This is a genomic window from Acinetobacter sp. BHS4, from assembly GCF_018454425.1.
GTDB lineage: Bacteria > Pseudomonadota > Gammaproteobacteria > Pseudomonadales > Moraxellaceae > Acinetobacter > Acinetobacter pittii.
The window spans coordinates 3,109,018-3,339,703 of sequence record NZ_CP075323.1 but is presented as its reverse complement, the minus strand read 5'-3'; the positions used below and the strand labels follow the sequence as shown (position 1 = coordinate 3,339,703).

Here is a 230,686-nt window from a genome sequence, read left to right as displayed (position 1 = left end):
AAACGAGCAATTTCATCTGAACCGGATAATGCTCAAGCACATAATAATTATGGTACTTATTTATATCAAATGGAGCGTTATAATGATGCGGTTGAGCAATTTCGTATTGCTGGCGCAACATTAGGTTATGACCAACGCTATCAGGCATTAGAAAATCTGGGGCGTATTTATTTAAAATTGGGTGATGTTGCGAATGCTGAAAAAACATTCAAACAAGCACTCCTTGCTAACCGCGACTCTTATATTTCAATGTTAGAGTTAGCGGAAATTTTTTATTTGCAGCAGCAGATTCCGGCTGCTACACAAATGTATGAGCAATATGTTCGTACAGTGGGGCAGAAAAATCAGGGTGCAAGAGCACTTTGGATTGGTGTAAGAGTGGCTCGAGCCAATGCGGATAAAATGGGAATGCAAGTGTTAGTAAACCAGTTACGTGCCTTGTTCCCGGAAAGTCCAGAATATCAACGTTATTTGCAATTACAGTATAGTACTGAGGCCGTATGGAAATAAATCCTAATTCACAGCAGCCAACTGGCTCAAGCTTACCGACTTCTGCTTTAGGAAATATTCAACGTCCTGGTGAGTATTTACGTCAAATTCGAGTTGCTCAGAATAAAGAGTTAGGGCAAGTTTCTTCAGATTTAAATATGCCGGTTAAGACCTTGACCGCTTTAGAGCAAGATGACTATAAATCATTGCCGGAAGCGACTTTCATTAAGGGTTATTACCGTTCATATGCAAAATATTTAAATACGGACGCGACCGCAATTATTCAGCGTTTCGATGAGATTTATGCAAATGATACTGGGCTGTTACCAAATCATGCCTTAAATAATTCACCAATTAAAATCATGGGTAAACTCCCGGGTTCTAATAGTGATCGTAATAAGAAATGGTTAAAGCGCGCACTTCTTGCTGTTGTAATTCTTGCTGTTGTGTCATTGCTTGTTATGGGTGTCCAAAAATGGACTTCAAAGAAAGAAGATGCTGATTTACCTAAAGTAAATCAATCGAATGTTGAAGTTTTACCTATGCAAGGAGCTACCACCTCAACAGTGGGTGACCAATTGGTGTTAAACTTTAACCGACCAACTTCTGTTCATATTGTTGATGCAACGGGTAAAGTTTTGGCGACAGGTCGTCAGTCATCAACTTTAAACTTAACTGGTGAGTCTCCATTCCAGATTCGTCTTGATGATGCAACGGCTGTGTCATTAAGTCTAAACCAAGAACAGATTTCATTGTCTCCATATACGGTAAACGGTAAAGCAGAATTCCGTTTATCCCGCTAATACCATGAGTTGAGCGATACAATGATAGAGAACCCAATTAAACGTCGACCAACACGTAAAATCCGTGTTGGTTCGGTGTATGTCGGTGGCGATGCACCTATTAGTGTGCAAAGTATGACAAATACCGAAACTTGCGATGTCGATGCAACCGTTGCTCAAATTGAGCGTTGCGTTGATGCAGGTGCTGATATTATGCGTGTTTCGGTCCCATCTATGGAGGCTGCTGAAGCATTTGGCGCGATCCGTAAACGTGTTTCAGTTCCATTAGTGGCTGATATTCACTTTGACCATAGAATTGCTCTAGCTGTTGCAGATTATGGTGCAGACTGTTTACGTATTAACCCAGGTAATATTGGCTCAGATCAGAAAGTGCGTGAAGTGGTTGCTGCGGCGCGTCATCATGGCATTTCTATGCGTATTGGGGTCAATGCGGGTTCTTTAGAAAAAGATTTACAAAAGAAATATGGTGAGCCTACAGGTGAGGCGCTGCTCGAATCAGCACTACGTCATATTGATATTTTAGATCGTCTCAACTTCCATGAATTTAAAGTCAGCGTAAAAGCATCAAATGTATTTTTAACTATGGATGCTTATCGTTTACTCTCAAAGCAAATTGATAACCCATTACATTTAGGTGTGACTGAAGCTGGTATTTACCGTACAGGTACTGTGAAGTCAGCGATTGCCCTTGGCGGATTGTTGATGGAAGGTATTGGCGATACGATGCGTATTTCGCTTGCCGCCGAACCGGAAGATGAAATCAAAATTGGTTTTGATATTTTAAAATCGCTAGGGCTTCGCTCTAACGGTATTAACTTTATTGCTTGCCCAAGTTGTTCTCGCCAAGAATTTAATGTTATTCAGGTAATGCAAGCGTTGGAAGAGCGTTTAGAAGATATTCGTACTCCAATGGATGTGTCGGTAATTGGCTGTAAAGTAAACGGCCCGGGTGAAGCAAAAGAAGCTGATATCGGGGTTGTCGGGGCAGCGCCTCGCTCATTGGTTTATCGTAATGGTGAAAAAAGCCATTTAATCGATACCGATCAATTGGTTGATGAAATCGAAACTATGGTTCGTCAACGTGTCCAAGAGCTTGAAGAAGCTAAATCTAAAGAAATTATTCGTAGTTCATCATGAGTTCAATCGTCGCAATCAAAGGTTTTAATGACATCTTGCCAACGCAAACAGTAGCGTGGAGACGTCTCGAGCAACATTTAGCATCTTTAATGGATGCTTATGGATATCAACAAATTCGTTTGCCGATCGTTGAACAAACGGGCTTGTTTAAACGTGCTATTGGTGATGCTACCGATATTGTTGAAAAAGAAATGTATACCTTTTTCGACAAAGGTAATCCACCAGAGTCATTAACCTTACGTCCGGAAGGTACAGCAGGTTGTGTTCGTGCCTTAGTTGAACATAATTTGTTGCGCGGTGCTACGCCACGCGTGTGGTATATGGGACCTATGTTCCGTTATGAGAAGCCACAAAAAGGACGTTACCGCCAGTTCCACCAGTTTGGCGTGGAAACTTTCGGTATTGCGACTCCTGATATTGATGCTGAATTGATTATGTTGACCGCTCGTTTATGGAAACGTATGGGCGTTGCTGATAAGGTTCAGCTTGAGTTAAATACTTTGGGCGAAACTGATGAGCGTACAGAGTATCGTAATGCTTTGGTTGCGTTTTTAAACGAGCATAAAGATGCGTTGGATGAAGATTCACAACGCCGTTTAACAACGAATCCATTACGTATTTTAGATTCTAAAATTGAATCTACTCAGAAAATTTTAGAAAATGCGCCGAAATTACATGACTTCTTGAAAGAAGAAAGCTTGGATCATTTTAAGCAGTTACAAGATTATTTGACAGCTGCTGGCATCCAATTTGTCATTAATCAAAAATTAGTGCGTGGTCTGGATTACTACAATAAAACCGTTTTTGAATGGACAACTACCGCTTTAGGTTCGCAAGGTACTGTGTGTGCTGGCGGTCGCTACGATGGTTTAGTTGGTCAGCTAAAAGGTAAGCCAGATCAATCTGTACCTGCTGTTGGTTTTGCGATGGGTATGGAGCGTTTATTGCTTCTACTTGAGCAAGTTGAACAAGCTCAAGTTATTCGTGATTGTGAAGTCTTCTTGGTTGCAGAACCTGCTTACCAAACTAAAGCTTTGATTTTAGCGGAGCAATTACGTGACCAGTTAGAAGCTGCAAATAGCAGTATTCGAATCAAAACAGGTTCACAAGGCAGCATGAAGAGTCAGATGAAAAAAGCTGATCAGGCTGGGGCTGTTTACGCCATGATTTTAGGTGAGCGTGAATGGGAAGCACAGCAGCTTGCTATCAAAGAGTTAGCAACAGCTGAGCAGTCTCAAGTTGCGCTGGCTGAGCTTGTACCATTCTTAATCGAAAAATTTACAAAATAAACTGAAACATCTGGAAAAGGACAATCACATGAGCTTAAGTGATGAAGAACAATTCGACAGCTTAAAGTCGTTCGCCAAAAAATATGGTTCTGCCATGATTAGCGGGATTCTCATTGCATTGATTGCCTTTTTTGGGTGGGAATACTGGCAAAAAAGAAATCTTGCGAGCAGCCAGACAGAAACTGCAAAAGTACAGCAGTTAATGGATGAAGCAAATGCAAGTGCCGATAATCCGAATGCTTTAAGTTCAGTCACTGCATCGGCAGATAAAATCGTAAAAGATGATATCGATTCTGTTCAGGCGATACAGACTCAGTTTGTATTAGCAAAATTAGCTTATGAAAAACAAGACTATGCTGCTGCTGAAAAAGCATTGAAGAAAGTCGAAAATTCAAAAGTAAAAGATGAAGGTTTGATTCAGGTTGTAAAATTGCGTTTAGCAGATGCACAATTGGCGCAAAACAAATATGATGAAGCACTGAAAACTTTGTCTGGTAACGTCGATCCTGCGTTTAAAGCAACAGTAGAAGAGTTACGTGGCGATATCTTTGTTGCTAAGAAAGATATTGATTCTGCTAAAAAAGCGTATCAAGCTGCATGGGATTCGTTACTGGAACGTAAACAAGAACGACAAATTTTACAAATTAAACTCGAAAGTGTTGGCGTTTTAGTTGAAGATCCACAGATTGAGCGCCCAATTTTGGAAACACAGGTGGAAGAGTCTTAATGAATCAGAAATTCAAACTGCCTTTGGCAATTGCAATCACATCAGCTGTACTGGTGGGATGTTCTAGCAACAAAGTAAAAGAAGCAAAACCAAATCCACTACCGAAATTGACTGAGTCGAAAAAGACTCTAGTACCCGTGTTTTCGCGCAGTGTTTCTTCTACTGATAAGGCAGATCCGTTACGTTTGCAGCTTGATGCAAGTGAGGGCGTGGTCTTTACACTTGACCCAAAAGGTGAGGTCGCTGCATATCGTGGTAAGCAACGCATTTGGGAGAAAAAAGTCAGCAAATTAGGCTTGAGCTCTGGTGTTGAAGCTGCTGAAGGAATTGTTGTTGTTGGTAATAGTAAAGGTCAACTTTTTGCTTTAGATCAGGCAACAGGTGAACAAAAGTGGACTGCGCAGTTATCTGGTGCACTATTAAGTCCTTCTTTAGTTCAGTCTGGACGCGTTATCACCATTGCAAACGACGGTACTGTATTTGCGCATGATGCTGCTTCAGGCCAGCAAGTTTGGGCTTATAAATTACCAAATGTCCAATTTAGTTTACGTGGTCAAGCATCACCTGTGAGCCTTGACCCACGTACTGTATTAATCGCATCTGCGAATGCTTATGTTTATGCAATTGATACGATTAGTGGTATTCCACGTTTCCAACGTCGTGTTGCGGTAAGTGAAGGCCGTTCTGATATTCAACGTTTGATTGATATCGATGGTGATCCTACTGTTGCTGGACAGTTTATGGTAACTACTAGTTTCCAAGGACAAGTGACCGTAACTGATCTAGCTTCTCAACGTGTAGTTTGGAGTGAAGACTCAAGCAGCACGAAGCGTCCAGAAGTTTATGATAATAAAGTATTTGTTTCATCAACTGATGGTAAGTTAACTGCTTATGATTTAACGACAGGCGAACAAGTTTGGCAAAATGATAGTTTATTAAACCGTCATTTAAGTAACCCTGTTGTGTTGGGATCGGATCTTATTGTTGGTGATTTAGATGGCGTATTACATCTTGTTGATCCTGCAACAGGTAAGTTGATTGGTCGTTCAAAAACAAGCGGTGAGGTCAATACATTACGTGTTATTGAGAACCAACTTTACGTTTCGACCAGAAAAGGCGATTTAAGTATTTGGCAGAATCGTTAATTTCGTTTGCTTGTGCTAAAATAGCCGCTTAACAAATTACGCTGTTAAAAAATATCGGGGTGTTTGAATTAAATCAGTTCAAAGCCCCGTCTTTTATTATGGTCATATCTGACCTTAAAATATATCTCCTGTATTGTTTCTAATGCTCATGCCATGAGATATGGCTGGTCTTGAATTAAGGTTATTGTATGAAACCCGTTATTGCGCTCATTGGTCGTCCGAATGTCGGAAAATCAACGTTATTTAACCAGATTACCAAGAGTCGTGATGCACTTGTAGCCGACTTCGCGGGTCTGACTCGTGACCGTAAATATGGTGATGCGACCTATCAAAATAAGTCTTTCATTGTTGTTGATACTGGTGGTATCGGTGAGAGCGAAGGCGGTATCGATAACTACATGGCCGAGCAGTCAAAAACAGCGATCAACGAAGCAGATATTATTATTTTTGTGGTTGATGCTCGTGCTGGGTTGTTAGCTTCTGATGAGCAAATTGCTCGTGAACTACGTACGTTAGGCAAGAAAATTTATCTTGTTGCGAACAAGGTAGATGGTGTTCATGCTGAAGCAGCTTTGGTTGAGTTCTATAAACTTGGTATGGGTGAACCATTACAAGTTGCAGCGAGCCATGGTCGTGGCGTACAGCAAATGCTGGAAGATGTACTTGCAGAAGTTCCAGAAGATGAAAATCCAGAAGAGCATGACAAAGATACTGGTTTACGTTTAGCAATTATTGGTCGTCCTAACGTTGGTAAGTCAACACTGGTCAACCGTTTGCTGGGTGAAGACCGTGTGGTGGCATTTGACCAACCAGGAACAACTCGTGACTCTATTTACATTCCTTTTGAGCGTGAAGGCCGTAAATACACTTTAATTGATACAGCGGGTGTGCGTCGTAAAGGTAAAGTTGATGAAATGATTGAGAAGTTCTCAATTGTTAAAACTTTGCAAGCCATGAAAGATGCACATGTTGTCGTAGTTGTAGTCGATGCGCGTGAAGGTATTGTTGAGCAAGACTTACATTTAATTGGCTATGCACTTGAAGCTGGTCGTGCCATGGTTATTGCCATCAACAAATGGGATAACATGTCTGAATACGACCGCAAGCAATGTAAGCTTGATGTTGAACGTCGTTTTGACTTTATTCCATGGGCAAAAATCCATTTAATTTCTGCTTTACATGGAACTGGGGTAGGTGATTTATATCCTTCTATCCACCGTGCTTATGAGTCTGCGAACTTAAAAGTATCACCAGCTAAATTGACTCAAATTTTGAGTGATGCGACAGAAGCTCATCAACCGCCAATGATTAGCGGTCGTCGTATTAAAATGCGTTATGCGCATATGGGTGGACAGAACCCACCAACTATCGTCATCCATGGTAATAAGGTTGATAAGACACCTGCCGATTATCGTCGTTACTTAGAAAATGTGTTCCGTAAAGTATATAAACTTGAAGGTACGCCAGTTCGTATTGACTTTAAAACTTCTGAAAATCCGTTTGAAGGTCGTAAGAGTCAGGTTGATGAACGTACTGCTGCACGTCGCCGTCGCTATATTCAGAAATTTAAGAAAGCAGAGAAAAAATTTAACCGTTAAGTTTTTTACTGTTCAAAAACCCAAAGTCTTCTTTGGGTTTTTTTTGCAAATAAATGAGCTACTCCGAAGAGTTATGAAAAAGTGTGAGTGATAAACGTAATTTTTTGTAAATTTTATAACGAATGCTATAATCAGCATCTTTATAAAATAATTTATATTTCGACAGAATAATGCGGCTTAGGGTTCATTTTTTAGCATGGTAACATTACATCTTGCTCAGCTTATATTTACACATGCTCAGCCTTCCTATGCGGCTCTCGACTGCATCCCAGTTATGCAGCGTAGACGTTTATCACCATTGGCCAAACTTGCTTTAAACAGTGCGATCGGTGCATTAGAAAGTAATAAGGCCGATTATATTGTTTGGGTCTCAAAATATGGTGATGAGGCAAAAACGTTAAATATCTTGCAAGACGTTTTAAATGATCAAACTCCATCGCCAACACAATTTTCAACGTCTGTTCATAATGCAATTTCTGGCCTTTACTCGATTTTATGTCAGGATGATACTCCCTCTACAAGCTTAAGCTGTTCATGGACTGAAGGTTTGATTGAGGCTTATGCACTTTTAAAGTCAATGCCTGAGATTAAGCGAGTCTTAGTCGTCGCTTATGATGAGCCATTACCTAGTATTTATGCTGAGGCAATCAATTTTCCTGCCTATGCGATGGCTGCTGTCGTTACTTTAGAGCAACCTAATTTACAAATTACTGCGTGGTCGCATACAGATGAAGCAGATGCTCCTGCTTTTGCTCATTTTTGGCAGGATGCTGAACAGTTAACATCTGCATTTGGGTGGAACAAATGCTAAATCTTAAAAATCTCAAGCAAAAAAGTAATTATTGCTGGCGCGTGGCTGCCACTGGCTTTAGTTTTGCCAGTTTTGGGGTGGGTGGTATGGCAATCGCCTCAGTGATTGCACCCGTACTCAATGCAACCACTTCTAATCCGCAAAAGCGGCAGCAACGTGCGCAAAATGTGATTAAACATAGTTTTAAAGGCTTTACCGACATGATGGTCAAACTCGGCATCATGACTTATTCGGTGGAGGGGCTGGAAAAACTACAAAATAGTCGCCAAGAGCTGGTGATTGCCAATCATCCGACTTTGATTGATGTTGTAGTACTAATTGGTATGATGCAGCAGGCTAATTGTGTCGTGAAGCAGTCTCTTTGGTCGAACCCATTTACCAAAGGACCCGTACAAAGCGCAGGTTATATTTTAAATGCAGGTTCTCAGCAGTTTGTTGAAGACTGTGTAAAGCGTCTAAAAGAAAATAATGCGGCTTCTCTTTTAATTTTTCCGGAAGGAACGCGCACTGAAAAAGGGATGACCCTAAACGAGTTCCAGCGAGGCGCAGCCAATATTGCCATTCGTGCAAATGTACCAATTCGCCCAGTAATTATTACCTGCACACCATCAACTTTAACCAAGAATGAAAAATGGTACCACGTACCATCTCAACCATTTCATATCGAGGTCAAGGTATTAGATGCTGTGCAAGTATCAGATCTGTTAGATGATTTAACAGTAGGACCTAAACAAGTTCGTCAGTTAAGTCGTAGTTTTTATAAAATTTTTGATGAAGAGTTATCTTGAAATGAGCAATCTTGCTGATGAACTAAAGCAAATGATTATTGATGTTCTAGCACTAGAAGATATTACTATTGCCGATATTGATACAGAAGCTCCATTATTTGGAGAAGGTTTAGGATTAGACTCGATTGATGCACTTGAGTTGGGACTGGCTTTGAAAAAGCGTTACAACATTCATTTAAATGCAGAGTCGGATGAAACCAAACAGCATTTTAAGTCAATCCAGAGCTTGGTTGCTTTAGTTGAAGCACAACAGAAGTCATAAGGAGCGTGATGATGTTATCTCAAGAGCAAGTACTAGCTAAACTCCGCGAATGGATGGAAGATTTGTTTGAGATTGAACCAGAGACTGTTCAACTCGATTCGAACCTTTATTCAGACCTTGATGTGGACAGTATTGATGCGGTCGATTTAGTTGTAAAAATTAAAGAGTTAACAGGCAAGCAAGTAAAGCCTGAAGACTTTAAAAATGTGAGAACCGTACTTGATGTGGTGACGGTTATTCAGAACATGACTGCTGAATGAAGTTTATTCTTAAAGGGATAATGACGGCACTTTTTGTGCTGTATCCCTTTATTGTGGGCTGGAGTTTGACTCACGGCCAATTTGTCTGGGTGAGTGCTTTACTTATCGTGTTGGGTGTGATCAGACTTTTTAGCAAAGGCAACTCGTTATTATGGCCATTAACGGGTTTTGCCATCGTTTGCGGTAGCCTGAGTTTATTGTCACATGACCATGCTTGGCTAAAGCTATATCCAGTGGGTATGAGTTTAGGTGCATTAATTATTTTTGTGCTGACGCTCATTAAGCCGCCGTCTATGATTGAGCGCTTTGCCCGACTTGTTGAACCTGATTTACCTGCTTCTGGCGTACAGTGGACCAGACAGGTCACTAAAGTTTGGTGTGTTTTCTTTTTTTGTAATGGACTAATTGCTTTAAGCACTGTGCTTTTTACCTCAACTCAGGTTTGGGTCATTTATAATGGCTTTATTTCTTATGTGCTGATGGGCATTTTGTTCCTTGGTGAATTTATTTTGCGTAAGCGACATCAGCGTTTACATTCTTCAAATCATTAATTAAAAACTATGTATTGCCATTTTCAGAAATTCATCGATTCAGCTCAGCCACTTTGTATAGACGGTACTCTAAACTCGACCAGTTTTAATCAATTTTGGCAGGATGTGGCGTTACAAGCTGCTGCAATTGCTCAAATGGAAAATCTAACTTGGGCTTTATGGGAAGCAGATAGCTATGAGTTTCTGGTTTTATTCTTTGCTGCTTTGTTAGCGAAAAAACAAATACTTTTGCCACCCAATCGAGTACGTGAACTAGAACAAGATTTTGCAGCACAGCAGATTTACTTTTTAAAGCGTCAAGAAATTGGAGAGGTTGTTCCTTTATCTTTAATGTTAGACGATGCTTTTTTAGAGCAGGCTCAACTCTATTTTTATACGTCGGGTTCAACTGGAGAACCTAAAAAAATTCCAAGAACACTTAGACAATTACTTAACGAAGTCCAAGGGTTGAGTCAGAGTTTTAGCTTTGATGAACATGCAACTGCGATTGCAACAGTTAGTCATCAACATATTTATGGATTACTGTTTAAATTATTACTACCACTTGCTACAGGTCGAAGTTTTTATAATCCTCAAATGGCATTCCCTGAAGATGTGGTACAAGCCCAAAAACAATTAGAAACAATGGGGTTAAGCAATTATTTGATCTCAAGTCCTGCTTTATTAAAACGCTGGACAACCGATGTTGTTTTACAACACTGCCAGATGGTCTTTAGTTCCGGGGGCAAACTAGAAAGTGGTGTTCGCCCTTTGCTAAATCGTCCGATTATTGAAGTTTTGGGAAGTTCGGAAACTGGTGGTATTGCCCATCGCGCTAAAGATGAAGATGCTTGGACTTCATTTAGTAATGTGGCTATTCGTATTGAAGACCAACAGCTTATGGTTAAGAGTAATCACGCCTTTGAGAATGATTGGATTAGCACAGGTGATGGTGCGGCATGGACAGATGCAACATGTCAGATCTTTAAGCTGCTGGGGCGTACAGATCGAATTGTAAAACTTGAAGAAAAGCGTTTAAGTCTAGATGCGATCGAGCAAAGCATCCAAGCTTTAGATGCAGTAAAGCAATGTCATGTATTGGTATTTGAACATGAGCAACGCCAAATGTTGGGTTGTATTGTCGTTCTAACAGAACAAGCTCGTGAACAGTTACAGCAACAGGGTAAGTCAGCTTTTGTCAGCCATTTAAAACAGCAATTGAAAGACAGCTTGGAAACGATCGCGATTCCACGTCAGTGGCGGTTCTTAAGTCAATTACCACAAAATACTCAGTCCAAACTCAATAAAAACTATTTGAAAACTCTATTTAAGCCTATGTTGCAACCCGTGGTGCTGTCACAGTCTCAAAATTCAGATGACTACATTTGGGAGTTGGAATTTCCACCTGAGTTGGCTTGTTTTAAAGGGCATTTCCCAACACAACCCATTTATCCTGGGGTTGGGCAAATAGGCTTTTTACAACAATTTGCTAAATCAATTTGGTCTGATTTGAGCTGGTGTCAGGGATATGAACAGTTAAAATTTCAAAACCTGATTCGTCCGTATGCTGTGGTACAACTTAAGCTTGCTCGAAAAGAGCATAAAGTGAGTTTTGAACTACGTGATTCAGAACAGATTCTGGCTTCAGGGCGATTATTATTTGCTTTGCAAACGGAAGTAGAGGGTTAAAAATGCAGACCAATTACGGCTTTGTTGTACCGGTTTATAACCATCCACATTATTTAGCAGATTTAATTTCTTATCTGGACAGTTTTCATCTACCGATAGTGTTGGTCAATGATGGAAGTGATGATGCTTGTAGCCAAGTTTTAAAAGCATTGGCAGAGCAATATTCTCAAATTCACTTAATTGAACATGAGGTGAATAAGGGTAAGGGACAAGCCGTAATGACTGGTTTACGTGCAGCCTATGAGCTTGGTTTAAGCCATGCATTACAACTCGATTCGGATGGTCAACACTGCTGGGATGACATTCGAAAATTTATCGAGCAGTCTCAGCAACATCCAGATGCAATGGTGATTGGTCAGCCATACTTTGATGCCTCTATTCCTAAAAAGCGCTTATATGGCCGTTACATTACTCATTTTTGGGTGTGGTTAAATAGCTTATCTTTTGAAATTAAAGATAGCATGTGCGGGTTTCGCGTATATCCGCTCGAGAGCACGATAAAGGTGTTGAATAGTGCTAAATTTCAGCCACGTATGGGCTTTGATAGTGAAATTTTAGTACGTTTAAAATGGGAAAATACCCCTTTTATTAATGTACCAACGCCTGTGGTTTATCCAGAGCAGGGTATTTCTCATTTTCATGCTTGGCGAGATAACTTAGGGCTAAGTAAAGCGCATGCAACTTTGTTTATGGGGATGCTGATTCGCTTACCGAAGCTATTAAAACAAAAGCTACAAGGTTGATTATGACAGATTCAGCTTCACCAAAATGGAACGACATTAAAGAGCGAGGAGGGATGCTGCCCCTCATGCTGATGTTGTGGTTTTACCGTTTTGGTGGACGTTGGTTATGCAAGTTTGTGATGTACTTCGTCATCATGTGGTACTGGTTATTTGCTGTCACAGCAAGACAGGCTTCCTTGCTTTATTTACAAAAACTGCATCATTTTGCTGGATCGAAGTCTCCCTTTAGCCACCAACCAAATTGGACAAACAGCTACGCGCATTTCATGCAATTTGGTGAATGTATTTTAGATAAGATTGAGGGCTGGCTAGGTAATATTCCTGAGCAGGAGCTGCAAGTTTTTGGACATGAAAACTTCTCTGAGCATTATCAAAAAGGCGCTCTAATTGTTGTTTCTCACTTTGGTAATATTGAATTGCTTCGAGCCATTAAGTCAGAGCATCCACAGAAAATTAATGTGCTGGTTTATCAAAAGCACGCGACAAAATTTAATGAGTTTTTGAAAAAAATAAATGATAAGGCAGATGTTTGTCTTTTATCAGTTGATGAGCTGGGTATTGAAACTGCCATGCTGTTGCAAGACAAAATGCAGCAAGGTGAATGGGTCATTGTGGCGGCAGATCGAGTGCCTGTGCAGTCAGATCGTGTACAGCATGTTGATTTTTTGGGGGAGTCAGCAGCTTTCCCACAAGGGGCTTGGATTTTAGCAAATTTACTCAAAGTGCCTGTTATTGCAGTGTTTTGCTATCGAGTGCAACAACAGTTTCATGTGCATATTCATTCAATTGCTGAACAGATCAATTTACCCCGTGCTCACCGTATTGAAAGTATGCAAACCATCACTAAAACGTATGTTGCCGTACTAGAACAGCATTGTCTGCGTGCCCCTTATCAATGGTTTAATTTTTATAATTTTTGGACGAAATAACATGCGTGTGTTAACCGTAGGTGAACAGCCACTGAGTATTGAAGATGTCGTTTTTGTAGCCAGAGGCGAATGTCAGGTTGCTTTACCAGAAACGTCTGAGTGGCGTGAACTGATTCAAAAAGGTGCTGATTTTCTCGATCAACTCCTTGAAGAAGAGGGGGTTATCTACGGTGTGACCACGGGTTATGGCGACTCATGTTTGGTTGAAGTGCCATTACATCAGGTCAATGAACTGCCTCTACATCTTTCACGCTTTCATGGTTGTGGTTTAGGTGAAAATTTAGATGTCATCACTGCACGTGCAGTAGTTGTGACGCGTTTATGTTCGTTAGCTCGCGGTTATTCTGGTGTGTCGATAGCACTACTTGAGCGTTTGGTTTGGTTGCTGAACGAAAATATAATTCCAGTCATTCCCTCTGAAGGTTCGGTAGGGGCAAGTGGGGATTTAACGCCTTTGTCTTACATTGCGGGAACTTTAGTCGGTGAGCGTGATGTCTATATCGATGGACAAATTGTTCCAGTTGCTCAGGTGTATGCTGAAAAAAATATGCTGCCTTTAACGCTTAGACCTAAAGAAGGTTTGGCACTCATGAACGGCACAGCGGTGATGACAGCAATTGCTTGTCTAAACTATAAAAAAGCAGAGCAGATAGCACTTGCTAGTACTTTAATTACTGCTCTAAATGTTTTGGCCTTGGAAGGTAATCCTAGTCATTTTGACGAAGTATTGTTTGCACAGAAACCTCATCCGGGACAGCAACAGATTGCCAAGCAATTACGTGACTGGCTGAACAGTGAAGTACAAACAGCACATCAAAGCCCACGTTTGCAAGACCGTTATTCGCTTCGTTGTGCACCGCATATTATTGGTGTGTTTGAAGACTCAAAAGTATGGTTACGTCAGTTCATTGAAAATGAGCTGAATTCAAGTAACGACAATCCACTGATTGATCCAGTCGGAATGCGTGTGTTGCATGGCGGTCATTTTTACGGTGGGCACATTGCACAAGCAATGGATAGCTTGAAAATTATGATCGCTAATATTGCTGACTTGATGGACAGACAGATTGCACAGCTAGTCGACCATAAAATGAATCATGGTTTACCGCGTAATTTAACAGGTGCAACGGCTGAACGTTTGCCACTGAATCATGGTTTTAAAGCCGTACAAATTGGGGTGTCGGCGTGGACAGCTGAAGCCTTGAAAAACACTTTGGCAGCTTCAATTTTTTCACGTTCAACCGAATGTCATAACCAAGACAAAGTCAGTATGGGAACCATTGCTGCACGTGATGCGAGTCGAGTGATTACCTTAACACAGCAAGTCATTGCAGCGCTGTGCTGTGCAAGTGTGCAGGCAATTCATCTGAAAGGCCTCACCACACAGTTAAGTCCAACATTGCAGGCATTTATGCAATGGACCTTACAAAGCTTTGCATTTGTCGAAGAAGACCGACCATTACAAACCGAATTACAACAGATTGTTGATCGTTTAGACCAACTTGAATTGTTTAATCAACCAGAATTTATGGGATAAGGTGAGCCAATGCATGCAGATGTAATCATTGAAATTCCATTTCATGATGTCGATACCATGAATGTGGTTTGGCATGGACACTATTTAAAATATTTTGAGATTGCGCGCTGTAAATTGCTCGATCAATTTCATTACAATTATATGCAGATGAAAGAATCAGGCTATGCATGGCCTGTGATTGAAAGCCATGTTCGCTACGCATACGGTATTGAGTTTGAACAAAAGATTCGGGTTCGGGCCATTTTAAAAGAATGGGAAAATCGTTTGAAAATCGATTACTTGATTTTTGATGCTGAGTCAGGGAAACGTTTAACTAAAGGTTATACCACACAGGTTGCGGTGAATATTGAAGCGCGTGAAATGTGTTTTCAGTCGCCTCAAGTTTTGTTTGATCGTTTAAATGCATGGTCTGAGTTTCAACCGAAGAGGAATGCGTGATGTCTAAATTCATCAAGACTTTAGGTTTAGGTACTGCAATCTGGATGGGCAGTTTAAGTGCGGTCTATGCAGCACCGGCACAGATCACTCAAATTTTCCAGCAATTGTCACAGTCTCCTACGGTTCGTGCTGATTTCGAACAGCAAAAAAAATTGCCATCGTTGAATAAAACTTTTGTATCGAACGGCTCTTTGTTGTTCTCAAAATCTTATGGTGTAGCGTGGCAAATCAAACGACCTGTGCAAGCAGATTTGATCGTTACCCCAACCAAATTGGTACAGAAAACTCAGCGTACATTTAGCCAAATACAAGTTGATCAATCGCCATATAGTTCGGTCGCGACTTTATTCTTACAGCTCATGTCTGGTAATGAACAGGCTTTGGCAAAGAATTTTAATGTAGTAAGTGCGAATTATAGTCCAGCGGGTTGGAGCATGAGCTTAACTCCGAAAAGTAGCTTGTTTAAAAAGTTATTTGTGCGTGTTGATGCTCAAGGACAACAGTATGTTAATCAAATCGTGATTACCGAGAAAGCGAATAATTTAACGACCATTCGCTTTAGTCATCAGACTTCTCAACCGACGAATCTAACGGCTGCTGAGCATGCGATTTTCCAACTGGCAAAATAAGTTCACCGCGCTTTGGTTAATTGCTCTGCTACTGATCGCGGTGGGGCTTGGCGTGACGTGGCTGAATAAAGATATTCATATTCAAACTAATATTTTTGCGTTATTGCCTAAAGTTCAGCAAGACCCAGAACTTGCACGTACTCAGCAGTACATGAATGAGCAACTCAACAATAAAGTATTTGTGGTGGTAGATGCCAAAGATGAAGCTGCGATACAACAAGCGACTCATTTCTTAACAGCGCAGGCCAAGCAAAGCCAGTTGTGGCAACCACTGAAGCCACAACTTGATTTTGATCAATTTGCAAAACAGTTGTATCAACATCGCGCAGGATTGTTGAGTGCTCAAGATCAAGCCTTATTGCAAAAAAAGGACTATGCTGCGCTGACTGAACAAAGTCTGATGCAGATGATGAGTCCAGGCATGCCTGTCACTGCTGAATCACTTAAGCAAGACCCGCTATTATTGTTCCCTCGTTATGCCATGCAGTTGACAACCCCGTCGCAACAAGATATTGAAATGGAGCAGGGCTTTGCCACAATTCATCATGAACAAGGTATTTCTCGGCTTTTCGTATTACAGTTGACGCAAAGTCCATACAATATTGATTATCAAGAAAAGACCTCTACTTGGATTGAGCAAACTAAGCAAAAGCTAGCTGCAATGGGATTAAAATCTCATTGGACTGGAACTATTTTATTTTCAAATTTTGGGACGCAATCGGCTAAACAGGAAATCTCAACCATTGGCATTGGCTCGACATTAGGCTTAATTTTTCTGGTTTGGTTCGGCTTTCGATCATTGCGACCTTTAGCGACCGAGTTTATTGCAGTTTCGACTGGAAGCTTTGTGGCGTTTGCGGTCACACATTGGGTGTTTGGTGAAATTCACCTCATGACATTGGTATTCGGTGCGAGTCTGATTGGTGTCTGTGTTGATTTTTCATTTTATTTTATGGCGATGCAATCGCAGCACAGAAAGCTTGGTGGTTTTCAAATTTTAAAACCGCTATTACCAAGTTTGTTTATGGGTTTAATGACCACATTAGTTGCATACATATTTTTGAGTTTTACCCCATTTCCAGGATTTAAGCAGATTGCGGTCTTTTCAATTGTAGGATTAACTGCGGCGTGGATCAGTAGTGTACTGCTATTACCAAGATTACCTGCGCTCAATGCTCAGCCTGCTATACAAGCACTATCGTGGATTGGGCAAGCACGCTTATGGTTTCAACAGCGTGCCAAAGTTCGTTATGGCTTGATTGCAGTCATTTTAGCAGTAGGTACAGTTAGTCTTTTCTATCTTAAAAGTAATGATGATATTCGTAACTTACAAGGTATGGACGCGAGGTTAAAGCAGCAAGACCAAGTGGTTCGTGAGCAATTTGGCCAGCAGCAAAGTAGTGATTATTTTGTGGTGCGTGCAGCATCTGCAAATGAAATGCAGCAACAAGAGCAACAACTGATTGGGCAATTACAACAGTTGCAAACAAACGGAAAAATCAGTGCATTTCAAGCTTTAGGACAATGGATTCCACCATTAGCAGAGCAGCAAAGTAATCTACAATTATTAAGAAATATTCCAAAAGCGACTTTGCAGCAATATGCACAAAGTATGGGGCTAAATGTTAATGATATTTTACAGTGGCAACAGCAACTGGCGACACAACCTTTATTAGATTTTTCAGTATTTAAAGATCACCCTTTAGCTTTTTTACAACCTCAAGCCAATGAGCGATTAGTCATGGTGACAGGGGTGAAGCAACCTGACGTATTAAAGCAACTACAGAATGAGCACATACATTTTCAGCAACCGATTACTGCAATGTCGCAAATGTTTGCTGAACATAGAGTTCAGGCTCAACATCTTCTGATTTATGCCTTAATTGGTCTGGCAGTTGGTTTGGCGCTTATTTATGGATTAAGTTCGATTGTGCCTTTGGTCCTGCCAGTTAGCTTGGCTTTACTAAGCACTTTTGCTGTTCAGGCATGGTTAGGTGTCGAAATTAACCTGTTTAGTATTATGGCGACTTTTCTGATTATCGGGATTGGCGTCGACTATGCAATTTTCTACCGACATGGGCATGATCATCCGCAAGTAGTTGGAATGGCATTATTTTTATGTATGATGTCGACCTTACTCGGCTTTGGATTACTTTCATTTAGCTATACTTACGCAATTCATTGTTTTGGTTTAACGGTTTTATTCGGGGTTATTTTCTCGTTTATCTATGCGACTTTGTTAACGCCCGCAGATGAAAAACATATCGTGAATTTACAAGACCATTCATAATTTGAATAAATTAAAAAGGAAGTTGTGCTATGCGCACTATAGAAAAAATTGACGTCGTGATTATTGGGGCTGGGCCATCAGGTAGTTCTGCTGCTGCACTTCTTCGACAAAAGGGCTACACCGTTACGGTCATTGAAAAACAGCATTTCCCTCGTTTTTCGATTGGTGAGTCATTGCTACCACAATCTATGGCATTTTTAGAAGAGGCTGGCTTATTAGAAACAGTTCGTGAGCATGTTGAGCGATATGCTTTTCAATTTAAAAATGGTGCGGCTTTTTTACGTGGCAAACAGCGTAGTTTTTATGACTTTACAGAAAAATTTACCGATGGTCCGGGAACAACTTGGCAAGTTCGCCGTGCAGATTTTGACAATTTATTAGCAAAACAAGCTCAAGCTTATGGTGCGGATATTCGCTTTGGGCATGAGGTTTTAGATGTTGATGTTGCATCTGAACAGCCTGTATTAACTGTATTAGATGAAGAACAACAGCGTTATCAGATTCAAACTAAATTCTTATTAGATGCGAGTGGCTTTGGGCGAATTTTACCAAAATTATTAGATCTAGAGAGCCCATCAAATTTTCCGGTACGACGTGCGTTGTTTACCCATATTGAAGACGGAATTACAGATGACCCAGAGTTTGACCGTAATAAAATTTTAATTACGGTGCATGAAAAAGATCATCGCGCATGGTATTGGCTGATTCCATTTGCAGATGGACGAGCTTCTTTTGGTGTTGTTGCAGAGCAAGATTTTTTTGACAAATACACGGTCGAAAATGCTTCGGATAATGAACCTGAGGCAATGTTTAAGCGTATTTTGAATGATGAGCCAAGCTTGTCACATGTCTTGCGCCGTGCAAACTTTGATACACCAGTGCGCACCTTGGTTGGTTATTCAGCGAATGTAAAACACTTGGCAGACCGTAACTATGCGCTATTAGGTAATGCGGGTGAGTTTCTTGATCCAGTCTTTTCATCAGGTGTAACGATTGCTCTTAAATCTTCCAGTTTGGCGGTTCCTTTGGTTGAACGAGTTTTAGAAGGTGAGCAAGTCGACTGGTTAGAAGAATATGAAAAGCCATTACGTCGCGGTATTCAGGTATTTCGTGCCTATGTTGAGTCGTGGTACGAAGGCGAGTTCCAAGATGTGGTGTTCTCGCAAAATCAGAATGAAGGTATTCGCCGTATGATCTCATCCCTATTGGCTGGTTATGCGTGGGATGAACAAAACCCGATTCATAAAAATGCCAAACGTAGACTCACTACTTTGGCAGAATATTGTCGTGAAGGTTTGGCGCAAGAACAGGTACTTGAGGGATAACCATGCAACGCAAATGGGCAACGATATTACTCAGTAGCTTTATATTTTTAAATGGTTGTCAGGTTATGCCACATGCTAAAGGGCTGCAAAGTCCACTGTGGCAAGCTCAGACTTATCAAAGGCAAGATCAGGTTGAGGTTCAGTGGAAGCAGCAAAGTTTTAGCTTCTTGCTATATCAACAGCAAAAGGGTGCTGTACTAGATATGGTTGCTTTGAGCCTGACAGGTCAACAATTATTTAAGTTACAGTTTGATGGGCATCGGGTTCATGTTGAACAACGCATTGATCAAATGCGTTTATTGCCTTTTGAGTTTGTGGTACGTGATCTTTTGTTTGCGACATATCCTCAGTTTTCACATTTAGGGCAGCAAGCTGTAGAGATGAAACAACAAGCAGACAAGCAAGTTGTTTATATTGAAAAGCAACCTGTGTTGCAGCTTAAACAAGGGCAAGGAAGTATTGAATTGATTAATGAACAAGTCCCTTATACCATGACGCTGAGTTCGATTGAGAACACCTTGCAGACAGAAGAAAGTCCTACGCCATGAAACATTTACCTTCAGCAAATGCAACTCCAATGGCAGTAGGCATACAATTTAGTGTTGGTTTATCTGCATTAGGCTGCGAACTTAATCAAATTAAACAGGCATTACAAGAGCCGCAGCAAACCTTAACTTTGCGAGATGATTTAATCGCTGATCGTGATGTTTGGGTGGGGCAATATACGCACCCATTATGTTCGAGCGTACCTGATACCTTGCAGTCTGTAGATTCACGTAATCTACGTTTTGCCTTAACCGCATTATCTAAAATCGAAACAGAGTTAAAAGCTTATACAGCATCCTTTGAAAATAAACGTTTAGCCATTGTGGTAGGCACCTCTACTTCTGGTATTGCAGATAATGAATTATTACTTAAGCAATATTTTCAAGGGCAAACAGATCTATCGATATCACACTATCCTCAAGAAATGAGCTGTTTAGCGAAAGCATTACAGCAGTACTTAGGATGGGAAGGGCCTGCATATACGATTTCAACAGCTTGTTCTTCAAGCGCTAAAGCATTAGCCGCAGGGCAGAGATTACTTCACGCAGACTTAGCAGATGTTGTGCTGGTTGGTGGCGTCGATACCTTGTGTAAATTGACTCTAAATGGATTTAATAGTCTAGAAAGTTTATCTGCACATATTTGCCAACCCTGCGGCATAAGCCGTGATGGTATTAATATTGGTGAAGCCGCTGCGTTTTTTGTACTAAGTAAAGAACAAGCACCTGTCATGTTAATGGGGGCGGGTGAGTCCATGGATGCATGGCACATTTCAGCCCCGCACCCTGAAGGTAATGGTGCCGCTTTAGCTATGCAACGTGCATTAGATATGGCACATATTTCCGCTCAAGAGGTGGGTTATATCAACTTGCATGGGACAGCAACTCCACAAAATGACGCAATGGAAATTAAGGCTGTAAGACAAGTTTTTGGTGATTACCAAGTTGCTTTAAGTAGTACAAAACATAAAACTGGACATTGTCTCGGTGCAGCGGGTGCCATAGAAGCTTTCATTTGTGAACAGGTTCTAACGGATCAAAGCTGGTTGCCTTTACATCAAAATGTTGAGATTGATCCAGATTTGGTTGACCAAAACTATGTGCAAGAAGCTGAACTAAAACAATCCATTCGCTATGTCATGAGTAATTCTTTCGCTTTTGGGGGAAGTAATATTAGTCTTGTTTTTGGAGTGAAGCCCTAATGAAACTGGATGCAATTCAATATATTCCTCATGAGCAACCGATGGTATTTATTGACCATTTAACGGATGTTGCTGAAGGGCGGGCACAAGCAGAACTCACGATTACACCAGAGCTCATGTTTTGTGAAGCGGAAGGATTGCCGACATGGGCAAGCATTGAAATTATGGCACAAACAATTAGTGCTTATTCAGGCTGGCAAGGTAAGCAGTCAAAACAAGCACCAAAAGTCGGTTTTTTATTGGGAACACGTAAATTAAATTTACCCATCCCTTATTTCTCTTTAGGTTCACGATTGATCATCCAAATAGAGCAACAATATTTTCATGAAGGACTTGGGCAATTTTCCTGTGAAATTCAATATGCTGAGCACTGCATTCAGGCAACGTTAAGTGTATTTGAACCTACAGAAACACCATTTGAATAACCACAAAGAATTAGGAATACATTGTGACAAGACGAATTTTAGTAACGGGTTCAAGTCGAGGAATTGGAAAAGCGATTGCATTACAACTTGCCAAGACTGGTTTTGATGTAACTGTACATGCACGTTCTCGTCAGGCAGAGGCTGAGCAAGTCGTACAAGAGATTCAAGCCTTAGGGCAAAATAGCCATTATTTAATGTTTGATGTAAATGAGCGTCAGACAGTTCAACAAATTCTAGAACAAGACGTAGAGCAGCATGGCGCTTTTTATGGGGTCGTATTAAATGCAGGTCTTACTCATGATGGTGCTTTTCCTGCGTTAACAGATCAAGATTGGGATGAAGTGATTTCAACTTCCTTAGATGGTTTCTATAACGTTTTAAAACCACTCATCATGCCAATGATTCACTTACGTAAAGGTGGCCGTATTGTCACTTTATCTTCTGTATCTGGAATTATGGGTAATCGTGGTCAGGTCAATTACAGCGCTGCAAAAGCAGGTCTGATTGGTGCGACCAAAGCCTTAGCACTCGAACTGGCGAAGCGAAAAATTACTGTGAACTGTGTAGCCCCTGGACTGATTGAAACCGAAATGGTGACAGACGAAGTCAAAGAACATGCGCTTAAAATGATTCCGTTGCAACGCATGGGACAGGTTGATGAAGTGGCGAGCGTAGTGAAATTCTTGTGTTCAGATGAAGCCTCGTATGTAACTCGACAGGTGATCTCTGTGAATGGAGGACTCATCTGATGAAACGTGTAGTTGTGACAGGAATGGCAGGAATTACCTCTTTAGGTGAAACTGCCGATGACATCTTTGCGCGTTTTGAAGCTGGCAAAAGCGGTATTCGTTACATGCCGGAGTGGGAGCAATATGTTGACCTTCGGACCAAACTTGCTGGGCCTGTTGAAACATTTCATGTTCCAAAACATTTTAACCGTAAGGTTACCCGTGGGATGGGACGTGTAGCGCTCATGTCTGTGGTTTGTGCCGAAACTGCTTTACAAAATGCTGGGTTGCTTGGGCATGAAATTTTGTCTAGTGGCGAAGCGGGTGTTGCCTTTGGTTCATCTGCGGGTAGCGTAGATGCAGTGGGTGAGTTTGCAAGCATGTTGCTTCACCAGAGCATGAGTAAGATTAATGCCACCACTTATATTCGCATGATGGCCCACACCAGTGCAGTGAACATGACCGTATATTTTGGCCTAAAAGGATTAACTTTACCTACCTCAAGTGCATGTACCTCTGGTTCTATGGCGATTGGGCAAGCTTATGAAGCAATCAAATATGGCAAACAACAAGTCATGATTGCGGGTGGTGCAGAGGAACTCAGTGCGGCAGGTGCGGCAGTTTTTGATGTATTGTTCGCAACCAGTGGCATGAATGATCAACCTGAAAAAACACCACGTCCTTTTGATGCTAAACGAGATGGATTAGTGATTGGTGAAGGGGCAGGCTGTTTAATTCTCGAAGAATATGAACATGCCAAAGCCCGAGGTGCTCATATTTATGCAGAAGTGATTGGCTATGGTAGCAATACCGATGGTCAACATGTAACTCGTCCTGAGTCAGAAATGATGGGACGCTGTATGGAGTTAGCGCTTAAAGATGCATCTGTAGAGGCTAAAGACATTGCCTATGTAAACGCGCATGGTACTTCAACTGATCAGGGCGATGTGGCAGAGAGCCAAGCCACTGCAAAAGTTTTAGGCTATAAACCAATCAGCTCTTTAAAGAGTTATTTTGGACATACGCTGGGGGCGTGTGGGGCTATTGAAGCTTGGTTAAGCATCGAAATGATGAATCGTGGCCGTTTTATTCCAACTTTAAATCTGGATGAAATCGACCCGCTATGTGGTGAACTAGATTATATCGTTCAGCAGCCGAGAAATTTGGATGCTGACATTATTATGAGCAATAACTTTGCTTTTGGCGGAATTAATACTTCACTTATTTTTAAACGTGTTAAACAATAAGGAACACAACAATGTTAAATAAAAAACTTTTATTTGTAGCAATGCTAAGTGCGGGTTTTACTGCCACTGTTCAGGCTGGAGATGAAGTACATCAGTTAAATTTTAAAGAAGCAGTAGACCGTGCAGTTGCCGATGGGACTTTGGATGGTTCGGTAAAGTTTTATTTAAAGGGGACAAAATCTGGTGGTAAAGTTATTCAAAAAGATGCGGTGACGAATAAAAAGACCAATGGTTTTGGTAAGTCGGCAGCAACGTCTTGTGACTGGGTTTTGCGTTCAGCATTGATCCAAATGCAAAACAATGCTAAAGCACAAGGGGCAAACGCTGTGACCAATATTGTGAGCTATTTTAAAGCCAATGAAACAACGAGTACGACAACTTACGATTGCTATAAAGGTACTATGATGGCGGGTGTTGCTTTAAAAGGCGATGTCGTTAAATTCTAATCATTTAAAGTAAGGTTGAGATAATGTCTAAGCGGAAAATTGAAGTCTATACACAGGCATTATTTCAGCTTCTTTTAAAGTCTAAACAAGATTTTCCAGACTTTCGTTCATTTAATCATTATAAAAAACAACAAATACAGAGTGTCAGAAATAGACTGATTGCAGAGAAACTACAACTCACTTCAACGGAATTGGAGTTTGCCAAGCATGAACATGGTAAACCTTATTTATTGAATCACACTTTGCATTTTAATCACTCACATAGCCAACAATACTACGCTTTAGCCATGAGCGAACATGTTAAAGATATTGGCGTAGATGTTGAGGAACTGGATCGAAATGTACGCTTAGACGCTTTAGCAAAACATGCATTTCATCCAGATGAATATGAAACATGGCTAAGCTTAGAACAAAATAGAGAATATTGGTTCAAAGTCTGGACCACTAAAGAAGCCGTTTTAAAAGCTTCAGGACTAGGCATACGCCTAGATTTAAATACATTAAATACTCAGGCACATCCTACCGATCATGGTGGGGTCTGTTCTCACCCACTTAATGGGACATTTGCTTATCAGAATTTTATTGTTGGCAATATGATATTAACCGTTGCATGGCGTTCAGAGTTATCTTGCCGTGGTTTTCAGTTTCCGTCTATTCAGCTTCGCTCACTTGATCGTTAATAATATAAATAGCACACATAAAAAAACCGCGTAATACGCGGTTTTTTTATTAAAAGGAGAAGCTAAAAAATTAAGCTTGACCTTCAACTGCAGCAGCTTGAGCACGTTGCATATTCGCTTCGAACTCTGCATCAAAGTTGATTGGAGTAAGAAGTAACTGTGGGAAGCTACCTTTAGTTACTAAATCATTTACAGCTTCACGTAAGAACGGGAACAAAATATTTGGGCAATATGCACCTAAAATATAAGGTAAACGCTCTTCTTCAATGTTGTCGATCAAGAAAATACCTGATTGAGTTACATCTACAATGAATGCTGTTTCGTTGTCGTTATCGGCTTGTACCACAACTTTTAAAGAAACTTCAAAGTGAGTTGGGTCAATCTTTTCTGCAGCAGAAGAAAGATTGATATTAAGTTCAGGTTGCCATTGTTTAGTAAAAACCTGCGCCCCAGGAACCTCAAAAGAAATATCTTTTGTATAAATACGCTCTAAAGCTAATTGTGGTTGAACTTGTTGTTCTTCGCTCATTGTTTTTTCCTTAATATGGATGCGATGTTAAGCCAATAATTCGTCGAGTTTACCTTCACGCTCTAAAGCATAAAGTTGGTCAAAACCACCGATAAACTGATCGTTAATGAAAATTTGTGGGACAGTACGATGATTTGTGCGTTGCATTAATTCAACACGTACTTCTGGTGCTTCAACAGAAAGATTTACTTCTTTATAAGCAACACCTTTACGCTCAAGTAACTGTTTAGCACGAACACAATACGGGCATACAGAAGTTGAGTAAACAATGACATTTGCAGCCATGATAATTCTCCTTAAGCTTTTGGTTTGCTTTTAACAAGAGGTAAGCCTTGTGCTTTCCAGTTACTAATACCACCATCAAGACGATAGCTATCGTGGTGAGCAACTTTTTGCAAAGCACTTCCAGCAACTTGCCCCAAGTTGCAAATAAATACCAGTGGACGGTCACTTGCTTTTAATTCGTCAGCATGACTTGCGATTTGGCTATACGGAATATTGCGACTGCCACTAATGTGACCTTCGCGGAAATCTTTGCTATCGCGTAAGTCAATCAAAAGAGCATTTTTCGCTTTCACTAAAATACCAAGCGACTGTGGAGAAATTTTACGACCATTACGTTGACCTTCAAAAATGAAGAACAACACGATCAAGACTCCGAGCGTACCAAACAAAATGGGGTGATTCCCCATAAACTCTAACCAGCGTTCCACAAGTCACCTAAAAAAATTAAAAAACAAAATTGACCTAGAGTATAGCGTATATAGATGGTGATCAAAATCACCACTTCAAGGGCAAATAGGGCAGAAAATCAGTTTTTTTGCTGCGCTTCTTGAATCTCATCGATTAAACGCAAAAAGCTATCTAAACGTCGTGGCAAAATTTCACCCGCTTCAACGGCCTGTTTAAGCCCACAATTCTTTTCATGAGTATGTGTGCAATTACGGAATTGGCAAGATCCTAGATGTGCGGCAATGTCAGGAAAGCCCATACGAATTTTTTCTAAATCGAGATGCCAAAGCCCAAACTCACGAATTCCCGGAGAATCAATTAAGGCACCATTTTTACCGAAGTTGATTAAGCGCGTAGAGGTTGTCGTGTGTTGTCCAAGTGCAGAGTTTTCAGAAATAACATTAGTTTTTTGCTCTGCATCTGGAATGAGCACATTAATTAAAGAGCTTTTCCCTACGCCTGACTGGCCTACAAATGCTACGGTTTCACCATCTAAACGCTCAGATAAAGCAGAGATATCTCCCTTCTTAGACTGACAAATCATCACCTCATAACCCAAGGTTTTATATTCTTCTAATAGGGTAAGAATTGGGTCATTTTCAGTGAGTAAATCAGACTTATTGAGGACCAAAAGAGCAGGAATGTTTGCATCTGCACAAGCAACTAAATATCGATCGATTAACGTTGGAGCGGGTTCAGGAAGCGGTGAAAATACAATCACAATCAAACTGATATTCGCGGCCACTGGTTTAACTTTGTGATAGCGGTCAGGGCGGGTAAGTAAAGATGTCCGTGGGTGAATGGCTGTAATAATGCCTAAACCCGTGTTGGGGTCTGCTTGCCATTTAACACGATCACCAGTTACAAGTAACTCAAGGTTAGTTCGGGTATGGCAACGCCAAACACTATTGAGCTCGATCGGCTTCCAGAATGGTTCTGGTTCTCCTTCGGCAACTTGTGGTTTTTCTGGGTGATGTTCAGGCACAGAGAGGGCCTGTACTTCAAGTTGACGGCCATAATGTTGTACAACGAGTCCGTCTAGATCCTGTGAAGTATCGATCTCTTCTTGGCGAGTTTTATGCTGTTTTTCAATACGACGTTGCTGTTGTTCAGTTAAACGACGCTTACGAATTAAAGCCATTCATATCCCAAAAAAACCATTGTTTGAAGACCGCAAAAATAGCATGAAGCAGCTATAGAATTACAGCGCGGAAGCAAGAAATTTGCTACTATTGATGTTTTTACGGCATTTTAGAACGTACATTCATGAGCAGTACTTTAAATACACGATTAATTTGGATTGATCTGGAAATGACCGGATTAGATACCGATAATGACCAAATTATTGAAATCGCAACAATTATTACAGATGATCATTTAAATGTACTTGCCGAAGGTCCTGTTTTGGCTATTCATCAACCTGATCGTATTTTAAATGCAATGGATGAATGGAACACTCGTCAACATGGGCAGTCTGGTCTGATTGAACGAGTTCGTCGCAGTAAATTAACAGCCCGTGATGCTGAGTTACAAACTTTAGAATTCCTAAAAAAATGGGTGAATCCAAAAGTTTCACCAATGTGCGGCAATTCAATCTGTCAGGATCGCCGTTTCTTACACCGCCTTATGCCTGAACTTGAGCAGTATTTCCACTACCGCAATCTTGATGTGTCTACAGTAAAAGAGCTTTCAAAACGCTGGCGCCCTGAAATTATGAGTGGTCTGAAAAAGAATGCATCTCATTTGGCAATGGACGATATTCGTGACTCAATTTCAGAGTTGAAATATTACCGCGAATATTTCTTTATTATGAATACTGATGGTAAAGATTGATTACATTATAGACGTGATATGAAAGGAGGCTTATGCCTCCTTTTTTATTGTATAAAGGACATTGTTACAATAATGCCAATTGCTTAATTTGGCTTTCATATTCATTTTGCTTAAAATGATGTTTTAAATTTTTATTATAAAAAGAGAGCATTTATGCAAAGTAATAACCCGATACTGACTCGCGTTGAAACGGTCAGTGACTATAGTCAACCGATGACTGTGCAAGGTGCGATTCAAAAATCTGTTATGTTGACGGTCATTGCAGCTGCGGTGGGTGTCGCTTTATTTTTCTATGCAGCCTTTACTGCAAATGTTGGTATTGCTTACGCGGCTTCAATTGTGGGTGCAATTGGTGGCTTGGTTTTAGCTTTAATTACAACGTTTAAACCAACGACTGCGCCAACATTGGCAATTCCGTATGCCTTATTTGAAGGGGCTTTTTTAGGTGGTATTTCGTTTACTTTCCAGTTGAAATACCCAGGTGTTCCACTTCAGGCTTTATTAGCAACCTTTGTCACCACTTTGGTGATGTTTGGTTTATATAAATTCCAAATTATCCGCGCAACTGAAAAGTTTAAGTCAGTTGTAATCTCTGCATCTTTGGCAATCTTTATTGTATTTATCGTGCAGATGGTCATGCGTTTAGCTTTTGGTTCAAGCGTTCCTTATATTTTTGAAAGTAACTGGTTAGGTATTGGTTTTGCTGCATTTGTCGCTGTCATTGCTTCACTTAACCTGATTTTAGATTTTGATTTAATCGAAACTAATGCAGCTTATCGTGCACCAAAATTCATGGAATGGTTGTGTGGTATCGCATTACTTGCAACTTTAGTATGGATGTATATTTCTTTCTTACGTTTACTAGGCTTACTGTCTGACGACTAAGATTGAATTCATCTAGAAGTCGCTCCTTATCAGGAGCGATTTTTTTTCGTGCGATTTTTGAAAAAAGATGCATTATGCAATTTCGAAAACCGCCGAATATTGGCATTATGCTTGAAATTGTTTTGAGTGAGATCGGCATGACACAAGGACTTTTAGCAGGTAAGCGCTTTTTGATTGCAGGCGTTGCTAGTAAATTATCAATTGCTTTTGGTATTGCCCAAGCATTACACCGTGAAGGTGCAGAGCTTGCGTTTACTTATCCAAACGAAAAATTAAAAAAACGTGTGGATGAATTTGCTGAGCAATTCGGTTCTAAGCTTGTGTTTCCATGTGATGTTGCTGTTGATGCTGAAATTGATAATGCATTTGCAGAACTTGCAAAACATTGGGATGGTGTAGACGGTGTTGTACACTCAATTGGCTTCGCACCTGCACATACACTTGATGGTGATTTTACTGACGTGACTGACCGTGAAGGTTTTAAAGTTGCTCATGACATCAGTGCATACAGCTTTGTTGCAATGGCACGTGCTGCAAAACCTCTATTACAAGCTCGCCAAGGTTGTTTATTAACTTTGACTTACCAAGGTTCTGAGCGCGTTATGCCTAACTATAACGTTATGGGTATGGCAAAAGCGTCTTTAGAAGCTGGTGTTCGCTATTTAGCATCAAGCTTAGGTGTTGATGGTATTCGCGTAAACGCGATTTCTGCGGGCCCAATCCGTACTTTAGCTGCTTCTGGTATTAAATCTTTCCGTAAAATGTTAGATGCCAATGAAAAAGTTGCGCCATTAAAACGTAACGTAACGATTGAAGAAGTTGGTAACGCCGCATTATTCCTATGCTCACCTTGGGCTTCAGGTATTACTGGTGAAATTCTATATGTAGATGCTGGTTTCAATACTGTAGGTATGAGCCAATCTATGATGGATGATGAATAAGTTTTAAAATTTATTCAGCCATAAAAAAGCCGTAGTTGAAGGACTACGGCTTTTTTAATTGGTACAAGTTATTGCGGCAGTTCTTTTACAGGGGACCCACCTAAAGCTTGCATGAGGGTGACATACGCGTTGTATTGGCTTTGCTTGGTTTCAACGAGGCTTAAGCGAGCAGTACGTGTGGTTTGCTGTGCATCGAGAAGAGTCTTTAATGCAACAGCACCATAGCGATAACGGACTTCGGTTAAACGTTCAGTTTTTTCTGCAAGTTCAACATTACGCTCTTGTAATGCTACTTGTTTGTCGAGTTCGGTACGACTCGATAAAGCATTTTCTACATCAGCAAAAGCCTGATAAAGCGTTTGACGATACTGAATAATTGCTTTTTCATAATCCAGATTGCTAATCGCGATATCTTTCTTCATATCGTTATATTGCAAAAACGGTAAGCTTAAACTTGCACCAAGCGTGAGAGCAGGGTTACGTAATAACTCCGTTAACGATGTGCTGCTTGAGCCTAGACTGCTGGTTAAGCTAATCGAAGGGTAGTAGCTCGCCTTAGTAGCATCTTTAGTTGCTAATGCTTTTCTTAAGCGGAGCTCACTTGCTTGCAAATCAGGTCGGCGCGATAAAATGTCGGCAGGTAAGCCAGCACCAATTGCAGGTAGAGCAGTGCGTGGTAAACGCTTTGGCTCTTGAATATTTAATTGCTGCAATGGTTCATGTAATAACACCGCAATGGCTGTGCGAGTTTCAACCAGTTGTTGTTCAATCTGGCTTAAACTCGCTTTTTGGCTTTGTACTGATTGTTCTGCTTGAGTCAGATCTACACCTGAAACGGCACCAGCTTTATATTGAATCTGTACCAAGTCATAAAGCTTTTGAGAGGTTGCTAGACTTTGCTGGGCAGTTGTGTAGCGCTCATTTAAATAACCGAGTTGCCAATAGAGTTTGGCAGTGGTTGCAATTAAACTTTGCCCCGTGGCTTGTAAGTCTTGTTCAGTCGCTAAAGCTTCCCATTTACTTGCTTCGGTTTGGCGAGCAAGCTTGCCAAACAAATCAAGCTCATAGCTTACGCCAGCGCTCATTGATAGACCTTTAGCACTATCATCTCCCGAATTTAAATCGAAAGAATGCCCTGTAGAAACACTTGAACTGGTTCGTAAGCCTTGTTTGTTAGCGGTTAAGTCAGCTTGTAGACGGGCTTGCTTTAGAGCAATACCTGCAACTGCTAAATCACTATTACGTTCTAATACATTGCTTACAAGTTGGTTGAGCTGTGCATCGTTAAAGAGTGTCCACCAACGGTCAGAATATTGATTGGCAGACATGGTTTTTGTTTTTGCTGTGTCATATTGAAAACTACCCGGAACTTGTACTGCAGGTGTTTCATAAGGTGTTTTTACTACAGCTGCACATCCGACAAGAGAACCTGTGAGAAGAAGTGCTGTGCTGAGTTTAGTCATAGAGAAAGACATGCAATTTTCCTTATTCTCGAGATAGTGCGGCGACAGGGTCAAGTTTCGCGGCATTCTTGGCTGGTAAGAAACCAAAAACGACCCCAATCAGTGTTGAACAGACAAAGGCTGCAATAATTGAGGTGCTTGAATAAGCCACACTAAAGTTACCACCAGCAAATTTATTAATAAGTTGCCCAAGGCCAAGCGATAGTAAGACGCCAAGCACACCACCAATTAAACACACCAAAATTGCTTCAATCAGGAATTGCTGCAAAATATCACTTTGACGCGCACCTACGGCCATACGTACACCAATTTCTTGAGTACGTTCAGTCACCGAAACCAACATAATATTCATTACCCCGATACCACCAACGACCAATGAAATTACGGCAATTGCTGAAACCAGAAGGGTCATTGTGCTAGTTGTTTTCTCAATGGTTTGACGGATACTGTCACTGTTCATAGTGAAAATATCTTGTGCACCATGGCGCTGGGTTAATAGATTTACAATCGCATTTTCAGCTGCAGCAGTTGAATATTTGTCATTAATACGAACCACGATATTGCGTACATGGGTTTGCCCCAGCATACGGCTCATCACGGTTGTATAAGGCATATAGACATTTAAAGTGTCATCTGAGCCCATGCCACTCGTTTGCGGTTCTACAATGCCAATAATACGAGCTGGTACACTACCGAGTAACACTACTTGACCGATAGGGTTGGTACCGTCACTAAAGAACTGTTTTTGAGTATTGGTATCAATGACTACATCCTGTGAGCGATCACGAACACTACGTTGATCAAAAGTTTGTCCATCTTTAAAGACCAAACCTTTCACATCGAAATAATCGTTACTCACACCATTAATGGTCGCGTTAGCTTCATTTTGTTGATAACGCATGGTTTTGGATGTGCTGACGATTGGGCTTACTGCACTGACATACGGTTGAGTCATTAACGCATCGGCATCGGCAGGGACCAAGGTTTTAAAACTTGCAGTTTTAGAGTTGTCACCAAAACCACGGCCCTGAAACACGGTAATTGTATTTGTTCCCAGACTGCTAATATTGCTTAAAATTTGCTGTTGAGAGCCTTTACCTAGCGCGACAACCGTAACAACCGATGCAATACCAATAATGATCCCAAGCATGGTTAAAAAAGTACGCATGCGGTGGGCATTCATAGACAGTAAAGCCATTTGAAAGGCTTCAGATAAACGGTCTAAAGTAGAACGCCATGCAGAAATACTTTTGCCTTTCTTCTGTTTACCTTGCAAAGCAGGCGCCGCATCAGGATCAGTCTTGATTGGTTCGGCTGCTTGATCTGGGACATTAGGACGGTCACTAATAATTTCTCCATCACTAATCTCGATAATACGAGTCGCATTTTTTGCAACTTGCATATCATGGGTGACTAAAATAATAGTGTGACCTGCAGCATTGAGTTCACGCAAAATACGCATCACCTCAACACCACTATGAGAGTCAAGTGCCCCCGTCGGTTCATCTGCCAGAATAACGTCACCGCCATTCATCAGCGCACGGGCAATAGAAACACGTTGCTGCTGACCACCAGAAAGTTGGCTTGGTCTATTGAGTGTTTTTGTGCCCAACCCTAATTCAGTCAGTAGAGCGGTTGCACGTTGTTTACGCTCAGAAGGCGTAACACCAGCATAAACAGCTGGAACTTCTACGTTACCTTCAGCAGATAAGTCGCCCAGTAAGTGATAGCGCTGGAAAATAAAACCAAAATATTCACGGCGTAGTCGAGCCAGCTGATCTGGCTCAAGTTTACCTGTTTCTTGTCCATTAACCTTATAACTACCACTCGTAGGTCGGTCCAAACACCCCAAAATATTCATGAGGGTCGATTTGCCGGAACCCGACTGGCCGACAATGGCAACCAGTTCACCTTCGTAAATGGTCAGGTCAATACCTTTTAAAATTTGTATCGTGCTTTCGCCAGCAGGGAATTCCCGGACTAGATTGCTGACTTCAAGCAAAGCTTGTTTTGTCATGCTTACATTCCCATTGGGCCACTACGGCGACGGTTATTACTACTATTTGCTGATGCAGCTGAAGTATCTGCACTATCAGCAATGACAACTTGATCACCTTGTTTTAAGCCCGCAAGAACTTGCGCATTTACACGGTTGTTAATACCCACCAAAATTTGAGTTGGTTTAGTTGTGTCGTCAGCTTGTAATACACGTACAACACTTAACGTTAATTTACCTTGTTCAACCAGTTGTTTTTGTTCAGCAGTTAAATTTAAGCGTTCTAGACGAGCTCCGTTTCCTTGAGATTTTTTAGCTGCTTCAGGTGAAGAACTTGATTTATCAGATGCTTGGCCTGATTTTCTTTGACCTGAAAATTGTTTAGAACTCAGTGCTGATGATGGAACGAGCAGGGCATTTTTAGCTGAGTTTAATACGATATAAACTTGTGCAGTCATATCAATACGCAATTTACCATCGGTATTTGGCACATCGAATAAGGCATTGTAGTAAACAGCCGAACTGGTTGTTGAGCTTGTTGTACTTGTTGATTCGCTTGAAATTGAGTCAGGAGCAGGCTCAATTTGACGTAAAGTTGCGTAGCGCTTAGTTTCATCACCTAAGGTTGTAAAGTAAACCTGTTGTCCTTTTTCAACTTTCATAATGTCAGCTTCACTGACTTGCGCCTTAATCGTCATGTTTTGTAATTTTGCAATTTTGACAATTGTTGGCGCGCTTTGGTTTGCGTTTACAGTTTGACCTTCTTCAGTCACAATCGCGACAACCGTACCATCAGTTGGAGCAACAATACGTGTGTAACCAATATTGGTTTGTGCCGTAGATTTTGTGACTTTTGCAGATTCGATTTGTGCATCTAATGCTTTAATTTGCGCCTGAGCTGTTTTATAGCTTGCCTCAGCCGATTCTAAATCTGCACGAGGCGTTGCATCTTGCGCATACATTTGTTGCTGACGGCGGTATTCAAGTTGTTTTTCATTTAAAGAAGCAACTTGTTGAAGGCGCTGCGCTTCTAAATTTTTAATATTCGCATCAGAAGTTTTTAAACTATTTTCTTGGGTGGTTGAGTCAATTTGTGCGATAAGTTGACCTTGTTTGACTTGATCGCCCAACTGTACATACATCTTTTTGACCTGACCAGATACCTGTGCACCGACACTAATCAGTTTGGTTGCATCAAGTGTACCTGTTGCAAGGACATTATTTTCAATATCTCCGCGTGTTACCTCAGCTGTAATATATTGAGGCTGCTGCTCTTTAGGCTTTAAAAATTTCCAAGCTAATACAGCAATAATGGCTATACAGACGATGATAATAACAAGTTTGATTGGCTTTATTTTTGGCATGGCGAGAGGTCGAAAAGTCTAAAATTTAATTTAGTATAAAAGCGAAATGAGGATAAAACGTGAATTTTTATGATATTTCAGGAATGAAGAAAAATGATTCGGCCGAATTATTGTATAAATAGTGTTTTCCCACATAATTCAGCAATAGCCTGCTGCATTAAATGTTGGGCATTTTCATTCGACATTCCTTTAATTGCCGCATCAACTTGCAATAGAAGGGTAGACCAGCCTAAAAACTGTTGAGGATTTAATCTTCTTAAAGCTTGTTGATATAAACCAACCTTTGTTTTCCAGATACCAAGTTGTAATGCATTATGAGGCTGCTCAAATAATTGCATCAATAAACGCATTTCTTTACTTAAAGTCCATAAAATTAGACTTTCTGGTTCGCCAGCAGCAATTAAATATTGAAAAATTTTAATGGATTGAGCGAGATTACCTTCTAATAGCGCGTCGCTTAAATCGTAAGTGGTATAACGAGATTGATCTTGTAGACAAGCATACAACTGTTCAATTTGAATCAGTTGTTGGTCTGGAAAAGTATCTCTTACACGCATCAAGCTATTCTTAGCTGCGAGCAGATTATGCTCATGATGCTGCATGAGCCACTGCCATGCGTCATTATCGAGTTGAATTTCGAGTTTCTCTGCTTCGGCAGATAAAATTCTTTGGCGGTCTTGCGGATAGTTTGCCGTAAGGGCAACAACAACACCATTTGCTTCCACAACTTGGAAAAAAGCAGACTTTAAGCTACTACTATCTTGCTTAGGTAGAACAATTAAAAGCAGGTTAGTTTCATTATGCTGAATATAGCTTTTAAGTTGTTTTAGCCCATTTGCGTCAGGCTTTATATTGCCATGTACTTCAATGGCAAGCTGCTGAGAAAATAAAGATAAGCTGTTAAGAGCGTTAAAAACATTTTTCCAGTCGCTTACACTACTAATATCGTAGCGCTGTCTTTCAACTTCTTGTTGTTGCCAACTTTTACGAAAAGCATCTAATAAATTTTGTTCCAGCAAAGGTTCTTGGCCATGTAAAATCCACGCACCCCGTGCTTCCGGAATGCGTTTTAAGGCTTGTAAATAGTCAATTTTCATTGCTGGTAAAAATAAAGATTAAGGCTGAGCTTTTGGTAAACGATTTGCTGAAATCTGACGAGTAATTTGCTGTGCAATGTCATCGATCACAATACGTTGCAAATAAGATTCTTGCTGATTTTCGGTGTTAACCGTTGCAAGATCATATTGGTAACTACGAGATGCAGTTAATGAACGTGGTTCAGTAATTTTATTACCCTGACGGTCTTCAATCTGGAAGGTTACGGTTAAGCGTAATAATACTTCCGTTAGTTTTCCATTTAAAAGCTGACGACGTGGTGTGTACTCTAAAACACGGAGTACGTAGGCATCATTATCATTGCTGAATTGAACACCATTTGCAGCTAAATAAACTTTTAACTGGGTTTCTAAATCATCAGTTTTAGCTGGTAACTCAAGGCTTAATTTTTTATAAACAAGCGGAGTTGCAGTCGGGTTGGTTCCTTTTAAATGAAATCCACACCCGACTAAGCCTGCACTAAGGCCTAAGGTCAAAACAACAGCGGCTAAACGTTTGGCAAAGTGCATGCTTGATCCTCTCATTAATAACTTTAATTAAACCACGAGGTTAACTAATTTATTTGGAACCACAATTTCTTTCTTTGTTGGTCCTGTTAAGAATTGTTGAACTTCTGGAAGAGCTTTAGCTTGAGCTAATAGATCTTCTTTAGAAATATCAACCGAAACTTCAAGTTTACCGCGAAGTTTACCGTTAACCTGTACAACAATCGTTTGTGTATTACGAGTTAATGCAGAAGCATCGACTTCAGGGAATGTTGCTTCTGTTACATCTGTACCAAACTGAGCCAATAATGTTTGACTTAAATGTGGTGCAAATGGAGCAAGTAAAGTTAACAGTGTGGTGATCGCTTCACGTTCTACAGCAACGTCGTTGTCATCTTTTGCTTCAAACTTGTTGCTCGCATTTAACAACTCCATCAAAGCAGCAATCGCAGTATTGAATGCATGACGACGTTCGATATCATCACTTACTTTTTGAATAGTTTCGTGAGTTTTACGACGTAAATCTTGAGCATCTTTAGACAAGTTAGCAGCATCAATCGTAGAAGCTTGGTTGCCCTTTTCAAGGAAGCTTGCTACAAGGCGCCATACACGTTTCAAGAAACGGTTTGCACCTTCAACACCTGCATCAGACCATTCTAAAGATTGATCTGGTGGAGCAGCGAACATCATAAATACACGTGCTGTGTCTGCGCCGTATTGATCAATAATCGCTTGTGGGTCGATACCGTTGTTTTTCGACTTAGACATTTTTTCTTGTCCGCCGATCACAACTTCTTGACCATCACCTGAATATTTTGCAGAAAGAATGCGACCTTTTTCATCGCGTTCTAATTCGATATCAGCAGGGTTAAACCAAGTTTTCTTACCATTTTCTGCTTCACGATAGAATGTATCAGCAAGCACCATGCCTTGAGTTAACAAGTTGGTAAATGGCTCATTACCTTGTACGACACCTTCATCACGCATTAATTTGTGGAAGAAACGTGCATAAAGTAAGTGAAGAATCGCGTGTTCAACACCACCAATGTATTGGTTTACAGGAAGCCAGTTTTGAGCTGCTTCAGGTTTAACCATGCCGCCAGTAAAGTCTGGAGATGCGTAGCGTGCGTAGTACCAAGATGACTCAACGAAAGTATCCAAGGTATCTGTTTCACGACGTGCATCACCACCACAACAAGGACATTTAGTTTCATAGAATTCAGGCATTTTATTAAGCGGGTTACCTGAACCATCTGGAACAACGTCAGTTGGTAATACAACCGGAAGTTGGTCTTCTGGAACTGTGACTTGACCACAAGTATCACAGTTAATCATTGGAATTGGACAACCCCAGTAACGTTGACGAGAAATACCCCAGTCACGTAAACGGAATTGAACTTTAGAATTTGCTAAACCTTGTGGTTCTAATTTTGCAAGGAATGCATCGAACGCAGCTTGGAATTCCAAACCGTCAAACTCGCCAGAGTTAACAAGTTTACCTTCTTTAGAACCGTACCATTCTTGCCACTCAGTTGCAGAGTAGTCTGCATCGTCAGCGCCTTTGGCATCAATCACTTGTTTAATTGACAAGTTAAACTTGTTAGCAAATTCAAAATCACGTTCGTCATGTGCCGGTACAGCCATTACTGCGCCAGAACCATAAGACATTAATACGTAGTTTGCGATCCAGACAGGAAGCTCTTCACCAGTTACAGGATGTTTTACAAACAAACCTGTCGCCATGCCTTTTTTCTCGGCTGTTGCCAAGTCCGCTTCTGCAACTGAACCCATGCGGCACTCTTCAATAAATGCAGCCAATTCAGGATTGTTTTCAGCAGCTTTAAGCGCAAGAGGGTGTTCTGCTGCAACGGCAACATATGTCACGCCCATAAGCGTGTCAGCACGTGTTGTATAAACAGTTAAGCCGTCAGCATAAACTTCAGTATTGGCAGATGGGAAAGTAATTTCCATGCCTGTAGATCGACCGATCCAGTTACGCTGCATGGTCAACACTTGTTGAGGCCAGCCGTCTTGTAGAGTGTCTAGGTCGTCTAATAATTCTTGTGCATAGTCAGTAATACGGAAGTAGTACATTGGAATATCGCGTTTTTCAACCAATGCACCAGAACGCCATCCGCGACCATTTTCAACTTGTTCGTTTGCTAAAACAGTTTGGTCAACTGGATCCCAGTTTACTGTTGAAAGTTTACGGTAGATCAGGCCTTTTTTATAAAGCTGAACAAATAACCATTGTTCCCAGTGATAGTACTCTGGTGTACAAGTTGCAAATTCACGATCCCAATCTACAGATAGACCTAATTTTTTTAATTGGTCACGCATGTACGCAATGTTTTCAAATGTCCATTTTGCCGGAGCAACTTTATGGGCAATTGCTGCGTTTTCTGCAGGTAAACCGAATGCATCCCAACCCATAGGTTGTAATACAGTTTCACCTTTTAAACGATAGAAACGGCTAATCACATCGCCAATTGTATAGTTACGCACATGCCCCATATGCAGCTTGCCGCTTGGGTAAGGAAACATTGACAGGATGTAACGATGTTTACCTTCGACAGTGTCGGCAACTTTAAAGACTTTACGATTTTCCCAATCTTGTTGAACTGATGGTTCAATCGTGTTTGCTTGATATTCGGGGTCAATGTGAGAAATAGTCATAGACGTAAGCTATACAACAAAAATTGATATTAAAGATTGTTGCACAGCATAGCGCAAAATCGACAAAAATGCAGTTTTGGGATGGATTTATTTTCCGTTAAAAATTAAACAAGAATAAACCTGAAAAAAGCGGGGAAATCATAAAAAAAGAAAAGTGGAAAAATCAAATAAGATGAAAAAATAGTCAGTTAAAAAATAATCATAGAAAAGTGTTTCTTTAATCTTGACTTTAGTGAATTAAACAACAAAAATGCTTCCTTTAGTTTTATATGCGATTATTTGATCACCCTTCGAATAACCGTCATGTTTTGTAATAGACATTCTCTCTAGCCGAGAGATTGATTTTACTTAAAGTATGTATATCCAGACATGCTTTATTAATGTTAAAAAAGCTTATACGGCTGAAAAACAGAAATTTTTCTATTGCAACGAAAACTAGACAATATGTGTGCTATAACAGTGCAGACAATTCAATGAATGAAACACTATTTGTGCCTTCCATAAATAGTGATAAAGATTTTAGGGTGAATCACGTTGGAACTTTTATCTGGTGGTGAAATGCTCGTTCGTGCTCTTGCGGACGAAGGCGTTGAACATGTTTTTGGTTATCCAGGCGGCGCTGTATTACATATTTATGATGCGCTATTTCAACAAGACAAAATCAATCATTACCTCGTACGTCATGAACAAGCTGCTGGTCATATGGCAGATGCTTACTCACGTGCTACAGGTAAGACTGGCGTAGTACTGGTCACTTCTGGACCTGGCGCAACTAATACTGTGACTCCAATTGCAACAGCTTATATGGACTCAATCCCGATGGTGATTTTGTCTGGCCAGGTTGCATCACATCTTATTGGTGAAGACGCTTTCCAAGAAACTGATATGGTGGGTATTTCACGTCCTATCGTGAAACACAGCTTCCAAGTTCGTCATGCAAGCGAAATTCCTGCAATTATCAAAAAAGCATTTTATATCGCAGCAAGTGGTCGCCCTGGTCCAGTTGTCGTCGATATTCCTAAAGATGCGACAAATCCTGCAGAAAAATTTGCGTACGAATATCCTGAAAAAGTGAAGATGCGTTCTTATCAGCCACCTTCACGTGGTCATTCTGGCCAAATTCGTAAAGCAATTGATGAGCTTTTAAGTGCAAAACGCCCTGTAATTTATACGGGTGGTGGTGTTGTTCAAGGTAATGCATCGGCATTATTGACTGAACTCGCGCATTTACTAGGTTATCCGGTGACTAACACACTTATGGGCCTTGGTGGCTTCCCTGGTGATGATCCACAATTCGTGGGCATGTTAGGCATGCACGGTACTTATGAAGCAAATATGGCGATGCATAATGCTGACGTCATTCTTGCAATTGGTGCGCGTTTTGATGACCGAGTAACCAATAACCCAGCAAAATTCTGTGTGAATGCTAAAGTTATTCATATTGATATTGATCCGGCGAGCATTTCAAAAACAATTATGGCGCACATTCCAATTGTAGGGGCAGTTGAGCCTGTACTTCAGGAAATGTTGACGCAATTGAAACAATTAAATGTGTCTAAGCCAAACCCTAAAGCAATTGCTGCGTGGTGGGATCAAATTAATGAATGGCGTAAAGTTCATGGCTTAAAGTTTGAAACCCCGACCGATGGCACAATGAAGCCACAGCAAGTTGTTGAAGCTTTATATAAAGTCACTAACGGTGACGCCATCATTACTTCAGATGTGGGCCAACACCAAATGTTTGGTGCGTTGTATTACAAATACAAACGTCCACGTCAATGGATTAACTCAGGCGGATTGGGCACCATGGGCGTAGGTTTACCTTATGCAATGGCTGCGAAGCTCGCTTTCCCAGATCAACAAGTTGTTTGTATTACTGGTGAAGCTTCAATTCAAATGTGTATTCAAGAGCTTTCAACGTGTAAGCAATATGGCATGAATGTGAAGATCTTGTGCTTGAATAACCGTGCTTTAGGTATGGTGAAGCAGTGGCAAGATATGAACTATGAGGGCCGTCACTCAAGCTCATACGTTGAATCATTGCCTGATTTTGGCAAGTTAATGGAAGCTTATGGTCACGTTGGTATCCAGATTGATCATGCTGATGAACTAGAGTCGAAGCTTGCTGAAGCAATGGCGATTAATGATAAATGTGTATTCATTAATGTCATGGTTGATCGCACGGAACATGTTTATCCAATGCTGATCGCAGGTCAGTCTATGAAGGATATGTGGTTAGGTAAAGGGGAGCGTACATAATGAGACATATTATTTCTGTACTCGTTGAAAACGAAGCTGGTGCGCTTTCTCGCCTTGTTGGTTTATTTAGCCAACGTGGATATAACATTGAAACACTGAATGTTGCGCCAACCGAAGACCCAACTTTGTCACGCTTAACATTAACAACTTATGGTGATGACCATAAGATTGAACAGATTACAAAGCAGCTCAATAAACTTGTTGAAGTTGTAAAAGTAGTTGATTTATCAGAAGGTTCACACATTGAGCGTGAACTGATGCTGATTAAAGTAAAAGCGTTAGGTGCTTCACGTGCTGAAATTAAGCGAACGGCGGATATTTTCCGTGCGCAGATTGTAGACGTGACACCAACTACCTATACCATTCAAATAGCAGGGACAACTGAAAAATTAGATGGTTTTATCGATGCGCTTGCAGAAAACACTATTCTAGAAGTCGTTCGTTCAGGTGTATCTGGTATCGCCCGTGGCGAAAAAGTATTAGCCATTTAATTTTTTAAAAAGTATTTTAGCGGAGAACACAAATGCAAATTTTTTACGATAAAGACTGTGACTTATCAATCATCCAAGGCAAGAAAGTAGCGATTATTGGTTACGGTTCTCAAGGTCATGCTCATGCACTTAACCTTAAAGACTCAGGCGTAGACGTAACTGTAGGTTTACGTGCAGATTCAGCTTCTTGGAAGAAAGCTGAAAACGCAGGTCTTAAAGTTGCAGAAGTTCCTGCTGCTGTTAAGCAAGCTGACCTCGTAATGATTTTGACTCCAGATGAATTCCAATCACAACTTTACCGTGACGTGATTGAGCCAAACATCAAAGAAGGCGCGACTCTTGCATTTGCTCATGGTTTCTCTGTTCTTTACAACCAAGTTGTTCCACGTAAAGATTTAGACGTAATCATGGTTGCTCCAAAAGCACCAGGTCACACTGTACGTTCAGAGTTCCAACGTGGTTCAGGTGTTCCTGACCTAATTGCAATCCACCAAGATGCTTCTGGTAATGCACGTAACGTTGCTCTTTCTTACGCTTCTGGCGTAGGTGGCGGCCGTACAGGTATTATCGAAACTTCATTCCGTGAAGAAACTGAAACTGACTTATTCGGTGAGCAAGCAGTTCTTTGTGGTGGTGCGGTTGAATTAGTGAAAATGGGCTTCGAAACTTTAGTTGAAGCTGGTTATGCACCAGAAATGGCTTACTTCGAATGTTTACACGAACTTAAATTGATCGTTGACTTAATGTTCGAGGGTGGTATTGCTGACATGAACTACTCAGTATCTAACAATGCTGAGTACGGCGAATATGTAACTGGTGTTGAAGTAATCAACGAACAATCTCGTGAAGCAATGCGTAATGCATTGAAACGTATTCAATCTGGTGAGTACGCTAAGATGTTCATTCAAGAAGGTGCGTTAAACTACCCATCTATGACTGCTCGTCGTCGTCAAAATGCTGCACATGGTATTGAAGTAACTGGTAATAAGTTGCGTGCAATGATGCCATGGATTCAAGCAAACAAAATCGTAGACAAAGAAAAGAACTAATTTTCTTTATCTAACGTTTTAAAAGAACCCTGCTTTAAGCAGGGTTCTTTATTTATACTATTTTATTTGAATATGAAAATTGCGATTAGGTCAACTTGATTAGATTAAATAAATTCTATATTTTTCATATAATTGGCTGCTTAATTTTTATTTACTTTATTGATTTATAAAGTAAAAAATACTTGACCAAAAGATAGATAATGTTATTGTTTATAACTGACTGAATAAGTCAAATTTACTAAAATTTCTTTAACATGTTTAATTGTATTTTGGGCAATGAGTTGAACAAAATAAAAAAAAGTATTGAATAATCATGGAAGTCCAATATGGGTCATGTTGATTACGATAGCACATTGATCGTCGGCTCTTTTATTGCAGCTGGCTTCATTTGTTATATTGTAATTTCCATGGAGCAGCTAATATTCAAGCAAGTCTATAAGAAATTTGAGTCCTTAATTTTATTTATTAATGGATTGCTACTCGCCTTAGCAATTAACATCGTCCATATTGTTGGTATACAAGCTTATCATCTGTTTGATGCAGCTCACTCTAATATTCCTTTAATTGCAATATCTTATGCTATTAGTGCATTGTTATCTTGCATTGCGATGTGGTTGACTTCGCGTTTTACGCTCCCTTTATTTAGACTCATTTTGAGCTCGATTATTATGGGAATCGGAATTTCAGCTTCATATTACATTAGCATGTTGGGCTGGAATATTAATGTTTATAAAAAAGATTACACTTCGTTTTTACTCTTATTTTCTGTATTAATTGCAATGAGTGGTTCAGGGCTAGCATTTTTATTAGCCTATAAATTAAAAGACACGGAACGATATCGCTTAACTTTAAAAATCGCATTTTCGGCTATGATGACCTTAAGTATTATGGGGATGCACTACACAGCGCTTATTGCAACAAATATTACTGATAAATTTGTTAGCCAATATCAGGCTGAGCATGACTTATTATTATTTACAATTATTCTAGTCACCTGTTTGGTACTCGTAGCAAGTTTTATTGTTGCAATGTTAGAGCAACGTCTTACTCAACAGAATTTAGAGCTGCGTAAGGCAAATAAAGAATTAGCTAACCTATCTATACAAGACAATTTAACCAAATTACCTAACCGCCTTTATTTAGTGGATTATGCTGAAGTATTACTTTCAGATCATCGATACAAAGACCAGAAAATTGCTTTCTTATACATTGATTTAGATCGATTTAAATCGGTGAATGATGCATTTGGACATCATGTGGGTGATCAATTACTTATTCAGATGGCGAACCGCTTACATTGGCAACTCAATGAGAAGTGTAAACTGCTTAGAATTGGCGGTGATGAGTTTTTACTTATTGCCGAAAATACAAATGCCGATGAAGCAGTTATTTTGGCTGAGAAAGTTTTACAGCTGATTCAAGAGAGTTATCAGATTTCTGGTAAAGAAATTAATATTTCTGCAAGCTTAGGAGTGGCACTATTTCCTGAGCACGGACAAAATGTTCAGGACTTACTCATGAACGCTGATGCCGCGATGCTCATGTCTAAAGAACAAGGCCGAAATACTTACACCATCTTTAGTTATTCAACCCATCAACAAGAAACGAGAAGTCAGTCAAAACTGATCAATGATCTTTATAAGGCTGTAGAAGAAAAGCAGTTCATCCTATATTACCAACCAAAATTTAATACGAATCTTGAGGTCTGTGGCGTTGAAGCATTAATCCGTTGGAATCATCCAGCTTTAGGAATACTCACACCGCATATGTTCATAGAAGGTGCAGAAAAAACGGGTTTGATCATTCCCATGGGATATTGGGCACTTGAGCAAGCTTGCCTGCAAATTCAAGAGTGGGAACGCAGTAACACCCCATTTTATCCAGTCGCAGTAAACCTATCTGCACTACAGTTCGAAAATAAAAAATTATTTAGTACACTCGAAGCATTATTGAAAAAATATCAAATTCAACCTCATCACTTAATTGTTGAGATTACTGAATCAACTGCAATGCGACATATTGATTTGAGTATTCGAGCTTGTGAACGACTACGTGATATGGGTATTCGAGTTGCAATTGATGATTTTGGAACCGGTCATTCGAGTTTCTTGTATTTAAAAGATTTACCTGTTGATGAACTTAAAATTGATCGTGGTTTTATTGTAGATTTAAAACCGGGGTCAAAAGAAGAAGTCATTTTAGAAAGTATTATTCATTTGGCCAAAAAGTTAGGTTTAACCGTAACGGCGGAAGGGGTAGAGACTCAGCAGCAAGTTGAGATTTTAACCCGTTTAGGTTGTCAGCAATTTCAGGGTTACTTATTAGGAATGCCTGTTCACGTCGATCAACTGATTGAATCTCAAGGCGCTCACTTCGCTTAATCTTTCCTATATCGATCTTAAAGATTATTTTTTAAATTTTTTATTTAAAGAATGATTAATTAACATAAAATTAATTCAGAAAAAATATATATTATTATTCATAATTAATATGAGAAATTTAGACATAAGTATAAAAAATTACGAATAATAATTTATAAATATATACTGTTAGTATAAAGTAATACTAATAAATTCATTGCTTAGAATGTAAATTTAAATTTTTAAAATTGATTAATATAATTTATTGTTAAGTTTGTATAATAAATTATTATTTTTTATAAAATGTAGTTATTTAAATTTTTAAATGTTTTAAGAGGTAGAAATCGTGGTGGAGTTTGATTTATGCTCCACCGAATTAAAATATTGTTTATTTTTGTTAAAATGTAGAGTTCTAGCTGATTTATAGGTTATGCAGTTTCGAACTCTTGAACTGCTTCGAATTTAATAATCTTTTTAATATAAGACCATGTTTTTTTGGAGTTAATTTGTGATTTATTTATTGTGCCATCAATAATAATGCCATCAATAATGTTAAGAAAAAGACTAGTAAGTGTATGAGTGTCTTTGATTTCTAATTCTAGAAATATTGTGAAAACCAATTTGTAAATCCACTCTCGATATTTATTCACTTGATCTTTAAGAGAGGGATACAATTGCATGACCTCAATGGTTGCTTTTTTAAATAAACAACCATTGAAATCATCTGTATTGATCCAGTCAATATACCAGTTAAAAATACTTTTAAGTTTAATTAATGGCTCATCAATATTGCTAACTATTTGAAATAAAGAGGCTTTGACTTCTAGGTTTCTTTGGCGAAGACATTCTTCAATTAAATTTTCTTTAGAAGAAAAGTACTTATAAAAAGTCATTTTTGCAACGCCTGATTCAGCAATAATACAGTCAACTCCAATAGAGGTATAGCTTTTCTGATTAAAGAGGGAGGTGGCTGTTGTTATAATATTTTCTCTTTTTGACATCGGTTTTCCTGTCACAAATATTTTTGATTAACTTTGCTATTGTAAAGTATGAAAGCTTAAAGAAATTTTCTCTAATCATATTTAAAAAATTATATTTATTCAATATCTTGATTTGTAGTTAAAAATAAAAACAAATATTTCTAATTGGCAATATTTTACTTTTTTTAAAATTATTAATTAATTCGTTGATTTGTTGAGTTAACAAACATAATATAAAATTGTTAAGTTTTGGTTTGTGTAATTTATTTTAGCAATTGAATGCAAAATTTAAATAAAAATAAGGCCTATAACTTAACTATAAGAACAAACTTTTTACTGAGAATGATTATGTCAAAAAAATTTGAAGACTTTAATAATCCAAGAGAAAAAGCATTGCAAGGGATGAGAAATAGTATTCCTACAAAACAATGGGAAGAAAATTTAAAATTTCTCGAACAGTTAAGAAGTAAAATTGCGGAATTACCCGTTTCTAAACATCCTGCAATTGAGGTATTAAATAATGGGTATCTCGATAAGGCGAGTTTAATTCATATTCATTTAGAATATCGTCATGCGATTGTACAAATTTTTACTGATGCTTTATTAAAGGCTCAATTTTTAACAAAACAATTGGAACCTAAACTCCACTCTGGTGCGAAGATGTATCCACGGGTATTATTAAGTTTAAATATACTTGATGAGTTTGGTTTCCGTCCTGGTTTAGGTAAAGATAATTATTATCTAGGGAATCCTGAATATGCTCACTATCCATTATATGAAGATTTACTTAATGATTATGGTTTAACAGAGCTTGATCGTCGTAACTTTAAACCATCAAAAATTTCAGATCAGGTTAGATCATTTTTAGAATCTTCTTATGATAGTTATATTAATGTCGTGGCATTATTGGCTGTTGCAGAAGAAGAAGTCATTCTTTTTAGTCCTCCATTACGTCAAGCAACCAAATTCGTAAATATTGATGTTGAAGGTGGGGGTTACTACCATGTACATGGTGTATCTACGGATGAAACATCTGAGGCTGCTGATGACGATCATGAAGATGACTTGTGGTTTGCATTAGCACAAGCAATTACAAAAGATGATTATGAAAGCTTAACCAAACTATGTATTGATTACTGTGCTTTATGGAATGAGTTCTGGGATGCACAAATTGCAGATGTTCAATTCATTGAAGAAAAGAAATTGGCGTAAAGATTCTATTAAGTCTTAATCAAGCCCCATCTATAAAAAGGTGGGCTTTTTTAATTGTAAAATTTCTAAGAAGTTAAACTACATACTCAAAAAAGCTTATGAGTAACTCATGGCTTATCAACAATCATTAAACAGTTCTATAAATCTGCTACAATTACGCCAATTTTTATTTTGATCGACTTTAGGTCTTTGGCACTGCAATCTCCGCAGTAGGTGTATTTCATGAGTTTTAAAGATGAGTTAGCGGCACAGGTTGCTCAACGCCGCACATTTGCCATCATTTCCCACCCCGATGCCGGTAAAACCACCATGACAGAGAAATTACTGTTATGGGGTAAAGCAATTCAGGTTGCAGGGATGGTAAAAAGCCGTAAATCTGACCGCGCAGCTACATCTGACTGGATGGAAATGGAAAAAGAGCGTGGAATTTCCATTACTACTTCTGTTATGCAGTTTCCTTATAAAGGTCACACCATTAACTTACTTGATACACCGGGACATGAAGATTTCTCTGAAGATACTTATCGTACCCTAACGGCGGTTGACTCTGCTTTAATGGTGATTGATGGTGCAAAAGGTGTTGAAGAACGTACCATCAAATTGATGGAAGTTTGTCGTATGCGTGACACTCCGATCATTTCATTTGTAAACAAGATGGACCGTGAGATTCGTGAACCACTTGAGTTGCTGGATGAAATTGAGAACGTCCTCAATATTCGCTGTGTACCAATTACATGGCCATTAGGGATGGGACGTGATTTTGCTGGTGTATACAACATTCTTGAAAACAAATTGTATGTCTATAAAGCAGGCTTTGGTTCAACTATTACAGATATTGAAGTACGCGATGGTTATGACCATGCAGATATCCGTGAAAAAGTAGGTGAGCTGGCTTGGGCGTCTTTTGAAGAGTCACTTGAGCTTGTACAAATGGCGAACGAACCTTTAGACCGCGAATTGTTTTTACAAGGTAAACAAACTCCAGTTCTATTTGGTACAGCATTAGGTAACTTTGGTGTTGACCACGTGTTAGACGCATTTATGAATTGGGCACCAGAACCTAAAGCGCATCCAACACAAGAGCGTGTTGTCGATGCGAAAGAAGAAGGTTTTTCTGGTTTCGTCTTTAAAATTCAAGCCAACATGGATCCGAAACACCGTGACCGTATTGCCTTTATGCGTATTTGCTCAGGTAAATACGAGAAAGGTTTGAAAATGAATCATGTACGTATTGGTAAAGATGTTCGTATTAGTGATGCATTGACATTCCTTGCAGGTGAGCGTGAACATCTAGAAGAAGCATGGCCAGGTGATATTATTGGTTTGCATAACCATGGCACAATTCAAATTGGTGATACTTTCACAAGTGGTGAAAATCTACATTTCACAGGTATTCCTCACTTCGCACCAGAGATGTTCCGTCGTGTGCGTTTGAAAGATCCATTAAAGTCAAAACAATTGCAAAAAGGTTTGAAAGAGTTGTCTGAAGAAGGCGCAACTCAGGTATTTATGCCACAAATTAGCAATGACTTGATTGTGGGCGCAGTTGGTGTGCTTCAGTTTGATGTGGTTGCTTACCGTCTGAAAGAAGAATATAAAGTTGACTGTGTGTATGAGCCTGTAAGTGTTAATACGGTTCGTTGGATTCATTGTGATGATGACAAGATTCTCAATGAATTTAAGAAAAAAGCACATGATCAGCTTTCTATTGATGGTGGCGGTCACTTAACTTATCTTGCACCAAGTCGTGTGAACTTGCAGATTATGCAAGAGCGTTGGCCTGATATTCAGTTCCGTAACACACGTGAACACTAATCTTTAAGATTTGACAGACAGCTTCGAACAGAAGCTGTTTTGTTTTGAAAAATAAGAAAGGATGATGAAATGAATTTGAATAGAAAGACAGTTATTGCACTTTTAGTTGCAGTAATCATATTACTTTTGGCTATTTGCCTTTTTGTCTGGAAAAGTTTTCAACCTTCATCATCTTCTCAAATGAAATCAGCATCTACCCAAAATCAAAATATAGAGAAAGCTGAAGTACTCCCATTTCTAAACTTGCAACAAGTAAAAGCTGATTATGCTTTACCATTTTGTGAGAAGAAAAATTGTATTGATGTCGATATTCAAACAATAAAGACTCAAGATGCATGGCTAAATGAATGGATCGCCAAAAGTCAGGCTAAAGTGATCCAAGACCAAATTGATTTGAAAAAAGACTTAAGTTTGCAGCAAGCCATTAATGCTTATGTTAAAAAGTCTGATGAATGGCAAGATAAATATTCAAAGAATCGGGCTTATGAATTGCATCTTCATACTCGTATTGCATCGCAGCGTAACCAATATGTTTTATTGCAATTAGGACTCGATACCAAGCAGGAAGAGCTCACGATTAAAGACCGTTATTACTTTTTTGTGGCCGACCGCAAACTGCATAAGAGCTTAACTTTGTTAGATGTTTTGAAAAAAGATCAACAAACTACTGTGCATCAAATGGTGCAGGTGGCTTATCAAGACTGGTTAAAAAAGCAGACTGCTGACATAAAGAAAGAAGCACCAAAAACTTTATATTGGGGACAGGCAGATTGGTTCTTTGATGGTGAGGGGGTTGGCTTACATTATCAGGCAAACCAGATTACTAAAAAAGCTCCACAGCTCGATATTTATTTATCTAAAGAACAGACCAAAAAAATATTACAACCCGAGGTTTATGAACAAATGTTTTAAGATGGTAGCAGAATTTGCAACCTCAATTTATATGCGCTAATTTCTTAGAAAGGCATAGCGTAATCTCCTTAGAATAAAAGGCAAAATATGATGTTATCTTCTAAAGCTTCACTGCGATTAACTTTGCTTGCTTCTGCTATATTTTTGGCAGCATGCCAACCTAAAGCTGATCCTAAGGATTCTCAAGAGCAGCAGAAATCAACTGTTCAAGAACAAAAGCCAGTAGAGTTGACTTTGAAGGGTGAAACAATTCTTAGTAAGGTGGTTTTACCTGATTGTGATGGTAAAACTTGTCCAGAATTCACAGTTGAACGTTTACAAAGTAATTTTCCTTTTATTGACAAAATTATAGATCAACAAATCTTAAGTACATTAAATCAAATTTTAGAAATTGCTGAACCTGATGCTAAGAGTACGCAAACGGAACAAAAGTCAGAAGCTTCAGCGGTAGCGGGTGCAGAGCAAAAAAATAGCTTTGATGCACAGGTGCAACGGTATGCAAATTCATTTATTGATCTAGATAATGAATTGAAAGCTTTAAGTAGTAATCATCAGATTAATCTTTTAGTTAAACCTAAGATTTTGCAGGCTCAAGGTAAAGTTGTAACTGTAGTGCTTAACAGTAGTAGTTATTTAGGTGGGGCTCATGGCTCTGCTGCACAGCATTATTATAATTTTGATTTAAAAGAGCAAAAGCAAATTAAGCTTGAAGATTTATTACGTCCTCAGCAAAAAGCAGCTTTAGAGAAGTTAGCCCATGACGCCTTTAAGACATGGGTGACGGACTCTAAATTAGCTGATAATGTTGCTGACTATGAACAAGCATGGCCATTTAAATTATCTAATAACTTCTTGTTGGGTGAGCAAGGTTTAATCCTTCAATACGGTGAGTATGAAATTGGCCCATACGTGGTTGGACTCCCTCGATTAGTCATTCCTTATGACCAATTGCAAGATGTATTGAAAGAAGAATATTTGCCACAGCCTAAAGCCAAACCAGCTTCGGCACCAGTTGCAAAAAGTGCTGGCTAATGCATTTGTTTGATACCCATACCCATTTCGATGTTGCCGATTTTGATGAAGATCGGCAGCAATTAGCACTCGAGGCTAAAAAAGTGGGTGTAGATGCTTTGGTTTTAATTGGCTTTCTACAGTCACGTTTTGATGAGTTGGTGCAGATTCATCATCAGTTAAAAAGTTGGGAAAATGTGCCTACTTCTTATTTAGCACCAGGCTTACACCCATTTTATATTGAGGAGCATCAACCAGAGCATTTGACTCATCTTGAACATATCTTGCAGCAACATGACTGCGTGGCTATAGGTGAAATTGGCTTAGATACTTTCTTGAAAGAACATAAGCAGCCAGATGTATATGCGAAACAAAAACAATATTTTGTAGATCAGTTAGAGCTGGCAACGCAATATCAAAAACCAGTGTTACTCCACATTCGAAAAGCGCATGGTGATGTGCTTGCTATATTAAAAGCTCAAAAATTTAAATTAGGTGGAATTGCTCATGCCTTTAGTGGTGGAGTAGAAGAGGCAAAGGGTCTTATTAAGCTTGGTTTTAAAATTGGTGTGACGGGGCAGATCACCAACCCGAATGCGAAAAAACTTCATACGGTTGTGCAGGCTATAGGTGCAGAGCACTTGGTGATTGAAACAGATTGTCCAGATATGACACCGCTTTGCTGTCAAACCTCAACAGAACAGCGGACTCGTAATACCCCTGTCAATTTGCCTTACGTTCTACAAAGTTTGGCTGAGAATTTAAATATGCCAGAGCCGGATTTGGCTGAGTTGCTGTGGAAAAACTCTCTCACTACATTGAAATTATCGTAATAAAAATCAAAGATTAAAAATATTAACTAAAACAAAACACAGCGATTAAAAAAGAAGCTTAAAGTAAGAAAACAACATGTAAAAACGTGAAAAATAACATTGCCAGACGTGGGAGGATAACCCAATGGCTAAGTATAGCAATATCAATAGTTTTAATGCTTTACAGACGCTAACAGTAGGTTCCAGCAATTATCAGATTTTTAGCTTAGCCCAAGCAGAGAAAACGCTAGGGGATATTGCCAAACTGCCGAAAGCTTTAAAAGTATTATTGGAAAACTTATTACGGTTTGAAGATCAGCATAGCGTTAAAACGGAACACATCCATGCTTTAGCAGAATGGCTAAAAAACCGCACCTCAGATCAAGAAATTCAATATCGACCTGCAAGGGTTTTAATGCAAGATTTTACGGGTGTGCCTGCAGTGGTTGATTTAGCTGCAATGCGAGCAGCGATGGCGCAAGCGGGTGGTGACCCTGAAAAAATTAATCCATTATCTCCTGTAGACTTAGTCATTGACCACTCTGTCATGGTTGATTATTTTGCCGATGATCAGGCGTTTGAAGAAAACGTACAAATCGAGATGCAGCGTAATGGTGAGCGATATCAATTTTTACGTTGGGGACAGTCTGCATTTAATAACTTTAGTGTAGTGCCACCGGGTACGGGGATTTGCCATCAGGTCAATTTAGAATATTTGGCTCAAGCGGTGTGGCTAGGTGAAGATAATGGACAAACCTTTGCTTTCCCTGACACCTTAGTGGGTACAGACTCACATACCACCATGATTAATGGTTTAGGTGTTTTAGGTTGGGGTGTGGGCGGAATTGAGGCCGAAGCGGCTATGTTGGGCCAACCGATTTCGATGCTTATTCCTGAGGTCATTGGCTTTAAACTCACAGGAAAATTACCAGAAGGGATTACGGCAACTGATTTGGTGCTGACCATTACTCAAATGCTTCGTCAGAAAGGGGTAGTGGGTAAATTTGTAGAGTTCTATGGAGATGGTTTAGCCGATTTACCACTGGCTGACCGAGCGACCATTGCCAACATGGCACCAGAGTATGGTGCGACTTGTGGTTTCTTCCCGATTGATGAAGTGACTTTGGGTTATTTGAAATTAACTGGCCGTCAAAGTGATCGTATTGAACTAGTCGAAGCGTATAGCAAAGCGCAAGGTTTATGGCGTAATGCGGGTGATGAACCTGTTTTCACCGATACTTTAAGCCTTGATATGAGTACGGTTCAGGCAAGTCTAGCAGGACCAAAACGTCCACAAGATCGAGTGCTTTTATCAGAGGTGCCGAAAACCTTTAATGCCCTTATGGAGTTAACTTTAAAACCAGCCAAAGAAGCTAAAGAGCGTTTAGAAAATGAAGGCGGTGGCGGCACTGCTGTCGAGGCAAAAAAAGCAAATATCCAACATGAAAGTCCTTCTTGCGTGATTGAAGGAAAAACTTATCCATTAAATCATGGTGATGTTGTTATTTCTGCAATTACCTCATGTACTAATACTTCTAACCCAAGTGTAATGCTGGCAGCAGGCCTGCTTGCAAAAAAAGCAATTGAAAAAGGTTTGCAGCGTAAACCGTGGGTGAAGAGCTCTCTTGCACCAGGTTCTAAAGTCGTGACTGACTATTTGCTGGCTGCTGGGCTTACGCCGTATTTAGATGAGTTGGGCTATAACTTGGTAGGATATGGTTGTACGACTTGTATTGGTAACTCAGGTCCACTACCTGAGCCAGTGGAAGATGCAATTCAATGCCATGACTTGAATGTTGCCTCTGTACTTTCTGGTAACCGTAATTTTGAAGGACGCGTACATCCATTAGTTAAAACAAACTGGCTTGCTTCGCCACCTTTGGTAGTGGCATATGGTTTAGTTGGTAATATTCGTACCGATTTGACTACGCAACCTATTGGGCAAGGTAAAGATGGACAACCTGTCTATTTAAAAGATATCTGGCCAAGTCAGGCAGAAATTGATGCTGTCTTACAGAAAGTAAATACAGAGATGTTCCATAAAGAATATGCTGCGGTGTTTGATGGTGATGAAAGCTGGCAATCCATTCAGATTCCGAAAAGTAAAACTTATGAATGGGCAGATGATTCGACTTATATCCGCCATCCGCCGTTCTTTGAAGGTATTGGTGAGCCACCCAAACCAATTAAAAATATTGAACAGGCACGTATTTTGGCAGTGCTTGGTGACTCGGTAACAACTGACCATATTTCACCAGCAGGTAATATCAAAAAAGACAGCCCAGCAGGTCGATACTTACAAGAGCAAGGTGTTGAGCCAAAAGACTTTAACTCCTATGGTTCTCGACGTGGTAATCATGAGGTTATGATGCGAGGCACCTTTGCCAACATTCGTATTAAGAACGAAATGCTTGGTGGTGAAGAGGGTGGTAATACCATTCATGTGCCAAGTGGTGAAAAGCTCGCTATTTATGATGCAGCAATGCGTTACCAACAAGAACATACACCGCTTGTGATTATTGCTGGTAAAGAATACGGAACGGGTTCTTCACGTGACTGGGCTGCCAAAGGAACGAACTTGTTAGGTGTAAAAGCTGTCATTGCTGAAAGTTTTGAGCGTATTCACCGTTCAAACTTGGTAGGTATGGGAGTGTTGCCATTACAGTTTATTGATGGACAAACTCGACAATCTCTCAACTTAACTGGTCATGAGGTGATATCAATTCGAGGTTTGTCTGATGGCGTTCAGCCTCATCAAATTCTTGAAGTTGATGTAAAAGGGCCGAATGGAGTCGCCAGCCACTTTAATGTATTGTGCCGAATTGATACGTTAAATGAAGTTGAGTACTTTAAGGCGGGTGGTATTTTGCATTATGTACTGCGGAATTTGATTGCTTCATAAATCCATAAACTTAGCATGGTCTTATAATGAATGTGTATGAGCTCATATTGGATTTATAGGCTTATCTTTACTTTTTAAGGATAATGAGCTGTGACTAAAACAGCGCAAGGCAAAAATCCTTTGTCGGGCTGACGGTATGTCCTTATACCGCAGCCCAACTGAGCGGCATCCATGCCGCCTGCCACACTAGTAATCAATAGTTTAAATCTTAAGCCGTATAATTTGATTAATAATCATAAGACTTGTCGTGAGTTTAAATATTACAGTCTCAAGTTTTCTTTGATCTAAAATACACTTTCTTCTGAAAAGCAGTAAAATACTCTCCGTGTTTTATATCCCCAAAGAGTAGCAATGACCGATCTCCAACAAGATGAATATGACCGCCGTTTTGCAGGTGTAACCAAAGTTTATGGTGATTCATCGTTCCAGCACTATGAAAAAAGTCATGTGATGGTGATTGGTATTGGTGGGGTCGGTAGTTGGGCGGTAGAAGCTTTAGCGCGTACAGGTATTGGTGAGATTACACTAGTAGATATGGATGTGGTTGCAGCATCAAATGTGAATCGTCAGTTACCTGCAATGACATCAACTCTGGGTTGTGAAAAAGTTGAGATTATGGCGGAACGTTGTCGCCAAATTAACCCACGTATTAAAGTTAATATTATTGATGACTTCTTAACGCCTGAAAATGTCACAGAGCTTTTAAACCCTGTACCAGACATTGTTTTGGACTGTATTGATGATGTTAAAGCAAAACTGGCTTTAATGCTTCATTGTCGTTTTAATAAAATTCCTTTAATTGTGTCGGGCGGAGCAGGTGGTAAGCTCGATCCACTTAAAATCCGCGTAGCTGATTTATCAAAAACAGAACAAGATCCGATGTTAGCGAAGCTACGTAGTCAACTTCGTGCTCGCGGCATCTGTAAAAAGCCAAAAGAGAAATTTGGTATTACCTGTATTTACTCAATCGATAATCCATTTTCTAGTGCAGATGTTTGCCCATCGGCGGGATTACGTTGTGGTGGCTATGGGTCAGCGGTAGTGGTGACTTCAAGCTTTGCTATGATTGCTGTGGCTGAAGTTTTGAAAAAGCTTGATTTAAAGAAAGCCTAATTTAAATATTGAAAAGGCATGTGCTTATGTAAGTGCATGCCTTTTTATTTTTGAGAGAAACTATTTAATCATACAGCTCTATGTTGTCTTGTTTGGGCTGTGTGGGTAACTGCTGATCATAAAATTTAAAGCACCATAAAATTAGAACAACAACGGTGAAAATGACAAACCCTTTTAAATACTTCATGAATAATTCAATCAATTGAATGGTCTTGATAAAATTCTAGCGAAGGCTATCTATCTAATCTAATATAGAAAATAGACCTAATAATCTAATTTTGAGATGGTTATGCTCACATTAAAACAATTTCAATATTTTATAAAAATTGTTGAAGAAGGGAGTTTTACTGCTGCTTCAGAGAAACTATTCATTGCTCAGTCTGCTTTAAGTCGACAAATGAAGCTTTTAGAGGAAGAAATTGATTTTCAGTTATTTGATCGTACTGATAAGAAAGTAAAACTCACGGCGGCAGGAGAGGTCTTCTATAAAAAAATTAAAGATAATATGCATTATTTAAATGAGATCATTGGAGTTTCTAAGAATATTGCAGAAGGAAAAAATCGTCAGATTAAAATTGCTCATTCGAGCAGTATTATTATGGATGATAAAAAGATCCAGATATTAAAAGAAATTAGCTTAACGCAAGAAATAAATTTTGAGATAAATACCTTGTCATCTGAGCATCAGATTTTGGCTTTACTGAATGGGGAAATTGATATTGGTTTGATTAGACCACCAGTTCTGCATACCCTTGAAGAAATAACGACCTTGAAACTATATGAGCAGCCATTATTTGCAGCTGTTTATATTGATCACCCTAAATTTAAAGAAACACAAAGTATCCAAATAAAAGATTTAAAAGATGAATATTTTGTTTCGACTCCACATCCTAAACGGGGAGGTTTGAGTTATTTAGTCTCAAACTTGTGTATAGGGGCTGGCTTCTGGCCTAAAGCAGCGACGATCCAATCACGTAAGCTAAACCAATTACAGTTAGTTGCTGCAAATTTGGGTATTAGCATTGTTCCCCAAGAGTTTGAGCAAATATTACCCCAAAATGTAAAGTTGATTCCTCTAGAAAATAAGAATCTTTTATCTGAAGTGGTTTTAGCTTACAGAACTAACCAGAGTGATCTGATTCAACCTTATGTTGAGCAGATCTACCATCTGCTGGAAGTGTGAGCTGAAATAATTATTGTGGCCCAATATGTTCACTAATAGAAAATGTATATTCCGTATCACCTTCTAATTGACGTTCCTGAGATAGGATGTCCATTTTGGGGCGCTTAAGTTGGTAAAATTCCAAATTGATACAACCACTATTGTTAATCTCATAGCGAATATAGTAACGATCTGGCTCTAGAAAAAATGTTGCCTCTTCAAATGAGTGCAAAGATAGAATTTTCTTCTTGTCGTGATAAATCACAGAAGGACAGTCTAATATTCCATTTAAATATTGTTTTCTTATCACATGGATTCGAGCTTGAGGAGTCGTCCCTTTTAATAAATATTGAGGTTGGTAAATCCGTTTTTCGGGTACTTTTTTAAAAACCTCTATAATGTTTGTATCAGAGGCAGCATAAGTCATGCTAAACGATGTCAGTAAGTAAAAGCTCAGCAGTATTCTTTTCATAAAGTTCCATCATTATTTTTGATAATTACAATATGAAAATAAAGCAAAAAAGAAGCCAAGCTGGGTTTAAAACACTCGTTTGATCAGTTGTTTGAAACAATTAAAGCAATTGAACATCTAGTTCTTAGGTAGATTACCCTAATCTGTAATAAGTATAAGTTACGCTGTCATCTTTATAGACGTCATAGCTATTTTGTTTGAAGTCAGAGACCCATTCACTTCCAGTATATCCTGCGATGTGTCCATAAACGTGGTTGCGGGTTCTGTGAATGATGTAAATGTCACCTTCTTGAGGTTCGTCGAAGGCTGGATCAATTTGTTTATAGCCAATCTTTTTGAGGGTATCGCCCCAATCTGAAGCTGCGATTGGGTGGTTTTCAACATTAGCACCAGCAGATTCGAGTGCAAGACGGATACTACGTGCGCATCTAGCTTTACTGCGTCTAGAAGTAACGCTTTCTAATTTTTCTACAAACTTTTCTACATCGATGGGTGGGTTGGTTGAAGTTTGAGTTTGATGATTATTGGGTTTCATGGTGAAAGGATAAGGGAGGCTTGGTGTGCTGTGCGATACAACAATGGCTGCCTGATTTGAATCCTGATACATGTAATTATCAGCTACTTGTCCGTCATAAATAATCATCGTGAAATCTCTACCGTGCTACCCATATCCATATTAAAAAAATCACCACCTACTTGTGGCGTTCAGAGATACTAATCGGCGTACCTTAAAAGTTTTGTTTATGTTATGTAATAACGTATCTTTTTTCCAAAGGTGGCTGCCTTGGTGCGAAAAGCTACTTAGCAAAAGAGGTGATTAAAAATAGTGAAATTTAAATTATTGATATCATTATAAATAAACAATAAATCAGAACTTAAATTTGAATATTTTGCTTCAACATTTGCGAATATACTCAAAATCTAAGTCTCTGATTTAAAATGCCACATTTTCTTACAATTTAAGAAGTCGTTGTCAACTTAAACCTGCTGCTCTTTTACATACTCTTCAGTGCGAATCATAGCTGCTCGCATGTTCTGAATTGCATTTTCAACATCAGCTAAAGTTTTTGCGTTTCCGCCACTTAGCGCCTGACGCCATTTACGAGCACCCGGTAAGTTTTGGAATAAACCTAAAATATGACGTGTAATGATTGAAAGGGGAGCACCTTCAGCCATGCGTTGCTCAATATAAGGCAGCATTTGTTCCATAATATCGAAACGATCTGGCGCTTTTAAATTCCAAAGTTGGCCGAGCTCAGCAAGTAGGTAAGGGTTATGGTAGGCTTCACGGCCAATCATGACACCATCAACATGTTGTAAATGAGCTTGAGTTTCGGCAAAAGTTTTAATTCCGCCGTTAATTTCAATGGTTAGGTGCGGACGTTCTTGCTTTAAGCGGTATACATCTTCGTAGCGTAAAGGAGGAACTTCTCGATTTTCTTTTGGAGACAAACCTTTCAAAATAGCAATACGAGCATGCACAACGAAGTAAGTACAACCTGTTGCAGCGACAGTATCTACGAAATGAAGCATCTCTTCGTAAGATTGCATGTCATCGATACCAATACGGTGTTTGACTGTTACAGGAATCTTTACTGCTTTTTGCATGGTATGAATGCATTCAGCAACCAAGTCTGGCTCTGCCATTAAGCATGCGCCGATTTTATTGTTCTGTACGCGGTCACTTGGGCAGCCTACATTGAGGTTGACTTCATCGTAACCCCAGTCTTCTGCCATTTTTGTGCAGGTTGCAAGCTCTTGTGGATTTGATCCGCCAAGTTGTAATACGATCGGATGTTCTTGTAGGTTATAGTCTAAATGGCGTTTAGCGTCGCCAAATAGAATCGCACCTGTAGTCACCATTTCGGTGTATAGCACAACGTTTGGGTTAAACAAGCGTGCAAAGAATCGATAGTCCTTTGTAGTCCAGTCCATCATCGGAGCTACACTGATTCTTGGAGATTTAATAGTTTCAATGGTTTTATTAATAGTCATTAAAAATCATTCCTTTAATCAGTGTTTTGCAACCTGTTTGAATCTGTGGGAACTCATGTTTAGCTGCGTTAATCGGTTTGCATTTACACCAAAATTTACACCATAATGAAAAAAATGGTTCATGGTGTAAATTTATGGGGTCAATTACTGCCAGAAAAGGTGCAGATGGAAACGTTAGTTACCGAGCTGCTATCCGGATCAACAAAAAGGGCTATCCAGCATATTCTGAAAGCAAAACATTTCATTCAAAAAAAGTGGCAGAAAACTGGCTTAAAAAAAGAGAAGTCGAGATTCAAGAAAATCCAGATATTTTATTTGGCAAAGAACAACTAATTGACCTAACTTTGTCAGATGCCATAGATAAATATTTGGATGAAGTTGGGAGCGAATACGGAAGGACGAAACGCTATGCTCTACTCTTAATTAAGAAGTTGCCAATCGCGCGCAATATTATCACAAAAATACATTCAACACATTTGGCTGAGCATGTTGCTCTGAGACGGAGAGGTGTACCGAATCTTGGTTTAGAACCTATTGCAACAAGTACACAGCAGCATGAGCTTTTACATATTAGAGGGGTTCTGTCTCATGCTTCTGTTATGTGGGGCATGGATATTGATTTAAGTAGCTTCGATAAAGCTACAGCACAGCTTAGAAAAACTCGCCAAATCTCATCTAGTAAAGTTAGAGATAGGCTTCCAACAAATGAAGAGTTAGTTACTTTAACGAAATTTTTTGCTGAACGTTGGAAATTAAATAAATATGGCACTAAGTATCCAATGCATTTAGTTATTTGGTTCGCAATTTTTTCATGCAGACGTGAAGCAGAGTTAACACGTTTATGGCTGCAAGATTATGATTCTTACCACTCTTCATGGAAAGTTCATGATTTGAAAAATCCGAATGGTTCAAAAGGCAATCATAAGTCTTTTGAAGTTTTGGAACCATGTAAAACAATTGTTGAACTTTTATTAGATAATGAAGTGCGAAGTCGTATGCTCCAATTAGGGTATGATGAGCGACTTTTATTGCCCTTGAACCCGAAAAGCATAGGAAAAGAGTTCCGTGATGCCTGTAAAATGTTGGGGATTGAAGATTTGCGCTTTCATGATTTAAGACATGAAGGATGTACAAGACTTGCAGAGCAAAGTTTTACGATACCTGAAATTCAGAAAGTAAGTTTGCATGATTCTTGGAGTAGCCTACAGCGCTATGTTTCTGTGAAATCAAGGCGAAATGTAATTCAATTGGAAGAGGTGCTACGCCTCATTGATGAAACGTAGCAAAGTCTTTAGCAGCTTCAGAATACTTTTTATCTAAAATATCAGCCAAGTCTTTAATGTGCACCAGAAATGGTGCACGTTTGCTTGTATCTATTTTAAAGACGGAGAAAGGAAATTCTTGATTATTTGCCTTTCTCAGAGCCTCTGCCTTGCTTAAGTGAGGATAGTAATCTTGTACTATGCTCATTAATTCGACAGTCATAGAGCGATATTTCATAAATAGGTAATCAGCGGTATTTAACTGGAATGCACCCATTGTGAAATAGCTCGACTACTGTTTAACTTCAAATTTAGAAAACAAAATTTTAAAAGTAGGATGAGTTCCACCCACTCTGATGAACTTATCTGTACCCACTACATAAGCTTTCAATCGTTTCATCTGTTCCTTGAAATCTGAGGATTTCTTGACGAATCGGTTACTTAATAGAAATCCATTTAAGGGGTTGGATGCCAACACCACCTGATTATGACTATTAGGTTCTACCAAACGCTTAACCTCTTCCATGAACCTTAGATTGGTAAAACTGCACGGATCGTTAATAAACTGACATTCAGTGAAGACTAAATAACGGCAGATGAGTTGGTAATTAACCGTTATTTCCCGTTTAACCAATACACCACATACTGCATTTTCTTTACTTTGGCAGATGAGTCGTGTGATTTCTCCATCGATAGACTCCGAGAAAGTTGATTGGCTTGAAAATGCAACATTGGAAAACATGTACTGGTTTAAAGGAAGGATACAAACCACCTCACTCATGTCGCAACCTTTAACACCTTTTTTTAATTTTTTTATGAACTGATCATACTGTTGTTCACCTTCATTGAACTGCTCATTCCAATGGTTAACCTGCTCATCATACTGTCGTGTTAGTAAGGAGTCGTTAAAGAGTTGAATGTTACTCAGAATAAAGTCCTGATTAAGTTCTTGATTGTGTGGAATGAATAGGAGTCCACTCTGATTGAAGAAACAAGAGCTGGCTTCTAGGAACGGACTCATCTTGGCATGCATCATCCGTCCATTCATGAAAGGACTATCTTTTATGATTGACATGTTTGAAGCAAACTGGTGTCCAGCTTGATTTAAATCCATACGTTTCTGACCATCCTCATCAGTTTGTAATGAGTAAATAGATGTAGTTTTCAACACGTGCTGGCAAGTTTGTTGAAGACTATTAATGCATGTGGTCGGGCTATAAGGCAGTTGTGCCATAGCAGTAATTGCCTGACTTTGCATAAGCTGACTTTGAGTTAACATTCTATTTGCCCTTCTTCACATTCAAATTCTGATTTAAACCACTTGCTTTAACTTTACCTTTACTGATTACAGGAGGTTGGCTCATCTGTAATCGTTTATAGGAGTTCTCTCCTAGATATTTCAGCCTAAAAAACTGTTCTAACTGACAGTAATATTGAATGCTCAACATGAGATTCTCCCGTTGTTCTTTATCCGTTTCTTTGATCAGGCTAATCCCAGTAGGGGATTGGCTTGAGTCGCCGTCGCAGAAATATGTACAGCCTTGTTGATTCGTCAGCCTGCTCCAGTATTTAGACAGGTACTTGACATAATCCTCAGCCTGACAAGTATTGCCATCCAGAAAGAAGATCACTTTCACAAAGCAGCCTTTTTTAAGGCTATGACCAAAGTAAAAGAGATACCCTTTAATCTGTTTTAGGGTTTTATTACGTCGTCGGTTCTCGAGGAGTTGATCTATCTGTTGTTTAAGACGCTCAAACTGATAAGGTCCATGAAACCGCTGTTTCAGGTCAGTTGGATGATTGTGTTGTAAATCTTGCTGATCTGGCGTATAGGCAAAATCTATATGTACAACCCCTAACTGACCGTACTTCTGGAATAACTTGCTCACTAGCAACTTACATGACGTAAAGTTCTCTTTGTGTTGCTTCTCTCTGTTCTGGATAGCCTCCTTGACGGCTGGTTTGTTAAGCTCTTCACGTAACAATTCAATAAACTCATTAAGTAACTCGACCCGTTGTTTCAAATTACTTGGGTTTCTTCCTCTCAACTTTCTTTCAAACAAGCCGTATAGGCTTGGAGGACTTCCCATTGCATCTAATGTTTTGAAGAAACATTGAGTCTCTACACATACATCGAAAGGCTTTAAGAACTCAGGATTGGTGTTTATCAGATCATCAATCTTCTTGATGAATGGCCTGAACCAGTCCTCAGATTCAAAATATTCTCTGCCTTGATCTGTCTGTTTGACCGTTGCTGCTGGCAACTGGGTCTTATTACATTCCTGAACAAAGCAGGGGATATCCAGCATCTGATCTAACCGAAAGTCACTGTATAAAAACCGTGACTGGTAAACATTAGATGGCGCAAGGGTGACCTGATTTTCACAGATCAATATCCTCAATTTCTTAGCTTTAAACTCCGTCATCTCTCTACTACTTTGGGACTAGGAAAATCTTTGTCATATCCATTTTTGAAATGAGTTAAGGGTCCTATGCTGAAACTCATTTCGTTGTACTTAAAAAGTAGTGGGGAATCTGGCATGTCTTCCCCACTATTAAAAAATCAGTGTGTGGGCTCCCGTAAATCCTAAGATTTAGCCATCGTAGAGAGGTTTTGATTTCGAGTCGTGAAATTGGGGTAGGATGTTTTTTTGAGCTATATTTGATATTAAGTGTTTGAAATTAAATGTTTTATATGTTTTTGGGTGGTTTTTCAAAAAAAAAGGGCAATTTCCAAAAAAACGAGAAGTAGGTTGTTAACTTTAAGTTAAATATATAAGAAACAGATAGTTATCGTGTTCTTTGGTCATTTTGGTGCTGTGGTTTAATTTTGAGCACATAAATGCGTGCAACTAAAAAACATACATAAATAGATCAACTCCCATCTACCCGAAGGTAGATGGAGGCTGAATGGGGAAGAGCGATAAAATGGGATCAATTATTTTTTAGAGAGAATAATTTCATTTCTAAGTTCAGGATCATCATTAATCCAGCTAGCCAAAGTTCTTGTACTATAAGAGTCTTTAATTAGGCTTCGCTTCTCCTCTTTTGAATTAATGAGCTTGTTCTGCTCCTTGATGAGCAGTTTTAAATATTTCATTTTTTGTTCAGCAAGTTCACGGCGCTCCTGATTGATTGGATGATCAATGAGCCACGCATTATTGTCTAACTCGCTTTGTAAGCGTTCAGCAGTAAGTTGATAGAACTGAGCAAAATCATATCGGCCACGTTCAAAAGTCTGGATATTTTGTTCAGCTTGTTGACTTAAGCGTTGCTCGAACTCATCAATAACAGCATTTATCGCTGCGCTCACGGTTTTCCATTTTTCTTTTTGTTTTGCTGCGGCAGTCCTAAGAAGTTGTTTGAACTGATATTGATGCCACTCAGTTAGCTGGGTAGTTTTTTTACGGCCAATGGAAGATAAGGCTTCATTGTCGTAGTCAGGATCAATTTTATATCTGATCTGATTTGATACAGGGGAATAATAGGCAGTTTCATCGTGGGAAACAGGCAATTCATCAGGGTTTCTAAGCCAGAGTTCATGCAGGCTGCGTAATAAGTCCTGTATCCTGATATATAGCTGTCCAATATATTCAACGTTGGTTTGACATTTCTCAATATGACCCTGCCAGAGGTCTTCGCGGGTATCCTTACAAAGGCAGAACATATACGCTAAAAGTAACTCTTCAGGTTTTTGAGCAACTTCAAAAGGGTTTTTTAATAGCTCATCTCTGAGGTACAGATAATCATCATAAGGGGTTAAGACCTCAATTTGATTTGATATCCCAAAAGTAAACTCATACATGTAAGCCTCATCCTGAACGGCCATTGCAATATCATCTGGATGTAAGGCTTTATCAGCAAAAATTAATTTTTGGTGTTTATAGTGATATAAAACATATCTTTCACACATGCTAAGCTGTTCAATGATGTAGGGGATTGGATCATCTTTTTCCTCATTGTCTTCATCTTCAAAATGACTCGGGTCAAATCCTGTGAATGGCGGGGGGCTATAGAGATGATCTGTTTCGCTATTATTCATTACCGTTATACTCAAGCATTATAATTTAGTAAAAAGTATATTGTTAATATATACTACAATAATGATAGGACGCTAACTTAGTAATAGAAAAGAAATTTTAAAGATTATAAGCCGTATATATCAAAATTCACTGAAACACTGGCAGGTCGTTTTCTTGTCGGTAGATGGTCGTTCTGAGTTGTTATTAAGGGGATGGTCGATATATAAGTTATTACTGAAATTGTTTGTAGTGGATTCACTACCGCGTTAAATAGCTCAATTTCAGTAACAGCTAAAGGTATGTAAGGTTTAAAATGGTACGGTCTGGTTGTGTATTTTCCTTTCCAAACTTTGTATGTACGTTATCTTGTGTTTGTATTAGCTGTTCTTTCTTCTCTAGTCGGAGTCTATGGACAGGTAAGTACAATTTTTCTTTTATAATTTGGGTGAAAGTAATATAAAAAAAGTTCTCAATTTGAGAACTTTTTTATTAAATAAACAATTAGGCTCTACTTTTTCAAATAGTTATGAAACCATTGACTTATTCATTTAAAAAGTAACTAACGCATCGTCACGAATTCTTCAGATGATGTGGGATGAATAGCAACGGTATTATCAAAGTCCTTTTTAGTTGCCCCCATCTTTAGAGCGACTGCAAAGCCTTGTAGAATTTCATCCATATTCAAACCAATCCCATGGATACCAACAATTTTTTCCTCTACACCAACACATATAAGCTTCATTTTTGTGAGTTGTTTATGTTGTGCCACGGCGTCGTACATTGCTGTAAATGAAGATTTGTATACTTTAACCATATCTTTGCCAAATTCTTCAATCGCTTGTTCTTCGGTTAATCCAACTGTTCCAATAGGCGGGTGACTAAATACTACAGTGGGGATATTGTTGTAATCTAAGCATTCATTAGGCTTGTTATTAAATAACCGTTCTGAGAGCCTACGTCCGGCAGCAACTGCAACAGGTGTTAATTCAACCTTTCCAGTAATATCTCCAACTGCATAAATACCAGCGTGGGTTGTATTTTGGAACTTATCAACTTTGATAAACCCTTGTTCATCCAATTTTACATTTGTTAATTCAAGTTCGAGAGCTTTGGTATTGGGTTTCCTCCCAACAGCCCAAATAAGACAATCTACAACTTGTTGAGTTCCATCTTTTAAATGCAACATGACAGAACCGTCATCTAATTTTATTACTTTACTGATTTCAGCATTTTTATGAATTTTAATATTCTCACTCTGCATATTTTCTAATAATGCTTCTCCTAAGAACTGATCAAGATTACGTAGGAGTTTTTCGCGTCGAATAAAAAGCTGGACATCTGAACCTAATGATTTGAGGACACCAGCTATTTCTACTGCAATATATCCTGAACCCACAATAGCGGTACGTTTTGGTAATGCTTCTAAATCAAAAAAGCCATTTGAGTCGATACCATGTTCAGCTCCTTCAATTGCAGGCCAACTCGCTTCTGTACCAGTAGCTATGAGAATGTGATCAGCTGTTAATAAATCTCCGTTTACTTCAATTGTGTTTTTATCAATAAATTTTGCAAACCCGTGTATGACATCAACATTATTTTTACTGAGGACATTGTTATAAGAGGTGTGAATTCTTTCGATATATGCCTGTCTATTTTTAATAAGTTTCTGCCAATCAAATGATTTTACTTCCGTAGTGAAACCATATGACGGCGCATATTGACGAATTGCGTCAGCAATATGAGTAGCGTACCACATCACTTTTTTAGGGACACAGCCAACATTAACGCATGTGCCACCAATATCTCCTGCTTCAATTAATGCACATTTCTTTCCATACATGGCTGCTCGATTTACAGAGGCTATACCGCCACTGCCTCCACCAATTGCAATATAATCGTAATGTTTAGACATGGATAACTCCTTTATTTGCTGAATAGTAGAATCCAGCAACACCTAGAATGGGGCCAATCAATAATATCCATGCTGAATCCAAGCCAATTATTTCAAAGGCATAGGTTGTCAATGCAATAGATATGATAGTCAGTGTAAAACCAATTGAATTTTGAATAGCTAATGCCGCACCAACTTTTTCGGATGGACAATATTGGGCGGAAAGCGCAGAGAATTGCGGTGAGTCTGCAATAACAGATGCTCCCCAGATCGCAAATAAAACCAATAAGAACCACGCAGGTAAAAAACGCCAGCCTAGAGCAAATACCAAGCAACTAAAACCTGAGATAGATAAAGAACCTATAGCAACATATCTATTACCTATATATTTAGAAAGATATCCGCCGACCAAGCAACCAATTGCTCCACATGCCATTACAAAAAAAGTAAGGAGCGAAATGTTGTTGTATCCCAATTTTTCTGGAATACCTGATTTAGCAATAAATAAAGGAATAATCGTCCAAAAGGCATATAGTTCCCACATATGACCAAAATAACCTATAGCAGCTGCACGAAATTTTCGAATTTTGAAAACCTGAAAAGTACCACCTGATGACACTGTATTTTGTGGTTTTGGAGGGACTGTTGGGTCTCCTAACTGATAAATTAACAAGGCTGCAATCAATGCAAGACTTGAAGAACAGATCATGACTGTTTGCCAAGCAAAATGAGTGGGGAAACTATTAATAAAATAGGGAAGAGCTGTACCTAATGTCAGCATAGCAACTAATTTCGCTAGTGCTTGCCCAGCCTGATGAGGTGCCCATAGAACGATAAGTTTCATTCCGATTGGATAGATTCCTGCGAGACATAATCCCACGAGAAAACGGTAAATAAGGGCGTCCATAAGTCCATGGGCGAACGATGCAAAGCAGAAATTAAAAAAGGCGCCTAATAGTGCTGAACAAACAAAAATATGGCTGGCTTTAAAGCGGTCTGCTATTTCTGTATAAGCAAATACAAAAGTTCCAATGATAAATCCTGCTTGAACAGCGTTGGTAATCCAACCAATATCTGCAACTGTTATTTGCCATTGTTGCATTAAATCTATTGCTGCACTATTTGCACTAAACCACAATGATGTGGCCAATAATTGAGCCAAACTAATAATAGTAGTGGCATGTAAGCCATAAATTTTTTTATTATTCTGAATGTTGTAACCTACCATATAGGGGCACTCCCATTTAGGTAGACTAATATTTAAAGTACTACCATAAAATTAGAGATTGTCCGATGGATATTTCATCTGACATAAAAATTAAACTAATTTTGTTGGGATAGTCATAGCGGGTGCTATATATGGACGAATATAAAGGGAATGCTTTATTTAAAGCATTCCTATATTTATTTACTTTTATTAGAAATAGATTAGATATTTGAATTAAAAAGATTTAAATATCTGAGCTAATCTTAAGAAAGCACGCCAACAATTTTTCCTATTACCTTAGGATCAAGCTCTGTCCCTTTATTCATTGCCCATCTTACAAAACTACTTCCTTCCATTAAACTCAATAATTGAAAGGCTTGCTGATTTGCATCACCTTCGGCAAGTTCTCCATTTTCTACACCTAAATGGATGATTTTTTCTATCCAAGATAATTGGATTTCAAAATACTTTCGAGTTAACTCCTGCATGCTCTCTGGTAAAACAGCCATTTCAGCAGCAAGAGCTCCACATAACGGTAACATTCCTTCAGACATTGAGCTTCTAAATAAGGAAGCAAAGGCACAAAGGCGTCCGAATGCATTAGGAAAATCACGTTCGATTTTTTCAAAATCTTGAATAGTCTGTTCAATATATGTTTCGACTATTAAAATTCCTAAATCTTCTTTTTTGGGAAAATAATGATGAATACTGGCTTTTTTAATTCCAACAATCTTCTCTAAATCAGCATAACTAAAAGCAGCATAACCTCTTGATCTCAACATAAGCTCTGCTGAGTTAATTAAACTTTGGCGAGTATCAATGGTCATATTCGTAGTTCCCAGATTAGAGAGATTTGGCGGCATACTATAGCATTGTTGTTAAAGATGAATCATCAGATTAACGAGTATGCCACCCATCACATATTATTTGTTTGCAATCACTAATTGCGGTTTCATTTGAATTGATCGTGAAAAATTGGCGAAATTTGGTGAAGTTTTAAGAACAGCACTATGTATTTCATCCAATTGTTCTTGTGTCCCATCTGTATCAATAAGTACAGTGTATTGGACTTCATCATATCCAGGATTAATTTTTTCATCTAAGCCTAAGAAACCTCTGAGATCCAGCTCTCCAGAAGTATCAATTTCTAATGAATTAATCTTGACACCTTTAGTAGCAGCAATAGCTACATAAGCAACTGTAAGACATGCATTAAGTGCCGCCATCAATAATTCTTGTGGGTTAGGTGCACTATCTGTTCCTAAAATTTCATGAGGTTCATCAGCAGCTATATGGAAGTTACGTTCATAAGTCTTACCAAAAAGTTCATAAGATTTCACAGTGGAAACAGAACGTGTTTGACCCGCCCATCTTGTTTGTACGTTAAAACGAGCTTTTGAAGTGGTAGGATTCTGGCTTACTCTATCTGCAAATTGTTGAAAAGCATTTAGATCAATTTCATTCACTACATTGTTCATTATAGAACTCCAATTAAGATATAAATTTTGGTGAATGGAGAATAATTTCCCCATTACTAAGCTTGTTTATGTAACCTCTAGTGAAGTTACATTTCGTCATAAGCATCTAAAGTTCGTGCTGAGTAAACATAGGCTGCACCAGCATTTAAAGCGATAGCAGTTCCTAAAGCTGCCGCAACTTCTTCTTTTGTAGCGCCTGCTTTTTTAGCTGCGCCCGCATGAGCTGATATACAACCATCACAACGCGTAGTAACTGCTACTGCCAACGCAATTAACTCGTGAGTTTTTGCGTCGAGTACTTTATTTTCACGCGTCGCAACTTCTAAGTTGTGAAAAGCAGTGGCAACGGGTTTATTTGCTTTTGCAAAATTACCAATATTTTTAACTAATGCAGATAATCTGTTAGTCCATTCACCGTTCATTTTTGAAACCTCATCATTTATTAAATATTATTTGCCTAGTTTTCTTGATGCCATGACACCACCATCAACATCCCAAATAGCACCAGTTACCCAAGATGTTTTTTCGGAAAGAAGGAATACGATAGTTTCTGCTACATCATTTGGGGTACCATTTCTTCCTAAGGGATGAAAACTATTGAAATCTTGAAGTGCATTATCTAATTGATCTGAAGGAATAAATCTTTCGAAAATACGGGTTTCCACCATTCCAGGGCTAACAGCATTTACTCGAATTCCATGTTCTGCTAGCTCTGCAGCCACATGACGAGTCATAGCTTCTAAACCCATTTTTGCCATTGAATAGGCAGATGCTGTGACAGTTTCGATAGCTTGGCGAGCTGCAACGGCAGAAACATTTACAATTGATCCTTCTTTATTTTGTGCAACCATTGATGAAGCAACTTGTTGGGTAATAAAGAAAAATGCGCGGTTCAGGTCTAGGAAATTGTTATAGTCACTTAGCGAATGCTCTAGGAAGCTTTTAGGATAAAAAATTCCTGCTGAATTAACTAATAAGTTAATGTCTTTATGTTCACTATCCAATTTGCTAATTAACTTTTGAACACTATCAAAATTTGTTAAATCAGCAGTCAGTGCAAAAACTTGTTCTTCACTTGTTATAGCAACTAATTGTTTACGGGCTGTCTCGGCTTTATCTGCGCGATTGCCAACAATTACTACAGTCCCACCTTGTTCAGCAACTTTCTTTGCTGTTTCTAAACCAATGCCACTAGTGCCACCAATGACGAGAAGTTTCTGGCCTTTAAATTGTTGCTCACTCATAAGATCACCTAATCATTAATATCGATTAAAAGTAGCCTACCTACTAGTTGGTTTGTAGGTTATATGGGCTAATTTTAAATGTCAAGTACTAACAGAAAATAGTTTAGAAAATTATTCAGCTTTAATCTCAGATTTCGTTAAACAAAGAGTACCAATGGAACTCTTTGCTTCGTTTTTCTCATCATTGTTTGATTCAGATTTTATGAGTTCATCTAAAGCTTTTTGATAATCGGATATAGGTTTTACTCCAACAATACGATGGATTAATTGCCCATCTTTGAACATTAAAACAGATGGTAAACCCCATATATTATAACGAGTTGTTAAAATAGGTGCCTGATCAACATTAACTGTTCCGACAATTACATTATCTTCAATACTTTCCACAAAAGTATTAAATAATTTTTCGCTATTGTGGCACGGTGGACACCAAGGAGCATAAAAACGGACTACTGCTAAACCTTCTTTCCATTCAATTTCATGAAAGGTATCTTCATTTAAAGTGTGTAATTTACGCATTATAAAACTTCCTCTTTTCTGTATTTACAGATTCAGAATTCAGTTAAAGGATAGTATTTAATCAATTGCTAACCGACATTAAATTCAGGTTAAATTAAAAATACTCTTGCCTACCTACTAGTTGGTTGATATAGTGGCATCAACTTGTCATTTGTGCAATAGGAATGAGGGAGTGCAAATCTTGTACTTCACAAACAGGTCATTACCTGAGTCATTCATTGATTGATGAGTGTGGTTAAAGAAATTTCTTAATTATCTGTAAATCTCTCTAGAGGTCTGTGATGAATAAATTATTCACTCCCCATAATTTGGTGGATATTCAATTAAAAAACCGAGTAGTAATGGCGCCTATGACTCGTACGCGAACATTGAACGGTGTTGCAGATGAACTTACTGCGCTTTATTACTCCCAGCGAGCTTCCGCAGGTCTAATCATTACTGAAGGCTTGCCTGTTTCTGAAGAAGGGCGTGGTTATTTATATACGCCTGGTTTATATAATGATGAACAAATGCAAGGATGGAAAAAAGTTACTGCAGCAGTGCATGCAAAAGGTGGTCGTATTTTTGCTCAGCTTTGGCATGTGGGAAGAATGTCGCATGTTTCAGTTTTACCTGATAATCAAGTACCTGTATCTTCTGGAGTTATTCCAGCAACCAACACTACAGTATTTGCATATACTGATTCGGGTGAACCCGGTCCGGTTGCGCCAAGTAAACCTAGAGCTTTAGAAACTGAAGAAATCAAACGTGTTACTCATGATTTTGTTAAATCTGCACAATTAGCAATTGAAGCAGGATTTGATGGCATTGAAATTATGGCTGCAAATGGATTCATCTTTGACCAGTTTCTCAGTACTGAGTTAAATAACCGAACAGATCAATATGGCGGAACTGTTGAGAATCGCCAACGTTTTCTTCTAGAAACTATTGATGCTATTTCCCAAGCAATTGGCCATGACAAAGTGGCTGTGCGAGTTTCTCCTTTTGGTCGTATTTATGACTTGGCGCCTTATGAAGGAGAGGTTGATACTTGGGCAAATATTGCGTCAGCTCTTGGTAAACGTAAATTGGCCTATGTGCATTTGTACTATCAACCAACTTATGAAACAGCACCTTTAGAAGCCCAAAATTTTAAAACTTTATTCAGAGAAACTTTTTCTGGAACTATTATCGCAGCTGGTGGTTTTAATCAACAAAGTGCTGAGGCGGCATTAGAAAAAGGTGAGGTCGATTTAATTGCTTTTGGTGTCCCTTATATTGCTAATCCCGATTTAGTCGAGCGGATGCAAAATAACTGGCCTTTGGCAGAAAGTGATCGCACAACTTACTATGGCGTAAGTGGATCTCCGGCAAAAGGCTATACAGATTATCCGCATTATAACGGCCAATAAACAGTGGAGTGCCTAGTGGATTTTTTGATGCTAGGCATTAAAACTTCGTGTTTTAAACATCTAATGAATTTACTGAGATATTTATGAAAACTTTACCTTCACAAATTACCGTAGATATATGGTCAGATTTTGTTTGCCCTTGGTGCTGGATTGCTAAAAAAAGATTTGAGAAAGGTTTAGATGCCTTTGAACATAAGAATCAGGTAACTATCCAATATCACAGTTACCGTCTAGCAAATGGCCTTACACCACAGCCCTTTAAAGATGCATTGTATAAAAAATTTGGTGGGAAAAGTGGGGCTGATGCGATGATGAGCCATGTAAAAAGTGCAGGTGAGCTAGAAGGTCTGATCTATAACTTTAATGGTATGCTTTTTGGCGATACTTTAGATGCCCATGCCATTGTAAAGTTGGCACAACAGAAGGGTGTTGGTGAACTATTAACAGAAAAGTTTTTTAAGGCAAGCATAACTGAAGGTAAGTCTATTTTTGATCATAAGGTGTTGGTTGAGCTTGCTAATGAAGTTGGAGTTCCTCGTGAAGAAGCTAACAGTGCCTTTAGTAATATTTCGTTTAAACAAGAAGTTTTAAAAGATGAAGCCAGTGCACATGCGATGGGTGCTAGTGGAGTACCACTTTTCATTATAAATAATAAATATTCAATCAGTGGTGCTCAGCCTGTAGAAACTTTTTTAAGTGCATTAGAGCAGGTATGGGAAGAAAAGCAGAATGAGCTAATGATCACAGAAGGTCAAAGCTGTGGCATTAATGGTTGTAGTATTTGATTGTGTAGTTGAATAAATTGATAGGGGGTTAACTTATTTGTCACCCTATCAATTTTTCAACCTTCAGCCGATTGTCTCAAGATCAAAATTCTTCTCATAAGCTAAGAAATCGGCAACGCATTTGTCATTTGATAAGTGGATATATAAATAATCAAGTCGCCTTAGAATCTATAAAAGTTCAAAGAAAGATCACTGAGCTATCTAACTTATCCGTACATGCGTAAGTGTGATTGGTCATGCTTTCTAGGACATCCCATTTTAGCTTCTGGGATTTCTGGAATCTCACTACAACGGAAACCTCGAATGCGTTTCTGTGTCGTAAAATGGAAGTACTGATCATTCTTGCAGAGATAATCAAAACTCTGTTCGAGGTTCTTTAGCATCTTTACGTCAGAATAATCCAACATTCCTAAAGCACAATAACGGTAATCTTCTTTCTTCATATTGCATATAAATACCGAGCCTTGGTTATTTGTCACGTGTTGCCATTGTTTGGCAATGTACTGTCCCCAAGTGATATCTGCCCAATGGTCTTGTCCATCAAAGAAGTAATAAGCATGGACGTGATAACCCTTCTGAGGACCGTATTCAATACGATGGATATAACCCAACGCATGCTTCATCCGATTCATTCTGGCATTCTCATTAAGCCGTTCAAGTGCTTTTAGAATCAATTGGCTATCTTGTTCAGACTTCCATTGGTCAGATGAAATATGGTGGTTTATTAGACTCTCTGGCGTTCGCATAATACCTAGGTCTACTCGAACAACCAGTATTTTGGAATGTACATGAAGTAGGGCATGTACAAGCTCTATCATTTTCTCTTTGGTCTTTAATCGACTGTCTTTCCGGTTATGCAATCGTTTACGGACTTTAGCGCTACTCATACGCTCATTCAGTAGGCTCTGAAATCGATTCAATGCATCTACGTAAGCTTGGGCCTGCTCATTGGTATAAACGCTAGTTGAAGAGAATGTGCCTAGCACGAATCTCTCTGCATCCGATAAGTCTTGAATGACAGAATGGATAGTTTCTAACTCTACGCTCACAGTATAGGTGTCAGACACGGGCATGGAGAAGATCGAAGGTAATGCTGAGACCAATTGAACTGGAAGGTCTTTCGCATATTGCACGGATAGTTTCTTATTGCCCTGAATGCCTTTAGTTGTTCGCAATGAAGCTAAAGGACGCTGTTTATGACAATGAATCCCTAGCTGTAAGCGGTCAATAAAACACTGAGTTTCAGGATGAGAAGGCAATCGAAATTCAACTAGGTCACCTTCATCGTTGTTTACCTCATAACAGGCATAATCTTGCTGAATCTGATCAAGTAGCTGTAGTGCTTCTAGGTCGTCTAAAGACCATTGCCCAGCAGTAGACATTAAGTTCGGTTTAGTGATGTAGTGGTTCATAGATATATACCTACAAGTTGAATGATGTATTTGGGTCAATTAGACAAAGCTCATCTTGGGACACTGTTTGAGCAGTGCCCTCAATGAGCATTCAAGATTTAATTCTGGAGGTGTTACTAGTCGTCGTTATGCACACAGGGGGAAGTGTATTGACTGATGGAAGCAGAGACATAAGGGGAGAGTTAAACTATGGTCACATGTGTATTAATCATGGATGAAATATATCTTGGATATATATTTCATCTGGAATACTAGATTGTATGTATTGACTGGATAATTGAATTGTTAGTTACATAGGTTAGTTAATTAATTGAGAGAGGTTAGAACGCTTAGATTTAGTCTCTATAGATATTAAATATATAAATAATTTAAAACCTAAACTCCACTCATGTTTTGCCTACTTCTATACGGCAATTTTAACCTGCTCGGAAATACGAGCATATTTGGATGAGTCCGTTATACGGACTTAAGCAGATCATAAAGCTCTTTTTCTCACGAACTGGACTCGGTAATTTTTATCTCGTATGATGTGTCAGTACTGTAAAAAATAACTGAATTAGTCTTCTTATGAAGCTAAAGCAAAGAAGAATTAAATCGGTATTTTATATCTAGAATACATACCCATCTCATTACAAACCAAATGCATGTCAGCAGTTGCTTTTTAGTAGTTCATGAACCTGAAAACAGACCTTGAAAGTTATACGGACTTAGGTGCAAAGCAGTGTTTTTTAATACAATTGTTGATATGCATGTGCGCAGTAAAAACGATGAAATTGGTGTGGTAAAGTCCTTTCATTGAACTCTAAATTAAACATTTTTGAATGCGTTTGATGAGGTTATTTCATCAATTGCAATGCGAGATTGTAGGCTACAGCTGTAGAAATTGACTCCGCTACAAAGAACTCTTGGGATGGGGTGAAGTCTAAAGCCTGCTTTCGATAACGTGTCTGTTTTCCTGTCTGTTTGTCTTTAAAAATAAACTCATTATGTGCATGAGAATATTCTTGCCCATACAGTGGACCACCAAGACACTTTAACCGAAGCACACATTTTTCCTTAAATAAAAAATCATGTAATGATATTATAGTGATGCTAAAAAACTTAAGTTGAAAATACTTAAGATACCAAACACGATTACAACAGTAGAAAGAGCATTAACATATTTTTTAATAAGAATTGGTAGAGCAATCAAACAAGCGAGATAGGTTAGAGGGGAGATAATCATGAGTATCCCAACCCATGCATAACCACTACCGCCTTCAAAATTGGATACATTGATTGTCAGAACTTGGGCGATCAAACTACCGATAGTCAGGCTGGCAGGTAAACCCAGTAAAAGATAACAGATGATAAGACCAACTGGTTTGCGATGTTCTGGTGATGGACTCAGTGAGTCATTATCTATTTTCATGAATTACCACTTTTAATGTAGATTACTTGATTGAATTCTTTCTGATGTAGCCACAAAAGATGAGAAACATGCTGCAAGTATAAGTGACCTTTCAATAAATCCTAGTGTTTATCAGTATTTACTGACTATTACTGAAGAGTCTGCTTATTAACAATCACAATGATATACCTATAATACTTATTGGATAACTTGTACTGCATAGCTTTTAGATATAACTAATCTCATTGAAAAACAATAACAATCACTTTACGACTTAGTCGATAGATCATTGACACCTTAAATGTTGCACATTATCCTTTGCTTGCTGGCCTACATTGCCAGTCGGTTGTCGCAGACCGTTTCCCAGGAACATTAAAAGCGTAAGCTTTTAGTGCATAAGCCCTCGTGCCCCCTCTCTACGGTGGAACGGGAGGGGACACCTTCGGGTGTGCTGGCTTCCTGAGACCAGTCTGCGAACCCCTTTCGTTCTGCCACCATAATTCTCTAATGCTTTGGCAGAACTCCCAATATAAAGGAGTTGGCTATGCATATTCTTTTTATAACACCTGATTAGTTTTAATAGGGTTTGATGAACTTACTGTTTCTCAAACTTTAGTTTTTTTCGTCTAAAAATTTAACTTAAAAATATGTCATGTGAGCTATACCGTGGCAGGGCTTTGTATTGCCTAAAAAAGCCTAAGCTCCATGACCATGTCACTGGATATAACGATGAAAAATAAAATTTTGATGGGTGTGGTGGGTGTCAGTATTCTGATCCTAAATGGTTGTTCTTCCGATTTCGAAAAGGGCGTCAAACATGGCTGTTACAACATGGGGGGGAGCCGAAGTTATTGCTCTTGTGTCTATGACAAGGTTGAAGAACATTATGGCCGTAAAGTCATGCGACAAGTTGAGCGTATGAATTACCTTCCTGCTGATCTAGACCGTGTCATGTACCAGTCAGGTGAGCAATGCGTGGACAAGTTCTAATAACAGATATTTAAAGCCTTAAGCAAATTATTGAAGCACTCATTTCCTGTTGCCTGTTCGGGCAACGGGAAGGGGTTATGCAACTCAATTTAGGAGTTTTGATCATGAAACATCCATTTCTTACTTTCTATTTCACGATTGTCATTGGTTACTGGCTGTATTGCATTTGGGAGTATCCGGGACATTACTCAGGCGCTTATTTGCTGGGGCGTGCTCTGGTCTGGCCAGTTATATTGCTACGCTGGTTCTTCTAGGGGGGGGATGGTGATGAACATACAGGAACGAATCCAGCAAAGTCAGTGGGTGCCATTATTGCGAGGTAGCGACAATATTTATTTTTCACCTGTTATTCCCATTAAAAAGCTGCAAGGTGCTATGAGCTATTTACCTCATGGTGTAAATCCAAATGATGTATTGATGCTAATTGACGATACCGTATTCGGTAGTGCTAAGGTAGGGATGTGTCTCACGGCAAAGGGGCTTTTCTATAAAGAAAGCTTTGAAGATGAACAAGCTTATCCGTTTGAACACATCCAGCGAATAGAGGCTGATATTGGAATACTCACCAGTTCTATTTTGATCAATGGTCAGGATGAGCTGAGCTTTAGCCAACTCGATAAAGGTGCGATTCGTACTTTGGTGGCATTCTTAAATGAACTTTGTCAGGGCAAACAAGTACCCAAGCAAACAAATGTAAATATTGATGCAGAGATGCAGATCATGATTGATCTGTTTGCCTACTTCCTTACCTTTAGTGCAGGGCAATGGAATAGCCGATCGAAAGAAGCGGTATCCGATCATTTCACTAAATTGAATGATAAGGCCGTGCATCAGTATGTCGAGAAACTACTCAAGGAGCAAACGCACTTCGACTATGAAGACTTGTTGCATCGTCTGGCAGATGTGAAAGATAAACTTGACTATAACTTCCGTAGGGAGATGATTGAACAACTGGTCTATGCCATGGCACTCGGTCAGGTTGGGCAGAATCAAGCTGATCTGTTCATGACTCATTTGTGCCGTGTATCCAACGTCTCTAGGGCTGTCTTTCCAGACCTCGTCAAAATTGTTTATCAATGTATGGCAGGGGAAATGAACCAGAAAAAAGTTTCTGATCTGACTGAAGAACAATTACAGGCCTGCAAGCTTCTTGAGATTCAGCCGGAAGCATTGAGCGAACAAATCCTTCAAGCTGCTTACCGAAAAAAGATGGCAGACTTTCATCCCGATAAATACCAGAATTTACCTGAATCAGTACGACAGCTTATTGAGCAACAAGCCCAGCAACTCAATCAGGCTAGAACTGTATTAAAAGCCTATCTGGGAGTGTAGCCGATGAAGATCAATACCCAACGGCTCAAACGGCGCTGGAAATGGTATGCAGCCTATATCGTGATTTTTATGCTGTCCTTTGCCTTGTTCTATGCTTATGACCATGCTCAGGATGAACAAACCAAACAAATGCTGGAAGACATTAAAAGTCATCCAGTCACTGTTGAGGATAGCGTCGTAACCAGTATTCACAGTGAACGGGAAGTGCCTGCCTTTAATCAAGTCGATCTCAATCAGGAAAACCATAAATAAAAAATATTCAAATACACATTACCCCTGTGAAGAAGGTACTGATCTTGATGGAAATCTTTCGATCAGCTTTGCCAATCAAGTCAATAAATTCAGAGTACTTACCATGATGAAAAAACAATTACTTTGCTGCTGTATTGCCAGTGTTTTATTTTTAGGTGGCTGTTCAAAAAAAGAGGAACCGCAAACAACGCAGGATGAATATAGTGATGTCTCCGGTTCGGTTGAGACAGAAACCGAAACTGGAGTCCTGTCACCTGTGATTATATCTAAAACTGCTGTTCAACCTTTACCTTTGATTGATGGCGATATTCTTGGAAACTTCCCAGATGATGATTACCGATATGCGAGTCCGGTTAGATTCCCCCTCAATCTGGTTGAGAGACGGGATGATCAGGACACCCATTCATTTGACCAAATCGCTGTGATATTAAAACAGAACCTGAAATTACGTGACGACCAGATTTTAGTGATGGGACGTGAAAGCGGACCGATGGAAGAAATGGATCAGATGCTGTTTGATTTAACCAATGATCAGCTCTACCACTTTGCCAATAATCTGGCAATTAACTATGTCCGCATGTTAAAAACGCCGATCATTAAACCAAAAGGTGAGTTTGAAACTACAGAACAATACCAGTTGCGTGTAGAGCAGACGAAAACAGAATTAGAAGCTTATCAGGTTGATTATGATGTCAACCTGTTGCAGAACGCATTAAATAAAGCCATGCGTCGACTTTATATCAAACAAGGATTTGCAAACCCTGATTATCAGTATGATGCTGATAAAGGCATTCTGACCTTAAAACTTGAAGAGAGTGCTTCATCTCGAAGACTGGAAACTTTACTCACTCTCCCTATGGCAGCAGCAGATGCACAGGAGTTGGTAAAAGGTTCGGGTTGGGCGCGAGCTTATATCATGGACTTTAAACAAAACCACTTAAAAGTATCAGGGGTATTGTTCTTTAAGTTTCATTCCCAGATTACCCAACAGCAACGGGTAGGTGGTGAATCTCTTATCTATACCCAAGTGTATAAGCCACTTAAGCTTGAACAAAAATCAATTGATACATGGGTAGAGCCAAATGTCGATTTTGTAACGCTACCGTTTCAGGATGTCTTGAACTCACCAGCGAACCAGTTTGAATTTGGTTTAAAACATTATCTTTCAGCAGAGACTCATACCAAACAGTGGGAAGCAAAACGTCAACAGGCTGAATAGTGCTATTTAAAACTCACCTATAACAGAGGACTTGCCGATCAGGCAGGTCCTTTTTTTATGCCGTTTATTTAAGGAGGAATTACATGCATCAGTGTCCTTACTGTCATTCATTACATATCAGATTACTGCGCCAGACTGAGCCCAGTTCAGGTGTATTCACCAAGCTTTCATCGTTCTCACCGATGTCACTGGCAACTGCTTGTATGCAGTTATCAAAGCGCAGTCCCGTTCACCCTTTGGTGGGTGGATTTGTAGGGTTGGTTATCGGCGGCATGTTTCTGCTCTACGTTCAGCACCAAGACAATATGGTGACGCTGTTTTACCAGTGTGAGCAATGTCTGGAGCATTTTGAAATCCAGCAATCAGGCTTCTCGTAATTCTCTCATTTACAACTTTCAAATTATTTAAATCATTTAAAGGAAATCACTCATGGCACATCAAATAGAAACTATGGCATTCGTTGGTCAAACCCCTTGGCATGGTCTGGGTAATCAACTCACTCAAAATCAACCAATAGAAATCTGGGCACAGCAGGCGGGGATGGACTGGCGAATTGAATCGTCCAATGTCAGTTATATGGCAAAGAATGACCGGGGACAAAATATCCTGATGCCTTATGAGGAGCAACGAGTGCTTTATCGTTCAGATACGCATGCGCCGTTATCGGTAGTGAGTCAGCGTTATCAGGAAGTCCAGCCCAAAGAAATCTTGGAGTTTTACCGCGACCTTACCGAGCAATCGGGCTTTGAACTGGAAACGGCGGGTGTACTCAAAGGTGGGCGTAAGTTCTGGGCATTGGCAAGAACAGGACAGTCGGCAGAATTGAAAAGTAAAGATGTCAGTAATGGCTATATTTTGTTGGCAACCGCATGTGATGGCACATTAGCCACCACGGCGCAATTTACCTCAATTCGTGTGGTGTGTAATAACACTCTGGCGATTGCCTTACGCGGACAGCATAGTAGTGCAGGTGTGGTGAAAGTCCCACACAGTACCAAGTTTGATGCAGAGAAGATCAAGCAGCAGCTGGGTATTTCTATTAAAACCTGGGATGAGCATATGTATGAAATGAAACAGTTGAGTCAACGCAAAGTCACCCAGCAGGAAGCAGCAGCCTACTTTGATGCGGTGTTTAATAACACGACGATGAGTACTATAGATCAGGAAGAAAGTATTATTCAGTATTATCTTAAAGCAGCATCCATGGACAAAAAATCAAATTCCAAAACTGAGCCGAATGGTCGAGCGATGAATAAAGTAATGGATATGTACAATGGGCAGGGACGAGGAGCTGAATTAAGTTCTGCTAAAGATACAGCTTATGGGTTGCTTTGTAGTATCACGGAATTTGTTGATCATGAACGCCGTGCGATGAGTCGAGATCATCGATTGAACTCAGCATGGTTTGGGATGGGAGCGACAATTAAACAACGAGGGTTAGAGCAAGCTTTAAGCATGTTAATTTAATTATTAAATATAAGAAGGTATAGAAAACTAATGCAAGGAGACTTTTGTCTCCTTGCATATAAAAAACTATTTTTTTTTGGAAAATATTCTTTATAAAAACTTTAGGAAGCTAAAAGTTTAAAAAGAATATTTTACTGAAAAACGGTAAGCACTATCTTCTGCAGGGTGAATATGTTTGTCAATGATCCCTTCTCGAGTAGGAGTTAGTGCATTACATTCGGAGGTGGTTTGTTCGGTTCTTAAACAAGATTCATATAGGTATTCAATATCATTTACCTTGCGGTTAAATAGATTCAAGATATCTATTTGGGCTTGAAGATTTTTATTAAATCGATAGGTACTTTGTAAATTTACTAATGTTGAAGAACTGGACTTAACACTATTATCCTCAACTAATGGACGTGGGCCAAAATACCGCATTCTTACGCCTAAGCTCCATGGCTTTGACGGAGTATAGTTAATTCCTGCAGAGGCTGTAGTATTAATTGCTCCAGGAATATAGTTACCCTCTGAAGCATCATCTTTATAACGGGCTTTTGACCAAGCCATGTCAACATCAACTAACCAATCAGAATTTGGTTTATAGAAATTACTCAATTCGATCCCTTGACGGCGACTAGGTCGGCTCGCTTCTGTCGTTCCTGCATCACCTACAAATACTAATTCAGAATCAGAATCTAATTGCCAAAAAGCGAGAGTCGTTGTTAAGTTTGATATCCATTCTCCACGTATTCCTAGCTCTGCATTTTTTGTACGGACCAGAGGGGACACCGATTGGACTGGTTCCATGTAACCCTCATCTCTAGGGTCGGGGTTTAGATGAATTGTAGTTCCTCTGGCATCATTGCTATGAAAACCATAACCATAGTTGAGATAATATTCTGTATTTGTCCATGGACCAAAAACAAAACTAATTTTGGGACTTAAAATATGGTCATGTGTTTTGCCAGAGTTAGCAGTTAGATCAGAATGAACATTGAAATTAAAATAATCTGCTCTCAAACCAGCAATAGTTTTTAACCAAGGTGTCCACTGAGTCTGGTTTTGAGCCCAAACACCTAGAGATAATTCTTTAACATGATCTTCACGAATTGTATTGAAACGTTGACGATTTTCCGTTTGATACAAGCCTAAACCATCAATATCATCATATCTGAACGATGTTCCAATGGTATTGATCATGTCTAGCCCTAACCATTTGGTATTCCAGTTATGATTAATAGATCCCCCCAATATCTTTCGGTTTTCTGCTTGTTCAAACTGGTCACCATGAATTGGGTCTACTAGATAGTAAGTAAAATTAGAAAATAGATTAAATTTTGAATGTACACCATATAGATTTAATCTAGTTTGATGAAAGTCATCACTCGAATTTTTCTCTACAGAAAAAGCAGTACGAGTTGTTTTCCCCCCATCGCTAGGATCAAGGCTGCCATATCTACCAATTAGGTCAGAAGATACCGCTCTTTGAGCAACTTGATCAGTTGAATTCCAGTTAGATTGATAATGATTGAACATAAAATTCCAACCATTGTTCTGGTTACCTTTACTATATTTGAGTAAATAGTTCTGCTTTTCTAAATCTTCTGGATAATCCCAAGGACCATCATTGCTCATTCCTTCAAATGCACCAAGTAAAATCCCTCCAGCAAACTCTGTTGAACCTGCAGTTAATATTCGACGGTAATCATTGGAACCTAAGGTCAGTTGTACAAATGGTTGTTCAATTGCCGATATGGATCTTATTTGGGCTGTACCTGCTGATGCAAAATCACCATCTGTAATATCGGTCGCACCTTTATGGTAGGTCAAATTGTCAATGAGCTCGGGAATCAAAAAGTTTAAGTCCGTATAGCCCTGTCCATGAGCATGGGTAACCATGTTAATAGGTATTCCATCTACAGAAGTGGCAAAGTCTGTTCCATGATCTAAGTTAAAACCACGTAAAAAGTATTGGTTTGCTTTGCCATCTCCACTATGTTGAGTAACAATAACCCCTGGAATAGTTTCTAGTACTTCAGCTGGACGTAATAAAGGGCGATTTGCTAAATGTTCTTTAGTTATCGTGCCTTGAGTTGCTGTATTGGTTAGGCCAAATTGATCCTGTTGATCTGCTTTTACATAAATAGGCGCAAGTTGTGGATATATAGTACCCCCAGCATGAACTACATTAAAAATGCTACCTGTAGCGAATATAGCAGCAATTAATGTATGAATTTTCATATTGCTATTATCCTAAACTAATATTTTAAGTATTTATCTAGTTTATTTATAGCCATAAACTAGAGAATCATCATAAGTTACTTTATTATTTTTTATAAGAATATTAGTTATTTTACGTATTTCAGAACTTTCTATTTATAGGGTCCTGCCAAAAATAAAGACCATGCTAATGCATGGTCTTCCTTTAATAAGCTAATTGCAGTAGCAATCTAAATATCATTGCGATAAAAAGTAAGCTGAAGAAACCAATAAGCCAAAGTAATATAAACCATTGTGATTGAGATAATCTCATCGAATTTCTCCTAATGATAACCCTCATCGCCAAGACGTACTTTATCCCTAAATACCCAATATGCCATGATGGTGTAGATAATGATAATGGGGATTAAAATCAATGCACCGATAAGTGCAAATAGTTGACTATTGGCTGGAGCAGCTGCATCCCAAATCGTAATAGAAGGTGGAATAACATAAGGGAAAATACTGATCAGAAAACCTGTATAGGCTAAGAACACTAATGCCAAGGTATATAAAAAAGGCATAGACTCCTGATGTTTTTGACAAGCTCGAATCGTTAAAAAGGTGAAAACCACTACTAGAATTGGAACTGGACTGAAATATAAAAGTTGAGGTTGATTAAACCAACGTTCAGCAATTATTGGATGTGCCATTGGGGTGTATATACTTACCGCTATAAAAATCAGTAACAGTACTATGATCAGCCTTGGCATTAAACGATACATAGTGCTTTGTAATACATCATCCGTTTTCATGATAAGCCAGCCACAGCCGAGTGCAGCATAAACAACTACCACACCTACACCTGTGAACAGTGAAAATGGTGTTAACCAGTCTAAACCACCACCTGCATAACGCCCATCGACAATATGTATACCCTGAATATAAGCACCAAGAATCACACCTTGTAAAAAGCTAGATAATACTGATCCACCTATGAATGCTGCATCCCATAAGGGCTTGCTACGATTTGCTTTGAAACGAAATTCAAAAGCAACGCCCCGAAAAATCAATGCAATAACCATCAAAATAATTGGTAAATAAAGTGCTGATAAAACTGCGGAATAGACTATAGGGAATGCTGCAAACAACCCAGCACCACCAAGTACCATCCATGTTTCATTACCATCCCAGACAGGCGCAACGGTATTCATCATCACATCTCGTTCTTGCTGATTTTTGATGAATGGAAACAAAATACCAATACCGAGATCAAAACCATCAAGTACAACATAAATGAAAACGCCAATGGCAATAATTACAATCCAGATTAAAGATAAATCAATCATGAAGAAGCTCCTTGATCTTTATCATCAAGATATTCATCTGCTGCACTGAGTGGGCGCATAGGTGTTTTAAAATGACCAACACCGCCAATTTCATCTTGTTGGCTATAAATAAATTCAGGGCCTTTAAGCATAAGTTTCAGCATGTAATAAATGCCAATACCAAAAACGATGCAATACACCACTACAAAGATAATCAGAGTTAAGCCCACTTGCTCGGCTGAAACAGGGGAAAGAGCATCTTTTGTACGCATAACGCCGTAGACCACCCATGGTTGACGGCCTACTTCTGTGGTAAACCAACCTGCGAGTAATGCAATAAAACCTGATGGGCCCATCAATAATGCGAAGCGATGAAACCATTTACTTTCAAACAGTTTTCCTGTTTTTCTCAACCAGACTCCTGTAAATGCCAGTAATAGCATCAACATGCCTAAACCAACCATGATACGGAAACTCCAAAAAACCACGGTTGAATTAGGACGATCTTCAGGTGCAAAGTCTTTTAAGCCTTTTACTGAGCCATCCATTGAGTGCGTAAGAATAAGGCTTCCTAGATTTGGAATTGCAATTGCATATTTGGTACGTTCTTCTTGCATATTAGGAATACCAAATAAATACAATGGCATACCTTCATCATAATTGGTCTCCCAATGTCCCTCCATAGCTGCAAGTTTTGCAGGTTGATGTTCAAGAGTATTTAAACCATGTGCATCACCAACAAAGACTTGTAAGGGGGCTAAAATTAAAATCAGCCAAAGTGCCATTGAAAATGACTTTTTAACCAACTCATCCCGACGGCCTTTTAGTAAATGCCAAGCTGCGGTAGCTGCTACAAGTAAAGCTGCCACCATAAAAGCAGCAATTGCCATATGAGCAAGCCGATAAGGGAAAGACGGATTAAAGACAATTGCAAACCAGTCTTGTGGAACGATAATGCCATTTTCAATTGTGAATCCTTGAGGAGTTTGCATCCAACTGTTTGAAGATAAAATCCAGAACATTGAAATACAGGTGCCAATTGCGACCATAAGGGTGGCAAAGAAATGGGCTTTTTTACCAACACGTCCCCAACCAAACAGCATAATACCTAGAAATCCTGCTTCTAGAAAAAAGGCACTAAGAACTTCATAAGTGAGCAATGGACCTGTAACGCCTCCTGCAAAGCGGGAAAACTCGCTCCAATTGGTGCCAAATTGATAACTCATCACTACACCAGAGACGACACCCATCCCAAAGGCAACAGCGAAGATTTTGACCCAATATTTAAATAGGTCCTGATAGATTGGATTATTTGTACGCAACCAACGCCATTCTAAAACTGCTAAAAAACTTGCAAGTCCAATTGAAATTGCAGGGAAGATAATGTGAAACGATACGGTAAACGCAAACTGTATTCTTGCCAGTTCAAGTGCTGTTAAACCCAGAGTCATGCGAGCACCTCATCTTCTTTTTGCTGATGAGCTAGACTTATAGTTGTAGTCATTTCTACCCTTTTAAGAGTATGAAAATAAAGAAAAAACATAATGATAATCTCTTGAAAATATTAATTTTTCAAAACTAAAGTTTTGAGCTTCAAGTGAAAGATCATCAAAGAGGAGGGGCACGCCCTTGCGGAATTAGAAAGAGCTGCTGGAGTTGAAAGAAAACGTGAAAATAGTTTTCAATAAAAGCGAGAAACCGTACCTGAATTCGAATAAGAATTTGTTTTAGATCAATGTCAGGTAAGGGTACAACATGGCTGTATACCACACAGTACTGACACTGATGTCCTGCATCATGGTGATGGTGGCTTGCTGTAATGTCAGATGAGGAAGCGTGTGCTGCATGTTGCATGTGATGAGACATGCTGTGCGGCTGCTGTGATGTACTATGATGATCGTGACTAGGGGAGGCAACAGAATGAGGAAGTTGCAATGCTTGGGCAATAGTCTCACATACTGGAGAAATTTGATATTTCTCTGGCAGTAATGGCTGTAAGAACACAGCGATTTGTAACAAGACTGCATATAATCCTAGCAATCTTCCAAAAACCATCAACACCCAATTGATCTCATTCTGGAAATCGGTTGCGCCTTACTATAACAAAAATCTGATTATCTCAAAGTTATAATTGATATTTTTTATAAGTTGAGATTTTCTATCAATTGAAAATGAAGAGCTACAAACTATTTTAATAGGAGGACGGATTAAACTTCTTATTTTTATTTAGGATTTATTAGAAGATCGTTGTGTCTATAGTGAGACAAACCTCTAAGTATGGTGTAACACTAACAATTGCTTACATTGTAAGGGGTGTGTTAAATTGCCATCGTCTCAATATTGAAAAAGCTTATCTTGAGAGTTGCTCTAGTCCTTGCCCTCATGGCAATGTTTCTGCAATCCGTTGTATTTATACAACCATTATTGCCAGCACAATACCGTATTGCGCTGGTCTGTGTCTCTATTTCCGATGCTTTTTCAAATACTATAACTGCTGCTCAACAACATAATTCTCATCATTTATCTGATCATTCAGATCGGCATCATATGATGCATGAAGATCAAAAAATTTATAAAGAGCAAAGTGCTCACCAACATGATATTGGACATGAATGTCCGTTCTGTACGGTATTTGCCAATTTAACTACGGGTTTAGACTTTAGTCTTAAAGAAGTCTTCGACCGTCTTTATGTTCGAATGTTGGCATTTGAACGTAATTTTCAGCATATTTATTTTGCTTTACAGCGCTTATATTTATTGCCACAAGGGCGAGCACCTCCTTTATTTGCTTAAATTTCAAATGTTTTATGTTTTGAGACATCCATTGGATGTCTTAGCGGAAATTTATGCTTAAAAGGAATTGAAATGTCTCAATTCAAGTTAAACCCATTCTTAAATGGGAACTGTTTTATTGTTTCACCTCATGACGTATCAAAATCAATTTTGATTAATTCTGCTTTGTTTTATCGACTAGGTTTTACTTTGTTGGTTTCGGGATTATTTGGAACCACTACTTTTGCCTCAGATGATTTACAACAAACAGTGCAATTACCAACATTAGTTATCGAAGCACAAAAAGATCTAGATACTCAATCTCTTCATTTAAAACAAGTGAATACAACAGGAAGTCGATTAGGATTAACCTCTCAAGAAACGCCAGCAACAGTTCAAATAATCACTCAAAAAGAAATGCAAGAGAAAGGGTTAAGAACAGTTAAAGAAGCATTTGGGAATGTGACAGGTGCAACCGTTGGAAATGTACCAGGTAATCCGGCAGTTCTAACAATGCGTGGCTTTTCTGGAAATACGAATACTGTTTTACAGGATGGTGTTCGGATTGGTGCTTCTACTTTTGTTACTCGTGATTTAGATGTCTGGAAATATGAAAAAATAGAAGTACTAAAAGGCCCATCATCTGTTTTATTTGGAGAAGGGGCCTTAGGCGGTGCTGTCAATCTTGTGACTAAAAAGCCTAATTTAGAACAGTCAACATTAGAGGGTATGCTGAACTATGGAAGCTTTAATACGGTTAGAGCAGCTATTGGCGGTAATCTTCCTTTAAACGATGAGCTGGCTGTACGTTCGGGTATAAGCTATTTAAAGTCAGATAGTTTATTCGATATAGATAACCAAAAAACGGTAAAGTTTGGTGCATCGGGAAGCTTGCTGTATAAACCAGATGATAATTTATCTATGATTTTTTCGGCAAATTTTGATCATGATAAAGAAACGTCTAGCTATAATGGATCTCCTTTAGTTTCTGCATCAACTGCAAAAAATCCAAGTTATATTTTGGATAATCCTGATGGTTTAGTGATTGATAAGGCAACACGACATAAAAATTATAATCCAGACGGTGGAGAGTTGAGCGCTGATACCACGACATTGTCATGGGCAACAGACTATCGTTTATCGCCTACATGGGCATTAAATAATATTGCAACTTACTATCATGCAGACCGTAAATATTATTTATCGCCTGAACAAAATTTTGATACTCAAACTGGTCTATTTAAGAGGACTGTACAGCGCTGGAGTCATGATCATGATGTATGGAGCGATCGTGTTAGCTTGAAGAATGATGAGTTAATTGCTGGGAAATATCGTAATCGTTTCAGCGTGGGAAGTGAGTATAGCTATACTGATTTTAGTAGCCCACGACCAAGTGGTAGCTTAGCAGCTGTTGATCCATACAATCCTAATGTCGGAGTGATGCCTTCAGATAGTTGGGAGGGGTGGACCAGTTACAATAAATTTGCAACTAAAATTAAAAACTGGGCCGTTTTTGCAGAGGATGCTTTTAACATTACACCAGATTGGCTAATTGTTGGGGGCGCAAGATACGAACGTTTAGATGTTGAACGTACAGTTAATAATGTACTCACGGACAGCGAGCAGCAATTTAATCCTTCGTTTCATCCTTTTTCTTGGCGTCTAGGTACAGTTTATAATTTAAATCCAAATACCCAAATTTATGGACAATATAGTACAGCTGTTACACCAGTTTCATCATTGCTTGTTATTTCTACGGCGAATGGAAATTTTGATTTATCAAAAGGAAAGTCAGCTGAGCTTGGATTTAAGTCGAGTATATTAGATGGCAAGTTAGATATGATCGGATCTATATACTGGATTGAATTAAACGATATTCTAACGCGTGACCCGAATAATATTAATTTAACTGTTCAAGGTGGACAGCAAGTTTCTAAAGGTGCTGAGTTTACAGCTTCTGCTGCAATTACTTCACAGTTAAAAGCAAATGTGGGTTTATCTTGGGTTGATGCAGAATACAAAGAATTAATAGAAGCTGGTGGTGCTAATCGTTCAGGAAATCAACCTGTGAATGTACCTGAAAAAGTTGCAAATGCTTCTTTGAGTTATCAGTTTAAAACATTACCAATTACTGTGAGTGGCTTTGCAAAACATGCAAGTGGTTTCTATACCGATACTGCTAATACATATTTCGTAAAAGGCTATACGACATATGATGCATCACTTGCGTATGATCTAAAAAATATGACTTTTACGCTCTGGGGAAGAAATTTAACCGATAAGTTTTATGGCGAATACTCTGGTTATTCATCTAAGCAAATTTATATCGGGGCACCAAGAAGTGTTGAGCTTGGCGTGACATTTAAATTTTAAAAGCTAACAAACAGTCTATTCATGAATTCAGAGTCGTATATGTCTAAATTTTTATTTCATCCACTAGCGTGGAGTATTTTTATCATTCAGTGTTCAACACATGCTGTTGCAGCTGAAAAGCAATTGAGTGTAGATCAAAGCACAGAGCAGTTACCAACGATTACGGTTACTGCTGAGAAACAAGATGAGAGGCATACTTCCTCACAGGCGATTACTCAGTTTAATCATGATCTATTGGATGTACCTTTTACAAAATCCCATGTCTCAGAAAAAGATATTCAAAACTATAATATTCAAAGGGTTAATGATGCTTTGGCTTTTGTAAATGGTGTCGTCTATCAAGATAGTTATGGTGGAGGTTTCTGGGATAATTACTCATTTCGTGGATTTAGTACCGATCCTAATATGGGAACGATCTATATGCGTAATGGTTTAAGTTCTGTGAGTGGGATTCATAGCCCACGAGATATGGTAAATATCCAAGCAGTTGATTTCTTAAAAGGTCCAATGGCTGCGATGTATGGTCAGGGAGCAATTGGTGGAATTATGAATATCACCACCAAACAACCTGAATGGCAGCGCAAGAGCACTTTAAGTCTTAGTGGTAGTACTTTAGAGGAATATCGACTCTCGGTTGATACAACTGATGCTATTAATGATGATTTAGCCTACCGTTTAGGTGCTTCTTATGAGGATAATAAAAGTTTTAGAGATCAAGTAGATAATCAGCATTATTATCTTGCACCACAATTAGCTTGGAAAATATCAGATCAAACACAATTAAATCTTGATACGGAGTTTGCCGAATATCAAGGTGTCTTTGATCGAGGTATTCCAATGGTTGATGGCAAAGTTGCTGTAAATAAGAAGACATTCTTGGGTGAACCAAGTGATGGCGATATTAAAATTAAGGATCAGATGTATCAGTTACGTTTGAATCATGAGTTTGGCGATAATTGGAATAATACTACAGCTCTTACTTATAGCCATGGGGAGCGTGAAGGTACATCTACCGAAATTGGTTCAATTGCTGCAGATGGAAGAACAGCAAATCGCTTCCGTCGAGCTCGTCAATTTGAAACTGACACAATAAATTTTCAGTCAATTTTACGAGGTAAGTTTGATACTGGTTCTCTCAAACATGAGTTAGTAACTAATATAGAAGCTGGGCATTATACGATTGACCAAATTCAGCGAAGAAATGCAGCAGGTACGAATAGTCCGATTGATATTTATAATCCAGTCTATGGCCAAAATATTTTAGCTTTGACACGAGTGACTAAAAATACCAAAGAAACACAAGACATGATCGGTGTTAATATTCAGGATCAAGTATTTTTAAATGATCAATGGAATATCTTATTGGGAGGGCGTTTTAACCGCTTAGAACAGCAGATTGATAACCATCAAACGTTAATTTCTTCACAACAAACATTTACACCGTTTACACCAAGAGCCGGTATTAATTTTAAACCAACCGACCGCCTTTCATTTTACAGTAACTGGGGTAAAGGTTTTGAACTTAATACGGGGTTAAACAAAAATAATGAGCTTTATGAACCGGAAAAAACGACCAGTTGGGAACTAGGCACTAAATATCAGTTTTTACCAAAGAGCTGGTTAGGTTTAACCTATTTTGATTTGGATAAGCGTCATTTGCTTACGGAAGGTATTACTGATAGTTATGTTGACAATGGTCATGTACAAAGTCAGGGGCTTGAGGTTGAGTTACAACATCAATTTAGCGACCGTCTCCGAGTAAATGCCAATTATACTTATACCGATGCTTCAGTCGTTGAAAGTGAAGTGGATAAAACAGGTTCACGTTTAAAAAATATTCCTAAACATACCGCGAATATCAGTGCAGATTATCAAGTGAATATCTTTGGTCATGAAGCAGGGCTAGTCGGAAATATTAACTATTATGGACAGCGTAGTGCGAACTATATTGATAATGGAACAACTTTACCTGAATTTACAGTAGTGAATATTGGTGGCTATTTACAGATCCGCCCTGATCTACGAGCCCAACTCAATATAGATAATCTTTTCAATAAGGATTATTACGTTGCGAGCTATACTAATTTTTGGGTACAGCCTGGTGAACCATTAAAAGCAACTTTGCGCTTTGATTGGTCTTTCTGATTTTTTGAGTGAAATAGTGAAATTAAACAGATTAAGTTGAACCGTGATGAAGAAAAGATTATTGAGCTCTTTTATTTTTGCTAGCTTAATGATGGGTTGTGAACAACATAATCCAGCTACAAATGATGAGAAAGCCAGTTCAGAAGTAAAAAAACCTTTAGATGCCCAACTTCAAAAATGGGTTGGTCATTATAAAGGAACACTCCCTTGCGCTAGTTGCGTTACATTTTGTGATGAGTGTAATGGGATGAATGTAGATTTAAATATCCATGCAGATCAAACCTTTCGATTAGAACGAACCAGTAATAGTGATCACAACAAGCATGAGTTGTATGTTGGAAGTTTTAGCTTCTTAGATAATGGAAAAATAAAGATTCAACTACAGAATGTGAAAGAGCGAAATCAGCTGATTTTAGGTAATGATTATGTTGAGGTTTTAGAGACTAAGACAGAGCTACCTTACCAATCTTTTGAAGATTTTCAACTCGCTAAACTGACCTAAAAACTATTAGGCACTATAAAAATAGTGCCTAACTTTTGAGCTGGGTATATCTTCAAAAGGTACTGGATTTTTTAATTATTTTCAGCAATTAAATTTTTACACTAAATTTACACCATAATTTTTAATATTCTTTTTAAGTGTTTGATAAAAAATATTATTTAAGTTTAGTTGATCCTATCCATCATGGGTGCGACAGAAATACGAGGTTGTAACGATTGAAGTGATTGCATAACCAATAGCCCAAAAGTCGCTAAATTAATGAAAGGGCAGCATTATACGAGGTTTATGCTTGAATCGACAGGGGCATTTAACCGAGTAATTTATAACCGTCCTTGGGTTGGATATAGAAAGATGATTTATAACAATTTACCTTATTGGGACACCATTTTCTTTTTTTGTAAGATCGTATTAATTACATTTAGTTGTTAGTTTAAAATAAGGCCAATAACTATCCAATTGGGTAAATTGATTTGTAATAAATTTGATTTAATTAAAAGAACAAGACACTTAATCAGCTATATAAGTAACTATAATTTTTAGCGCAAATTTATATATTTCATAGTAAATTTCTGACATTCAAATGCTTGCTCATATATTAATAAGGTATAAAAGAAGTCTGTAAACTAATTACTATTGCCCTAACAAATTAATTATTAAACTAAAAATGCAAAATTTGATCAATGTGCGCAGCATAAATTACAGTATTTGTGTAATATAAAGACCTTTATGTCTATTTTTATAATTTAGATTTAATAAATTTATGATTGTGATCGAATTATCACATAGTTTATTCGCTAAAGTGGTAATTCATTCAGTCTAAATTTCGATTTTTTATTAGACTCAAGAAATTAATAAAATTGAGCTAAATCAGCTACAAAATATAAAATTTAAGGGGAAATATTAATGCAACAACTCATGACGGGTGCAAATCTGGCTTTGAGCTGCTCGCAATTTTATCTCAGATTTAAAACAGTATTACCATCTGATATAGGTTTGGATGTAACAGCCTATTTATTAAATTCTCAAGGTAAGGTTCGTGGTGATGCAGATATGATTTTTTATGGTCAAAAGCAGACATCAAACTGTAGTGTTAAATTGAATGAGACGAAAAATAATATGTCCTATTTCGCTCAATTTAATATTAATACCCAAATGTTAGATTGTGATATCAATAAGATCGCTGTGTGCGCTACGGTTGATGGCGAAGGCACATTTAATGTAATTCAGGATGTTCAAGTTGAATTATGGGAAAATGATCAACTCACAGCTACAGCAACTATAAAAAGCACTGAAAAAACAGAAAAAGCGCTGATTCTGACCGAAGTTTATCGTTATAAAGATCAATGGAAGTTTCGTTTTGTGAATCAAGGATTCAATGGTGGTTTAAAACCTCTATCTGAATATTTTGGGGTTGAAATTAGTGATCACCCTACGATATCGGCACCACCAACATCAGTCCCTCAGCCGAAAATTAATTTAAGTAAAATTACTTTGGATAAAAGTAATAATAAAATTAATTTACAAAAACAGGCGTATGGTTTTGGGGAAATTAAAATTAACCTGAATTGGAATCTGAGTTCTCAACAGGCTCAATCCAGTAGTTTCTTTAAAAAATTTCTTAATCAGAATCATGGAGTTGATCTGGATTTAGGTTGTCTATTTGAAATGCAAGATGGTACTAAATCAGTTATTCAGGCATTAGGCGATCGATTTGGTGATTTTGATCAATACCCATTTATCCAGCTCTCCGCAGATGATCGTACTGGTGCATTAAAAGAAGGCGAATGGCTCCAAATTAATGGAGAGTATTGGCAACAAATTCGTCGAGTGGTGTTATTTGCTTTTATTTACGATGGTGTACCAAATTGGGCTGAAACTGATGCAGTTGCGACGATTTATGTTCCTAATCAACCTCCAATTGAAATTCGTTTAACTGAAGGGCAGCCTTTAGGTATGTGCGGTATTCTGGAATTGATAAATCAAAGTGGTGATATTCAAGTCCAACGCCATGTGAGTTACGTTGCAGGTCATCGAGAATTGGACCAAGCATTCAGTTTTGGTTTGCGTTGGGTTGTGGGCAGTAAATAACCTTCATATTTAGATTACAGCTTAATCAAGAAAAACTTTTTATATACAAATAATTAATGATATGAGTTTTTGGTTTAGACGGGGAGAAAATACAAAATGGCTATTAGTTTAAATAAAGGTGGAAACTTATCTTTAAGTAAAACAGATCCTAATTTGGTTCGAATCCTGATTGGATTAGGATGGGATGAGCGTGTAACCGATGGCGCTGCGTTTGATTTAGATGCGAGTGCATTCTTATTAACGGTTAGTGGTAAGGTCCGCGGCGATCATGATTTTATTTTTTATAATCAACTTAAATCACAAGATGATTCAGTAGAACATACAGGTGATAACCGCTCTGGTCTGGGGGATGGAGATGATGAAACTTTACTAGTTAATCTTTCAAAAGTTGCTCCTGAAGTTGAAAAAATCGCAATTACCGTAACCATTCATGATGCTCAGGCAAGAAGTCAAAATTTTGGTCAAATTGCCAATGCATTTATTCGAATAGTAAACCAAGACACACAAGTCGAAGTAGTACGTTTTGATTTGGCAGAAGATTATTCAACTGAAACCGCAATGGTATTTGGAGAAGTCTATCGTCATAACGGTGAGTGGAAGTTTAGAGCCGTAGGTCAAGGGTACTCAGGTGGGTTAGCTGCAATGTGTCAACAATATGGTATTCAAACTGGCTAAGATTATCATTTTAATAAATAAATGATGAATGCTTTTTAGTTCTTTATAAAAGGAAAGAAATGAAACATTTTCGGTTCTCAATTTTTTTTACAGTGATCTGTTTGGGGTTGTCAGCATGGTGGGGGCTTACGCATGGTCCGAATGCTGGTTTTTCAATGATGCTTAAAGCCGTATTGATTACAGGTGTATTGGCAGTAATGGAAGTTTCTTTATCTTTTGATAATGCTGTCGTTAATGCATCAATATTACGGAACTGGGATGAATTTTGGAAAAAGATTTTTCTTACAGTAGGGATTTTGGTTGCTGTATTTGGTATGCGCTTAGTTTTCCCCTTACTGATTGTTGGCGTAACTGCTGACATGGGAATGATTGAAGTTGCTAAGTTAGCATTAAATGATCCCAAAGCGTATTCAGAGAAATTGTTAGCTCATCATGCCGAAATTTCAGCTTTTGGCGGTATGTTCTTGCTATTGGTATTTTTAAATTTCTTGTTTGATGATGGCAAAGATACACATTGGTTCCATTGGTTAGAAGTGCATTTATCTAATTTAGCTAATATCCCTGCAATGTCGGTATTTGTGTCATTAATTGCTCTACTTATCATGTCTGCATTTGTTCCAGCAGAGGAAAAACTAGTTGTAATTGTCGCTGGTATTTGGGGCATCGTGGTCTACATTGGTGTTCAAGTCATTGGTCATTTATTGGAAAGCAGTAGTGATGAATCAGATGATAAACAAATAGAAAACAAGTCAAGTAATCTTGTTAAAGCTGGTATCGGTGGCTTTCTTTATCTTGAAGTGTTAGATGCTTCATTTAGTTTTGACGGTGTTATTGGTGCATTTGCGATCACAAATGATGTTGTCGTTATTATGCTGGGTTTAGCAATTGGGGCCATGTTTGTCCGTTCAATGACTATTTATTTAGTTGAAAAAGGCACCTTGGAAGCCTTTATCTATTTAGAACATGGCGCGCATTATGCCATCGGAGCCTTAGCGGCAATTATGTTGTACACAGGAACTGGTGGCCATGTTCCTGAAGTTGTAACAGGTTTAATTGGTATTGCCTTCATTGCATGGGCGGTACTATCTTCAATCGCTTACACTAAAAATCAAACACAAACTTCATAAGAACTTTTAGATAGATCATCTATAGGGTGATTATCAATTTAATCATATAAACAATGAGTTGAAATTTAAAAGGAGTAACTCAAATGGCAATTAGCTTAACCAAAGGTGGTAACGTTAGTTTAACAAAAGAAGCACCTGGTATTACCAAAACAACTGTGGGTTTAGGCTGGAATCCTCGTGTGACTGATGGCGTAGCTTTTGACCTTGATGCAATTGCATTTTTAGTCAATGAAAATGGTAAGGTTCGTGCTGATAATGACTTTATTTTCTTTAATAATTTAAAATCATCTGATGGCTCTGTAGTTCACAATGGCGATAACCGCACAGGTGAAGGTCATGGGGATGACGAAACTTTAAGTGTGGACTTGAGCATGGTTCCTGCTGATGTTTCAAAAGTGATTTTTGCTGTCACAATTTATGATGGTCAAACTCGAAACCAAAACTTTGGTCAAGTTGCTAATGCTTACATCCGTGTAAGTAACAATGCTGGTGGTAGCGAAATTGCACGTTATGACTTATCTGAAGACAGTAGCACTGAAACGGCTATGATCTTTGGTGAGCTGTATAAGCATGGTAGTGAATGGAAATTCCATGCAATTGGTCAAGGTTTTGCTGGTGGTTTAGGACCATTAGCTGCTTCGTATGGTGTTGCTGTTTAATGAATAATTGAAAGATAGTGCTTAGACACTATCTTTCTTTTTTCTATATTTATAAATGATAGAAATAGGTTATTTCTTTATATGTTAAGTCTAGTTTGTGAATAAAAATAAAATTAAATGATGTTTTCAGGGTGTCTTCTTTTTTATATGTATGTTCAATATCTAGCGAATTTTGAGTTAGATAACATTACTTCTGTGGTTGATCCACAGTATCGTTCAATTGATGTATGACATTTTATAATCAATTTGAAATACCGTGCCAAACAGTCATTCACTTTAGAATCTTAATAAGCCTAGTCATTTTAAAGTTGTTAGAAATTAAAAAAGGATCAATAAAATGGCACATTTTAGTTTAGTGGGGTCACCAGAACCATTCTTACATGTTGCAATGCGGCGTGGGGATCGGATCTATTGTGAAAGCAATGCAATGGTCATGATGGAAGATGCTCTGGAATTGAAGGGACGGCTACAGGGAGGCTTAATGCAATCTTTATTACGTCGTTTTGCGAATGATGAGTCTTTATTCCAACAGCATATTGAAGCTGTGCGCGGAGATGGCGACTGTTTATTATCTGCGTCACTAGATGGTGATATGCAAATTCTCGATGTTGGGGCAACCCAATACATATTAAGTGATGGTGCATTTGTTGCTGCACATGATTCAGTTCATGTCAAAGCAAGATTAAATAGCAGTCTTGGTGGAGCTTTTTTTGGGAGTACTGGCGGTTTTCTTGTCATGGAAACCAGTGGGCAGGGACAGGTTGTAGTTTCTGGTTGTGGAACTTTGTTTGAGATAGAAGTCGGACCGAATAAAGAGGTTGTTATTGATAATGGCCATGTAGTCTGTTGGGATTCGCGTTTAAATTATCAACTATCTGTTTCAACTTCCCAAAATAATGGTTTTCTTGGCAATTTGGTGAATAGTGTAACCAGTGGAGAAGGCATGGTATTGCGTTTTTCAGGCACTGGAAAAGTCATCATTTGTTCGAGGAACCGAGATAATTTTTTGCAATGGTTGATGTCAAAGTTAAATCGTCATCAGTTTAATTAAAAAGTAATTATTTTATAGTCTTAAGAGAGATCCATAACATGGCAATTAATTTAGAAAAAGGCCAAAAAATCAGTTTGCAAAAAGCAGATGGTAGTAGTCTTCAACAAGTTTTCTTAGGGGTGGGGTGGGATATTGCAAAAAGTAAAGGATTTTTAGGTTTTGGCGGTGGTAGTAATATCGACCTTGATGCTTCTGTAATTTTGTTTGATGAAAATAAAAAAATGCTCGATGTCGTGTACTTTGAGCAACTACAAAGTAAAGATGGCAGCATTCGACATTCTGGGGACAATCTAACTGGAGCGGGGCGTGGTGATGATGAAGTAATTCGAGTCAACCTTAATCAAATCCCCTTACACGTAAAATCTTTGGTATTTACTGTTAATAGTTTCCGAGGTCAAACTTTTGAGAAAGTTGAAAATGCATTCTGTCGCTTGGTTGATCAATCAAGTAATCAGGAAATTGCAAGTTATAAACTTTCTTCACAAGGGGCGCATACTGGTCTAATTATTGCAAAAATTTATCGCCATAATGATGCATGGAAAATGCATGCAATTGGTGAAAATGCACATGGCCGTACTTTCAAAGATATTGCTCCTTATGTTTTACCTCATATTTAATTTTTAGTTTTTTAGGTAATACTTCCACCATTGTTTAAAGCAATGGTGGATTATAGAAAGATGATTTCTAAAAAGTTACCTTATTAGGAAACCATTTTCTTTTTTTGTAAGATCGTATCAATCACACTAAATAAAATGCAAAAAACTACGAGTCCCACACCTGCCATACATGTCATAGTCCACCCGCCATGATTCCAAGCAAAAATCCCTAAGGCAGAGCCACCAGCTCCTCCAATAAAATAAGTCGTCATATAGATGGCATTAATACGAGATTTAGCATCTGGACGTAAACGGAAAATAATGCTCTGGTTGCTGGTATGAACGAGCGCGAGTGCTAATTGAATTAAAGCAAAGCCAATAACATAACTAGAAAGGAGGGTTTGTCCGAAATAGAAACAAAGCCAGCTCACCAAAAACAGTCCACAACCCATCCATGTAAGTAATCGTGTGTAGCCTTGGTCGGCATATTTACCAATATAGCGTGTTGATAATGCCCCAAAGATACCGACTAGTGGGACCAGTCCGATAAATAGATCGGGCAAATGATGTGCCGAAGTCAAAAGTAAGGCGATGGTGGAATACAAAATACTTACTGCGGCAAAGGCGAAAGCACCTGTAAGCGCTCTTAATAATAGTCGCTTTTCCTCTTTTAAGAGTTGAGCCATGGAAACAAATATTTGTCCATAGTTCATTTTCATACGCAAGACATAAGGCAAGCGACTTTTTAAGGTAAATGCCAACAGAAGCATTAATACGCCGCTTACGACATACACTACTTTCCAGTGAAAAAGGTTGGAAAATAACCCAGCTAAACTGGTAGAGAGTAAAATTCCCACCAATAAGCCACTCATTAAAAAACCAATAATCTCCCCAGTTTTTTCGGGTTTTACGGTCATTGTGGCAAGTGGGATCAGGACTTGGGCAGCAACAGAAAATAATCCCGCTAAAATTGTACCAATCCACAACATGGGTAAGTTCACAGCAAAAGCAGATGTAAATAGACCAACTGCGCAAAGCACCATCAAAAATGGAATAGCTTTGGCTTTATTGACAATATCACCCAATGGGACAATAAAGAGTAAACCGAGGGCATAAGACACCTGAGCAAATGTCACTGTTAAAGCGGCTTGTGCTTGAGTTACAGCAAACTCTTGCTGAATGGAGTGAATCAGCGGCTGACAATAATAATTCACACCTGCACATAATCCGCATGCTGCTGCCATCAACCAAAGCAAAGGTTTATTTTGACTGATATCTTCAGGGGTAGACATGACGTTCTCTCAGTTTTATTGGGTGTATGCCGTTGCTTCAACTTCAATAAGCATGTGTTCTAGTGCAAGGCGCGGCACAGGAATAAGTGTACAGGCAGGAAAAGGATGATTTTTCCATAAATTTTGCATAATTTTAATCAAAATTTGATGTTTTTCGACCGAGTGGTCAACAACTAAAACTCTCAATACAGCAATATTGCTAAGCTCTGCATTGGCTGCTTTTAAAGCATGTTGAATATTATCAAAAACTTGGTTCGCTTGTTCTTCAAAACTTGGGCTTAATTCACCTTGGGAATTTTCGCCTCCTTGACCTGCTACATGAATAATATTCTTAAAGCTTTCCACTACAGCAACATGACTATAAGCGTTTGGCGTTGGATTATATAAAGTTGATGGATTTATGATTTTAAAAGTTTCTTGACTCATGTTGGAACTCAACCGTTTATTAAAATTTAGATGAGTATCCAACCTCAACTTAAGTTGAGGTCAAGAGAATTTAATGTTTTAGTCTTTTCTTTCTAAGTGTAATCATCATGACGCCGACAATATTAAGAAGGCAGCCGACCCATTGCCACATATTGAGATGTTCATTTAAAAAAGCAACAGCAAGTAAAATCGTTAAAACTGGTCCAATTGAAGCAATCATTGCAGATTGAGAGGCACCTAATCGTTCAATACTTTGCATGAGCATAACGGTGGGTAACACGGTGACTAAAAAGCCTAAGCCAATGCCATACCAAATTACACTAGAGGGAAGTTGTAATAGAAGTTGAATTGGATGAGGTGTACTTAATGCGTAATGAGTTAATGTGCCGATACAAGCCACAGTTAAGGCTAACCCTGTGAAATTCCAAGAGCCAAATTTCTTAATGAGAGGTGGCGTCAGCAACAAATAGCCGGCGAAAGCCACGGCACTTGCAAATACGAAACTTGTTCCTAACCAGAAGTTGCCCTGAATTGGTGCATTGTTGTGCTCCTGAAGCATAACCAGCACGGTTCCACCATAACTAAGAAAAATGGCAAAGAAACTTTTTACATCTAATTTTTGTTTGTAGAGTAAGCTTGATACGATGACTGTAAGCGTGGGATATAAAAATAGAATAATTCGTTCTAAAGAGGCACTAATAAACATAAGGCCCATGAAATCGAGCCAACTTGCAAAGTAGTAGCCTAATAGACCGGCAAAAATTAAAATTAGCCAATCCTTCTTTTTTATGCCCTGATTATGATGCCTGTTAAACCAGCAAATTACTAGAAAGAACGGTAAAGCGCTTAACATGCGTAAAGCCATCAGGACCGTACCGTCTACTAATGGAGAAAGGGCATAAGTCTGTTTAATAAAGATTGCTTTGGTACTGAATAGAAACGCAGAGCAAAGAGCAAAAAAAGACCCGATTTGAAACGAAGATAAAGAAATTTTCATATACAGGACTGTATAAGAGAGACTATTGTCTGCAAAAAAAGAAAAACCTTCCCATATTACACCTCTAAACAAAAATCGTGAATCATCAGTTCAAAATATGGGTATTTATTAAATAAATAGTGGGTGGTATTTTAAAAAAGTTCAATTAGAATCCAAATTCTGTACCAAGAATACACATGGGGGAAACATTGCAGCTTGCAATGTTTTTGACAATGAGAAATTAGCTTGAGGAACGCTCATGCAGATCGGAATCCCAACCGAAACTGTCGTCGGTGAAAATCGTGTAGCTGCTACGCCAGAGACAGTAAAGAAGTTGATTAGCGCTGGTCATAGCGTTGTGATTGAACGTGGTGCTGGTGCAAAGGCTGCGTACATTGACAGTGCTTATGAACAGGTCGGTGCAACCATTACGGATGATGCCTATACGGGTAGTCAAATTATTTTGAAAGTTCGCGCACCACAGGGCGGGGAAATTCAGAAACTTGCAGCAAATACCGCTGTTGTAGCAATGTTTGATCCTTATCGTAATACCGAGCTAGATCAGTTTGCGAATCAACAAGTGTCTGCTTTTGCTTTAGAACTGCTTCCTCGTACGCTTTCTCGTGCACAAAACATGGATGTGTTGTCTTCTCAAGCAAACTTAGCTGGTTATAAGTCAGTTTTACTTGCTGCTGCTGAATATCAACGCATGTTCCCAATGCTTATGACTGCTGCGGGTACTGTAAAGCCTGCGCGTGTTGTGATCATGGGGGTTGGGGTTGCTGGTCTACAGGCGATTGCAACTGCAAAACGTTTAGGTGCAATTGTTGAAGCGACAGACTTACGTCCTACAGCTAAAGATCAAGTTGAGTCTTTAGGTGGTAAGTGGTTAGACGTCCCAATGTCTGAAGAAGAGCAACAACGTGCAGCAGATGCCGCTAAAAATGGTTATGGATGGATGCCAGGTGAGCAATACATCAAAGACCAAGCTGCGATTGTAGATAAAGCTGTTTCTAATGCTGACATCGTGATTACTACTGCATTGTTACCAGGTCGTGATGCACCACGTTTAATTAAAGCTGAAACTGTTGCCAAGATGAAACCGGGCTCTGTCATTTTAGATATGGCTGTTGAAACTGGTGGTAACGTTGAAGGCTCTAAAGTTGGTGAGACTGTGTTTACAGAAAATGGCGTGAAAATTTTGGGTGTTCCAAATATTCCGGCAACTGTAGCAACAGAAGCTTCTGCATTGTATGCGCGTAACGTTTTTAATTTCGTAGAGACCCTATTCGACAAAGAGAAAAACTTTGCGATTAATCAGGAAGACGAAATCCAAAAAGCCCTATTGGTCACTCATGGCGGTCAAGTACTGCTTAAGCGTGGTTAAGGAGATTTCTCATGGTTGAAACTATTACAATTTTCGTCCTTGCCATCTTCGTAGGTTATTACGTGGTTTGGGGTGTTACGCCAGCTTTGCATACACCACTTATGGCAGTAACTAATGCGTTGTCATCTATTATTGTGGTAGGTGCGATGTTGCAAACTATAGGTCTGCCAGTTTTAGGTGTAGATGCTAACGTTGCATTTCAAAGTGTGAATGTGGTGAGCGTACTCGGTGCGATTGCAGTATTTTTGGCAAGCATTAATATTTTCGGTGGCTTTGCAGTAACTGCACGCATGCTGGAAATGTTCAAGCCTAAGCAAAAGAAATAAGAGGGCTTTGACATGGAATTTATTCAAGCAAATGCAAACTGGTTGTACCTTGTTGGCGCAATCCTCTTTATCTTGACGCTTCGTGGCTTATCTGGTCCTAAAACAGCAATTCAAGGTAACCGTTACGGTATGATCGCAATGGCGATTGCAGTTGTAACAACCTTATTTGTTGCGAATAACCCAGTTATTTGGATGATCGTTGGGGCAATGGTGTTAGGTGCAATCGTGGGTATCGCACGTGCACGTACAGTGCCAATGACTCAAATGCCGGAAACTGTTGCGCTTATGCACTCATTAGTGGGTTTGGCTGCTGTTTTAATTGCGATTGCTGCAATTTTACATAATAACCAACTTACTGAACTATTTGCTCAAAATGAGGCGGCTTTAACAGCAGCTGGCGTGCAGCATGCACACATGAGTAAGGTTCATTTATTTGAATTGTTTGTTGGTTGTTTCGTTGGTGCGATTACCTTTACTGCATCTGTGTTTGCGTACGGTAAATTGGCTGCGAAAAAATGGGCTAAAACAATTTCTGGTGCATGGGTTAAACCTGTTCAAGCACTTATCTTTATTGCGATGTTGGCTTGTGGTTTCTACTTCTTCACAACTGGCAACATGACTGCATTCTGGGCAATGACAGCACTTGCACTTGCATTTGGTTGGGTTTGGATTGCACCGGTGGGTGGTGGTGATATGCCTGTAGTGGTATCGCTTCTTAACTCATTCTCTGGTTGGGCAGCGGCAGGTATTGGTTTTACTCTTGAAAACAACATGTTGATCGTTGCGGGTTCGCTTGTAGGTTCATCTGGTGCGATTCTGTCGTACATCATGTGTAAAGCAATGAACCGTTCGATCATCAATGTATTGTTTGGTGGAGCAATGGGTGGTGCAGCAGTTGCATCTACAGATAAAGGTGAGCAAGTTCAACGTAACTACCGTTCAGGTTCTGCTGATGATGCTGGCTTCTTAATGTCAAATGCGGACAGTGTTGTGATTGTACCTGGTTATGGTATGGCGCAAGGTCGTGCACAAAATGCTGTAAAAGAGTTGTGTGAGCTTTTGAAAGAGCAAGGTGTTCGCGTTCGTTTTGCAATTCATCCAGTTGCAGGTCGTATGCCTGGTCATATGAACGTACTACTTGCTGAAGCAGACGTAGCATATGAAGACATTTTGGAAATGGATGAGATCAACTCAGACTTCCCTGCAACAGATGTAGTACTTGTAATTGGTGCAAACGACGTTGTAAACCCAGCTGCAAAAGATGACCCAAGCTCACCGATTTATGGTATGCCGATTCTTGAAGCTCATAAAGCGCGTACAATCATGGTGATTAAGCGTTCTATGGCAACTGGTTATGCTGGTCTAGACAACGATTTGTTCTATAACGAAAAAACAATGATGATCTTTGGTGATGCTAAGAAAGTTGTTGAAGATATGACAAAAGCAATTAACGGTACAGGCCACTAATTTGCTTTGAAATAAAAAAACCACCTTCGGGTGGTTTTTTTATTTGGGCTGATTTTTTTAAAGAAATTTTTCTACAAGATCCATAGATTGTTGATATAAGTCACGTGCCAGTTGCTGATTTTTAGCGTGTGATGATTTCCAGTCTGGCATATGTGCACTCACATATTCACCATTACGGTTCTGCCATGCTTCAGAAGTTGCCATTTCTGTAATGAGTTTTGCTGGAACTGAGGTTGGGACTAAGCCTAATTTCATCGCCGCATAGACAGGTTTGGGTAAGTCGCGATAAATATCAGAAGCAACACCGCCGGGATGTAATGCATTATTGGTAATTGAACTTCCAGCTAGCTGTTTTGCTAATGCATTACTAAATAATAAATTTGCAAGCTTCGATTGCCCATAATAGAACAGGGGATTGTAAAAACCTTCTGCACGAAACTTGTTGGGTTTAATTGAGCCCACCCAGTGGGCAATAGATGCAAGATGGATAATGCGCGCTTTAGGAGATTGTTGTAAAACTGGGAGTAGTTTTTGAGTTAATAAAAAATGGCCTAAATAATTAACCCCAAATTGTTGCTCAAAGCCTTCACTGGTCAACTGTTTGGTTTTGGCAAATAAACCTGCGTTATTAATGAGTACGTCAAGATTGCTATATTTATCTGCAATTTCATCGGCAGCTTTTCTAGTTAATTCAAGACTATTTAAGTCGAGAGAAACGACATCGACTTGTCCTTGGTTAAGTGAGCGTAGTTTGTTTTGTGCCTCTTGCGCTTTTTGAGGATTTCGACATGCCAGGATCACATGTTGCCCTTGTTTAACGAGTTGTTCTGCTGTGGCGAAACCTATGCCTGTATTGGCACCAGTAATTAATATCTTCACTTTCTGTACTCCGGTTATGCTATTTATTGGTGGGGACTTCAAGAATTTGTATAGTGCTGCAAAATTGACAATTTGTCATGTCAAAATTAGTTGTAAGTGATGATTGGTGCTTTGGGGATAGGGCTGCGTATTTGAATGTAATTAAAATTGATGTTAGATAAATAAAAAAAGCGGCTCAAAAGAGCCGCTTTTTTTAAAAGCAAAATTTTAAGCAACCGACTCTGGAGCGGTACGCCATAAGCTTTCTAAATCATAGAATTTACGAGCTGTTGGTAGCATTACGTGTACTACAACAAAGCCGAGATCAATTAAGATCCATTCTGCATCTCGTTCACCTTCAACGCCAATCGGGCGGAAACCGGCTTTTCGAGCTTCTTCTGCAACATTGTCAGCAAGTGCTTTGACATGGCGAGTAGAAGTACCACTTGCAATTACAATAGCATCAGCGACATTGCTAATTGAGCTAACATCTAACTGGAGAATATCTTTTGCTTTTACATCAACTAAAGCGTCGTGGACGACTTTGAGACAAGCTTGTACGTCTTTATTTGAGGTGTTCATTGCGAAATCGTGAGAATTAGACACGCTGGGCGATGGTTCTAAATTCATATAGGGTATATTTTCCTGACAATTACTCACTATCTAATATAGTGGTTTTTGCGCTAAATTTCAAACAGAAGTCGTAACAGTTTATATATTTACATCATCAGAAAAGTATTTTTTCTTCCATGTAAACGACTGATTTGAACCATTTTCAGGTTTATATTCCGCTGCAATATAGTTCTGATATGAACTTTGCTTTAACCAAGAAAAAATTTGTTCATAAGGAATTTGAGCTGTATCAGGCTCATGGCGGCCCGGACAATCTGCAAATTGAATATGTCCAATTAAGTTAATATTCTCTTGCAAACCCTCAAGTACATCTTCCCCCATCATGGCCATGTGATAGCAGTCATATTGCATTTTGAGAGCAGGGTGATTGACTGCTTCTAGCATTTCTTGGCCCTGCGCAATGTTCTGTACCAAAAAGCGAGGCATATCCGTGCCATTAATCATTTCAAAAACGGGTTCTATATCATGTTCACTGAGTAAGTTGCAGGCAAGTTTTAAATTGGCTGCTAGTGTTTTTAAACAAGGAAGTAAGTCAGCATCTAGTGGTTGCTTACCCGCCAAAATATTAACACGAGGAACGTTTAAAGCCGTGGCATAGCTAATAGCCAATTCTAATGCCTCATGGAAAGCTGTTTCTTGGCCGGGAATGCCTGCTAAACCGTTTCCGCCTTGCATAAGATCACCTGCAGGCACATTAATTAAACAAAGGCTGAGGTTGTAGTGTTCGAGTTGAGTTTGAATATCTGTAATAGACAATTCATAAGGAAATTGAATTTCGACATATTCAAAGCCCTGAGCATGGGCCAGAGCAAAGCGTTCAATTAAAGGAACTTCTGTAAAAATCATGGATAAATTGACTGCAAGACGACCCATACTCAAACTCCGTTTATTTTTGCTCTATTAATTGAATCATAGTAGCTAAATCTTTCTCGGCAAAGCCATTTTTTTGGTGAGTTTGTAGCTGTAATAGAGCTTTTTGTGCAACTGGGATATCTAAATTAACATTGTTAGCCAATGTTACTGCGTTGTTAAGATCCTTTGATAATGTTTGAACTTTCCACTGAACAGGTTCAAAGGTATGAGTTGCCATACGTGGGGTGAGAATTTGAAAAGGTTTTGAATCTGCAAATCCACCCGCTAAAGCTGGAGCGAGCAAAGTCGTATCTACACCTGCTCGATCTGCAAGAGCAACAGCTTCTGCAATAAGCGCACTGTTGGCTGCAACAATGAGTTGATTGCAGATTTTGGTGGCTTGGCCAGTTCCTGTATCTCCCATCCGTGTTACACGTTGAGATAAAACATTATAAACATGCGTTAATTCTGTAATGGTTTGAGCATCACCACCTGCAAAAATAACAAGCGTGCCTTGTTCAGCACCAGCGGTTCCACCTGATACAGGTGAATCAATCCAAATAACGTCATGTGTGGCAGCAGTTTGAGCAAGCGTTTTTGTTGCAGCAACAGATAAGCTCGAGAAATCAACAATTACCTGTTTAGCTTTTAAATTAGGCTGAATTTGTTCAAATACAGTTTGTACAGCTTTGTCATCTGCTAGACAGGTCAAAATAACAGGATATTCGCCAATATTTATAAGATCTAAAGGCTGTGCGCCGATATCAATCAGTTCTTCACATGCAGAAAAGGTTCGATTCCAAACCGCAACTTGAAAGCCAGCTTGAATAAGGCGGGTTGCCATGCGGCTCCCCATAAGCCCTATACCTAAAAAAGCAATAGGGGTGTTGCGATCAAAATTCATAATCTAAGCTCTTTATTTATATTGGCGTGGTAAAAAATTAACTTCCGGATGTTTGTCTTTTTTACGAGCAAGTTTGCTATTTTTACCAAGTAATAATTTAAGTTGCCAGATTTTTTCTAGACGCAATGATTTTTCTGGTTGGTGCTCCATCGCATCAAGTACACGTTTTGCCGCAGTGAGAGCATCAGGTGAGCGTTGTAACATTTCAGTGGCAATTTCATTGGCTTTTTCTAGCGGAGAGTCACTTAAATGAGTGACAAGACCAATTTCTTTTGCATAATCTCCATCAAAAACACGGGCTGTTAAGGTAAGTTCTTTTGCAAGATCAACGCCAATTAGTCCCTTCAAGGAGCGAGTAAGTCCCATATCTGGAACTAAGCCCCAACGGCTTTCCATAATCGACATTTTAGTGTCTGGATGAGAAATGCGAATATCAGCTGCTAAGGCAAGTTGCATTCCGGCGCCAAAACAATATCCTTCAAGAGCTGCAATTACAGGTACAGGTAAATTTTGCCAAATCAGGAATGCTTTTTGGAACAAGCTTTGTCCAGGCTTCACAAGCTCCCAAATGGCAAAGGCAGAATTTTTAGGATTGTTGAGGTCAGATAAATCAATTCCGGCACTAAATACTTGTGCTTCGCCAGTCAAAATTACACAGCGGATCTCTCGGTCTTTTTGTATGGCTTTAGCCGTTGAAACAAGTTCTTTGAGGAGAGCGAAACTCATGGCATTACGTTTATCCGGACGGTTTAGATAAACTGTCGCAATGCCATTATTCTTTTCAATACGTAAAAGTGCCATGAAATTCCCGCTTATTTTTTTATCGATAAGCGGAGCATAACATGGCTGTAATTTGGAAACATGACAGCTCAGTCATGCCATTTGGTAGATATCTTAGTCAGGGATTACTAAGATTTGATGAGCAGCACTTTCTACTTCTTTTACAACAAGTCCTAACTCGTCGAAGCGTCTCATAACTTCTTCAATAAAGCTTTCATCCGCTATGCGGCGTTCTTTGCGTAGTGTTGAAATAAATTGCTCAAAGTCACCTGTCACTTGTTGTAGTTTTGGAGTCCCTACATAGCGAGTAGCACCATAGAGGCGATGTAAAATATGCTCAAGTTGAGGGAAGTCTTCAAGCTCAATGAGCTGCTGCATTTCATCAAGCTCAGTTGGAAAACTATCAACTAACATTTTAAGTAGATCTTGCGCTAAGTCTTCTTTATTTGCTGCAAGCTGCAAACTTTGTTGCCAGTTTAGAATTTCTGGGTCTAATGCTTCTGCAACGACATGATGGTCTTTATCTGGAGCTTTTGCTGTAAAGTTGTTTTTAGTCCATTGCGTTAAGATCTGGATAATTTGTTCCATTTGAATTGGCTTGGTGACATAGTCATTCATGCCGACTTTAAGGAGTTTTTGTTTTTCATCCGCGAGGGCATGGGCTGTTAATGCAATAATTGGAAGCTGCATTTCACCATCTAAAGTCGACTCTAATGAGCGAATAGCGCGAGTTGTATCAATACCTGACATGACAGGCATTTGAATATCCATGAATACTAGATCAAATGGTTTGAGTTTCTGATCAATTCGCTCTTGAATTAGATTGAGCGCTTCTTGACCACTGATTGCTTTAGTTGTTCTAACGTTAAGTTCACCCAGTAGGGCTTCTAAAACAATTAAGTTAGGTAAATGGTCATCCACTGCCAGAATGTGTAAACCCTGACCATTGAAATCTTGTTGTTCCTCTTCAAAAATAGGTTGATCATTTAATAATTGAATGAGTCCGCTTCGGCTGAGCGGTTGATAGAGAGGGCGAGCACGATATTCAGTGAGCATATTTGGCTCAAGCGTCATTTGATAGCCATAAACTGCCAAATTACCTTGATAACGACTACGAATTTCTTTTAATAACGCTTCAGTATCGCCGCTGTGGTCAACAATGAGCCATGTATTATCTTTCTGATCAAGATGTTTTAAACGACTAAACAAGTCCAGAATAGATTGTGTCTCGATGTGAGGAACATGATAGTTTTCAAGGTAATAACGTAAAACACTCGCTGTAGCAGGGTGCGCAAGATAAGACACCACTTGTAAATGTTCAAAGTGCGGGTGTTCAATCTCGTAATCTTCATCTACTACAAATTGTGCTGTAAACCAGAAGGTTGAGCCTTTTTCTGTTGGAGCACGTTCCTGATTGTCCTCAAAGCCAATTTGGCCATGCATCAGATGGACAAGCTGTTTAGAAATAGCTAAACCTAAACCTGTACCGCCAAATTGGCGTGTAACAGATGCATCACCTTGCGAGAATGATTCAAATAATTTTTTACGATCTGTGCCGCTTAAACCAATACCACTGTCTTGAACACTAAAATGAAGTAGGCACTGTCCAATATCATCATGTTCCATACGAACACGAACAATAATTTCGCCATCTGGAGTGAACTTAATCGCATTTGAAATCAAATTAGTCAGAATTTGTTTAAAGCGTAAAGCATCACCAATCACTTGTTGTGGAATGTTGTCTGCATAATAAAACGCCATTGCGATATGCTTTTGGGCAGCCAGTGGAGACAGCATATCCATGACATCAAAGACAGCTTCTTCTAAATCAAATGGTGCTGTCTCGAGCTCTAATTTACCCGCATCAATTTTTGAGAAATCTAATACATCATTAATTAATGCTAATAAATGGGCAGATGATTTGCGAATGGTTTGCAGGTAAAGGTTTTGTTCGTTATTTAGATTTTGCTGACGAAGTAATAAATGAATAAAGCCATCAATACTGTTGAGAGGTGTTCGAAGCTCATGACTAATATTAGCAAGGAAAACTGATTTGGCTTGGTTTGAAGAAATCGCTTGGTCACGTGCTTGACGATAAGTGATGTTTTGAACTTCTAAAGTATCTAACGTTCTGCGTAAGTCTTCTTCTGTTTGTTCGGTGTGTTCTTTTAACTCTAAAAAGCTAAAATGCAATCGTTTAACAACGTTTGCAATATCACGCTGTAACAAGCGCAGTTCACCCGTACTGTTAATGACCATATGCTGGTCTAACGTGTCTGCATTTAAACGTTGCAACTGCATGCGAATTTCGTACATCGGCGCAATCCAGCGACGCGAATAAAAATTCAAGCAAAGTAAAAGCAATAGTAAGGTCATTAAGCCGGTAATGACGAGGGCAATTAAAATGCGGTAACGCGCCAGCTCTAGTGGCTGATTGTCCATTTCAATGACGAGCCAGACAGGTGCTTTTCCTGGCGTGTCGCTAATCCGCTGTCCATAAATATTGTTGTGGTTATAAGAGATTGGACCAAAAAAACCACTATTTTGTGTAAAGTTTGGCCAATAACGATTGTCGCGATAACCGATACTTAAATAGGTCTGACCATTGCTATCAATTAATGCAGCACGTTTTAGGTTTTTTTCACTAAACATGCTTTGCATGATGTGTTGGGCGTGATCATATTCATCGGGCTGTAGTTCAACCAGTTTATATAAATCGATCGCGATTTGATTGTAGCGAGCTAAAATTGCTGAGGCATGATGTAGCTGTTGTTGTTTTACTGAATGTGAGGTTTCAGTTAAAACCAGAAAAGCACCAACACACGTTAAAATCATAATGGGCACAAAAATCAGAGCAATTAATTGCCCATATGCATGATTCAGACGTAAGCGTTTCGATAAGGTTTTATTGAAATTAGACATGGCTACATCAGATTTATCTCTCTGTACGGCATCTTATCACGCTTTATTTTAAAACAGACGGCATTTTATAAATGACCGAGCTTTAATCGCTTTCATGAAAAAGCATATTGAAATGGGTGCAGTACCGAGCATTTTTTCATACAATAGGCCCACCTCGATATAGGTGTTGATCATGAGTAATACACAACCTGATTTTTTAGCCGACGAATTTTTGTTAGATCACTATGTAGGTAACACACCTCTAGTCCGTTTGCAGCGCTTGGCGTGTCACACGCAGGCAACGGTTTTAGCAAAATTGGAAGGTAATAATCCGGCAGGTTCTGTAAAAGACCGTCCAGCATATAACATGATTATGCAGGCAGAAAAACGTGGTCAAATTAAGCCAGAAGATACCTTAATTGAGGCAACCAGTGGAAACACGGGTATTGCTTTAGCAATGGTTGCTGCAATGCGTGGCTATAAAATGAAATTAATCATGCCGGGGAATTCAAGTCAGGAGCGTAAGGATGCAATGCGTGCTTATGGCGCAGAATTGATTGAAGCACCGAATATGGAAGCTGCACGTGATATGGCTTTGCAAATGCAAGCTGAAGGTCTAGGTCTGGTCCTTAATCAATTTGGTAATCCAGATAATGTCGAAGCTCATTACCTCACCACTGGCCCTGAAATTTGGAAGCAAACAGGTGGGAAGATTACTCATTTTGTGAGTTCAATGGGTACAACCGGTACCATTATGGGTGTTTCTAAGTATTTAAAAGAACAAAACCCAGATATTCAAATTATTGGTTTACAGCCTTCTGAAGGTTCAAATATTGCTGGCATTCGCCGTTGGCCACAAGAATATTTACCTACGATTTTCGAACCAAAGCGTGTTGATCAAATTATGGATATTCCGCAAATTGAAGCGGAAAAAACGGCTCGCCGTTTAGCACGTCAGGAAGGAATTAGTGCAGGTACATCTTCTGGTGGAGCAGTGTGGGCTTCAGTAAAAATTGCAGAAGAAAATCCGGATGCTGTTATTGTTTGCATTATCTGTGACCGTGGCGATCGCTACTTGTCTACAGGTCTGTTTTCAGTACAGGACGATAACTCATAATTGAGAGAAATAATGCGTTTCCCTACCTTAGTTTTTGATATTGAAACTTTAACTGATTTAAAAGCGGGTGCGCATTTATATCATCTTGATTTACCTGAAGCCGATGTAGAGCAAGCATTGACGAAAATCCGTCGCCAAGAATCTGGTATGGATTTTCAGCGTTTGCCTTTACATGAAATTGTTTGTATCTCTGGCTTATGGATCGATGAGTCTGGTTTTCGATTATTTTCTTTTAGTCGAGAACAATATTCTGAAGCAGAAATTTTACAGAAATTTTTATCTATTTTTGATAAGCGCCATCCGACGCTAGTAAGTTGGAATGGTTCGCAATTTGATTTACCAGTTATCCTATTTCGCGCTATGTATCATGGGCTATCTGCCCCCGGTCTGTTTGATCAAGGCGAGATTGATAGCCAGAAGCGTTTTAATAATTACCAAAACCGTTATCACCATCGCCATATAGACTTAATGGACGTGATGGCAATGTTTAATGGCCGTAATTTTCAAAAGCTTGACGATATTGCCTGTATTTTAGGTTTGCCGGGTAAGCGTGGTGAGTCGGGTTATCATGTGCCTGAATATGTTCGTAATCAACAGTGGTTAAAATTAACGAGCTATTGTGAAGGGGATGTGCTCAATACGTGGTTTATTTATTTGCGTTGGTTAGTACTAAAAGGCCAATTAAATGCAGATGAACATAACCATTGGATTAGTTCGAGTATTGAATATTTACAGACCATGCCACAGCAGGCTGATTTTCTTGAAGTATGGGAACGCACTTCAAAACATACTGAATTTACTTCTCACTATTTTAATTCTTCAGATTTTTAGGTTCATTCTTTGAAACAACAAGCCAAATCTCGCAACCTTCAACAACCAGAATATATTTTTCAGGTTGAAACACTTTCTCATGAGGGGCGGGGAATTGCGCATTATGGTTCTCATCCAGATCATCCGGCAGATAAGCATGGCAAAAAAGTTTTTATTCGTTATGCATTGCCAGGAGAAACTGTAAAAGCTCGGATTACCCATCAAGCGAAGCGTCTTGAAGAAGCTGAAATGTTGCAGTTGTTAGGAGAACCTTCATCACATCGTATCGAGGCAATTTGTCCTCATTATGGTATCTGTGGTGGATGTAGCATGCAGCATATTCACCCTGATGAACAAATCCGTTTAAAACAAAGTGTACTTCAGTCACATTTACAGCATTTTGCAGGTATTCAGCCTGAACAGTGGCTAGAACCGATTCGATCTTTACAAAGCGATTATCGTCGTCGTGCTCGAATCGGTGTGCGCTATTTGCCAAAACCAGATCGCTTAATTATGGGTTTTCGCGAACATCATAGTAATCGTCTAACTTCGATTCATAGCTGTAGTGTTTTGGATAAAAACTTATCAAATAGTCTGCCTGAGTTACGCACTTTACTCCAAAGTCTAAAAGGCAAAGCGCGCATTGGTCATGTAGAATTAGCAAAAGGTGATAATGAAATTTCTTTATTGGTTCGTCATGTAGAAAAATTAAACAATTCTGATGTCAACCAATTAAAGCAATTTGCGTTACACAAAGGGTGGCAGTTGTATTTGCAACCTAAAGGTCCTGAAAGCATTCATCGTATTGATGATGAACAAGGTGCTTTACGTTTACACTATGCCTTAGAAGGGTTTAATGTAAATTTTGCTTTTTCGCCATTGGATTTTACTCAGGTCAATGCCACAGTAAATGAACAGATGGTTCAATTGGCATGTGAATTGCTTCAGTTGCAACCAGGTGAAAAGGTACTTGATCTATTTTGTGGTTTGGGCAATTTCTCACTCCCGTTAGCACGATGTGTTGGTGAGAGTGGTCAGGTTGTCGGTGTTGAAGGGAGTGAAGAAATGGTGCAGCGAGCAACAACTAATGCGAAATGCAATAGTTTGGTGCAAGCAACCTTCTTTTCACAAGATTTAACAAAAGATTTTTCGCATCATTCTTGGGCAAATCAAGGATTTGATGCATTATTGATTGATCCTCCTCGTGCTGGTGCATATGAAATTATGCAGTATGTATCAAATTTTGGAGCAAAAAGAATCGTTTATGTATCATGTAATCCAGCTACACTGGCAAGGGATGCGGGTGTTTTGGTCCAATATGGTTACCAGTTAAAAAAAGCAGCAGTGATGGACATGTTTACGCATACCGAACATGTTGAATCCATTGCACTATTTGAAAAAATTCAAGAGATAAACGATTAAAAACATGAGTTACATATTGAGGAGAATGGTATGGTCACAGTACGTGAACAGTTACCTGAACAACTAACCGAGTTGTCAGAGGAAACGACTGTAGAGCATGCCGCCGAAACGCAAATCGGTTTAGCCTCATGGTTGGATCGGGTGCGTGAAATATTAGATGGGGCGGAGCTTGAACAACTTGAAAAAGTCGCTCATTTAACCCTGCAAAAAGAGTTAGATTCAACGGTTAATCATCGTTCCAATACTTTTGCTACAGGCGTTGGAATGGCCGACATTCTGGCACATCTCCATGTAGATGAAGATACTTTATCAGCAGCAATGCTTTATCGTAGTGTGCGTGAAGGCATTACCGATATAGAAGAAGTAAAACAGAAATTCGGGGAGCAAGTTTACAACCTTGTCAAAGGTACTTTGGCAATGGGTAAACTCTCAGAACTTATTGAAAAAAATAAACGGTTAGAAGATCACTTTAATAATAATCAACGAGAACATCTAAGCGGCATTTATAAAATGCTGATTTCGGTGACCGAAGATGTTCGTGTTGTTTTAATTAAACTTGCTGAACGTACTTATTCTTTGCGAGAGCTTGCAAATTCCTCTCGTGAACGCCAAGAACGTGTAGCGCGTGAAATTCTTACTATTTATTCGCCGTTGGCACATCGACTTGGTATTGCTCAGCTTAAATGGGAACTTGAAGATCTAGCGTTTCGCTATTTGGCTCCAGATCGCTATAAAGAGATTGCTTCATTACTCAATGAAAAGCGTTTAGAGCGTGAGCATTATATTCAGTTCGTCATTGACCGTTTGAAAAATGAGTTAGCGTCTTACGGCATTGAAGCTGAAATTACAGGGCGTGCAAAACACATTTATTCGATTTATCGAAAAATGAAGAGCAAAAACCTGAGCTTCGACCAACTTTATGACATTCGTGCTTTGCGTGTGTTGGTCAATAGTGTGCCAGAGTGTTACCACTCTTTAGGTATCGTACATCAAATCTGGCGTCATATTCCGCATCAGTTTGATGACTATATTACCAATCCGAAAGCCAATGGTTACCGTTCTTTGCATACGGCTGTAATTGCTGAAAATAAATCTCTTGAAGTGCAAATTCGTACTCATGAGATGCATGATGAAGCAGAGTTAGGCGTATGTTCACACTTTAACTATAAAGAAGGTTCAAAGAATACCGACCATTCCTTTAACCATCGTTTGCATTCATTACGTGCTGTTTTAGAACACTATCAAGAGCGTAATGAAACGACGGTACATCAAAACGAAGATGAAACAGAAGGCTTTGAACAGTTACAAGACTTTGAGGGCTTTGAGAAGATTTATGTTTTCAGTCGTGATGGTGATATTAAGGAATTGCCGCGTGGCTCAACAGTTTTAGATTTTGCCTATCATGTGCATACAGAAGTAGGGAATAAGTGTTATGCAGCGCGGGTCAACCAGCGTTATGTGCCACTTACCTATACTTTAAAAACGGGTGAGCAGGTTGAAATTTTAACTAAAAAAGATCGTGAACCAAACCGTGACTGGTTGGTGAACTCTCTGGGTTATATCAAAACCTCTCGTGCACGTGACAAGTTGCGTCATTGGTTTAGACAGCAAGACCGTAGTAAGAATCTTGAAGTAGGCCGAGAACTGCTTAATAAAGAGTTGGCTCGTCTTGCGATTCACCCAAAAAGTATCGACCTAAATGATTATTCATCACATTTTAATGTGAAGACTGGCGACGACATTTTGGTGAATCTGGTCAGTGGCGATATTAGCTTACATGCCCTGATTAATCAGGTGAACCGCCAAATGCATCTAGATCAGGATGAGCCTGAACTAGTACTTAAACCAACATTAAATCCACGTGCCAGCCATACGCTATCAGCACATGGCATTTTAATTGATGGTTTAGATAATGTAGAGCTGCACATCGCTCAGTGCTGTCAGCCAGTGCATGGTGAATCAATCGCTGGATATATTACTTTGAACCGTGGTGTCAGCATCCATAAAGTCATTTGCTCTGACTATCAGCGTATGATTAAGCAAGAGCCAGAGCGTGCTGTTGAAGCTGATTGGGAAATGCAGCCAACACGTGGTCAAAGCGTTCAGATTGTGGTGGAAGCTTATGATCGTCGTGGTCTGCTTAAAGACTTAACTCAAGTGATTTTCTCTGACCAAATCAATATTCGTCAGGTCAATACAATTTCTGAGGCAGATGGTATTGCTAATATGAAGTTGCTCATTGAGGTTAAAGGTTTAGCGCAGCTTTCACGTTTATTGGCTCGCCTAGAGCAGCAACCTGGAATCATTAGTGCACGACGCATGATTCAAGGTGTTTAATAAATTAAATAAAAAGGCTGTCAAATGACAGCCTTTTTATTTACCAGCGAATTGGTTTTTCGCTAGAACCTGAAGGAAGATCTGCATCTGATAATGGTGAAGAATTTACCTCATTATCAAAACTATCTTCGTTTTGAGAGTAATGATTTGATTTCAAAGATAAACCACGCAATACATCATTAACGACTTGATCTGCGAAAATTTCGGTACTAGAAGGTGAGGTATCTTGTGTGACTAAATTGCCAACATTTGCTTGTGGTGGTTGCTTAATAGAACCAGCTGCTGCAATTTTGCCTGTATTTACTTCAATTACACGCCAGTTTAATTTAATCGCATCACGTTCGGCTGGAACTGCGCCGTAAAAAGATTGACCTTGAACCGTGCGGGCTTCATTAATTCTACCAACAAGAATATAGTCTGCACCCACTTTTTGGGCAATTCTTGCCATTTCGGATGGCGCACCATCCCAAGCGAGGAATGCATTTTCGCTTGCCATCTCTTCAATATAATCTCGACTTACTAAACTTAGTTGTCGTGAATTTGCCATTTGCGTACCAATTAGATCCGCTACTTCCTGCACAAACTCATATGGGTCTTCACCCGATGCTAAGTTAAATTTTGACTCAACTACTTGAAAAGGAAAAACTGCGATTCTTCGTAAATGTTGATCAGCTACATTTGATTGATATTTACTAATATAAGCTCGAACGCGGGCTTTATAATTTTTACCTGAACCAGAAACACTAAGCACTTGAAAACGGTTAATTGCACCTGAAGACTCTGTTTGTACACTGAACACAGGTGAGCTTTTGCCTTGATATGACCAGTGGTGATCTGTCATAACCATATTAACTTCTTCAGCCATCCCCATTTGTGAACTTACTTTTGTTCCATTCACAGATTGAGCTGCTGTCAATAAAGCTTCTGCAATAGCTTGTTGCTGGGTTGGTCCACTACCTGAAGCTTCTTTCATCACTTCTTGTAACGCGGCAAAACTTGAGGTGGCAGTAAGACTTAATAGTACTGCGCAAAATATTTTTCTCATAAAGGCTCTTTTTATTCATAGAGCATAGCAATTAATAATTGCCATGCTATAAAGGATTATTTAGAAAAGCTTATAAGCCGAATGTAGATTTTTTTGCAGATTTGCGAATTTCTTTTTCACTGGTCCATTCAACGATTCCAGTTTTTAAATTCAGTAGTTTTAAAGTGAATTTATAGTAAACATCACTCTTGCCGCCCGAGTTTTTAACGATGCTAGATAAATTACCATTCAGCATATACTCAGCACCAATCTGTGAACCAGATTTTACTGCAGTACGTTTATCTACCATTCCGCTACGTTGTTGATACGCCATCTGGTCGGCTACTGCACCCACAGAAGTCATGTCTACAAAGCGGAATTTTCCTGAATTGATTAGACGGTTTTGAATTGTATCGGTAATAGACTCTGTATCGATATGTTCTTGAGATTTGTTTTTAATTTTGTCAACAAATAAAACAGGACGACGATTTTTGGTCATATCAATAATTGGTGGGAAGGCAAGCATGTCATCCACCATTTTTGTCGCAATTTGCTGTAAGTCCGTAGAACCAAAATCTTTTGTTAAAGTTTCAACAGATTGCGCATCACCATAGCTAACGGTTTGTGAAGCACAACCAGAAAAAAGTGCAGCGCTACTCATTGCTGTAATTATGAATAGTGATTTAATTTTCATTAAAATGTCCTGTATCTATCTTTAAATAATATTGTGAATTTAGGTTTAAAAACTTAATCTTTTTTCATGTAAATCAATACATCGACTGCACTAGGGTTAGGTGCAACTGACTGAACAGTTTTAACTTCACGACCTTGTAAGCTAATAGGTTTCCAAATTGCGCCTTCTGGATTAATTTCAGTTCCTTCCGCATCAAACCATACAACTTTGTATTGGAAGTCTTGGGCATAGAACCAACCATTTTTCAATGCAAGTGAAGCGCGTTTGATGTCACCTAAAGTCGTCATGTTGATTCGACTAACACCAATACGGGTAGCTAAAACAGGGTTGCTGGTCTGTGTACGAACAGTACTTTTGCCTGTTACGCTATCTGTTTTCGTTTGCATAGCATTTGGAGCTGTACAACCTGTAAAAAACGCAGATGCAATTGAGAGTAGGCTCAAATAAATTACGGCCTTTTTCATTTTGAATATCCTTTAATCATTAATGAGTAATAGCAAAACTATCGGTTAAAATTTCTTGATTTGCTTCTATGCCATGAATAAACACAGTTTGATTTGGCTTCACATCAATATTGAGTTCTTGAGTCATATAGCCATTTTTTAGTTGGATAGTATGAGTGCCTGTTGGCAAAGTGAGACGAGCAACTTGAGCATTACTTGGTAGAGTATTCCACGCACGAACATCGGCTTTTTCAGAAGCTGTGTTGTAGATGTTCCCAGCAATTTGACCAATAGCCCCTAGGTGATTCCCAAGTTCTTTTTGGACCATATATTTTGCTGTTGTGCGCGCAATTTGCGATGTCATATTGGCAGCTACATTTTCTTTTAGGGTTTTTACAGCTAATGCACCTATATCAGTTAAGGTAGAGGTGTTAGTCATAGGTCTACCATTTACAAGTACCTGAAGACTAGTAGGGCTTTTATAAGTAGAGGGGTTGTAGCTAGCAAATGAAATATTGATCAAGCCGTTTGGAGTAGGCAATGCAAATGTATTGGGTATTTTTTGAGGTACTAGGCCTTGCTCTAAGAAAATTACAACTGGATATTGTTGAGATTTTTTACCTGAAGAGATGTCTAAGCGTTTAACATCATTTTTAATGAAGTCATTAGGCTGCAATTCATAAGCTTTTTTGAAGTCAACGAGGGCATCGTTTTCTTCTCCTAATGCTTCCCAAAGAGTGGCTGCCATGTAAAATGCATAAGCATTTTGATATGTATTTTTAACTTTCCCAGCAATTGTATCTAGGCCAGCAAAAGCTTCGTCAAAGTTCTGATTATGATCGGAACCAGCTTTTTCTTTAGCTTTTTCAGCTTCCTTCGTGTGGGCGAGTTCAATTTCACGCTGAATACGTTGGGCGATACGCATTTCTACACCAGCGCTTTCTGGATTATTGAGAGCCATAAAGTTTATGGCTTGATAAACATGCGCTAAAACTTGCTCATATTCTGGGATTTTGTAAGGAATAACACTGTCATTACTCACAAGTGAGAGAGCTTTAAATCCGAGCTCTGAGGCACTAATTTTTGCTTTATTATTTCTTTGTTCTAATAGTACAAATGCAGCTTCAAAGGATTTCTTACTTTCTTCATATTGATGATTAGCTTGTTGTAAACGACCTTTTTCAAGTAGGTAGAGTGCAGCATCGCTCCCTTTAGCTTTTTTATCTAAAAATTTATGAGTTTCTTCTGGAATGGGTTGCGTGAGGTTTGCACGGAAGCTCTGAGCGGTTTGATTGTAGTCATCAAAAAAGCCAGCTTGAGCAGTAGGTAAAACACTGCTAAATAGAATAGCCAGAAAAGTTTTTTTGTGTCGTTGTGATTGCTTAATTATTGAAAAATCTGTCACAAAAAATACTCACAAGTTTACAAAAATAAACGAACTATAATTTTGTAAAGTGAGTATTTCAATAATTTTATTAACTATTAGTTTTATTTGTTCTATTGAAGAGTAAACGCAAAGCCTTATCTAATATAGCGTTAAAGGGTTTTGAAGCTTTATATTTTAAGTGTTTGTTTGTTTGATAAATAATCTAATTAAGTTTTTATAATAATTTTAATCTTAGCTTTTAAGTTTTATTTATCGCTTTAATCATAATTAATTGGATTCTTAAATTTAAATAATTGATATGTTTATTTTTTTTAATATTCATCTTTTTTATTTGAAGGTTTTTTAATTAATATATGATGGTATTTATTTTATCGGGGTTTAAAGTTTAGAATAACTTAAAAAAACAGTGTTTTTCGATTGTTGTATTATAAGTATATATTAAATTGTTTTGGTAAAAAGCTGTCAAATGACAGCCTTTTTACTGCAAATTACTTTCTAGATAAATAAATATTGGTGAGTCGATTTAGAAATTGTGGGCTCAACGTTGAGAGTTGATAAAGCAGTTTGGTTTTTATACCCACTGGAGTGTGGGTGGGCGTCCAAAAATGAGCTTTTTTCTCTACAAGCGTAAGCACCTGCTCAGCAATATCATTTGGGGTTAAATCTATCCCCATATTCTGAATGGTGCCTGCATCCATATTGTTAACCATTGCAGTTTGGACAAATAGCGGCATCACATCTAAAACGCGAATACCATATTTTTTCCATTCCACATCTAAACCTTCAGTAATTCCGCGAACTGCAAATTTACTAGCTGAATAAGAAATCAAATCAGCTTGCCCATAAATTGCAGAGGCTGAAGAGAGGTTGATAACGCGTGCAAAAGACGCTTGCTTTAAGTAGGGTAGAGCAGCGTGACAACCATTGATTACGCCGTTTACATTAATATTTATTGTTCTTTGGTGAGCTTTAATATCAGTCGTTTCAAACGCGCCAGAATATAAAATACCTGCATTATTTACCAAAATATTAAGTTCACTAGCCCATTCGGTAAATTCTTTTAATATGTGTTGCCACTGGCTGTAATCACTTACATCTAGATAGCCGGCACGGGCATTTGGCCCTAAGTCATTTGCTAGTTTCTGAGCAAGCGATTCATTAATATCATAAATGCCTACTTTATATCCTTGTTTGTAGAATACGCGTGCAATTTCAGCCCCAATACCTTGAGCGGCACCACTAATCAGAATACTGTATCTCATCTTTTTTCTCTTTGTCAGTACAATAGTGCGACTGATTTAATCGCTTTGATTTTGATCATAACAAATTAAAATCTTAGTTTGACTGACCGACTTTTTAAACTTGAGGGTTACCATGGATAAATTGCTTAAAATCATGCAAGAGTTACGTGAAAAATGTCCGTGGGATCAACAACAAACCCCAATGTCACTGACTAAATATGCGATTGAAGAGGCGTATGAAGTCGAGGCGGCCATCCGTCAAGGTGATATTAATGAAATTAGAAATGAACTAGGCGATTTGTTATTGCAAGTTGTGTTTCAATCACAAATGTTTAGTGAGCAAGGCGCTTTTAACTTTCAAGATGTTGTTAAGGCAATAAGTGAAAAGTTAATACGCCGTCATCCCCATGTTTTTCAGGCAGATCAATTTAATAATTTAAGCCCAGAACAAGTAAGTGAGCTTTGGAAACAAATTAAGCAACAAGAAAAACAAGGCAAGCCGCAATCAAGATTAGATGAAATTAAACATGGGCCAGCCTTGTTACAAGCACAAGAAATTCAAGCAAATGTCGCTAAGGTTGGGTTTGATTTCGAAACGGTAGAAGATGCTTATGAAAAACTAGAAGAAGAGTTGGATGAGTTTAAGCAGGCCCTAAAAAATCAAAATATTGATGAAATTCAAGACGAATTTGGAGATTGCCTGTTTTCATTAGTCAATGTTGGACGTAAACTTGCGATTTCAAGTGAAACATCACTTTTATCGACAATACATAAATTTAGAAGCCGTTTTACTTTTATTGAAGATCAAGCGCAAAAACAGCAAAGAACATTAGAGGACATGACCTTGTCTGAAATGGATGAATTGTGGAATCAGGGAAAGCGGCAGTTAAAGTTAGGGGAAAAAACACATGCAGCTCAGCATGAATCTTTGGAAGAATAAGCATAACATTTTCATTGTTTTATTTTGGAGCCTGATTTCTTCAATCTTTGTTCAGGCTCAATCTTTTGATCAAAATTTTAAGGAGTGGAAGGCTAAACAGCAGATGTATGATCAGAAGTTGAGCATGCAACAAGCCTCTCATTCTAATAGTCCAAAAAGCTCAGTTATGACTGATTCGTCAGGGCAAATACACTTGAATCAAGCCAATATTGATGAGCTTCAAAAGCTAAAAGGGATTGGTGAGAAAAAGGCACAAGCGATTATAGAATACCGACAAAAGAATGGTGGCTTTAAAAATATTGATGAATTTAAAAACGTAAAGGGTATTGGTCCAGCCATTTTTGAAAAGAATAAAACGCGTTTGACTTTATAAATCATCTGTCTGTCAATTATCATTTCATGCGCAAACTACAGAGAATCAAATTGCCCTTTGTGTGCGTTAGAGCTATGATTAGCGACAACTTGTTATTTACGTCCTGACGTAGGAGACAGCGTCTTTTGCAAACCTTGCGAGCGTCAAAATGTGGTTTGTCCACAGCCCAACTTCCTTCTTCGATTTTAGATGTGATCGATAGCCTGACTAAAGCTGGCTATGAAGCTTATATTGTTGGGGGTGGTGTCCGTGATTTAATGCTAGGGCTTAATCCTAAAGATTTCGATGCAGTCACTAATGCAACACCTTCCCAGATTAAAGAAGTTTTTGGTCGACGTTGTCGAATCATTGGCCGTCGATTTGAATTAGCACATGTCTATTCAGGGCGTGAGCTTATTGAAGTTGCAACTTTCCGTGCTCCTCCAAAAAAAGCAGTCACTAGTGCTTCAGGCATGATTTTACGTGACAATAACTGGGGAACCATCGAACAAGACTTTGCTCGCCGTGACTTTTCAATCAATACGCTATATTACCAACCGCGTAAGAGTATTGTGCTTGATTTCTGCAAAGCAATTGACGATGTAAAAAATAAAACTCTACGTTTATTAGGCGATCCGGCACAGCGCTTCGAAGAAGACCCTGTGCGTATGCTGCGGACTTTACGTTTTGCAGCGAAGTTAAATTTTAAAATTGATTCAGATATTCTCGATATCTTTGATGCAGAGATGACGCAACTATTGCGTGATGTTTCTCCGCATCGTTTATATGATGAATCTCAGAAGCTCTTTACAATGGGACATTTGGCGCGTGTTTTGCCAATGTTGATTGAGTTTGGTGTTTGGAAACAACTCTTTGCCGATATTCAGCCTAACCTCACTCCATTTATTTTAAGAGCAGCAAAGAATACAGATCAGCGTATTCAAGTGGGTAAAACAATCAACCCTGCATTTTTCTATGCAGTCTTATTGTGGCAACCATTTTTAGAGCGTTGTGAATTTTATTTATCTAAAGGTGTGGTACCAGCTGAAGCGCGTGCACAAGCTGGTTTAGATGTCTTAAAACGTCAGGCAACACGCACTGTGATTCCTCGTTTTGCAGAAACTTTTATTCGTGAAGTTTGGGAAATGCAGACCCGTTTGCTTAATCCGAAACCACAGCAAATTGAAGCATTGGCTGGACATGCGCGTTTCCGTGCTGGTTTTGACTTCTTGTTACTTCGTGAAAAGTCAGGTGATGACACAACCCAGGGAATGGGAAGCTGGTGGGAAGCCTACCAAGAAATGTCGAATGACGAAAAAGAAGCTGCAATTAGCCAGTACAATCGTCAGAAAGCTAGAAACCGTCGTAAAGCCGTTGCTGAACCTGTTGAAAACAATAAAGTTGAGACAGAAATCGAACCTTTGGTTGATATTCCTGAACCACGCAGCCGTCGTGGGAAAAAAGAACGTGCTCGACAAGAACAATCGATGGGTCGTTTCGTTGAAAAAGCCTCTGCTTCAGAAGCTGGGTTGATGGGCGACCATCCGATTTTGAAGCGTAAGCGAGTACAACGCGATTTAAGCCAAGTTATTTTTGGGCCAACGCAATGACAACGAAGACCTATATTGGTTTAGGAAGTAATTTGGGTGATTCGCGCCAAATCTTATCTGAAGCCATTGCTAAGCTTAAAACTTTAGGTGGAGTGAAAGTTTCTAAACTTTATCAAAGTCCACCTATGGGTCCTCAAGATCAACCAAATTATTTAAATGCAGTTGCAGAGCTAAATACGGATCTCATGCCTTTAGATTTGTTAGACCAGTTACAGCGATTTGAGCAAGAAGCTGGTCGTGTACGTCTTCGTCGTTGGGGAGAGCGTACCTTAGATCTGGATTTGCTTATATATGGTGATGAAAAAATTCAAAATGAGCGCTTAACTGTGCCACACATTGGAATTCTAGAGCGAGATTTCGTTGTAATTCCTTTATTAGATTTAGACGCTGATTTACATATTAACGATCAGCCACTTAAAAATTTAGAACTCATACAGCAGCCCACGCTGACTGTACTTGCTGATGAGTCTTGGGCTTAAAACCTGACTTATTACGTTCTGCAAACTCCTGTAGAGGATACCATCATGATTAGTCTAAATGACTTAAGAAAATTTAAAGCCGAAGGACGTAAGTTCTCTTGTCTAACTTGTTACGATGCGAGTATGGCAAAAGCAATGGAACTTGCTGAAATTGATACAATCTTAATTGGTGATTCTCTTGGAATGGCAATTCAAGGTCGTGACTCAACTTTACCTGTAACTGTTGAGGACATGGCTTATCATACGGCGGCGGTGCGTCGCGGTAACCAGCATGCTTTGATTATGACTGACTTACCATTTATGAGTTATGCCACCTTAAATGATGCTTTGCAAAACGCAAGAACAGTTATGCAAGCTGGTGCCCAGATGATCAAAATCGAAGGCGGCGCTTGGCTAAGTGAAACTGTACAAGTGTTAACTCGTAATGGTGTACCTGTGTGCGTACATTTAGGTTTAACTCCTCAATCTGTACACGTATTTGGCGGTTACAAATTACAAGCTAAAACACGTGAAGCAGCTGATCAACTTATTGCTGACTGTACGGCAGTGGTTGAAGCTGGCGCAGCAGTTCTATTGCTTGAATGTGTTCCTGCTCAGTTGGGACAAGAAATTGCTGAACTATTTCCAAATACACCTGTGATTGGTATTGGTGCGGGTAATGCGACTGATGGTCAGGTACTTGTAGTACAGGACATGTTGGGTTTAACTTTTGGTCGAGTTGCGCGTTTTGTCCGTAACTTTATGAAAGAACAATCTGGCGAAACAGCAATCCTAGACGCTTTTAAAGCTTTTCATACTGCTGTGCAGGACCAGTCATTTCCAGCCAAAGAACATACTTTCCACGTTGAGCTGTAATTCATGAAAACAGAAACCACCATACAAGGTCTTGCAGCTTCTTTAAATCCTGCTAGAGCTGCGCGTAAAATTATTGGTTTTGTCCCAACAATGGGAAATCTACATGAAGGACATCTCACACTTGTTCGTGAAGCGAAAAAGTTATGTGATGTTGTGGTTGTTAGTATCTTCGTAAATCCAACTCAATTTGGACCGGGTGAAGATTTTGACAACTATCCTCGTACTTTAGAACAAGATAGTCGTCTATTAGCCGATGTTGGTTGTGACATTGTTTTTGCACCATCAGTTGAGCAAATGTACGGTACTCAGCCACGTTTAACCAATATAAGTGTTAGCCAAATTACTGATGCTTTATGTGGTAGTTCACGTCCTGGGCATTTTGATGGCGTAGCTTTGGTGGTCACCAAACTCTTTAATATTGTGCAACCTAACTATGCTTTCTTTGGTCAAAAAGATTACCAACAGTTAGCAGTGATTCGTCAGTTTGTACAAGACTTAAATATCCCCCTCGAAGTAATTGGTGTGCCAATTGTTCGTGCAGCAGATGGCTTGGCTCTTAGTTCAAGAAATGGTTATTTAAGTCCAGAGCAACGTCAGGTCGCTCCGGTTATTTATCAGAGTTTAAAGCAAGCTGAGCAGCATTTACATCAAGGCAAAGATCTACAACAAGTTTTAGAAGATATCAAAACTCAGTTGACAGATAATGGGTTTGTTGTGGATTATGTCGAAGCTCGTCAGTCAAATCTGTTACCTGCTACTCAGTTTGATCGTGATATTGTGTTATTCATCGCGGCAAAATTGGGTGCAACTCGTTTGATTGATAATTTAGAAGTTGCCTTTACACCTCAATAAACAGATCAAAGGACAGCCATGCCATGAAGCGTATACTTATCGTGACAGGACAGTCTGGTTCAGGAAAATCTTCGGCGCTCCAAGTTTTAGAAGATTTGGGCTATTACTGTATTGATAATTTGCCTTTGGCATTGCTGCCCGAAATTGTAGCAAAGCTAGATCATGAAAATAATCTAGAGCAGTTGGCATTAGGTGTGGATGTTCGAAGCACTCGTGCAGATATGCAAGAGTTCGATCATGTTTTTGAGCAACTACAAAAACATGGCACAGTTGATGTGATTTATTTGACTACGCAAGATCAGGATTTGATCGCACGTTTTAGTGCATCGCGTCGCCCGCATCCATTGGCCAATCGTTTTAAAAGTCTGTTGCAATGTATTCATGAAGAAAAGCAGTTACTGCTGCCAATTCAGTTCCGCGCTACGGTTCATATTGATACAACGGATAAAAGTGTTCATGATTTAAAGCATATTTTACTGTCTAAATTGGGGCAGTCAGATAAGCTCATTGTGATATTGCAGTCATTTGGATATAAACATGGCATTCCTTTAGATGCTGATTATGTTTTTGATGTACGGCATTTACCAAATCCGCATTGGGATTTAGAATTGAGACGGTTTTCTGGTTTGGATGAGCCAGTAAGACTATTTTTAGAAGCAAGTCCGCAAGCAAACGAAATGTTTGATGATATTCTTCACTTCTTAAAAAAATGGCTTCCAGCATTTGCTGAAGGACATCGTCACTATATGACGATTTCTATTGGTTGTACTGGCGGTCAACATCGTTCCGTTTATATCGTAGATAGACTAAAACAAGCACTTGAGGCAGAATGGTCTGTTCAGGTCTTACACAGAGAAATGAAGCACTGGTCATGATAGACACAACTGTTGATGTAATTAATAAACTCGGTTTACATGCTCGTGCATCAGGAAAACTGATAGAGGTCACTACAAAATTTCGTTCGTCGATCCAAATTGGAAAAGGCGATCATTTAGTAGATGCAAAAAATATTATGTCTTTGCTGATGTTAGGTGCAGGTAAAGGGACCACTTTGCGATTGGTCATTGATGGTACCGACGAAGAGCAGGCATTAAATGAAGTACAGGCGTTATTCGCCGCAAAATTTTATGAGGCAGATTAATCGTGGCACGTCGTCCCCAACGTTATACTGAAGAAGATTTTGGCTCTTTAGAAGGACGTGCAAGTAAGACAGAGCAGAAAAAAGCAGTTCAACGTATGGCTGCTTTAGGTGAGCAATTAGCACAACTTTCTGTTAAACAGATTCAAAAACTTCCAGTTGATGAACGTTTAATTGATGCGTTAATGGAAGTACAGAACATTAGTTCTTTTGAAGCTCGTCGTCGTCAGTTTCAACGTATTGGTAAATTATTGCGTAATGAAGATGAGACCGTTATTTTGTCTTATCTAACTCCGCAGCAAGGCGCAAAAAAGCAGGCTCAATTGATGCGTTGGGTTGATCGTATGATCGAACAAGGTGACCCTGCAATTAATGAATTTAGTAAAATTTATAATGCTTCGGAACGTCACACCTTGCGTCAGCATGTGTTGAGAATCAAGCGTGATAAGACTCAAGAAGTGAGTGAAGCAGAGCTTGAGGCATCAAAAGGTAAATTTGTTAACTATGTGCAGCAAATTGCCTTATTGTCTGATCAAGGCTAATTGCTCTTCAATAGTAAAAAGCGACGCTCAAGGCGTCGCTTTTTTATTTATACATTTTCAGCCCGTTCTTTTGCCCATTCACGCAAGATAAATTTCTGTAATTTACCTGTAGATGTTTTCGGAATTTCTGTAATAACCACATCTTTAGGCACTTTAAAGCGCGCTAATTCTTTTTGGCAGTGTGCAATAATTTCTTCAGGCGTTGCTGTAGTCCCCATCTTTAATTCAATAAACGCGCATGGTACTTCCTGCCAGCGCGCATCGGGTTTGGCGACTACCGCAGCGGTTAATACAGCAGGGTGTTTATACAACACATCTTCTACTTCTAAAGATGAAATGTTTTCTCCACCTGAAATAATGATGTCTTTTGAACGATCAGTAATTTTTGCATAACCATCTGGGTGACAAACAGCTAGGTCGCCCGTGTGAAACCATCCTCCAGCAAAGGCTTCTTGAGTCGCTTTAGGATTCTTCAAATAGCCTTTCATGACAATATTGCCACGGAACATGATTTCTCCCATGGTTTGACCATCATTAGGCACAGGTTCCATAGTCTCGGGATCTAATACACGCATGCTGTCTTGTAATGGGTAGGGTACGCCTTGACGGGAATGAAGTTGGGCTTGTTCAGCAATTGATAGCTCATTCCATCCAGATTGAGAAGCACATAGGGCAGAAGGCCCATAAGTTTCTGTTAAGCCATATACATGGTTTACGTTAATCCCCATGTTTCGCATCCCTTCAATAATGGCAACAGGTGGAGCTGCCCCAGCAACCATGACTTCAACATGGTGATCAAAGTTCGTTTGTTTTTCTTTAGGTAAGTTAAGAATCATTGAAAGAACAATAGGCGCACCACAGAAATAATCAACTTTATGGGCTGCAATCAATTGCATGACTAATTCTGGATCGACTTTGCGTAAACAAATATTGGTTCCACCACTTGCTGCTATGCTCCACGCAAAACACCAGCCATTACAATGAAAGAGGGGGAGTGTCCATAAATACACAGCACGCGGTTTCATCCCACAAGCCAAGATATTGCTTGCAGCATTAAGATAAGCCCCGCGATGATGATATACCACACCTTTAGGATTACCTGTAGTTCCAGATGTGTAATTTAAGCTAATCGCATCCCATTCATCTTCTGGTAAATGCCAAGAGAAGTTAATGTCGCCTTGAGCGATCCATTCTTCATATTCAAAGGAACCCAAAAACTGATTTTTACCTTCGTATTCCGTATCGGCTACATCAATTACAATAATGTGTTGATTCGGAATAAGTGAGAGAGCCTCTCTTGCCAAATTCACAAATTCAGGGTCAACCAACAGTACTTTACTTTCAGCATGTTCCAACATGAAAGCGATTGTTTTTGCATCTAAACGTGTATTGAGGGTATTAAGTACCGCACCCGCCATAGGAACTGCAAAATGCGCTTCAATCATGGCTGGAATATTTGGCAATAAAACGGATACCGTATCATTTTTCTCAATTCCCAGCTGCTTGAGCTGAGATGCAAATTGACAGCAGCGCTGATAAGTTTCTTTCCATGAAATTTGGCGCTTACCATGAATAATCGAAGCTTGATTCGGGTAAATATAAGCCGCACGCTCTAGGTAGCGTAGAGGTGATAACGCAACAAAGTTTGCGGGTGTGCGTGGTAACTCGTCATAAGCACTAACCATGTGAAACAACTCCGTGTTCTATTTTTAATTCATTCTTTGAAAATATGATTTAATATTAATCAAAGCATTTATGCTTTAGTCTTAAAGAACGATACCCTCCAGTCAAAAAATGAGCAGAAATGCTATTTTCTTCATCTTAAACCACTTGTGTTAAACATGTTTAAAAAACATCTCAATATATTTTTTAAGTCATTTATTGCTGTTTACGCGATAAACAAAATGTATTTATGATTTTATGGACCCAAAGGTTTTCACATTGCTTGAACAAGTGTAAAATCTTTCAGGTTTTTTAACTTTGATTTACACCGTTTTTATATTTTGAGGTTCGCCTCGATCATAATCTCGCGGTGAAATGCTCCTTCGTATAGGGCATCACTCCTTAAGGATTTTTTTATGCCAATTATCACATTGCCAAATGGCGATCAAAAGAGTTTTGATCACGCTGTATCTGTTATGGAAGTTGCCCAAAGTATCGGGCCTGGTCTAGCAAAAAATACTGTTGCTGGCCGTGTAAATGATCGCTTAGTTGATGCATGTGACTTAATTACCGAAGATTCGACCTTACAAATTATCACTCCAAAAGATGAAGAAGGTCTTGAAATTATTCGCCATTCTTGTGCACACCTTGTAGGGCATGCTGTTAAACAGCTTTTCCCAGAAGCCAAGATGGTGATTGGTCCAGTCATTGAAGAAGGTTTTTACTACGACATCTGGATGCCACGTCCTTTTACCTTGGATGATATGGCAGCTATCGAAGAGCGTATGAAAAAGCTCATCGATCAAGATTACGATGTCGTAAAAAAAATGACACCGCGTGATGAAGTTATTGCTGAATTTACTGCGCGTGGTGAAGAATATAAATTACGCTTGATTGCAGACATGCCTGAAGAAACACAAATGGGCTTGTACTACCATCAAGATTATTTGGATATGTGTCGTGGTCCACACGTACCGAATACCAAATTCTTAAAATCATTTAAGCTCACTAAAATATCTGGTGCATACTGGCGTGGTGATGCAAAAAATGAGCAGCTTCAACGTATTTATGGTACAGCATGGGCTGATAAGAAACAGCTTGCTGCGTACATTAAGCGTATTGAAGAAGCTGAAAAGCGCGACCACCGTAAAATTGGTAAAGCCTTAGACTTGTTCCATATGCAAGAAGAAGCACCGGGTATGGTGTTCTGGCATCCAAACGGTTGGACGATTTACCAAGTTCTTGAACAATACATGCGTAAAGTTCAGCAAGACAATGGTTACCTTGAGATTAAAACACCACAAATTGTAGACTTTACACTGTGGGAAAAATCAGGTCATGCGGCGAACTATGCTGACAACATGTTTACGACTCATTCTGAAAATCGTAATTATGCCGTTAAGCCAATGAACTGCCCATGTCACGTGCAAGTTTTCAACCAAGGTTTGAAGTCTTACCGTGATCTACCGATTCGTTTAGCAGAGTTTGGTTCTTGTCATCGTAACGAACCATCAGGTTCTTTACACGGCATTATGCGTGTACGTGGCTTTACACAAGATGACGCACACATCTTCTGTACTAAAGAACAGATCGGTCAAGAAGTTGCTGACTTTATTAAGCTGACTTTAGAAGTTTATAAAGATTTTGGCTTTGAAGAAGTGCAAATGAAACTTTCTACACGTCCAGAAAAACGTGTAGGTGATGATGCACTTTGGGATATGGCTGAAAAATCTTTAGCAGATGCTTTAGATGCAGCGGGTCTCGAATGGGAGTTACAACCTGGTGAAGGCGCGTTCTACGGTCCGAAAATTGAATTCTCATTGAAAGACTGTCTCGGACGTGTATGGCAGTGTGGTACTATTCAGTGTGACTTCAACTTACCAGAACGTTTAGATGCGTCTTACGTAACTGAAGACAATGATCGTGATCAGCCTGTGATGTTGCATCGTGCAATTCTTGGCAGTTTTGAGCGTTTTATTGGTATACTAATTGAACACTACGCAGGTTTCATGCCACCTTGGTTGTCGCCGTTACAAGCATGTGTCATGAATATTACGGACTCTCAAGCTGAAGCTTGTGAGAAAGTCGTAGCAAAACTCAAAGAAAATGGCCTTCGTGCTATTTCTGACTTGAGAAATGAAAAAATCGGATTTAAGATTCGTGAGCGTACTCTAGAGCGTATTCCTTACCTATTAGTTCTTGGTGATCGAGAAGTTGAAGAAGGTACAGTGAATGTGCGTACCCGCTCAGGAAAAAATTTAGGTACTATGTCAGTAGATGCATTCATTGACTTAGTGAAGTCTGCCGTCGCCGAACGTGGCCGGTATATTGTGGAGTAAGAAAGATTAAACAGCCTGACCGTAACCAACAACAAGGTGCAAAAAGCAACCGTCCAGCAATTAACGACGAGATCCGTGCAAAAGAAGTACGCCTCGTTGGTGCTGACGGTGAGCAAAAAGGAATTGTTTCATTAAATGAAGCACTGCGCGCTGCTGAAGAGGCAGATCTTGACCTAGTTGAGATCGTTGCAAACGCCGAGCCGCCTGTTTGTAAAATTATGGATTACAACAAGCACTTGTTTGACCTTAAGCAGAAGCAAAAAGATGCGAAGAAAAAACAGCATCAAGTGCAAGTGAAGGAAATCAAACTGCGCCCTGCAACTGATGTTGGTGATTATCAAGTTAAGCTTCGTGCTATTTTGAAATTCCTTGAAGAAGGAAACAAAGTGAAAATCACTTTACGTTTCCGTGGTCGTGAAATGGCTCACCAACAACTTGGCTTAGCTCAATTACAAAAGATTGAAGCTGATGTTGCTGAGTTTGGGGTTGTGGAACAAGCACCTAAAATGGAAGGCCGTCAAATGGGTATGTTACTTGGACCGAAAAAGAAAAAGTAATACTCAAAAAAAGCACTGCAAAAGCAGTGCTTTTTTATATCTTTATCATAATAAAAAAAGATGATTTAATTTTCTCTGTTCAGTTTTATTTAAGACAATTGCTATATCTTTTAAAAGAAATTCAATTCTTGAATTTTATGTATTTTTTAGTGCTGGAAATCTCATCGTCCCTCTTAAAACATGCTATAACGCAAGACGCAGTCATGATAACGATGAATAGGAAAATAGAATGATTGATCTATATTATTGGGGAACTCCCAATGGACATAAAATCACAATTGCCTTAGAAGAAATGGGACTGGACTACACTCTTTACCCAATCAATATTTTAGAAAATGATCAATTTCAGCCAGACTTTCTGAGAATTTCTCCAAATAATAAAATTCCGGCAATTGTTGACCAAGATGGACCTCGTGGTGAGCCAATTTCAATATTTGAATCAGGTGCGATCCTGCAATATCTAGGTCGAAAAACTGGATTATTTTATCCAACTGATGAGCAAGAGCGAGTTGAAGTTGAACAATGGCTCATGTGGCAAATGGGTGGGCTAGGGCCTATGCTAGGGCAGAATCATCATTTTAACCGCTTTGCACCAGAAAAAATTCCATACGCTATAGACCGCTATGTAAATGAGACTAAGCGCTTATATGGTGTGCTGAATAAGCAGCTTATTGGTCAGAAGTTTGTTGCGGGTGAGTACTCGATTGCTGATATGGCAATTTTACCTTGGATTTTGCGCTATGAATGGCAAGGTATTCAGCTAGAGGATTATCCTTATGTACAAGAATATATTGTTCGCTTGACGGCACGTCCTGCGGTACAAAAAGCACTATCAATTAAAGTCATCTAACTCTTATTGGCAGCGTAATGAATAAAGTGAAAGGTGATTTGGTCTAATTTAATATGCTAAGTTACTTTTTACTTTTTTTGAGCGCGTTTGGGGCGGCTACATTATTACCATTACAATCAGAGGCTGTGCTCGCCACTTTATTATTAAAAAAAGAATATTCTGCTTTCCTTCTAATTTCTATCGCTACTTTCGGAAATGTACTGGGCTCGTGTGTGAACTGGTGGCTTGGTTTAAAAATAGAGCAGTTTAAACACAAAAAGTGGTTCCCAGTTTCTGAAAAACGTTTAGAACAAGCTCAACGTTTTTATCATAAGTATGGATTTTATTCGCTGCTTCTAAGTTGGACACCTGTGATTGGTGACCCAATTACTTTAGTTGCGGGTTTATTCAAAGAAAATTTTTGGCGCTTTTTAATTATAGTTTTGATTGCTAAAGCAGGACGCTATATTTTTATTTATTGGGTGATTACAGGTTTTATTTAAAATAAAAGCATCCGAAGATGCTTTTATTAAAATGGTTTAACTAGTCTTCTGAGCTTTTTGTAATATCGACTTTAAATAGGTCATTGGTTTTTAGCCAACAGAAGGTGACCACTGCAAGTGTCATACAACCACCAAAAATAGTCGCTGCAATCGTTCCTAAATATTTGGCTGCTAAACCTGACTCAAATGCACCAAGCTCATTACTTGATGAAACGAACATGCCATTTACGGCAGCAACGCGACCACGCATATTTTCTGGCGGAAAAATTTGCAAAATGGTTTGTCTAACCACAACTGAAATGCTGTCACAAGCGCCTGTCATAGCCAGCGCAAATAGTGATAACCACATGTTATTTGAGAAAGCGAAAAGAATCGTAAAAACACCAAATCCTGCAACAGCAAGTAGCATGTTACGCCATGCATGCTGAGTTGGTGGAAAGCGAGTCAAAGCAATCATAGTGACGAGTGCTCCAATAGATGGCGCCGCACGCAAATATCCCAGTCCTTCTGGACCGACTTTTAAGATATCTTCTGCAAAAATTGGTAATAATGCGATGACTCCACCAAATAAAACAGAAGCTAAATCAAGAGAAATTGCCCAAAGAACAATTTTAGTTTTCCAGATAAAACGGAAACCATCTCCTAAACTTTCTAAAACGTTAGCGGTTTCAATTTTAGGAAAACTACGCTTATGCAATAGGTTAATTAAGATAAAACAAATACCAAGTAAAACCGCAACACTAAATAGGCTTGTTTCTCGGCCTAAATAGGCAAGCATGAAACCACCAAGCATTGGCCCGATGATTACACCACTTTGCCAACCGATCGTCGTCCATGTTGCACCATTTGCATACAGTTCACGAGGAATCAAAAATGGTTTTAAAGACGTTGCAGAGGGATTATAAAACCCACGTATAGTACCTAAGCCAAAAATAACAGCATAAATACCCCAAGAAAGGAAATTGACGCTGATATGACCTAAACCATGTAGATGGAACAGTGACCACAGTACTAAAGGAAGAGCAACCGAGAAAAATAAACAGATCTTCATAATAATCTGTTTATTAAATCTATCTGCAAAATAGCCACCCCAAAGAGAAAGAGCAATAAAAGGAATGGCTTCTGCGAGTCCAATTAGACCTAGAGTCAGAGGGTCTTTGGTGATTTGATAGAGTGAGTAGGCAACAATAATTTCTTGAATCAGAATTGCTAAAGTTAAGCAAAATTGATTAATCGTAACAATTGAGAAATCTCTGTAGCGTAAGGCAGCAAATGCATCATGTTTCTGCATTAGGAATATCGTATGTTGATAATTTGATCATATTATAAATGGAAAAAAGCATAGGTGCTTTATTTATTATTGATATTGCTGGCACGGTTGAATTTGGAAAAGTCTTTCTTTGCACTCATAAAAACAGTAACTAATAGTTTTAATTTTGCTCAGGTTGCTATAAAATACGCGCTTCCTTACCTGCAGGTCGATTTTGCAATGGTGCGATCGTGCCGAACAGGTGCCCAAAAGAGGTTACTATGGCTAAGTTAAAAACTCGCCGTGGTGCAGCTAAACGCTTCAAAGCGACTGCAAACGGTTTTAAGCGCAAACAAGCATTCAAGCGCCACATTTTGACCAAAAAATCTGCTAAACGTATCCGTCAATTACGCGGCTGTGTAATGGTTCATGTTTCTGACATGAATTCAGTTCGTCGTATGTGCCCATACATCTAAGGAGATTATAAATGGCTCGTGTAAAACGTGGTGTAGTGGCTCATCGTCGTCACAAAAAAATTCTTGCTCGCGCTAAAGGTTACTACGGTGCTCGTTCACGCGTTTACCGCGTAGCGTTCCAAGCGGTAATCAAAGCTGGTCAATACGCTTACCGTGACCGCCGTCAAAAGAAACGTCAATTCCGTGCTCTATGGATTGCGCGTATCAATGCTGGTGCTCGTCAAAACGGTTTGTCTTACAGCCGTATGATCGATGGCTTGAAAAAAGCTCAAGTGATCATCGACCGTCGCGTATTAGCTGACATCGCTATGCATGATGCAGTAGCATTTGCTGCTTTAGCTGAAAAAGCTAAAGGTGCACTAGCTGCATAAGCTTAGAGATTCAAAGAAAGACCGCTTTTTAGCGGTCTTTTTTATTATTTATTTATAGTCCAAAATAATAAGCCAGAGCACAAATAATAATGGTTAGAATAATCAGCTTAATCACGCCTGAACCAGTACCTTTATGATGTTGAGATTTCAAATGTTGAGGATTTTCATTTGATTGCTCAAATGGAGATGCTTTAACTACAGGCACCATCTGAGCTGTTTGATAATGGTTGGCAACTTTTACAATAAGCTTGGCAAACAAATCATCAGTTTTTTGTGTAAAGTTTCTTAAATTAATGAGTTGCTCTTGGTCTAGTTCTTCTCCTAAAGGATCATTTGCAAGGCGTTTCTTTTGTTCTAAATAATCAGCTAATGCTTGAGTACGAAATAAAAGTTGATGAGCGTAATCTGCGGGATAGCTCTCAGGAATTAGGGCGTGTTTTGGCTCTAAGCTTTTAATATTTGTACCATCAAAAAGTGCATTTTGAAGTTCTGGCTCCTCAAAGCCTGCTGCATATTTACTACGAAATAATTCACTATCCATAAAATCAGCTATTTCTTGCCATGGCGGATTTTTTAAATCAGCTTCAATTTTTTTTGATAATTTTTCATTGAGTTCAAAACGCCAGAAAGTTTCTAAACGAAGCTCACAGGTTTGTGAGGCAGGGGCTTCAAACTCATTATCATTGTTATACCATTCGGCAAGCTCATGGCCAAAAATCCAAGCAAATTTCTTATCATTCTGATGGCTCACGATAAAATGAGTATAAGGTAAGAGCTCGACATTACTGTTTGGATTTTGCTCTTCATTGAGAAGGCTTGATAAATGTAAGCTAAGTTTTGAGGTACCTTGTTTTTTTAATGCTTCTAGCCAGACTTGAAAGTGTTGGGCCAACAAATGTTGAGAAGTTAAGTCACGAAACTGAAAACTATGATGGTCGAAAATATGATGTTGTCGCCATTGGTTAAAGCTTAAATTCTGACGGAGGTATTCATTACCATATGTCACAAGCGTAAGTTGTTGTTTCCAAATCTGATTAAGCGCCATAATAGTTGATCTCATTGACGATGCTACTATCTTATACGTTTTATCTTTTTGTTGCCTAATACATTTTTCATGATGGATAAACTTCATCAATTCGATGAAAAACTGTTAGAATGCAGTGTTTTATTATATTTTTTAAATTTGTTGCTTTGAGAGTTAATATGTCACTGGAAGCCCTGACCACAGAAGCGCTTGCTGCCATTGCAGCAGCTCAAGACCTTGTTGCACTTGATCAGGTGCGTGTGCAATTTACAGGGAAAAAAAGCCAGCTTGCAGAACAATCGAAAGCATTAGGGAAAATGGACCCTGAAGAACGTAAAGTACAAGGTGCTGCGATTCATGCTGTTCGAGAAACAATTAATACTGCATTAACAGAGCGTCAAACGGCACTACAACAGGCAGCACTTGCGCAAAAGCTAGCAAGTGAAACGATTGATATTACACTGCCGGGCCGTGGTCAACGTATTGGTACAGTTCATCCTGTTACTCAAGTACAAGAGCGAATTTGTCAGTTCTTCACTAAAGCTGGTTTTACAGTTGCAACCGGTCCAGAAGTTGAAGATGACTATCACAATTTCGAAGCATTAAATATTCCTGGTCACCATCCAGCACGTGCTATGCACGATACTTTCTACTTTGATGCCACTCACTTGCTACGTACGCATACCTCTGGGGTACAGATCCGTACAATGGAGACGAGTGAGCCGCCAATTCGTATCGTGTGCCCTGGCCGTGTTTACCGTTGTGATTCGGATCAAACGCATTCGCCAATGTTCCATCAGATCGAAGGCTTATACGTTGCTGAGAACACCAGCTTTGCTGAATTAAAAGGTTTATTGATTAACCTACTGAATGAATTTTTTGAGAAAGATTTAAAAGTACGTTTCCGTCCTTCATATTTCCCATTTACAGAGCCTAGTGCAGAAGTAGATATCATGGATGAGCGTGGGCGTTGGTTAGAAGTATTAGGCTGTGGCATGGTACATCCAAATGTATTGCGTGCTGCAGGTATTGATCCTGATAAATACAAAGGCTTTGCTTTTGGCTTAGGGGTAGAGCGTTTTGCAATGTTGCGTTATGGCATTAATGATTTGCGTATGTTCTATCAAAATGATGTGCGTTTCTTACGCCAATTTGCCTAACAGTTTTTCAGGATTAAAAAAGGTTTATAAAGATGAAGATTAGCGAAAATTGGCTACGCACATGGGTTAACCCAGCAATTGATAGTGAGACATTGTCTGATCAGTTAACTATGCTTGGTCTTGAAGTTGATGAACTTGCACCTGTTGCTAAGCCATTTACTGGCGTCGTGGTCGGCGAAGTTTTAACAGTTGAGCAGCATCCAGATGCAGATCGTTTGCGTGTAACAACAGTGAATATTGGTTCGGGCGAGCCTTTACAAATTGTTTGTGGGGCACCGAATGTTCGTGTTGGCATGAAAGCTCCAGTTGCAACGATTGGTGCTGTATTACCGGGTGATTTCAAAATCAAAAAAGGTAAACTTCGTGGAGTTGAGTCACAAGGCATGCTTTGTGGTGCTTCTGAAATTGATCTTGAAGATAAAATCGATGGTTTGCTTGAGTTACCTGCTGATGCTCCAGTAGGGATAAATATCCGTGAATACTTAAAACTCGATGATAACGTCATCGATATCAGTATTACACCAAACCGTGGTGACTGTTTCAGTATCCGTGGTATCGCTCGTGAGATTGCAGTAATTAACCAACTGCAAGTGAATGAACCTGATATTAAATCAGTTGAAGCGACAATTGCTGATGAGAAGAAAGTAGTGATCAGCACTGAAGGTGCTCCACGCTATTTAGGACGTGTAATTAAAAACGTTAATGTAAAAGCTGCTACTCCTGAGTGGATGGAGCAGGCTTTAGCTCGTTCAGGAATTCGCACGCACAGTATTTTGGTTGATGTGACGAACTATGTCCTTATGGAACTGGGTCAGCCAATGCATGCTTTCGATTTAGCTAAAATCGAAGGGACTGTACATGTGCGTCAAGCTCAGCCACAAGAAAAACTACAACTCCTTAATGATCAAGAAGTTGAATTGCAAGAAGATATAATGGTGATTGCTGATGACCAGAAGGCTTTGGCAATTGCCGGAATTATGGGTGGTTTAGCATCAAGCGTAACTGATGACACAACTGACATTTTCCTAGAAAGTGCATTCTTCGCGCCACTTGCTATTGCTGGACGTGCTCGTCGTTTTGGCTTGCATACTGATTCTTCACAGCGTTATGAACGTGGTGTGGATTTTGAGTTGCCATTAATTGCCATGAACCGTGCTTCGCAGCTTATTCAAGAGTTAGCAGGTGGTGAATTTGGTCCAATTACTGTAGCTGAAAAAACTGAAATTTTACCAAAACGTGAAGCAATTGAACTGAAACAAGCTCAGGTAGACCAATTGTTGGGATATCAATTGACGGCTGATTTCATTGCAGATGCTTTAACTCGACTAGGATGTGAAGTAACTGTTAAAGCTGAAGGTGAGTGGAGGGTAGTGCCTCCATCACATCGCTATGATATGGCTATTTATCAAGACTTAATTGAAGAAGTGGCACGTATTGATGGTTATGACAATATCCAAATTAGCTTACCAAGCATGGATGTTCAATTAGCTAAATATCAAGACCAATTTGAAATTGCAGAGTTGCGCCAAACTATCGTGACTTTAGGCTATCAAGAAGCAATTAGTTTTAGCTTTGCTGATGCAAAACTTGAAAAGCAATTGAACCCGCAAGTAAATCCGTTAATGCTAGCAAATCCAATTTCAAGTGATTTGGCTGCGATGCGTAGTACTTTGCTTTCAAGTTTAATTCCTTGCGTACAATATAATCTTAACCGTCAGCAAAGCCGTGTTCGCTTCTTTGAACTAGGACTTCGTTTTGATTATCAAGATGCTAAAAGTATTGAGGATCTAAAACAGATTCCAACTTTAGCTTTAGTGGCAGTTGGCTCGCAACAACTAGAATCTTGGCATGTGAAGCCTCAACCAATGGATTTCTTTGACTTCAAAGGAGAGATAGAAGAGATTTTAGCTGCTGGACGTGTCAAAGTTGAATATGTGCGTTCAGAGCGTGCATGGTTGCATCCAGGGCAGTCTGCTGAAATTTTAGTTGATGGCCAATCAATTGGTTACTTAGGCCGTCTACACCCATCTTTAGAAAATGAGCTAGATTTAAGCACAACTTGGGTTGCTGAACTTGATCAAGCAGCCGTTTTGCAATCTTATGTATCTAATTTTACAGAATTATCACGTTTTCCTTCGATTAGACGTGATATTGCGCTTTTAATCTCTGATAATATAAATGTTAGAGATATTCAGCAGTTAATCGAAAAAACTGGTGGAGAGCTTTTAGACTCTACATGGTTATTCGATGTGTATACGGGGCAGGGTGTCGAAGAAGGTAAGCGCTCATTGGCGTTTGCATTATTATGGCAACATCCTTCACGTACGCTTGAAGATGCTGAAATTAAATCTGGTATGGACAATATAATCCAAGTGTTGGAAAACACTTATCAAGCGACATTGAGGGCCTCATGACAGCATTAACTAAAGCAGACATGGCTGATCATTTAAGTGAGTTAACCAGCTTAAATCGCCGTGAAGCAAAACAAATGGTCGAGTTGTTCTTCGACGAGATTAGCCAAGCGCTTATTGCAGGGGAGCAGGTTAAGCTTTCTGGTTTTGGTAATTTCGAGTTAAGAGATAAACGCGAACGTCCAGGACGTAACCCTAAGACAGGTGAAGAAATTCCAATTTCAGCACGTAGGGTAGTGACCTTCAGAGCGGGTCAGAAGTTTAGACAACGCGTTGGAAATGAGCAGATCGATTGATCTGCTTTTTTTTACTTATAATTTTAAATAAACCTAGAATAAATTTTGCTTATTATTAGAAAAGTATGCTTAGTCATTCATATATAAAATTTAGGTATAAAAAAAGAGGACAAAATGTCCTCTTTTTTATCTAATCTAAAATATAGATTAGTGTGCAGCAGAAGCAGCAGCTTCAGAAGCAGCAGGTGCAGAAGCAGCAGCAGCAGAAGCTTCAGATGCAGCAGCATCAACAGCTTGAGAAGCAGCAGTAGAAGCTTCAGAAGCAGCAGCAGTAGCTTCAGAAGCAGCAGCTACAGCTTCAGAAGCAGCAGCAGGAGCTTCTTCTTTCTTAGAACAACCAACGAAAGCTAAAGTAGCAGCAACAGCAGCAGCAACAGCGAATTTTTTGAATAACATGGCATCACTCTCACAAAAAAGATTTGAGATTAAAAAAACCTAAGTTGGACTGTTTTGCTTTTATTATTCCTAAAACGTAGCTAGGTAACAACGCATGGAGCAGTCTAACTGGTCTGCCGCTATGCTATCACTGCAAATGCTGAAATACTACTGTCGTCTATCAAAAAAACGTATGAAAAAGAGAAAAACAGACTGTTTTTTAACAGAAAAAAACAATTAATCAGCTCGTATATATTGGAAAAGGTAGAGGTAAGCTACTAAAAAGACTAAGCTTTTTTATGCAAAAATATTTATTATCAAAAGCTTATAAATAATTTTACATAAAAATAAGCAAAATGTATTTTTGTGTAAAGCTTGTCAACCAAATAAAAAGCCACTCAAAAGAGTGGCTTTTTTGAAGGCTTAATTAGTTAAGTTGAAGCTTTACGTTTCATTTGATCAAAGAAATCATCATTTGTTTTGGTTTCTTTCATACGGTCAAGTAAGAATTCCATTGCTGCCAACTCATCCATTGGGTGAAGTAGCTTACGGAGGATCCATACTTTACGTAATTTATCTTCATCCATTAAACGCTCTTCACGACGTGTGCCAGATTTTTTGATATTCATAGCAGGGAAGACACGTTTTTCAGCAATACGGCGATCAAGCGTAATCTCTTGGTTACCTGTACCTTTGAATTCTTCATAAATTACGTCATCCATTTTACTGCCTGTTTCAATCAAAGCAGTAGAGATGATCGTAAGTGAACCACCTTCTTCGATATTACGCGCAGCACCGAAGAAACGTTTAGGGCGCTCTAATGCATGAGCGTCTACACCACCCGTTAACACTTTACCTGATGACGGGATAACAGTGTTGTAAGCACGTGCCAGACGGGTAATAGAGTCAAGAAGAATCACAACATCTTTTTTATGTTCAACAAGACGTTTAGCTTTTTCAATAACCATTTCTGCAACTTGTACATGGCGAGCTGGAGCTTCATCAAATGTTGAAGCAATAACTTCACCGCGAACAGTACGCTCCATTTCGGTTACTTCTTCTGGACGTTCGTCAATGAGTAGAACGATCAAGAATACTTCTGGATTGTTTCTAACAATCGATTGAGCAATATTTTGAAGTAACATTGTTTTACCCGCTTTCGGCGGTGCAACAATAATAGAACGTTGGCCTTTACCAATTGGCGCAACTAAATCAACGACACGAGCAGTTAAGTCTTCAGTCGTACCATTACCTAATTCCATAACCAATTGTTCGGTCGGGAAAAGGGGAGTTAAGTTTTCAAATAAAATTTTATTTCGAGAATTTTCTGGCGTGTCGTAGTTAATCTGGTTAACTTTGAGCAACGCAAAATAACGCTCACCTTCTTTTGGAGGGCGAATAGTACCTGTGATGGTATCACCTGTACGCAAGTTAAAGCGTCGGATCTGTGAAGGACTCACATAAATATCATCCGGACCTGCTAAATACGAACCTGCGGCAGAACGCAAAAAACCAAAACCATCAGAGAGAATTTCGAGAACGCCATCACCAAAAATTTCTTCGCCATTCATCGCATGGCGTTTCAAAATGGCAAAAATAATATCTTGCTTTCTGTTACGAGCCATACCTTCCAGGCCCATAAATTCAGCAATTTTAATTAGTTCGCCGATTGGTTTTTTCTTGAGTTCAGTTAAATTCATAAGGGTCAGAATTAGGAAAGAGTAGAGTGTGGTTTAAAAAGAAGAAAAATCGCTCGCATACAAAAAAGATTATCGCAATTGTATTTACACAATAACAATTCAGAAGTCTGATTAATTGTTTCGAAGAGAAATGTGAAAAACAATTTCTGTTGCCGAGTGGCGATCTTTATGTTTGTGTCTTGTAAGAAGCCGGACGAAGATGATTCCCTTCAGTGCCTCTTGAGCATGCAATATAAGCCAGCCTAGCAAATTTGTCAATTTATAGGCGAAAAAAATACGCTATAAAAAAGTATAGCGTATTTTCTTTTTTAGCATTTTGACTTAAACGTTTTCATCAATAAAGCTAACAAGTTTAGAGCGAGGTACAGCACCAATTTGTTGAGCTACAACTTCACCATTTTTGAAAAGTAGTAAAGCAGGAATGTTACGGATGTTGTATTTCACTGCTGTATCTTCGCAAGAAGTCACATCAACTTTAACAATTTTTACTTTACCAGCATATTCACTTGATAGGTCTTCAAGAACAGGCGCGATTGCTTTACAAGGTGCACACCATCCTGCCCAGAAGTCAACAAGTACAGGGGTTTCAGCATCTAAAACATCTGCTTGGAAGTTATCATCAGTTGTATTTACAATAGTCGCAGACATGGTACGGCTCCAATTTTTAGAAAAAAGTGCTATTACAGGAGAAATTATCTCTATCAGTATTACATAGCTACTTAGTTCAATGTAAGGGTTTGATGCTATTATTCAAGGCTTAACTAAATTTGTCTAATGGATGCTCACGATATCCATCATCGACTTGTACAATCAACTTATAAATAGAAAAATTTAAATCACAGCTAATTGTTGATGAAAATGGCTTTTCAATTGCATTCTTGTGAATTACTCTAGGCGTGAATTGTTATGGGTTTAGTTCAATAATGTCTGATTTTCTGATTGATGAAGAATTACTTGCCGCCATAGATATGGGGTCGAACAGTTTTCACCTTGCAATTGCACGGGTAGATCATGGCGAAGTTAAAAAAGTTGCTTCGATGTCAGAAAAAGTACAGCTCGCAGCTGGTTTAGATGAGAATAAAAACCTAACAGAAGCAGCTCAGCAACGAGGCCTAGCCTGCTTGGCTCGTTTTGTAGGAAGATTAAGTTCTGTTCAACCAAATCGCTTACGAATTGTGGCGACCAATGCTTTGCGTCAGGCAAAAAATGGTCATGAATTTATTCAAAAAGCAGCAGAAATCTTGCCTAAACCTATTGAAATTATTGCTGGGCGAGAAGAAGCGCGTCTGATTTATCTTGGCGTATCGCATACCATGGCAAATGGTGGTCGACGTTTGGTTGTAGATATTGGTGGTGGTTCTACTGAGTTTATTATTGGTGAGGAGTTTGAACCTATTTACACTGAGTCATTGCAAATGGGATGCGTGGCTTATACAAAAGCCTACTTTGCCGATGGCGAAATCACACAAAAAGCCTTTGATAAAGCAGTTGTTGCTGCCCGTAAAGAACTTTCAGCTATTGCAACAACGTATAAAATGGAAGGTTGGGATACTGTCGTTGGTTCTAGTGGAACGATTAAAGCTTGCCGCCAAATTATGGTGAATATGGGCTTGAGTGATGAACAAGAAAACGTTACTCGTGAAGGCCTCTATAAACTTAAAGATAAGTTGCTTAAGTTCAAAAATATTTCTGAAATTGATTTTGAAGGACTTCGAGAAGACCGACGAGCAGTTTTGCCAGCCGGATTGGCAATTTTGTACGCAGTTTTTGAAGTATTAGAAATTGAACATTTGGCATATTCTGATGGTGCATTACGTGAAGGAGTCATGTATGACCTGTTAGGTCGTTTTAAACATGAAGATATCCGAGATCGTAGTGTACAAGCCCTAATGGGACGCTATAACGCTGATCCGAAACAAGCAGAACGAGTTGTAAATACAGCTCAACAGTTATTTGATGGTGTGGCAAAACCACTTAATTTAACGAGTGAAGACAGTGACTTACTGCGCCGTGCTGCATATTTGCATGAAATTGGTTTAGCAATAAGTCATGGTGGTTACCATCGTCATGGTGCTTATTTATTACAGCATTCTGATATTCCAGGTTTCTCACAAATTGATCAAAACCATCTTTCACATTTGGTTGCTCATCATCGTCGCAAATTACGTAATGATGTAAAAAATGAAGTTTTAAAGGCTGGCGGTTATAAATTACTTTACTTAAGTTTATTACTTCGCCTTGCAGTTTTACTCAACCATAGTCGCAGTGATCAGATGCTTCCTGCCATTGAACTGACCATCATAAATGATCAACAATGGCAGCTTAGTGTTTCTGGTGATGCCAAACAATGGCCATTGTTAGTTGCCGACTTGCATGATGAGCAAGAGCAGTTTAAGCATTGGGACATTGAATTGAATATTCAGTCGGAAAAATTTATCGATTAAAGGGATAATATTCGACCTATGAAAAAAGCTACTCAGTCCAAAGCGTGGACAACGGTTCAAATTGCACGTCATCCTGATCGTCCGCAGTTTCTAGATTATGTCGGTGAAATCTTTACAGAGTTTGATGCCTTGCATGGTGATCGTTTGTTTGGTGACGATGGTGCGATGGTAGGTGGTCTTGCTCGTTTTGACGGTCAACCTGTGATGGTCATTGGACAACACCGTGGTCGTAGTACCCGTGAAAAATTAAAGCATAACTTTGGTATGGCGAACCCAGAAGGTTACCGTAAATCTCAGCGTTTATTAGATATGGCTGAGCGTTTTAATCTTCCGGTGTTCACGTTTATTGATACGATGGGTGCATACCCAGGTGTTGGTGCTGAAGAACGTGGACAAGCTGAAGCAATTGCTACTAGCCTTGCTCAGCTTTCAAGTTTGAAAGTTCCTGTTGTTGCAACAGTACTCGGTGAAGGTGGTTCTGGTGGTGCTTTGGGTATTGGTGTTGCTGACCGAGTGATTATGTTATCGCATAGTATTTATTCTGTGATTTCACCGGAAGGTTGTGCTTCTATTTTATGGAAGACTGCTGAAAAAGCAGCTCAAGCAAGTGAAGCTTTAGGTTTAACAGCAGATAAACTACAATCTCTAGGTATTGTTGAATATGTAGTAGATGAAGGTGAAGGGGCTCATTTAGACCCTGAGCGTGTTATGCAAAACCTAAAAGTGGTTTTGAAGCAAGCTTTGGAAGAGTTGCTACCAATGGATGCAAATGAACGATGCGAAGCACGTTATCAACGTTTAATGAAGTTTGGCAGCGAAAATTTAGGCATCACGTCTTAAAGCAGGCTCAAGAGTTTTCAGAAAATAGTTCTTTTCTTATTGGATGTAGTGGTGGCATGGATTCAATGCTACTACTACATTTAATGGCTCAAATTTTCCCTCAAAAGATCCGAGCAATTTACATTGATCATCAACTGCAAAAACAAAGTGCAGAATGGGGGGGATTTGTTGCCAGTCAGTCAACAAATTTAAATATTCCTTATATTATTCAAAAAGTTCAGATTTCTGATGGGAATCTGGAAGCTCAAGCACGTCAAGCACGTTATCAAGCTTATCAGCAACATTTGCAAGCCAATGAAATTTTAGTGCTCGCTCATCATCAGCAAGATCAGGCCGAAACAGTTATTTTACGTTTATTGGCAGGTACAGGTGTAGATGGACTTGCTGCGATGCAAGCCATTGATTACCGTGTAAACATGACAATTTGGCGCCCTTTTTTGGATCTAACACGTGAGCAAATCGCTTTTTGGACTGCTCAGCTTGAAGTTAAGTATATTGATGATCCAATGAACTATGATACCCATTATGATCGTGTGTGGTGTCGTGAAGAGCTTTGGCCATTTTTAACAAAGCGATTTCCAAAAATGCAGCAGGCACTTAGTCGTACCAGCTATTTGATGCAAGATGCTTCTGAAATTTTAGAAGAAGTTTTGAAAGCCGATTTAAAGCATTGTGGAACGGCTGAATGCTTAGATTTAATTAAACTATTAGATTTATCATCTGCCCGTCAACGTCAATTACTTTCCGCTTGGATGAAGGGTGGTGGGCAATATCGGCCTGCATTTGAAATGGTCGAGCGCTTAAAGACTGAAGTTATTGACTCTAAGTCAGATGCTCAAGCGGCTTTACATTGGAACCAGTTTTACTATGTTCGTTATCAAAATATACTCTATAGGTTAAGTAAACAGGTTTATCTTGCGGAAACTTTAAATCTGGTTGAAGCTGAACTCGAGCATGCATTTAAATTAGAAGAAAAGTGGCAGGGGGCTTCTGGACTTTTTCATATTGTGTCTAAAGAAATTGGTTTAAGTCATTCTTTATTAAATAAAGAATTAAAAATAATTCGACGTCAAGGCGGTGAAAAAGTCCATTTATATGGTCGTGTTGGGCAATGGCCATTAAAAAAAGCAATTCAAGAGGCACATATTTTGCCTTGGCTTCGTCATACAATTCAAATATTAGTCATAGATAATGTTATGCTTGGTGTTTTTACACCGAAAGGATTTTGGTTGGCTCAGTCTCCGTATTGTGAGCAAGGAGGATGGCAACCAGATTTAATTTCTCATTCTTGTGATCTGGTAAATGGCGAATATGGTTATGACAAGTGCAGTAAATAGTAATATCTGTTTTATTGGTGGTGGTAATATGGCCCAAGCGTTGATTGGCGGGCTAATTTCGAGAGGTTTGCCGCCAACACGTATTACCGTTTCAGATCCAGTTGAACAAATCCGTCATTTATTACAAGAAAAAGAAATTCATGTAACCCAAGATAATGTGGCTGCAATTAAAAATGCAGATGTTGTAGTACTTGCTGTAAAACCACAGGTTTTAGCAAATGTTCTACGCCCGTTGAAAGGCTTATTATCGGATAAACTGGTTATTTCGATTATTGCTGGTGCGGAAATTAAGACAATATCAAATCTTATTGATAGCGAACGAATTGTACGTGTTATGCCAAATACGCCAGCATTAGTTCAAACTGGCGCACATGGTATTTATGCGACTGATGTGGTTGGTGCTTCAGACCGTGAATTAACGAGTCAAATTTTAGCAGCAACTGGTTTAACAATTTGGGTAAACTCCGAAGCTCAAATTGATGCGGTAACGGCAGTTTCAGGTTCAGGTCCGGCTTATTTCTTCTACCTCATGGAAAGTATGATCCGCGCAGGTAAAAATCTAGGGCTAGATGAAAAAGTTGCAACTGCATTAACACTTCAAACAGCATTAGGTGCGGCTCAAATGGCAATTACGAGTTCAAATACTCCGTCTGAACTACGTAAAAATGTGACTTCACCGAATGGTACAACACAAGCTGCACTTGAAGTTTTTGATCGTGCACAAATCTCTCAAAATATTCAATCTGCATTAGCTGCTGCACAGAAGCGTAGTCAAGAATTGGCTCAAGAACTGAGTGACAGTGCAAAATAGCTTTAATAGGATAAGACAACTATGGGTGCAAATTCTGCGCTAATTTTTGGAATTTTAATTAACGTTGCGATTTTATTGGTCTTTTTCCGGTTCTTAATGCAATTGGCGGCAGTAAGTCCTTATAATCCTGTGGTTTTATCGACAGTAAAGGCGACGAAGATTGTTGATATTTTTGGCCGTATTTTTCCAACAGTCGCAAAAGGCCGGTTCAATTTAGCTGCGTTAGTTCTTTTAATTATTTTATATTTACTGAAAATTTTCGGTGTGATGTATCTTTCAGGTTCAATGCCAAATAGTCCGATTCATTTAGTGATTCTGACATTTGTGACGATGATCCAAGACTTGATTCGTTTCTGCCGTTATTTAATTTTCGCGACAATCATTTTGAGCTGGGTGGTTATGTTCACTCAATCTCGTTCACCTTACATTGAGGTGATTCAAGATTTGGCAGAACCATTACTCGCACCATTCCGTCGTTTATTGCCTAATATGGGAATGATTGACTTATCTCCAATTTTGGCCTTTTTAGCGCTTTATATTGCCGAGATCTTAATGAATGAAGTTGCAAAAGTTCTTTTAACAGGACTTTAAGTTAACGCAATAAAAAAGGGCTGTTAATACAGCCCTTTTTTTATTTCAATTAATTAATGGGCATCATCCCAGTTTTGCCCTTGCCCAACTTCAACAACTAAAGGCACAGAAATTTTTACTACAGATTCCATGACAGTCGCGATTTGCTTAGAGAGCTCCTCGGCAATGTTTTGATCTGCTTCAAATACTAATTCATCGTGTACTTGAAGAAGTAGCTTGGCTTGATCTTTTGGTAAGATTTTATCGACTTCAATCATTGCAAGTTTAATGATATCAGCGGCACTACCTTGTAACGGTGCATTAATTGCAGCACGTTCGGCAGCCTTACGTACCATTACATTTCGTGCATCAATATCTGGTGTATAAAGACGACGACCTAAAATAGTTTCAACAAAACCTTGCTCTGATGCAACTTGACGTGTGCGTTGCATATATTCATAGATGCCAGGATAGCGTTGGAAATATTGCTTAATATAGTTTTGTGATTCCTGACGTGTAAAGCCTAACTGACGAATTAAACCAAACTCAGACATACCATACAGTAGACCAAAGTTAACTGCTTTCGCTTGACGACGTTGATCATTGGTCACATCTTCGATATCAATGCCCAATACTTCGGCAGCAGTACGACGGTGAACGTCTTGTCCATGCTGGAATGCGTGTACTAATGCTTCATCTTGAGAAAAATGAGCCATTAAACGTAATTCAATTTGCGAGTAATCGGCAGCCAATAGTACTCGGCCTTCTGGCGCAATGAATGCTTTACGAATTTGGCGCCCAATTTGTCTACGAATTGGAATATTTTGTAAGTTAGGATCTGAAGAGGAGAGGCGACCTGTTGCTGTGAGTGCTTGGTGATAACTCGTATGTACACGATGCGTGTCGTTATGAGATTGCTCAACTAAACGGTCAGTATAGGTACTTTTTAGCTTTGCTAAACCGCGATGCTCTAGAATAATTTCCGCTAAAGGATGTTCAATTTTTTCTAAAACACTTTCACTGGTGCTGTATTGTCCAGTTGCAGTTTTTTTACCGCCTTTGATTCCTAATTTATCAAATAGGATTTCACCTACTTGTTTAGGAGATGCAATATTAAAAGTTTCATCTGCAATTTCCATCGCCTGATTTTCAAGCCCTTCCATCGTTTTTGCAAATTCAACGCTTAATTTATCTAAGAAGGCATGATCTAAACGAATTCCATCTTCTTCCATACCCGATAAAATACGGGCAACTGGCATTTCGATGTTATATAAAATATTTTCTAGCTCAGGAAATGGCTTAAGTTTGTTTGAAAGCACTTCATACGAACGATAAGTCACATGAGCATCTTCTGCAGCATAGTGAGCAGCAACTTCAATCTCAATTTGATTGAAAGTCTTTTGTTTGGCGCCCTTACCAGCAATTTGTTCAAAGGTGGTGGTTAAGTGGCTTAAGTAGACACGAGCTACGTCATCCATGCCGTGACGAGTCGCTGCTGCATTCAATACATAAGATGCAAGCATGCTATCGAAATACCAGCCTTTAAGTTCTATGCCATGATTGGCAAAGATATGGGCATCATATTTAAGGTGATGCCCAATTTTTTTAACTGCTTCATTTTCTAGCACAGGCTTAATTTGAACCAGAATTTGATCACGATCTAGTTGCTGTGGCGCATTTTCATAATTATGCGCTAATGGAACATAGTAGGCATCTTTCGCATCAAATGCGATTGAAAAACCAACCATCTCGGCAATACGGTAGTCCAGGCTTGTAGTTTCTGTATCAATAGCAAAATGATCGGCATTTTGCATGCGTTGCCAGAGCTGATCCCATGCTTCTTGGGTTAAAACAGTGTGATAATTTGCAGTTCCAAGCTGGTCATCTTGACTGGTTAAGCTTGCTTGATCTTCAGTTTCTATAGATTCAGCAGGTTTAACTTCATTTTGAACAATAGTCTGTGAAGCTTGTTGTTTATAGCTTGAGCTATTTGGATTGTTTGGATGATCAAGCGACTGTAATTGGTTTCTAAACTCAAGCTCAGTATAAAGATTACGTAGAGCCTCTACATTTGGATCAGTAAGCTTTAACTCATGCCAATCGAGTTCTAAAGGAAGATCACAAACAATGCTAGCTAACTGGTGGTCAAGCTTAATATTGTCTAAGTTATCTTTAATATTTTGGCTAAGTTTGCCTTTAAGTTGGTCTGCATTGGCAATAATATTGTCTAAAGTGCCATATTCAGTTAGTAACTTAGCTGCTGTTTTTGCACCTACGCCAGGTACACCCATGATGCCATCAGACGCATCGCCCATAAGGGTTAAGTAATCGATAATTTGATTTGGCCAAACACCAAATTTTTCAAATACCCCATCGGTATCCATGACACGATCTTTAAAGCTATCTTCAAGTTTTACATGGTCATTGACGAGCTGAGCCATGTCTTTATCTCCGGTTGAGATAAGTACATGATGGCCTTCGAGTACGGCACGTTTAGCGAGCGTACCGATAATGTCATCTGCCTCTGCACCCGGAAGACTATATAAAGGAATCCCCTGAGCTTTAATCAATGCATGCAAATATGGAATCTGTTGAGATAATTCTTCCGGCATGGTAGGGCGATCACCTTTATAAATAGGTGAAAGCTTGTGGCGGAAAGTTGGCTCAGGCGTATCAAAAATGACGGCCATATGTGTTGGCTGCATACGGCGCATTAATTTTTGAATGGCAGAAATTGCCCCACGTATTGCATTGGTATGTAACCCTGTAGAGGTCGTCAATGGTGGTAATGCATGATATGCACGAAATAAAAAATAGGACCCATCAACCAAGACAAATGGTGGCATTGAACAATTCCTTAATCTGAATTACGGGTATTTTACGTGAAAACGGCTATGAATGCAGGTTTATGATTTTTGCAGTATTTTGTATGTATAAATATACGCTTGTATTGGCTTGAAGTAAGATGACCTGTAATGAAGGTGTCATATTGCTAAGCCCATGTATAAAAAAGACAAACAGGGAATGATCATTGTTTTGATCGCTTTGACTTTGTTTTTAGCCATTTCAATTGGTTTTAAATTTCAGAGTGCTGTTATTGCTTTATCTATTGCACTTACTGTCATTCTAGTTCAATTACTGTCAAATCTGCATGAGCGTTTAACTCATTTAGAACAGCAGTTTTCTCAGCAGAAAACGCCACTTTATTCTATTCACATGCAAAGAACAGTGATTTATGCGGCCGCCTTGGTTGCATTAGTTGCTTATATCAATCATTGGATGTGGATTGCTGGTGGGGCTTTACTTGTTTTATTGCTATGTTTGATTCAAACCATCAGTGCATTTCATACTCGACTATTATACCTCGAGTCTGCAAAACAAACTGTTCATGTAAATGAGACCATACAAACAGAAGTTATAAATCCTGTAATAGAACAAGTTAGTTCCAATAATACAGACACGCTAGTCCCTGCCGAAACAGCAACTTTCAACCAAACAGAACAACCAGCACATGTACAGGCCGCATGGTGGCAACCAGCCGTGGATTGGATGATTCATGGCAATCCAATCTTAAGAGTTGCTGTTGCTGTGCTTATGGTTGGGGTCGTGTTGTTATTACGTTTTGCAAGTGAGCATTGGCAGCTTAGTTTAGGTGTAAAACTTGGATTTATTGCGATTGCTGGAGGTGTGTTAACGGCATTTGGGTATACATTGCAAAAGAAAAATCAGCTGTTTGCTGTGGCATTGCAAGGTGTCGGGCTGGCTGTTGTATTCCTGACACTTGTGTTCTCACATCATTTTGGTGTAATTGCCAACCTAACTACAGCGAGTATTCTGTTTACGATTTTATTAGCTATTACGGTATTCCTGAGCTTAAAACAACAAGCTATTTATTTGGCAATATTAGCACTTGGTATGGCTTATGCGGCTCCTTTAGTTATTCCGCAATATCGCCCTGATGTAACCTTTCTATTTAGCTACTACTTGGTAATTAACTTAGCAGTTGCTGCGGTTAACTTTATTCAGCCTTGGAAAATCTTAAATCAAATTGCTTTCTTTGCCACAATGTTTATTGGTGGTAGTGCAATCGCATTTTATGCAGAACCCGCAAAATTTAATACATTGGACTGGATTTTGTGGTGCCATATCGCGCTGTTTATTTGGTTAAGTGTTCGTTATAGCCAAAATATATCTCGGACGTCAGCACATGAAAAACAAGAAGGTATTCGTTTACCTCCGCTGTTAGATGTGGGTCTTATTTTTAGTGTGCCTGTGCTGGGCTTTACGCTACATGCTTACTTAGTACATGAGTCTACACAAGCGTTGACGATTGGTGCTGCTGTCTTGGCGGGTACATATGCGCTATTAACTTTTTGGATTAAAAAAACTCATCCTCAGCTTTCAGTTCTTGCCAAAAGCTTTTTCATCCTCGCCGTTGCATTTTTTGCCTTAATCTTTCCACTTGCAAAAGGAGCACATTGGACAGCAATTGGTTGGGTAGCTCAAGGTACAGCTTTAATTGTGTGGGGAGTAACTGAGCGCTACCGTTTAAGCCGATATATTGGCGTAGTTTTAGTTTTACTCAGCTCTATTGCGCTGTTTTATCAGGTTTGGGCCAATGAAGAGTTCCCAACGCTAAGCACAAGCATCTATGCAATTGCCCAATTTATTTCTGCCTTTTATTTATTGCAATACAACAGTAAAGAGCAACGCTATTTTAGCGCAAGCATGTTTAGTGGCATTTTCTTGTGTTTAGGAATGTATGCGGGTGCTGTAGCTGGTGTAGAAATAATGGCATGGTATCATCATTCTTTGAGTCCATATTTGATGTTCGCCGTAGTTCTAATCGCAATATTTAGCGCAGTCGTTCACTATAAACTTCGTGTGCAATGGCAAAGTTTGCAGTTAATTTTAATTAGCTTGTTACTGTTGTTAGTTTTGGGTGAAGCGTTTGCGAGTCAAGTGTTTACGTTGTTTAAATGGGTAGACTCATTACAACAAGCTACTTTCCTGGTCGCTACCATTATTCTAAGTGCCTTATTTATTATGGCTCAACCGCAGTTGGATGAGTCTGGGTACTTAAATGTCTGGGCTGGTTTAAGCTGGTTGGCGTTAGCAGTAGTTGGTTTGGCGATCTTTCCAAAAATGCCAGTTGTTGCTCTGGCTTTTATCCCTGTGGTTTATTCGCTTTGGGCGTATAAGGCTCATAAAACTACATTGTTGCATCAAATTCCTGTTTGGTGTTTAAACTTAATTTGGTTGCTAGTTGTGAGCATTGATCGCCACTCTGCTGAGTACCTTTATTTTGTTCCTTTATTTAATTTAACTGATTTTCTTTCTATTGTAGTATTTGCAGGTCTGCTCTTTATTATTTATCAACATGCTTTTGATCAAGATAAATCACTGGAGTGGACTTTTAAAATTACAACAATTTTAGCTGGGTTATTGGTATTCAGTAGTGTGGTCGTTAGGGGCTTACATCATTACTGGGGGACACCACTATGGAGCTTAGCAATTTGGACGAATGGTGAAGTGCAGTTAAGTTTGACATTGCTTTGGGTCATTTTGGCATTTGTACTCACTACATTCTCAAGCCGTAAAATGATTCGTCAACTCTGGTTTGTAGGTGCTGCACTTTTAGGTATTGTGGTATTAAAGTTGATTTTGCTTGATCTATCACAAAGTGCGACATTAACTCGAGTCATTTCGTTTATTGGGGCAGGTGGAGTAATGTTAATTATTGCTTATCTTGCGCCATTACCCCCGTCGTTTACCGCGCAGAAGAATCAAGAGCCTAAGCTTTAGGCTCTCGTTTTAATTCTTTTTGATTGCTATATTGATCGATATCGTCTTCAGCAAAACCGGTAGACGGTCGATCAATCAAGCCCATTTTAGGAACAGGAATTTCAATTCGGTTATCTAAAAATCCATTTCGGATACGTTCTTGCATTTCATCTCGAACTTTTAAAGAGTTCTCTTGTCTACACCACATCGTGAATAAAAGCTCAATTGATGACTCCCTGAATGCGGTAACCGTAACTGCAGGTTTTGGATCATCCAGTACAAGTGGATAATGAGCTGCTACATTCAGTAGAACCTCACGGACTTTAATAATATCTTCGTGAAAGTTGATTGCGAGCGTAATTGGGATACGTCGTATCGGATATTTAGATAAGTTGTGTACAGGCGCACGAATAAGCTGTTCATTCGGCAAACGAATATAGACATTGTCGAGTGTAAGTAATTTTACCGAAAGCAAATCAATTGAAATGACTTCACCTTCAATTGTATTACCACGAATGAGAGTAATCTGGATCGTATCACCGACTTCAAATGAACCTTCACCAATCAAAAATAAACCACTAATCAAGTTACTGGCAGATGTTTGCGATGCAAAACCGAGTGCTACAGTTAAAATCCCTGCTGCACCAAGGAATACACTAAGTTTGAACCCAGCTTCTTTCAAACTTGTCATGATGAAGAGTAGGAAAATAAAATAAAAAATACCACGGCGCCATACCAGACGTTGGTGAGCATTAAAACGTGAGCCAATGGTTCTAATAAACGTATTCGAAATAATACGAGCAAGAACAAAGCCAATGAAACACAGTACAACAGCGACTAAAATTTCACTAATACGTTCGGTATTGATATTGGTAAATATACTTTTGAGGCTATCAGCGATATCTTTTGGAATATTTGAATCAGCCATATAAACCTCTTAAAAGAATGAATCAAACATATTGAATAATGCTCCACCAGGTGAGCGTGGTGGGTGAACATAGGTCACTTCACCAGCAAGAGGTGGCGTACGGTTTTCAATACGAATACGCGCCGGACGATCAGAACCCTCATAATAAACTTTAATTTGAGAAGTCCACAAACGACCTGTACTTTCACTATAAAAAAGAGGAAGAGCAGTAACTGGCACATTCATACGATCAAAGCGTAATTGATGATTACTTGTGTTGTGAAAGTCAATTGGAGTAACAGCACGGAAAGCGCGTGGTGTTAATAGATTTAAATCAGTACGTCCATCCACGGAAGTGGCATAACAGATTTCTCCTTGCTGCGCATTAGGACCAAACCACGTATCTTTAGGCTGAATTACAGGAATCTCAAACAAAGGTTCATGCTGACTTTCAACTAAGCCTGCAATCCATAATGGTGTACTTATATATAGAGTCCCACGTTGACCTGCTGGAATATAAATAGGATCAACAGGTTTAATAACCACAGAACGATCTGCCAGACGTGGCATCAGTAAAAATTCTGGGTTGGTCTTTCGAAACATGTAACGTTCTACTTGAACCGTATGCGGAAAGGCAAAATGTGGATCGGCAATTGGGTGCCAATCTTGTTCATTATCGTCTTGGAGAGACGGACGATAATATTCGATGCGCCATTCTTTTATGCCACGTGTTAAACGAAAGAGCATTGAACCGAATTGCCATGCTTTGGACTGGTTAATTTCAAAGTGCTGTTCACCCCACCATTTTAAAGAATTCTGGGGGCGAGGCTGATATTCATTATTTTCAAACAAGACGCAAAATTCCTCTACCGAGTTGTTAAACAGACTTCACGCTGTAATCTGCTTAGAGTACACTCAAAATCATCTTACTCATCATTATAAATTGTGATGCAAATATTGAAACAAATACAAGTTCCATATAGTTTTGCCAAGCGTCATGGTGTTTTATTTCGTTATGACGGTGATCAGGTATTTATTATTAGACGTCAAAACACTGAAAAAATTGCATTGCAGGAAGCAAGACGTATCTTGGGTAAGCCAGCTCATTATCAATTATGTACTGAACAAGAATTTAATACGCTCTTAAGTACGAGTTATGCAGGTGATACAGGGGAGTCACAACAAGTTGCGGCTGGTTTAGAAGATCATCCGGATTTATTGAGTTTGGCCGATCAGGTTCCTGAAACAGAAGACTTGATGGACCAGGAAGATGACGCGCCTATTGTGCGTCTGATCAATGCACTTCTCTCTGAGGCAATTCGAGTAGGGGCTTCTGATATTCATATTGAAGCTTTTGAAAAGAAACTATCTGTACGATTACGTGTAGATGGACAATTGCGTGAGATTGTACAACCACGCCGTGAGTTGGCGCCTTTACTAGTTTCGCGTATTAAAGTTATGGCGAAGCTTGATATTGCTGAAAAACGTGTACCACAAGATGGACGTATTTCTTTACGTCTTGCTGGCCGTGAAGTGGATGTGCGTGTTTCAACTTTGCCATCGTCACATGGTGAAAGGGTCGTTATGCGTTTGCTTGATAAACAAGCGGGCCGTCTCAACATGACTCACTTGGGTTTAATGGCTAATGACTATGAGCGTTTAACTCAGTTAGTGCATCGTCCCCATGGTATTATTCTGGTCACAGGGCCTACAGGTTCGGGGAAAACGACTACCTTATACGCAGCCTTGTCTGATCTAAATGACAATACTCGTAATATCTTAACTGCTGAAGATCCAATCGAATATCAACTCGAAGGCATTGGTCAAACCCAAGTGAATACCAAAGTGGATATGACATTTGCTCGTGCTTTAAAAGCAATGTTACGTCAAGATCCTGATGTGGTGATGGTGGGGGAGATTCGTGATCTGGAAACTGCTGAAATTGCAGTTCAAGCATCTTTAACAGGTCATTTGGTTTTATCAACACTGCATACCAATACCGCTATTGGTGCGGTTACTCGACTTAAAGATATGGGAATTGAGCCCTTCTTATTATCAAGCTCTTTAATTGGGGTGATTGCTCAACGTTTGGTTCGTACTTTATGTCCACATTGTATGACATGGCGTGAAGCTGATACTTTTGAAAAACAGGTTTTTCAACATATTAATAATGAACCGTTGCTGCAGTTACCTGAAGCCAAAGGGTGTGATCATTGTTCACATTTAGGTTTTAATGGACGTACAGCGATTTATGAAATCGTACCAGTTGATGAACCTATGCGCCGTCTAATTCATGGTAACGCAGCTGAATATGAATTAGAAAATCATGCTCGTGAGTATTCAGGTTCTATTCGTGATGATGGTTTGCGCAAAGTACTTACAGGTAAAACTACACTCGAAGAAGTGCTTCGTGTAACCAATGAGGCAAGTGAAGCATAATATGTAAGATAAAAAAATGCCCGATTTGATTCGGGCATTTTTTTTAATATTAAAACTTATTCAGTCACAATATTAAAGGTTACATCAATATTGTTGCGAGTTGCATTTGAATATGGGCAAACAATATGAGCTGCTGCAACTAACTTTTCAGCTTCTTCACGGTCCATACCCACTAAGTAAACATTTAAAGTCGCTTCGATGCTAAAACCTGTAGGAATTGGTCCAATACCTACTTCACCCTCTACATAAGCATCTTTACTAATGTTAAATTTATCGCGGTTTGCAACGAATTTTAAAGCACCTAAAAAGCATGCTGAATAACCAGCTGCAAATAACTGCTCTGGATTTGTTACAGCACCACCAGCGCCACCCATTTCTTTAGGTACACCAAGTTGTACATCTAATACGCCGTCTGATGAAGTCGCACGGCCATCACGACCACCGGTTGCTTTAGCTTTTGCACGATAAACAACTTTTTCTAATGACATCGTTTTATTCCTAAATTAAATTGAATACAAATATATCGTACACGACTTAATTATTTTGACAAGTATATTTTTTGAAAAAATTGCTGTTTATTTGACTAAGTTTGTACGGAGTTTAGTAAGTTGGTCTTTAAGGCCTAATAGCGTTGTCATATCACATGAACTTGCTTCTAATACACCTGCCGGAATATCCATTGCTTGATCTTTTAATTTTTTCCCTTCATCACTCAGTGTAATAATCACTTGTCTCTCATCTTGAGTTGAACGGGTACGACGAAGTAAATGCAGAGCTTCTAACTTTTTCAAGATAGGTGTGAGAGTAGATGATTCTAAAAAAAGTTTAGCTCCAATTTCGGAAACAGTTACTTCATCCTGCTCCCACAACACTAACATAACTAAATATTGGGGATAGGTGATACCCAAAGGCGCTAGTAGTTTTCTGTAGAGCTGATTAAGCGCTAAATTTGTTGAATAAATGAGGAAACATAATTGATTCTCAAGCTTTAAGTTTTGACAGTCTTGGTCCATATCTTCCTCAAAGAAACTAATATTGCTTTTGTAGTATATCGCTTTCTATTCAGTTTCTTAAATGTTCATAAGAATAGGTTATGAATAAAGTAAATTAAGGGATATAAAAAATGGAATAATTACATCAATTATTCCATAAGATAAAAATATTCTAGATGAAAGTGTTTACCACAAATCTGCAATCTTTTTCATTAAACGCGCACGATACTTCGCGGTAGGATTATTTGCATTGCGTTGCTGCTCTTGTTCATAAAAATCTTGCCATGCAGTAATCATTTCAAGCGTTGTTCCTTGTTTTTTAATCACAGAAACATCTGCTGGCTGAATATTTTCTAAACGTTGTCTAGCACCTTCTGCGCCTGTACCCCAGCCAATAATTCTTTGGCCAAAAGCGGGCAAGGGGATATTTTTAGGAGTTGCTGGAAGAATATCTGAGTTGAGCTGTGCAGCAGGCGAAACAAAATGGTTTGTTGTACCAAACTCTGCATAACAATGAATATTTGCCCCCAAGCAAAAAATGCTAAATAAGTATTTCCACATGAATAATTAAACTTTTAATAATGAATCAATTTACGGTGAGTCATCAGAGGCATTGAAGACCGGACGAGTTCTTGTGCTGTTAAATCAAAGGGTACAGTGATTAAACCACTCCCTTCATATCCAATCATACTTAAAATTTGGCCACGACTATCTGTTGCCCCAGAGTGTCCCCAGGTTTGTCGTTTTTCACCATGCCAGCCCTGTTGTGCTGCGCCTAAAACATAACATTGGCTATCCATTGCCCGAGCTTGTAGCAAAAGCTGCCAGTGCATTTGTCCAGTTGTATAAGTAAATGCAGCAGGAGCAGTAAGAAGATGAGCGCCTTGTTGTCTCAGAGTTAGAGCAAGCTCTGGAAAACGTAAGTCATAACATACCATTAAGCCAATATTGCCAAAAGGGGTAGATGTGACTACTACGTCTGTTCCAGGTTCAAAGAAACGAGACTCTTGATAACCACCGACAGCATCACCCACTTGTACATCAAATAAATGGATCTTGTCATAACGTGCTTCTGTACGCTCAGGGCTAATACAAAGACTAACCGTCCGGACTCTACCATCTTGAATGGTAGATCCATCTGGACGAAATGGGCATGGCAAGGTACCGGCCACAATCCAGATTTGATATTGATGTGCTAGTTTCTCAAGCCGTTGTTGAATAGACTCAAATTGCTCAGCTGTTTCGCGTTGTTTTCCAGCTGCAAAACATACAAAGTTTTCAGGGAAAACAATCAGGCTAGCATTTTGCGCCTTACTTTGTTGAATCAACGACTCAATGACTTGAAAATTATTTTCAATATCATCTTGCGAGTTCATTTGAGCAACAGAAATAAGGGTCATATTCTAATCCGCCTTAATATTAAAGTCAGGCATTTTGCTTATCTGATACCTGTTCAAGCGTATCTTGTTCTTTCTGTAACTGCTTCACAAGTGGCTCAAACATATTCTGGTTGTTTGCATTGAGTTTCATCAATGTCTTATGTGCATCCAGAACTGTTCTTAGCATTGCATTATGAGTGATCTGTTCATCAGTTAGCGTTAATGTGCAAACGTTAGGATCGCCACAGTAATTCAAAATGACAAAAACCTGCCCTAGCCCCATACTGTTGGCTAAGGTTGTGATATCTGGATTGGTAGATAGCATCACAGCTTGAATATGATGAGTTTGTTTAAGCTTTAAACCTAGCTTAGCCAGGATGCCTAACACCGTACTATCAATAAATGTTGTTTGGGTTAAATCAACGATTGCACCAACAACATTCTCTTGCTGTTCAATTCTGTTTAAAAGTTTGTCTAGACTTATACAAGAATGGGCTCGCACTTCACCAATAAGTTTGAAAATATGCGTTCCATTTAAACTTGCATATTCAACATGACCTGTTGACATATAAATGCCATTTTCAGAGAAGGATAGAAAAATTATCACATAGTGCCATCGCAGACTCAAGAGTCCTTAAGTCGTATATTATGTAATTAATTGATTCGTAAATTAATTCATTCGACAGAGACTGAAGATGGCAATGTCATCAGCCACATGATCGGGTGCTTGGAATGATTGATTTTGCAAATGATGAACCAATTGTTGGAATTGATCATTTAACCCACCATCAAAAGGTTCAAGGGCTCCATCTGAGCAAACAATGAAGCGTGCTTGGTGATTTAATGTGCAAACATGCTCTTCAACTTCGAGTTCATCAGTCAAGCCTAATGGGAAGCTACTTGTTGTTAGAATTTTGGGAGCTTGATTAGGTTCAAAAATGATAGGAGGAGGGTAGTGTCCAGCACTTGACCAGCGAAGCGTATGTGTTTCAAGGTTTAAAATACCCACCACAATTGTAATGTGTTTTTCAATATTTTCTTGAACCAACATTCCATTTAATTTTTTTATTAATTGTCTTGGTGTTTTAGAGCGGCCATGGAAAGCTGCCATCCAAGATGTTAATAAGCTGCTAGTTACGCCATGCCCTGAAACATCGGCAAGATAGAATAAAACTTCCTTATCATTTAATTTCCAGTAGTCATACCAATCACCAGAAAGATAAGCTGAAGGCTGAAAGAAAGTTTCGACTTGATAATTTAATAAATCAATTGGATTAGGCAATAGTCTTTTTTGTAGTTCAGCAGCTGAAGGTAAATCACGACTATCTTGGTTGCGTTTATATTGAGCATCGATTCTTGATAATGCTTTATTTAAATCATTAGGTAGTTGATTCCATACCCAACCTGCAAGAGCACCCGCTTCCCAAGCTTGAGCTAAAGCGCTACCTTCATGTTCAAAAGCAATGACAATCGTTGGTAAATTCCATTTATATGTCAGGAAATCTTGTACATCTGCTATTGCAATGATGGTTGGATCATATAAATCTAAATCATCTATGTTAATGACTTGTAAGCCTGGCAGTTTATCCAAAGCTTGCTCTAAATAAGGGATAGAGCGTGTCGGTTTAATAAAATACATAGAAGAGATGGTAGTCCTTTTATATGATCACTTTATTCATCATAGAGTATGTATGATCAAAATCAAGGTATTGCCGAACTCTTAATCTAAGCAATACCTTGATTTCATCTTTTAAGGGTTTTGATTGTCATCTGGTGTGTCTTCTGAATCATCATCAATGAAAGATACATCAGCTGAGTCGCCCTTTTTCTCTGCAATTTGGAATGCTTTACGTTGGAGATATAAGTCTCGAATCATGGCGTATTGATCACCTTGTAAGGTCTGATCTAGATCCAGATATTGAGCGCGTGTATCAACCGCTTGTAACATATTACTTGACCAATAAAGACCCTCTTGATCATCCATAACATATTTCTGTGGACGTGCTTGGGCGTCTACTGCTAAACCAAAACCATCACGTAAGGTACTTGGCCCGAAAAAAGGCAACATCAGGAATGGGCCTGAAGGAACACCATAGTAACCAAGAGTTACACCAAAATTCTCTTCTTCAGTCGGTAAACCTAAACGGCTGGCAGGGTCAGCTAAACCAAGAGTCGTTAATGTATTAATTGTAAAGCGACCTATGGTTTTTGCTGCACGACCAGGGCGACCTTGAATAAGCTGGTTAACAGCATTCCAAGGTTCTCCAAGATTTTTACGGAACTGACGATAAGAACCACGGACATCTTCTGGAGTCTTTTCTCTATATTGCACAGCAACTGGGCGTAAAAAATTTCGATCCAACATGTCGTTAAATGAGTAAATTGGACGATTTAATGATTGTAATGGGTCTTTTACAGGATCTGGTTGTGCTGCATTCGCATTAATTTTTAAATCTTTAACTTTAATATTTTTTAAATCTTTAATAATTTGTGAGCGCGTATGAGTCGGTGCTGTTTCTTCTAGTGAGCTAGCATCAGAAGATTCACTTATAGTATTTTCTTGAGCATATAGAGAGGTACAAACACCTACAGATAATACGCTTAGTAAAATTAAATTAGAATAATTCATATAATTCCTTAACCGCCAGCCAGGCTAATACTTAAATGTGCAGTTGGGTGGAGATATGTTTTAATACAAAATTGATAACCTATTATCAATGTAAAATTGATCAAATAATATAGATAAAATGCTAAAAAGCTTAAAAAGTATCCAGTTGATGGTGTTGATTTAAAAAAAGGGTTGCAAAGGTAAGTTAATGGTCTATAATGCACATCCATCGGCGGTGATGCAGATAGAAACTTGTTGAAAAACAGTTACTTGTGATTAAGTTAATTGCTTTAAGTGATGAATTTGATGGTAAGTTGGTTTGAGAGATAAGTTTTAAAAATATCGAAATTACCTGTTGACTTTTAAGAGATTAAGAGTAATATAGCCGACCTAGCTTGCTGGTGACGAACCAGGAAGAAGATCATTAAGAGAATTGAAGAACAACTTGTGTGGATTTTTACTGATTGATTAATCGAAATAATTTTCATTGATTGATTGGTTTAAATTACTCGAAGTTTATTTGAGCGAAATTTAAGTCAGTAATTGATGAGCCAGAATTGGCACCTTGTCTTTAAATAAGGTGCAAAATGATTTTAACTGAAGAGTTTGATCATGGCTCAGATTGAACGCTGGCGGCAGGCTTAACACATGCAAGTCGAGCGGAGAGAGGTAGCTTGCTACTGATCTTAGCGGCGGACGGGTGAGTAATGCTTAGGAATCTGCCTATTAGTGGGGGACAACATTTCGAAAGGAATGCTAATACCGCATACGTCCTACGGGAGAAAGCAGGGGATCTTCGGACCTTGCGCTAATAGATGAGCCTAAGTCGGATTAGCTAGTTGGTGGGGTAAAGGCCTACCAAGGCGACGATCTGTAGCGGGTCTGAGAGGATGATCCGCCACACTGGGACTGAGACACGGCCCAGACTCCTACGGGAGGCAGCAGTGGGGAATATTGGACAATGGGCGCAAGCCTGATCCAGCCATGCCGCGTGTGTGAAGAAGGCCTTATGGTTGTAAAGCACTTTAAGCGAGGAGGAGGCTACTTTAGTTAATACCTAGAGATAGTGGACGTTACTCGCAGAATAAGCACCGGCTAACTCTGTGCCAGCAGCCGCGGTAATACAGAGGGTGCAAGCGTTAATCGGATTTACTGGGCGTAAAGCGCGCGTAGGCGGCTAATTAAGTCAAATGTGAAATCCCCGAGCTTAACTTGGGAATTGCATTCGATACTGGTTAGCTAGAGTGTGGGAGAGGATGGTAGAATTCCAGGTGTAGCGGTGAAATGCGTAGAGATCTGGAGGAATACCGATGGCGAAGGCAGCCATCTGGCCTAACACTGACGCTGAGGTGCGAAAGCATGGGGAGCAAACAGGATTAGATACCCTGGTAGTCCATGCCGTAAACGATGTCTACTAGCCGTTGGGGCCTTTGAGGCTTTAGTGGCGCAGCTAACGCGATAAGTAGACCGCCTGGGGAGTACGGTCGCAAGACTAAAACTCAAATGAATTGACGGGGGCCCGCACAAGCGGTGGAGCATGTGGTTTAATTCGATGCAACGCGAAGAACCTTACCTGGCCTTGACATAGTAAGAACTTTCCAGAGATGGATTGGTGCCTTCGGGAACTTACATACAGGTGCTGCATGGCTGTCGTCAGCTCGTGTCGTGAGATGTTGGGTTAAGTCCCGCAACGAGCGCAACCCTTTTCCTTATTTGCCAGCGAGTAATGTCGGGAACTTTAAGGATACTGCCAGTGACAAACTGGAGGAAGGCGGGGACGACGTCAAGTCATCATGGCCCTTACGGCCAGGGCTACACACGTGCTACAATGGTCGGTACAAAGGGTTGCTACCTAGCGATAGGATGCTAATCTCAAAAAGCCGATCGTAGTCCGGATTGGAGTCTGCAACTCGACTCCATGAAGTCGGAATCGCTAGTAATCGCGGATCAGAATGCCGCGGTGAATACGTTCCCGGGCCTTGTACACACCGCCCGTCACACCATGGGAGTTTGTTGCACCAGAAGTAGCTAGCCTAACTGCAAAGAGGGCGGTTACCACGGTGTGGCCGATGACTGGGGTGAAGTCGTAACAAGGTAGCCGTAGGGGAACCTGCGGCTGGATCACCTCCTTAACGAAAGATTGACGATTGGTAAGAATCCACAACAAGTTGTTCTTCATAGATGTATCTGAGGGTCTGTAGCTCAGTTGGTTAGAGCACACGCTTGATAAGCGTGGGGTCACAAGTTCAAGTCTTGTCAGACCCACCATGACTTTGATTGGTTGAAGTTATAGATAAAGGATACATGACTGATGATGTAAGCTGGGGACTTAGCTTAGTTGGTAGAGCGCCTGCTTTGCACGCAGGAGGTCAGGAGTTCGACTCTCCTAGTCTCCACCAGAACTTAAGAGAAGTTCGGATTACAGAAATTAGTAAATAGAGATTTAGATCTTGGTTTATTAACTTCTGTGATTTAAGTATCACGGTATTAAGCATGACCTGACGAAGGCATGTTTATTCATTAACAGATTGGCAAAATTGAGTCTGAAATAAATTGTTCACTCAAGAGTTTAGATTAAGCAATTAATCTAGATGAATTGAGAACTAGCAAATTAACTGAATCAAGCGTTTTGGTATATGAATTTAGATTGAAGCTGTACAGTGTTTAAATACACAGTACTCTAAACTGAAATGTTGAAGTTACTAACTTGTAGGTAACATCGACTGTTTGGGGTTGTATAGTCAAGTAATTAAGTGCATGTGGTGGATGCCTTGGCAGTCAGAGGCGATGAAAGACGTGATAGCCTGCGAAAAGCTCCGGGGAGGCGGCAAATATCCTTTGATCCGGAGATTTCTGAATGGGGGAACCCACCTACTTTAAGGTAGGTATTGCAACATGAATACATAGTGTTGCAAGGCGAACGAGGGGAAGTGAAACATCTCAGTACCCTTAGGAAAAGAAATCAATTGAGATTCCCTCAGTAGCGGCGAGCGAACGGGGATCAGCCCATTAAGTTATGTGTGTTTTAGTGGAACGCTCTGGGAAGTGCGAACGTAGAGGGTGATATTCCCGTACACGAAAGGGCACACATAATGATGACGAGTAGGGCGAGGCACGTGAAACCTTGTCTGAATATGGGGGGACCATCCTCCAAGGCTAAATACTCCTGACTGACCGATAGTGAACCAGTACCGTGAGGGAAAGGCGAAAAGAACCCCTGTGAGGGGAGTGAAATAGATCCTGAAACCGCATGCATACAAGCAGTGGGAGCACCTTCGTGGTGTGACTGCGTACCTTTTGTATAATGGGTCAGCGACTTATATTCAGTAGCGAGGTTAACCGTATAGGGGAGCCGTAGAGAAATCGAGTCTTAATAGGGCGTTTAGTTGCTGGGTATAGACCCGAAACCAGGCGATCTATCCATGAGCAGGTTGAAGGTTGGGTAACACTAACTGGAGGACCGAACCCACTGTCGTTGAAAAGCCAGGGGATGACTTGTGGATAGGGGTGAAAGGCTAATCAAGCCTGGTGATAGCTGGTTCTCCCCGAAAGCTATTTAGGTAGCGCCTCGGACGAATACCATAGGGGGTAGAGCACTGTTTCGGCTAGGGGGTCATCCCGACTTACCAAACCGATGCAAACTCCGAATACCTATGAGTACTATCCGGGAGACAGACTGCGGGTGCTAACGTCCGTAGTCAAGAGGAAAACAATCCAGACCGCCAGCTAAGGCCCCAAAATCATAGTTAAGTGGGAAACGATGTGGGAAGGCATAGACAGCTAGGAGGTTGGCTTAGAAGCAGCCACCCTTTAAAGAAAGCGTAATAGCTCACTAGTCGAGTCGGCCTGCGCGGAAGATGTAACGGGGCTAAAACTATGTGCCGAAGCTGCGGATTTGACATTAGTCAAGTGGTAGGGGAGCGTTCTGTAAGCCGATGAAGGTGTATTGAGAAGTATGCTGGAGGTATCAGAAGTGCGAATGCTGACGTGAGTAACGACAAAACGGGTGAAAAACCCGTTCGCCGAAAGACCAAGGGTTCCAGTCCAACGTTAATCGGGGCTGGGTGAGTCGACCCCTAAGGCGAGGCCGAAAGGCGTAGTCGATGGGAAATTGGTTAATATTCCAATACTTCTGTGTAATGCGATGAGAGGACGGAGAAGGTTAAGTCAGCCTGGCGTTGGTTGTCCAGGTGGAAGGATGTAGGTATGTATCTTAGGCAAATCCGGGGTACTCTATACTGAGATCCGATAGCAAGCTGTACTTGTACAGTGAAGTGGCTGATACCATGCTTCCAGGAAAAGTCTCTAAGCTTCAGTTACACAGGAATCGTACCCGAAACCGACACAGGTGGTCAGGTCGAGTAGACCAAGGCGCTTGAGAGAACTCTGCTGAAGGAACTAGGCAAAATGGTACCGTAACTTCGGGAGAAGGTACGCTGTTGTTGGTGATGGAACTTGCTTCCTGAGCTGACGACAGCCGCAGAAACCAGGCCGCTGCAACTGTTTATTAAAAACATAGCACTCTGCAAACACGAAAGTGGACGTATAGGGTGTGATGCCTGCCCGGTGCTGGAAGGTTAATTGATGGGGTTAGCGTAAGCGAAGCTCTTGATCGAAGCCCCAGTAAACGGCGGCCGTAACTATAACGGTCCTAAGGTAGCGAAATTCCTTGTCGGGTAAGTTCCGACCTGCACGAATGGCATAATGATGGCGGCGCTGTCTCCAGCAGAGGCTCAGTGAAATCGAAATCGCTGTGAAGATGCAGTGTACCCGCGGCTAGACGGAAAGACCCCGTGAACCTTTACTGCAGCTTGACACTGAACTTTGACCTTACTTGTGTAGGATAGGTGGGAGGCTTTGAAGTTGGAACGCTAGTTCCAATGGAGCCGTCCTTGAAATACCACCCTGGTAATGTTGAGGTTCTAACTCTGTCCCGTTATCCGGGACGAGGACCGTGTCTGGTGGGTAGTTTGACTGGGGCGGTCTCCTCCTAAAGAGTAACGGAGGAGTACGAAGGTGCGCTCAGCGTGGTCGGAAATCACGCGTAGAGTATAAAGGCAAAAGCGCGCTTAACTGCGAGACCCACAAGTCGAGCAGGTACGAAAGTAGGTCTTAGTGATCCGGTGGTTCTGTATGGAAGGGCCATCGCTCAACGGATAAAAGGTACTCTGGGGATAACAGGCTGATACCGCCCAAGAGTTCATATCGACGGCGGTGTTTGGCACCTCGATGTCGGCTCATCTCATCCTGGGGCTGAAGCAGGTCCCAAGGGTATGGCTGTTCGCCATTTAAAGAGGTACGCGAGCTGGGTTTAGAACGTCGTGAGACAGTTCGGTCCCTATCTACCGTGGGCGCTGGAAATTTGAGAGGATCTGCTCCTAGTACGAGAGGACCAGAGTGGACGAACCTCTGGTGTACCGGTTGTGACGCCAGTCGCATCGCCGGGTAGCTATGTTCGGAAGGGATAACCGCTGAAAGCATCTAAGCGGGAAGCCTACCTCAAGATAAGATTTCCCTAGGAATTTATTCCTCTAAAGAGCCGTTCGAGACTAGGACGTTGATAGGTTGGATGTGGAAGCATAGTGATATGTGAAGCTGACCAATACTAATTGCTCGTGAGGCTTGACTATACAACACCCAAGCAGTTGTATATGAAGCATCAATCGATTCATAAACATGCAAAGCAACTTGATTTAGTTAAACACTTAGCTAAAATGAACAACGAAAAATCAGATTCAATCAGCCCATCTGTAAAAATTTGGAAAACGCAACGTATCACACAGTGAATAAAACGAAGCAAGTATCCATAAACAGTTGTGCTGGCGACCATAGCAAGAGTGAACCACCTGATCCCTTCCCGAACTCAGAAGTGAAACCTCTTAGCGCTGATGGTAGTGTGGGGTTACCCATGTGAGAGTAAGTCATCGCCAGCTCATTATTACAAACACCCCCATTCGCAAGAATGGGGGTGTTTTTTTATGCCTAAAATATATGTGTGGGAAATAAATATAAAAATACTATAGTAAGCTATGACTTGAATCTTTAAATTTAATAGAAAAACTATACAACCGAAAAGTAATCAATTAGAAAAAATTAAAAGAGAACTAGCTCCTCTTAATCAACTTTTAATAACAAGATTTCGCGTCTGACATCATATGGGAATTATGTTTGATAGAATTAATTTAATAAGATTATTTTTATAATTGGAAAAATCTCTTTTTTCTTCTACAAATTTCAGTTGGATATGTATGACAAATAGAGACTATATGTTATAAATATTGAATAGGCATGATTTTTGCTTGTTTTATGGAAAATGAAAAATATGAAATTATCTGTTGGATTGAAAGTAGCGAATTCTCTATCGTTAACACCTCAATTGCAGCAGGCGATTCGTTTGTTACAACTCTCTAGTTTAGAGCTTGAACAGGAAATTCAGATTCAACTAGATAGTAATCCTTTACTTGAAAAAATAGAAGAAGAATCACTAACGGAGAGTCTGGCTGCATTAGAAAATAAAGAATCGGATGACTTAACGACTGAGCTAAATGCAGATCATTTGCCTGATGATTTACCTGTTGATACTGAGTGGGATGATGTGTATACCCATCAATCAACAGCTTTGGCTACTCCAGAATTTGAAGAGCGAGAGGATAATCGCCAAGTTCAATTATCGCTAAAGGAACATATTCTAGAACAAGTTAACCTTTTGCATTTTTCTAAAATAGATCAATTAATTGCTTATTGTATTGTTGATGCATTAGATGATAAGGGATTTTTAGATGCTGAAATTGAAGAAATAATTTTAGCGGCACAACAATTATTAAATGAAATGGATATTGAGGAAGAGATCGAAGAAGATGAGGTTTTAGTTGTTTTAAAACACATTCAACGACTTGATCCTTTAGGGATCGGTTCGCGTAATTTAGCGGAATGTTTAAAAATACAGCTAGAGTTTCTGCCCAAAGATGTTGAATATCTAAATGAGGCAAAAAATCTATTACAGTATTATGAGCTTTTGATAGCCAATGATCTTAATAAATTACTCAAACAAACTGGTTTAACGAAAGACCAATTAAAGTTTGCAATCAATCTTTTAAAAACGTTAAAACCTTATCCTGGTATGGATTTTGATAAGCAAGAATCTGATTATCAAATTCCCGATGTAGTAGTTTCAAAAAAAGATTTACATTGGCAGGTTCAGCTAAACCCAGATGTACTTCCTAAATTAAGAATTAATTCTTTTTACTCTAGTATGATTCGTAGAGCAGATCAGAGTGAGGATAATTTATATTTACGTAACCAGATGCTTGAGGCGAAAAACTTTATTAAAAGTATTGATGAAAGGCATAAAACGTTATTAAAAGTAGCTTCTTGTATCGTAGAGCATCAAAAAGCTTTTTTGGAAATAGGCCCGGAAGCGATGAAGCCGCTAGTTCTTCGAGACGTGGCAGAAGAAGTCGAATTGCATGAATCTACAGTTTCTCGTGTAACTACAAATAAATATATGCTTACGCCTCGTGGTCTATTTGAGTTGAAATATTTTTTCTCTAGCCATGTAGGAACAACAGCAGGGGGAGAGGCATCTTCCACCGCAATTCGGGCAATGATTAAGAAACTAGTCGCCAACGAAAATCCACGTAAGCCTTTGTCAGATAATGTAATTGCTACATTGTTAAAGGATGAGGGAATTGAAGTGGCTCGAAGAACGGTCGCAAAATATCGAGAATCGTTACATATTCCTTCGTCGTCTGAAAGAAAAGTCTTGATCTGAATTTTGAAGTATGGCTATTCTAGAGATTCATTATGACGAAATAATGAAATTTCATTTTCACCAAGAGAGTAACTAAAATGGTTTAATTGTTCTAAGTTTTCTTTTTGATAGCATTAAATCGTTTTAGTTCTTCTTTAGATAACCTAAAAAAGGTGAGGGATAGAATTATGCAAATAACGATTCGTGGACATCATTTAGCAATTACACCAGCTATAGAAGAAAATATTAAATCAAAATTTAATCAGTTAACAAAACACTTAGATCAGGTGAATAGTATGCAGATTAAATTAACAAAAGATCATCAAATTGATAAGCGCTCTCATAAAGGTAGTTCGAACCATGTTGCAGAGGCTATTGTAAGATTGCCGGGAATTGAGTTGTTTGCTCAGGCAACTGCTGATGATATGTATACTTCAATTAAAAAACTAACTGAAAAATTAAAAAAACAATTATTAAAATATCGGAAAATGCAGTGCACTTATTCGCAAGTTGCTGTTTCTATTTAATAAGTTTTATATAATTGAAAGAGGCTTGAAACATAGCCTCTTTTTTATTGATAAAATATAAACACGTACTGAATTCTTTGAAAAAGTTATAGTAAAATACTTCGTTTTACACCTTAGGTTGTGTCAGAGGTCTTTGCAATGAATAGTGAACAGCTCACTCAAATTTTAAAAGAAGCTTTCCCTGAAGCGGAAGTAGCGGTGAGCGGACAGGCCGGAAAATTTGACCTCCGTATTGTGGATGATCAATTTGACGGTAAGCGTACTGTTGCTCGCCAACAATTAGTTTATGCACCATTAAATACTTATATTGCAAGTGGCGAAGTTCACGCGGTAACAATTCGTGCAATGACCAAAGATGAATGGCGTAAAGCAAGCCTTTTCGGAGCTTAAATATTAATGGATAAATTTTTAATTACGGGTGGTGTTAAGCTCGACGGGGAAGTGCGCATTTCTGGTGCTAAAAATGCAGCTTTACCATTACTTGCTGCAACTATTCTTGCAGACTCTCCAATTACGATCACTAATGTTCCAAATCTTAAAGATGTAAATACTTTGGTCAAGTTGATTGGTGGTTTAGGGGTTACAATCGGCTATGAAAATGACACAGTAAAAGCTGATACCTCTACTTTAGATAATCAGTTTGCTCCTTATGAGCTAGTAAAAACAATGCGTGCCTCAATTTTGGTTTTAGGACCATTATTAGCGCGTTACGGTAATGCGAAAGTTTCTTTACCAGGTGGTTGTGCAATTGGATCACGTCCAGTTGATCAGCATTTAAAAGCCTTAGAAGCTTTAGGTGCACATATTGAAGTTGAAAATGGTTATGTCCATGCTTCAGTTGAAGGTCGTTTAAAAGGCGGCGAAGTTGTTTTTGATATGGTTACCGTAGGTGGTACTGAAAACATCTTGATGGCTGCTGCACTGGCTGATGGTGTTACGACTATTCGTAATGCAGCTCGTGAGCCTGAGATCACTGACCTTGCTCAAATGCTCATTAAAATGGGCGCTAAGATTGAAGGACTTGATACTGATACTCTTGTTGTAACTGGAGTAGAAAGTTTGCATGGCTGTGAATATGCTGTGGTAGCTGATCGTATCGAAACGGGATCTTATTTGGCAGCTGCGGCAATTACGGGCGGTCGTGTCAAAACTACACATACCGACCCTGCATTACTTGAATCTGTTTTGGATAAGTTTGAAGAAATGGGTGCAGAAGTCACTCGTGGTGATGACTGGATCGAGCTTGATATGTTAGGCAAACGCCCTAAAGCTGTAAGTTTTAGAACTTTGCCACATCCAGAGTTTCCAACAGATATGCAAGCTCAGCTTATGGCTGTAAATGCTATTGGTCGTGGATTTGCAACTATCTCTGAAACGATTTTTGAAAATCGTTTTATGCATGTTCCTGAATTGTCACGCATGGGTGCTAATATTCAGGTTGAAGGTCATGATGCTGTCGTGACTGGAGTAGAAACTTTACAGGCTGCACCTGTAATGGCAACAGATTTGCGTGCTTCGTTCTCTCTAGTTTTGGCAGCTTTAGTGGCAGAAGGAGATACTTTAATTGACCGTATCTACCATATTGACCGTGGTTATGAGCATGTCGAAGAGAAACTTCAAGGTTTAGGTGCCAAAATTAAGCGAGTAAGTTAATGAATGATGTAAGAAACGATGATCCTAATTTTGATGTGATGGGCAATTTTGATCATGGTTTGACCTTGGCACTCAGTAAAGGTCGTATCTTAAAAGAGACGTTACCTTTACTAGCTACAGCGGGTATTAATTTGCTCGAAGATCCGGAAAAGTCCCGCAAACTGATTTTTCCTACTACGCATAAGCAAGTACGTATTTTGATTTTACGTGCATCTGATGTGCCTACCTATGTAGAAAATGGCGCAGCAGATTTAGGTGTAGCAGGCAAAGATGTGTTGATGGAACATGGCGCTCAGCATGTATATGAGCTACTTGACCTGAAAATCGCTAAGTGTAAATTAATGACTGCTGGTAAAGTGGGAATGGAACGTCCAAAAGGCCGTTTAAAAATTGCCACGAAATACGTCAATCTTACACGTCAGTATTATGCAAGCTTAGGTGAGCAAGTCGATGTGATCAAACTCTATGGTTCTATGGAGTTAGCGCCTTTGGTGGGTTTGGGTGATTACATTGTCGATGTGGTCGACACTGGTAATACGCTAAGAGCGAATGGTCTTGAGCCATTAGAGGAAATTTGCAAAGTTTCTTCACGTTTAATTGTAAATAAAGCTAGTTTTAAACGTAAGCAAACTCTATTAAATCCAATCATTTCACAGCTTGAGCAAGCCGTTCAATCACGTTAAAAGCAATTTCCCATCATGCTTTTGTGATAGTTGCTTCAGATGATGCCCACAAGCGCTTAGAAAAAGAGTAAACTTGGTTTTTCTTTTTCGCCTTGTGGGTAAATTGATGCGACGTTTATCGACTCAAGATCAGAACTTCAAACAGGTTTTTGCTGAGCTTTTAGCATTTGAAACTGTAAATGATCTTAATTTAGTGCAAACAGTAGATCAAATTATTGCCGATGTTCGTCAGCATGGTGATGATCATGTTTTAAAGCTTACTCAACAGTTCGATCGACATCCTGCGCATCAATTTTCAGATTTAGAATTATCTCAACAACAACTTAAAACTGCTTTTGATAATTTAAGCCCAGAAATTCGTGATGCTCTAGAGTTAGCTGCAAAGCGTATTCGTTCATTTCATGAAGCTCAGAAACAAGAGAGCTGGACTTATATAGATGATTTGGGTAATACATTAGGACAAAAAGTCACACCTCTAGACCGTGTGGGTATTTATGTACCAGGTGGTTTAGCCTCTTATCCGTCTTCAGTTTTAATGAATGCAGTGCCAGCCCATGTTGCTGGTGTACCTGAAATTATTATGGTTGTTCCTGCACCAAACGGTGAACTAAATCCATTGGTTCTAGCTGCGGCTTACCTTGCAGGAGTGAGTCGAGTATTCACTATTGGGGGAGCTCAAGCTGTAGCAGCGCTTGCTTATGGTACTCAGACTATTCCACCTGTAGATAAAATTACTGGCCCTGGAAATCGTTTTGTGGCGGCTGCCAAACGCGCTGTATTCGGTCAGGTTGGTATTGATATGATTGCTGGACCTTCTGAAATTTTAGTATATGCAGAAGGTGAAAATAATGCAGATTGGTTAGCTATGGATGTTTTATCTCAGGCTGAACATGACACAGTTGCTCAAGCTATTTTCATTACTCCTGATGAAGCTTTGCTTAATGCGGTAGAGTTGGCAATTGAAAACCATTTAAATGAATTGCCAAAGGCAGACATTGCGAGAACTTCGATTGAAAACCGTGGTGCTTTGGTATTAGTAAAGGACCGTGCAGAAGCAATTGATTTGATTAATCAAGTTGCACCAGAACATTTGGAACTTTGCTTAGATGATGCCGAGGCTATGAGTGAAGATATTCGCCATGCTGGAGCAATTTTCATGGGGCGCTATACACCTGAAGCAATTGGTGACTATTGTGCAGGTCCAAACCATGTATTACCGACCTCTGGAACTGCTCGTTTTTCTTCTCCATTAGGTGTTTATGATTTCCAAAAACGTTCAAGCTTAATCATGTGTTCGAAAGATGGAGTCAAATCGTTAGCCAAAACAGCCGACATCTTAGCTGTCCAAGAGAACTTAGATGCCCATGCATGCTCAGCTCGCTATCGTTATCAATAAGCTTATAAACCTTGTAGTTTTTTAATTATTACTCAGGGCTGATTTTCAGCCCTTTTTTGAGATAAGACCATGACTTTATCTACAGCACAAATGCGCTTTTGGAGTCCAGAAGTTCGTGAGTTAGAGCCGTACGTTCCTGGCGAACAGCCTAAAATTCAGAATTTATTGAAACTCAACACAAATGAAAATCCATATCCGCCATCACCAAAAGTAGTTGAAGCAGTTCAAGCTGTTTTAACTCATCAAGCTGATGCATTGCGTTTATATCCAGACCCAGATGCTACGGCATTAAAACATGCGATTGCTAAGCAACAAAATATTGAAGTTTCGCAAGTTTTTGTTGGTAATGGCTCAGATGAAGTACTTGCTCATATTTTTAAAGCATTTTTTCTTCAAGATGAACCAATTCTTTATCCAGATATCACTTATAGCTTTTATCCAGTTTATAGTCAGTTTTTTGGTACAAAGACTAAAGAAATCCCACTCAATGATAATTTTGAGATAGAAGTTAAAGATTATGTGCAACCAAATGGTGGGGTTATTATTACAAACCCTAATGCTCCAACAAGTATTGCACTAGGTTTACCAGAAATCGAACAAATTTTAAAAGCGAATCCAGATCGGGTGGTTGTCATTGATGAGGCTTATGTTGATTTCGGTGCAGAATCAGCAGTGAGTTTAGTAAATCGCTATGAGAATCTGGTTGTGTGTCAAACAACTTCAAAATCTCGCTCTCTTGCAGGTTTACGCGTTGGCTTCGCGATTGCTCAGTCTCATTTAATTGCTGCACTTGAAGCTGTCAAAAATAGTTTTAACTCATATCCTATTGACCGTTTTGCAATTGCAGCAGCGGTAGCCTCTTTTGAAGATCAAACTTATTTTGAAGAACAATGTCAAAAAGTTATTTCTAGTCGTGAAAAGCTAGTAGATGAATTAACTGCTTTGGGCTTTAAAGTTTTACCTTCTAAAGCAAACTTTATTTTTGCTTCACATCCATCGCATGATGCAGGTCAGCTTGCACAGCAATTACGTGATCAGGGCATTATTGTGCGCTATTTCAATAAGCCTCGTATTAATCAATTCTTGCGAATTACTGTAGGAACTGATGAGCAAAATGAACGTTTAGTACAGACATTAAAAGAAGATATTCTCTAAATTTTACTCTGCTGTGCTGTTCATCAAGTTCAGCATAGCAGAGACTTTATCAAGACTTTCTTGATATTCTGCTTCTGCATTTGATGCAATTGTAATACCACCACCTGCCCATAAAGAAAGCTGATTCTGATATTGTTGAAAACTACGGATGAGAATATTCCAGCGGCCTGTTCCGTCAAAATTGAAATAGCCCAATGTGCCGCAATATGCACCTCTTGCTGATTCCTCTAACTCTTCAATGATCTGCATTGCCCGAATTTTGGGAGCTCCTGTGATTGAACCTCCTGGTAAGGCAGAGAGCAGCATTTGCATGGGATTAATATCATCTTTAAGGGTCGCAACGATCTCGCTTACCATGTGATGTACTTGATTAAAACTTTCAATCTCGAATAATTTTGTTGTTTTTACAGATCCTGTATTGGCATAAATGCTCAAATCATTACGTAATAAATCGACAATCATCACGTTTTCTGCTTGGTCTTTTTGAGAGTTTTTTAAGGTTTGTTTAGAAATAAAATCTTTTTCTGCATTCTCATAGCGAGGCATTGTGCCTTTAATAGGTCTAGTTTTAATTTGTTTATTTTGATTGAACTCAATGAAAAGCTCGGGAGAGCAACTTAATAATTCAAAATCATCTAATTTTAAATAACCTGCATATGGAGCATTTGTAAGTTGCCATAAATCTTTAGCTTTATTTAATAAGGATCCTGAAAATTTAGCTTTAAACTCTTGGGTTAAATTAATTTGATAGCAATCTCCAGCCTTAATATATTCTTGTATTTTATAGAAAGCATCGAAATATTGTTTTTTAGACCATCTTGGTTGAATAGTGGTTTTTAATTCAAATGTATTTTTAGAGTTGTTGGAACCAAAATTCTCTATTTTATTTTCAATATATGAGAATAGATCAATTGCATTTTCTTCATCACTAAAAAAATACCAATCATTATCTATATATTTTAAAAAAGATCGATATTGGCCTAGGAATAGAGAAGGTTGTATATGATTTTGTCCATTAATAAATTGATGTGCACTGAAATCATAGCTGATAAAACCAATATAACCACCCATAAAACTTGTTATTGATTCAATATTTTTATTTAAATTATTTTCTTTAAATTGAATGAAATCTAAAAGTTGATTTGATTTTGATCTATTTTTATATTCATTGAAATTTTGGCGCTCAAACTCTAAATAATTTTCATTTTGAATAATAATATAATATTGTGGAAGAAATCCAATAGTTGGGTTGTTATTGTCATTTAAATAAATAAGCCCAGTTAAACCATCTAATTTTTTTAAAATATCGGCAGCATTTTTACTATATAAAGAGATTTTTTTCTTTAACTGAGACATTTTTAAATAAAAGAGTGTTTAATGAGAGAGTAGTTAGTTTACTATAAGTTGTACTTCATCAGGAGAAAGTCTTTTAAGTACTAAACTTTTTGCTGATAAAATGAACGAAATTTTAACTAAGAATTTATTGTTTTTAGCAAGGTTTATGTAGAAAAACTTGAGTGTACCGTTTGTCGGGTAGTTGGCAAAAAATGCACAACACTAGTTGAACAAAAATTAACGTAGATGTAATTTAGTAATTGCTAAGCAAAACCGCTCAAGGATTGGAAGTTTCGGTTGCCATATAAAGAAAAATGCAATTTGAGACAATGAGAGTGGTTAAGTCAAAAAATAAATGCTCTTGGGAGAGTGCTCAATGAAAATGTTCACTAAACTTGCTTTAGTTTCTTCTTTAGCTATCAGCGCAAATGCAATGGCAATGCAGTCAATGGACGATGCTGCGCTTAGTGCTGCTACAGGTCAAGATGGTATTAATATCGGTATTGCTTTAGGTACTGACGGTATTAATATCAGTAAACTATATTTACATGATAATGATGGTTTGGGTACTGCAACAGGAATTGTAGGTGCATCAGGTACTGCGGGTGCGATCGCAATTAATGGTATCACTCTTAAACAAACAGGTACTGATCCACTTTTAAATTTAGCAATTGACACGAATGGTGCTTCTGGTACTAACGGTGCTTTCTTAAACGTTGCGGCAACGGTTGGTGCTGTTGATGTGCATGTTGGCTCAATTGGTGTGGGTACTTCTGGTACTGTAAATGAAACTACAGCAACTCGTGGTATCACTGAAACAGCGCCAACAGAAATCATTACTGGTTTAGATTTGTCTTTAGGTAAAATTACTGCAAATATCCAGTTAGGTGCCGCTCCTCAAGGTGCAATGATTAAAGTGAATTCAAGTTTGCAGGGTGGCTTAAATATCTCTAATCTTGGTATTAAAGATGCTGCTGGCGGTGGTACCATCAAACTTGACAAAATCATGGTACGTGGCGCTAATGCTACAGGTGATCTAGATGTAAATGCTGGTATTTCTGTAAAAACAACAGGACTAGAAATTAAAAACAACAGTACTCAAGCAATGAATGTATATTTACAAGGTGTACATTTGGGTACAGCTGCTTCAATTGGCGATGTCGAAGTTCAAGGCTTAAATGTTGCTAACTCTACAATTACAATTTCTGGACACTAATTTTAAAAGTCAAAAAACAAAAGCGCGTTTAATACGCGCTTTTTTTATTAAATGAAAAAAGAGGTTTTAATATAGTTGTTTAATTTAAAATTATTATATGAATATTATATATCTAGATAAGAAATTAATCGAAGTGAGAATTAATTAACAATTTAAATAGAGTAAAACTATACATTCATCAAAAAGATTAAAAAAAAGCTGTTTTTTACAGAAAAAAAAGGTATCTTCAACACACAGGGATGTAGAGCTATTGCTCTAAGAATAAAATGAATAAGGCCAGTTAGGCCACCAGTTAGACCAAGTGCTTATGTTAGAGATTGCTTTAGGCTCGGCATTGATATATTACTTTGCGACAGAAGCCTTCGAAATAGAAAAAAAGCCACCGGGAACTGTTTATTATACAGAAACCGCCGATTCACGTAATTTATCTTTTCGCCGTAGTCATATTGAACCAGTCACGATTAAACCAGCTGTAGAAGATCAGTTCAGAGGTATTGTTCGTCAAGCTTATGACTATAGTTGTGGTTCAGCTGCTCTTACTACACTTTTAAATGGTTATGTGGGGACGAGTTTGACTGAACAGCAGACCATGAGTGGTCTACTACAGTACGGCGAATATCAACGTATTATTGAGCGTCGAAGTTTCTCATTACTTGATATGAAGCGTTTCGTTACTGCAATTGGTTTAGAGAGTGGCGGTTATCGGGGAGAGTTTTCTGATTTAGTTAAACTTGGTCAACCTGCAATCGTTCCTATTTCATATGCTGGTTTTAAACATTTCGTCGTATATAAAGCTTATAAAGATGGAAGAGTATATGTAGCTGATCCTGCTTTAGGAAATATCAGCTTTGATGAAAATCGTTTTAAAGAAATCTGGGACAATAATACTTTATTTGTTATTTCTGTTCCTGAATCTCAGCGTAAAGATCTATTAGCATTAAAAGAAGCTGATATGCGTCATGTAGAAGATGCAACAGTCAATCGGTATGCTTTTGTTGATGTGCAGTATCCAACATTTAATTATGACCGTTTAGCAAACAAAGCTTCAACGATGCGTCGCGTCTTGGATAATGATAACCATTCTCCAACATATAATCAGCCGATAGAAACTTATATGCGTCTTTATTACAAGCGTAAATAGTCAAATTTTAATTTAGTAAAATAAATAGATTGGGTGGGAAGAAATATGAATAATCGATGGATGAAGATGAGTGTGTTGGCATTAAGTTTAATTGCCATTACAGATACACTTTATGCAGATGATCAAGTTGCAGAAGCGAGTACACAAAATAGTGTAGCTGTTCCTGAGGTGAGTACAAAGCCAGAAGTAATGCCAACAACAAATTCAGTGCAAGAACAGAAAACAGCTCCGACCACAGAGGGGGGAATCACTGAATCTGCACCTACATCAGCTACTCCAGAAGCAAATCAAGCAGCTACTGCTTTACAGAAAAAAGAAGGTGATGCGAGTCAAGAAACAAATTTACAAGAAGTATTTACTTCAAATGAGCGTCAATACTCATTAATTAAAAAAGGGGTTATATCTTCTTATTATGACCTTGATTATACATATTATCGTGATACTCGAATTGACTTAGCTTTATCGGATAATTCTTCTCAACTCAATCGTTTACGTGTAGAAGAAGATGCAAACCATACTTTAACAAATAGTTTTACTTTTCAATATGGTGTACTTGATAACTTAACTCTTTCAGCAACTTTACCTTTTGTTGCAAAGTCTGAAATTATTAAAGATAAAACTACTGCTGGTTTGGGTGATATTGCTTTGGGTGCTCGTTGGGAGCCATTTCCTTTAAAGCAAGGACGTTTACCATTAGTTCTTTTTGGTAGCCTATCCACCAAAACGGGTGATAGTCCGTATGAGATAGGCTTAGATGAGCTCTCTACGGGTAAAGGTTATTACTCTGTAGGAGTAGGAGCAAGTACTCGTAAGTATATCGATCCCGTCGTTTTATTCGCTTCCGCATCTGCTAATTATGGTTTTAAAGAATCTGGTTTAGATCAACAGCGAGGGGGAGGAAAAAATGGGACGAGAACTTTAACCTCATTTGATCCTGGCATTAGCGGTGGTTTTTCTTTCGGTTTTGCTTACTCATTTAACTATGACGTTTCATTAACAATGTCCTATCAGCAAAGTTTTAACATGAATGCTGAATTTGAATTTGATAATGGCAACGAATCTTACACTTCACCAGATCAAAGTAGTGCGATGCTCTCATTTGCTCTAGGTGTACGTGTATCACCTGAAACGATTGTCAATGGTACGGTGGGTATTGGTTTAACAGAAGATGCACCAGATATTTCGCTTGGTCTATCTTTCCCTTTAGATATTTTAGGTTTTGGCAAAAAGCAAAAATAAGGAGATATTAAGGTGAAATATCCTAAACTATGTCCTTTAACCGCGGCAATTGTTATCTCCGGTTTCTCTAGCTTTGCCAATGCTCAATTAGGACAAAACCTAGCTGTTGATATTCGATCACTCTCGATGGGAAATGCGGTGACAGCAGATCCTCCAGGGATTAGTGCAGTTCACTTTAACCCAGCGGCTTTAGCAAAAATTGATGGCTTGCAGACAGATGTACAAGGAATTTTAGCGAACTTTGATATTCAAAGAGAATATTCCGCACCACCTGGATATAACGTTTTTGGTTATTCAGATGACCCTATTGTGTGTAATGATGGGCCAGAGGTTTCCGTTGGTATATGTACCGATTTCAAAGGACCTGTACGTGGTGATGTGGAATATGCCAGCTTATATGTACCCATTCTTAAAAAAATGGTTGATTTAGGTGCCGGCTATCCATTAGTTGCACCTACAGCTGGTATAGCTTATAAGCCTCCAGGCTCAAAAGTCACTTATGCAACAGCAATGTATGCACCATTAGTTGCAGGTTTTGGTGCGGAAAATGGTAACCCAAGTAATTATATGGGCCAACAAGTTGCTGTAGAGCGTATTACATATTTATCTCCGTCTTTTGGTTATCAGGTAAATGACCATTTATCAATTGGTGCTTCAGTGGGTATGTCCTATAATGCGATAGCCCTAAACACAGACTTACGTTTCCCTAATGAAATGATTGGTGTACTAAGGATGGTTGATGAAGTAGTTTGTAGACCATTTAAAAATAATAAGGAATTTTTTACAGATCTAATATTATTAGGTATTTGTAATACTCAAGAAGGAATGAATCCATTTAACAAAATGGGTGCGCTACAGGTTTCATTAGAGCAATCATTGAGTCCTAGCTATAACTTGGGGTTGCTTTGGGAACCAACTGATGATTTTAGTTTCGGTATGGTCTATCAAAGTTCAGCTAAAATGCGACTGAAAGGTAAGTACCTAATAGATAATGCAAAAGCTCCACAGCAGCTTATTGCTGGACTTAACTCATCAACTACTGGTAGCGTTGCCTCAGCAGTCTTACAGTTACCTGGATATATCCCCAATATAGAGTCTGGTTTAGTAGCAATGGATTTGGAATACCCTGCCCATTTTCAAGCAGGTATTAAATATAAATTACTACCAGATTTACAAGTGAATTTTGATGTAGGTTGGACAGACTATTCCGCATGGGATAAATTTAAATTTGAATTTGATCGCCAAATTTCACTACTTCAAGTGGCGAGAATTCTATCTAATGAGGTAACTCCACAGTCTTTAGCATTGCCATTAAAGTTTACTTCACCTTGGAGTTGGGGGATTGGGCTAGAATATTCTGCTACAGATCGGTTGAAATTGCGTGCTGGTTATGAACCACGTGCTAGTGCTATCCCTGATGATAAACGTAATACAATGGTCCCGATTAATAATGCACAATTGTTTGGTCTGGGAGTTGGATATCGTTTCGATACCGATACGGATTTAGATCTTTCAGTTGGTTTCTTACGCAGTCGAGACAACATACCAGCCTGTACAAGTACTTTATCTAATAAATGCGGTGTCGATAATATCTTATTAAACCCTTATGCTGGTTTAGATGTTAAAACAAATACTAAAGTTACAGTGCTTGGTTTGAGTTATAGAACAAAATGGTAAGACAATATAAATGGATGTTTCGCCCTAAACTTGCTGTCTCAATATTAAGTATTGTGATGGCAAGTATTTCTTTATCTTATGCAGATGGTTTTTATACGATTATAGGTCCAGATGGTCGTCCTATGATCGTACCTAGTAAAAATATTGAGCAAAAAAAAGAGTCTACTTCTAAAATAGAAATAAATCCTCAAAATTCACTTAATGAGGCTGTGATTATCCCAGATCCAATAATTATTAAAGAGAAAGAGTACAGAGATTTACCGAAAAAAATAGAACAGCAAAAACAAAAGAAATTAAATACTGCACCGACTGCACCGACTGCACCGACTGCACCGACTGCACCGACTGCACCGACTGCACCGACTGCACCCAAAGATACTAGCGAAAGTGCTATAAGTGTTAGCGAATTAAGTATCCCTGTGAAGAAAACGAAATCTCTTGAAACAGAAAAATCCCAATCAGTTCCTAATGATGAATGGAAGAAAAAGCTTACTTTAGTTCCACCACCAATAAGAAGTTCTTCTCAAGCTCCATCCTCGTCAGACTCTTTAAAAGATAAGTCTAAGTTTACAACTATTGATGGTGTGGATTATGTAAATAGTGAATTTCTTGAAGATCAAGAATTCAATATAGAGGGTAAAAAACGGTTTTATCTTATGCCGGATGGCCTAGGGCGAACTGAATCAATAGAACGGAAAAAAGGTGTTAGTCGGTCAACGTTAGATCAGCTTTTTAATCGACACTCTCAAGATGAGCAAACCGCTGTTGTATTAGCTTCAACATATATGCGCTTATCCTCAGAAGAATTAGAGAGGGCTTTTGAACAAGATAAATGTTTTGTTAAAGGTTATACCAAATCAATTAAGACCCTTAGTATAAATAAAGAAGTAAATTTGTGGCCGCGGAAGCCATTAAAAGAAAAATTTGAATATGAGGTCGTCAAACTAGATCCTTCTGTTCAAAATTTAAAGTTTCTATCATTTGCTGCTAGCAATGAAAAACCCTTATATTACTGGCCTTTAGTCATTTTTTTGGATGATAAAGGCTGTATCTTAGAGGGTGTAAGTGGATTCAAAAGCAGATCTTATCCTTCTACGATATTACAGCATGCATCGATTCAAGGTGTTTTAAAAGTACCACCTTCAGCAAAATATATCATGATGACCCCTTTATCCTCTGCGGTAGATGTTGAAGAAAAAGAGTTAACAAATCAGGGACAAATTCAAATTTCGGTATTACGTTAAAAAATAAGTAGGATAGCTAATGAATAAAAAAGTTTTCTGGCCTTTTGCAGTGACTACTCTAGCACTGATGTTAAATGGTTGTGGTGGTGGTGGTTCCAATATTAATGAAGATCCAAACTCGGTTGGTAATGATGGAGACCTAACTTCTGGTAGTTGTAAACCAAGTGTAAGCGGTAACTCGAGTAGAGATTCAAATTGCTTTGAGTTTGCATTGGATTATCCTGTTGCAGGAGTTAATTTTGATTGTAGTACGGCCATAGGACAGCATTTTGTCACTACACTTTCAGAGGGATTGGTTACGGGGACTTGTAAAGTTGGTGATACTGCACGTTTTTATTTACAAGGTAAAAGTGATAAACAGATTTTCTTGGGCAGTGTGAAACTAGATACAATAGGAAAATATACAGCTTTTGTGAATAATGGAACTAAAAAAACATCACTACCCGTGTATTTAAGGCTATTAGATTTGGCAAGTGGGATCACAGGTAAAACTCCTGCCAATTTAGAAGATAAAAATGATGAAACAATTAAAGTTGCAATTGCTTTGGTGAGGGTATTCCAAAGTATTGGTTTTGAAAAAGGTGATAATCTGATTGGAGATATACAACCAACAGAAATCACAGAGGAGAAAAAAGATCTGCTTACTAAGCTCTCACAAAATATAACGACAGCAGACTTTCAAAGTGGTGCTTATGCAAGCCTTTTAAAACCTTGGCTAGATATCAGTCCAATTTCAGATGATCAGGCATATAAATTAGTAGTGCAAACAACTAATTTAAGTAATGCCGGAACTTATGAAGCGACAGATATTCTTAAAGCCTTTTTATTCAGGGGGTGTAACCTCAACTCTTACGATAATTGCGAAGCAAGTACTTCTACTAACTTACGGCAAAGTGTAAATTCAATGTATTTATTGGCAGACCGTCAAGGTTATACATTAGGATATGGATTACAATGGAATGGGGTAAAAAAAGATTTAACGGATCCTTTAAATCTTTTAAGGAATGTTAAACCAGTCAAAATGAATGTTAAGGCACAAAATACTTGGCTTCATCCGATCAGCAGAGAAATCCAATCAACTACACCTCTTCTTTTAAGTTTATCGGATAATCCAAATGAAGATTTACAAATTTATCAAGGCAAATTATTTAATGACTATGCTATTGCTGGAAATGAGTTTGTATATAAAAGCTTGACGAATCTTAATACTGGAAATCCGAAACATTATGGTCGTTGGAAGCAAAATCTGAGTGGAGAAAACTATAACGGGGGAGTAGATATTTATAAAGGGAATAAGATTAGTTTCTTAGAAAGTAGTGTTTTTAAAACTGCAGGTAATGTTAAAACTGGAGAAAATTATATTTTTCCACTCTATGCAACTTTAACTTTTAATTTTGAGCAAACAGGCGCCCAACCTGTAAATTTAGGTATTGTTATTGATGAGCATGGCGATATCCGAACTGATATTAAGCCAAATTCCACAAACACTGATATGTCAGGTCAATGTGCTACAGTCACTGCTAATAACTTGATTGATAGTTTGGGTGTGCAACAATACCGTATTGGTACAACTGCTGTGACTTTAAATAATCCGGCAAGATCTGATCGCTCAGTCTATATACGTATGATTTTAGCAAATCCAAAATTTGGGAATATTGATGGTGCGATGATTGGATTGACATACATCGGACCATCCGCAGGAACTGCAAAATTGAATCTATTTAATTTGCTCGCAAATAAAGTAGATAGTAATAGTATTGATCTTAATAATGGTGAGATAGTAAAGAAGCCAGCTAGTTGGTATAACGCTCATGCAGCTACACAAGCAAGTTATAATGCGCTTGAGAACGTAACTCCAACTGATGAAGAAAAGGCATTAGCAGAACGTATTATTGGCACAGTAACAATGAAACTAGCGGATCAATCTATTCCAGCTTGTAAAGCAATTAAAACTAAGTCTTAACATATTAAACAAATAAAAAAAGACCGCTTAGCGGTCTTTTTTTATTATCTAATTGATTAACCCGTATGATCTAAACGCGTACCCAAAGTTTCAAGATGTGTTGGGAATACTTGTTTTTTACGATCTTCAAAATAATGTCTTAATGTATGTTCGACGCTAGGGAAGGCAAGCTCACCCCATGGAATTTCGTGTTCTTCAAACAGACGACTCTCGATGCTTTCTTCACCGGCACCAAAAATGCCATCTTTCAGCTGTGCTTTGAAAAGAACATAAATTTGACCAATACGCGGAATATTGTACATACAATAAAGTTGTTCTATTTCTATCTCGGCTTCTGCTTCTTCACGAGTTTCACGTGCTGCACCTTGTTCCATGGTTTCGAACAATTCCATATAACCAGCAGGTAATGTCCATAAGCCATAACGAGGTTCAATCGCACGACGACAAAGTAATACTTTGTCTTCCCATAACGCTAAGGCACCGCAGATTACTTTGGGGTTTTCATAATGAATATTTCCACAATGAGTACAAACACGGCGTACTTTATGATCACCTAAAGGAATTTTTTGTTCGGTTTTATGCCCACACGCTACACAGAAACTCATAATTATCATCGAGTATAGAGATGCCTCAGCATAACTGAATTTTTAGACTTACGCATCAACTCTATTCCCTAACTTTGATTTTCAGATATGATGCAAAGAGAGACAAAATAATAGGTGAATGGTATGGAAGAGCACTTGCTAACACAAAAGTTACAGCAAAGATTGCGCTTTTCCACCCGCATACAAGAAGCACAAGCTGCAGTACTCATTGCCATTACGAATGAGAATGATCCTAAGGTACTGCTTACACGCCGTTCAATACATATGAACAACCATGCGGGGGAAGTTTCTTTTCCAGGTGGAAAGCGTGACCCTAGTGATACCAGTAATATTGTGGTGGCCTTAAGAGAAGCTCAGGAAGAGACAGCTTTAAACCCTTTTGATGTGCAGTTACTCGGCGATTTGCCAATGCAACGTGCAAGAAGTGGGCTGTCTGTAAAACCGATCGTTGGGCTTATTCCTCCTGAGGTCACTTTAATACCTCAGCCTACCGAAATTGATCGAATTTTCTTTGTCCCGTTACAGCAGCTTATCGAGACGCGTCCGACACCCTATGAAGTTCGGTATGCTCATCAGTCTTTATATTTCCCAAGCTTACAGATTGATAATGAAATTATCTGGGGTTTAACTGCTCGTATGTTGGTTGCTCTGTTTAAATATGGATTGGGTTATCAAAAAGATTGGCCATTTTTACTTAACTCACCAACCTTTGGAATGCCAAAGTTTTCTCATAAAAAATAAAGATCAGGATTGATAAATTATGATGTATAGCTATCAAGGACAGCACCCAAAAGCATTACATGAGCCATGGGATGGCTGGGTTGCTCCAACTGCAACACTTATTGGGCAAGTGGAATTAGGTCGTCAGGTCAGTATTTGGTTTGGTGCAGTAGTTCGTGCTGATAACTGTGTAGTCCGAATTGGTGATTTCTCTAATATTCAAGAAAACTCTGTCTTACATACCGATGCTGGACTTGAGCTAAATATTGGTGAATACGTTACAGTCGGTCATAAAGTCATGCTGCATGGTTGTACGATTGGTGATAATAGTTTGATTGGTATGAACGCCGTAATTTTAAATCGGGCTGTAATCGGTAAAAATTGTATTATTGGTGCTAATGCTTTAATTCCTGAAGGGAAAGTAATTCCAGATAACTCAGTGGTGATGGGCTCACCTGGTAAAATTGTCAAAACATTAGATGAAGATGGCGCGGCCAAAATACGATTGAGTGCACTACATTATGCTGAACACTTTAAGAACTATGCAGATTTGAAAGAGTTCAACTTTTAAAATTTTTAATAAGTTATTTTCTATGCCAAGCACAAGCTTGGTATTTTTATTTAGAGAGAGAACAACTCGCCTATCAGAGCCGAGTGGGGTATCATAACCTTCGTTTTTAATCTGATTTAATACTAAGGTTGTGCATGAAATTGCTGGCGTTGGAAACTGCAAATGAGCAGTGTTCTATTTCATTAGTCGATGAAACCCAAGAACTGTTTTTTCAACTCGATAAGCGGGCGAAAGCACAAACCCAGACCATTTTGCCTATGATTGAGCAGGGGCTACAACAAACAGGTCTTGAAGTTGCTGGTTTGGATGCGATTGCCTTTAGCCGTGGGCCAGGTTCTTTTAGTGGTGTTCGAATTAATGCTGCTGTTGCTCAGGCTTTAGCTTGGTCACAAGATTTACCAGTAATTCCCGTTTCTACATTGCAAGCTTTAGCACAAGCGGCATACCGACTTGAAGGTTTGGAGCAGGTGACTGCGGTGCTCGATGCACGTATGAATGAAGTTTACATTGCAAGTTTTGTTCTAGATGAACAAGGAATTATGCAGTGTATTGATGAAGAAAAATTAATGAGCTATGAGCCAGCAGCTGCTTATGCAAAACATTGCTTAATTGGTTCGGGCGCCAAGCTACTTCAAGTTGATGCAGAGCATCAAACAATCACTGCAACTGCACAGGATATTGCTTCTATTGCACGTGTTTATGCAGCGCAAAAGCAGTGGGTTGATGCTGAACATGCTTTGCCAGTTTATTTACGTGATGATGCATGGAAAAAAATAGCGGATCAGGGTAAAGCAAAATAAAGGCAGTACTCATGCATATATATTTTGAACAAGATTTTCAAGAACAAGCACAGCACTACCAAGCTGTGCTTTGTTCTAGAGGTGTGACTGTCGATTTACAGCCAATTGAAAAGCTGAATGCACGGTTTTTACGCTTCAATCCTGAAATTGCCCTTTGTGTAGATGAAAACGGACTTTGGTTATCTGCTAATGGCATGAAAATGCAGCCTGACTGGAAAGCTGAAATTCCACGTTTAAAACGTGCAAGTCTTAAATCGGAAATGATTGCTCGTGCTTGTCAGTTAGGTGAAAAACCGGTACTGGTTGATGCTACAGCGGGTTTAGGCCATGACAGCTTACTTATGGCTTATCTAGGTGCCCAAATCCAGCTCGTTGAGCGCCATCCGATTTTATTTACTTTACTTGAAGATTCAAAAGCTCAGGCGGCACATGATCCATTTTTAAGTCAATTTATGGATCGTATTCAACTGATCTTTGCTGACTCTGGAAGCTATTTACAGCAATTATATCAAGAAGCAAAAACGGTTGATGTAGTCTATCTTGACCCGATGTTCCCACAGCGCGACCAGAATCAACAAGCAATAAAAAAACAAGCTCAGGTCAAAAAACAAATGCAGCTTTTACATCTTCTTTTACCTGAAGACGGTGAGATGGATTTGGGGGATAATTTGCTAGTTTTGGCACAGAGAGTTGCTAAACGTGTAGTCGTTAAGCGGCCACGCCATGCTATTTTCTTGGCAAATCAAGAGCCAGCTCATCAATGGCAAGGGGATGCTTGTCGTTTTGATGCGTATTTTCAGTAGGCTTATGTAAGGTTAGGTTTTATTGCTTGAATAATGCACAAATATATGTGATATAGTTCAAAAGCATGATTGCTAAAATTCTTAGCAGGCATACACTTAAGATGCCTGTCAAAAACGAAATTTTTGAAAACCTTTTATGATTGATCTTAAACCCTCCATTAACTTTTGGCATGATTTTAAAAGCAACCAAATTGCCGGAATGTGGCTGTTTTTGGGGTCAAGACGTTCTTTACAGATTGTACATCCATCTATTCTTCAGCTTATTGTTTGGGGAATTTTAGGAGGATGTACCAACTCTCTTTATAGCTGGCTTGTAGCTGGTCAAATCGGTGATTTTAATTCACAAGGTTTAATTGGTTATGCACTTTGGCCATTCATTGCCTTAATTGTCGGTATTTTCTTATCACAGCGAACTAACCAACCTCGTTTAATGCTAGTTCCTGCTTTACTTTGGCTAGTTCTAGATACAAATATCTTATTAATTCAATGTTTAATCCAGTATTTGGGGTCTAACGGTTATCTCAACTTTATTCCCGATGCTATTTATAACGGAATTTTACCGAGTTTATTTGTAGCTTTATTTGTATGGCAAAGTTTAGCCGTAATTTGGGTTTTCTCACGTGAGCTTAAGTGGCCATGGTGGGAACGTGCACTGGTTATGGTTGCGACTATTGCAACGATGGTGGTTTGGCAACTTTCTGTAAAAGATCAACCGATTTGGAAGGTAGAAGATACGGCTCCAACGTTTGCTGAAGATGCTTTTTATGCACAAAGTAAACTATTAAATGATTCTTTAGAGCAAGTTCAATATGGTGAGCTCGCCAAAAGCCATTGGTATTTTTTAGGTGTTGCTGGTGATAGTTATCAAGATGTTTTTAAATCGGAAGTGGTCCGTATTAAAGAACAGTTTGATACACGTTTCGGAACGATTGGACGTTCGATGATGCTGGTTAATAATCCAGATACCCGCACAGAAATTCCGATTGCCTCTAAAACCAGTATCGAGTTAGCCCTACGCCGCATGGGCCAGCAAATGAACCGTGATAGTGATGTACTATTTTTATATATGACTTCACACGGTGAACAAAATCACTTCGAAATTGAAAATGCGCCATTAGATTTAGGGCAAGTGGACCCGAAATGGTTGCGAGAAACACTGGACAAATCCGGTATTCGCTGGCGTGTAATTGTGATCTCAGCCTGTTATTCAGGAAGCTTTATTCCTGCTTTACAGTCTCCTGATACCTTAATTATTACTGCATCGGCTGCTGATAAAACTTCTTTTGGGTGTAATAACGAAGCTGACTATACCTATTTTGGTCGAGCTTTCTTTGATTTGGCTATGCGAGAGCAATCGTCGATGAAAGATTCGTTTAACACAGCTAAGCAAACGGTAACCAAATGGGAAGTGGCTCAAGGTGTTGAACCTTCGGAACCTCAGTGGATGATCGGTAAAAATATGGAACTTATGCTACCTCAATTGGAAAAGTATCTATTTCCTCAGCAAAATACGGGTAGTGTAGATATTGCTCAAACAAAAACAGAGGCTAAAAACGATGCAACTCCTGCAAAAAAACCGCTGCTTTGAGGGTGAGCAGCGCATATACCAATTTGAATCTTCTTATTTAAAAGGACCAGCGAAGTTTGGTGTTTATTTACCACCAGCAGCTTTGGAAGGTAAAGCTTGCTCAACTTTGTTTTACTTAGCTGGGTTAACGTGTACTGAAGAAACTTTTGCCATAAAAGCACATGCTCAGCATATGGCAGCACAACTTAGTCTTATACTGATTACACCTGATACTTCTCCACGTGGCGAACAGGTTGCGGCAGGGGATCATTGGGATATAGGTCAAGGCGCAGGCTTTTATATTAATGCCACAGAAGCACCTTGGTCTGAGCATTATCAAATGGAGAGCTATTTAATTGATGAGCTATATCCACTCATTTTAAAAAGCTTTTCTGTAAACGCTCAACAAGTCGGTATCTTTGGGCACTCAATGCAATGTTTTTTTGAAAATATGGAAAATATTTTAGTTTGTTGATTTTTATAAGTTTTAATAAGTAAATTAAAAATTCCATAAAAAAATCCATATTTCAGCAGAATACATCAAATTATCTTATTAAAAATTCCATATTTTTTATTCAAGGCAGACAAAACAACCATATCGGTTATGATTAGGTAAATTCTTAATAGAAGCCAAAAATATGGAAAATATCTTTAAAGAGATTAATGATTTTTCTTCAGAAAAACTTGAGCATTTTAGCTTAGGGAGATTTTGTTATGTCTTTCTTAGTAAGCATCCCATCTTTATTGATAAATTAATTCCCCATATCGAAATTTCACTAAAAAGTAGAAATTTTCAGACAGAGGTGATGCGTACTTACACTGATGCTCACATAAAAGAGAAAGTAGCTATACAGCAAGAATTTGAAGCTAAACGCTACCATCCTAATGCAGCCTTATTTTACATGCCACAACTAGAGCTAGTCGAAAAAAAATTGGATGTAAAGACGATTCCACAATTAATCGACTACCTAGAAAATAATCTTAATGAGTATCCAGGAACATTAGAAATTCTGAACAACTTTTACAAGTCTATCCATGGTAAAGATGGATTTGATTATATAAAAGATAATTATATATATTACTATATCGGAGATATTTTGTACTCTAAGTATCTATCAATAAAGGGACGAGCAGATATGCTTGATTTAAAATACTCGAAGGTAGTTAAAACTGAATATGAAAAAATTGGCATCGACATATGTCAGGAGGATGTTCAATTCTCTAAATACAGCCTTATTAGCATGAATAAGAACATTGAAATATTCAATAATAAAGATAGTCAAACAATACGTGATGATCGTATAGGCAAGCATTTTTGGATAGATATCCCAAGAAAGTTGCTTACTACTATTGAAGAACTTATTAAAAATAAAATGCTGTTAGATGTATCATTTAGAATAGATTATGTTTCTGATTATCTTCCTGCAATGGAGGAAAAGGAGTTTGGCACTCCATTACGATTAAAAATATCCTCTTTACCTGAATTGTCTAAGTTCTATTCCACTGATAAATATGAAAATAATCTATGGGTGCGCCATGATGTAGAAAAGCAGAGTTTAACTTTTGAAGAAATGATGGCAGATTTTGAAGTAATCGGTGAGGATATAGTTACGCAAGTGATTCATCTTGAATACAAAGCACAAGGTGAACATTTTTTCATAACCCATTTAGATCATGAGTTTATTATATATACATTGGATAACTATCAGGAAAGATTAAGTGATGCAAATATCAAAGGTCATAGAAAAGTAAAAACATTTAAAATAGATAACTCAATGATTCCATTTAATATAAAGATTAATGGAGAGCTGTTTCTAGTTCAAGTTCTGGATTCATATTTCAAAAATTATGACTTAATTCATGAGTATTTTAGTGGTTAAAAAATGGCTTTTACCACTTATACGAGATGATTTTTGGTATGAATAATAGGTTTTTAACTATAGTATCTTGTTGTTATTGAATTAAAATTTAGAGTTGACTATAGCATTAATGCTATTAATTGATCAAAATTGTAGGAGTATTTATTAGTGGAAAGATTAGAAAGACACGCTTCATTCGGTGGATGGCAAGACGTATATAAACATCAGTCTGAAGTGCTGAAATGTTCTATGAACTTCGCAATTTATATTCCACCACATCAGAAAGATGAAACATTACCCGTAATCTATTGGCTTTCTGGTCTTACTTGCAACGAACAAAACTTTATTACTAAAGCTGGGGCACAAAAGTATGCTTCTGAACATAAGGTAATCATTGTTGCTCCAGACACAAGTCCAAGAGGTGCTGGTGTGCCAGACGATGAAGGTTATGATTTAGGTCAAGGCGCAGGCTTCTATGTAAATGCTATTCAAGAGCCTTGGTCAGAAAACTATAGAATGTATGATTACATCGTTTATGAATTAAGAAACTTAATTGATCAAAACTTCCCAACGAATAAAACTCAAAGCATTATGGGGCATAGTGCTGGTGGACATGGGGCATTAGTCATAGGGTTAAGAAATCCTGAGATCTATAAGAGTATTTCTGCTTTCTCCCCAATTGTCGCACCTTCTCAAGTTCCTTGGGGGCAAAAGGCATTTACTGCTTATCTTGGTACAGATCAGACTTTATGGTCTGACTATGATGCTGTCGAGCTAATCAAATCTAGTTCCGTGAAGATGCCTATTTTAGTTGATCTGGGAACTGAAGATTCTTTTTTGAAAGAGCAGTTAAAGCCCGAACTTTTAGAAAATGTTTGTAGTGATAAAGAATATCCGATTTCTTTGAATATGAGAGATGGATATGATCATAGCTATTATTTTGTAGCTAGTTTTATTGAAGATCATATTAGATTCCACTTATCAAAGATTAAATAATTTAATTACCTGTGGTTGGGATTCTATTTGCTAATTTATGACATATGTAATTAAATATATTGTTAATTTTCTAAGATTTTATAGAAATGTCACTAGAAACTTTTCAACAAAAAATTGATTCAATTTTGAATAAAGATGATATTTCAATCTTGTTAGCAAATGGATTCTCACAAGCATGGGATCATACAGTTTTTAATTATAAGTCTTTATTTGAGAAGGCTGATTTTGGAACAAGGGAAATTGAAATTCGTAATTTATTTACTGAATTTGAAACCTATGATTTCGAAAAAATAATGAGGGCATTAGAGTCTGCACAAAAAGTATGTGAGTCTTATGGAGTTGATAAAAATAAAATTATAGAAATAAAAGATGATCAAGAGCAATTGAAAAATTCGTTAGTACAGGTTATTTCTGAAACTCATCCTTTAAGATCTAGTTATGTTTTAACCTCTCAGTATGAAAAAGCAAAGCCATTTATTAAGAGATTTTCAAAAATATTTACATTGAATTATGACTTATTGCTTTATTGGATCATCAATAAAAATGATATATCCCCTTTAGGTTACTTTACAGACGATGGATTTAGGGTGGAAACTTGGGAAAATGTAGGTAGTCAAAATGTTTTCTATTTACATGGTGGACTCCACATATATGATAATGGAGTAACAATAAAAAAGCATAGATTTAAAGATCATTTGGATAAGGGGATTGTGGATCATGTAAAAGAGAATTTAAACATAGGTAAATTTCCATTATTTGTCTCAGAACCTAATTGTGAAGCAAAACTTCAAAGAATTAAACATAACCCATATTTAAACTCATGTTACAAAGAGTTAAAGAATTTAAATGGTTCATTATTTATTTATGGGCATTCAATGGATAAGAATGATAAACATATATTTGATCAAATTAATTTAAGCCAAGTAAAAAATATTTATATCAGTATTTTTGGGGATGAACACTCTGAACAAAATAAAACAACAATGGCTAATGCAAGACGTTTTATTGATACTAGAAATATCAAAATTGAATTTTATGATGCAGATACAACTCCAATTTGGAAATAAATTTTTGGAACTAAGAAATGACTGAAAAAATTAAACAGCAGATCACTTTTGAAATGAGTTTAGATACTAATATATCAATTGCTAAGTTCGAGGGTGGATCTACTGAGAGTAATGAGATAGCAATTGAAATAGCTAACCGCATTAATAATGTTCTAAATAATTTATCTGATAAGTGGTTGTCAAAATTTTTAGATGAAGTTGAGAAAAGTAATTTTGATGAAGCATATATAATATTTGAAGAGAATAAGGGAACATTGCAACATTCTAGAAAAGTTGAAGATTTAAATTCTTTGAAGAAAATGGATTTTTTAAAATTAGATGCACTTAAAAGAAAAGATTTTTTAATTTTTTTAATTTTATTCTCTGCAATGGTAAATGATAGAACTGATTCATTAAGTTATATTGATTTTCTTCTGAAAAACTATTCGGATAAATTAGATGCTGATTTACTGCAAAATATCATATTAGAAAAAGCTAATTGTTTAGCAAAAGATGGACATATCAATCTTGCACGAATAAATTATAATAAAGTAATAAATGCTGAAGGAGTGTCACCTGCTACAATTGCTTGGTCATACCAAGGGTTATCAATAATATCTGTAACAGATTTAGATAGAATTAAATATGCGCAATATGCGGCAGACTTTCATTTTCAATCAGGAAATAAAATGGAAGCAGTTAGAAATTTAATACAAATTTCTAACTTTAAAGGGAATATTGATCCAAAAGAGGCAATAGTTATATTTGATAAATGTATAGCATTATATGAAGAGAAAAGTCTTGTTGATAGAGAGTTGTTGGCATCATTAATACACAGAAAGTCAAATTATTTATATAAAATAAATCAAATAAAAGAGGCATTGATATTAGCTGAAAGAGCCTGTGATTTACGAAGAGGTTTAATAGGAAATGAGATTGAACTATGTTCAAGCTTGTCATTAGCAGAAATTTTGGCTGGATTAGATAACCAAGCAGAAAAGGGAGAGAAATATAAGGCTGAATATGAATTATTAAAAGAAAAAATTAAAGATGAGAATTTTAATTTAAGAGAAAAAATCTTAGGGTTAATATCTAATTCTGAATTTTTAAGTAATGAATTCTTAACAGAAGTATTAGCCTCTGATGATAGTGAGCTAATTATATCAACTTTGCTCTATCAATCTACTGATAAAGACTTATCTTTAGATGATGCTATGACTTTATTGGAAAAATGTAGAGTCTATGCTGAGAAGGAAAGAAATAATAATGTTTTAGATGTCATCTATTTTAGTATTGCTGAAAAGTATAGGGTTGAAGGTTTATATGATGATGCTTATGTATTTTATACAAAATCATTAAAAATAAATCAATTTAATCAATCATCTGTGCAAAATTGTCTTGGGATGTTATTTCAGGAGCGAAAATGGAAGCAAGCACAAACTTTTCTTGAAGAAAGAATAAGAATCATAGGCGAGCTTCCAAATGTATGCTTTTTTTATGCAAGAGCATTATTGGAAGATAAGCAGTATCAGAAAGCACTAAAATACTTTAATAAGTCAGATAAGTCTAATCCAGAATTAGCAGATTATCAGTCAATTTGTATTGATAACTTAGATGATTCACAATTTGAAAGTATGCCTATTAGAGAGGGTTGGAAAGAAACAATTACTTCGGATATTTTTTTTGAAATTCTAAAAGAATTTTCTAATTCTATTTCTACATCCTCTCGAATGTATTTTTGGGAAAAAGGGGAGGATAAAGTTTCATACAAGTGGACAAAAAATCCAGAAGAAAAGTCAAAACAATTATTGATAACTTTTTTAAATGCGAAATTGGGATTTGATAGTACTGAAATTATTCAAGAGTGTAGAGCTGGTGCAGGGTTTATTGATTTATATATTATATTACCGGGTGGATTGAAAGTCATAGTTGAACTAAAAATGTGTGGTGGAGGCTACTCTTCAACTTATGCTCTTTCTGGCGAAAGCCAAATAATTCATTATCAACAAAATAAGACTACAAATTTAGGATATTTAGTTGTATTTGATGGAAGAACTAGAGATTATGGTAAAGGTTTCAAGGAGATTCAAAATATTAACAATCATACAATATATGCTATTGCTGTAGATATGCGCCATACAATAGATAAAAGTATATGAATTATTTAAATTCATATACTTTGAATCTATACATATTAATTGAGAAGTGTAATGGGATTATTTTTGGATTTTAATATTTTAAAAAAATATTGAGGAGAGATTCAATTATTTATTTTTTAAAATAATTTGAAAATATTAAAGAGTATATTTCGTAATAAGTTTAAGAGAAATATACTCAGGAAATGACAAGGTATTCATGGGCTCTGGATACCTTGTTAATTTATATGATAAATTTAAAAATATTTAAACCTGACTATTATTGTTAGGTGACCATAACAGACTATCAAAAAATGGATCATTTACAATAAAGGCTACACTATAACGAGCTCTTGTAACGGCAACATAAAATTTATTTTGGCTGATTGAGCTATCACCAAATGGATTAGCTTCACCTTTCAAAAAATTTAAAATAGGTTGTGTTGGTTGAACTAAAACATGATCAGCTGTTAAGCCTTTAGATTCACCAAAGGTCATTAATTTTTGATATTTTTCTAAAACCTTTCCCGAGCCTGAAGAGTAACGCAAAATTAATGGATCAAATTGGCTTACATAATCATCTATATGATCAGGCGATATGTATATTACGCTGTTATGAGAGGGTATGCTCTGATTATCAATTTTAGAGATAGTTGGTGTATATCCTTGCCCTAAATGAATTGAATCTGCAAATTTGCAAATTGATTCAATGGAGCGCCAACATTCATTTAAGTCTTTTGTTTTAAACCCCATCTTTTTATAAGTGCTTAACTTATCTGAGCTTTCATTAGGTTTTTTGGGAGAAGATGATGTATGGTAAATAGTCTGTCGAAAATCACCAACAGCATGTATTTCAAGCTTTTTAGATTTAGTTAAGTGTTTAAATAGATCAAAATCCCATCCAGCAAAATCTTGTGTTTCATCTAGATAAATACGATCATAGATAGACTGTATTCTATCCGATATATTTACTTTAGATTCTGAGATAATTCTACAAGCTAGTTTGGAAATAAACTCTGTATAAGCTTGATGTTTGGATGTTAGAAAGTGTGAAGGATTATAATTTCCCCCAATTTTTTCAGCTCTGCCTGAAATAGTGTATCCATTACGTGTTTTGTGAGGGTTTTGGCTGTTAAGAAATATACCTGTTATTCGTTTTGAAATGATACAACGTTGATAAGGTCTAATAATATCTTCTAGTATAAAGGTATACCAACCTTTAACTATAAAAAGATCATTTCTCGTACCATTAAGTTCTTTAAACTTCTGAATTAGTTCTTTTTGATTACTATGAGTATAGGTAATGATAAGGACTTTTTTACCCTTGTTTGTTAGTTGAATTGATTCAGTAACAATCTTAGTTGTTTTTCCTGCACCAGCACAGGCAATTAATAATTGTTTAGTCAAAATTTAATGCCTCTACGAGATATGTTGGATAGTTAACCTTCTGTAGACTTTCAAAAATTTTTATTGCAGAGTCAACTTTTTTTGATCCATAATTTTTGTCACCATTTTCTCCTACATAAACAGAAGTAAAATATGATTTTTTATCAATTAGAGTAGCTTTTGCTTTTAACTTGTTAAATGAGGTGGTTGACAGAGCGATTTTTGCTAGATGTTCTAATGTTTTTATATTTTCTGAATTTGCTTCAATCAAAGAAGGTTCTAGAGATTTTAGTGTATCATCGGTCTCAGAGAAAAAATTAATATTTTCAAAGTCAAAATCCTGAGAATACTTATGAATATTTTCACTATAAGAACCATCATTATCTTTGATTACATTTACTTTCGTTTTTATATGTTTAGCAATATTTAGATAGTGTTTAAAACCAATACCTCTGACAACAATAATGTCTATTCCATCTTCTTCTGGTAATTTGTCATGATTTTCTAAATATATTTTTTTTAGAAGTAATTCATCAGATGGACCTTCTACTAGAATTACCTTCTGTGATAAGACTATACGTAAGGTATCGTATCCAGGTAATCGTTGAAGTGTTTTAGCTGTTTCTTTATCAATTTCACTTAATTTTAAATATTCTTCAGATATTAAACATAAATTTTTTAGGTTTAATTTATTTAGTACATATGAGCTATGTGTTGTAATGAAAATTTGATCTGAGCTATTATTATCAATAAATCTAATTAACTTACTCAAGTTTGTATGAGATAGATGGTTTTCAGGCTCTTCTATCATAATAAAATTAACATTACCTCCTTTATTTATTAGAGCTAATTTTATTTGAATTTTATTTTGCTCACCTTTACCGATTTGAGAGAAAGAAATATCATTAACAGCAAGTTGGAGTCCTGCCTCTATATTTCCTGTTGTTGTATCAGCTATAATTGATAAACAGTGTTCAGTCACTAATTTAGAAGCATCAAGGTTTGCATTTAAACTTTTAATTTGTTCTTGCTGTCCAAAAGTGTTTTTTATTTTTCGATAATTCAAACTCAATAGAGCTTGCTCTGGTTTAGTTAAAGCTGTATTAATAATACTAGCAAGATATTGTGATTTTCCGTAAGTTGGATGTAGCCTTGTTGGGTCAATAAATAGTCCTTTCATTTTTCTATTGAGAAATTTGATAGGATCCCATCCAAAATTGAACCATTCCACTTTATAAAACTCAGTAGGAATGCTATCCAATTTTGTGCCATCACTTATAAAATCGTTATAAGTTGTTGTTAACTCATCATCAAAACAGATTCTTATATAAACGCCATCCTCCTCTTTGTTTAAAGAGTTATTTTTACCGCGATACTCGGGGCAATCTTCTAGATACATTTCTATAAGTATTTCAGGTAATGTTTCAATCGAAAAATTGCCTTTGAGAAATTTTTGTACAACAGTATCATTGAATAGGTCGGAAGATAAAACTTGGTTGAGATTTTTCCCTCTATAACAATTGTTTGCGACTAAATCTAGGGCTTCTAAGATTGTAGATTTACCAGAATCATTATCTCCAACAATGATGTTAACTTTTTCATTAAATTCAAAAGTTCGTGTACGAATTTTTTTAAAGTTTTTCACTACCAATTTTTTGATATACAAGTCATTCACCCAAATAAGTCTATAAGTGTTGGAGTTATGTTTTTTATTTATACAACAAGTTGATTTTTTTTAATATTGAAATAGTACATTATTTGAAAAATTATATCTATACTTAAGTCTAGTAGGGGGGAGCATTAGAATACTAGTCGCAAATATATTTAGATAAAGAATTTAATGCTTTAAGTTTATTTCTTAAATAATCTAGCTTACGATTTTGAATAATTTTAAGTTGCTCAATTTTAAATTGTAGATCAGGATAGCATCGCTTCAATTCATCATAAATATCAATCTCTTCTCTAAGGTTCAAAATTTCTGAGTCAAGTTGTTTTTGCTCGTCTAAAAGTTTATCGATAGTATCATTTGGCTCGATACAGAATTGATCTCTAAGATCCATCATTTCATCTGTTTCGGTATAGGTTGTATAGGGGTTTTTAGAATCGTCTATTATTAAATATCCTTTTTTTACAAGTCGTTGTACTAAACGATAGATATTTTGGTAATTGATATTATTGTTTTCTACTCCTAAAAGTATGACTTTAGCTAATATATCACTGACTTGAAATGATGAGATTCGATAGCTACATAACACTCTCATAAATTGGGGGAATAGTGGTGAAGATTCTAGGTGCATGGCAATCTTTGATAAATAATGAGGATTATAGTCCGTGGATTAAAACACTTCAATTCCTGATAGTTCTTGTATTTATGGTTATCAACTATGAATACAGAATTAGCCTTGTCAATTGGCTCTAAAATTAGAGAAGTTCGTAAAAATAAATCAGTAAGCCAAGAGCAGTTAGCATTGCTGACAACAATTGATCGTAGTTATCTTGGGCGAATTGAACGAGGTGAGGTGAGTGTGACAGTCGAAAAGTTGGCTCAAATTGCCCATGTATTGAATGTAGATATCAAAAGTTTAATACCTTAAAACTTGTTTTCGAGTATCCGTTCTAGTTCTAATAGTGCCTTTTTCTCAATTTTAAATATTCTTTAATTGACCATAAGAAGCTACCAATAAGAACTATTTCGAAAAAAGCGATACGACGCATTTTTTCGTAGTGTTTTACGAAAATAGGGGTGAAATCAATAATAGACTTTGATGTTTTATTGGCAGCTTCTAGAAGTAAATGTTGCATCCATACATCTAGTAAAATAAATAACATCATACCAAAACAAGGCAAGAATAATATTGCTTTCCGTCTATGCAGAATTTCTACAAATGTATAAAACTCATTAATTAACCAGTCTTTCATGAAAAATTTCTCTAATTTTTATTGATTTTAAAGTCTATGATTTTATTATTGTTTTCCTCAATAAGAAACTGGTTTTCTCGTTTTAACCTATGATTTTCGAAAATTAAAGAGTTGATTTGACTAAGTTGAACATCATATTTCTCCTGAAGTTCTTTTAATTGTTGCTTCAGCTTTAAAGCTTCATTTTGCATTACAATTTTTGAATTCTTCTTACTATATTCTTTACCAAGTCTTTTTGCTTCAGCTTCCCTAATATTATCTAATAACTCTGCAAGTTCAGGACGAGAGCGCTTTACAGCACCTCTTTTCAGACCAGCTTCTAATGCTACCGTATCATTATTGATTTTTGAGCCTTTGGGTACTCGAATAGGTGCATTCGCAATTAGACGATTCAGTGCTTCATTAAGATTCACCAAAGCTTTAGACATTTTTTACCTCAATGTATTTCTTACGAAGTTTTTCTAGAAGTTGTTCGACTGCTTTGACTTCTTGCATGTACTGCTCATATAACAAAGACTCGTTCGTATTTAATTTTTCATCAGCAATTTTAGCGTATGCGTTTTTTGCTAATTCCAGAGCATCAATGGAGTCTTCGTTGAAAATTGAATAAGAGCAGGGGATACATGCGGTAATATAAGAAAATCCTAACTTATTACAACCTGAAGTACGAGAGCATCCACCCAGAACTGTTTTCCGATAAGCAATTTTTCCTTCAAAAATATACTTTTCGGTCTGTTTTTTATCAGTTAAAAATACAGGCGCTTTATTTTGATCTTTAAGTACTTGTAGTCTAGTACCCTCACCTCCAAATAAAGGCGTATCTTTTTGTACTACATCCTTTGTGAAATCAGATAATTGTTCATATAAGGTTTGATTTCTATATTCTTTAATTAGACTTGATTCATACTCTCTATCTGAAAGATTTTGATCTTGTATGATATTTTGAGCATTCATATAGTTTTTGCCGTAGTACAGCGTCATATCATAAGTGATATGTTTTAATTGACGTTTTAATGTTGGAATATTCACTAAACCACTTCGAGCACTGTATACCGTCAAAGATCTGCGAAACTGGTGGCTAGTAAACTTCCATGGTTTTCCAATTTCAAGTTTGTAGTCTTCTAACCAATGAATTAATGGATTAAAGATATTTAACTCATGTAAATCATCTTCTGTGAAAATGATGGGGTCTATCGCTCTATAAATGGAATAATGATCTTCCATAAATCCGCCTAAAGGCATCTCAAAAATGGGATGGAATGATTTTTCATGCTTAATGGCAAATGATGGAAATAGAGGATACGATTCAAGTTCTAAATGTGAAATGACTCCTCGCTTAGCACACCATGATTGATGTATTTTTGCCAGTTTCTGTAATGTATCAATAACATGGTGAATTACACTAGATGAAACCCAATATGTTGCGACGGCTCCAACTTGAGTAAACTTACTGGTAGTTCCTTTTAAAACCCATGCTGAGGGTAGATTTCTTCTTTTTATCTCCTGATATGATACATAATTTAAATTTAATGCTTCTGATCGGCGCATTCCGCTAAAGCACAGTAGTAGAAAGGCACCTAAATTTTGAATAGACTGGATGAAGAATAAGACACGTTGACTAAACCTCATGTCGTATTTTTCGCTTAATTCGGTTAGTCCGTGCTTTTCTAGCATTGCTTTAAATATTTTGGGTTTCTGACGATGATTATTCCCTTCTTTATGTGTATGAAAGTCATTTTCACGAACCAAATTATGAATTCCATTCATAAATGGCTGTATTTCATCAAAGAATTTTAAGCCACTGTCAATAAACTGCCCATAAATCCTAGATGGAATTAAAAGAGTCTGCTTGTGTTCCTTCATTTCAGAATGCTGAGCTATTTTTATTTCTTGAATATATTTTTCACTAAATCCAAAATTATCAATCTGATAAAGCATACCTGCTTTATTAATTGAATTTAATATATTTATATATTTCTTTTTACTTTCCCAGCTTAATTCCGATAAATGATTTTTTAAAGATTTTAGAAAAATTCCATTATTATTTATGCTTGTAAAATTACAATTAAAGTCTAAACATAAATATGCAATTTTTCTAATGATAAAGAAATTACCTTGGATAGTTTTCAATGTAATATTGTTATCTCGTCTTTTTCTTGAGAACATCAAATAAAATAGAACAATTTTTATTTGATATGACAAAGTATATTTTTGAGGGGATGTATGGTCTAGATAAAAATTAATTTCAGATTGGTCAGTGTAATTATGTGCGTAGCAACCCAATTCCCAAATTTCACTTTCGAAGTAGCTAAGTGGTTTTCCTAATTGATCTAGGCTAATGACGGTATCATTTTTAGGGTGGTGATTAAATTCTTGTTTCGATGCACCAAATGTATCTGCAATAGCAGGGATATTATTCATAAAAATTCACACCTAAATCTGTAAGTGTATTGAGCATAATTTCAAAAAAAGGGCTTAATTTTCCGGTGCTTATTAATTTAGAACTAAGCATAATAGTTTGTTCATTCTTTGGGTCATGATTAAGAATGGAATCCAAAACATCATTTATTTTTTGAAGAACAAGAAAAATATTTTCTGAACTTTGGCTAGAATTTGCCATTTCGAAAACTTTTTTAGCTGATAAAAGCTTATGAATATCTTCTTTGTCGGTATGTATGACATAGTTTTCGCAAAATAAACATGAAATTGGGTTTGAGCAATTGGGTGTATCTAGGTCAATATTTTGATAAATACTATGAAGTTTAGGTATCTTAGAAAAACAGTGCCCCATGTCAGTATTTAAGGTATCAGCTAAATTTAGCTTTATAGTTGAAGTATTCTTCGAGATGATAGGTGCTGAAGTTGCGATACTTTGAAAAGTATTGCTCATTTCATCTAAGACTTGGAATTCTGTAGCTTCGGTGTATGAGCTGGCAACGATTTGTGGAGTATTACCTAATTTTTTGGCAACTATATTTAGATTTTTGCTTTCATTATGATAAATATTCGCAATAATTGATCTTAATTTTGATAATGGAATCCACTCTATTTCATAAAAATGTTTTATAAACCAAGTCCTAAATATATTATGTTGGTTTTCAGAATAAGATATAATAAAGTTGTCTTTATAAATGGCTTTGGTGTTATTTAAACCTATGAAAAGTAAATTTTCACTTTCATCTATATTATTATCAAAATTATAATTTTTTATTATCCATTCTCTAAGGTTTAAATAACCCAATAGTAATTTTTGAAATTTTAAAGGTAAAGATAATTCAACAGTTTTATAGCCAGATCTCGGTTTTGTGGTGATAATTCTCATCCCTTTTGTTGAAGAGTGTAAATCTTTTACGTCAGAGACTTTTAAGCTGTATATTTGTGATGCGTTTAGTGCTGATGCTGATACAAAACAGTTTATAAATGCAGTGATTGCCAAATTAGCAATTTTTGCATTATTTTGATTAAGCTTATCTACATTGCTCTGTTCTATTTTTTTGTTATTAAATACTTCATAAAATGAAACATCAATATTGTTTTTTCCATTTCTTAAATGAATTGGTAGAGTCTTTTTATTAATTAAAAAATCAGAAAAAATTAAAAAAATTGTTTTATTGATTTCGAAGAAATTTTGAAATTTATATTCTTCAACAGGAATGTTATGTTCTTTATGCTTGGATGCAATTTCTATATAAGAGTTTTTTACTTCTTTAATATTAATCTCTAGTGATCTGGATAAAATTTCTGCAAAAACATGTTGTTTTCTATTGTATTGACCAAGATCTGTAATCGAATTTTTAAGTTTGGTTGCTCGATCCATAATTAAATATTGTGTATAGTCTTTATATATATCTAATGCTTGAGAACTTTCCTGTAATTCAAATACACCATATCGAGAGTATAGTTCTTTAATTACACTTCTAATCACTTTAAAATAATGTTTAATTGAGGCATGAGAATACCTCTGAGTCATATCTAAAATATACTCATGTAAAGGCGAGATTAACTCTATAAACAATGAGTTTTTATCAACTAACGCGTAATGTGTTTGTCTATTCATTGCTGTATGATTTTGAAAAAAAATTGTACCAAAATCTAAGTATGAAATTTTTCCAACAACTTTTAATTTTAAAACGACATTAGGTAAAAATGAGGTTGCTAGGGCGTCATAATCTTCTGGGAAAAGATATTTAATGTCTCTTTCTACGAACATAATTTTTAATTCATTCCTTGATAGGTAAATAGTATTTCTTCAAACTTTTTGTCCATCTCAGTATTAAGTTCTGAATAAGCAATGTACCTAACATAGTGAATTGTACTCATGATATTTCGATGACCCATTCGGCTTTGTATATACGGTAAAATTTTATCAATATCATTGACATGCTTTGAGGCAGATAGAAGCAGGTTGACTCCAAAAGTTGCACGCAAATCATGTAAAGTGAATGTCTTTATGTCTTCTTTATTCTTGTGCATCAGATCAATCAATTTAGTCAGTGCTTGCCTAGCTGCATTACCTCTATGTATTGAAAACTTTATTTTTTTTGAAAATAATTGAAGATTACGATCCTCAATTTCTTTGATGGATGTGTAATATGGGTTTCCATGTTTAGTAAGAAAGACGTAATTTTGATTTTCAACCTTATAAAGACTCTTAGATGCTCTTTTCTTCCAAGATTCAGAGCTTAAATATTGATCTATATCTTTGATTAACCATGCTGGTACTTTTAAATTGTGTTCATAGCCACCCTTAGTATCAATAATTGATTTTCCGCCTATTCGAACGCTGTAGGTATTATCAACACTATTCAGCATTTGTTTAGTAAGTAACTCTTTTATATGAAATGCTCTTAACGTACAGATAGTTTGTAATCTTGCCCCAGTGTATAGAGCTATATAGCAAATAAGTTGAAAATCTCTAGAAGCATATTGTTCTAAATATTGAAGAAAAATTTGCTGTTCAATCGTAGAAAGTGGGTGAAGTCTTCCACCATCGATAATTTCATTTCCATATCGAGGATTAGGACTATGCCGAATTTTCAGATTTGAACTATTCACCTGTTTTGTATAAATATCACCTGAAGAAGTAATACATGACACATAGGTTTTAATTTTTTCATATGGTTGATTCTTTAATTCATCAGGGGTAAATACATTTTCTGCAATTAAGAAATCATAAAAACGTAAAATTCTGTTCATCCGTTGACGAGCAGTGCTTGGTGAAATTAAACCAAGTCTTATCCTTTGCAAAAGTGATGTATGAAATTGATAAGTCACTCTTTTTTCAGGCTTAGGAGGGAGGTGCAAGATATCTAATTCATTTTCCTCTAAGAATCTTAAAAAATCTATTAAGTCTGATGCAACAGACTCTAATAGAGCAGTGCTTTTTTTCTCATCGATGAGTAAGTGATTGAAATAATTTGAAGATAGATGCCATACAGTATTGTCACTTTTGATCAATGACGGAAATCTTGGGCAATAGATACTTTCCATTTGGTCAAAGCTATTTGTTATGGAATCAAAATAGGTTGGACGATATTCTTTTATAAAATTTATATGGGCTTTAGATTTAGAAAAATACGGCTCTAATTTTTTGCTCATGTTTACCCACTCATTAAATAGCATCTATTTACAACAAGCTATAAATTCCATATAGTTTTTACAGCACGTTGAAGAAGCATACTACACAAAGTACATTGTCAATGGGTGGCCACGGTGCATTAACTTTAGCGTTTAAATATCCAGAAAAGTTTAAGTCGGTATCTGCTTTTGCTCCGATCTGTGCACCAACTGAATGTGCATGGGGCGACAAAGCCTTTAGCCATTATTTGGGTGCAGACCGTGATAGCTGGTTGGCTCATGATGCCACAGCTTTAGTCTCAAAGAATGGTGCAATATTTAGCGAAATTTTGGTGGATCAGGGATTGGATGACCAATTTTATGAACAACTTCACCCTGAAAAATTTAAGCAAGCATGTTTAAAAGCAGGACAGCCTTTAACTTTAAGACAACATGCTGGCTATGACCATGGTTATTATTTTATTCAAACCTTTATGGATGAGCACTTACAGTTTCATGCAATCCAGTTAGAAAAAGTATCTAGCTAATTAGTTTAGTGTTGCCATTCAACTTGAAATTCGTGTTGAGCCATACGGTTTAGATGATCAAGCACCACTTTTTCTAAGTGGTTGTGGTCATCTAACTGACTATCAATAGCAACATTTAACTGCTCTGTTTCTGGCGCAAGCGTAATTGTTGCTGTAGGCATTAAGATTTTAAAATTTTGTTCAGTTTCTTGTACTTCAAATTTGTGTTTCCAATGATTAACTAGACGTTTTGCAATGCGTTTTCCATCGTTTGTTAATAGATGAGTTGTGCTTTTCATTATCAATCCTCACATTGGTTTAATGTACCTTAACAAATTCGTTTCGCCGTTAGCATTCTATTGTTGCAACGTTACGTTGCAAGTTTGAAATGTTGTCATTTAAGCAAGGAATGGCGGGCCAAGTAGGTTCTTTTTTGTTATAATTTTTAGTCTCTCCTTAAACTTCTTGCCAGGTCATCCACCTATGTCCAAGCCTTATTTGATTGCTCCTTCTATTTTATCTGCCGATTTTGCTCGTTTAGGCGAAGATGTAGACAAAGTGTTAGCCGCAGGTGCAGATGTAGTGCATTTTGACGTGATGGATAACCACTATGTTCCAAATTTAACTTTTGGTGCAGGTGTATGTAAGGCTTTAAAAAACTATGGGATTACAGCTCCTGTTGATGTGCATTTAATGGTATCTCCAGTTGATCGAATTATTGGAGACTTTTTGGAAGCAGGCGCAGATATTATTACATTCCACCCAGAAGCATCTCATCACATTGATCGTTCATTACAGCTGATTAAATCTGGTGGTGCTAAAGCAGGTTTAGTTTTCAACCCAGCAACGCCATTGCATTATCTAGATTATGTACTTGATAAAGTTGACCAAATTTTATTAATGAGTGTAAACCCTGGTTTTGGTGGACAAAAGTTCATTCCAATGACTTTAGAAAAATTACGTGAAGCACGCAAAATTATCGATGCAAGTGGTCGTGATATTCGTTTAGAAGTTGATGGTGGCGTTGGCCCTGCAAATATTCGTGAAATTGCAGAAGCGGGTGCAGATATGTTTGTTGCTGGTTCAGCTATTTTTGGTCAACCAGATTATAAAGTTGTGATTGATCAAATGCGTGCAGAGCTTGCGAAAGTAGGCAGTGTAGACGCTTAAAAAGCATGTTGAACTGAGAATAAGCTTGTGGATAACTTTGTTTATAACTGTATGGATAACTGTGTTGATAACCGTATGGATAAGATGTTGGTAAAATAAACAAAATTAGATCAACCGTTTATTCTATAGACAAAAACGATGAAAAAAGAACGTTTTGGCGTTCTTTTTTTATGCGTGTTGAATAATTTATTAGCTGGTTTTTTATTAAGCTTTGCTAAAAAATAACCTGTGCAAAAAACGATGTAGCTCTGTGTAAAACTTTTTGTGCATAGATACGTATAAAACTGTAAAAGTGTCATGAAAAATAAAGCTAAATTTGGTTTAATAAGTTTTTAGTAAGAGACCTCGATAATTAATGACAGTAAAAATTTTAGCGGTAGATATGGATGGGACTTTTCTTAATTCCAAAAAGCAGTACAACAAAGCACGTTTTTTAAAACAATACGAACAACTAAAACAAAATAATATTCATTTTGTGGTAGCCAGTGGTAATCAACTTGCAAAACTTGTTACCTATTTTCCAGAAATTAATCATGAGATTGCTTTTATTGCAGAAAATGGCGCGCATGTTGTAGATGCAGGGCAAGAAATAGCTTTTGCTCATTTAAGTCAGCAACAATACGTTGAGATTTTAAAAGCGATTGACTCTTCATATATCTCAACCATGGTGATCTGTGGGAAACAGAGTGCTTATGTGCATAGCAGCATGAACGCAGAAGACTATGCCAAAGTTGCCCGATATTTTGAAAAACTGACAGTTGTAGATGACTTTTATGTACTAGATGACTTAGTGTGCAAAATTACTTTTACCGCTCAGGAAAACGAAAGCTTTGCGATTTTTGAACATTTTCAGAAGCAAAGTTTTGTAGCAGATAAAGTTTTGGTACCTGTTTCAAGTGGTTTTAATTTTATCGATTTGATTCTTCCAGACCAACATAAAGCACATGGTTTGAAGCTGTTACTACAAAAATGGCAGGTCGAACCTAATCAAGTAGTTGCGATTGGTGATAACAACAATGATATGCAGATGATTAAAGCTGTGGGCTATGGGTTTGCTGTTGAAAATGCAGTAGAAGCATTAAAAGCCGTGGCACCTTATACCACTGTAAGTAATGAGCAAGAAGGTGCATTAGAGGTGATTGATTTAGTCCTTCAACATCAACCACCATTCCCTTAATGATTTTAAAACAATCAGTTGAGATAGAAAATTGTATCTGTTTTAAAACTTGGTTATGCTAATAGGACTAAGATCCCTCATCGGCTTTAGGTGATAAATCACAATGGCTCTACAACACTTACGCAAGTATGCTTGGTTTGTGTTCCTAATGGCTTTCGTCATTGGGTGGAGTGGTGTGTCTATTGCTCAGACGCTTATGCAGCATGATCTTCATACTATGCCGTGTCATAGTGAAAAAACTTCGCATAACAATATGCATATTCAAGCAGATGATCAGCCTGTATGTAATCAAAAGATAACACAGTCTCTTCATTCGCATGGAGAGCATTGTCAGGACTGTAACCCTGTCCATTGCCAAATGGTGAATTTTGCTCTGCAGCAAGCTGTACCAGACGTTGAATCCCCATTTATTCCTATTTCATATCAATTTAGCAGTATTTATCAGGCTCAACATTTAGCCGGATACTGGCAAGAAATTTTACGTCCTCCTAAAGCTTGATCCTTATTTACTTATTTTTTTAATTAAAAAGGATCACAGCAATGTCTCATAAAACGATTAGCAGCTTAGTCGCTGTATTTGGACTATTGGTTTCACCATGGTCACTCGCAGCAATTAAGGAATATCACCTTAATATTAATGAACAACAGGTCAATGTTACGGGCAAACCCCTTAAACGAATTACCGTAAATGGAAAGTTTACAGCACCACTCCTCGAGTTTGAGGAAGGGGATGACGCTGTTATTCATGTTCATAATCAGTTAAAGAATCAAGATACCTCTTTGCACTGGCATGGGTTATTACTGCCAGGGTTAATGGATGGCGTACCGGGTTTCAATGGTTTTAAAGGAATTGCGCCAAACGGAGATTTTGTTTACCGCTTTAAGGTGAAACAAAACGGCACCTATTGGTATCACGCCCATAGTAAAGGCCAAGAGCAAGATGGTTTATATGGCCCGCTCGTGATTTATCCAAAAGGAAAAATACCTGTTGCTGCTCATGAGAAAACTGATCGTGATTATGTAGTGATGCTTTCAGATTTTCATAATTCTTCTAGCGATAGCATTATGAAGAATTTGAAGAAATCTGCTGAGTATTATCAAAATCGCCGTGAAACGGTATCTGATGTTTTGAAGCAAGTTAAAACACAAGGTTTAAAAGCAACTTGGCAAGATCGTTCGATGTGGAATCAGATGCGGATGTTAAAAACCGATATGTCTGATGTGACGGGCTATACGTTCTTGGTCAACGGCAAGACACCTCAGCAAAACTGGACAGCTAACTTTAAGACTGGCGATAAGGTTCGATTACGATTTATTAATGCATCGGCAATGTCATTTTTTGATGTCAGAATTCCAAATTTGAAAATGACAGTTGTAAGTGCAGATGGGCAGCCAGTTAAACCAGTTGCAATTGACGAGTTTCGTATTGGTACAGCTGAAACCTACGATGTCATTGTAGAACCTACGCAATCAAATTATCAGATTGAAGCAGAGTCTATTGACCGTAGTGGTTTCGCTATCGGTACTTTGCACAATGAAAATACGCAACCTGTAGGGCCAATTCAAATGCCAGCGCCACGTCCACGTGCTTTGTTAACTATGGATGATATGGGCATGAGTCATGGCAATGGAGCAAGTGATGAACATGCTGGCCATCAAAGGAACATGCAACACGACATGTCGGCTATGCCTGAAATGAAAAAAGAAGCGAACCATGCTAATCATGATTCTACAATGATGAATATGGATCATGACATGAAAAATAAGTCATCTAGCGAACATGATCATTCCATGATGCAAATGAAGCATGACATGTCAGCGGTGCCTGAAATGAAGCATGATATGCAGGCAATGTCAGCTAGCGAGCATGACCACGCTATGATGAATATGAATCATGAGATGTCTGCGCAATCTGAGAATAAGCCTAAAAAGGATGAATCCGTTTATGGCTGGGCAAATGCTTCAACACCAGCGGGTATGAAAGCACTGCAATATAGTGATTTGCAATCTTTAACACCTCAGCCAGACACGCGTGCACCAGAACGTGAATTAGTTATTCGTTTAGGTGGCAACATGGAGCGTTATATCTGGACCATTAATGGCAAAAAATTTAGCGAAGCTGAGCCATTACAAGTTAAGTATGGTGAACGTATTCGCTTGAAGTTTGTGAATGACAGCATGATGGCCCACCCAATGCATTTACATGGCATGTTCATGCAATTGGAAAATGGTCAGCAAGCTGAAAACTTGCCAAATAAACATACCGTTATTGTTCCACCAGGAAAGACAGTTACTGCGTTATTAACAGCCGATGCTTTAGGAGAATGGGCGATTCATTGCCATCTGCTTTATCACATGAGTGCAGGGATGATGAATAAGTTGATTGTGGCTCAAGTGAATGATGGAGCAGTAGATGCATCTCAAGCACCTGTTCAATCTGAAAAGGAAAAAGGAGCGAGTCATGCGCATCACTAAGTTATTTTCTCAAATGATATGTTGCGGTATTTTCTCTGGTGTATCGGTTCTTGCTTTGGCACAAGAACCCTTAACACATGATCATTTACGCGAACATGGTGGACAGATCTATCAAGCAACAAAAATTGATACTGGCTGGACTCAAAATGAAGAGGGAGAAGGCAGTTTTTCTTCTGAATTAGAAAGTTGGGTGGGAACTGATGAAAATAAATTATTCATCAAAGCTCATGTTGAAAAAGCCGAGTCAGAAGATGCTAATTACGGCGGTTCAGTACTTTACAGTCGAAATGTAGCTGACTATTGGGATGTACAGGCTGGGGTAAACTACGAGCGTTTACAACGGGAAGATGAAAAGCAAGATCGCTGGGCAGGTGTAGTCGGTTTGCATGGCATGGCACCTTACTTTTTTGAAACCGATGCATATCTTTATGCAGGTGAAGACCAGCTATGGAAGCTAAGTTTAGAAACGGAAAGAGACTTACTCTTTACCCAAAAGTTAATTGGTAAACCTTATTTAAAAGCAGATGTTGTTTTGCAAGATGAATCTCGCTATGCCAGTAAAACAGGTTTATCAAGTTTACAAGCTGGTTTTCAAACCCGTTATGAAATCAACAAAAAGGTCATGCCATTTGTTGATGTGGGTTACGGCTATGAAAAAGGTTTAAAACAAACTGCTTGGCAAACTGGAACCGACTCTGAACATGGTTGGTATTATGGAGCAGGGTTAACACTTAAGTTCTAATTGCAGAACAAAAATTAAGCTTAATGACATGCCATTGGTTTATACTGATGGCATTGTTTTTTGTGTCAGTTATGGTGCACAGATGGCTTTAGAAAAACAAGAGAATCAAATACATTTAAATAAAACCAGCTCTAGCTGCGGGTGCTCAAGCATGCCGTCTCAGGAATATTCTACACCTAGTGAAGCTGTGCCTAAAAACAGCCAATGGGTGAGTTATTATCATATCCCTCACATGGATTGTGCAGCTGAAGAGCAAATGGTGCGGATGGCTTTGGCCTCTTACACTAATGATATTCAAGAGCTTTATTTTGACTTGCCAGCACGGCATTTGGCGATTTATCACAGTGTTCAAGCTGAAAAGATCACCCTAAGCCTGCAACGTTTAGGACTAGGTGCAGAATTACAACAAACGCAGCCACATTATGAACCTGTTGAAAAACCTAAAAAGGTTCGAGGTAGTTCTTCAACCAATGCGTCACAAAAGCAAGTTTTACAATGGTTGTTACTCATTAATGGCGTCATGTTTGTCATTGAGTTTATGGCAGGTATTATTGCTTCATCGACAGGATTAATCGCCGATTCACTCGATATGTTTGCCGATGCTGCAATTTATGGCATTGCTTTATTTGTGGTGGGTAAAAATCTAAATGCACAATTAAAGGCTGCTCATCTTTCAGGATGGTTCCAGTTCGGCTTAGCCATAATTGTGTTAATTGATGTGTTGCGCCGTTTTATTTACGGCAGTGAACCCGTTTCAATTCTCATGATTTTAATTGGTGGATTGGCTCTTGCAGCCAATATTAGTTGCCTTTATTTAATGAGAGACCATAAAGAGAGCGGGGCACATATGAAGGCGAGTTATATCTTTTCTGCAAATGATGTCATCGTCAATTTAGGTGTCATTGTTGCGGGAGTATTAGTTGCCATTACAGGTTCTCCTTATCCTGATTTAATGGTTGGATTAATTATTGTTTTGTTTGTCTTAAATGGCGCACGAAAAATTTTACAATTAAAAAGTGAATAAGTTTCTCTAAGACAGGCAAGCTTTAGATAGGGTTTGCCTTCATTTTTTATTTTAAAGTAAACTGAGTCCTCACATAAAGGAGGAACGACCTCCCCCATAATGGGTCATCATGTCGGGACGACCTGACGCTATAAAAATTAGTGAATGTTATGGCTTGGGCTATTTTAATTTTAGCAGGTGTATTTGAAATCATTTGGGCATATTCTATGAAAATGTCCGAAGGTTTTACACGTTTAACCCCTAGTGTTATTACCGTAGTTTTTATGATTTTGAGTGTGGTTCTACTTTCAATTTCAATGAAAACTTTACCTCTGGGCACTGCCTATACGGTTTGGACAGGAATTGGCGCAATTGGGTCATTTCTCGTAGGTATATTTTTTCTTCATGAGCCTATTGGAGCTATGCGAATGATTGCCGCTGTATTAATTGTGTCAGGCTTGGTTTTAATGAAAATTTCATCGCCTTCCTAAGAGAATAAATTATGTTGCTGTCTTATAAGTATATCAATTCGCCTGTTGGGCAATTAAAACTAGTTGCGAATGAAAATGCTTTGGTGGCAATACTCTGGGACAATGAAAATCCAAAACGTGTTCGACTGGCCGAGCTGGTCGAACAACTTGAGCATCCAGTTTTATTAAAGACGGAACAACAATTACAAGAATATTTTGAAGGTAAACGCCGAGAGTTTACATTGCCACTAGATTTCGAAGGAACTGCATTTCAAAAGCAGGTCTGGTCTGCTTTACTGACCATCCCTTATGGTGAAACAAGAAGCTATAAAGATATTGCTGTTCAAATTGGCAATGAAAAAGCGGTGAGAGCAGTTGGCGCTGCAAATGGCAAAAACCCGATTTCAATTGTTGCACCTTGTCACCGAGTCATTGGTGCGGGTGGAGCTTTAGTTGGTTTTGCTGGTGGGCTTGATAAGAAAGATATTTTATTAAAACTAGAGCAACAATGAGCCGTTTTTGCGCTCGATTTTTTTAGTCTTTTCTACTAAGCTGTTCACAATGATATTTCATAAGGTCGGTGCTTTATTGCATCGCTTTTTTTGAAATATTGATCTTATTCAACAAACTTTGGATGTTCTAAAAATGGCTGTCGGTGACGTAACAATGCCACAAATGCATGTGGTAAAAGGTGTAAAAATTGGCTCAACAGAAGCATATGTACGTTACCAAAACCGACGAGATTTAGTCATTTTTGAGTTTGCAGAAGGCTCAAATGTTGCTGGTGTATTTACGCAAAATGCATTTTGTGCAGCGCCTGTTCATGTCTCTAAAGCCCATCTTGCCGAAGGTAATCCTCGCTATTTAGTGATTAATACGGGTAATGCCAATGCGGGAACCGGACCTACGGGTTTGAAAAACGCTCAGGATACTTGTGCGAAGTTAGCGGAGCTTGCTGGAGTAAATAGCTCTGAAGTACTTCCGTTTTCTACGGGTGTGATTGGTGAGCAGCTTCCAATGGAGCGTTTACTTGCTGGTCTTCAGCCTGCATTAAATAGTGTACAAGACACGGCTTGGAATGATGCTGCAACTGGCATTATGACGACAGACACTGTGCCTAAAGGTGCATCTGAACAATTTGAGCTTGATGGCATTACTTATACCATGACAGGTATTAGTAAAGGCGCCGGAATGATTCGCCCGAACATGGCAACCATGTTGAGCTTTGTGGCAACAGATGCACCTATTCGCCGTGATTTAGTACAAAAGCTATTAAAGACAACAGTTGAGCATTCATTTAACCGTATTACGATTGATGGCGATACTTCGACCAATGACTCTTGTATTTTTGTAGCAACAGGTCAGGCGGGTGGCGCTGAAATCACATCGGACAGCGATGCACGCTACACTAAAGTTTTAGAAGTACTTGCTCGTGTAATGAATCGTTTAGCCCAGTTAATTGTCCGTGATGGTGAAGGTGCGACGAAATTTATTACTGTTGCTGTAGAAGGCGGCGCAAATACTCAAGAATGCTGTGACATTGCTTATAGCATTGCGCATTCACCACTTGTCAAAACTGCACTTTTTGCATCGGACCCGAACTGGGGACGTATTTTAGCTGCGATTGGCTATGCGGGAGTTAAAGACTTAGATGTGTCTAAAATTCAAGTGTGGTTAGACGACGTACAAATCTGTAAAGATGGCGGCGCAGCTGAGGACTATACCGAAGAAGCGGGTGCGCGCGTTATGGCACAAACCGAAATTACTATTCGTGTTGATTTAGGACGTGGTCAGGCCAAAGACACGGTATATACGTGTGACTTATCTTACGACTATGTCAAAATTAATGCTGATTACCGTTCTTAAATATCAGTTATAATCAAGCCTCGACAAAGAGGCTTTTTTATTAGCCCCATCTTTTGATATTAAATGATTCAATCCGTAAATCATTTAAGCAGTAACGTTATATGCGAGCAGGTATGCCAGCATGAAGGATAGAGAAGACGTTTTATGAGTGATGCGACTTTAATTGCCAACGATGCAAAAAACATTGTACAAGCGCATTTAGACCGTTTAGGTGAGCCAAAAGACAATCGCTTAAGTGAAGAAGCAAAACAACAAAAGTTTGCGCAGATCGAAGCAGAGCTCAAAAAACGTGATGCTGTCCTTGTTGCTCATTACTATTGCGACCCTGAAGTACAAGAACTTGCCGAAAAAACAGGTGGATGCGTTTCTGACTCTTTAGAAATGGCCCGTTTTGGGCGAGATCATGCTGCCTCAACACTGGTTGTTGCTGGGGTCAAATTTATGGGAGAAACAGCAAAAATCCTGTCTCCTGAAAAAACAATTTTAATGCCGACACTTGAAGCAACCTGTTCACTTGACTTGGGTTGTCCTGTTGATGAGTTCACAGCATTTTGTGATCAGCACCCTGACCACACTGTAGTTGTGTATGCCAATACATCGGCTGCTGTTAAAGCACGTGCAGATTGGGTCGTGACTTCAAGTTGTGCGGTCGAAATTGTTGAGCATCTAGATAGCCTAGGTGAAAAAATTATTTGGGCACCAGATCAGCACTTAGGTCGCTATATTCAAAAGAAAACTGGTGCAGATATGTTGCTTTGGGATGGCGCATGTATTGTGCATGAAGAATTCCGTGCACGTGGCATTGCCAACATGAAAGCACTGTACCCAGACGCTGCTGTATTGGTACATCCAGAATCGCCAGAGTCGGTTGTAGAAATTGCAGATGCGGTAGGTAGTACTTCTCAACTCATTAAAGCTGCGCAGACTTTGCCAAACGAAAGACTCATTGTGGCAACTGACCGCGGTATTTTCTACAAAATGCAGCAAGCTGTACCGAATAAGATTTTAGTTGAAGCGCCAACAGCGGGTGAGGGGGCAACTTGTCGTTCATGTGCGCACTGTCCGTGGATGGCAATGAATGAACTTGACGGAATTTTAGAAGTTTTACAAAAAGGTGATCAGGAAATACACGTCGATCCAGCGCTTGCTGAACGTGCCAAAATGCCTTTAGATCGAATGTTAGCCTTTAGCGCATCGTTAAAACGTTAAAAAACCTCAAAATGCTTGTTAAATATACATTTGATAAGGATTTTTAACTTTTTTTGAGAATAGGTGTTGACGTCTGAGGGCGTCGCGCCTAGAATGCACACCGTACCGCACGATGTGCGATACAGCAAAAGCTGAGATAGATCGGAGCATAGCACAGCCTGGTAGTGCACCTGGTTTGGGACCAGGGGGTCGTAGGTTCGAATCCTACTGCTCCGACCACTTAAAATAATATTTTAAGATCGGCGAAGTATCGCATGATAAGCATCATCGGTTAAGCGCCTGTAGCTCAGTTGGATAGAGCATCCGCCTTCTAAGCGGATGGTCACAGGTTCGAATCCTGTCAGGCGCGCCATTTGGTAGCTTGGTACATAGAACTTATTTGATGGTGGATGTAGCTCAGTTGGTAGAGCCCTGGATTGTGATTCCAGTTGTCGCGGGTTCGAATCCCGTCATTCACCCCAATTTCGGAGCATAGCACAGCCTGGTAGTGCACCTGGTTTGGGACCAGGGGGTCGTAGGTTCGAATCCTACTGCTCCGACCATATTTAAAAGCGTTCAAGCTTTATAAAATATCCCAAATATTGAAAAGAATTTCTTCTTGTCTTATCGATAGAAGGAATTTTTTTGTTTTTATATATTTAAATTTTAATTCATACACACTCCAATATTTGAACTTATTTATATAAGCTCTGTTCTCTGTTCTCTGTTCTCTGTTCTCTGTTCTCTGTTCTCTGTTCTCTGTTCTCTGTTCTCTGTTCTCTGTTCTCTGTTCTCTGTTATTGATATTTCTGCCTTAACTCATCTTTTTCTTGATCTGATAGAAATGCGATTTTTAGGCCGTTTTCTTGAGCTGTATAAATTTGCTCAGTGCTTAAACCTGCCAGTGGGGCAGCAGTTAAATATTCATGTTGTATCTCAATACCTTCTACTGCTGGGTCATCCGTATTAATGGTGGCAAGCACACCATGTTCTAAAAAAGTCTTTAATGGGTGCTCTGCTAAAGAAGGCACTGTGTTGGTTTGAATATTTGAGGTAAGGCAAGATTCAATACCAATCTGATGTTTTGCCAAATAATCTAAAAGTTTTAAATCTTGAACTGCTTTAACACCATGTCCAATCCGTTCGGCGCCTAATTCTTCAATGGCTTGCCAAATACTTTCTGGGCCGGCAGCTTCGCCTGCATGTACGGTAATGTGCCAACCTGCATCACGTGCTTTTTTAAAGTGATCAATAAATAAATTGCCCGGAAAACCAAGCTCATCTCCAGCAAGATCCAACGCTTTAATATCATTTTTATGGGCGAGTAGGGCATTTAATTCTTTTTCACAGGCTTCTTGGCCAAAAGTACGACTCATAATGCCAATTAAATTCGCTTTTACGCCGTACGCCTGACTGCCTTCTTTTACACCAGCAATCACAGCTTCAACTACGCCTTCAAGTGGGAGTTGATGGGTCATACCCATGTAACCTGGTGAAAAACGCAGTTCTACATAGTCTAGGCCTTGCTGTGCTGCATCCTGCATGTTTTCAAAAGCAACACGCTTGCAGGCATCTAGGCTCGCTAATACCTTTACGCCCCAATCGAGCTTAGATAAAAAACTTAATAAGTCTGGTTGGTTATCCATCACTTGTACGTGGGGTCGTAAAGATTCAATGTCGTAAGCAGGTAAATCTAAATTGTATTGTTGCCCCAAGTCTAAAATGGTTTGAATGCGGATGTTGCCATCAAGGTGGCGGTGTATATCTGTAAGTGGAAGCATTTTAGTAATCATAAATTTCTTCTTATCTGTTGCTATTAATTCATCATGCCTGTTTAAGACTGCTGATAAAAGTTTGGATTTGCTATGTTTTTGTGAAAAGCGTTGAGTTGAGTTTTTTGAACTTACTATATTTGTATTAGTTTTAATTTTGATGACATTGTTCTGGCCTAAGAAGACAACGCAGTCTGTGTAAGATACGAGCACCAAGATTTTTATTGTTTTTAATTTCGCTGAGCCTATTTTTTGTTGACTCTTCAAGAGTGGATTGGCTGAAGAATGGTCATTGGTATTTTGGCTTTTACTTGTAAATATGAATAAAGGCTTGCTAAAGACCAAACTGATAAAGCGATTAATTTATCTGTAGAAATCTATTTCTGGCAAGTAAATGAAAAAGAAGAAATAGGAAGCACTCAAATGAAGTCGGTACTTTGTCATCAAGCAAAACTACAAGTGGTGGACCAACCAAAATTAACCCCTGCTAAAGGACAGGTTTTATTGGAAGTGGTGCGATGTGGGATCTGTGGCTCTGATTTGCATATGCAGCATCACTGCGACCACATGCATGATTTGGCTGCACGTGTAGGGTTTAATGGTTTAGCGAAGTCTACAGATCCGTTTGTACTAGGACATGAGTTCTGTGGCAAGGTTTTGGATTATGGTCCAAAAACACGTCATAAATTTAAAGCAGATACACTTGTTTGTGCAATGCCGCTTTTAAATGTAGATCAGCATGGTTACTTGTCTACAGGACTTTCTCCAAATGCTTCAGGTGGTTATGCCGAGCAAGTATTGGCTCAGTCGAGTTTGATGTTTGAAGTACCCAATGGTCTAGATGCAGATAGTGCTGCCATGACTGAACCTATGGCTGTTGCATTGCATGCTGTTCGCCGTAGCCGTGTGAAAACTGGTGAACCCGCTATTGTGATTGGTTGCGGTCCTGTTGGGCTAGGTGTCATATTAATGCTTAAAGCGGCTGGGGTTAAAACTGTAGTTGCCAGTGACTTTTCACCAAACCGCCGTAAGCTTGCCGAGCAATGTGGTGCGGATATTGTGGTAGACCCTAAAGAGACATCGCCATTTGCCAACTGGAAAGAGTTTGGTTTGCTTGGCAATGTTTCTGATGCAATTAACATGGGCATGGGACTATTTGATAAGTTGCAAGCGACACGCTTACCGTGGTGGCATGGATGGCGCATGATTGATAAGTTAGGTGCTCTGCCAAAACGTCCTGTTATTTTTGAATGTGTGGGCGTACCGGGTGTTTTGCAGCAAATTATTGAAGGTGCACCTTTGTTTTCCCGAATTGTTGGGGTGGGCGTGTGCATGCAAAGTGACAAAATAGAACCCGCACTTGCGATTAATAAAGAGCTAGAAATTCAGTTTGTGTTGGGCTATACACCGCTTGAGTTTAGAGATGCGCTACACATGATTGCAGAAGGGAAAGTGAACTGTTCACCACTGATTACGGGTGTTGTTGGCCTAGAAGGTGTAACTAATGCATTTGAAGCGTTACGTGATCCTGAACAGCATGCCAAAATCTTGATTGACCCAAAACGTAGCGGTTCAGATATTCAATTAATGAGTCATTAATTTCAAAGTCATTTATGCTCAACTAAAAAGGTTGTGATCTCACTAATCACAATCTTTTTTTATTTTTATAGATCGCAATATGTGGCACAAATCAAAGTTGCTGAGCTAATGCGTATTGGTCTTTAGTTGTTCTAGTTCTTGGTAAATCCACTCAACAAATTTTTGAATAGTCGGTGAGATGTCTTGGCTCGAATGAATAAGGTAATACTTTCGGCTACCTTTTAATTTTTTATTGGAAACAATCACCAGTTCCTTTTTTTGTAGTTCAGACTCAATCAACATTTGCGGAATTAGAGCCATTCCCATGTCATGACTGGCAGCAACCGCAAGCATTGAAAATAACTCATGGCGTTGTCCATCAAAAGGCTTCGGGTGTTGCATCTGATGGGTTAGAAACCATTCTTGCCAAATGCTAGGCCGAGTGGTTTGTTGAAGTAGGGGGATTTTCAGTAAATCTTCAGAGCTTAAATCATAGGTATTTTCATTGATCATGACTGCATCTGGAAAATACTTTTCGATGAGTCTCGGCGAGCACACGGGTACAATTTCTTCATCCATTAAATAATGTGCTTGTATGCCGGGCCAGTGATCAATTTGCTGCTGCGTACCTGCAAAAATAGCAGCGTCAAAAATATTGTCATTAAATAGAAAGGGTTTGGTACTGGTTTCTAAGTGAACCGTAATTTCAGGGTGTTTTTGATTTAAAAGATGGAGCTTGGGTAACAACCAGCGCGTTGCAAAGGTAGGTACTACACCTAACTTTAGTGTGCCACCTAAACCTTTATGAGAAATCACATCGGCTGTACATTTCTCTAGTCCTAACAAGTAAGGTTTAATGCTTTTAAAATACTGCTGACCTGCAATGGTGAGTTCAACGCCATGCCGAGTACGTATAAAGAGTTCAACGCCTAGGAAATCTTCTAACTGCTGAATTTGGCGAGAGACGGCGCTTTGAGTAATACATAGCTCTTGCGCAGCATAGGTATAACTTAGATGTTTTGCTGCACTTTCAAAGCAAATCAGGCCCTGAATAGACGGGATACTTCTTCGCATAAATAAATCCTTTTATTTGTCGTCATATTTCAAAACAGCATATGACATACATGCAGATATCAGAGTTTAGTATAAAAATAAGCCATTTTTAATGAAATACAACGAATTAAATATCAAAATTTAAACCTTCTTATTTTAAATATGCGTAAGTCGCATATCTGCATGAACATTTATCGTTTGATTACTGCATTTTTCACGCATAACATCGAGTTAAATAAAGAAGATCAAATCAAGCAGAGGATGCGATGAATCACATGGTGACAACAAAAAAAGCAAAAGTTCAATTTAACTGGCAAGACCCATTTTTAATTGAGCAACAGCTTACCGAAGATGAGCGCATGATTCGTGATGCGGCTCATGCCTATTGCCAAGAACGTTTGCAACCCCGTGTACTTGAACAATTTCGTCATGAAACAACAGATCCATCTATTTTCCGTGAAATGGGAGAGCTCGGCTTACTGGGTCCAACCATTCCTGAGCAATATGGCGGCGCGGGTTTGAACTATGTGAGTTACGGTTTGGTTGCACGTGAAATTGAATATGTCGATTCGGGTTACCGCTCTATGGCGAGCGTGCAAAGCTCATTGGTCATGGTTCCGATTCATGAATTTGGTACCGAAGAGCAAAAGCAAAAGTATTTACCTAAACTAGCTACGGGTGAATATATTGGTTGTTTTGGTTTGACAGAACCTGATCATGGCTCAGACCCGGGCAGTATGATTACCCGTGCTAAAAAAGTTGACGGTGGTTATCGTTTGACTGGCGCAAAAATGTGGATTACCAATAGTCCAATTGCCGATGTATTTGTCGTTTGGGCAAAAGAAGTTTCTGCTGAAGGTAATGTTGGCGATATTCGCGGCTTTATTTTAGAAAAGGGCTGGGAAGGTCTATCTGCACCTGCCATTCATGGCAAGGTTGGTTTACGTGCATCGATTACAGGTGAAATTGTAATGGATAACGTATTTGTACCTGAAGAAAATGCATTCCCTGAAATTCGAGGTTTAAAAGGCCCATTTACCTGTTTGAACAGTGCCCGTTATGGTATTGCATGGGGCGCAATGGGTGCTGCCGAGTTCTGCTGGCATACTGCACATCAATACACCATGGACCGCAAACAATTTGGCCGTCCATTGGCTGCAAATCAGTTAATTCAAAAGAAACTGGCAGATATGCAAACTGAAATTGCTTTGGGTTTACAGGCAGCTTTACGTTTTGGCCGTATGAAAGATGAAGGTATTGCATCAGTTGAAGGGACATCTTTAATTAAGCGTAATAACTGTGGAAAGGCGCTTGATATCGCTCGTATGGCGCGCGACATGATGGGTGGAAATGGTATTAGTGACGAGTTTGGCGTAGCACGTCATTTAGTTAATCTTGAAGTTGTGAACACCTATGAAGGCACACATGATGTTCATGCTTTGATTTTAGGTCGTGCACAAACAGGCATAGCCGCATTTAGTAACTAACTCATTAATTTTTAAAAGATAGAGGTGTTCTTTCGAGAGCACCTTTAGGGATTTTTACGCAAAAATTTATGGATAATGACAAGATTCATCGTAAGGATACTCATGTGAAGATGTACCTCTGTGTACTTAAATTTGAAAGTAAGTTGATGAAAAGTATAGAAGATTAAGTCATACAGAAAACATAAGTAAGCTATCGATGACTCATTTGGGAAAATGAGGAACTAAAGATGAACAATGACGTTCAAGTAATATCGAAAGAATTAAGAACCACATTTCCAAGTAACCTTGGAACATACGAAAGGATTGGACCAAATACATGGAAATGGGCGTTGTTATTTGCTTATTTTGCGATGGTGGTCGATGGCATTGATATTATGCTGCTGTCTTATAGCTTGACCAGTTTAAAGGCAGAGTTTGGTTTAAGTACCTTTCAAGCGGGTGCCTTAGGCAGTGCCTCTTTGGCGGGTATGGGTATTGGCGGTATTTTGGGTGGTTGGGCATGTGACAAGTTTGGTCGTGTAAGAACCATTGCGAACTCGGTAACCTTCTTTTCGGTAGCGACTTGTTTGTTAGGCTTTACGCAAAGCTTCGAGCAATTTATGGCTTTACGTTTTATTGGTGCTTTGGGTATTGGGGCACTTTATATGGCTTGTAATACCTTAATGGCTGAATATGTGCCAACCACTTACCGTACAACAGTTTTAGGTACGTTACAGACGGGTCAGACCGTAGGTTATATTGCTGCGACGTTATTAGCTGGCGCAATTATTCCAGATCATGGCTGGCGCGTTTTATTCTTCCTGACCGTGGTGCCTGCTTTTGTAAATATTTTCCTACAACGATTTGTGCCGGAGCCAAAATCTTGGCAGCTCACTAAAATTGAAAGCTTGCAAGGCAACAGACAACCTAAAGAAAGAGTGGTGGCTGAAAAGCCGAAAAGTAGCAGTATCTACAAACAAATCTTTAATAACTTTAAGCACCGTAAAATGTTTTTGTTGTGGATGACCACAGCATTCTTCTTACAGTTTGGTTATTACGGCATTAACAACTGGATGCCAAGTTATTTAGAAACAGAAGTGCATATGAACTTTAAAAACTTAACCAGTTATATGGTGGGTTCATATACAGCAATGATTCTAGGAAAAATTTTAGCGGGTTATCTTGCTGACAAATTTAACCGCCGTGCTGTTTTTGTGTTTGGAACAATTGCCAGCGCTGTGTTCTTGCCAATCATTATTTTCTTCAATACTCCTGACAATATTTTGTATTTATTAATCACTTTTGGCTTCTTATATGGCATTCCATACGGTGTGAACGCGACTTATATGGCTGAAAGTTTTTCAACCGATGTGCGCGGAACAGCCATTGGCGGTGCTTATAACATTGGTCGTGTCGGGGCCGCTATTGCACCAGCTACGATTGGTTTCTTGGCATCGGGCGGTACGTTTACCATGGCCTTTATTATGATGGGCGCTGCGTATTTTGTTGCGGGTGTATTGCCAGGCTTATTTATTAAAGATCGTCAATACGATCCACAAAGACAATCATAAACAATGAAAAGAAGGTGCGTTGAGTGCCTTCTAAAAGATAAGGGTATCGTTATGGGTGCATTACAAGGAATTCGGGTTTTAGATTTAAGTCGTGTACTTGCGGGGCCATGGTGCGGGCAAATATTGGCAGACCTTGGCGCAGAAGTGATTAAAATTGAACGTCCTCGAGTAGGTGATGACACCCGCATGTGGGGACCACCATGGATGCCCGATCAAGATGGAAACATGACCCGTGAATCTGGTTATTTCCAGTGTACCAACCGCAATAAATATTCGGTTGCGGTAGACATTACCACATCCGAAGGTCAGGCTTTAATTTATGAAATTGCCAAGACTGCTGATGTCGTGATTGAAAATTATAAGACAGGGTCTTTGGCTAAATATGGTTTGGACTATGCTTCCTTAAGTGAGTTAAACCCAAATATTGTTTATTGCTCGATTACGGGTTTTGGGCAAGATGGCCCACGTGCAGAAGAGCCCGGTTATGATTTTATTATTCAGGGTATGTCTGGCTTAATGAGCATTACCGGCGAGCCTGATGATGTGGCAGGCGGTGGTGCGCAAAAGGTTGGTGTGGCTGTGGTAGATATTCAAACTGGATTGTATTCAACCATTGCGATTCAGGCCGCATTGATTGCACGCTCACACACAGGACGCGGTCAGTATATTGATATGTCCTTACTTGATGTACAGGTCGCGGCACTGGCAAATCAGGGAATGAACTATTTAGCTTCGGGTAAAGCCCCACAGCGCATGGGTAATCAACACCCAAGTATTGTGCCGTATCAAACTTTTAAGGCTAGGGATAAAGAATTTATTATTGCGTGTGGTAATGACAAGCAGTTTAAGGATTTGTGTATTGCGATTGGTTATTCAGAGCTACTCGAAAATGAAAAGTTTGTACGTAACCAAGACCGCGTAAAATATCGAGATGAACTGATTCCTTTATTGTCCGAGCACTTTTTGCAGAAAACTGCCAAAGAGTGGGTCGACATGATTCATGCCTTAAAAGTACCCGTAGGTGTTATCAACTCTATTGAAGATGCTTTAGCTGAACCACAAATCGTACATCGCAATTTGGTGGTGAATATTCCTCATCGTTTAAATGAAAACTTTCAAACCATAGGCTCACCAATCAAGCTGTCTGATACTCCAGTTGAATATCATCATGCACCGCCAGAGCTAGGTGAACATACGGCTCAAATCTTATCGAGATTTAAAACAGCAGAAGAGCTAGCTGCATTAAAAGAGAAAGGCATTATTGATGGAAAAATTGCTTAAGCTGTTACTTTGTTAATGTGATTCAATTTAAAAAAACTGTGATTTGCAATAAATCACAGTTTTTTATTAAAAAATAAGCGTTTTTAATATTTAAAAATAAGTGGCAGCTCTGGTCTGAAATCATGAATCATTCCTTGAGGTTCATGATCAAAACTAATTTCCATTAAATGCTCCGATCCATTAGTCACTTCAAAATCATCAAGCGAATTGAACAGCAATGAAGTAGGGTGCTTTTCAAGGTTTGGAATAGAAACCTTAATTGCGGTGATTTCTGATAAATCTTTGCTATGCACAAGGGGTTGTTGTTTTTCTTTTGCAGCAAGGTCTGGTCGTGAAGCAAATGAAAGGAAGAACCACATCGGTTCAGATACAACAGAATCTTTGGCAACATTTACTTCTAAGCTGGCTGGTAAATAGCTTGGCTTGTAAACCCAATGAGGAAATTTTGCACCGTTATCATCTTTATTTTTAGGTCTAAAGCAAATTCCAAAAGGGGATGCGATATTATCTTGAGCACTGAGTCGTTCAAAAAGCAGAGTTGGTTTGGTGAGATCGCTTGAGGCTTCTTCTGGATTATTTAAAAAGATTAACTCGATAAAACTGTTTTTAAAGAAAAAGCGTCTGTTTTCGGTACCTTGACCCGGATGCTTGTTGGATGAACCTTCTGTTAGACCGAATTTTTTTAAAGTTTCAGCTTCGGGAGCGCCTGATTGTACACAAATAAAAATATGGTCCACTTCCATTTTAAGTTCTCATGCTAATGTTTATGAATATTAAATAATTGATTAATAGAGTTTTTCATGTTTGTCGCAAGTGTTTCATCGAAACCATCGACTAAAAAGCGGCTAATTAGCCCTTCAATCACCGTATAGATCAGCTCAGATAAAGCTTCACCATTGGGTATATTGCAGTTTTGTGCAATCAATACTTTAATCCATTGTTTATGGGCTTTTGAAATAGAAATAATGTCTTGATCATCTTGGTTAGATTCTGCGACAGCTCTTACAAATAAACAGCCTTTAAAAAAATCTTGTCTAAACCAGTTAGTGTGCCAATCCAGAATCTTATTGATGGCTTCTAACCCTGTTGTATCTCCTACATAGCCCAAAAGGCTTTGCTTGAATCGCTCATCACGTGCAACGAGCACAGACTTAACCAGTTGATTTTTATTTTTATAGTACGTGTACATGGTGGTTTTAGAGCAGCCAGATTCATCGCGAATCAGATCGACACCAACTCCGACAAAACTATTTTCATTAAATAACTTCTCGGCTGTATCTAATATTTTTAAGGCAGATTTTGACATGTGTCTTTTCCAAAAAATAAAATAGTACAGATCTGTACTATTTGAAATTTTATCTATATGCTTTTTAAAAAGCAATGTTTGTTTAAGGAATAAAACCATGTTCTCGATCTTTTATGGCAAAGAAAAACTGGCTCCATCGCCCAATAAAATTGATATTTTAAGAAGCCTTGTTGGGGGGACGGTCAGTATTTTTATACTTCTGTGGCTGAGTAAGCTCACACATAATATCTTTATCATGGCGCCGTTCGGTGCGACCTGTGTATTGCTCTATACCGTGTCGCAGTCACCTTTGGCACAGCCCAGAAATATTATATTTGGGCATCTTATTTCGGCTTTTGTAGGTTTGTTTTTTCTAAAATTTGTCGGTGTTTCCATTTTTACAATTGCTTTTTCAGTGGGCTGTGCCATAGCACTCATGCAAGTTTTTAAATGCGTTCATCCACCTGCTGGGGCCAATCCTTTGGTTATTTTACTCACTGCAAGCAGCATACATTACCAGTGGAGTTTCTTAATTTTCCCTGTTTTGGTTGGTGCAGTGTCTTTGGTTTTGGTGGCGATGCTGATTAATAATATTAAAGCGAGTACGAAGTGGCCGATGTATGGTTTAGGAATTTTAAATAGTAAAAAGTAGGGATGGCATGAAATGTTTTGAGCTTAAAATAATGAAAGTATTCACTTCGCCAAGATAGTGAATACTTTTGAATGAAATTATGACTTCTTAGAAATACGTTCTTCGATGGCAAATTTGAGTAAAGAAGCACTGCGGTAAAAACCGTGTGCGAACTTTCCAAATGGCATGGTAATAAAGAACGTCATGACCGTAGCTAAATGGAAAATCAGTAAAAGTGCCATGTAAGGGGTATTGCGAAATGCCATAAGTGCTAGCCCTGAAGCACTAACGATAAGTAGAAGGAAAATAAAGCCTCGATCTACAGGTTTTTGCTCACGGTCACCATGCAACGGATGACGTTTAAGATTTAAATAGAGTAAGCCAGCAGGCCCGACAACTAAGCCAATTCCACCTAAAGTGCCTAAAATCACAGGCAAACTTAGGTAAGGATAAGGCGCATGTAGGTTAAGGAAATAGTGATATAAAGTCGCTACACCTGTGGCTGCAAAGCAGAGCATAAAGCCATAAAATGTCAGGTGATGGAACACGCGGCGGATTTGTGTGTACCGGTCATCTTGCTCATTACAGCCTTTGCCATGACCACCATCTAAATATTTAAGTGTTAATACGTTTTGGGTAGCTTGAACCAGATCGGGTTTCTCAACTTTGCCATGAATGACTTTAGACGTCTGTCGCCAGAATTTGCTAATTCCAATACCGAGCAGAACAATTGCAACTGTAAAGGTCGCTCCAAACAGTAGCGCTAAAAAGTTATGCGGGAAAATCGCATAGAAATTACCTTGGTAGCCTGCAAACAGGTCGGTGCCTTTGTACCACACCACAGCTAACATGCAAAAAAAGAAAATAAGTGTTAAAGCCGAGACAAAAGGAATACCTACAGACTTATAAAGTCGACCTAAAGGCTGAGGGGTCGCAAATTCTTGATAAGTTTCTAAACGTACTTGTGCCATCGCTTTTGGAATGTTTACGCCAAACTCATGCGGTGGGGCATATTGGCAAGCGTGTAAACAAGCACCACAGTTATGGCACAGGTTTGCGAGGTAGTGAATATCGGCTTGGTTAAACTCAAGGCGTTTAGTCATGGCCGCAAATACAGCACAAAAAGACTCACAGTAGCGACAAGCATTACAAATCTGTAGGGCTCTTTGAACTTCTTGCTCATGGTCAGAGAGCTGAACAACTGGAATTAGGGCTTTGCTATTAGCATTCATGTTCAACTCCTTGTGAAAGTGCATAGTGGGCGGCATTTTTTCCGGCAATTCGCCCAAACGTCGTTCCGATCGACATACCAACGCCTGCGGTATAACCCTGACCAAGTACGTTACCTGCCATCATTTCACCTGCGACAAACAGGTTGCTGCTTGGCTTATTGTTAAAACGCACAGCAGCATCGTCTTCTACTTTTAAGCCTAAATAGGTAAAGGTAATGCCAGGTTTAAGCGCATAGGCATAGAAGGGTGGCTGGTCGAGAGGAACGGCCCAGTGGGTTTTGTTGGGAACAATATTTTCGGTGGTGCAGTCATCTAAAACGGTATGGTTAAAGGTGCCTTGCACACAGGCTTGATTAAATTCTTCTACGGTATGGCATAAGGTTTTGACATCTAGCCCGATTTTTTCGGCTAACTCATGAATGCTATTTGCTTTTACGCCAGCAAATACAGGTGGCATAAAACGACCAATGGCTTTTGAATCAATAATGGAATAGGCGATTTGCTGGGGTTGTTTAGCAACAAGGCGGCCCCAAA

General features: G+C 38.6%; 213 protein-coding genes, 6 tRNA genes, 3 rRNA genes and 3 pseudogenes (2 of these 225 running past the window's edge). 145 read left to right on the top strand and 80 right to left on the bottom strand.

What is annotated here, in order from left to right; all coding sequences use genetic code 11:
* From pilW to KIP84_RS15930, 27 genes are all read left to right on the top strand, one after another.
* Nucleotides 1-510 carry the 3' portion of a type IV pilus biogenesis/stability protein PilW gene (pilW, locus tag KIP84_RS16060; protein ID WP_199977444.1) on the top strand. The gene continues 291 nt to the left of window position 1, outside the view, so only the last 510 of its 801 coding nucleotides appear in the window; its start codon lies off the left edge, out of view; its stop codon occupies nt 508-510.
* On the top strand, nt 501-1,292 hold the full coding sequence (locus KIP84_RS16055) for a helix-turn-helix domain-containing protein (protein WP_002114935.1): 792 nt from the start codon (nt 501-503) through the stop codon (nt 1,290-1,292). The genes pilW and KIP84_RS16055 overlap by 10 nt, the downstream gene beginning before the upstream one ends.
* A 21-nt stretch (nt 1,293-1,313) precedes the next feature.
* Entirely contained in the window at nt 1,314-2,429 is a 1,116-nt protein-coding gene (gene ispG, locus KIP84_RS16050; protein WP_002115078.1) for a flavodoxin-dependent (E)-4-hydroxy-3-methylbut-2-enyl-diphosphate synthase, read from the top strand.
* A complete protein-coding gene (hisS, locus tag KIP84_RS16045; RefSeq protein WP_213688903.1) occupies nt 2,426-3,718 on the top strand; it encodes a histidine--tRNA ligase in 1,293 nt (430 codons plus the stop codon). Before ispG ends, hisS begins: the two co-directional genes overlap by 4 nt.
* Nucleotides 3,719-3,746: 28 nt before the next feature.
* Entirely contained in the window at nt 3,747-4,445 is a 699-nt protein-coding gene (locus KIP84_RS16040; protein ID WP_170247645.1) for a tetratricopeptide repeat protein, read from the top strand.
* Entirely contained in the window at nt 4,445-5,590 is a 1,146-nt protein-coding gene (gene bamB / locus KIP84_RS16035) for an outer membrane protein assembly factor BamB (RefSeq protein WP_086265030.1), read from the top strand. Before KIP84_RS16040 ends, bamB begins: the two co-directional genes overlap by 1 nt.
* A 188-nt stretch (nt 5,591-5,778) precedes the next feature.
* The gene (der, locus tag KIP84_RS16030) at nt 5,779-7,188 is read left to right on the top strand and encodes a ribosome biogenesis GTPase Der (RefSeq protein ID WP_005066184.1); all 1,410 of its coding nucleotides are present in this window, start codon (nt 5,779-5,781) and stop codon (nt 7,186-7,188) included.
* A gap of 196 nt (nt 7,189-7,384) precedes the next feature.
* The gene (locus KIP84_RS16025) at nt 7,385-7,999 is read left to right on the top strand and encodes a beta-ketoacyl synthase chain length factor (RefSeq protein ID WP_213688902.1); all 615 of its coding nucleotides are present in this window, start codon (nt 7,385-7,387) and stop codon (nt 7,997-7,999) included.
* Complete coding sequence (locus KIP84_RS16020; RefSeq protein WP_213688901.1) at nt 7,984-8,787, top strand: lysophospholipid acyltransferase family protein; 804 nt, start codon at nt 7,984-7,986, stop codon at nt 8,785-8,787. Before KIP84_RS16025 ends, KIP84_RS16020 begins: the two co-directional genes overlap by 16 nt.
* A 1-nt stretch (nt 8,788) precedes the next feature.
* Nucleotides 8,789-9,049, top strand: a complete 261-nt coding sequence (locus KIP84_RS16015) for a phosphopantetheine-binding protein (protein WP_000067033.1) — start codon at nt 8,789-8,791, stop codon at nt 9,047-9,049.
* Nucleotides 9,050-9,054: 5 nt separating this feature from the next.
* Nucleotides 9,055-9,309, top strand: coding sequence for an acyl carrier protein (locus KIP84_RS16010; RefSeq protein WP_171257892.1), 255 nt, complete (start codon nt 9,055-9,057; stop codon nt 9,307-9,309).
* Nucleotides 9,306-9,860: a septation protein IspZ gene (locus KIP84_RS16005; RefSeq protein ID WP_213688900.1), complete on the top strand. Its 555-nt coding sequence runs from the start codon at nt 9,306-9,308 to the stop codon at nt 9,858-9,860. The genes KIP84_RS16010 and KIP84_RS16005 overlap by 4 nt, the downstream gene beginning before the upstream one ends.
* Before the next feature lie 9 nt (nt 9,861-9,869).
* Nucleotides 9,870-11,528, top strand: coding sequence for an AMP-binding protein (locus KIP84_RS16000; RefSeq protein WP_213688899.1), 1,659 nt, complete (start codon nt 9,870-9,872; stop codon nt 11,526-11,528).
* Nucleotides 11,529-11,530: 2 nt separating this feature from the next.
* Nucleotides 11,531-12,271 (top strand): glycosyltransferase family 2 protein, encoded by a 741-nt coding sequence (locus KIP84_RS15995; protein ID WP_213688898.1) that lies wholly within the window; start codon nt 11,531-11,533, stop codon nt 12,269-12,271.
* A gap of 2 nt (nt 12,272-12,273) precedes the next feature.
* A complete protein-coding gene (locus tag KIP84_RS15990) occupies nt 12,274-13,200 on the top strand; it encodes an acyltransferase (RefSeq protein WP_213688897.1) in 927 nt (308 codons plus the stop codon).
* A 1-nt stretch (nt 13,201) separates the two neighbouring features.
* Nucleotides 13,202-14,737 carry an aromatic amino acid ammonia-lyase gene (locus tag KIP84_RS15985; RefSeq protein ID WP_213688896.1) on the top strand — a complete coding sequence of 512 codons (1,536 nt, stop codon included), beginning with the start codon at nt 13,202-13,204 and terminating at the stop codon, nt 14,735-14,737.
* A 9-nt stretch (nt 14,738-14,746) separates the two neighbouring features.
* Nucleotides 14,747-15,175 (top strand): acyl-CoA thioesterase, encoded by a 429-nt coding sequence (locus tag KIP84_RS15980; RefSeq protein WP_000542808.1) that lies wholly within the window; start codon nt 14,747-14,749, stop codon nt 15,173-15,175.
* A complete protein-coding gene (locus KIP84_RS15975; RefSeq protein WP_213688895.1) occupies nt 15,175-15,804 on the top strand; it encodes an outer membrane lipoprotein carrier protein LolA in 630 nt (209 codons plus the stop codon). The genes KIP84_RS15980 and KIP84_RS15975 overlap by 1 nt, the downstream gene beginning before the upstream one ends.
* A complete protein-coding gene (locus KIP84_RS15970; RefSeq protein ID WP_249222115.1) occupies nt 15,779-18,094 on the top strand; it encodes a hypothetical protein in 2,316 nt (771 codons plus the stop codon). Before KIP84_RS15975 ends, KIP84_RS15970 begins: the two co-directional genes overlap by 26 nt.
* 29 nt (nt 18,095-18,123) lie before the next feature.
* A complete protein-coding gene (locus KIP84_RS15965) occupies nt 18,124-19,419 on the top strand; it encodes an NAD(P)/FAD-dependent oxidoreductase (protein WP_213688894.1) in 1,296 nt (431 codons plus the stop codon).
* Nucleotides 19,420-19,421: 2 nt separating this feature from the next.
* Complete coding sequence (locus tag KIP84_RS15960; RefSeq protein ID WP_016142227.1) at nt 19,422-19,967, top strand: DUF3261 domain-containing protein; 546 nt, start codon at nt 19,422-19,424, stop codon at nt 19,965-19,967.
* Complete coding sequence (locus KIP84_RS15955) at nt 19,964-21,166, top strand: beta-ketoacyl-[acyl-carrier-protein] synthase family protein (RefSeq protein ID WP_213688893.1); 1,203 nt, start codon at nt 19,964-19,966, stop codon at nt 21,164-21,166. The genes KIP84_RS15960 and KIP84_RS15955 overlap by 4 nt, the downstream gene beginning before the upstream one ends.
* Nucleotides 21,166-21,591 carry a 3-hydroxylacyl-ACP dehydratase gene (locus KIP84_RS15950; RefSeq protein WP_213688892.1) on the top strand — a complete coding sequence of 142 codons (426 nt, stop codon included), beginning with the start codon at nt 21,166-21,168 and terminating at the stop codon, nt 21,589-21,591. The genes KIP84_RS15955 and KIP84_RS15950 overlap by 1 nt, the downstream gene beginning before the upstream one ends.
* A 23-nt stretch (nt 21,592-21,614) precedes the next feature.
* Nucleotides 21,615-22,340, top strand: coding sequence for a 3-ketoacyl-ACP reductase FabG2 (locus KIP84_RS15945; protein WP_064785507.1), 726 nt, complete (start codon nt 21,615-21,617; stop codon nt 22,338-22,340).
* Nucleotides 22,340-23,566: a beta-ketoacyl-ACP synthase gene (locus KIP84_RS15940; RefSeq protein ID WP_213688891.1), complete on the top strand. Its 1,227-nt coding sequence runs from the start codon at nt 22,340-22,342 to the stop codon at nt 23,564-23,566. The genes KIP84_RS15945 and KIP84_RS15940 overlap by 1 nt, the downstream gene beginning before the upstream one ends.
* Before the next feature lie 11 nt (nt 23,567-23,577).
* Complete coding sequence (locus KIP84_RS15935; RefSeq protein ID WP_016144319.1) at nt 23,578-24,012, top strand: hypothetical protein; 435 nt, start codon at nt 23,578-23,580, stop codon at nt 24,010-24,012.
* Nucleotides 24,013-24,035: 23 nt separating this feature from the next.
* Nucleotides 24,036-24,692, top strand: coding sequence for a 4'-phosphopantetheinyl transferase superfamily protein (locus KIP84_RS15930; RefSeq protein WP_213688890.1), 657 nt, complete (start codon nt 24,036-24,038; stop codon nt 24,690-24,692).
* A 70-nt stretch (nt 24,693-24,762) separates the two neighbouring features.
* On the opposite strand, the gene secB is transcribed toward KIP84_RS15930, so the two are convergent.
* The 4 genes from secB to rsgA all read right to left on the bottom strand — a co-directional run bounded on the left by secB (nt 24,763) and on the right by rsgA (nt 27,094).
* Entirely contained in the window at nt 24,763-25,221 is a 459-nt protein-coding gene (secB, locus tag KIP84_RS15925; protein ID WP_002115005.1) for a protein-export chaperone SecB, read from the bottom strand.
* 27 nt (nt 25,222-25,248) lie between these two features.
* Nucleotides 25,249-25,506, bottom strand: a complete 258-nt coding sequence (gene grxC, locus KIP84_RS15920; protein WP_002114715.1) for a glutaredoxin 3 — start codon at nt 25,504-25,506, stop codon at nt 25,249-25,251.
* A gap of 11 nt (nt 25,507-25,517) precedes the next feature.
* The gene (locus tag KIP84_RS15915; RefSeq protein WP_000443006.1) at nt 25,518-25,934 is read right to left on the bottom strand and encodes a rhodanese-like domain-containing protein; all 417 of its coding nucleotides are present in this window, start codon (nt 25,932-25,934) and stop codon (nt 25,518-25,520) included.
* A gap of 98 nt (nt 25,935-26,032) precedes the next feature.
* Nucleotides 26,033-27,094 carry a ribosome small subunit-dependent GTPase A gene (gene rsgA, locus KIP84_RS15910; RefSeq protein ID WP_005066188.1) on the bottom strand — a complete coding sequence of 354 codons (1,062 nt, stop codon included), beginning with the start codon at nt 27,092-27,094 and terminating at the stop codon, nt 26,033-26,035.
* 125 nt (nt 27,095-27,219) lie between these two features.
* Here rsgA and orn point away from each other — a divergent pair, with 125 nt between their 5' ends.
* The 3 genes from orn to KIP84_RS15895 all read left to right on the top strand — a co-directional run bounded on the left by orn (nt 27,220) and on the right by KIP84_RS15895 (nt 29,612).
* Entirely contained in the window at nt 27,220-27,786 is a 567-nt protein-coding gene (orn, locus tag KIP84_RS15905) for an oligoribonuclease (protein ID WP_000099436.1), read from the top strand.
* Between the two features lie 153 nt (nt 27,787-27,939).
* Nucleotides 27,940-28,671 carry a Bax inhibitor-1/YccA family protein gene (locus KIP84_RS15900; RefSeq protein ID WP_004794670.1) on the top strand — a complete coding sequence of 244 codons (732 nt, stop codon included), beginning with the start codon at nt 27,940-27,942 and terminating at the stop codon, nt 28,669-28,671.
* Nucleotides 28,672-28,808: 137 nt separating this feature from the next.
* Nucleotides 28,809-29,612, top strand: a complete 804-nt coding sequence (locus KIP84_RS15895) for an enoyl-ACP reductase (protein ID WP_031944198.1) — start codon at nt 28,809-28,811, stop codon at nt 29,610-29,612.
* A 68-nt stretch (nt 29,613-29,680) separates the two neighbouring features.
* On the opposite strand, the gene KIP84_RS15890 is transcribed toward KIP84_RS15895, so the two are convergent.
* The 6 genes from KIP84_RS15890 to leuS form a co-directional block, all read right to left on the bottom strand.
* Entirely contained in the window at nt 29,681-31,075 is a 1,395-nt protein-coding gene (locus KIP84_RS15890) for an efflux transporter outer membrane subunit (RefSeq protein ID WP_080631010.1), read from the bottom strand.
* 22 nt (nt 31,076-31,097) lie between these two features.
* A complete protein-coding gene (locus tag KIP84_RS15885; RefSeq protein WP_017385757.1) occupies nt 31,098-33,092 on the bottom strand; it encodes a MacB family efflux pump subunit in 1,995 nt (664 codons plus the stop codon).
* A gap of 2 nt (nt 33,093-33,094) precedes the next feature.
* Nucleotides 33,095-34,435, bottom strand: a complete 1,341-nt coding sequence (locus KIP84_RS15880; protein ID WP_213688889.1) for a MacA family efflux pump subunit — start codon at nt 34,433-34,435, stop codon at nt 33,095-33,097.
* Nucleotides 34,436-34,542: 107 nt separating this feature from the next.
* Nucleotides 34,543-35,532, bottom strand: coding sequence for a DNA polymerase III subunit delta (gene holA, locus KIP84_RS15875; protein WP_017398822.1), 990 nt, complete (start codon nt 35,530-35,532; stop codon nt 34,543-34,545).
* 18 nt (nt 35,533-35,550) lie between these two features.
* Entirely contained in the window at nt 35,551-36,060 is a 510-nt protein-coding gene (lptE, locus tag KIP84_RS15870; RefSeq protein ID WP_002115142.1) for an LPS assembly lipoprotein LptE, read from the bottom strand.
* Between the two features lie 27 nt (nt 36,061-36,087).
* A complete protein-coding gene (leuS, locus tag KIP84_RS15865) occupies nt 36,088-38,712 on the bottom strand; it encodes a leucine--tRNA ligase (RefSeq protein WP_213688888.1) in 2,625 nt (874 codons plus the stop codon).
* 534 nt (nt 38,713-39,246) lie between these two features.
* Here leuS and KIP84_RS15860 point away from each other — a divergent pair.
* From KIP84_RS15860 to KIP84_RS15845, 4 genes are all read left to right on the top strand, one after another.
* Nucleotides 39,247-40,971 (top strand): acetolactate synthase 3 large subunit, encoded by a 1,725-nt coding sequence (locus tag KIP84_RS15860; protein WP_213688887.1) that lies wholly within the window; start codon nt 39,247-39,249, stop codon nt 40,969-40,971.
* Entirely contained in the window at nt 40,971-41,462 is a 492-nt protein-coding gene (ilvN, locus tag KIP84_RS15855) for an acetolactate synthase small subunit (RefSeq protein ID WP_002114824.1), read from the top strand. Before KIP84_RS15860 ends, ilvN begins: the two co-directional genes overlap by 1 nt.
* A gap of 32 nt (nt 41,463-41,494) precedes the next feature.
* On the top strand, nt 41,495-42,511 hold the full coding sequence (gene ilvC, locus KIP84_RS15850) for a ketol-acid reductoisomerase (protein ID WP_002115094.1): 1,017 nt from the start codon (nt 41,495-41,497) through the stop codon (nt 42,509-42,511).
* A gap of 326 nt (nt 42,512-42,837) precedes the next feature.
* Complete coding sequence (locus KIP84_RS15845; RefSeq protein ID WP_104074988.1) at nt 42,838-44,892, top strand: EAL domain-containing protein; 2,055 nt, start codon at nt 42,838-42,840, stop codon at nt 44,890-44,892.
* Nucleotides 44,893-45,299: 407 nt separating this feature from the next.
* Here the strand turns inward: KIP84_RS15845 and KIP84_RS15840 are convergent, their stop codons facing one another.
* Nucleotides 45,300-45,872 (bottom strand): TetR/AcrR family transcriptional regulator, encoded by a 573-nt coding sequence (locus KIP84_RS15840; protein ID WP_213688886.1) that lies wholly within the window; start codon nt 45,870-45,872, stop codon nt 45,300-45,302.
* A 327-nt stretch (nt 45,873-46,199) separates the two neighbouring features.
* Between KIP84_RS15840 and KIP84_RS15835 the strand changes: the two genes are divergently transcribed.
* The 7 genes from KIP84_RS15835 to KIP84_RS15805 all read left to right on the top strand — a co-directional run bounded on the left by KIP84_RS15835 (nt 46,200) and on the right by KIP84_RS15805 (nt 55,628).
* Nucleotides 46,200-47,063 carry a hypothetical protein gene (locus KIP84_RS15835; RefSeq protein WP_063098104.1) on the top strand — a complete coding sequence of 288 codons (864 nt, stop codon included), beginning with the start codon at nt 46,200-46,202 and terminating at the stop codon, nt 47,061-47,063.
* A 222-nt stretch (nt 47,064-47,285) separates the two neighbouring features.
* Nucleotides 47,286-48,878: a peptide chain release factor 3 gene (locus KIP84_RS15830; protein ID WP_005066204.1), complete on the top strand. Its 1,593-nt coding sequence runs from the start codon at nt 47,286-47,288 to the stop codon at nt 48,876-48,878.
* A gap of 69 nt (nt 48,879-48,947) precedes the next feature.
* Nucleotides 48,948-49,790, top strand: coding sequence for a hypothetical protein (locus tag KIP84_RS15825; protein WP_213688885.1), 843 nt, complete (start codon nt 48,948-48,950; stop codon nt 49,788-49,790).
* 90 nt (nt 49,791-49,880) lie between these two features.
* On the top strand, nt 49,881-50,822 hold the full coding sequence (locus KIP84_RS15820; protein ID WP_213689859.1) for an RsiV family protein: 942 nt from the start codon (nt 49,881-49,883) through the stop codon (nt 50,820-50,822).
* The gene (locus KIP84_RS15815; RefSeq protein ID WP_213688884.1) at nt 50,822-51,634 is read left to right on the top strand and encodes a TatD family hydrolase; all 813 of its coding nucleotides are present in this window, start codon (nt 50,822-50,824) and stop codon (nt 51,632-51,634) included. The genes KIP84_RS15820 and KIP84_RS15815 overlap by 1 nt, the downstream gene beginning before the upstream one ends.
* Before the next feature lie 124 nt (nt 51,635-51,758).
* Nucleotides 51,759-54,515, top strand: coding sequence for an aconitate hydratase AcnA (gene acnA, locus KIP84_RS15810; RefSeq protein WP_213688883.1), 2,757 nt, complete (start codon nt 51,759-51,761; stop codon nt 54,513-54,515).
* 351 nt (nt 54,516-54,866) lie between these two features.
* A complete protein-coding gene (locus KIP84_RS15805; RefSeq protein WP_213688882.1) occupies nt 54,867-55,628 on the top strand; it encodes a tRNA threonylcarbamoyladenosine dehydratase in 762 nt (253 codons plus the stop codon).
* 64 nt (nt 55,629-55,692) lie between these two features.
* On the opposite strand, the gene KIP84_RS15800 is transcribed toward KIP84_RS15805, so the two are convergent.
* Nucleotides 55,693-55,815, bottom strand: coding sequence for a hypothetical protein (locus tag KIP84_RS15800; protein WP_080612973.1), 123 nt, complete (start codon nt 55,813-55,815; stop codon nt 55,693-55,695).
* Between the two features lie 96 nt (nt 55,816-55,911).
* Here KIP84_RS15800 and KIP84_RS15795 point away from each other — a divergent pair, with 96 nt between their 5' ends.
* Nucleotides 55,912-56,811, top strand: coding sequence for a LysR family transcriptional regulator (locus KIP84_RS15795; RefSeq protein WP_213688881.1), 900 nt, complete (start codon nt 55,912-55,914; stop codon nt 56,809-56,811).
* A gap of 10 nt (nt 56,812-56,821) precedes the next feature.
* Here the strand turns inward: KIP84_RS15795 and KIP84_RS15790 are convergent, their stop codons facing one another.
* From KIP84_RS15790 to dusA, 3 genes are all read right to left on the bottom strand, one after another.
* Complete coding sequence (locus tag KIP84_RS15790) at nt 56,822-57,217, bottom strand: hypothetical protein (RefSeq protein WP_080591746.1); 396 nt, start codon at nt 57,215-57,217, stop codon at nt 56,822-56,824.
* A gap of 178 nt (nt 57,218-57,395) precedes the next feature.
* Nucleotides 57,396-57,905, bottom strand: coding sequence for a hypothetical protein (locus KIP84_RS15785; protein ID WP_002117310.1), 510 nt, complete (start codon nt 57,903-57,905; stop codon nt 57,396-57,398).
* 335 nt (nt 57,906-58,240) lie between these two features.
* Nucleotides 58,241-59,239: a tRNA dihydrouridine(20/20a) synthase DusA gene (gene dusA / locus KIP84_RS15780; protein ID WP_213689858.1), complete on the bottom strand. Its 999-nt coding sequence runs from the start codon at nt 59,237-59,239 to the stop codon at nt 58,241-58,243.
* Nucleotides 59,240-59,391: 152 nt separating this feature from the next.
* Here dusA and KIP84_RS15775 point away from each other — a divergent pair, with 152 nt between their 5' ends.
* On the top strand, nt 59,392-60,540 hold the full coding sequence (locus tag KIP84_RS15775; RefSeq protein WP_032061271.1) for a tyrosine-type recombinase/integrase: 1,149 nt from the start codon (nt 59,392-59,394) through the stop codon (nt 60,538-60,540).
* On the opposite strand, the gene KIP84_RS15770 is transcribed toward KIP84_RS15775, so the two are convergent.
* The 11 genes from KIP84_RS15770 to KIP84_RS15720 form a co-directional block, all read right to left on the bottom strand.
* Nucleotides 60,524-60,796, bottom strand: a complete 273-nt coding sequence (locus KIP84_RS15770; protein ID WP_000500677.1) for a pyocin activator PrtN family protein — start codon at nt 60,794-60,796, stop codon at nt 60,524-60,526. The two genes, KIP84_RS15775 and KIP84_RS15770, sit on opposite strands and share 17 nt — an antisense overlap.
* 15 nt (nt 60,797-60,811) lie before the next feature.
* Complete coding sequence (locus tag KIP84_RS15765; protein ID WP_032061272.1) at nt 60,812-61,798, bottom strand: hypothetical protein; 987 nt, start codon at nt 61,796-61,798, stop codon at nt 60,812-60,814.
* A 1-nt stretch (nt 61,799) separates the two neighbouring features.
* Complete coding sequence (locus KIP84_RS15760; RefSeq protein WP_032061273.1) at nt 61,800-62,945, bottom strand: hypothetical protein; 1,146 nt, start codon at nt 62,943-62,945, stop codon at nt 61,800-61,802.
* Nucleotides 62,946-63,457: 512 nt separating this feature from the next.
* Entirely contained in the window at nt 63,458-64,561 is a 1,104-nt protein-coding gene (locus KIP84_RS15755) for a hypothetical protein (protein ID WP_050598662.1), read from the bottom strand.
* 539 nt (nt 64,562-65,100) lie between these two features.
* A complete protein-coding gene (gene gorA / locus KIP84_RS15750) occupies nt 65,101-66,453 on the bottom strand; it encodes a glutathione-disulfide reductase (protein ID WP_114150190.1) in 1,353 nt (450 codons plus the stop codon).
* Entirely contained in the window at nt 66,446-67,660 is a 1,215-nt protein-coding gene (locus tag KIP84_RS15745) for an MFS transporter (protein WP_114150191.1), read from the bottom strand. Before KIP84_RS15745 ends, gorA begins: the two co-directional genes overlap by 8 nt.
* Before the next feature lie 242 nt (nt 67,661-67,902).
* Entirely contained in the window at nt 67,903-68,466 is a 564-nt protein-coding gene (locus KIP84_RS15740) for a TetR/AcrR family transcriptional regulator (RefSeq protein WP_013197540.1), read from the bottom strand.
* Nucleotides 68,467-68,562: 96 nt separating this feature from the next.
* Nucleotides 68,563-69,117, bottom strand: coding sequence for an OsmC family protein (locus KIP84_RS15735; protein WP_114150192.1), 555 nt, complete (start codon nt 69,115-69,117; stop codon nt 68,563-68,565).
* An 86-nt stretch (nt 69,118-69,203) separates the two neighbouring features.
* Nucleotides 69,204-69,539, bottom strand: a complete 336-nt coding sequence (locus KIP84_RS15730; protein ID WP_013197542.1) for a carboxymuconolactone decarboxylase family protein — start codon at nt 69,537-69,539, stop codon at nt 69,204-69,206.
* A gap of 27 nt (nt 69,540-69,566) precedes the next feature.
* Nucleotides 69,567-70,361, bottom strand: a complete 795-nt coding sequence (locus tag KIP84_RS15725; protein WP_013197543.1) for an SDR family oxidoreductase — start codon at nt 70,359-70,361, stop codon at nt 69,567-69,569.
* Nucleotides 70,362-70,472: 111 nt separating this feature from the next.
* On the bottom strand, nt 70,473-70,880 hold the full coding sequence (locus tag KIP84_RS15720) for a thioredoxin family protein (protein ID WP_055415330.1): 408 nt from the start codon (nt 70,878-70,880) through the stop codon (nt 70,473-70,475).
* Nucleotides 70,881-71,161: 281 nt separating this feature from the next.
* Here KIP84_RS15720 and KIP84_RS15715 point away from each other — a divergent pair, with 281 nt between their 5' ends.
* Nucleotides 71,162-72,271 carry an alkene reductase gene (locus KIP84_RS15715; RefSeq protein ID WP_057073740.1) on the top strand — a complete coding sequence of 370 codons (1,110 nt, stop codon included), beginning with the start codon at nt 71,162-71,164 and terminating at the stop codon, nt 72,269-72,271.
* Nucleotides 72,272-72,354: 83 nt separating this feature from the next.
* Nucleotides 72,355-73,056: a DsbA family oxidoreductase gene (locus KIP84_RS15710; protein WP_032061277.1), complete on the top strand. Its 702-nt coding sequence runs from the start codon at nt 72,355-72,357 to the stop codon at nt 73,054-73,056.
* A gap of 206 nt (nt 73,057-73,262) precedes the next feature.
* On the opposite strand, the gene KIP84_RS15705 is transcribed toward KIP84_RS15710, so the two are convergent.
* The 3 genes from KIP84_RS15705 to KIP84_RS15695 all read right to left on the bottom strand — a co-directional run bounded on the left by KIP84_RS15705 (nt 73,263) and on the right by KIP84_RS15695 (nt 75,879).
* The gene (locus KIP84_RS15705) at nt 73,263-74,468 is read right to left on the bottom strand and encodes an inovirus-type Gp2 protein (RefSeq protein WP_032061278.1); all 1,206 of its coding nucleotides are present in this window, start codon (nt 74,466-74,468) and stop codon (nt 73,263-73,265) included.
* Nucleotides 74,469-75,304: 836 nt separating this feature from the next.
* The gene (locus tag KIP84_RS15700; protein WP_032061279.1) at nt 75,305-75,514 is read right to left on the bottom strand and encodes a hypothetical protein; all 210 of its coding nucleotides are present in this window, start codon (nt 75,512-75,514) and stop codon (nt 75,305-75,307) included.
* A gap of 35 nt (nt 75,515-75,549) precedes the next feature.
* Nucleotides 75,550-75,879: a hypothetical protein gene (locus KIP84_RS15695; protein ID WP_213688880.1), complete on the bottom strand. Its 330-nt coding sequence runs from the start codon at nt 75,877-75,879 to the stop codon at nt 75,550-75,552.
* Between the two features lie 708 nt (nt 75,880-76,587).
* On the opposite strand from KIP84_RS15695, the gene KIP84_RS15690 reads away from it, so the two are divergent.
* The 6 genes from KIP84_RS15690 to KIP84_RS15665 all read left to right on the top strand — a co-directional run bounded on the left by KIP84_RS15690 (nt 76,588) and on the right by KIP84_RS15665 (nt 81,118).
* Entirely contained in the window at nt 76,588-76,848 is a 261-nt protein-coding gene (locus KIP84_RS15690; RefSeq protein ID WP_032061281.1) for a hypothetical protein, read from the top strand.
* A gap of 267 nt (nt 76,849-77,115) precedes the next feature.
* A complete protein-coding gene (locus KIP84_RS15685) occupies nt 77,116-78,180 on the top strand; it encodes a J domain-containing protein (protein WP_213688879.1) in 1,065 nt (354 codons plus the stop codon).
* Between the two features lie 3 nt (nt 78,181-78,183).
* Nucleotides 78,184-78,432 carry a hypothetical protein gene (locus KIP84_RS15680; protein ID WP_032061283.1) on the top strand — a complete coding sequence of 83 codons (249 nt, stop codon included), beginning with the start codon at nt 78,184-78,186 and terminating at the stop codon, nt 78,430-78,432.
* Between the two features lie 103 nt (nt 78,433-78,535).
* Entirely contained in the window at nt 78,536-79,651 is a 1,116-nt protein-coding gene (locus KIP84_RS15675) for a hypothetical protein (RefSeq protein ID WP_032061284.1), read from the top strand.
* 83 nt (nt 79,652-79,734) lie between these two features.
* Complete coding sequence (locus KIP84_RS15670; protein ID WP_079283511.1) at nt 79,735-80,028, top strand: hypothetical protein; 294 nt, start codon at nt 79,735-79,737, stop codon at nt 80,026-80,028.
* Between the two features lie 52 nt (nt 80,029-80,080).
* Nucleotides 80,081-81,118 (top strand): DUF932 domain-containing protein, encoded by a 1,038-nt coding sequence (locus KIP84_RS15665; protein ID WP_032061285.1) that lies wholly within the window; start codon nt 80,081-80,083, stop codon nt 81,116-81,118.
* A gap of 117 nt (nt 81,119-81,235) precedes the next feature.
* Here KIP84_RS15665 and KIP84_RS15660 read toward each other — a convergent pair whose 3' ends face one another.
* The 4 genes from KIP84_RS15660 to KIP84_RS15645 all read right to left on the bottom strand — a co-directional run bounded on the left by KIP84_RS15660 (nt 81,236) and on the right by KIP84_RS15645 (nt 86,682).
* Nucleotides 81,236-83,341, bottom strand: coding sequence for a TonB-dependent receptor (locus KIP84_RS15660; protein ID WP_213688878.1), 2,106 nt, complete (start codon nt 83,339-83,341; stop codon nt 81,236-81,238).
* Between the two features lie 302 nt (nt 83,342-83,643).
* Nucleotides 83,644-84,648 carry a cytochrome d ubiquinol oxidase subunit II gene (gene cydB / locus KIP84_RS15655; protein ID WP_031959686.1) on the bottom strand — a complete coding sequence of 335 codons (1,005 nt, stop codon included), beginning with the start codon at nt 84,646-84,648 and terminating at the stop codon, nt 83,644-83,646.
* Nucleotides 84,645-86,078: a cytochrome ubiquinol oxidase subunit I gene (locus KIP84_RS15650; protein WP_032061287.1), complete on the bottom strand. Its 1,434-nt coding sequence runs from the start codon at nt 86,076-86,078 to the stop codon at nt 84,645-84,647. The genes cydB and KIP84_RS15650 overlap by 4 nt, the downstream gene beginning before the upstream one ends.
* A gap of 157 nt (nt 86,079-86,235) precedes the next feature.
* Nucleotides 86,236-86,682, bottom strand: coding sequence for a DUF2946 domain-containing protein (locus tag KIP84_RS15645; RefSeq protein WP_031959690.1), 447 nt, complete (start codon nt 86,680-86,682; stop codon nt 86,236-86,238).
* A 327-nt stretch (nt 86,683-87,009) separates the two neighbouring features.
* Here KIP84_RS15645 and KIP84_RS15640 point away from each other — a divergent pair, with 327 nt between their 5' ends.
* From KIP84_RS15640 to KIP84_RS15595, 10 genes are all read left to right on the top strand, one after another.
* Nucleotides 87,010-87,420, top strand: a complete 411-nt coding sequence (locus KIP84_RS15640; protein WP_031975204.1) for a DUF2946 family protein — start codon at nt 87,010-87,012, stop codon at nt 87,418-87,420.
* A gap of 72 nt (nt 87,421-87,492) precedes the next feature.
* On the top strand, nt 87,493-89,772 hold the full coding sequence (locus tag KIP84_RS15635; protein WP_114150193.1) for a TonB-dependent receptor: 2,280 nt from the start codon (nt 87,493-87,495) through the stop codon (nt 89,770-89,772).
* A gap of 39 nt (nt 89,773-89,811) precedes the next feature.
* Nucleotides 89,812-91,917 (top strand): TonB-dependent receptor, encoded by a 2,106-nt coding sequence (locus KIP84_RS15630; protein ID WP_213688877.1) that lies wholly within the window; start codon nt 89,812-89,814, stop codon nt 91,915-91,917.
* Nucleotides 91,918-91,963: 46 nt separating this feature from the next.
* On the top strand, nt 91,964-92,419 hold the full coding sequence (locus tag KIP84_RS15625) for a copper resistance protein NlpE N-terminal domain-containing protein (RefSeq protein ID WP_032061291.1): 456 nt from the start codon (nt 91,964-91,966) through the stop codon (nt 92,417-92,419).
* A gap of 903 nt (nt 92,420-93,322) precedes the next feature.
* Nucleotides 93,323-94,507 (top strand): TerD family protein, encoded by a 1,185-nt coding sequence (locus KIP84_RS15620; RefSeq protein ID WP_213688876.1) that lies wholly within the window; start codon nt 93,323-93,325, stop codon nt 94,505-94,507.
* A 96-nt stretch (nt 94,508-94,603) separates the two neighbouring features.
* Entirely contained in the window at nt 94,604-95,182 is a 579-nt protein-coding gene (locus tag KIP84_RS15615) for a TerD family protein (protein ID WP_068565083.1), read from the top strand.
* A gap of 59 nt (nt 95,183-95,241) precedes the next feature.
* Nucleotides 95,242-96,309 (top strand): DUF475 domain-containing protein, encoded by a 1,068-nt coding sequence (locus tag KIP84_RS15610; protein ID WP_213688875.1) that lies wholly within the window; start codon nt 95,242-95,244, stop codon nt 96,307-96,309.
* Nucleotides 96,310-96,392: 83 nt separating this feature from the next.
* Nucleotides 96,393-96,968 (top strand): TerD family protein, encoded by a 576-nt coding sequence (locus KIP84_RS15605; RefSeq protein ID WP_213688874.1) that lies wholly within the window; start codon nt 96,393-96,395, stop codon nt 96,966-96,968.
* A gap of 337 nt (nt 96,969-97,305) precedes the next feature.
* Nucleotides 97,306-98,019, top strand: a complete 714-nt coding sequence (locus tag KIP84_RS15600; RefSeq protein WP_213688873.1) for a TIGR00266 family protein — start codon at nt 97,306-97,308, stop codon at nt 98,017-98,019.
* A gap of 38 nt (nt 98,020-98,057) precedes the next feature.
* Nucleotides 98,058-98,636, top strand: coding sequence for a TerD family protein (locus KIP84_RS15595; RefSeq protein WP_213688872.1), 579 nt, complete (start codon nt 98,058-98,060; stop codon nt 98,634-98,636).
* Nucleotides 98,637-98,719: 83 nt separating this feature from the next.
* Here the strand turns inward: KIP84_RS15595 and KIP84_RS15590 are convergent, their stop codons facing one another.
* The 3 genes from KIP84_RS15590 to KIP84_RS15580 all read right to left on the bottom strand — a co-directional run bounded on the left by KIP84_RS15590 (nt 98,720) and on the right by KIP84_RS15580 (nt 101,330).
* Nucleotides 98,720-99,907, bottom strand: coding sequence for an MFS transporter (locus tag KIP84_RS15590; protein ID WP_213688871.1), 1,188 nt, complete (start codon nt 99,905-99,907; stop codon nt 98,720-98,722).
* Nucleotides 99,908-99,922: 15 nt separating this feature from the next.
* Nucleotides 99,923-100,333 carry a RidA family protein gene (locus tag KIP84_RS15585; RefSeq protein ID WP_017399913.1) on the bottom strand — a complete coding sequence of 137 codons (411 nt, stop codon included), beginning with the start codon at nt 100,331-100,333 and terminating at the stop codon, nt 99,923-99,925.
* Nucleotides 100,334-100,403: 70 nt separating this feature from the next.
* Entirely contained in the window at nt 100,404-101,330 is a 927-nt protein-coding gene (locus KIP84_RS15580) for a DMT family transporter (RefSeq protein ID WP_213688870.1), read from the bottom strand.
* Nucleotides 101,331-101,568: 238 nt separating this feature from the next.
* On the opposite strand from KIP84_RS15580, the gene KIP84_RS15575 reads away from it, so the two are divergent.
* Genes KIP84_RS15575 through KIP84_RS15565 form a run of 3 tightly spaced genes read left to right on the top strand, consistent with a single transcriptional unit; the run spans nt 101,569 to nt 104,489 of the window.
* Nucleotides 101,569-102,696: a Re/Si-specific NAD(P)(+) transhydrogenase subunit alpha gene (locus tag KIP84_RS15575; protein ID WP_213688869.1), complete on the top strand. Its 1,128-nt coding sequence runs from the start codon at nt 101,569-101,571 to the stop codon at nt 102,694-102,696.
* A gap of 11 nt (nt 102,697-102,707) precedes the next feature.
* Nucleotides 102,708-103,022 carry a proton-translocating transhydrogenase family protein gene (locus KIP84_RS15570; RefSeq protein WP_213688868.1) on the top strand — a complete coding sequence of 105 codons (315 nt, stop codon included), beginning with the start codon at nt 102,708-102,710 and terminating at the stop codon, nt 103,020-103,022.
* 12 nt (nt 103,023-103,034) lie between these two features.
* Entirely contained in the window at nt 103,035-104,489 is a 1,455-nt protein-coding gene (locus KIP84_RS15565; RefSeq protein WP_213688867.1) for an NAD(P)(+) transhydrogenase (Re/Si-specific) subunit beta, read from the top strand.
* A gap of 57 nt (nt 104,490-104,546) precedes the next feature.
* Here KIP84_RS15565 and KIP84_RS15560 read toward each other — a convergent pair whose 3' ends face one another.
* The 6 genes from KIP84_RS15560 to KIP84_RS15535 all read right to left on the bottom strand — a co-directional run bounded on the left by KIP84_RS15560 (nt 104,547) and on the right by KIP84_RS15535 (nt 111,438).
* The gene (locus KIP84_RS15560; protein ID WP_213688866.1) at nt 104,547-105,368 is read right to left on the bottom strand and encodes an SDR family NAD(P)-dependent oxidoreductase; all 822 of its coding nucleotides are present in this window, start codon (nt 105,366-105,368) and stop codon (nt 104,547-104,549) included.
* Between the two features lie 207 nt (nt 105,369-105,575).
* Complete coding sequence (rsfS, locus tag KIP84_RS15555) at nt 105,576-105,977, bottom strand: ribosome silencing factor (RefSeq protein ID WP_001047580.1); 402 nt, start codon at nt 105,975-105,977, stop codon at nt 105,576-105,578.
* Nucleotides 105,978-106,058: 81 nt separating this feature from the next.
* Nucleotides 106,059-106,853, bottom strand: a complete 795-nt coding sequence (locus KIP84_RS15550; protein ID WP_032005284.1) for a TIM barrel protein — start codon at nt 106,851-106,853, stop codon at nt 106,059-106,061.
* Between the two features lie 13 nt (nt 106,854-106,866).
* Complete coding sequence (locus KIP84_RS15545; protein ID WP_213688865.1) at nt 106,867-107,736, bottom strand: NAD(P)-dependent oxidoreductase; 870 nt, start codon at nt 107,734-107,736, stop codon at nt 106,867-106,869.
* 12 nt (nt 107,737-107,748) lie between these two features.
* Nucleotides 107,749-108,537 (bottom strand): crotonase/enoyl-CoA hydratase family protein, encoded by a 789-nt coding sequence (locus tag KIP84_RS15540; protein ID WP_213688864.1) that lies wholly within the window; start codon nt 108,535-108,537, stop codon nt 107,749-107,751.
* Between the two features lie 93 nt (nt 108,538-108,630).
* Complete coding sequence (locus KIP84_RS15535) at nt 108,631-111,438, bottom strand: ATP-binding protein (RefSeq protein WP_213688863.1); 2,808 nt, start codon at nt 111,436-111,438, stop codon at nt 108,631-108,633.
* A gap of 172 nt (nt 111,439-111,610) precedes the next feature.
* Here KIP84_RS15535 and cysM point away from each other — a divergent pair, with 172 nt between their 5' ends.
* The 4 genes from cysM to KIP84_RS15515 are packed head-to-tail and all read left to right on the top strand — an operon-like array spanning nt 111,611 to nt 117,103.
* The gene (gene cysM / locus KIP84_RS15530) at nt 111,611-112,534 is read left to right on the top strand and encodes a cysteine synthase CysM (RefSeq protein WP_108009570.1); all 924 of its coding nucleotides are present in this window, start codon (nt 111,611-111,613) and stop codon (nt 112,532-112,534) included.
* A 12-nt stretch (nt 112,535-112,546) separates the two neighbouring features.
* Nucleotides 112,547-113,365 carry a 3'-5' exonuclease gene (locus KIP84_RS15525; protein WP_005066255.1) on the top strand — a complete coding sequence of 273 codons (819 nt, stop codon included), beginning with the start codon at nt 112,547-112,549 and terminating at the stop codon, nt 113,363-113,365.
* 9 nt (nt 113,366-113,374) lie between these two features.
* Entirely contained in the window at nt 113,375-114,766 is a 1,392-nt protein-coding gene (gene rlmD, locus KIP84_RS15520) for a 23S rRNA (uracil(1939)-C(5))-methyltransferase RlmD (protein ID WP_213688862.1), read from the top strand.
* Nucleotides 114,767-114,796: 30 nt separating this feature from the next.
* Nucleotides 114,797-117,103 carry a bifunctional (p)ppGpp synthetase/guanosine-3',5'-bis(diphosphate) 3'-pyrophosphohydrolase gene (locus tag KIP84_RS15515; RefSeq protein ID WP_002117181.1) on the top strand — a complete coding sequence of 769 codons (2,307 nt, stop codon included), beginning with the start codon at nt 114,797-114,799 and terminating at the stop codon, nt 117,101-117,103.
* A 40-nt stretch (nt 117,104-117,143) separates the two neighbouring features.
* Here KIP84_RS15515 and KIP84_RS15510 read toward each other — a convergent pair whose 3' ends face one another.
* The 5 genes from KIP84_RS15510 to KIP84_RS15490 all read right to left on the bottom strand — a co-directional run bounded on the left by KIP84_RS15510 (nt 117,144) and on the right by KIP84_RS15490 (nt 121,913).
* A complete protein-coding gene (locus KIP84_RS15510; protein ID WP_213688861.1) occupies nt 117,144-118,148 on the bottom strand; it encodes a CsgG/HfaB family protein in 1,005 nt (334 codons plus the stop codon).
* A 70-nt stretch (nt 118,149-118,218) separates the two neighbouring features.
* A complete protein-coding gene (lpoB, locus tag KIP84_RS15505; protein ID WP_063098120.1) occupies nt 118,219-118,821 on the bottom strand; it encodes a penicillin-binding protein activator LpoB in 603 nt (200 codons plus the stop codon).
* Between the two features lie 53 nt (nt 118,822-118,874).
* The gene (locus KIP84_RS15500) at nt 118,875-119,285 is read right to left on the bottom strand and encodes a DUF1425 domain-containing protein (RefSeq protein WP_063098121.1); all 411 of its coding nucleotides are present in this window, start codon (nt 119,283-119,285) and stop codon (nt 118,875-118,877) included.
* Between the two features lie 19 nt (nt 119,286-119,304).
* Nucleotides 119,305-120,618: a hypothetical protein gene (locus tag KIP84_RS15495; RefSeq protein WP_228308313.1), complete on the bottom strand. Its 1,314-nt coding sequence runs from the start codon at nt 120,616-120,618 to the stop codon at nt 119,305-119,307.
* A 521-nt stretch (nt 120,619-121,139) separates the two neighbouring features.
* A complete protein-coding gene (locus KIP84_RS15490) occupies nt 121,140-121,913 on the bottom strand; it encodes an SDR family oxidoreductase (RefSeq protein ID WP_213688859.1) in 774 nt (257 codons plus the stop codon).
* A 112-nt stretch (nt 121,914-122,025) separates the two neighbouring features.
* Here KIP84_RS15490 and mazG point away from each other — a divergent pair, with 112 nt between their 5' ends.
* The 9 genes from mazG (at nt 122,026) to yjgA (ending at nt 128,660) form a co-directional block, all read left to right on the top strand.
* Entirely contained in the window at nt 122,026-122,832 is an 807-nt protein-coding gene (gene mazG / locus KIP84_RS15485) for a nucleoside triphosphate pyrophosphohydrolase (RefSeq protein WP_213688858.1), read from the top strand.
* Nucleotides 122,801-123,205 carry a ComEA family DNA-binding protein gene (locus tag KIP84_RS15480; RefSeq protein WP_213688857.1) on the top strand — a complete coding sequence of 135 codons (405 nt, stop codon included), beginning with the start codon at nt 122,801-122,803 and terminating at the stop codon, nt 123,203-123,205. Before mazG ends, KIP84_RS15480 begins: the two co-directional genes overlap by 32 nt.
* A 125-nt stretch (nt 123,206-123,330) precedes the next feature.
* A complete protein-coding gene (pcnB, locus tag KIP84_RS15475) occupies nt 123,331-124,794 on the top strand; it encodes a polynucleotide adenylyltransferase PcnB (protein WP_213688856.1) in 1,464 nt (487 codons plus the stop codon).
* A complete protein-coding gene (folK, locus tag KIP84_RS15470; protein WP_014208398.1) occupies nt 124,791-125,273 on the top strand; it encodes a 2-amino-4-hydroxy-6-hydroxymethyldihydropteridine diphosphokinase in 483 nt (160 codons plus the stop codon). Before pcnB ends, folK begins: the two co-directional genes overlap by 4 nt.
* Nucleotides 125,274-125,318: 45 nt before the next feature.
* A complete protein-coding gene (panB, locus tag KIP84_RS15465) occupies nt 125,319-126,128 on the top strand; it encodes a 3-methyl-2-oxobutanoate hydroxymethyltransferase (RefSeq protein ID WP_213688855.1) in 810 nt (269 codons plus the stop codon).
* Between the two features lie 3 nt (nt 126,129-126,131).
* Complete coding sequence (panC, locus tag KIP84_RS15460) at nt 126,132-126,980, top strand: pantoate--beta-alanine ligase (protein WP_063098126.1); 849 nt, start codon at nt 126,132-126,134, stop codon at nt 126,978-126,980.
* A gap of 23 nt (nt 126,981-127,003) precedes the next feature.
* Nucleotides 127,004-127,855, top strand: a complete 852-nt coding sequence (gene rapZ, locus KIP84_RS15455; RefSeq protein WP_002117179.1) for an RNase adapter RapZ — start codon at nt 127,004-127,006, stop codon at nt 127,853-127,855.
* Nucleotides 127,852-128,121: an HPr family phosphocarrier protein gene (locus KIP84_RS15450; protein WP_000567533.1), complete on the top strand. Its 270-nt coding sequence runs from the start codon at nt 127,852-127,854 to the stop codon at nt 128,119-128,121. The genes rapZ and KIP84_RS15450 overlap by 4 nt, the downstream gene beginning before the upstream one ends.
* Before the next feature lie 2 nt (nt 128,122-128,123).
* A complete protein-coding gene (gene yjgA / locus KIP84_RS15445; RefSeq protein ID WP_014208401.1) occupies nt 128,124-128,660 on the top strand; it encodes a ribosome biogenesis factor YjgA in 537 nt (178 codons plus the stop codon).
* 47 nt (nt 128,661-128,707) lie between these two features.
* On the opposite strand, the gene KIP84_RS15440 is transcribed toward yjgA, so the two are convergent.
* Nucleotides 128,708-130,345 carry an acyl-CoA synthetase gene (locus KIP84_RS15440; RefSeq protein WP_213688854.1) on the bottom strand — a complete coding sequence of 546 codons (1,638 nt, stop codon included), beginning with the start codon at nt 130,343-130,345 and terminating at the stop codon, nt 128,708-128,710.
* A gap of 393 nt (nt 130,346-130,738) precedes the next feature.
* Between KIP84_RS15440 and thrS the strand changes: the two genes are divergently transcribed.
* From thrS to KIP84_RS15420, 4 genes are all read left to right on the top strand, one after another.
* A complete protein-coding gene (thrS, locus tag KIP84_RS15435; protein WP_002117224.1) occupies nt 130,739-132,661 on the top strand; it encodes a threonine--tRNA ligase in 1,923 nt (640 codons plus the stop codon).
* A 5-nt stretch (nt 132,662-132,666) separates the two neighbouring features.
* Nucleotides 132,667-133,218 carry a translation initiation factor IF-3 gene (gene infC, locus KIP84_RS15430; RefSeq protein WP_075383312.1) on the top strand — a complete coding sequence of 184 codons (552 nt, stop codon included), beginning with the start codon at nt 132,667-132,669 and terminating at the stop codon, nt 133,216-133,218.
* A 229-nt stretch (nt 133,219-133,447) separates the two neighbouring features.
* A complete protein-coding gene (locus KIP84_RS15425; protein ID WP_002117212.1) occupies nt 133,448-134,068 on the top strand; it encodes a glutathione S-transferase N-terminal domain-containing protein in 621 nt (206 codons plus the stop codon).
* Nucleotides 134,069-134,121: 53 nt separating this feature from the next.
* On the top strand, nt 134,122-134,550 hold the full coding sequence (locus KIP84_RS15420) for a YqaA family protein (RefSeq protein ID WP_046812589.1): 429 nt from the start codon (nt 134,122-134,124) through the stop codon (nt 134,548-134,550).
* Between the two features lie 40 nt (nt 134,551-134,590).
* Here KIP84_RS15420 and nreB read toward each other — a convergent pair whose 3' ends face one another.
* Complete coding sequence (nreB, locus tag KIP84_RS15415; protein ID WP_213688853.1) at nt 134,591-135,841, bottom strand: nickel resistance MFS transporter NreB; 1,251 nt, start codon at nt 135,839-135,841, stop codon at nt 134,591-134,593.
* Between the two features lie 38 nt (nt 135,842-135,879).
* On the opposite strand from nreB, the pseudogene KIP84_RS15410 reads away from it, so the two are divergent.
* The 3 genes and pseudogenes from KIP84_RS15410 to rplT all read left to right on the top strand — a co-directional run bounded on the left by KIP84_RS15410 (nt 135,880) and on the right by rplT (nt 136,646).
* A pseudogene (locus tag KIP84_RS15410) lies at nt 135,880-136,093 on the top strand (hypothetical protein).
* Nucleotides 136,081-136,275: a 50S ribosomal protein L35 gene (rpmI, locus tag KIP84_RS15405; RefSeq protein ID WP_002054552.1), complete on the top strand. Its 195-nt coding sequence runs from the start codon at nt 136,081-136,083 to the stop codon at nt 136,273-136,275. The pseudogene KIP84_RS15410 and the gene rpmI overlap by 13 nt, the downstream one beginning before the upstream one ends.
* An 11-nt stretch (nt 136,276-136,286) precedes the next feature.
* Nucleotides 136,287-136,646 carry a 50S ribosomal protein L20 gene (gene rplT, locus KIP84_RS15400; protein WP_000124858.1) on the top strand — a complete coding sequence of 120 codons (360 nt, stop codon included), beginning with the start codon at nt 136,287-136,289 and terminating at the stop codon, nt 136,644-136,646.
* A gap of 52 nt (nt 136,647-136,698) precedes the next feature.
* On the opposite strand, the gene KIP84_RS15395 is transcribed toward rplT, so the two are convergent.
* Nucleotides 136,699-137,691, bottom strand: a complete 993-nt coding sequence (locus KIP84_RS15395) for a hypothetical protein (protein WP_213689857.1) — start codon at nt 137,689-137,691, stop codon at nt 136,699-136,701.
* Between the two features lie 158 nt (nt 137,692-137,849).
* On the opposite strand from KIP84_RS15395, the gene pheS reads away from it, so the two are divergent.
* The 3 genes from pheS to KIP84_RS15380 are packed head-to-tail and all read left to right on the top strand — an operon-like array spanning nt 137,850 to nt 141,537.
* On the top strand, nt 137,850-138,830 hold the full coding sequence (gene pheS, locus KIP84_RS15390; protein WP_005066295.1) for a phenylalanine--tRNA ligase subunit alpha: 981 nt from the start codon (nt 137,850-137,852) through the stop codon (nt 138,828-138,830).
* Between the two features lie 32 nt (nt 138,831-138,862).
* Entirely contained in the window at nt 138,863-141,244 is a 2,382-nt protein-coding gene (gene pheT / locus KIP84_RS15385) for a phenylalanine--tRNA ligase subunit beta (protein WP_213688852.1), read from the top strand.
* Nucleotides 141,241-141,537 (top strand): integration host factor subunit alpha, encoded by a 297-nt coding sequence (locus tag KIP84_RS15380; RefSeq protein ID WP_000126166.1) that lies wholly within the window; start codon nt 141,241-141,243, stop codon nt 141,535-141,537. Before pheT ends, KIP84_RS15380 begins: the two co-directional genes overlap by 4 nt.
* Nucleotides 141,538-141,684: 147 nt before the next feature.
* On the opposite strand, the gene KIP84_RS15375 is transcribed toward KIP84_RS15380, so the two are convergent.
* Nucleotides 141,685-141,933: a hypothetical protein gene (locus tag KIP84_RS15375; RefSeq protein ID WP_068565051.1), complete on the bottom strand. Its 249-nt coding sequence runs from the start codon at nt 141,931-141,933 to the stop codon at nt 141,685-141,687.
* Nucleotides 141,934-142,027: 94 nt separating this feature from the next.
* Here KIP84_RS15375 and KIP84_RS15370 point away from each other — a divergent pair, with 94 nt between their 5' ends.
* Nucleotides 142,028-142,153: a hypothetical protein gene (locus KIP84_RS15370; RefSeq protein WP_002117184.1), complete on the top strand. Its 126-nt coding sequence runs from the start codon at nt 142,028-142,030 to the stop codon at nt 142,151-142,153.
* A gap of 190 nt (nt 142,154-142,343) precedes the next feature.
* Here the strand turns inward: KIP84_RS15370 and rho are convergent, their stop codons facing one another.
* Nucleotides 142,344-143,612 (bottom strand): transcription termination factor Rho, encoded by a 1,269-nt coding sequence (gene rho / locus KIP84_RS15365; protein ID WP_002117304.1) that lies wholly within the window; start codon nt 143,610-143,612, stop codon nt 142,344-142,346.
* Nucleotides 143,613-143,933: 321 nt separating this feature from the next.
* A complete protein-coding gene (gene trxA / locus KIP84_RS15360; RefSeq protein WP_002054512.1) occupies nt 143,934-144,260 on the bottom strand; it encodes a thioredoxin in 327 nt (108 codons plus the stop codon).
* A 275-nt stretch (nt 144,261-144,535) separates the two neighbouring features.
* On the opposite strand from trxA, the gene ppx reads away from it, so the two are divergent.
* The 5 genes from ppx to KIP84_RS15335 are packed head-to-tail and all read left to right on the top strand — an operon-like array spanning nt 144,536 to nt 149,635.
* Nucleotides 144,536-146,056, top strand: coding sequence for an exopolyphosphatase (gene ppx, locus KIP84_RS15355; RefSeq protein ID WP_213688851.1), 1,521 nt, complete (start codon nt 144,536-144,538; stop codon nt 146,054-146,056).
* A gap of 18 nt (nt 146,057-146,074) precedes the next feature.
* A complete protein-coding gene (locus KIP84_RS15350; protein ID WP_213688850.1) occupies nt 146,075-146,896 on the top strand; it encodes an acetyl-CoA carboxylase carboxyltransferase subunit alpha in 822 nt (273 codons plus the stop codon).
* A gap of 56 nt (nt 146,897-146,952) precedes the next feature.
* On the top strand, nt 146,953-148,233 hold the full coding sequence (gene tilS / locus KIP84_RS15345) for a tRNA lysidine(34) synthetase TilS (RefSeq protein ID WP_249222131.1): 1,281 nt from the start codon (nt 146,953-146,955) through the stop codon (nt 148,231-148,233).
* Nucleotides 148,208-149,044, top strand: coding sequence for a pyrroline-5-carboxylate reductase (gene proC, locus KIP84_RS15340; RefSeq protein WP_213689856.1), 837 nt, complete (start codon nt 148,208-148,210; stop codon nt 149,042-149,044). The genes tilS and proC overlap by 26 nt, the downstream gene beginning before the upstream one ends.
* 21 nt (nt 149,045-149,065) lie before the next feature.
* Nucleotides 149,066-149,635 (top strand): YggT family protein, encoded by a 570-nt coding sequence (locus tag KIP84_RS15335; protein WP_002054582.1) that lies wholly within the window; start codon nt 149,066-149,068, stop codon nt 149,633-149,635.
* A gap of 53 nt (nt 149,636-149,688) precedes the next feature.
* Here KIP84_RS15335 and polA read toward each other — a convergent pair whose 3' ends face one another.
* Nucleotides 149,689-152,460, bottom strand: a complete 2,772-nt coding sequence (polA, locus tag KIP84_RS15330) for a DNA polymerase I (protein WP_213688848.1) — start codon at nt 152,458-152,460, stop codon at nt 149,689-149,691.
* 154 nt (nt 152,461-152,614) lie between these two features.
* Between polA and KIP84_RS15325 the strand changes: the two genes are divergently transcribed.
* On the top strand, nt 152,615-155,419 hold the full coding sequence (locus KIP84_RS15325; protein WP_213688847.1) for a DUF2339 domain-containing protein: 2,805 nt from the start codon (nt 152,615-152,617) through the stop codon (nt 155,417-155,419).
* Here KIP84_RS15325 and KIP84_RS15320 read toward each other — a convergent pair.
* Both KIP84_RS15320 and KIP84_RS15315 read right to left on the bottom strand, forming a co-directional pair.
* The gene (locus KIP84_RS15320) at nt 155,409-156,326 is read right to left on the bottom strand and encodes a mechanosensitive ion channel family protein (protein ID WP_005066312.1); all 918 of its coding nucleotides are present in this window, start codon (nt 156,324-156,326) and stop codon (nt 155,409-155,411) included. The genes KIP84_RS15325 and KIP84_RS15320 overlap by 11 nt on opposite strands.
* 9 nt (nt 156,327-156,335) lie before the next feature.
* Nucleotides 156,336-157,157, bottom strand: a complete 822-nt coding sequence (locus tag KIP84_RS15315; protein WP_002117309.1) for a hypothetical protein — start codon at nt 157,155-157,157, stop codon at nt 156,336-156,338.
* A gap of 96 nt (nt 157,158-157,253) precedes the next feature.
* On the opposite strand from KIP84_RS15315, the gene gspE reads away from it, so the two are divergent.
* A complete protein-coding gene (gene gspE, locus KIP84_RS15310; protein WP_005066314.1) occupies nt 157,254-158,744 on the top strand; it encodes a type II secretion system ATPase GspE in 1,491 nt (496 codons plus the stop codon).
* A 56-nt stretch (nt 158,745-158,800) separates the two neighbouring features.
* Here gspE and KIP84_RS15305 read toward each other — a convergent pair whose 3' ends face one another.
* From KIP84_RS15305 to KIP84_RS15275, 7 genes are all read right to left on the bottom strand, one after another.
* Nucleotides 158,801-159,232, bottom strand: a complete 432-nt coding sequence (locus KIP84_RS15305; RefSeq protein WP_005066315.1) for an organic hydroperoxide resistance protein — start codon at nt 159,230-159,232, stop codon at nt 158,801-158,803.
* An 87-nt stretch (nt 159,233-159,319) separates the two neighbouring features.
* Nucleotides 159,320-159,757 carry a MarR family transcriptional regulator gene (locus tag KIP84_RS15300; RefSeq protein WP_063098140.1) on the bottom strand — a complete coding sequence of 146 codons (438 nt, stop codon included), beginning with the start codon at nt 159,755-159,757 and terminating at the stop codon, nt 159,320-159,322.
* Nucleotides 159,758-159,922: 165 nt separating this feature from the next.
* Nucleotides 159,923-160,297 (bottom strand): DUF4951 domain-containing protein, encoded by a 375-nt coding sequence (locus KIP84_RS15295; protein WP_005804300.1) that lies wholly within the window; start codon nt 160,295-160,297, stop codon nt 159,923-159,925.
* Nucleotides 160,298-160,311: 14 nt separating this feature from the next.
* A complete protein-coding gene (locus KIP84_RS15290) occupies nt 160,312-161,136 on the bottom strand; it encodes a carbon-nitrogen hydrolase family protein (protein ID WP_032005320.1) in 825 nt (274 codons plus the stop codon).
* Between the two features lie 25 nt (nt 161,137-161,161).
* Nucleotides 161,162-161,683: an anti-anti-sigma factor GigB gene (gene gigB, locus KIP84_RS15285; RefSeq protein WP_002117273.1), complete on the bottom strand. Its 522-nt coding sequence runs from the start codon at nt 161,681-161,683 to the stop codon at nt 161,162-161,164.
* A 102-nt stretch (nt 161,684-161,785) separates the two neighbouring features.
* Nucleotides 161,786-162,754 carry an RsbU family protein phosphatase GigA gene (gigA, locus tag KIP84_RS15280; RefSeq protein WP_002117221.1) on the bottom strand — a complete coding sequence of 323 codons (969 nt, stop codon included), beginning with the start codon at nt 162,752-162,754 and terminating at the stop codon, nt 161,786-161,788.
* A gap of 111 nt (nt 162,755-162,865) precedes the next feature.
* The gene (locus KIP84_RS15275; protein WP_005066322.1) at nt 162,866-163,744 is read right to left on the bottom strand and encodes a VacJ family lipoprotein; all 879 of its coding nucleotides are present in this window, start codon (nt 163,742-163,744) and stop codon (nt 162,866-162,868) included.
* A gap of 573 nt (nt 163,745-164,317) precedes the next feature.
* Here KIP84_RS15275 and KIP84_RS15270 point away from each other — a divergent pair.
* The 13 genes from KIP84_RS15270 (at nt 164,318) to hisC (ending at nt 176,887) form a co-directional block, all read left to right on the top strand.
* A 16S ribosomal RNA gene (locus KIP84_RS15270) occupies nt 164,318-165,855 on the top strand.
* A gap of 59 nt (nt 165,856-165,914) precedes the next feature.
* A tRNA-Ile gene (locus KIP84_RS15265) sits at nt 165,915-165,991 on the top strand.
* Nucleotides 165,992-166,046: 55 nt separating this feature from the next.
* Nucleotides 166,047-166,122: transfer RNA gene (locus tag KIP84_RS15260), tRNA-Ala, on the top strand.
* A gap of 340 nt (nt 166,123-166,462) precedes the next feature.
* Nucleotides 166,463-169,353: ribosomal RNA gene (locus tag KIP84_RS15255) — 23S ribosomal RNA — on the top strand.
* Between the two features lie 21 nt (nt 169,354-169,374).
* On the top strand, nt 169,375-169,509 hold the full coding sequence (locus tag KIP84_RS18935) for a hypothetical protein (protein WP_017481231.1): 135 nt from the start codon (nt 169,375-169,377) through the stop codon (nt 169,507-169,509).
* A 32-nt stretch (nt 169,510-169,541) separates the two neighbouring features.
* Nucleotides 169,542-169,656 (top strand): 5S ribosomal RNA (gene rrf / locus KIP84_RS15250).
* The 16S, 23S and 5S rRNA genes sit together here with 2 tRNA genes alongside, the layout of an rRNA operon.
* Nucleotides 169,657-170,045: 389 nt before the next feature.
* A complete protein-coding gene (locus KIP84_RS15245; protein ID WP_016803219.1) occupies nt 170,046-171,494 on the top strand; it encodes an RNA polymerase factor sigma-54 in 1,449 nt (482 codons plus the stop codon).
* Between the two features lie 167 nt (nt 171,495-171,661).
* A complete protein-coding gene (gene raiA, locus KIP84_RS15240) occupies nt 171,662-172,000 on the top strand; it encodes a ribosome-associated translation inhibitor RaiA (RefSeq protein WP_005071251.1) in 339 nt (112 codons plus the stop codon).
* 138 nt (nt 172,001-172,138) lie between these two features.
* Nucleotides 172,139-172,390 carry a BolA family iron metabolism protein IbaG gene (gene ibaG, locus KIP84_RS15235; RefSeq protein WP_002115399.1) on the top strand — a complete coding sequence of 84 codons (252 nt, stop codon included), beginning with the start codon at nt 172,139-172,141 and terminating at the stop codon, nt 172,388-172,390.
* Between the two features lie 6 nt (nt 172,391-172,396).
* On the top strand, nt 172,397-173,653 hold the full coding sequence (gene murA, locus KIP84_RS15230) for a UDP-N-acetylglucosamine 1-carboxyvinyltransferase (protein ID WP_002115380.1): 1,257 nt from the start codon (nt 172,397-172,399) through the stop codon (nt 173,651-173,653).
* A complete protein-coding gene (gene hisG / locus KIP84_RS15225) occupies nt 173,653-174,336 on the top strand; it encodes an ATP phosphoribosyltransferase (RefSeq protein WP_005071248.1) in 684 nt (227 codons plus the stop codon). The genes murA and hisG overlap by 1 nt, the downstream gene beginning before the upstream one ends.
* Nucleotides 174,337-174,442: 106 nt before the next feature.
* Nucleotides 174,443-175,732, top strand: coding sequence for a histidinol dehydrogenase (gene hisD, locus KIP84_RS15220; RefSeq protein WP_213688846.1), 1,290 nt, complete (start codon nt 174,443-174,445; stop codon nt 175,730-175,732).
* 69 nt (nt 175,733-175,801) lie between these two features.
* On the top strand, nt 175,802-176,887 hold the full coding sequence (hisC, locus tag KIP84_RS15215) for a histidinol-phosphate transaminase (RefSeq protein WP_213688845.1): 1,086 nt from the start codon (nt 175,802-175,804) through the stop codon (nt 176,885-176,887).
* A gap of 3 nt (nt 176,888-176,890) precedes the next feature.
* On the opposite strand, the gene KIP84_RS15210 is transcribed toward hisC, so the two are convergent.
* The gene (locus tag KIP84_RS15210) at nt 176,891-178,243 is read right to left on the bottom strand and encodes an anthranilate synthase component I family protein (RefSeq protein ID WP_213688844.1); all 1,353 of its coding nucleotides are present in this window, start codon (nt 178,241-178,243) and stop codon (nt 176,891-176,893) included.
* A 355-nt stretch (nt 178,244-178,598) separates the two neighbouring features.
* Here KIP84_RS15210 and KIP84_RS15205 point away from each other — a divergent pair, with 355 nt between their 5' ends.
* The 6 genes from KIP84_RS15205 to KIP84_RS15180 all read left to right on the top strand — a co-directional run bounded on the left by KIP84_RS15205 (nt 178,599) and on the right by KIP84_RS15180 (nt 186,702).
* Nucleotides 178,599-179,438, top strand: coding sequence for a DUF6160 family protein (locus KIP84_RS15205; protein WP_060466201.1), 840 nt, complete (start codon nt 178,599-178,601; stop codon nt 179,436-179,438).
* A 307-nt stretch (nt 179,439-179,745) separates the two neighbouring features.
* A complete protein-coding gene (locus KIP84_RS15200) occupies nt 179,746-180,579 on the top strand; it encodes a C39 family peptidase (RefSeq protein ID WP_060466200.1) in 834 nt (277 codons plus the stop codon).
* Nucleotides 180,580-180,624: 45 nt separating this feature from the next.
* Entirely contained in the window at nt 180,625-181,818 is a 1,194-nt protein-coding gene (locus KIP84_RS15195) for a hypothetical protein (RefSeq protein ID WP_213688843.1), read from the top strand.
* 12 nt (nt 181,819-181,830) lie between these two features.
* On the top strand, nt 181,831-183,495 hold the full coding sequence (locus KIP84_RS15190) for an outer membrane protein transport protein (RefSeq protein WP_213688842.1): 1,665 nt from the start codon (nt 181,831-181,833) through the stop codon (nt 183,493-183,495).
* Nucleotides 183,489-184,739 carry a putative pilus assembly protein FilE gene (gene filE, locus KIP84_RS15185; protein ID WP_213688841.1) on the top strand — a complete coding sequence of 417 codons (1,251 nt, stop codon included), beginning with the start codon at nt 183,489-183,491 and terminating at the stop codon, nt 184,737-184,739. Before KIP84_RS15190 ends, filE begins: the two co-directional genes overlap by 7 nt.
* 19 nt (nt 184,740-184,758) lie before the next feature.
* Complete coding sequence (locus tag KIP84_RS15180) at nt 184,759-186,702, top strand: protein FilF (protein ID WP_213688840.1); 1,944 nt, start codon at nt 184,759-184,761, stop codon at nt 186,700-186,702.
* Between the two features lie 56 nt (nt 186,703-186,758).
* Here the strand turns inward: KIP84_RS15180 and KIP84_RS15175 are convergent, their stop codons facing one another.
* Complete coding sequence (locus KIP84_RS15175; RefSeq protein ID WP_002115876.1) at nt 186,759-187,307, bottom strand: NUDIX hydrolase; 549 nt, start codon at nt 187,305-187,307, stop codon at nt 186,759-186,761.
* A 114-nt stretch (nt 187,308-187,421) separates the two neighbouring features.
* Between KIP84_RS15175 and KIP84_RS15170 the strand changes: the two genes are divergently transcribed.
* From KIP84_RS15170 to KIP84_RS15125, 10 genes and pseudogenes are all read left to right on the top strand, one after another.
* Nucleotides 187,422-188,048: a CoA pyrophosphatase gene (locus tag KIP84_RS15170; protein ID WP_014208431.1), complete on the top strand. Its 627-nt coding sequence runs from the start codon at nt 187,422-187,424 to the stop codon at nt 188,046-188,048.
* A gap of 22 nt (nt 188,049-188,070) precedes the next feature.
* Nucleotides 188,071-188,598, top strand: coding sequence for a gamma carbonic anhydrase family protein (locus KIP84_RS15165; RefSeq protein WP_104080176.1), 528 nt, complete (start codon nt 188,071-188,073; stop codon nt 188,596-188,598).
* A 134-nt stretch (nt 188,599-188,732) separates the two neighbouring features.
* Complete coding sequence (gene tsaB, locus KIP84_RS15160; RefSeq protein WP_213688839.1) at nt 188,733-189,398, top strand: tRNA (adenosine(37)-N6)-threonylcarbamoyltransferase complex dimerization subunit type 1 TsaB; 666 nt, start codon at nt 188,733-188,735, stop codon at nt 189,396-189,398.
* 11 nt (nt 189,399-189,409) lie between these two features.
* Entirely contained in the window at nt 189,410-190,201 is a 792-nt protein-coding gene (locus KIP84_RS15155; RefSeq protein ID WP_213688838.1) for a class I SAM-dependent methyltransferase, read from the top strand.
* A 136-nt stretch (nt 190,202-190,337) separates the two neighbouring features.
* A complete protein-coding gene (locus KIP84_RS15150; protein ID WP_032004344.1) occupies nt 190,338-191,789 on the top strand; it encodes a C13 family peptidase in 1,452 nt (483 codons plus the stop codon).
* Nucleotides 191,758-192,201 (top strand): annotated as a pseudogene (locus KIP84_RS15145) (alpha/beta hydrolase-fold protein); the annotation flags it as partial. The gene KIP84_RS15150 and the pseudogene KIP84_RS15145, both read left to right, overlap by 32 nt.
* A gap of 205 nt (nt 192,202-192,406) precedes the next feature.
* A complete protein-coding gene (locus KIP84_RS15140; RefSeq protein ID WP_151789355.1) occupies nt 192,407-193,648 on the top strand; it encodes a hypothetical protein in 1,242 nt (413 codons plus the stop codon).
* Between the two features lie 147 nt (nt 193,649-193,795).
* Nucleotides 193,796-194,623 carry an S-formylglutathione hydrolase gene (fghA, locus tag KIP84_RS15135; protein WP_151742108.1) on the top strand — a complete coding sequence of 276 codons (828 nt, stop codon included), beginning with the start codon at nt 193,796-193,798 and terminating at the stop codon, nt 194,621-194,623.
* Nucleotides 194,624-194,709: 86 nt separating this feature from the next.
* On the top strand, nt 194,710-195,690 hold the full coding sequence (locus tag KIP84_RS15130) for a DUF4917 family protein (protein ID WP_151789354.1): 981 nt from the start codon (nt 194,710-194,712) through the stop codon (nt 195,688-195,690).
* A 17-nt stretch (nt 195,691-195,707) separates the two neighbouring features.
* A complete protein-coding gene (locus KIP84_RS15125) occupies nt 195,708-197,828 on the top strand; it encodes a tetratricopeptide repeat protein (RefSeq protein ID WP_151741399.1) in 2,121 nt (706 codons plus the stop codon).
* 243 nt (nt 197,829-198,071) lie between these two features.
* Here the strand turns inward: KIP84_RS15125 and KIP84_RS15120 are convergent, their stop codons facing one another.
* From KIP84_RS15120 to KIP84_RS15110, 3 genes are all read right to left on the bottom strand, one after another.
* Nucleotides 198,072-199,211 carry an AAA family ATPase gene (locus tag KIP84_RS15120; protein ID WP_151741398.1) on the bottom strand — a complete coding sequence of 380 codons (1,140 nt, stop codon included), beginning with the start codon at nt 199,209-199,211 and terminating at the stop codon, nt 198,072-198,074.
* Complete coding sequence (locus tag KIP84_RS15115) at nt 199,204-200,856, bottom strand: AAA family ATPase (RefSeq protein ID WP_151741397.1); 1,653 nt, start codon at nt 200,854-200,856, stop codon at nt 199,204-199,206. Before KIP84_RS15115 ends, KIP84_RS15120 begins: the two co-directional genes overlap by 8 nt.
* Nucleotides 200,857-200,998: 142 nt before the next feature.
* Nucleotides 200,999-201,487 (bottom strand): hypothetical protein, encoded by a 489-nt coding sequence (locus KIP84_RS15110; protein ID WP_151741396.1) that lies wholly within the window; start codon nt 201,485-201,487, stop codon nt 200,999-201,001.
* Nucleotides 201,488-201,574: 87 nt separating this feature from the next.
* Between KIP84_RS15110 and KIP84_RS15105 the strand changes: the two genes are divergently transcribed.
* Complete coding sequence (locus KIP84_RS15105) at nt 201,575-201,784, top strand: helix-turn-helix transcriptional regulator (RefSeq protein ID WP_151741395.1); 210 nt, start codon at nt 201,575-201,577, stop codon at nt 201,782-201,784.
* A gap of 28 nt (nt 201,785-201,812) precedes the next feature.
* Here KIP84_RS15105 and KIP84_RS15100 read toward each other — a convergent pair whose 3' ends face one another.
* From KIP84_RS15100 to KIP84_RS15080, 5 genes are read right to left on the bottom strand one after another with little or no spacing between them, the layout of a single operon-like run.
* Nucleotides 201,813-202,109, bottom strand: a complete 297-nt coding sequence (locus tag KIP84_RS15100) for a hypothetical protein (RefSeq protein WP_151741394.1) — start codon at nt 202,107-202,109, stop codon at nt 201,813-201,815.
* Between the two features lie 11 nt (nt 202,110-202,120).
* The gene (locus KIP84_RS15095) at nt 202,121-202,537 is read right to left on the bottom strand and encodes a hypothetical protein (protein WP_151741393.1); all 417 of its coding nucleotides are present in this window, start codon (nt 202,535-202,537) and stop codon (nt 202,121-202,123) included.
* Nucleotides 202,530-204,530 (bottom strand): hypothetical protein, encoded by a 2,001-nt coding sequence (locus KIP84_RS15090; protein ID WP_213688837.1) that lies wholly within the window; start codon nt 204,528-204,530, stop codon nt 202,530-202,532. Before KIP84_RS15090 ends, KIP84_RS15095 begins: the two co-directional genes overlap by 8 nt.
* Entirely contained in the window at nt 204,523-206,319 is a 1,797-nt protein-coding gene (locus KIP84_RS15085) for a hypothetical protein (RefSeq protein ID WP_213688836.1), read from the bottom strand. Before KIP84_RS15085 ends, KIP84_RS15090 begins: the two co-directional genes overlap by 8 nt.
* Nucleotides 206,320-206,324: 5 nt before the next feature.
* The gene (locus KIP84_RS15080; protein ID WP_171495058.1) at nt 206,325-207,707 is read right to left on the bottom strand and encodes a site-specific integrase; all 1,383 of its coding nucleotides are present in this window, start codon (nt 207,705-207,707) and stop codon (nt 206,325-206,327) included.
* A 98-nt stretch (nt 207,708-207,805) separates the two neighbouring features.
* Here KIP84_RS15080 and KIP84_RS15075 point away from each other — a divergent pair.
* Nucleotides 207,806-208,213, top strand: a pseudogene (locus KIP84_RS15075) (alpha/beta hydrolase-fold protein); the annotation flags it as partial.
* Nucleotides 208,214-208,218: 5 nt separating this feature from the next.
* On the opposite strand, the gene KIP84_RS15070 reads toward KIP84_RS15075, so the two are convergent.
* Nucleotides 208,219-208,491: a DUF2218 domain-containing protein gene (locus KIP84_RS15070; protein ID WP_213688835.1), complete on the bottom strand. Its 273-nt coding sequence runs from the start codon at nt 208,489-208,491 to the stop codon at nt 208,219-208,221.
* 184 nt (nt 208,492-208,675) lie between these two features.
* Between KIP84_RS15070 and rpe the strand changes: the two genes are divergently transcribed.
* The 14 genes from rpe to KIP84_RS15000 all read left to right on the top strand — a co-directional run bounded on the left by rpe (nt 208,676) and on the right by KIP84_RS15000 (nt 218,846).
* A complete protein-coding gene (gene rpe / locus KIP84_RS15065) occupies nt 208,676-209,362 on the top strand; it encodes a ribulose-phosphate 3-epimerase (RefSeq protein ID WP_000043044.1) in 687 nt (228 codons plus the stop codon).
* Nucleotides 209,363-209,717: 355 nt separating this feature from the next.
* Nucleotides 209,718-210,539 (top strand): Cof-type HAD-IIB family hydrolase, encoded by an 822-nt coding sequence (locus KIP84_RS15060; RefSeq protein WP_213688834.1) that lies wholly within the window; start codon nt 209,718-209,720, stop codon nt 210,537-210,539.
* Between the two features lie 103 nt (nt 210,540-210,642).
* Nucleotides 210,643-211,038 carry a hypothetical protein gene (locus KIP84_RS15055; RefSeq protein ID WP_213688833.1) on the top strand — a complete coding sequence of 132 codons (396 nt, stop codon included), beginning with the start codon at nt 210,643-210,645 and terminating at the stop codon, nt 211,036-211,038.
* A gap of 41 nt (nt 211,039-211,079) precedes the next feature.
* Nucleotides 211,080-213,014, top strand: a complete 1,935-nt coding sequence (locus KIP84_RS15050) for a copper resistance system multicopper oxidase (protein WP_213688832.1) — start codon at nt 211,080-211,082, stop codon at nt 213,012-213,014.
* Nucleotides 213,001-213,756 (top strand): copper resistance protein B, encoded by a 756-nt coding sequence (locus tag KIP84_RS15045; RefSeq protein ID WP_213688831.1) that lies wholly within the window; start codon nt 213,001-213,003, stop codon nt 213,754-213,756. The genes KIP84_RS15050 and KIP84_RS15045 overlap by 14 nt, the downstream gene beginning before the upstream one ends.
* 28 nt (nt 213,757-213,784) lie before the next feature.
* Complete coding sequence (locus KIP84_RS15040) at nt 213,785-214,780, top strand: cation transporter (protein WP_213688830.1); 996 nt, start codon at nt 213,785-213,787, stop codon at nt 214,778-214,780.
* A gap of 149 nt (nt 214,781-214,929) precedes the next feature.
* A complete protein-coding gene (locus KIP84_RS15035) occupies nt 214,930-215,250 on the top strand; it encodes a multidrug efflux SMR transporter (protein WP_002115842.1) in 321 nt (106 codons plus the stop codon).
* An 11-nt stretch (nt 215,251-215,261) separates the two neighbouring features.
* Nucleotides 215,262-215,741 (top strand): methylated-DNA--[protein]-cysteine S-methyltransferase, encoded by a 480-nt coding sequence (locus KIP84_RS15030; protein WP_069124134.1) that lies wholly within the window; start codon nt 215,262-215,264, stop codon nt 215,739-215,741.
* Between the two features lie 133 nt (nt 215,742-215,874).
* Complete coding sequence (gene argJ / locus KIP84_RS15025; RefSeq protein ID WP_063098160.1) at nt 215,875-217,095, top strand: bifunctional glutamate N-acetyltransferase/amino-acid acetyltransferase ArgJ; 1,221 nt, start codon at nt 215,875-215,877, stop codon at nt 217,093-217,095.
* A 144-nt stretch (nt 217,096-217,239) separates the two neighbouring features.
* Nucleotides 217,240-218,304: a quinolinate synthase NadA gene (gene nadA / locus KIP84_RS15020; RefSeq protein ID WP_002115913.1), complete on the top strand. Its 1,065-nt coding sequence runs from the start codon at nt 217,240-217,242 to the stop codon at nt 218,302-218,304.
* A 142-nt stretch (nt 218,305-218,446) separates the two neighbouring features.
* Nucleotides 218,447-218,523 (top strand) — tRNA-Pro (locus KIP84_RS15015).
* A gap of 56 nt (nt 218,524-218,579) precedes the next feature.
* Nucleotides 218,580-218,656: transfer RNA gene (locus KIP84_RS15010), tRNA-Arg, on the top strand.
* Nucleotides 218,657-218,689: 33 nt separating this feature from the next.
* Nucleotides 218,690-218,765: transfer RNA gene (locus tag KIP84_RS15005), tRNA-His, on the top strand.
* A gap of 4 nt (nt 218,766-218,769) precedes the next feature.
* Nucleotides 218,770-218,846: transfer RNA gene (locus KIP84_RS15000), tRNA-Pro, on the top strand.
* Between the two features lie 234 nt (nt 218,847-219,080).
* Here the strand turns inward: KIP84_RS15000 and add are convergent.
* Complete coding sequence (gene add / locus KIP84_RS14995) at nt 219,081-220,076, bottom strand: adenosine deaminase (RefSeq protein WP_213688829.1); 996 nt, start codon at nt 220,074-220,076, stop codon at nt 219,081-219,083.
* A gap of 402 nt (nt 220,077-220,478) precedes the next feature.
* Between add and KIP84_RS14990 the strand changes: the two genes are divergently transcribed.
* Entirely contained in the window at nt 220,479-221,654 is a 1,176-nt protein-coding gene (locus KIP84_RS14990; RefSeq protein WP_033848162.1) for a zinc-binding dehydrogenase, read from the top strand.
* Between the two features lie 105 nt (nt 221,655-221,759).
* On the opposite strand, the gene KIP84_RS14985 is transcribed toward KIP84_RS14990, so the two are convergent.
* Entirely contained in the window at nt 221,760-222,707 is a 948-nt protein-coding gene (locus KIP84_RS14985; protein WP_032007294.1) for a LysR substrate-binding domain-containing protein, read from the bottom strand.
* A 245-nt stretch (nt 222,708-222,952) separates the two neighbouring features.
* Here KIP84_RS14985 and KIP84_RS14980 point away from each other — a divergent pair, with 245 nt between their 5' ends.
* The 3 genes from KIP84_RS14980 to KIP84_RS14970 all read left to right on the top strand — a co-directional run bounded on the left by KIP84_RS14980 (nt 222,953) and on the right by KIP84_RS14970 (nt 227,004).
* Nucleotides 222,953-224,173, top strand: a complete 1,221-nt coding sequence (locus tag KIP84_RS14980) for an acyl-CoA dehydrogenase (protein ID WP_005111988.1) — start codon at nt 222,953-222,955, stop codon at nt 224,171-224,173.
* 227 nt (nt 224,174-224,400) lie between these two features.
* Nucleotides 224,401-225,723 (top strand): MFS transporter, encoded by a 1,323-nt coding sequence (locus KIP84_RS14975; RefSeq protein ID WP_213688828.1) that lies wholly within the window; start codon nt 224,401-224,403, stop codon nt 225,721-225,723.
* 51 nt (nt 225,724-225,774) lie between these two features.
* Nucleotides 225,775-227,004, top strand: coding sequence for a CaiB/BaiF CoA-transferase family protein (locus KIP84_RS14970; RefSeq protein ID WP_213688827.1), 1,230 nt, complete (start codon nt 225,775-225,777; stop codon nt 227,002-227,004).
* Nucleotides 227,005-227,087: 83 nt separating this feature from the next.
* Here KIP84_RS14970 and KIP84_RS14965 read toward each other — a convergent pair whose 3' ends face one another.
* Together KIP84_RS14965 and KIP84_RS14960 are read right to left on the bottom strand one after the other, a co-directional pair.
* Entirely contained in the window at nt 227,088-227,747 is a 660-nt protein-coding gene (locus KIP84_RS14965; RefSeq protein WP_057062516.1) for a VOC family protein, read from the bottom strand.
* A gap of 14 nt (nt 227,748-227,761) precedes the next feature.
* Nucleotides 227,762-228,310, bottom strand: a complete 549-nt coding sequence (locus KIP84_RS14960; protein WP_005075174.1) for a TetR/AcrR family transcriptional regulator — start codon at nt 228,308-228,310, stop codon at nt 227,762-227,764.
* A 97-nt stretch (nt 228,311-228,407) separates the two neighbouring features.
* Here KIP84_RS14960 and KIP84_RS14955 point away from each other — a divergent pair, with 97 nt between their 5' ends.
* On the top strand, nt 228,408-228,941 hold the full coding sequence (locus tag KIP84_RS14955) for an HPP family protein (RefSeq protein WP_213688826.1): 534 nt from the start codon (nt 228,408-228,410) through the stop codon (nt 228,939-228,941).
* A gap of 77 nt (nt 228,942-229,018) precedes the next feature.
* Here the strand turns inward: KIP84_RS14955 and tcuB are convergent, their stop codons facing one another.
* Nucleotides 229,019-230,152, bottom strand: a complete 1,134-nt coding sequence (gene tcuB / locus KIP84_RS14950; protein ID WP_213688825.1) for a tricarballylate utilization 4Fe-4S protein TcuB — start codon at nt 230,150-230,152, stop codon at nt 229,019-229,021.
* Nucleotides 230,142-230,686, bottom strand: the final stretch of a protein-coding gene (gene tcuA, locus KIP84_RS14945) for an FAD-dependent tricarballylate dehydrogenase TcuA (protein ID WP_213688824.1). 862 nt of this gene lie beyond the right edge of the window; only the last 545 of its 1,407 coding nucleotides appear in the window; its start codon lies beyond the right edge, outside the window — the gene reads right to left on this strand; it ends in the stop codon at nt 230,142-230,144. Before tcuA ends, tcuB begins: the two co-directional genes overlap by 11 nt.

Coding starts and splice junctions, on each gene's coding strand:
- KIP84_RS16055 (WP_002114935.1), top strand. CDS start 501: ATGGAAATAAATCCTAATTCACAGCAGCCAACTGGCTCAAGCTTACCG.
- ispG (WP_002115078.1), top strand. CDS start 1,314: ATGATAGAGAACCCAATTAAACGTCGACCAACACGTAAAATCCGTGTT.
- hisS (WP_213688903.1), top strand. CDS start 2,426: ATGAGTTCAATCGTCGCAATCAAAGGTTTTAATGACATCTTGCCAACG.
- KIP84_RS16040 (WP_170247645.1), top strand. CDS start 3,747: ATGAGCTTAAGTGATGAAGAACAATTCGACAGCTTAAAGTCGTTCGCC.
- bamB (WP_086265030.1), top strand. CDS start 4,445: ATGAATCAGAAATTCAAACTGCCTTTGGCAATTGCAATCACATCAGCT.
- der (WP_005066184.1), top strand. CDS start 5,779: ATGAAACCCGTTATTGCGCTCATTGGTCGTCCGAATGTCGGAAAATCA.
- KIP84_RS16025 (WP_213688902.1), top strand. CDS start 7,385: ATGGTAACATTACATCTTGCTCAGCTTATATTTACACATGCTCAGCCT.
- KIP84_RS16015 (WP_000067033.1), top strand. CDS start 8,789: ATGAGCAATCTTGCTGATGAACTAAAGCAAATGATTATTGATGTTCTA.
- KIP84_RS16005 (WP_213688900.1), top strand. CDS start 9,306: ATGAAGTTTATTCTTAAAGGGATAATGACGGCACTTTTTGTGCTGTAT.
- KIP84_RS16000 (WP_213688899.1), top strand. CDS start 9,870: ATGTATTGCCATTTTCAGAAATTCATCGATTCAGCTCAGCCACTTTGT.
- KIP84_RS15995 (WP_213688898.1), top strand. CDS start 11,531: ATGCAGACCAATTACGGCTTTGTTGTACCGGTTTATAACCATCCACAT.
- KIP84_RS15990 (WP_213688897.1), top strand. CDS start 12,274: ATGACAGATTCAGCTTCACCAAAATGGAACGACATTAAAGAGCGAGGA.
- KIP84_RS15985 (WP_213688896.1), top strand. CDS start 13,202: ATGCGTGTGTTAACCGTAGGTGAACAGCCACTGAGTATTGAAGATGTC.
- KIP84_RS15980 (WP_000542808.1), top strand. CDS start 14,747: ATGCATGCAGATGTAATCATTGAAATTCCATTTCATGATGTCGATACC.
- KIP84_RS15975 (WP_213688895.1), top strand. CDS start 15,175: ATGTCTAAATTCATCAAGACTTTAGGTTTAGGTACTGCAATCTGGATG.
- KIP84_RS15970 (WP_249222115.1), top strand. CDS start 15,779: ATGCGATTTTCCAACTGGCAAAATAAGTTCACCGCGCTTTGGTTAATT.
- KIP84_RS15965 (WP_213688894.1), top strand. CDS start 18,124: ATGCGCACTATAGAAAAAATTGACGTCGTGATTATTGGGGCTGGGCCA.
- KIP84_RS15960 (WP_016142227.1), top strand. CDS start 19,422: ATGCAACGCAAATGGGCAACGATATTACTCAGTAGCTTTATATTTTTA.
- KIP84_RS15955 (WP_213688893.1), top strand. CDS start 19,964: ATGAAACATTTACCTTCAGCAAATGCAACTCCAATGGCAGTAGGCATA.
- KIP84_RS15950 (WP_213688892.1), top strand. CDS start 21,166: ATGAAACTGGATGCAATTCAATATATTCCTCATGAGCAACCGATGGTA.
- KIP84_RS15940 (WP_213688891.1), top strand. CDS start 22,340: ATGAAACGTGTAGTTGTGACAGGAATGGCAGGAATTACCTCTTTAGGT.
- KIP84_RS15935 (WP_016144319.1), top strand. CDS start 23,578: ATGTTAAATAAAAAACTTTTATTTGTAGCAATGCTAAGTGCGGGTTTT.
- KIP84_RS15930 (WP_213688890.1), top strand. CDS start 24,036: ATGTCTAAGCGGAAAATTGAAGTCTATACACAGGCATTATTTCAGCTT.
- secB (WP_002115005.1), bottom strand. CDS start 25,221: ATGAGCGAAGAACAACAAGTTCAACCACAATTAGCTTTAGAGCGTATT.
- grxC (WP_002114715.1), bottom strand. CDS start 25,506: ATGGCTGCAAATGTCATTGTTTACTCAACTTCTGTATGCCCGTATTGT.
- rsgA (WP_005066188.1), bottom strand. CDS start 27,094: ATGGCTTTAATTCGTAAGCGTCGTTTAACTGAACAACAGCAACGTCGT.
- orn (WP_000099436.1), top strand. CDS start 27,220: ATGAGCAGTACTTTAAATACACGATTAATTTGGATTGATCTGGAAATG.
- KIP84_RS15900 (WP_004794670.1), top strand. CDS start 27,940: ATGCAAAGTAATAACCCGATACTGACTCGCGTTGAAACGGTCAGTGAC.
- KIP84_RS15895 (WP_031944198.1), top strand. CDS start 28,809: ATGACACAAGGACTTTTAGCAGGTAAGCGCTTTTTGATTGCAGGCGTT.
- KIP84_RS15890 (WP_080631010.1), bottom strand. CDS start 31,075: ATGACTAAACTCAGCACAGCACTTCTTCTCACAGGTTCTCTTGTCGGA.
- KIP84_RS15885 (WP_017385757.1), bottom strand. CDS start 33,092: ATGACAAAACAAGCTTTGCTTGAAGTCAGCAATCTAGTCCGGGAATTC.
- KIP84_RS15880 (WP_213688889.1), bottom strand. CDS start 34,435: ATGCCAAAAATAAAGCCAATCAAACTTGTTATTATCATCGTCTGTATA.
- holA (WP_017398822.1), bottom strand. CDS start 35,532: ATGAAAATTGACTATTTACAAGCCTTAAAACGCATTCCGGAAGCACGG.
- lptE (WP_002115142.1), bottom strand. CDS start 36,060: ATGCACTTTGCCAAACGTTTAGCCGCTGTTGTTTTGACCTTAGGCCTT.
- leuS (WP_213688888.1), bottom strand. CDS start 38,712: ATGACTATTTCTCACATTGACCCCGAATATCAAGCAAACACGATTGAA.
- ilvN (WP_002114824.1), top strand. CDS start 40,971: ATGAGACATATTATTTCTGTACTCGTTGAAAACGAAGCTGGTGCGCTT.
- ilvC (WP_002115094.1), top strand. CDS start 41,495: ATGCAAATTTTTTACGATAAAGACTGTGACTTATCAATCATCCAAGGC.
- KIP84_RS15845 (WP_104074988.1), top strand. CDS start 42,838: ATGGGTCATGTTGATTACGATAGCACATTGATCGTCGGCTCTTTTATT.
- KIP84_RS15840 (WP_213688886.1), bottom strand. CDS start 45,872: ATGTCAAAAAGAGAAAATATTATAACAACAGCCACCTCCCTCTTTAAT.
- KIP84_RS15835 (WP_063098104.1), top strand. CDS start 46,200: ATGTCAAAAAAATTTGAAGACTTTAATAATCCAAGAGAAAAAGCATTG.
- KIP84_RS15830 (WP_005066204.1), top strand. CDS start 47,286: ATGAGTTTTAAAGATGAGTTAGCGGCACAGGTTGCTCAACGCCGCACA.
- KIP84_RS15825 (WP_213688885.1), top strand. CDS start 48,948: ATGAATTTGAATAGAAAGACAGTTATTGCACTTTTAGTTGCAGTAATC.
- KIP84_RS15820 (WP_213689859.1), top strand. CDS start 49,881: ATGTTATCTTCTAAAGCTTCACTGCGATTAACTTTGCTTGCTTCTGCT.
- KIP84_RS15815 (WP_213688884.1), top strand. CDS start 50,822: ATGCATTTGTTTGATACCCATACCCATTTCGATGTTGCCGATTTTGAT.
- acnA (WP_213688883.1), top strand. CDS start 51,759: ATGGCTAAGTATAGCAATATCAATAGTTTTAATGCTTTACAGACGCTA.
- KIP84_RS15805 (WP_213688882.1), top strand. CDS start 54,867: ATGACCGATCTCCAACAAGATGAATATGACCGCCGTTTTGCAGGTGTA.
- KIP84_RS15800 (WP_080612973.1), bottom strand. CDS start 55,815: ATGAAGTATTTAAAAGGGTTTGTCATTTTCACCGTTGTTGTTCTAATT.
- KIP84_RS15795 (WP_213688881.1), top strand. CDS start 55,912: ATGGTTATGCTCACATTAAAACAATTTCAATATTTTATAAAAATTGTT.
- KIP84_RS15790 (WP_080591746.1), bottom strand. CDS start 57,217: ATGACTTATGCTGCCTCTGATACAAACATTATAGAGGTTTTTAAAAAA.
- KIP84_RS15785 (WP_002117310.1), bottom strand. CDS start 57,905: ATGATTATTTATGACGGACAAGTAGCTGATAATTACATGTATCAGGAT.
- KIP84_RS15775 (WP_032061271.1), top strand. CDS start 59,392: ATGGGGTCAATTACTGCCAGAAAAGGTGCAGATGGAAACGTTAGTTAC.
- KIP84_RS15770 (WP_000500677.1), bottom strand. CDS start 60,796: ATGGGTGCATTCCAGTTAAATACCGCTGATTACCTATTTATGAAATAT.
- KIP84_RS15765 (WP_032061272.1), bottom strand. CDS start 61,798: ATGTTAACTCAAAGTCAGCTTATGCAAAGTCAGGCAATTACTGCTATG.
- KIP84_RS15760 (WP_032061273.1), bottom strand. CDS start 62,945: ATGACGGAGTTTAAAGCTAAGAAATTGAGGATATTGATCTGTGAAAAT.
- KIP84_RS15755 (WP_050598662.1), bottom strand. CDS start 64,561: ATGAATAATAGCGAAACAGATCATCTCTATAGCCCCCCGCCATTCACA.
- gorA (WP_114150190.1), bottom strand. CDS start 66,453: ATGTCTAAACATTACGATTATATTGCAATTGGTGGAGGCAGTGGCGGT.
- KIP84_RS15745 (WP_114150191.1), bottom strand. CDS start 67,660: ATGGTAGGTTACAACATTCAGAATAATAAAAAAATTTATGGCTTACAT.
- KIP84_RS15740 (WP_013197540.1), bottom strand. CDS start 68,466: ATGACCATTGATACTCGCCAAAGTTTAATTAACTCAGCAGAGCTTATG.
- KIP84_RS15735 (WP_114150192.1), bottom strand. CDS start 69,117: ATGAACAATGTAGTGAATGAAATTGATCTAAATGCTTTTCAACAATTT.
- KIP84_RS15730 (WP_013197542.1), bottom strand. CDS start 69,539: ATGAACGGTGAATGGACTAACAGATTATCTGCATTAGTTAAAAATATT.
- KIP84_RS15725 (WP_013197543.1), bottom strand. CDS start 70,361: ATGAGTGAGCAACAATTTAAAGGCCAGAAACTTCTCGTCATTGGTGGC.
- KIP84_RS15720 (WP_055415330.1), bottom strand. CDS start 70,880: ATGCGTAAATTACACACTTTAAATGAAGATACCTTTCATGAAATTGAA.
- KIP84_RS15715 (WP_057073740.1), top strand. CDS start 71,162: ATGAATAAATTATTCACTCCCCATAATTTGGTGGATATTCAATTAAAA.
- KIP84_RS15710 (WP_032061277.1), top strand. CDS start 72,355: ATGAAAACTTTACCTTCACAAATTACCGTAGATATATGGTCAGATTTT.
- KIP84_RS15705 (WP_032061278.1), bottom strand. CDS start 74,468: ATGAACCACTACATCACTAAACCGAACTTAATGTCTACTGCTGGGCAA.
- KIP84_RS15695 (WP_213688880.1), bottom strand. CDS start 75,879: ATGAAAATAGATAATGACTCACTGAGTCCATCACCAGAACATCGCAAA.
- KIP84_RS15690 (WP_032061281.1), top strand. CDS start 76,588: ATGAAAAATAAAATTTTGATGGGTGTGGTGGGTGTCAGTATTCTGATC.
- KIP84_RS15685 (WP_213688879.1), top strand. CDS start 77,116: ATGAACATACAGGAACGAATCCAGCAAAGTCAGTGGGTGCCATTATTG.
- KIP84_RS15680 (WP_032061283.1), top strand. CDS start 78,184: ATGAAGATCAATACCCAACGGCTCAAACGGCGCTGGAAATGGTATGCA.
- KIP84_RS15675 (WP_032061284.1), top strand. CDS start 78,536: ATGATGAAAAAACAATTACTTTGCTGCTGTATTGCCAGTGTTTTATTT.
- KIP84_RS15670 (WP_079283511.1), top strand. CDS start 79,735: ATGCATCAGTGTCCTTACTGTCATTCATTACATATCAGATTACTGCGC.
- KIP84_RS15665 (WP_032061285.1), top strand. CDS start 80,081: ATGGCACATCAAATAGAAACTATGGCATTCGTTGGTCAAACCCCTTGG.
- KIP84_RS15660 (WP_213688878.1), bottom strand. CDS start 83,341: ATGAAAATTCATACATTAATTGCTGCTATATTCGCTACAGGTAGCATT.
- cydB (WP_031959686.1), bottom strand. CDS start 84,648: ATGATTGATTTATCTTTAATCTGGATTGTAATTATTGCCATTGGCGTT.
- KIP84_RS15650 (WP_032061287.1), bottom strand. CDS start 86,078: ATGACTCTGGGTTTAACAGCACTTGAACTGGCAAGAATACAGTTTGCG.
- KIP84_RS15645 (WP_031959690.1), bottom strand. CDS start 86,682: ATGGTTTTTGGAAGATTGCTAGGATTATATGCAGTCTTGTTACAAATC.
- KIP84_RS15640 (WP_031975204.1), top strand. CDS start 87,010: ATGGCAATGTTTCTGCAATCCGTTGTATTTATACAACCATTATTGCCA.
- KIP84_RS15635 (WP_114150193.1), top strand. CDS start 87,493: ATGTCTCAATTCAAGTTAAACCCATTCTTAAATGGGAACTGTTTTATT.
- KIP84_RS15630 (WP_213688877.1), top strand. CDS start 89,812: ATGTCTAAATTTTTATTTCATCCACTAGCGTGGAGTATTTTTATCATT.
- KIP84_RS15625 (WP_032061291.1), top strand. CDS start 91,964: ATGAAGAAAAGATTATTGAGCTCTTTTATTTTTGCTAGCTTAATGATG.
- KIP84_RS15620 (WP_213688876.1), top strand. CDS start 93,323: ATGCAACAACTCATGACGGGTGCAAATCTGGCTTTGAGCTGCTCGCAA.
- KIP84_RS15615 (WP_068565083.1), top strand. CDS start 94,604: ATGGCTATTAGTTTAAATAAAGGTGGAAACTTATCTTTAAGTAAAACA.
- KIP84_RS15610 (WP_213688875.1), top strand. CDS start 95,242: ATGAAACATTTTCGGTTCTCAATTTTTTTTACAGTGATCTGTTTGGGG.
- KIP84_RS15605 (WP_213688874.1), top strand. CDS start 96,393: ATGGCAATTAGCTTAACCAAAGGTGGTAACGTTAGTTTAACAAAAGAA.
- KIP84_RS15600 (WP_213688873.1), top strand. CDS start 97,306: ATGGCACATTTTAGTTTAGTGGGGTCACCAGAACCATTCTTACATGTT.
- KIP84_RS15595 (WP_213688872.1), top strand. CDS start 98,058: ATGGCAATTAATTTAGAAAAAGGCCAAAAAATCAGTTTGCAAAAAGCA.
- KIP84_RS15590 (WP_213688871.1), bottom strand. CDS start 99,907: ATGTCTACCCCTGAAGATATCAGTCAAAATAAACCTTTGCTTTGGTTG.
- KIP84_RS15585 (WP_017399913.1), bottom strand. CDS start 100,333: ATGAGTCAAGAAACTTTTAAAATCATAAATCCATCAACTTTATATAAT.
- KIP84_RS15580 (WP_213688870.1), bottom strand. CDS start 101,330: ATGAAAATTTCTTTATCTTCGTTTCAAATCGGGTCTTTTTTTGCTCTT.
- KIP84_RS15575 (WP_213688869.1), top strand. CDS start 101,569: ATGCAGATCGGAATCCCAACCGAAACTGTCGTCGGTGAAAATCGTGTA.
- KIP84_RS15570 (WP_213688868.1), top strand. CDS start 102,708: ATGGTTGAAACTATTACAATTTTCGTCCTTGCCATCTTCGTAGGTTAT.
- KIP84_RS15565 (WP_213688867.1), top strand. CDS start 103,035: ATGGAATTTATTCAAGCAAATGCAAACTGGTTGTACCTTGTTGGCGCA.
- rsfS (WP_001047580.1), bottom strand. CDS start 105,977: ATGAATTTAGAACCATCGCCCAGCGTGTCTAATTCTCACGATTTCGCA.
- KIP84_RS15550 (WP_032005284.1), bottom strand. CDS start 106,853: ATGGGTCGTCTTGCAGTCAATTTATCCATGATTTTTACAGAAGTTCCT.
- KIP84_RS15545 (WP_213688865.1), bottom strand. CDS start 107,736: ATGAATTTTGATCGCAACACCCCTATTGCTTTTTTAGGTATAGGGCTT.
- KIP84_RS15540 (WP_213688864.1), bottom strand. CDS start 108,537: ATGGCACTTTTACGTATTGAAAAGAATAATGGCATTGCGACAGTTTAT.
- KIP84_RS15535 (WP_213688863.1), bottom strand. CDS start 111,438: ATGTCTAATTTCAATAAAACCTTATCGAAACGCTTACGTCTGAATCAT.
- cysM (WP_108009570.1), top strand. CDS start 111,611: ATGAGTAATACACAACCTGATTTTTTAGCCGACGAATTTTTGTTAGAT.
- KIP84_RS15525 (WP_005066255.1), top strand. CDS start 112,547: ATGCGTTTCCCTACCTTAGTTTTTGATATTGAAACTTTAACTGATTTA.
- KIP84_RS15515 (WP_002117181.1), top strand. CDS start 114,797: ATGGTCACAGTACGTGAACAGTTACCTGAACAACTAACCGAGTTGTCA.
- KIP84_RS15510 (WP_213688861.1), bottom strand. CDS start 118,148: ATGAGAAAAATATTTTGCGCAGTACTATTAAGTCTTACTGCCACCTCA.
- lpoB (WP_063098120.1), bottom strand. CDS start 118,821: ATGAAAATTAAATCACTATTCATAATTACAGCAATGAGTAGCGCTGCA.
- KIP84_RS15500 (WP_063098121.1), bottom strand. CDS start 119,285: ATGAAAAAGGCCGTAATTTATTTGAGCCTACTCTCAATTGCATCTGCG.
- KIP84_RS15490 (WP_213688859.1), bottom strand. CDS start 121,913: ATGAGATACAGTATTCTGATTAGTGGTGCCGCTCAAGGTATTGGGGCT.
- mazG (WP_213688858.1), top strand. CDS start 122,026: ATGGATAAATTGCTTAAAATCATGCAAGAGTTACGTGAAAAATGTCCG.
- KIP84_RS15480 (WP_213688857.1), top strand. CDS start 122,801: ATGCAGCTCAGCATGAATCTTTGGAAGAATAAGCATAACATTTTCATT.
- folK (WP_014208398.1), top strand. CDS start 124,791: ATGACAACGAAGACCTATATTGGTTTAGGAAGTAATTTGGGTGATTCG.
- panB (WP_213688855.1), top strand. CDS start 125,319: ATGATTAGTCTAAATGACTTAAGAAAATTTAAAGCCGAAGGACGTAAG.
- panC (WP_063098126.1), top strand. CDS start 126,132: ATGAAAACAGAAACCACCATACAAGGTCTTGCAGCTTCTTTAAATCCT.
- rapZ (WP_002117179.1), top strand. CDS start 127,004: ATGAAGCGTATACTTATCGTGACAGGACAGTCTGGTTCAGGAAAATCT.
- KIP84_RS15450 (WP_000567533.1), top strand. CDS start 127,852: ATGATAGACACAACTGTTGATGTAATTAATAAACTCGGTTTACATGCT.
- KIP84_RS15440 (WP_213688854.1), bottom strand. CDS start 130,345: ATGGTTAGTGCTTATGACGAGTTACCACGCACACCCGCAAACTTTGTT.
- thrS (WP_002117224.1), top strand. CDS start 130,739: ATGCCAATTATCACATTGCCAAATGGCGATCAAAAGAGTTTTGATCAC.
- KIP84_RS15425 (WP_002117212.1), top strand. CDS start 133,448: ATGATTGATCTATATTATTGGGGAACTCCCAATGGACATAAAATCACA.
- KIP84_RS15420 (WP_046812589.1), top strand. CDS start 134,122: ATGCTAAGTTACTTTTTACTTTTTTTGAGCGCGTTTGGGGCGGCTACA.
- nreB (WP_213688853.1), bottom strand. CDS start 135,841: ATGCAGAAACATGATGCATTTGCTGCCTTACGCTACAGAGATTTCTCA.
- rpmI (WP_002054552.1), top strand. CDS start 136,081: ATGGCTAAGTTAAAAACTCGCCGTGGTGCAGCTAAACGCTTCAAAGCG.
- rplT (WP_000124858.1), top strand. CDS start 136,287: ATGGCTCGTGTAAAACGTGGTGTAGTGGCTCATCGTCGTCACAAAAAA.
- KIP84_RS15395 (WP_213689857.1), bottom strand. CDS start 137,691: ATGGCGCTTAATCAGATTTGGAAACAACAACTTACGCTTGTGACATAT.
- pheS (WP_005066295.1), top strand. CDS start 137,850: ATGTCACTGGAAGCCCTGACCACAGAAGCGCTTGCTGCCATTGCAGCA.
- pheT (WP_213688852.1), top strand. CDS start 138,863: ATGAAGATTAGCGAAAATTGGCTACGCACATGGGTTAACCCAGCAATT.
- KIP84_RS15380 (WP_000126166.1), top strand. CDS start 141,241: ATGACAGCATTAACTAAAGCAGACATGGCTGATCATTTAAGTGAGTTA.
- KIP84_RS15375 (WP_068565051.1), bottom strand. CDS start 141,933: ATGTTATTCAAAAAATTCGCTGTTGCTGCTGCTGTTGCTGCTACTTTA.
- KIP84_RS15370 (WP_002117184.1), top strand. CDS start 142,028: ATGGAGCAGTCTAACTGGTCTGCCGCTATGCTATCACTGCAAATGCTG.
- rho (WP_002117304.1), bottom strand. CDS start 143,612: ATGAATTTAACTGAACTCAAGAAAAAACCAATCGGCGAACTAATTAAA.
- trxA (WP_002054512.1), bottom strand. CDS start 144,260: ATGTCTGCGACTATTGTAAATACAACTGATGATAACTTCCAAGCAGAT.
- ppx (WP_213688851.1), top strand. CDS start 144,536: ATGTCTGATTTTCTGATTGATGAAGAATTACTTGCCGCCATAGATATG.
- KIP84_RS15350 (WP_213688850.1), top strand. CDS start 146,075: ATGAAAAAAGCTACTCAGTCCAAAGCGTGGACAACGGTTCAAATTGCA.
- tilS (WP_249222131.1), top strand. CDS start 146,953: ATGGATTCAATGCTACTACTACATTTAATGGCTCAAATTTTCCCTCAA.
- proC (WP_213689856.1), top strand. CDS start 148,208: ATGGTTATGACAAGTGCAGTAAATAGTAATATCTGTTTTATTGGTGGT.
- KIP84_RS15335 (WP_002054582.1), top strand. CDS start 149,066: ATGGGTGCAAATTCTGCGCTAATTTTTGGAATTTTAATTAACGTTGCG.
- polA (WP_213688848.1), bottom strand. CDS start 152,460: ATGCCACCATTTGTCTTGGTTGATGGGTCCTATTTTTTATTTCGTGCA.
- KIP84_RS15325 (WP_213688847.1), top strand. CDS start 152,615: ATGTATAAAAAAGACAAACAGGGAATGATCATTGTTTTGATCGCTTTG.
- KIP84_RS15320 (WP_005066312.1), bottom strand. CDS start 156,326: ATGGCTGATTCAAATATTCCAAAAGATATCGCTGATAGCCTCAAAAGT.
- gspE (WP_005066314.1), top strand. CDS start 157,254: ATGCAAATATTGAAACAAATACAAGTTCCATATAGTTTTGCCAAGCGT.
- KIP84_RS15305 (WP_005066315.1), bottom strand. CDS start 159,232: ATGTCATTAGAAAAAGTTGTTTATCGTGCAAAAGCTAAAGCAACCGGT.
- KIP84_RS15300 (WP_063098140.1), bottom strand. CDS start 159,757: ATGGACCAAGACTGTCAAAACTTAAAGCTTGAGAATCAATTATGTTTC.
- KIP84_RS15295 (WP_005804300.1), bottom strand. CDS start 160,297: ATGTGGAAATACTTATTTAGCATTTTTTGCTTGGGGGCAAATATTCAT.
- KIP84_RS15290 (WP_032005320.1), bottom strand. CDS start 161,136: ATGACCCTTATTTCTGTTGCTCAAATGAACTCGCAAGATGATATTGAA.
- gigB (WP_002117273.1), bottom strand. CDS start 161,683: ATGTCAACAGGTCATGTTGAATATGCAAGTTTAAATGGAACGCATATT.
- gigA (WP_002117221.1), bottom strand. CDS start 162,754: ATGTATTTTATTAAACCGACACGCTCTATCCCTTATTTAGAGCAAGCT.
- KIP84_RS15275 (WP_005066322.1), bottom strand. CDS start 163,744: ATGAATTATTCTAATTTAATTTTACTAAGCGTATTATCTGTAGGTGTT.
- KIP84_RS18935 (WP_017481231.1), top strand. CDS start 169,375: ATGAAGCATCAATCGATTCATAAACATGCAAAGCAACTTGATTTAGTT.
- KIP84_RS15245 (WP_016803219.1), top strand. CDS start 170,046: ATGAAATTATCTGTTGGATTGAAAGTAGCGAATTCTCTATCGTTAACA.
- raiA (WP_005071251.1), top strand. CDS start 171,662: ATGCAAATAACGATTCGTGGACATCATTTAGCAATTACACCAGCTATA.
- ibaG (WP_002115399.1), top strand. CDS start 172,139: ATGAATAGTGAACAGCTCACTCAAATTTTAAAAGAAGCTTTCCCTGAA.
- murA (WP_002115380.1), top strand. CDS start 172,397: ATGGATAAATTTTTAATTACGGGTGGTGTTAAGCTCGACGGGGAAGTG.
- hisG (WP_005071248.1), top strand. CDS start 173,653: ATGAATGATGTAAGAAACGATGATCCTAATTTTGATGTGATGGGCAAT.
- hisD (WP_213688846.1), top strand. CDS start 174,443: ATGCGACGTTTATCGACTCAAGATCAGAACTTCAAACAGGTTTTTGCT.
- hisC (WP_213688845.1), top strand. CDS start 175,802: ATGACTTTATCTACAGCACAAATGCGCTTTTGGAGTCCAGAAGTTCGT.
- KIP84_RS15210 (WP_213688844.1), bottom strand. CDS start 178,243: ATGTCTCAGTTAAAGAAAAAAATCTCTTTATATAGTAAAAATGCTGCC.
- KIP84_RS15205 (WP_060466201.1), top strand. CDS start 178,599: ATGAAAATGTTCACTAAACTTGCTTTAGTTTCTTCTTTAGCTATCAGC.
- KIP84_RS15200 (WP_060466200.1), top strand. CDS start 179,746: ATGTTAGAGATTGCTTTAGGCTCGGCATTGATATATTACTTTGCGACA.
- KIP84_RS15195 (WP_213688843.1), top strand. CDS start 180,625: ATGAATAATCGATGGATGAAGATGAGTGTGTTGGCATTAAGTTTAATT.
- filE (WP_213688841.1), top strand. CDS start 183,489: ATGGTAAGACAATATAAATGGATGTTTCGCCCTAAACTTGCTGTCTCA.
- KIP84_RS15180 (WP_213688840.1), top strand. CDS start 184,759: ATGAATAAAAAAGTTTTCTGGCCTTTTGCAGTGACTACTCTAGCACTG.
- KIP84_RS15175 (WP_002115876.1), bottom strand. CDS start 187,307: ATGAGTTTCTGTGTAGCGTGTGGGCATAAAACCGAACAAAAAATTCCT.
- KIP84_RS15165 (WP_104080176.1), top strand. CDS start 188,071: ATGTATAGCTATCAAGGACAGCACCCAAAAGCATTACATGAGCCATGG.
- tsaB (WP_213688839.1), top strand. CDS start 188,733: ATGAAATTGCTGGCGTTGGAAACTGCAAATGAGCAGTGTTCTATTTCA.
- KIP84_RS15155 (WP_213688838.1), top strand. CDS start 189,410: ATGCATATATATTTTGAACAAGATTTTCAAGAACAAGCACAGCACTAC.
- KIP84_RS15150 (WP_032004344.1), top strand. CDS start 190,338: ATGATTGATCTTAAACCCTCCATTAACTTTTGGCATGATTTTAAAAGC.
- KIP84_RS15140 (WP_151789355.1), top strand. CDS start 192,407: ATGGAAAATATCTTTAAAGAGATTAATGATTTTTCTTCAGAAAAACTT.
- KIP84_RS15130 (WP_151789354.1), top strand. CDS start 194,710: ATGTCACTAGAAACTTTTCAACAAAAAATTGATTCAATTTTGAATAAA.
- KIP84_RS15125 (WP_151741399.1), top strand. CDS start 195,708: ATGACTGAAAAAATTAAACAGCAGATCACTTTTGAAATGAGTTTAGAT.
- KIP84_RS15110 (WP_151741396.1), bottom strand. CDS start 201,487: ATGCACCTAGAATCTTCACCACTATTCCCCCAATTTATGAGAGTGTTA.
- KIP84_RS15105 (WP_151741395.1), top strand. CDS start 201,575: ATGAATACAGAATTAGCCTTGTCAATTGGCTCTAAAATTAGAGAAGTT.
- KIP84_RS15100 (WP_151741394.1), bottom strand. CDS start 202,109: ATGAAAGACTGGTTAATTAATGAGTTTTATACATTTGTAGAAATTCTG.
- KIP84_RS15095 (WP_151741393.1), bottom strand. CDS start 202,537: ATGTCTAAAGCTTTGGTGAATCTTAATGAAGCACTGAATCGTCTAATT.
- KIP84_RS15090 (WP_213688837.1), bottom strand. CDS start 204,530: ATGAATAATATCCCTGCTATTGCAGATACATTTGGTGCATCGAAACAA.
- KIP84_RS15085 (WP_213688836.1), bottom strand. CDS start 206,319: ATGTTCGTAGAAAGAGACATTAAATATCTTTTCCCAGAAGATTATGAC.
- KIP84_RS15080 (WP_171495058.1), bottom strand. CDS start 207,707: ATGAGCAAAAAATTAGAGCCGTATTTTTCTAAATCTAAAGCCCATATA.
- KIP84_RS15070 (WP_213688835.1), bottom strand. CDS start 208,491: ATGAAAAGCACAACTCATCTATTAACAAACGATGGAAAACGCATTGCA.
- rpe (WP_000043044.1), top strand. CDS start 208,676: ATGTCCAAGCCTTATTTGATTGCTCCTTCTATTTTATCTGCCGATTTT.
- KIP84_RS15060 (WP_213688834.1), top strand. CDS start 209,718: ATGACAGTAAAAATTTTAGCGGTAGATATGGATGGGACTTTTCTTAAT.
- KIP84_RS15055 (WP_213688833.1), top strand. CDS start 210,643: ATGGCTCTACAACACTTACGCAAGTATGCTTGGTTTGTGTTCCTAATG.
- KIP84_RS15050 (WP_213688832.1), top strand. CDS start 211,080: ATGTCTCATAAAACGATTAGCAGCTTAGTCGCTGTATTTGGACTATTG.
- KIP84_RS15045 (WP_213688831.1), top strand. CDS start 213,001: ATGCGCATCACTAAGTTATTTTCTCAAATGATATGTTGCGGTATTTTC.
- KIP84_RS15040 (WP_213688830.1), top strand. CDS start 213,785: ATGCCATTGGTTTATACTGATGGCATTGTTTTTTGTGTCAGTTATGGT.
- KIP84_RS15035 (WP_002115842.1), top strand. CDS start 214,930: ATGGCTTGGGCTATTTTAATTTTAGCAGGTGTATTTGAAATCATTTGG.
- KIP84_RS15030 (WP_069124134.1), top strand. CDS start 215,262: ATGTTGCTGTCTTATAAGTATATCAATTCGCCTGTTGGGCAATTAAAA.
- argJ (WP_063098160.1), top strand. CDS start 215,875: ATGGCTGTCGGTGACGTAACAATGCCACAAATGCATGTGGTAAAAGGT.
- nadA (WP_002115913.1), top strand. CDS start 217,240: ATGAGTGATGCGACTTTAATTGCCAACGATGCAAAAAACATTGTACAA.
- add (WP_213688829.1), bottom strand. CDS start 220,076: ATGATTACTAAAATGCTTCCACTTACAGATATACACCGCCACCTTGAT.
- KIP84_RS14990 (WP_033848162.1), top strand. CDS start 220,479: ATGAAGTCGGTACTTTGTCATCAAGCAAAACTACAAGTGGTGGACCAA.
- KIP84_RS14985 (WP_032007294.1), bottom strand. CDS start 222,707: ATGCGAAGAAGTATCCCGTCTATTCAGGGCCTGATTTGCTTTGAAAGT.
- KIP84_RS14980 (WP_005111988.1), top strand. CDS start 222,953: ATGAATCACATGGTGACAACAAAAAAAGCAAAAGTTCAATTTAACTGG.
- KIP84_RS14975 (WP_213688828.1), top strand. CDS start 224,401: ATGAACAATGACGTTCAAGTAATATCGAAAGAATTAAGAACCACATTT.
- KIP84_RS14970 (WP_213688827.1), top strand. CDS start 225,775: ATGGGTGCATTACAAGGAATTCGGGTTTTAGATTTAAGTCGTGTACTT.
- KIP84_RS14965 (WP_057062516.1), bottom strand. CDS start 227,747: ATGGAAGTGGACCATATTTTTATTTGTGTACAATCAGGCGCTCCCGAA.
- KIP84_RS14960 (WP_005075174.1), bottom strand. CDS start 228,310: ATGTCAAAATCTGCCTTAAAAATATTAGATACAGCCGAGAAGTTATTT.
- KIP84_RS14955 (WP_213688826.1), top strand. CDS start 228,408: ATGTTCTCGATCTTTTATGGCAAAGAAAAACTGGCTCCATCGCCCAAT.
- tcuB (WP_213688825.1), bottom strand. CDS start 230,152: ATGAATGCTAATAGCAAAGCCCTAATTCCAGTTGTTCAGCTCTCTGAC.